The organism is Micromonospora sp. WMMC250 (assembly GCF_027460215.1).
Taxonomy (GTDB): domain Bacteria; phylum Actinomycetota; class Actinomycetes; order Mycobacteriales; family Micromonosporaceae; genus Micromonospora; species Micromonospora taraxaci.
Genome location: NZ_JAPZBJ010000002.1, coordinates 2,232,251 through 2,462,936, shown reverse-complemented (window position 1 = coordinate 2,462,936; position 230,686 = coordinate 2,232,251). Strand labels below are relative to the sequence as shown.

The 230,686-nt window shown below is 69.4% G+C and carries 192 protein-coding genes, 1 tRNA gene and 3 pseudogenes (2 of these 196 cut by a window edge); 119 read left to right on the top strand and 77 right to left on the bottom strand.

Annotated features, from left to right (window positions below; all coding sequences use genetic code 11):
* Together O3438_RS10630 and O3438_RS10625 are read left to right on the top strand one after the other, a co-directional pair.
* Positions 1-685, top strand: partial view of a Replicase polyprotein 1ab gene (locus O3438_RS10630; RefSeq protein WP_269679816.1) — the 3' portion only. The gene continues 260 nt to the left of window position 1, outside the view; only the last 685 of its 945 coding nucleotides appear in the window; its start codon lies beyond the left edge, outside the window; its stop codon occupies positions 683-685.
* Positions 682-1,713, top strand: a complete 1,032-nt coding sequence (locus tag O3438_RS10625; protein ID WP_269679815.1) for an HAD-IIA family hydrolase — start codon at positions 682-684, stop codon at positions 1,711-1,713. Before O3438_RS10630 ends, O3438_RS10625 begins: the two co-directional genes overlap by 4 nt.
* A gap of 27 nt (positions 1,714-1,740) precedes the next feature.
* Here the strand turns inward: O3438_RS10625 and O3438_RS10620 are convergent, their stop codons facing one another.
* Positions 1,741-2,079 carry an SCP2 sterol-binding domain-containing protein gene (locus tag O3438_RS10620; protein ID WP_269679814.1) on the bottom strand — a complete coding sequence of 113 codons (339 nt, stop codon included), beginning with the start codon at positions 2,077-2,079 and terminating at the stop codon, positions 1,741-1,743.
* A 111-nt stretch (positions 2,080-2,190) separates the two neighbouring features.
* Here O3438_RS10620 and O3438_RS10615 point away from each other — a divergent pair, with 111 nt between their 5' ends.
* The 5 genes from O3438_RS10615 to O3438_RS10595 all read left to right on the top strand — a co-directional run bounded on the left by O3438_RS10615 (position 2,191) and on the right by O3438_RS10595 (position 8,972).
* Positions 2,191-2,880: a phasin family protein gene (locus O3438_RS10615; protein WP_269679813.1), complete on the top strand. Its 690-nt coding sequence runs from the start codon at positions 2,191-2,193 to the stop codon at positions 2,878-2,880.
* Positions 2,877-3,185, top strand: a complete 309-nt coding sequence (locus tag O3438_RS10610; RefSeq protein WP_269683854.1) for a hypothetical protein — start codon at positions 2,877-2,879, stop codon at positions 3,183-3,185. Before O3438_RS10615 ends, O3438_RS10610 begins: the two co-directional genes overlap by 4 nt.
* A 40-nt stretch (positions 3,186-3,225) precedes the next feature.
* Complete coding sequence (locus O3438_RS10605) at positions 3,226-4,092, top strand: TlyA family RNA methyltransferase (protein ID WP_269679812.1); 867 nt, start codon at positions 3,226-3,228, stop codon at positions 4,090-4,092.
* A gap of 91 nt (positions 4,093-4,183) precedes the next feature.
* A complete protein-coding gene (locus O3438_RS10600; RefSeq protein ID WP_088990256.1) occupies positions 4,184-5,068 on the top strand; it encodes an NAD kinase in 885 nt (294 codons plus the stop codon).
* Between the two features lie 184 nt (positions 5,069-5,252).
* Entirely contained in the window at positions 5,253-8,972 is a 3,720-nt protein-coding gene (locus O3438_RS10595; protein WP_269679811.1) for a S8 family serine peptidase, read from the top strand.
* Positions 8,973-9,019: 47 nt separating this feature from the next.
* On the opposite strand, the gene O3438_RS10590 is transcribed toward O3438_RS10595, so the two are convergent.
* Positions 9,020-10,039: a helix-turn-helix domain-containing protein gene (locus O3438_RS10590; protein WP_269679810.1), complete on the bottom strand. Its 1,020-nt coding sequence runs from the start codon at positions 10,037-10,039 to the stop codon at positions 9,020-9,022.
* 89 nt (positions 10,040-10,128) lie between these two features.
* Here O3438_RS10590 and recN point away from each other — a divergent pair, with 89 nt between their 5' ends.
* The 9 genes from recN (at position 10,129) to O3438_RS10545 (ending at position 22,856) form a co-directional block, all read left to right on the top strand.
* The gene (gene recN, locus O3438_RS10585; RefSeq protein WP_269683614.1) at positions 10,129-11,886 is read left to right on the top strand and encodes a DNA repair protein RecN; all 1,758 of its coding nucleotides are present in this window, start codon (positions 10,129-10,131) and stop codon (positions 11,884-11,886) included.
* Between the two features lie 119 nt (positions 11,887-12,005).
* The gene (gene steA / locus O3438_RS10580) at positions 12,006-13,184 is read left to right on the top strand and encodes a putative cytokinetic ring protein SteA (RefSeq protein ID WP_269679809.1); all 1,179 of its coding nucleotides are present in this window, start codon (positions 12,006-12,008) and stop codon (positions 13,182-13,184) included.
* A gap of 27 nt (positions 13,185-13,211) precedes the next feature.
* Positions 13,212-14,153, top strand: coding sequence for a copper transporter (locus O3438_RS10575; RefSeq protein ID WP_269679808.1), 942 nt, complete (start codon positions 13,212-13,214; stop codon positions 14,151-14,153).
* Between the two features lie 64 nt (positions 14,154-14,217).
* The gene (locus tag O3438_RS10570) at positions 14,218-15,084 is read left to right on the top strand and encodes a hypothetical protein (RefSeq protein WP_269679807.1); all 867 of its coding nucleotides are present in this window, start codon (positions 14,218-14,220) and stop codon (positions 15,082-15,084) included.
* Between the two features lies 1 nt (position 15,085).
* The gene (gene murJ / locus O3438_RS10565; RefSeq protein ID WP_269679806.1) at positions 15,086-16,774 is read left to right on the top strand and encodes a murein biosynthesis integral membrane protein MurJ; all 1,689 of its coding nucleotides are present in this window, start codon (positions 15,086-15,088) and stop codon (positions 16,772-16,774) included.
* On the top strand, positions 16,771-17,940 hold the full coding sequence (locus O3438_RS10560; RefSeq protein ID WP_269679805.1) for a glycosyltransferase family 4 protein: 1,170 nt from the start codon (positions 16,771-16,773) through the stop codon (positions 17,938-17,940). Before murJ ends, O3438_RS10560 begins: the two co-directional genes overlap by 4 nt.
* On the top strand, positions 17,940-20,312 hold the full coding sequence (locus O3438_RS10555; protein ID WP_269679804.1) for a hypothetical protein: 2,373 nt from the start codon (positions 17,940-17,942) through the stop codon (positions 20,310-20,312). The genes O3438_RS10560 and O3438_RS10555 overlap by 1 nt, the downstream gene beginning before the upstream one ends.
* A 152-nt stretch (positions 20,313-20,464) precedes the next feature.
* A complete protein-coding gene (locus O3438_RS10550) occupies positions 20,465-22,216 on the top strand; it encodes a CTP synthase (RefSeq protein ID WP_269679803.1) in 1,752 nt (583 codons plus the stop codon).
* A 34-nt stretch (positions 22,217-22,250) separates the two neighbouring features.
* On the top strand, positions 22,251-22,856 hold the full coding sequence (locus O3438_RS10545; protein WP_269679802.1) for an NUDIX domain-containing protein: 606 nt from the start codon (positions 22,251-22,253) through the stop codon (positions 22,854-22,856).
* 88 nt (positions 22,857-22,944) lie between these two features.
* Here O3438_RS10545 and O3438_RS10540 read toward each other — a convergent pair whose 3' ends face one another.
* Positions 22,945-23,220, bottom strand: a complete 276-nt coding sequence (locus O3438_RS10540; RefSeq protein WP_088990245.1) for a TM2 domain-containing protein — start codon at positions 23,218-23,220, stop codon at positions 22,945-22,947.
* Positions 23,221-23,514: 294 nt separating this feature from the next.
* Between O3438_RS10540 and ald the strand changes: the two genes are divergently transcribed.
* The 11 genes from ald to O3438_RS10485 all read left to right on the top strand — a co-directional run bounded on the left by ald (position 23,515) and on the right by O3438_RS10485 (position 34,035).
* A complete protein-coding gene (gene ald, locus O3438_RS10535) occupies positions 23,515-24,630 on the top strand; it encodes an alanine dehydrogenase (protein WP_269679801.1) in 1,116 nt (371 codons plus the stop codon).
* A 38-nt stretch (positions 24,631-24,668) separates the two neighbouring features.
* Positions 24,669-25,634, top strand: a complete 966-nt coding sequence (locus tag O3438_RS10530) for a site-specific tyrosine recombinase XerD (protein ID WP_269679800.1) — start codon at positions 24,669-24,671, stop codon at positions 25,632-25,634.
* Positions 25,635-25,814: 180 nt separating this feature from the next.
* Positions 25,815-26,738, top strand: coding sequence for a ParA family protein (locus O3438_RS10525; protein WP_088990243.1), 924 nt, complete (start codon positions 25,815-25,817; stop codon positions 26,736-26,738).
* 41 nt (positions 26,739-26,779) lie between these two features.
* Positions 26,780-27,778: a segregation and condensation protein A gene (locus O3438_RS10520; RefSeq protein WP_442929588.1), complete on the top strand. Its 999-nt coding sequence runs from the start codon at positions 26,780-26,782 to the stop codon at positions 27,776-27,778.
* Positions 27,771-28,604: an SMC-Scp complex subunit ScpB gene (gene scpB / locus O3438_RS10515; protein ID WP_269679798.1), complete on the top strand. Its 834-nt coding sequence runs from the start codon at positions 27,771-27,773 to the stop codon at positions 28,602-28,604. Before O3438_RS10520 ends, scpB begins: the two co-directional genes overlap by 8 nt.
* Positions 28,591-29,361: a pseudouridine synthase gene (locus tag O3438_RS10510; RefSeq protein WP_269679797.1), complete on the top strand. Its 771-nt coding sequence runs from the start codon at positions 28,591-28,593 to the stop codon at positions 29,359-29,361. The genes scpB and O3438_RS10510 overlap by 14 nt, the downstream gene beginning before the upstream one ends.
* A 197-nt stretch (positions 29,362-29,558) precedes the next feature.
* Positions 29,559-30,278: a (d)CMP kinase gene (gene cmk / locus O3438_RS10505; RefSeq protein WP_269679796.1), complete on the top strand. Its 720-nt coding sequence runs from the start codon at positions 29,559-29,561 to the stop codon at positions 30,276-30,278.
* On the top strand, positions 30,275-31,681 hold the full coding sequence (der, locus tag O3438_RS10500; RefSeq protein WP_269679795.1) for a ribosome biogenesis GTPase Der: 1,407 nt from the start codon (positions 30,275-30,277) through the stop codon (positions 31,679-31,681). The genes cmk and der overlap by 4 nt, the downstream gene beginning before the upstream one ends.
* A gap of 211 nt (positions 31,682-31,892) precedes the next feature.
* Positions 31,893-31,966: transfer RNA gene (locus O3438_RS10495), tRNA-Pro, on the top strand.
* 116 nt (positions 31,967-32,082) lie between these two features.
* Entirely contained in the window at positions 32,083-33,039 is a 957-nt protein-coding gene (locus O3438_RS10490) for a tyrosine-type recombinase/integrase (RefSeq protein ID WP_269679794.1), read from the top strand.
* A gap of 369 nt (positions 33,040-33,408) precedes the next feature.
* Positions 33,409-34,035 carry a maleylpyruvate isomerase N-terminal domain-containing protein gene (locus O3438_RS10485; protein WP_269679793.1) on the top strand — a complete coding sequence of 209 codons (627 nt, stop codon included), beginning with the start codon at positions 33,409-33,411 and terminating at the stop codon, positions 34,033-34,035.
* Positions 34,036-34,610: 575 nt separating this feature from the next.
* Here the strand turns inward: O3438_RS10485 and O3438_RS10480 are convergent.
* Complete coding sequence (locus tag O3438_RS10480) at positions 34,611-34,952, bottom strand: hypothetical protein (protein ID WP_269679792.1); 342 nt, start codon at positions 34,950-34,952, stop codon at positions 34,611-34,613.
* A gap of 483 nt (positions 34,953-35,435) precedes the next feature.
* Between O3438_RS10480 and O3438_RS10475 the strand changes: the two genes are divergently transcribed.
* From O3438_RS10475 to O3438_RS10465, 3 genes are all read left to right on the top strand, one after another.
* On the top strand, positions 35,436-36,299 hold the full coding sequence (locus O3438_RS10475) for a tyrosine-type recombinase/integrase (protein ID WP_269679791.1): 864 nt from the start codon (positions 35,436-35,438) through the stop codon (positions 36,297-36,299).
* A 464-nt stretch (positions 36,300-36,763) separates the two neighbouring features.
* A complete protein-coding gene (locus O3438_RS10470) occupies positions 36,764-38,380 on the top strand; it encodes an ATP-dependent nuclease (protein WP_269679790.1) in 1,617 nt (538 codons plus the stop codon).
* A complete protein-coding gene (locus tag O3438_RS10465) occupies positions 38,377-39,450 on the top strand; it encodes a UvrD-helicase domain-containing protein (protein ID WP_269679789.1) in 1,074 nt (357 codons plus the stop codon). The genes O3438_RS10470 and O3438_RS10465 overlap by 4 nt, the downstream gene beginning before the upstream one ends.
* 117 nt (positions 39,451-39,567) lie before the next feature.
* On the opposite strand, the gene O3438_RS10460 is transcribed toward O3438_RS10465, so the two are convergent.
* Complete coding sequence (locus tag O3438_RS10460) at positions 39,568-40,056, bottom strand: S1 RNA-binding domain-containing protein (RefSeq protein ID WP_269679788.1); 489 nt, start codon at positions 40,054-40,056, stop codon at positions 39,568-39,570.
* A gap of 84 nt (positions 40,057-40,140) precedes the next feature.
* Positions 40,141-40,635, bottom strand: a complete 495-nt coding sequence (locus tag O3438_RS10455) for a hypothetical protein (RefSeq protein WP_269679787.1) — start codon at positions 40,633-40,635, stop codon at positions 40,141-40,143.
* A gap of 171 nt (positions 40,636-40,806) precedes the next feature.
* Here O3438_RS10455 and O3438_RS10450 point away from each other — a divergent pair, with 171 nt between their 5' ends.
* The gene (locus tag O3438_RS10450) at positions 40,807-41,364 is read left to right on the top strand and encodes a hypothetical protein (protein ID WP_269679786.1); all 558 of its coding nucleotides are present in this window, start codon (positions 40,807-40,809) and stop codon (positions 41,362-41,364) included.
* Positions 41,365-41,504: 140 nt separating this feature from the next.
* On the opposite strand, the gene O3438_RS10445 is transcribed toward O3438_RS10450, so the two are convergent.
* From O3438_RS10445 to O3438_RS10430, 4 genes are all read right to left on the bottom strand, one after another.
* Positions 41,505-42,065, bottom strand: coding sequence for a hypothetical protein (locus O3438_RS10445; RefSeq protein ID WP_269679785.1), 561 nt, complete (start codon positions 42,063-42,065; stop codon positions 41,505-41,507).
* A 539-nt stretch (positions 42,066-42,604) separates the two neighbouring features.
* A complete protein-coding gene (locus tag O3438_RS10440; protein WP_269679784.1) occupies positions 42,605-43,546 on the bottom strand; it encodes a tyrosine-type recombinase/integrase in 942 nt (313 codons plus the stop codon).
* 136 nt (positions 43,547-43,682) lie between these two features.
* Positions 43,683-44,261: an XF1762 family protein gene (locus O3438_RS10435; protein WP_269679783.1), complete on the bottom strand. Its 579-nt coding sequence runs from the start codon at positions 44,259-44,261 to the stop codon at positions 43,683-43,685.
* On the bottom strand, positions 44,254-44,985 hold the full coding sequence (locus O3438_RS10430; RefSeq protein WP_269679782.1) for a hypothetical protein: 732 nt from the start codon (positions 44,983-44,985) through the stop codon (positions 44,254-44,256). The genes O3438_RS10435 and O3438_RS10430 overlap by 8 nt, the downstream gene beginning before the upstream one ends.
* 591 nt (positions 44,986-45,576) lie before the next feature.
* Here O3438_RS10430 and O3438_RS10425 point away from each other — a divergent pair.
* The 5 genes from O3438_RS10425 (at position 45,577) to O3438_RS10405 (ending at position 51,347) form a co-directional block, all read left to right on the top strand.
* Positions 45,577-47,049 carry a S8 family serine peptidase gene (locus O3438_RS10425; protein WP_269679781.1) on the top strand — a complete coding sequence of 491 codons (1,473 nt, stop codon included), beginning with the start codon at positions 45,577-45,579 and terminating at the stop codon, positions 47,047-47,049.
* Positions 47,050-47,082: 33 nt separating this feature from the next.
* Positions 47,083-47,676, top strand: coding sequence for a hypothetical protein (locus O3438_RS10420; RefSeq protein WP_269679780.1), 594 nt, complete (start codon positions 47,083-47,085; stop codon positions 47,674-47,676).
* A 25-nt stretch (positions 47,677-47,701) separates the two neighbouring features.
* Positions 47,702-49,036, top strand: coding sequence for a WXG100 family type VII secretion target (locus tag O3438_RS10415; RefSeq protein ID WP_269679779.1), 1,335 nt, complete (start codon positions 47,702-47,704; stop codon positions 49,034-49,036).
* A 913-nt stretch (positions 49,037-49,949) separates the two neighbouring features.
* Positions 49,950-50,981 (top strand): HEAT repeat domain-containing protein, encoded by a 1,032-nt coding sequence (locus O3438_RS10410; protein ID WP_269679778.1) that lies wholly within the window; start codon positions 49,950-49,952, stop codon positions 50,979-50,981.
* Positions 50,982-51,173: 192 nt separating this feature from the next.
* Entirely contained in the window at positions 51,174-51,347 is a 174-nt protein-coding gene (locus O3438_RS10405) for a hypothetical protein (RefSeq protein WP_269679777.1), read from the top strand.
* 14 nt (positions 51,348-51,361) lie between these two features.
* Here the strand turns inward: O3438_RS10405 and O3438_RS10400 are convergent, their stop codons facing one another.
* Positions 51,362-51,619, bottom strand: a complete 258-nt coding sequence (locus O3438_RS10400) for a transcriptional regulator (protein WP_269679776.1) — start codon at positions 51,617-51,619, stop codon at positions 51,362-51,364.
* 65 nt (positions 51,620-51,684) lie between these two features.
* Here O3438_RS10400 and O3438_RS10395 point away from each other — a divergent pair, with 65 nt between their 5' ends.
* Positions 51,685-52,314: a hypothetical protein gene (locus tag O3438_RS10395; protein ID WP_269679775.1), complete on the top strand. Its 630-nt coding sequence runs from the start codon at positions 51,685-51,687 to the stop codon at positions 52,312-52,314.
* A 12-nt stretch (positions 52,315-52,326) separates the two neighbouring features.
* On the opposite strand, the gene O3438_RS10390 is transcribed toward O3438_RS10395, so the two are convergent.
* From O3438_RS10390 to O3438_RS10380, 3 genes are read right to left on the bottom strand one after another with little or no spacing between them, the layout of a single operon-like run.
* Positions 52,327-53,076, bottom strand: a complete 750-nt coding sequence (locus O3438_RS10390) for a hypothetical protein (RefSeq protein WP_269679774.1) — start codon at positions 53,074-53,076, stop codon at positions 52,327-52,329.
* Positions 53,077-53,117: 41 nt separating this feature from the next.
* Positions 53,118-53,435 carry a hypothetical protein gene (locus tag O3438_RS10385; RefSeq protein WP_269679773.1) on the bottom strand — a complete coding sequence of 106 codons (318 nt, stop codon included), beginning with the start codon at positions 53,433-53,435 and terminating at the stop codon, positions 53,118-53,120.
* 9 nt (positions 53,436-53,444) lie between these two features.
* Positions 53,445-54,101, bottom strand: coding sequence for a hypothetical protein (locus O3438_RS10380; protein ID WP_269679772.1), 657 nt, complete (start codon positions 54,099-54,101; stop codon positions 53,445-53,447).
* A gap of 476 nt (positions 54,102-54,577) precedes the next feature.
* On the opposite strand from O3438_RS10380, the gene O3438_RS10375 reads away from it, so the two are divergent.
* From O3438_RS10375 to O3438_RS10255, 25 genes are all read left to right on the top strand, one after another.
* Positions 54,578-55,375 (top strand): hypothetical protein, encoded by a 798-nt coding sequence (locus O3438_RS10375; protein ID WP_269679771.1) that lies wholly within the window; start codon positions 54,578-54,580, stop codon positions 55,373-55,375.
* 307 nt (positions 55,376-55,682) lie between these two features.
* Entirely contained in the window at positions 55,683-56,021 is a 339-nt protein-coding gene (locus O3438_RS10370) for a pilin (protein ID WP_269679770.1), read from the top strand.
* A 5-nt stretch (positions 56,022-56,026) separates the two neighbouring features.
* Positions 56,027-57,475, top strand: a complete 1,449-nt coding sequence (locus tag O3438_RS10365; RefSeq protein WP_269679769.1) for a hypothetical protein — start codon at positions 56,027-56,029, stop codon at positions 57,473-57,475.
* A gap of 41 nt (positions 57,476-57,516) precedes the next feature.
* Positions 57,517-58,449, top strand: coding sequence for a PrgI family protein (locus O3438_RS10360; RefSeq protein WP_269679768.1), 933 nt, complete (start codon positions 57,517-57,519; stop codon positions 58,447-58,449).
* Entirely contained in the window at positions 58,446-60,263 is a 1,818-nt protein-coding gene (locus O3438_RS10355) for a VirB4 family type IV secretion system protein (protein WP_442929587.1), read from the top strand. Before O3438_RS10360 ends, O3438_RS10355 begins: the two co-directional genes overlap by 4 nt.
* 65 nt (positions 60,264-60,328) lie before the next feature.
* Positions 60,329-62,752 carry a type IV secretory system conjugative DNA transfer family protein gene (locus tag O3438_RS10350; RefSeq protein WP_269679767.1) on the top strand — a complete coding sequence of 808 codons (2,424 nt, stop codon included), beginning with the start codon at positions 60,329-60,331 and terminating at the stop codon, positions 62,750-62,752.
* A 196-nt stretch (positions 62,753-62,948) separates the two neighbouring features.
* Entirely contained in the window at positions 62,949-63,893 is a 945-nt protein-coding gene (locus O3438_RS10345; protein WP_269679766.1) for a replication-relaxation family protein, read from the top strand.
* 182 nt (positions 63,894-64,075) lie between these two features.
* On the top strand, positions 64,076-64,561 hold the full coding sequence (locus O3438_RS10340) for a hypothetical protein (protein ID WP_269679765.1): 486 nt from the start codon (positions 64,076-64,078) through the stop codon (positions 64,559-64,561).
* A 196-nt stretch (positions 64,562-64,757) separates the two neighbouring features.
* On the top strand, positions 64,758-65,396 hold the full coding sequence (locus O3438_RS10335; protein ID WP_269679764.1) for a HEPN domain-containing protein: 639 nt from the start codon (positions 64,758-64,760) through the stop codon (positions 65,394-65,396).
* Positions 65,397-65,479: 83 nt separating this feature from the next.
* The gene (locus O3438_RS10330) at positions 65,480-66,595 is read left to right on the top strand and encodes an EcsC family protein (RefSeq protein ID WP_269679763.1); all 1,116 of its coding nucleotides are present in this window, start codon (positions 65,480-65,482) and stop codon (positions 66,593-66,595) included.
* A gap of 810 nt (positions 66,596-67,405) precedes the next feature.
* On the top strand, positions 67,406-68,077 hold the full coding sequence (locus O3438_RS10325; RefSeq protein WP_269679762.1) for a hypothetical protein: 672 nt from the start codon (positions 67,406-67,408) through the stop codon (positions 68,075-68,077).
* 240 nt (positions 68,078-68,317) lie between these two features.
* Positions 68,318-68,713: a hypothetical protein gene (locus O3438_RS10320; protein ID WP_269679761.1), complete on the top strand. Its 396-nt coding sequence runs from the start codon at positions 68,318-68,320 to the stop codon at positions 68,711-68,713.
* A gap of 169 nt (positions 68,714-68,882) precedes the next feature.
* Entirely contained in the window at positions 68,883-69,878 is a 996-nt protein-coding gene (locus O3438_RS10315; RefSeq protein ID WP_269679760.1) for a hypothetical protein, read from the top strand.
* A complete protein-coding gene (locus O3438_RS10310) occupies positions 69,875-70,444 on the top strand; it encodes a hypothetical protein (protein ID WP_269679759.1) in 570 nt (189 codons plus the stop codon). Before O3438_RS10315 ends, O3438_RS10310 begins: the two co-directional genes overlap by 4 nt.
* A 91-nt stretch (positions 70,445-70,535) precedes the next feature.
* Positions 70,536-71,177 (top strand): hypothetical protein, encoded by a 642-nt coding sequence (locus O3438_RS10305; RefSeq protein WP_269679758.1) that lies wholly within the window; start codon positions 70,536-70,538, stop codon positions 71,175-71,177.
* A 225-nt stretch (positions 71,178-71,402) separates the two neighbouring features.
* Positions 71,403-72,551 carry a GGDEF domain-containing protein gene (locus O3438_RS10300; RefSeq protein ID WP_269679757.1) on the top strand — a complete coding sequence of 383 codons (1,149 nt, stop codon included), beginning with the start codon at positions 71,403-71,405 and terminating at the stop codon, positions 72,549-72,551.
* 187 nt (positions 72,552-72,738) lie between these two features.
* Positions 72,739-72,900, top strand: coding sequence for a hypothetical protein (locus tag O3438_RS10295; protein WP_167944793.1), 162 nt, complete (start codon positions 72,739-72,741; stop codon positions 72,898-72,900).
* 319 nt (positions 72,901-73,219) lie between these two features.
* Entirely contained in the window at positions 73,220-74,164 is a 945-nt protein-coding gene (locus tag O3438_RS10290) for a DNA-processing protein DprA (protein ID WP_269679756.1), read from the top strand.
* Positions 74,161-74,787 (top strand): hypothetical protein, encoded by a 627-nt coding sequence (locus tag O3438_RS10285; RefSeq protein WP_269679755.1) that lies wholly within the window; start codon positions 74,161-74,163, stop codon positions 74,785-74,787. Before O3438_RS10290 ends, O3438_RS10285 begins: the two co-directional genes overlap by 4 nt.
* Positions 74,780-75,283 (top strand): hypothetical protein, encoded by a 504-nt coding sequence (locus O3438_RS10280; RefSeq protein ID WP_269679754.1) that lies wholly within the window; start codon positions 74,780-74,782, stop codon positions 75,281-75,283. The genes O3438_RS10285 and O3438_RS10280 overlap by 8 nt, the downstream gene beginning before the upstream one ends.
* A 226-nt stretch (positions 75,284-75,509) precedes the next feature.
* A complete protein-coding gene (locus O3438_RS10275; RefSeq protein WP_269679753.1) occupies positions 75,510-75,923 on the top strand; it encodes a hypothetical protein in 414 nt (137 codons plus the stop codon).
* A 250-nt stretch (positions 75,924-76,173) separates the two neighbouring features.
* Positions 76,174-77,157 carry a DUF4192 domain-containing protein gene (locus O3438_RS10270; protein ID WP_269679752.1) on the top strand — a complete coding sequence of 328 codons (984 nt, stop codon included), beginning with the start codon at positions 76,174-76,176 and terminating at the stop codon, positions 77,155-77,157.
* Between the two features lie 29 nt (positions 77,158-77,186).
* On the top strand, positions 77,187-77,990 hold the full coding sequence (locus tag O3438_RS10265) for a hypothetical protein (RefSeq protein WP_269679751.1): 804 nt from the start codon (positions 77,187-77,189) through the stop codon (positions 77,988-77,990).
* 382 nt (positions 77,991-78,372) lie between these two features.
* Positions 78,373-79,350, top strand: coding sequence for a DUF2637 domain-containing protein (locus O3438_RS10260; protein ID WP_269679750.1), 978 nt, complete (start codon positions 78,373-78,375; stop codon positions 79,348-79,350).
* A 465-nt stretch (positions 79,351-79,815) separates the two neighbouring features.
* Positions 79,816-80,880, top strand: coding sequence for a M23 family metallopeptidase (locus tag O3438_RS10255; RefSeq protein WP_269683612.1), 1,065 nt, complete (start codon positions 79,816-79,818; stop codon positions 80,878-80,880).
* A 155-nt stretch (positions 80,881-81,035) separates the two neighbouring features.
* Here O3438_RS10255 and O3438_RS10250 read toward each other — a convergent pair whose 3' ends face one another.
* From O3438_RS10250 to O3438_RS10230, 5 genes and pseudogenes are all read right to left on the bottom strand, one after another.
* Positions 81,036-82,202, bottom strand: a complete 1,167-nt coding sequence (locus O3438_RS10250; RefSeq protein ID WP_269679749.1) for an outer membrane protein assembly factor BamB family protein — start codon at positions 82,200-82,202, stop codon at positions 81,036-81,038.
* Between the two features lie 331 nt (positions 82,203-82,533).
* Complete coding sequence (locus O3438_RS10245) at positions 82,534-82,776, bottom strand: hypothetical protein (RefSeq protein ID WP_269679748.1); 243 nt, start codon at positions 82,774-82,776, stop codon at positions 82,534-82,536.
* Positions 82,777-82,831: 55 nt separating this feature from the next.
* On the bottom strand, positions 82,832-83,743 hold the full coding sequence (locus O3438_RS10240; protein WP_269679747.1) for a 5'-methylthioadenosine/S-adenosylhomocysteine nucleosidase family protein: 912 nt from the start codon (positions 83,741-83,743) through the stop codon (positions 82,832-82,834).
* 562 nt (positions 83,744-84,305) lie between these two features.
* A complete protein-coding gene (locus O3438_RS10235) occupies positions 84,306-85,019 on the bottom strand; it encodes an NUDIX domain-containing protein (RefSeq protein ID WP_269683611.1) in 714 nt (237 codons plus the stop codon).
* 33 nt (positions 85,020-85,052) lie between these two features.
* Positions 85,053-85,280: pseudogene (locus tag O3438_RS10230) on the bottom strand (IS5/IS1182 family transposase); the annotation flags it as partial.
* Between the two features lie 232 nt (positions 85,281-85,512).
* Here O3438_RS10230 and O3438_RS10225 point away from each other — a divergent pair.
* Positions 85,513-86,355, top strand: a complete 843-nt coding sequence (locus O3438_RS10225; RefSeq protein WP_269679746.1) for a hypothetical protein — start codon at positions 85,513-85,515, stop codon at positions 86,353-86,355.
* Positions 86,356-86,710: 355 nt separating this feature from the next.
* On the opposite strand, the gene O3438_RS10220 is transcribed toward O3438_RS10225, so the two are convergent.
* The 11 genes from O3438_RS10220 to O3438_RS10170 form a co-directional block, all read right to left on the bottom strand.
* Positions 86,711-89,539 carry a BTAD domain-containing putative transcriptional regulator gene (locus tag O3438_RS10220; RefSeq protein WP_269679745.1) on the bottom strand — a complete coding sequence of 943 codons (2,829 nt, stop codon included), beginning with the start codon at positions 89,537-89,539 and terminating at the stop codon, positions 86,711-86,713.
* A gap of 20 nt (positions 89,540-89,559) precedes the next feature.
* On the bottom strand, positions 89,560-89,988 hold the full coding sequence (locus O3438_RS10215) for a pilus assembly protein TadG-related protein (RefSeq protein ID WP_269679744.1): 429 nt from the start codon (positions 89,986-89,988) through the stop codon (positions 89,560-89,562).
* Entirely contained in the window at positions 89,985-90,437 is a 453-nt protein-coding gene (locus O3438_RS10210; RefSeq protein WP_269679743.1) for a TadE/TadG family type IV pilus assembly protein, read from the bottom strand. Before O3438_RS10210 ends, O3438_RS10215 begins: the two co-directional genes overlap by 4 nt.
* 25 nt (positions 90,438-90,462) lie before the next feature.
* Positions 90,463-90,885, bottom strand: a complete 423-nt coding sequence (locus O3438_RS10205) for a TadE/TadG family type IV pilus assembly protein (RefSeq protein WP_269679742.1) — start codon at positions 90,883-90,885, stop codon at positions 90,463-90,465.
* Between the two features lie 11 nt (positions 90,886-90,896).
* The gene (locus tag O3438_RS10200; protein WP_269679741.1) at positions 90,897-91,100 is read right to left on the bottom strand and encodes a hypothetical protein; all 204 of its coding nucleotides are present in this window, start codon (positions 91,098-91,100) and stop codon (positions 90,897-90,899) included.
* Positions 91,101-91,128: 28 nt separating this feature from the next.
* Positions 91,129-91,989, bottom strand: coding sequence for a type II secretion system F family protein (locus O3438_RS10195; RefSeq protein ID WP_269679740.1), 861 nt, complete (start codon positions 91,987-91,989; stop codon positions 91,129-91,131).
* Entirely contained in the window at positions 91,986-92,855 is an 870-nt protein-coding gene (locus O3438_RS10190; protein ID WP_269679739.1) for a type II secretion system F family protein, read from the bottom strand. The genes O3438_RS10195 and O3438_RS10190 overlap by 4 nt, the downstream gene beginning before the upstream one ends.
* A 5-nt stretch (positions 92,856-92,860) precedes the next feature.
* Positions 92,861-94,042 (bottom strand): CpaF family protein, encoded by a 1,182-nt coding sequence (locus tag O3438_RS10185; RefSeq protein ID WP_269679738.1) that lies wholly within the window; start codon positions 94,040-94,042, stop codon positions 92,861-92,863.
* 143 nt (positions 94,043-94,185) lie between these two features.
* Positions 94,186-94,452: a hypothetical protein gene (locus tag O3438_RS10180; RefSeq protein ID WP_269679737.1), complete on the bottom strand. Its 267-nt coding sequence runs from the start codon at positions 94,450-94,452 to the stop codon at positions 94,186-94,188.
* 599 nt (positions 94,453-95,051) lie between these two features.
* A complete protein-coding gene (locus O3438_RS10175; protein ID WP_269679736.1) occupies positions 95,052-95,609 on the bottom strand; it encodes an SAF domain-containing protein in 558 nt (185 codons plus the stop codon).
* Positions 95,610-96,580: 971 nt separating this feature from the next.
* Positions 96,581-97,111 carry a hypothetical protein gene (locus tag O3438_RS10170; RefSeq protein WP_269679735.1) on the bottom strand — a complete coding sequence of 177 codons (531 nt, stop codon included), beginning with the start codon at positions 97,109-97,111 and terminating at the stop codon, positions 96,581-96,583.
* Positions 97,112-97,535: 424 nt separating this feature from the next.
* Between O3438_RS10170 and O3438_RS10165 the strand changes: the two genes are divergently transcribed.
* Positions 97,536-97,859, top strand: coding sequence for a hypothetical protein (locus O3438_RS10165; RefSeq protein ID WP_269679734.1), 324 nt, complete (start codon positions 97,536-97,538; stop codon positions 97,857-97,859).
* A 291-nt stretch (positions 97,860-98,150) separates the two neighbouring features.
* Here O3438_RS10165 and O3438_RS10160 read toward each other — a convergent pair whose 3' ends face one another.
* The 4 genes from O3438_RS10160 to O3438_RS10145 form a co-directional block, all read right to left on the bottom strand.
* Positions 98,151-98,855: a GNAT family N-acetyltransferase gene (locus O3438_RS10160; protein ID WP_269679733.1), complete on the bottom strand. Its 705-nt coding sequence runs from the start codon at positions 98,853-98,855 to the stop codon at positions 98,151-98,153.
* Between the two features lie 85 nt (positions 98,856-98,940).
* Positions 98,941-99,615, bottom strand: a complete 675-nt coding sequence (locus O3438_RS10155; RefSeq protein ID WP_269679732.1) for a GOLPH3/VPS74 family protein — start codon at positions 99,613-99,615, stop codon at positions 98,941-98,943.
* Between the two features lie 13 nt (positions 99,616-99,628).
* Positions 99,629-100,642 carry an acetamidase/formamidase family protein gene (locus tag O3438_RS10150; RefSeq protein ID WP_269679731.1) on the bottom strand — a complete coding sequence of 338 codons (1,014 nt, stop codon included), beginning with the start codon at positions 100,640-100,642 and terminating at the stop codon, positions 99,629-99,631.
* A complete protein-coding gene (locus tag O3438_RS10145; protein WP_269683610.1) occupies positions 100,639-102,045 on the bottom strand; it encodes an APC family permease in 1,407 nt (468 codons plus the stop codon). The genes O3438_RS10150 and O3438_RS10145 overlap by 4 nt, the downstream gene beginning before the upstream one ends.
* 304 nt (positions 102,046-102,349) lie before the next feature.
* Between O3438_RS10145 and O3438_RS10140 the strand changes: the two genes are divergently transcribed.
* On the top strand, positions 102,350-104,179 hold the full coding sequence (locus tag O3438_RS10140) for a S9 family peptidase (protein WP_269679730.1): 1,830 nt from the start codon (positions 102,350-102,352) through the stop codon (positions 104,177-104,179).
* Here O3438_RS10140 and O3438_RS10135 read toward each other — a convergent pair.
* Complete coding sequence (locus O3438_RS10135; RefSeq protein ID WP_269679729.1) at positions 104,155-105,543, bottom strand: helix-turn-helix domain-containing protein; 1,389 nt, start codon at positions 105,541-105,543, stop codon at positions 104,155-104,157. The two genes, O3438_RS10140 and O3438_RS10135, sit on opposite strands and share 25 nt — an antisense overlap.
* A 450-nt stretch (positions 105,544-105,993) precedes the next feature.
* Here O3438_RS10135 and O3438_RS10130 point away from each other — a divergent pair, with 450 nt between their 5' ends.
* From O3438_RS10130 to O3438_RS10110, 5 genes are all read left to right on the top strand, one after another.
* Positions 105,994-107,592: a glycoside hydrolase family 3 protein gene (locus O3438_RS10130; protein WP_269679728.1), complete on the top strand. Its 1,599-nt coding sequence runs from the start codon at positions 105,994-105,996 to the stop codon at positions 107,590-107,592.
* The gene (locus O3438_RS10125; protein ID WP_269679727.1) at positions 107,586-108,611 is read left to right on the top strand and encodes an Ldh family oxidoreductase; all 1,026 of its coding nucleotides are present in this window, start codon (positions 107,586-107,588) and stop codon (positions 108,609-108,611) included. Before O3438_RS10130 ends, O3438_RS10125 begins: the two co-directional genes overlap by 7 nt.
* A gap of 26 nt (positions 108,612-108,637) precedes the next feature.
* The gene (locus O3438_RS10120) at positions 108,638-110,212 is read left to right on the top strand and encodes a hypothetical protein (RefSeq protein ID WP_269679726.1); all 1,575 of its coding nucleotides are present in this window, start codon (positions 108,638-108,640) and stop codon (positions 110,210-110,212) included.
* A complete protein-coding gene (locus O3438_RS10115; RefSeq protein WP_269679725.1) occupies positions 110,209-112,329 on the top strand; it encodes a hypothetical protein in 2,121 nt (706 codons plus the stop codon). The genes O3438_RS10120 and O3438_RS10115 overlap by 4 nt, the downstream gene beginning before the upstream one ends.
* A gap of 167 nt (positions 112,330-112,496) precedes the next feature.
* Positions 112,497-113,351, top strand: coding sequence for a sugar phosphate nucleotidyltransferase (locus O3438_RS10110; RefSeq protein ID WP_269679724.1), 855 nt, complete (start codon positions 112,497-112,499; stop codon positions 113,349-113,351).
* Positions 113,352-113,689: 338 nt separating this feature from the next.
* On the opposite strand, the gene O3438_RS10105 is transcribed toward O3438_RS10110, so the two are convergent.
* The 4 genes and pseudogenes from O3438_RS10105 to O3438_RS10090 all read right to left on the bottom strand — a co-directional run.
* On the bottom strand, positions 113,690-116,740 hold the full coding sequence (locus tag O3438_RS10105; RefSeq protein ID WP_269679723.1) for an AAA family ATPase: 3,051 nt from the start codon (positions 116,738-116,740) through the stop codon (positions 113,690-113,692).
* Positions 116,741-120,031: a DEAD/DEAH box helicase gene (locus tag O3438_RS10100; protein ID WP_269679722.1), complete on the bottom strand. Its 3,291-nt coding sequence runs from the start codon at positions 120,029-120,031 to the stop codon at positions 116,741-116,743.
* A gap of 440 nt (positions 120,032-120,471) precedes the next feature.
* Complete coding sequence (locus O3438_RS10095; protein WP_269679721.1) at positions 120,472-120,870, bottom strand: DUF7008 domain-containing protein; 399 nt, start codon at positions 120,868-120,870, stop codon at positions 120,472-120,474.
* 133 nt (positions 120,871-121,003) lie between these two features.
* A pseudogene (locus O3438_RS10090) lies at positions 121,004-121,369 on the bottom strand (transposase); the annotation flags it as partial.
* A 485-nt stretch (positions 121,370-121,854) separates the two neighbouring features.
* On the opposite strand from O3438_RS10090, the gene O3438_RS10085 reads away from it, so the two are divergent.
* The 4 genes from O3438_RS10085 to O3438_RS10070 are packed head-to-tail and all read left to right on the top strand — an operon-like array spanning position 121,855 to position 129,305.
* A complete protein-coding gene (locus O3438_RS10085) occupies positions 121,855-123,876 on the top strand; it encodes an AIPR family protein (protein WP_269679720.1) in 2,022 nt (673 codons plus the stop codon).
* A gap of 4 nt (positions 123,877-123,880) precedes the next feature.
* Complete coding sequence (locus tag O3438_RS10080) at positions 123,881-125,392, top strand: ATP-binding protein (protein ID WP_269679719.1); 1,512 nt, start codon at positions 123,881-123,883, stop codon at positions 125,390-125,392.
* Positions 125,389-126,375: a PD-(D/E)XK motif protein gene (locus O3438_RS10075; RefSeq protein ID WP_269679718.1), complete on the top strand. Its 987-nt coding sequence runs from the start codon at positions 125,389-125,391 to the stop codon at positions 126,373-126,375. Before O3438_RS10080 ends, O3438_RS10075 begins: the two co-directional genes overlap by 4 nt.
* Positions 126,372-129,305, top strand: a complete 2,934-nt coding sequence (locus tag O3438_RS10070; RefSeq protein WP_269679717.1) for a Z1 domain-containing protein — start codon at positions 126,372-126,374, stop codon at positions 129,303-129,305. The genes O3438_RS10075 and O3438_RS10070 overlap by 4 nt, the downstream gene beginning before the upstream one ends.
* 613 nt (positions 129,306-129,918) lie before the next feature.
* On the opposite strand, the gene O3438_RS10065 is transcribed toward O3438_RS10070, so the two are convergent.
* Positions 129,919-130,233 carry a hypothetical protein gene (locus O3438_RS10065; RefSeq protein WP_269679716.1) on the bottom strand — a complete coding sequence of 105 codons (315 nt, stop codon included), beginning with the start codon at positions 130,231-130,233 and terminating at the stop codon, positions 129,919-129,921.
* A 416-nt stretch (positions 130,234-130,649) separates the two neighbouring features.
* Between O3438_RS10065 and O3438_RS10060 the strand changes: the two genes are divergently transcribed.
* Both O3438_RS10060 and O3438_RS10055 read left to right on the top strand, forming a co-directional pair.
* Positions 130,650-131,087 carry a hypothetical protein gene (locus tag O3438_RS10060; protein ID WP_269679715.1) on the top strand — a complete coding sequence of 146 codons (438 nt, stop codon included), beginning with the start codon at positions 130,650-130,652 and terminating at the stop codon, positions 131,085-131,087.
* A gap of 91 nt (positions 131,088-131,178) precedes the next feature.
* Positions 131,179-131,528, top strand: a pseudogene (locus tag O3438_RS10055) (transposase); the annotation flags it as partial.
* 158 nt (positions 131,529-131,686) lie between these two features.
* Here O3438_RS10055 and O3438_RS10050 read toward each other — a convergent pair.
* Genes O3438_RS10050 through O3438_RS10030 form a run of 5 tightly spaced genes read right to left on the bottom strand, consistent with a single transcriptional unit; the run spans position 131,687 to position 138,918 of the window.
* Positions 131,687-132,496, bottom strand: a complete 810-nt coding sequence (locus O3438_RS10050) for a hypothetical protein (protein ID WP_269679714.1) — start codon at positions 132,494-132,496, stop codon at positions 131,687-131,689.
* Complete coding sequence (locus O3438_RS10045) at positions 132,493-133,383, bottom strand: hypothetical protein (RefSeq protein ID WP_269679713.1); 891 nt, start codon at positions 133,381-133,383, stop codon at positions 132,493-132,495. Before O3438_RS10045 ends, O3438_RS10050 begins: the two co-directional genes overlap by 4 nt.
* Positions 133,380-135,275, bottom strand: coding sequence for a hypothetical protein (locus O3438_RS10040; RefSeq protein WP_269679712.1), 1,896 nt, complete (start codon positions 135,273-135,275; stop codon positions 133,380-133,382). Before O3438_RS10040 ends, O3438_RS10045 begins: the two co-directional genes overlap by 4 nt.
* Positions 135,272-136,243, bottom strand: a complete 972-nt coding sequence (locus tag O3438_RS10035; protein ID WP_269683609.1) for a PD-(D/E)XK motif protein — start codon at positions 136,241-136,243, stop codon at positions 135,272-135,274. The genes O3438_RS10040 and O3438_RS10035 overlap by 4 nt, the downstream gene beginning before the upstream one ends.
* Positions 136,244-136,260: 17 nt before the next feature.
* Positions 136,261-138,918 carry a Z1 domain-containing protein gene (locus O3438_RS10030; protein WP_269679711.1) on the bottom strand — a complete coding sequence of 886 codons (2,658 nt, stop codon included), beginning with the start codon at positions 138,916-138,918 and terminating at the stop codon, positions 136,261-136,263.
* A gap of 282 nt (positions 138,919-139,200) precedes the next feature.
* Between O3438_RS10030 and O3438_RS10025 the strand changes: the two genes are divergently transcribed.
* Positions 139,201-141,165: a DNA cytosine methyltransferase gene (locus tag O3438_RS10025; RefSeq protein WP_269679710.1), complete on the top strand. Its 1,965-nt coding sequence runs from the start codon at positions 139,201-139,203 to the stop codon at positions 141,163-141,165.
* A gap of 15 nt (positions 141,166-141,180) precedes the next feature.
* Here O3438_RS10025 and O3438_RS10020 read toward each other — a convergent pair whose 3' ends face one another.
* From O3438_RS10020 to O3438_RS10010, 3 genes are all read right to left on the bottom strand, one after another.
* Entirely contained in the window at positions 141,181-142,464 is a 1,284-nt protein-coding gene (locus O3438_RS10020) for an ATP-binding protein (RefSeq protein WP_269679709.1), read from the bottom strand.
* Between the two features lie 78 nt (positions 142,465-142,542).
* A complete protein-coding gene (locus tag O3438_RS10015; RefSeq protein ID WP_269679708.1) occupies positions 142,543-142,983 on the bottom strand; it encodes a very short patch repair endonuclease in 441 nt (146 codons plus the stop codon).
* A 282-nt stretch (positions 142,984-143,265) separates the two neighbouring features.
* Entirely contained in the window at positions 143,266-144,438 is a 1,173-nt protein-coding gene (locus O3438_RS10010; RefSeq protein WP_269679707.1) for a sigma-70 family RNA polymerase sigma factor, read from the bottom strand.
* Positions 144,439-144,517: 79 nt separating this feature from the next.
* Between O3438_RS10010 and O3438_RS10005 the strand changes: the two genes are divergently transcribed.
* Genes O3438_RS10005 through O3438_RS09990 form a run of 4 tightly spaced genes read left to right on the top strand, consistent with a single transcriptional unit; the run spans position 144,518 to position 152,143 of the window.
* Entirely contained in the window at positions 144,518-146,104 is a 1,587-nt protein-coding gene (locus O3438_RS10005; RefSeq protein ID WP_269683608.1) for a nuclease-related domain-containing DEAD/DEAH box helicase, read from the top strand.
* Positions 146,101-149,238, top strand: coding sequence for a helicase-related protein (locus O3438_RS10000; RefSeq protein WP_269679706.1), 3,138 nt, complete (start codon positions 146,101-146,103; stop codon positions 149,236-149,238). Before O3438_RS10005 ends, O3438_RS10000 begins: the two co-directional genes overlap by 4 nt.
* Positions 149,235-151,040, top strand: coding sequence for a DUF1998 domain-containing protein (gene drmB, locus O3438_RS09995; protein ID WP_269679705.1), 1,806 nt, complete (start codon positions 149,235-149,237; stop codon positions 151,038-151,040). The genes O3438_RS10000 and drmB overlap by 4 nt, the downstream gene beginning before the upstream one ends.
* Complete coding sequence (locus tag O3438_RS09990; RefSeq protein ID WP_269679704.1) at positions 151,037-152,143, top strand: AAA family ATPase; 1,107 nt, start codon at positions 151,037-151,039, stop codon at positions 152,141-152,143. Before drmB ends, O3438_RS09990 begins: the two co-directional genes overlap by 4 nt.
* Before the next feature lie 99 nt (positions 152,144-152,242).
* Here the strand turns inward: O3438_RS09990 and O3438_RS09985 are convergent, their stop codons facing one another.
* From O3438_RS09985 to O3438_RS09970, 4 genes are all read right to left on the bottom strand, one after another.
* Positions 152,243-153,196: an HNH endonuclease signature motif containing protein gene (locus tag O3438_RS09985; protein ID WP_269679703.1), complete on the bottom strand. Its 954-nt coding sequence runs from the start codon at positions 153,194-153,196 to the stop codon at positions 152,243-152,245.
* Between the two features lie 776 nt (positions 153,197-153,972).
* Positions 153,973-154,377: a hypothetical protein gene (locus tag O3438_RS09980; protein WP_269679702.1), complete on the bottom strand. Its 405-nt coding sequence runs from the start codon at positions 154,375-154,377 to the stop codon at positions 153,973-153,975.
* A gap of 339 nt (positions 154,378-154,716) precedes the next feature.
* The gene (locus O3438_RS09975) at positions 154,717-155,160 is read right to left on the bottom strand and encodes a hypothetical protein (RefSeq protein ID WP_269679701.1); all 444 of its coding nucleotides are present in this window, start codon (positions 155,158-155,160) and stop codon (positions 154,717-154,719) included.
* A 580-nt stretch (positions 155,161-155,740) separates the two neighbouring features.
* Positions 155,741-156,145: a hypothetical protein gene (locus tag O3438_RS09970; protein ID WP_238670810.1), complete on the bottom strand. Its 405-nt coding sequence runs from the start codon at positions 156,143-156,145 to the stop codon at positions 155,741-155,743.
* 315 nt (positions 156,146-156,460) lie between these two features.
* Between O3438_RS09970 and O3438_RS09965 the strand changes: the two genes are divergently transcribed.
* On the top strand, positions 156,461-157,627 hold the full coding sequence (locus O3438_RS09965) for a PucR family transcriptional regulator (RefSeq protein WP_269679700.1): 1,167 nt from the start codon (positions 156,461-156,463) through the stop codon (positions 157,625-157,627).
* Between the two features lie 40 nt (positions 157,628-157,667).
* On the opposite strand, the gene O3438_RS09960 is transcribed toward O3438_RS09965, so the two are convergent.
* The 3 genes from O3438_RS09960 to O3438_RS09950 form a co-directional block, all read right to left on the bottom strand.
* Positions 157,668-157,922: an ATP-grasp domain-containing protein gene (locus tag O3438_RS09960; protein WP_269679699.1), complete on the bottom strand. Its 255-nt coding sequence runs from the start codon at positions 157,920-157,922 to the stop codon at positions 157,668-157,670.
* Between the two features lie 338 nt (positions 157,923-158,260).
* Positions 158,261-159,400, bottom strand: coding sequence for a substrate-binding domain-containing protein (locus O3438_RS09955; RefSeq protein WP_269679698.1), 1,140 nt, complete (start codon positions 159,398-159,400; stop codon positions 158,261-158,263).
* Positions 159,397-159,798: a hypothetical protein gene (locus tag O3438_RS09950; protein WP_269679697.1), complete on the bottom strand. Its 402-nt coding sequence runs from the start codon at positions 159,796-159,798 to the stop codon at positions 159,397-159,399. Before O3438_RS09950 ends, O3438_RS09955 begins: the two co-directional genes overlap by 4 nt.
* Before the next feature lie 241 nt (positions 159,799-160,039).
* Between O3438_RS09950 and O3438_RS09945 the strand changes: the two genes are divergently transcribed.
* The 11 genes from O3438_RS09945 (at position 160,040) to O3438_RS09895 (ending at position 171,848) form a co-directional block, all read left to right on the top strand.
* Positions 160,040-162,043 (top strand): DUF2264 domain-containing protein, encoded by a 2,004-nt coding sequence (locus O3438_RS09945; protein WP_269679696.1) that lies wholly within the window; start codon positions 160,040-160,042, stop codon positions 162,041-162,043.
* A 41-nt stretch (positions 162,044-162,084) separates the two neighbouring features.
* The gene (locus O3438_RS09940) at positions 162,085-163,389 is read left to right on the top strand and encodes an ABC transporter substrate-binding protein (protein ID WP_269679695.1); all 1,305 of its coding nucleotides are present in this window, start codon (positions 162,085-162,087) and stop codon (positions 163,387-163,389) included.
* A gap of 117 nt (positions 163,390-163,506) precedes the next feature.
* Positions 163,507-164,370 carry a carbohydrate ABC transporter permease gene (locus tag O3438_RS09935; protein WP_269679694.1) on the top strand — a complete coding sequence of 288 codons (864 nt, stop codon included), beginning with the start codon at positions 163,507-163,509 and terminating at the stop codon, positions 164,368-164,370.
* Positions 164,370-165,266 (top strand): carbohydrate ABC transporter permease, encoded by an 897-nt coding sequence (locus O3438_RS09930; RefSeq protein ID WP_269679693.1) that lies wholly within the window; start codon positions 164,370-164,372, stop codon positions 165,264-165,266. Before O3438_RS09935 ends, O3438_RS09930 begins: the two co-directional genes overlap by 1 nt.
* A gap of 5 nt (positions 165,267-165,271) precedes the next feature.
* Positions 165,272-165,985 carry a hypothetical protein gene (locus tag O3438_RS09925; protein WP_269679692.1) on the top strand — a complete coding sequence of 238 codons (714 nt, stop codon included), beginning with the start codon at positions 165,272-165,274 and terminating at the stop codon, positions 165,983-165,985.
* Between the two features lie 46 nt (positions 165,986-166,031).
* On the top strand, positions 166,032-167,216 hold the full coding sequence (locus O3438_RS09920; RefSeq protein WP_269679691.1) for a glycoside hydrolase family 88 protein: 1,185 nt from the start codon (positions 166,032-166,034) through the stop codon (positions 167,214-167,216).
* A 45-nt stretch (positions 167,217-167,261) separates the two neighbouring features.
* On the top strand, positions 167,262-168,086 hold the full coding sequence (gene iolB, locus O3438_RS09915; RefSeq protein WP_269679690.1) for a 5-deoxy-glucuronate isomerase: 825 nt from the start codon (positions 167,262-167,264) through the stop codon (positions 168,084-168,086).
* A gap of 97 nt (positions 168,087-168,183) precedes the next feature.
* Positions 168,184-168,357, top strand: coding sequence for an AbfB domain-containing protein (locus tag O3438_RS09910; protein WP_442929586.1), 174 nt, complete (start codon positions 168,184-168,186; stop codon positions 168,355-168,357).
* A 34-nt stretch (positions 168,358-168,391) separates the two neighbouring features.
* Positions 168,392-169,906, top strand: a complete 1,515-nt coding sequence (locus O3438_RS09905) for an RICIN domain-containing protein (RefSeq protein ID WP_269679689.1) — start codon at positions 168,392-168,394, stop codon at positions 169,904-169,906.
* A 143-nt stretch (positions 169,907-170,049) separates the two neighbouring features.
* Entirely contained in the window at positions 170,050-170,760 is a 711-nt protein-coding gene (locus tag O3438_RS09900; RefSeq protein ID WP_269679688.1) for a ThuA domain-containing protein, read from the top strand.
* Positions 170,730-171,848 carry a Gfo/Idh/MocA family protein gene (locus O3438_RS09895; protein ID WP_269679687.1) on the top strand — a complete coding sequence of 373 codons (1,119 nt, stop codon included), beginning with the start codon at positions 170,730-170,732 and terminating at the stop codon, positions 171,846-171,848. Before O3438_RS09900 ends, O3438_RS09895 begins: the two co-directional genes overlap by 31 nt.
* A gap of 14 nt (positions 171,849-171,862) precedes the next feature.
* On the opposite strand, the gene O3438_RS09890 is transcribed toward O3438_RS09895, so the two are convergent.
* From O3438_RS09890 to O3438_RS09860, 7 genes are all read right to left on the bottom strand, one after another.
* Positions 171,863-172,444, bottom strand: a complete 582-nt coding sequence (locus tag O3438_RS09890; protein ID WP_442929585.1) for a DM13 domain-containing protein — start codon at positions 172,442-172,444, stop codon at positions 171,863-171,865.
* A 79-nt stretch (positions 172,445-172,523) separates the two neighbouring features.
* The gene (locus O3438_RS09885) at positions 172,524-173,369 is read right to left on the bottom strand and encodes an S-methyl-5'-thioadenosine phosphorylase (protein WP_269679686.1); all 846 of its coding nucleotides are present in this window, start codon (positions 173,367-173,369) and stop codon (positions 172,524-172,526) included.
* Positions 173,362-173,820: a hypothetical protein gene (locus O3438_RS09880; RefSeq protein ID WP_269679685.1), complete on the bottom strand. Its 459-nt coding sequence runs from the start codon at positions 173,818-173,820 to the stop codon at positions 173,362-173,364. Before O3438_RS09880 ends, O3438_RS09885 begins: the two co-directional genes overlap by 8 nt.
* Positions 173,817-174,956 carry a molybdopterin-dependent oxidoreductase gene (locus tag O3438_RS09875; RefSeq protein WP_269679684.1) on the bottom strand — a complete coding sequence of 380 codons (1,140 nt, stop codon included), beginning with the start codon at positions 174,954-174,956 and terminating at the stop codon, positions 173,817-173,819. Before O3438_RS09875 ends, O3438_RS09880 begins: the two co-directional genes overlap by 4 nt.
* Positions 174,953-175,648, bottom strand: a complete 696-nt coding sequence (locus O3438_RS09870) for a class I SAM-dependent methyltransferase (protein ID WP_269679683.1) — start codon at positions 175,646-175,648, stop codon at positions 174,953-174,955. The genes O3438_RS09875 and O3438_RS09870 overlap by 4 nt, the downstream gene beginning before the upstream one ends.
* Positions 175,645-176,325: a TIGR04282 family arsenosugar biosynthesis glycosyltransferase gene (locus O3438_RS09865; RefSeq protein WP_269679682.1), complete on the bottom strand. Its 681-nt coding sequence runs from the start codon at positions 176,323-176,325 to the stop codon at positions 175,645-175,647. Before O3438_RS09865 ends, O3438_RS09870 begins: the two co-directional genes overlap by 4 nt.
* The gene (locus O3438_RS09860; protein WP_269679681.1) at positions 176,322-176,999 is read right to left on the bottom strand and encodes a glycosyltransferase family 2 protein; all 678 of its coding nucleotides are present in this window, start codon (positions 176,997-176,999) and stop codon (positions 176,322-176,324) included. Before O3438_RS09860 ends, O3438_RS09865 begins: the two co-directional genes overlap by 4 nt.
* Positions 177,000-177,146: 147 nt before the next feature.
* On the opposite strand from O3438_RS09860, the gene O3438_RS09855 reads away from it, so the two are divergent.
* Positions 177,147-178,511 (top strand): hypothetical protein, encoded by a 1,365-nt coding sequence (locus O3438_RS09855; RefSeq protein WP_442929584.1) that lies wholly within the window; start codon positions 177,147-177,149, stop codon positions 178,509-178,511.
* On the opposite strand, the gene O3438_RS09850 is transcribed toward O3438_RS09855, so the two are convergent.
* Entirely contained in the window at positions 178,483-179,562 is a 1,080-nt protein-coding gene (locus tag O3438_RS09850) for an NAD-dependent epimerase/dehydratase family protein (RefSeq protein ID WP_269679679.1), read from the bottom strand. The genes O3438_RS09855 and O3438_RS09850 overlap by 29 nt on opposite strands.
* Before the next feature lie 134 nt (positions 179,563-179,696).
* Between O3438_RS09850 and O3438_RS09845 the strand changes: the two genes are divergently transcribed.
* The 9 genes from O3438_RS09845 to O3438_RS09805 all read left to right on the top strand — a co-directional run bounded on the left by O3438_RS09845 (position 179,697) and on the right by O3438_RS09805 (position 196,028).
* Positions 179,697-180,398 carry a response regulator transcription factor gene (locus O3438_RS09845; RefSeq protein WP_269679678.1) on the top strand — a complete coding sequence of 234 codons (702 nt, stop codon included), beginning with the start codon at positions 179,697-179,699 and terminating at the stop codon, positions 180,396-180,398.
* Entirely contained in the window at positions 180,391-181,407 is a 1,017-nt protein-coding gene (locus O3438_RS09840) for a sensor histidine kinase (protein ID WP_269679677.1), read from the top strand. The genes O3438_RS09845 and O3438_RS09840 overlap by 8 nt, the downstream gene beginning before the upstream one ends.
* 576 nt (positions 181,408-181,983) lie before the next feature.
* Positions 181,984-184,869, top strand: a complete 2,886-nt coding sequence (locus O3438_RS09835) for a helix-turn-helix transcriptional regulator (RefSeq protein ID WP_269679676.1) — start codon at positions 181,984-181,986, stop codon at positions 184,867-184,869.
* A gap of 151 nt (positions 184,870-185,020) precedes the next feature.
* Complete coding sequence (locus O3438_RS09830; protein ID WP_269679675.1) at positions 185,021-186,037, top strand: hypothetical protein; 1,017 nt, start codon at positions 185,021-185,023, stop codon at positions 186,035-186,037.
* A 152-nt stretch (positions 186,038-186,189) separates the two neighbouring features.
* The gene (locus tag O3438_RS09825; protein WP_269679674.1) at positions 186,190-188,466 is read left to right on the top strand and encodes a TOMM precursor leader peptide-binding protein; all 2,277 of its coding nucleotides are present in this window, start codon (positions 186,190-186,192) and stop codon (positions 188,464-188,466) included.
* A gap of 52 nt (positions 188,467-188,518) precedes the next feature.
* Positions 188,519-189,982, top strand: coding sequence for a SagB/ThcOx family dehydrogenase (locus O3438_RS09820; protein WP_269679673.1), 1,464 nt, complete (start codon positions 188,519-188,521; stop codon positions 189,980-189,982).
* Entirely contained in the window at positions 189,979-190,788 is an 810-nt protein-coding gene (locus tag O3438_RS09815) for an HlyD family efflux transporter periplasmic adaptor subunit (protein ID WP_088988886.1), read from the top strand. The genes O3438_RS09820 and O3438_RS09815 overlap by 4 nt, the downstream gene beginning before the upstream one ends.
* A complete protein-coding gene (locus tag O3438_RS09810) occupies positions 190,785-192,971 on the top strand; it encodes an NHLP family bacteriocin export ABC transporter peptidase/permease/ATPase subunit (protein ID WP_269679672.1) in 2,187 nt (728 codons plus the stop codon). Before O3438_RS09815 ends, O3438_RS09810 begins: the two co-directional genes overlap by 4 nt.
* 24 nt (positions 192,972-192,995) lie before the next feature.
* Positions 192,996-196,028 (top strand): ATP-binding cassette domain-containing protein, encoded by a 3,033-nt coding sequence (locus O3438_RS09805; protein WP_269679671.1) that lies wholly within the window; start codon positions 192,996-192,998, stop codon positions 196,026-196,028.
* A 7-nt stretch (positions 196,029-196,035) separates the two neighbouring features.
* On the opposite strand, the gene O3438_RS09800 is transcribed toward O3438_RS09805, so the two are convergent.
* The gene (locus tag O3438_RS09800) at positions 196,036-196,815 is read right to left on the bottom strand and encodes a MerR family transcriptional regulator (RefSeq protein WP_269679670.1); all 780 of its coding nucleotides are present in this window, start codon (positions 196,813-196,815) and stop codon (positions 196,036-196,038) included.
* 329 nt (positions 196,816-197,144) lie between these two features.
* Here O3438_RS09800 and O3438_RS09795 point away from each other — a divergent pair, with 329 nt between their 5' ends.
* From O3438_RS09795 to O3438_RS09775, 5 genes are all read left to right on the top strand, one after another.
* Complete coding sequence (locus tag O3438_RS09795) at positions 197,145-197,507, top strand: hypothetical protein (RefSeq protein WP_269679669.1); 363 nt, start codon at positions 197,145-197,147, stop codon at positions 197,505-197,507.
* 148 nt (positions 197,508-197,655) lie between these two features.
* Positions 197,656-198,030, top strand: coding sequence for a class IIb bacteriocin, lactobin A/cerein 7B family (locus tag O3438_RS09790; protein WP_269679668.1), 375 nt, complete (start codon positions 197,656-197,658; stop codon positions 198,028-198,030).
* A gap of 27 nt (positions 198,031-198,057) precedes the next feature.
* A complete protein-coding gene (locus O3438_RS09785) occupies positions 198,058-199,224 on the top strand; it encodes a YcaO-like family protein (RefSeq protein WP_269679667.1) in 1,167 nt (388 codons plus the stop codon).
* Positions 199,217-200,614 (top strand): TfuA-like protein, encoded by a 1,398-nt coding sequence (locus O3438_RS09780; protein ID WP_269679666.1) that lies wholly within the window; start codon positions 199,217-199,219, stop codon positions 200,612-200,614. Before O3438_RS09785 ends, O3438_RS09780 begins: the two co-directional genes overlap by 8 nt.
* 10 nt (positions 200,615-200,624) lie before the next feature.
* Positions 200,625-202,751 carry a B12-binding domain-containing radical SAM protein gene (locus tag O3438_RS09775; protein WP_269679665.1) on the top strand — a complete coding sequence of 709 codons (2,127 nt, stop codon included), beginning with the start codon at positions 200,625-200,627 and terminating at the stop codon, positions 202,749-202,751.
* A gap of 63 nt (positions 202,752-202,814) precedes the next feature.
* Here the strand turns inward: O3438_RS09775 and O3438_RS09770 are convergent, their stop codons facing one another.
* From O3438_RS09770 to O3438_RS09760, 3 genes are all read right to left on the bottom strand, one after another.
* Positions 202,815-203,249 carry a hypothetical protein gene (locus O3438_RS09770; RefSeq protein ID WP_269679664.1) on the bottom strand — a complete coding sequence of 145 codons (435 nt, stop codon included), beginning with the start codon at positions 203,247-203,249 and terminating at the stop codon, positions 202,815-202,817.
* A gap of 813 nt (positions 203,250-204,062) precedes the next feature.
* Positions 204,063-204,446, bottom strand: a complete 384-nt coding sequence (locus tag O3438_RS09765) for a hypothetical protein (protein ID WP_269679663.1) — start codon at positions 204,444-204,446, stop codon at positions 204,063-204,065.
* 76 nt (positions 204,447-204,522) lie between these two features.
* Positions 204,523-205,434, bottom strand: a complete 912-nt coding sequence (locus tag O3438_RS09760; RefSeq protein WP_269679662.1) for a GNAT family N-acetyltransferase — start codon at positions 205,432-205,434, stop codon at positions 204,523-204,525.
* 140 nt (positions 205,435-205,574) lie between these two features.
* Here O3438_RS09760 and O3438_RS09755 point away from each other — a divergent pair, with 140 nt between their 5' ends.
* The 3 genes from O3438_RS09755 (at position 205,575) to O3438_RS09745 (ending at position 209,572) form a co-directional block, all read left to right on the top strand.
* Positions 205,575-207,107: a hypothetical protein gene (locus O3438_RS09755; protein WP_269679661.1), complete on the top strand. Its 1,533-nt coding sequence runs from the start codon at positions 205,575-205,577 to the stop codon at positions 207,105-207,107.
* Between the two features lie 64 nt (positions 207,108-207,171).
* Complete coding sequence (locus tag O3438_RS09750; RefSeq protein ID WP_269679660.1) at positions 207,172-207,933, top strand: cyclase family protein; 762 nt, start codon at positions 207,172-207,174, stop codon at positions 207,931-207,933.
* A gap of 13 nt (positions 207,934-207,946) precedes the next feature.
* The gene (locus tag O3438_RS09745) at positions 207,947-209,572 is read left to right on the top strand and encodes a thiamine pyrophosphate-binding protein (protein ID WP_269679659.1); all 1,626 of its coding nucleotides are present in this window, start codon (positions 207,947-207,949) and stop codon (positions 209,570-209,572) included.
* Positions 209,573-209,585: 13 nt separating this feature from the next.
* On the opposite strand, the gene O3438_RS09740 is transcribed toward O3438_RS09745, so the two are convergent.
* The 4 genes from O3438_RS09740 to O3438_RS09725 form a co-directional block, all read right to left on the bottom strand.
* Positions 209,586-211,091 carry a DUF4419 domain-containing protein gene (locus O3438_RS09740; RefSeq protein ID WP_269679658.1) on the bottom strand — a complete coding sequence of 502 codons (1,506 nt, stop codon included), beginning with the start codon at positions 211,089-211,091 and terminating at the stop codon, positions 209,586-209,588.
* Between the two features lie 116 nt (positions 211,092-211,207).
* Positions 211,208-212,011, bottom strand: a complete 804-nt coding sequence (locus O3438_RS09735) for an SGNH/GDSL hydrolase family protein (protein WP_269679657.1) — start codon at positions 212,009-212,011, stop codon at positions 211,208-211,210.
* Between the two features lie 110 nt (positions 212,012-212,121).
* The gene (locus tag O3438_RS09730; RefSeq protein ID WP_269679656.1) at positions 212,122-213,354 is read right to left on the bottom strand and encodes an MFS transporter; all 1,233 of its coding nucleotides are present in this window, start codon (positions 213,352-213,354) and stop codon (positions 212,122-212,124) included.
* Positions 213,355-213,399: 45 nt separating this feature from the next.
* Positions 213,400-213,945, bottom strand: coding sequence for a hypothetical protein (locus O3438_RS09725; RefSeq protein WP_269679655.1), 546 nt, complete (start codon positions 213,943-213,945; stop codon positions 213,400-213,402).
* Positions 213,946-214,083: 138 nt separating this feature from the next.
* On the opposite strand from O3438_RS09725, the gene O3438_RS09720 reads away from it, so the two are divergent.
* Positions 214,084-215,274, top strand: a complete 1,191-nt coding sequence (locus O3438_RS09720) for an RNA polymerase sigma factor (RefSeq protein ID WP_269679654.1) — start codon at positions 214,084-214,086, stop codon at positions 215,272-215,274.
* A gap of 54 nt (positions 215,275-215,328) precedes the next feature.
* Here the strand turns inward: O3438_RS09720 and O3438_RS09715 are convergent, their stop codons facing one another.
* The 5 genes from O3438_RS09715 to O3438_RS09690 all read right to left on the bottom strand — a co-directional run bounded on the left by O3438_RS09715 (position 215,329) and on the right by O3438_RS09690 (position 222,962).
* Positions 215,329-215,700, bottom strand: coding sequence for a DUF302 domain-containing protein (locus tag O3438_RS09715; RefSeq protein WP_269679653.1), 372 nt, complete (start codon positions 215,698-215,700; stop codon positions 215,329-215,331).
* 54 nt (positions 215,701-215,754) lie between these two features.
* Positions 215,755-216,735, bottom strand: coding sequence for a hypothetical protein (locus O3438_RS09710; RefSeq protein WP_269679652.1), 981 nt, complete (start codon positions 216,733-216,735; stop codon positions 215,755-215,757).
* A 363-nt stretch (positions 216,736-217,098) separates the two neighbouring features.
* Positions 217,099-219,225, bottom strand: a complete 2,127-nt coding sequence (locus O3438_RS09700) for a ThuA domain-containing protein (RefSeq protein WP_332367455.1) — start codon at positions 219,223-219,225, stop codon at positions 217,099-217,101.
* Between the two features lie 32 nt (positions 219,226-219,257).
* Positions 219,258-222,122: a ricin-type beta-trefoil lectin domain protein gene (locus O3438_RS09695; protein WP_269679651.1), complete on the bottom strand. Its 2,865-nt coding sequence runs from the start codon at positions 222,120-222,122 to the stop codon at positions 219,258-219,260.
* A gap of 486 nt (positions 222,123-222,608) precedes the next feature.
* On the bottom strand, positions 222,609-222,962 hold the full coding sequence (locus O3438_RS09690) for a VOC family protein (RefSeq protein WP_269679650.1): 354 nt from the start codon (positions 222,960-222,962) through the stop codon (positions 222,609-222,611).
* A gap of 230 nt (positions 222,963-223,192) precedes the next feature.
* Between O3438_RS09690 and O3438_RS09685 the strand changes: the two genes are divergently transcribed.
* From O3438_RS09685 to O3438_RS09655, 7 genes are all read left to right on the top strand, one after another.
* Positions 223,193-224,197, top strand: a complete 1,005-nt coding sequence (locus O3438_RS09685; RefSeq protein WP_269679649.1) for an ABC transporter substrate-binding protein — start codon at positions 223,193-223,195, stop codon at positions 224,195-224,197.
* Entirely contained in the window at positions 224,194-224,982 is a 789-nt protein-coding gene (locus tag O3438_RS09680; protein ID WP_269679648.1) for a class I SAM-dependent methyltransferase, read from the top strand. The genes O3438_RS09685 and O3438_RS09680 overlap by 4 nt, the downstream gene beginning before the upstream one ends.
* Positions 224,979-226,082 carry a FecCD family ABC transporter permease gene (locus O3438_RS09675; RefSeq protein WP_269679647.1) on the top strand — a complete coding sequence of 368 codons (1,104 nt, stop codon included), beginning with the start codon at positions 224,979-224,981 and terminating at the stop codon, positions 226,080-226,082. Before O3438_RS09680 ends, O3438_RS09675 begins: the two co-directional genes overlap by 4 nt.
* 26 nt (positions 226,083-226,108) lie before the next feature.
* Positions 226,109-226,957: an ABC transporter ATP-binding protein gene (locus O3438_RS09670; RefSeq protein WP_269679646.1), complete on the top strand. Its 849-nt coding sequence runs from the start codon at positions 226,109-226,111 to the stop codon at positions 226,955-226,957.
* Positions 226,958-227,014: 57 nt separating this feature from the next.
* Positions 227,015-227,656 (top strand): GNAT family N-acetyltransferase, encoded by a 642-nt coding sequence (locus O3438_RS09665; protein WP_269679645.1) that lies wholly within the window; start codon positions 227,015-227,017, stop codon positions 227,654-227,656.
* Between the two features lie 112 nt (positions 227,657-227,768).
* Complete coding sequence (locus tag O3438_RS09660) at positions 227,769-227,933, top strand: hypothetical protein (RefSeq protein WP_269679644.1); 165 nt, start codon at positions 227,769-227,771, stop codon at positions 227,931-227,933.
* A 130-nt stretch (positions 227,934-228,063) separates the two neighbouring features.
* A complete protein-coding gene (locus O3438_RS09655) occupies positions 228,064-230,097 on the top strand; it encodes a hypothetical protein (RefSeq protein ID WP_269679643.1) in 2,034 nt (677 codons plus the stop codon).
* 43 nt (positions 230,098-230,140) lie between these two features.
* Here the strand turns inward: O3438_RS09655 and O3438_RS09650 are convergent, their stop codons facing one another.
* A protein-coding gene (locus tag O3438_RS09650; protein WP_269679642.1) for a TetR/AcrR family transcriptional regulator crosses the window boundary here: on the bottom strand, positions 230,141-230,686 show its 3' portion. The gene runs 36 nt beyond the window's last position; only the last 546 of its 582 coding nucleotides appear in the window; its start codon lies off the right edge, out of view; it ends in the stop codon at positions 230,141-230,143.

Below are 230,686 nucleotides of genomic sequence, written 5' to 3'. Positions count from 1 at the left end.
CGACCTGTTCCGTGGTGCCGACCGGGAGAAGCTGGACCAGGCCGTGGCGATCGAGCTGTTGATCGTCGCCGCCGGCGCGCGGGGAGACCTCGGCCAGAAGGACGCCGCGGTCGCGATGCTCCAGGTCCCGGACCTCACCAGCGAGGCCACGGTGCCGTGGACGGCCCGTCTGCGGTACGCGTACGCCGACGCGCTGCTCGCCGTGGGCCGGCGCGAGGAGGCCCGCGAGTGGTTCTCCCGCGCTGCCGACGTCGACACCGAGGGCGAGACCGACGCCGCCGAGCGGCTGCTGGAGCTCGACGGTGTCGTCATCGAGGGCGACGAGGAGGACGAGGCCGCGGAGGAGATCGCCGCGGGCCCGGGTGCTCCCGGAGCGGTCCCGGCCCGACCCGACGCCGACCTGACCGGCGACGAAGACGACGAAGACGACGACGAAGACGACGACGACGAAGACGACGACGAAGAAGACGACGACTTCGACGACGACGAGCAGGACGATGTCGTCGGTCGCTCCGGCGATGACGAGGGCTTCGACGACGAGGACGAGGATCGTCACCCGGACGAGGCCGTGCGCAGCGCCGCTGCGGACACCGATTCCGACGCCACGGCGACGTCCGACAGCGCGGTCGACGCCCAGCGGACCGCGCCGGCCGGGGACGACGAGTCCGGGTCGACGCAGCGATGAGCGCGGACGTCGGGGAGCGGCTGGTCGACGGGTACACCCTGGTCGTCTTCGACCTGGACGGTGTGATCTACCTGATCGACCGGCCGATCCCCGGCGCCGTCGAGGCGGTGGCCCGGCTGCACGACGAGAACGTGGCGGTGGCGTACGCCACCAACAACGCGTCCCGTCGGTCCAGCGAGGTCGCGGCCCTGTTGACGGGTATGGGTGTGCCGGCGCGACCGGAGGAGGTGCTCACCTCCGCCGCGGCGTCGGCCGAGGTGTTGCGCGACCGGCTGCCCGCCGGCGCGCCGGTCCTGGTGGTCGGCGCGGAGGCCCTACGCGCGGAGTTGCGCGCGGTCGGCCTTACCCCGGTTACCAGGGCCGACGAGAATCCGGCCGCTGTGGTGCAGGGGTACGGCCCGCAGGTGGGTTGGGCGGAGCTGGCCGAGGCCTCGGTCGCGGTGCGGGCGGGTGCTCTCTGGATCGCCACCAACACCGACCGGACGCTGCCCAGTGGACGGGGCCCGTTGCCGGGCAACGGTTCGCTGGTGGCCGTGTTGCGGACGGCGCTGGAACGGGACCCCGACGTGGTGGTCGGCAAACCGGAGTCGGCGTTGTTCGAGACGGCGGCTCGACGTGCGGGCGAAGGCCGGAGCCTGGTGGTGGGTGACCGGTTGGACACCGACATCGAGGGTGCCCGCCGCGCCGGCCTGGACAGCCTGCTGGTGCTCACCGGTGTGCATGGCGTACCGGATCTGCTGGCCGCGGAGCCGCGCCGGCGGCCCACGTACGTCGCGAGGGACCTGGCGGGGCTCTTCGACCCGGCGGCCGTCGTGCGGGTGCCGGGCCCGGCGGACGCCGGCGGTTGGTCGGTCACCGACCGCGACGGTGCGCTGGAGTTGGCGGGGTCGGGTCGGCCGTTGGACGCGGTGGCGGCGCTCTGTGCGGTGGCCTGGTCGGCGTCGGAGCCGACGCTGCCGAAGATCCGCCCGATCGGTCCGGACGCGGCGCACGCGGTGGAGAGCTTCGGTCTGAGCGCCACCGCCTGACCCCTGGTCGAGTCGGCGTGGCGTTCGTCAGAGCAGTTTGCGCAGCTTCATCAGGTCGAACGGGTTCGCCTTGATCGACACCCGTCGGGACGTCACCGCCTTGGTGACGTCGAGGTCGCCGCGCACCAGGGCGAGCAGGTCGTCGCTGGAGGTGCTCAGTGCGATCTTGGCTTTGGGGTCGTCGCCGTCGGTGAGCTCGACCAGCCGACCGCCGGTGATACGGCCGTGGAACGCGGCGTCCAGGTCGGTGATGCGGCAGGCCAGCGTCCGGTCCAGATCGATCCGTTCGCGCACCGTCTCCGCGTTGCGGTCCAGCCGGGCGGCCAGCTCCTGCAACGCCTGCCGGCACTCGTCCACGCTGGCCACATGTCCCCCTCGCTGATCGCCACGCCGTCCTCGGCACCGTACCGCACGGCACAGTCCGGGGTGCCCGGTAGCGTGACACCTGCACACCCCGCCCCGTGGAAGGACTCAGGCATGCAGGACGCGTGGCGCGCCTACCTCGAACTGGCCATGGGCCTCACGGAGGCGCCCCGGAAGAAGGCCCAGGACGTGGCACGACGCCTCGTCGGCTCCGGTGGTGCGACCGCCGCCCAACTCCAGGCGCTCGGCGAGGAACTGGTCACCACCGGTGCCGCCAACCGGGAGGCGCTCACCAAGCTGGTCCGCTTCGAGGTCGACCGTGCTCTCGGGGCGGTCGGCCTGGCCACCGCCGACGAGGTGGCCGAGCTGACCCGGCGGGTGCACGACCTGGAACGGCAACTGCGTGAGGCGCGCGCCTCCGAGCCCGCGGGCACGTCGGCCGCCAGCCCGTCGGAACGACCGGACCCGGCCCGCGCCGCGCGGCCTGGAGACCGTCTGGTGCCGTCCGACGGCCCGGCGGGTGCCCCGGTCTCCGCTCATGCTCCCGACAAACCGGAGGCCGGGGAGGCTGCGCCCGACGAGCCGACGCCCGAGCGGCCTTCGGCGGGGCAGGCGGTGGCCGAGCAGTCGGCGGCCGTGCAGCCGGTGGCGAAGAAGGCCGTGGCCAAGAAGGCGGTCGCCAAGAAGGCCATCGCGAAGAAGGCGCCGGCGACGATCAGCCGCACCGACGACGAGACCCCGACCCCGGCGGCCATGCCCGCCAAGAAGGCGGTCCGTAAGCAGCCACCGGGCGTCACCGAATGAGCCAGCCCCACCCGCCGACCGGCGGCACGTTCCCGCCCCGGCCCGGCCCGCCGGCCGGTGGCGTCCCGGCCCGGCCCGGGCCGCCCGCCGGCGGCGCTTTCCCGCCCCGCCCGGGTCCTCCGGCCGGTGCCCGCCCCGGTCCGCCGGCGGACCTCGGGGACGAGCCGGCGCGGCACCCGGCGGTGGACGCCGCCGTGCAGGCCATGGCCAACGCGGCGACGCTCGCCCCGGCCGACCAGATCGCGCAGTACGAGGCGGCCTACGAGACGCTGCGGGAAACCCTCGCCACCATCGACCAGACCTGAGCGGCACGACCAGGCCTGAACCAGATCCGGAGAACCACCCATGGCACGTCGTAACCGGTTGGACGCCGAACTCGTCCGGCGCGGTCTGGCCCGCTCCCGGGAGCAGGCCGCCGGGCTGGTGGAGGCCGGCCGGGTCCAGTTGCGTGGGGTGGTCGCGCGCAAGGCCGCCGCGATGGTCGACCCCGCCGACCCGCTGCTGGTGACGGGCGAGGACCCGGCCGAGGAGTACGTCTCCCGGGGCGGGCACAAGCTGGCCGGCGCGCTGGCCGCGTTCGCTGCCGGTGGGCTGCGGGTCGCCGGCCGGCGCTGCCTGGACGCCGGCGCCTCGACCGGTGGCTTCACCGACGTGCTGTTGCGCGCCGACGCCGCCGAGGTGGTGGCCGTGGACGTCGGCTACGGGCAGCTCGCCTGGTCGCTGCGCACCGACGAGCGGGTCCGCGTCCTGGAACGCACGAACGTTCGTACCCTCGTACCGGACACGATCGGTGGGCCTGTCGACCTCACGGTGGCCGACCTGTCGTTCATCTCGCTGCGGTTGGTGCTGCCGGCGTTGGCCGGCTGCACCCGCGACGACGGTGACCTGGCGTTGATGGTGAAGCCGCAGTTTGAGGTGGGCAAGGAACGGGTCGGCGCCGGTGGTGTGGTCCGTGATCCGGAGCTGCGTGCCGAGGCGGTCCTGGACGTGGCCGCCGCGGCGGCCACGCTCGGCCTCGGTCTGGCCGACGTGGCGGCCAGCCCTCTGCCGGGGCCGAGCGGCAATGTGGAGTTCTTCGTATGGTTGCGCCGGGGCGCACCGCCGGCCGACCCGCAGCGGGTGCGGGCCGTGGTGGCGGCCGGGCCGGACGGCCCGACAGCGGCCGGTGACGTGCCGGACGTGACGGCGGCGACGGAGGAGGTCGCAGGGTGAACGCGCGCAGCGAGGGTGCCGCGACGACACGCGGTGGGAGTGGGGCGACGGTGGTGCGACGCCGCCCGGTCCCCGACGGGCGGGCGAGGCGATGAGCCGGACCGCTCTGCTGGTGACCCACACCGGTCGTCGCCGCAGCACGGAGCACGCCCGGTCGGTCGCCGCCGACCTGATCGACGCGGGTTTCGAGGTACGGGTGGTCGCCGACGAGGCCGAGGACCTCGACCTGCCCGGTGTGGTGCCGGTCGCCGGGCAGAAGGCCGCCGAGGGCGCCGAGATCGTCTTCGCGCTCGGCGGGGACGGCACCTTCCTGCGCGCCGCCGAGTTGGCCCGTCCGGCGAAGGCGCCGCTGCTCGGCATCAACCTCGGCAAGGTCGGTTTCCTGGCCGAGGCGGAGATCGACGATCTGGACGTCGCGGTGCAGGACGTCGTCAGTCGCAACTACACGGTCGACGAGCGGCTCACCCTGGACGTCACCGCCGAGTTCGACGGTGGGCCGACCATCGAGTCCTGGGCGCTCAACGAGATCAGCATCGAGAAGGGCGAGCGGGCGCAGATGCTCGAACTGCTCGTCGACGTGGACGGGCGGCCGCTGTCCCGCTACGGCTGCGACGGTGTCGTCTGCGCCACCCCGACGGGCTCCACCGCGTACGCGTTCTCCGGCGGCGGCCCGGTGGTCTGGCCGGAGGTGGAGGCGCTGCTGCTGGTGCCGATCAGCGCGCACGCGTTGTTCAGCCGCCCGCTGGTCACGGCGCCGACGTCCACCTTCGTGATCACGGTCGACCCGTTCACCACCCTGGCCGTGCTGTCCTGCGACGGGCGTCGGGTCTACGACCTGCCGCCGGGTGCCCGGGTGACGGTGCGTCGGGGTGCCCTGCCGGTGCGCATCGTGCGGCTGCGGCCCCGACCGTTCACCGACCGGCTGGTCGCCAAGTTCGGCCTGCCCGTGCACGGTTGGCGTGGCAGCCGCCGGTGACAGCCTGCCGGTGCGGCAGCCGGTGACCGTGACGCACACCGTCGGTGGACGGTGGTTGTCCACCTGGCGACATGTCGCCGCTGCGGCGGCTGGTGACTAGTGACCTGGTGACAGGCTCCGACGCAGACTCCGATCGGCCCTCATCTACGGATGGTGGGCCTGGAGGAGTAGAGGAGCACATCGCATGCACTGGTCCCCACGCTGGCTCGCCGTCGGCGCGGTCGGCGCGTTGGTGGTCGGCCTCGCCGCACCGGCGTCCGCCGACCCGCCCGGCCGGCCCACCGGCCCGACATCGGGCACGCCCACTCCGGGCGCCGCGCCCGTCCGTATCACGCTGATCACCGGTGACCAGGTCGACCTGGCACCGGCGGCGCCTGGTCGGGTCGCCGCCACCGTCCGCCCGGGACCCGGGCGCGAACGGATCTTCTTCCAGACCACGCAGGTCGACGGCACGCTGCGGGTGCTTCCCAGCGACGCCCTGCCGTACGTGACCAGCGGGGTCCTCGACGCCAACCTGTTCGACGTGCAGGAGTTGGCGGCCGACGGCTACGGCGACACCGCGCGGGGCACCCTGCCGCTGATCGTGCGGTACCAGGAGCCGGCCGCCGGTCGGGTGCGACCGCTCGCCGGTGCCACCGACGCCCGCCCCCTGGAGAGCATCAACGGTGCGGCGCTGCGGGTCGGCAAGGGTGACCTCGGCGGTCTGTGGAGCTCGCTCGCCGGTACGCCGAGCGCCCGGACCTCGGCCGCCGCGCCCCGGTTGGGCGGCGGCATCGCCCGGATCTGGCTGGACGGGAAGGTCCGTCCGACGCTGGAGCACAGCGTGCCGCAGATCGGCGCGCCGAAGGCCTGGGCAGCCGGCCGGGACGGCAGCGGTGTGAAGGTGGCGGTGCTCGACACCGGCGTCGACGCCACCCACCCCGACCTGGCCGGGCGGATCGCCGAGGCGCTGGACTTCTCCGGCAGCGGCAGCGCCCGCGACGGGCACGGCCACGGCACCCACGTGGCGGCCACCATCGCCGGCAGTGGCGCGGCGTCCGACGGGCTCCGCAAGGGCGTCGCGCCCGGCGCGCAGCTCCTGGTCGGCAAGGTGCTCGACGACGGTGGCTCCGGCTACGACTCGTCCATCATCGCCGGCATGGAGTGGGCCGCCCGCTCCGGCGCGAAGGTCGTCAACATGAGCCTCGGCGGCGGTCCGACCGACGGCACCGACCCGATGAGCCAGGCGGTCAACGACCTGTCCGCCGAGACCGGCGCACTGTTCGTGATCGCCGCCGGCAACGCGGGTGAGGCGCGTACCGTCGGCTCGCCCGGCGCAGCCGCGGCGGCGCTCACCGTCGGTGCGGTGGACCGCGACGACAGCCTCGCCGACTTCTCCAGCCGTGGTCCGCGGGTCGGTGACAACGGCCTCAAGCCGGAGATCACCGCGCCGGGCGTCGGCATCGTCGCCGCGCGGGCCGCCGGCACCACGATGGGTACGCCGGTGGGCGACGCCTACACGACCGCGTCCGGGACCTCGATGGCCACCCCGCACGTGGCCGGCGCGGCGGCGATCCTCGCCCAGGAGCACCCGGACTGGGCTGCCCGGACGCTCAAGGACGCGCTGGTCAGCACCACGAAGGCCAACCCGGCGTTGACGGTGTTCGAGCAGGGTGGCGGTCGGGTCGACGTGGCGCGGGCGCTCACCCAGCGGGTGTACGCGTCGGCCACCGTCGACTTCGGTCGGGTCTCCACCGGCGGCGCTGCGCTCGAGCGGACCGTGACGTACACCAACGGGACGAGTGCCGCGCAGACCCTGCGGCTCGCGCTGGACCTGCGCAACCTTGACAGCGGTGCGGCGGAGGCCGACGGGGTGTCCGTCGGCTCCGGCACGGTGAGCATCGCGGCGGGTGGCAGCGTGGCGGTGCCGCTGCGGGCCGACCCCGCGAAGCTGGCCCGGGGCCCGCACGGTGGTTGGCTGGTGGCGACCGGTACCGACGGTGTCGCCGTGCGGACACCGGTCGGGTTGACCGTCAGCGGCCCGATGCACGAGGTCACCGTGAAGGTGTTGGACCGCAAGGGTCAGCTGGCCCTGTCGCCGGCGCTGACCCTGTTCGGTGAGCAGCCCGAGTCGGACTACTGGGGTTGGTGGCCGGGTGAGGGAACGCTGCGCGTCGAGGAGGGCACGTACCTGCTGACCGGGCTGGTCGAGCACGGTGCTCCGCTGGACGAGCAGATGACCCAGACCGTCGAGCCGGAGCTGGTCGTCGACCGGGACCTGACAGTGGTGCTCGACGCCCGCAAGGGCACGCCGGTGCGGATCGAGACGCCGAAGCCCAGCGAGCAGCGGGCCACGCTGAGCTACTACGTGCACCGGGTGCTGGGCAACGGTCGGCAGATCGACCACGGGGTGATGGCGTACAGCACCGTCCAGCAGGTCAACGTCACGCCCACCCGCCAGGTGCGGCAGGGGGAGTTCGAGTTCGCCTCGCGCTGGCAGCTCGTCGCGCCGATGGTGGACGCGACGGTCAGCGGGGTGTCCGGTCCTGCGGACATCAACCTGCTGGGCACGTCGCCGGCGCCGACCGGCCGCCACAAACTGCCGCTGGTCTGGGCCGGTGTCGGAACCCCCGCCGAGTTGGCCCGGGTGCGGGGTGCCGCCGCGCTTCTCGCCACCGACCCGAACCGCGCGGAGGAGGAGCAGGTCGCCGCCGCGGCGGCAGCCGGCGCCGCCGTGGTGCTGATCGTCCGTCCGGAGGACCGCAGCGCGTGGACGGTGTGGAGGCCGGCGGCGGAGCCGCTGCCGATCCCGTCGATGGTGGTGGCGTACGACGACGGGCAGCGGTTGATCGCCGCGGCGCGTAAGGGCCGGGCGACGCTCGACCTGACGTTGACGGTGGACAGCCCCTACCTCTACGACGTGTGGCAGGTGTCGAAGGGTCGGGTGCCGGAGCGGGTCGTGCACACGGTGAGCGCGAAGAACACCGCGGAGGTGACAGCGAGCTACGGCGACATGGGCGCCGGTTGGGCGACCGAGGAGCGGTTCGGCTGGCGTCCGTGGCAGGAGTACGCCTGGAACGACGACCAGCGTCTGGTCCGCAACGGCACCACCCGGCAGGAGTTCGTCAGCGCCGGGGACAACTGGTGGCAGCACCGGGTGCTGCACAAGTCGATGTTCATGCAGTGGGGGCAGTTGACCGGCGGTCTGACCCAGGAGCCCCGACGGTACGCCGCCGACGACCGGGAGACCGAGACCTGGCACGCGCCGGTGGTCCGCCCGGCCGTGCCGGCCCGTGGGGCGCCGGTGCCCACCCGCACCGGTGACAGCCTGGACCTGCGGGTGCCCGAGTTCGTCGACGCGGGTGGGCACTACACGGTGGCCGGCAACAGCGAGGAGTCGGACACCGTCGAGGCCCGGGTCAGTCGGGACGGGAAGCAGATCGCCGACCTCTCCGACGGGTGGGCCCCGGTGCCCGCCACCCCGGGTCGGGCCCGCTACCGGCTGGACCTGACCACGAAGCGGTCCTCGGCGGAGTGGCGCTACGGCACCCGTACCGACACGGCCTGGGAGTTCACCTCGGCCCGTCCGGCGGGCGGGGCCGCCACGCCGTTGTCGCTGTTGCAGGTGGACTACCAGGTGCCGGCCGACCTGCTCGGCACGGTTCGTGGCAACCGGCCGCACCAGGTGGCGCTGACAGTGCGTCAGCCGACCGGTGTGCCCGCGCCGACCGGCACCAGCGTCCGGGTGCGGGTGTCCTTCGACGGGGGAGTCACCTGGCGTGACGCGCACACGAAGGGGTCGGGCACCCGGTACACCGTGACCGTGCCGGCGGGGCGCGGAACGGTGTCGTTGCGGGTGCACGCCGCCGACCGGGCCGGGAACACCGTCGACCAGACGGTGCTCCAGGCGTACGGGCTGCGCTGACCGGAGGGTGGGGTGGCCGGTGGCCGTCCCACCCCGGCTCGGTGCGGTCAGAGCCAGCCGCGTCGGGCGACCTGGAACGCCAGCCCGGGTCGGGTGTCCACGCCGGCGGCGGCCATCAGGTCGGCGATGCGTCGTTGCACGGTCCGGCGGCTCACCCCGAGCTGCGAGGCGATGGACTTGTCGGGGACGCCGGCCACGAACAGCGACAGCAGCCGCGCCTCGTCGGCGTCGGGCTGGTAGCCGTCGCCGGGACGGTCCTCGGGGTCCGGCCGCCGACCCTCGGGCGCGGCGACGGTGAGGGGATCGTCGAGGCGCAGCCGGGTGGCGACCCGCCAGTGGCTCTCGAAGAGGGCGAGCAGCGCGTCGAGCAGTTGGCTGCGGCCGATCACGGCGGCGCTCGGCTCCCCGCCGTCGCGGTCGGGCACCAGCGGGCAGATGGCAGTGCTGGCGTCCACGATGGCCAGTCGGACGGGCAGCCGGTCGAGCACCCGGGCCTGCTCGCCGGCGGCGACGCCCTTGGCCAGGTCGGCCAACGCTCCCGGTTCCAGCAGCAGGTCACGCTCGTAGATGGCGCGGTAGCTCACGCCGCGGGCCAGCGCGTCGAACTCCTCGACGTTCTCCGGGCCGGCCATGGCCAGGGGGTTGGCGCGGCAGAACCAGAGCACCTCGGTACGCGCCGAGTTCTGCAGGTCGCGCAGGCGGTCGCGGAGGACCCGGGCTCCGACGATCACCTCGACGAGGTGGTCGACGTGGTGCCGGCGCAGCCCGGACCGGTACTCCTCGGCGAGTTGGGTGACCCGGTGCCGGGCGGCCTCGAGGTCCTCCTGGCGGCGCAGCAGCGCCCCGCCGAGGGCGACGTCCGGTGCGGTCGGGCGCAGGGGCGCGTCCGGGTCGATGTCGGTGGGCTGTACCAGTCCCTTGGCGCGTAGCGCCTCGATCTGGGCGACGACCTGCTCGCGGGGTCGGTGCAGGCGGCGGGCCAGGTCGTCGACGCGCGCCGCGGTGAGCTGGAGCAGGCAGCGGTAGAGCTCCTCCTCAGCCGAGGTCAGGCCGATCACGTCCAACACGGGGCAGAACTGTACGTCGGCCGGGTGCCGGCCGCGCCGGGGCCCGTCGGCTGGTCAACTGTCGCCCCTCGCGTCTACTGTCGGTGGCTGTGCTGGAAGAGCTGCGTATCACCGGACTGGGCGTCATCGACGACACCACGCTGCCGTTGACCGGCGGGATGAACGTCATCACCGGCGAGACCGGTGCGGGCAAGACGATGGTGGTCACCGGCCTCGGCCTGCTCTTCGGTGGCCGGGCCGACGCGGGGCGGGTTCGTGCCCAACCGGGCCGGGCGGTGGTCGAGGGGCGGTTGCGTCTGCTCGGTCGGGTCGCCGACGCGGTGCACGCGCGGATCACCGAGGCCGGTGGGGAGCCCGACGAGGACGGTTCGGTGCTGCTGAGCCGCACGGTGACGGTGGAGGGCCGTTCGCGTGCCCACGTCGGCGGTCGGAGCATGCCGGTGTCGATGCTCGGTGAGGTCGGCGAGCAGGCGGTCGCCGTGCACGGGCAGTCCGACCAGTTGCGGCTGCTGCGTCCGGCCGAACAGCGGGCCGCGTTGGACCGGTTCGCCGGCCCGGAGCACGAGAAGCTGCTCGACGCGTTGCGGGAGGCGTACACGGGGTGGCGGCGGGTGGTCGACGACCTGGCCGACCGGCGGCGCAACGCCCGCGAGCGCAACCAGGAGGCCGACCTGCTGCGGTTGGGCCTCGACGAGATCACCCGGGTCGATCCGCAGCCCGGTGAGGACGACGAGCTGAAGACCGAGGCGCAGCGGCTGGAGCACGCCGAGGGGCTGCGGACGGCCGCGCAGATCGCCCAGCAGTGTGTGGCGGGTGGCGCGGAGGCCACCGACGAGACACCCGACGCGGCGGCGTTGCTCGGCACCGCCCGGCGGACCCTGGAGGCGCAGGCGGGCACCGACCCGGCGCTGGGTGACCTGGCGTCGCGCCTGGAGGAGGCGGCGACGCTGGTCACCGACGTGTCGGCGGAGTTGTCGGCGTACCTGGCGACGCTCGACGCGGACCCGGCCCGGTTGCAGCACGTCTACGAGCGGCGGGCGGCGCTGCGTGCCCTGACCCGTAAGTACGCCGACGACGTCGACGGGGTGATCGCCTGGGCTGATCGGGCGCGGACGCGACTGTCCGACCTGGACACCTCCGACGATCTGTTGGACGAGCTGGAGCGGGAGGGTCAGCGGCTCGCGGTCGAGGTGGCGGACCTGGCCGGGCGCGTGTCGGCGTCCCGGCAGGAGGCGGCGCTGCGTTTCGCCGACCAGGTCACCGTGGAGTTGGCCGGGTTGGCAATGCCGCACGCGCGCATCGAGGTGGCGGTGCTGCCGCGGCCGGCGGGTCGGGCCGAGCCCACGTTGTCGGTCAACGGGGTCGAGGTGGGTGTCAGCTCGGACGGCGGTGACGAGGTGGAGCTGCGGTTGCTGGCCCACCCGGGCGCGCCGTCGTTGCCGTTGCAGCGCGGTGCGTCCGGTGGTGAGTTGTCGCGGGTGATGCTGGCGATAGAGGTGGTGTTCGCCGGGTCGGGCGGCCCGCCCACGTTGGTCTTCGACGAGGTCGACGCGGGTGTGGGTGGTCAGGCGGCGGTGGAGATCGGCCGGCGGCTGGCCCGGTTGGCGCGTAGCCACCAGGTGTTGGTCGTCACGCACCTGCCGCAGGTAGCGGCGTTCGCCGACCGGCACCTGGTGGTGGCGAAGGACACCGGTGGCGCGGTGACGACCAGTGGTGTGCGGGTCGTGGAGGACACCGAGCGGGCTCGGGAGTTGGCCCGGATGTTGGCGGGTTTGCCGGATTCGGATCTGGGTATCGCTCACGCCGAGGAGCTTCTGGCCGTGGCGGCCAAGGAAAGGCGGTTGTGACGCCGCGTATTGTGAGCGCAAGCACACCGGCTTGTGCCGACGTGTGCTTCCCTGGGTAGGCGGCCCTGCTCAGGCATGTCGCGACAGAAAAGCCTGCCTCACATGCCAGGATGGTCACGATGCGTCTACCCACGTTGCGCCGGAACCGGACCCCCGAGCCGGGCAGAGTCCTCGGCACCGCGCGCCTTGATCGCCGGACGAAACGGCTGGTCGGCCGCCTGCGCCCCGGTGACATCGCGGTCATCGACCACGTCGACCTGGACCGGGTGGCGGCCGACTCGCTCGTCGCTGTCGGTGTCGGGGCGGTGCTCAACGCGAAGCCCTCGGTGTCCGGCCGTTACCCGAACCTCGGCCCGGAGGTGTTGATTGCCGCCGGCATTCCGCTGCTCGACGACCTCGGCGAGGGGGTCTTCGAGCGGATCCGCGAGGGCGACCAGGTCCGCATCGAGGGCAACACGGTCTTCGCCGGTGACGAGCCGGTGGCCCACGGCAGCCTGCAGGACGCCGAGTCGGTCGCCAAGGCGATGGCCGACGCCCGCGAGGGTCTGTCGGTGCAGTTGGAGGCGTTCGCCGCCAACACGATGGACTACCTGCGCCAGGAACGCGACCTGCTGCTCGACGGTGTGGGCGTTCCGGACATCGAGACCCAGATGCAGGGTCGGCACTGCCTGATCGTGGTGCGCGGGTACGACTACAAAGCCGACCTGGACGTGCTGCGCCCGTACATCCGGGAGTTCAAGCCGGTGCTCATCGGCGTCGACGGCGGCGCGGACGCCCTGGTCGAGGCCGGGTACACCCCCGACATGATCATCGGGGACATGGATTCGGTCACCGACGACGTGCTGCGCTGCGGCGCCGAGGTGATCGTGCACGCGTACCCGGACGGGCGGGCGCCCGGCCTGCCCCGGGTCAACGGTCTCGGCGTCCCGGCGATCACCTTCCCGGCCGCGGCGACCAGCGAGGACCTGGCGATGCTGCTCGCCGACGAGAAGGGCGCCTCGCTGCTGGTCGCGGTCGGCACCCACGCCACGCTGGTCGAGTTCCTGGACAAGGGGCGCGGTGGCATGGCCTCGACGTTCCTGACCCGGCTCAAGGTCGGTGGCAAGCTGGTCGACGCCAAGGGTGTGAGCCGGCTCTACCGGCAGAGCATCTCCGGTTCGTCGCTGTTGTTGCTGGTGTTGTCGGCGATCGCGGCGATGGCGTCCGCGGTGGCCGTGTCGACAGTCGGGAAGGCGTACCTGGGCGTGGTCGCCGAGTGGTGGGACAATCTCGTGTTCCAGCTGTACCGGCTCTTCTAGTTCCCGACCGATCAAGAGGCTGCAAGCGTGATCAACTTCCGCTACCACGTGGTGTCCCTCACCGCGGTCTTCCTGGCTCTGGCGATCGGCTTGGTGGTCGGCACAGCCGCCCTCAACGGTCCGGTCGCCGATTCGCTCGAGGGACAGGTCACCGGGCTGCGTAAGGACAACCAGAACTGGCGTCAGCAGGTCAGCAACATGGAGAAGCAGCTCGCGCTGGAGGAGGACTTCGCCGAGGAGATCTCGCAGGTCATCCTCCCCGGCACCCTGACCGGGCGCCGCGTGCTGGTGCTGACGCTGCCCAACGGGCGCGACCACACCGAGGGTGTGCTCAAGAAGCTCCAGCAGGCCGGCGCCACCCTGACCGGGCGGGTCGAGTTGCAGGACAAGTTCATCAACCCGGACAACAACACCAACCTGCTCGAGTTGGCCGTCACCGCCGCCCGTCCGACCGCGCAGACCACCGGCCTGCCGGGCAACGGGCACGGTGTGGAGACGTCCAGCGCGTTGCTGGCCAGCGTCCTGCTGGACCGTGCCCAGGGTGTCGCGCCGGTCAGTGACGCCGACCGGCGGGCGGTGCTCGCCGCCTACAACAACGCCGGCTACCTGACCACCGACAACAACAAGGTCACCGGCTCGGCGGAGGCGGTAGTGGTGGTCAGCGGCCAGCCGTACGTCGACAAGGACTCCGAGAAGCGGGACGAGTCGGTCGTCAAGATTGCCGAGCAGTTCGACCGGACCGGGTCGATCGTGGTGGCCGGGAAGGGTTCCGTCGGCGGCAACCTGGTGTCCGTGGTCCGTGGTGACCCGGTGCTCGCCCAGACCATCTCCACGGTCGACAACGCCAACACCGTGCAGGGTCAGCTGGTCACCAGCCTCGCCCTGGTGGAACAGCTCACCGAGAAGAAAGCCGGGCAGTACGGCGTCGGCGACAACGCGCCGTCCCTGCTGCCTAAACTGCCCCAGTGAGCGAACGACGTACCCCGGTGTCCGTAATCGACGCGCGTGAGCTGACGCGCAGCAGGGTGGCGGCATGAGGACGCTTGGTCGGCTGCTGCTCGTCGGCGCCGGTGCCGCGGCGGCCCGGTACGCGCTGCGCGAGGTCCGCACCTCGCCGGCCGGGCCGGCATTGGAGCGCACGAACTTCCGGGGCCGCACGGTCAGCCTGGCCGCCGGGCCGGCGCTCGCCGCGGGCGCGGCGGCCGTCGGCGCGTTCGGTGCGACTAGCGGCCCCTCCGGTGGGGCGGCGCTGGTCGCCGGCCTCGGCGCGGGTGCCGTCGGCCTGTACGACGACGTGGTGGGCGCGCGGCCGGAGCAGAAGACCGCGAAGGGTTTCGCCGGTCACCTCGCCGCGCTGCGTGAGGGGCGGGTCACCGCCGGCCTGGTGAAGGTCGCCGGGGTGGGCGCCGCCGGCCTGGGCGCGGCGGCGCTGCTGGCCGCCGACCAGCGGGTCGCGGCGCACCCGCGCCGGCAGCGCCACGGCGCGTTCGGTCGGGGCGTCGACGTGCTCCTCGGCGCCGGGGTCATCGCCGGCACGGCCAACCTGCTCAACCTGCTCGACCTACGGCCGGGCCGGGCGATCAAGTCCGGGCTGCTGCTCGCCGCGCCGCTGGCCGGTGGCCCGCACGGCGGGATCGCCGCCGGTGCCGCGGGTGCCGCCGCCGGTCTGCTCCGTGACGACCTGGGCGAGGACGTGATGCTCGGCGACAGCGGCGCGAACGCCCTCGGGGCGCTGCTCGGTGTCGCGCTCGCCGCCCGCACCGGCCCGCTGGGTCGGGCCGGTCTGCTCGCGGTGCTCGCCGGGCTCACCGCCGCCAGCGAGAAGGTCAGCTTCACGGCCATGATCCAGCGGACCCCGGGGCTGCGCGAGCTCGACGCACTGGGCCGACGCGCCGACTGACGTGACCCGACCGGCCCCCCTCGCCGGCGCCGGCCGGCTGGCCGGGGCAGCCGCGCTCATCGCCGTCCTCACCGTGGTCAGCCGGCTGGCGGGCTTCGGCCGCACCGCCCTGTTCACCTGGAGCCTCGGCAACACCGACCTCGGCGGCACCTACGTGGTGGCCAACGCGGTGCCGAACTTCATCTTCGAGATCGTCGCCGGTGGCGCGTTGGCCAGCCTCGTCGTACCGCTGCTGGCCGGCGCTGTCGCGGCCGGCGACCGCACGACGGTGGCCCGGACCACCGGGGCGCTGCTGACCTGGACGCTGGCCCTGCTGGTGCCGCTCGCGGTGCTGGTGGTGCTGCTCGCCGGGCCGGTGGTCGAGTCGCTCGGGCACCATCTGACCGCCGCCCAGCAGCAGAGCGGCATCCGGATGTTGCGGGTCTTCGCCCCGCAGTTGCCGCTGTACGGGGTGGGCATCGTGCTCACCGGGGTGTTGCAGGCGCATCGGCGCTTCGCCTGGCCGGTGCTCGCGCCGCTGCTGTCCAGCCTCACCGTGATCGTGGTCTACCTGGGGTTCACCGCGACGCAGGGCCGCAACGCGACGGTCGGCGGGGTGAGCCCGGGCGGCGAGCTGCTGCTGTCGGTCGGCACGACCCTCGGCGTGGTGGTGTTGTCGTTGTCCCTGCTCATCCCGGTCGGCCGGCTGCGCCTGGGGATGCGGCCCGGGTTCGGGTTCCCAGCCGACGCGCGGGCCCGGGTCGGTGGGTTGGCGGTGGCCGGCGCGGTCACCGTCACCACCCAGCAGATTGCCCTGATCGTCAGCCTGAACCAGGTCACCGCCGGCGCGCGGAGCAACCCGGGCGTCTACAACCTGGCGCAGACCGTCTACCTGTTGCCGTGGGCGGTGCTGGCGGTGCCGTTGGCGGTCGCTGCGTACCCGACGCTGGCGGCGGCGCGGGCCGCCGGTGACGAGGGCACCTACCGGGCGACGCTGGCGCCGGCCGTGCGGGGGGTGCTGCTGTTCAGCTTCCTCGGCACCGCCGCGTTGATCGGCACCGCCGGACCGGTCGGGCACTTCTTCTTCCCGGCGTCCACCGCGCCCACGGCCGCCGCCGCGATCATCGGGTACGCCCCCGGGCTGGTCGGTTACGGGCTCTTCGCGGTGCTCACCCGGGCCCTGTACGCCCGGGGGGAGACCAGGGCGGCGACGGCGGCCACCGCTGTGGGCTTCCTGGTGGTGCCGGCCGTCGTCGTGCTGTTCGGCGCGCTGCTGCCGCTGCGGGACCGGGTGTTCGCGGTCACGTCCGCCAACTCGGTGGGGATGCTGGTGCTCGGTGCGTTGCTGCTCCTGGCGGTGCGGCGCAGCGCCGGCCGGCCGGCGCTGGCCGGCGCGGCACGGGCCTCGGGCGCCGGTGTGCTGGCCGGTGTGCTCGCCGCGCTCGCCGGATGGGGGCTCAGCCGCTGGCTCGACTCGTCGGGCGGCGGCACCCCGACGATGGCGGCGGCACTCGGTCAGGGCATGCTGTCCGGGGTTCTGGTTGGGGCGGTGTTCCTCGCCGTGGTCTGGTTCGTCGACCGGCGGGACGTAGCGCCACTGCTCGCCGGGGTGCTGCGGCGTCTGCGTCGACGCGGACCCCGGGGCGGCGGTCCGACGGCCGGTGCGGTCTCCCCGGAGCGGGGCGATGGGAAGGAGACGGCTGCGCGATGAGTGAGCCAGCTCTGTCTGCCGGGTGGTCGGGCACTGTCGCGTTGGTGCTCGCGTCCAGCACCGGCGGGGTCGGCCAGCACGTGCGGTCGGTGGCGCGTGGCCTCGTCGCCGGCGGCGCCACCGTCCTGGTCTGCGGGCCGGCGGCGACCCAGGAGCAGTTCGACTTCACCGGGGTCGGAGCGCGTTTCGAGCCGGTGGAGATCCCGGCCAGCCCGACGCCCGCCGACGCTCGAGCGGTGCTCACCCTGCGTCGGGTGCTCACCACCTCCCGGGTCGACGTGGTGCACGCCCACGGCCTGCGCGCCGGGTTGGTCGCCGTCCTGGCCCGTCCCACCGCCCCACTGATCGTCACCTGGCACAACGCGGTGCTCGCGGGTGGCCTGCGCGGCGGAGTGTCCCGGCTGGTGGAACGGGTGGTGGCGCGGGGCGCGCGGGTGGCGCTGGGCGCCTCCGAGGACCTGGTGCGGCGGGCTGCCGCGCTGGGCGCCGCCGACGCCCGGCTCGCCCCGGTCGCCGCGCCGACGCTGCCCGCGCCGAGCCGACGCGCGGCGGCGGTCCGCGCCGAGTTCGGGGTGCGCCCGGACCAACCGTTGATTCTCTCGGTGGGTCGGCTGCACCCGCAGAAGCGCTACGACGTGCTGATCGACGCAGCGGCCCGGTGGCGTACGCGTACCCCGCCGCCGGTCGTGGTGATCGCCGGCAGCGGGCCGGCGTACCTGCCGTTGGCCGCGCGGACCTCCGCGGCCCGCGCCCCGGTGACCCTGCTGGGGCACCGCACCGATGTGGCCGACCTGCTCGCCGGCGCCGACCTGGCGGTGGTGACCAGCGACTGGGAGGCCCGGCAACTCTTCGCCCAGGAGGCGCTGCGCGCTGGCGTACCGCTGGTCGCGACCGCCGTCGGTGGGCTGCCGGACCTGGTCGGCGACGCCGCCACGCTGATCCCGGCGGGGGATGTCGACGCGGTCGACGCGGCGGTGCGGGCGCTGCTGGACGACCCGGCGGCCCGGGCCGAGCTGGGCCGGCGTGGCGCGCAGCGGGCGGCGACGTGGCCGACCGAGACCGACACCGTGGCCGTGCTGGCCGCCCTCTACGCCGAGCTGGCCGCGGACCGCGCCGGCCCGGCAGCCACCCCGGGCTCCGACGCCCCCAGAACGGGACACCGGTGATGCTGCGCCGAATCACCCCCGCCCTGCTGACCCTCCTCGTGGTGTCGTTGGGCGTCGCCGCGCTCGCCGCCCGCCCGCCGCAGGACAGCCCGCGACGCACCGCCGACTTCGTGGTGCTGGCCGGGGTCGCGGGGCTGCGCTGGGAGGACGTGGACCCGCAGCACACCCCGACGTTGTGGCGGATGGCCCAGGAGGGGTCGATCGGTTCGCTGTCGGTGCGCTCCGCACACCGACCCACCTGCCCGGTGGACGGCTGGCTGACAGTGGGAGCGGGCAGCTTCGCCGCGTGGAACGGCAGCCGTTCGCCGGAGGGCTGCCCGACGGCGGGGGTGACAGTCGAACAACCGGACGGCATCGGCGCGAACCTGCCCGATCAGGAGAGCGTGGTCCAGCACAACCAGCAACGCCTACCGTGGGGCGCTCTGCCCGGCTCGCTGTCGGAGTCGGTGCGCTGCTCGGTCGCCGTGGGCCCGGGTGCGGCGGTGGCCGCCGCCCGACCGTTCGGCCGCGTCGACAGGTACGCCTCGGCGTTGCCCGCCGACCCACGGCCGCTGCTCGGTGCCTGTGTGCTGAGCATCGTCGACCTGGGCACTGTCGAGGGGACCGACCCGGCGACCCGCGCCGAGGAGGCCAGGGCGGCGGACGCGCAGCTGGCCCGGGTGCTGGCGGCCCGGCCACCGCGGTCGTTGGTGCTGCTCGCGGGGATCTCCGACACCGCCCAGCCGTCGCGGTTGCACGTGGCGGTCGCCGACGGGCCGGGCTGGGAGCGGGGGTGGCTCACCTCGGCCAGCACCGGCCGCGACGGCTACCTGCAACTGGTCGACCTCGCGCCGACCGCCCTCGCCGCGTTGGGTCGGCCGATGCCGGAGCGGCTCTTCCTGGGCCGTCCGGCGGTCAGCACCGGCGGTCGTCCCGCCGACCTGGCCGAGGCGATCGACGCACCGGCCGACGCCGATCGGGAGGCCGCCGCCCAGCGCGACGTCTCCGGAGTGTTCTTCGCGGTGCTGGCTGTGGTGCAGGTGCTGCTGGCGCTCGGGATCCTGCCGTTGCTGCGCCGGGCCCGCCCGCACGCCGGGCCGACCGGCCCGAACCCCGTCTCGGGGCGGATCGTGGCGGTGGTGGAGCTGCTGCTCGTCGCCGTGGCGTTGACGGTGCCGGCGGCGTTGCTGGCCGACGCGGTGCCCTGGTGGCAGGGCGAGCACCCCGGGTGGATCTTCGCCGGGGTCACCGCGCTGCTGGTGGCGGCGGGCACCGCCGCGGTGCGGTTCGCCCCCGGGTACGCGGGCACCCTCGGCCCGCTCGGCGCGGTGGCCGGCCTCACCGCACTGGTCGTCGGGCTGGACGTGCTCACCGGGGCCAGCCTGCAGCTCAACGGTGTGGTCGGCTATTCGGCGTTGCAGGGCGGTCGGTACGCCGGGTTGAGCACTGTGGGGCTGGGAGTGTTCCTGGCCGGGGCGTTGCTCGCCGGCGGGTGGCTGGCTCAACGGGTGCCCAGGGGTTGGCGGCCGGCGGTGACGGTGGCCGTGGGTGGGCTCGCCGTGGTGGTGGTCGGCAGCCCGTACCTGGGCGCCGATCCGGTCGGCGCGATCGCGCTCACCGCCGGGGTGAGCGTCGCCGCGGTGATCAGCGCCGGTGGCTGGTTGACGATCAGCCGGTTGGCGTGGGCCGCGATGGCCGCCCTGGCGGTGGGTATCGGTTTCGGTGTGGTGGACCTGCGTCGCCCGCCGGCGGAGCGGGGCAGCCTGGGGCGGTTCCTCTCCGCGCTCGGTGACGGCACCGGCGGGTTCACCGTGCACCGGTCCAGTACGGAGAACTTCGAGACGTTGGTCAACAGCCCGCTGACGGTGCTGGCGTTGACCGGCGGGTTGCTGGTGTGGTTCGCCCTGTTGCAGCCGTGGGGTGGGCTGATGCGGCTGTTCGGCATCTACCCGGCGGTCCGGGCCGCGTTGGCCGGGACGGTGGTCGCCGCGGTGCTCGGTGGTCTGCTCGACGGCGCGGCGTTGGACGTGATGGGCGCCGCCGCCGCGGTGGTGGTGCCGATGGCCGTCCTGGCGTCGCTGAGGGTGCTCGGGCACGCCGCCGACCGCACCCGCCCGGTTCCGGGCCGGTTCCGCGAGAGCGGCGCCGACGACGACTCGGGCTCCGGCGGGGTCGGCCCGACCGGTGGGGGTGACATCCCGACCGGCGGTGGGCCGCTGGGCGCGGCTCATCCCCGGCCGATCGGCGGCCCACCGGTGAGCGCACCGAAGGCGGCCCCGGCCCCGGACGCCCCGACCGTGGGCTCCGACGGCCCGGCGGAGCCGACCGCGGACGGGTCCGCTGTGGCGCCCCGGCAGGCTACCCGGTCATCGACCGAGGTTGCCGCTTCCTGAGCACCGGATGACCCGCAGGTGTCGCAGCTGGGGTGCGGCCTGCGAGTACCCGTCCGGGAGGTGTTACCGTCGAATCCCGTGGATCGCGTGATCACTTTGCTGATCAAGCACGGCGGTCTGCATGACCGCGACAGACGACACGGGAGCAGGCCTTGGCCCCATCAGCACGGACGACCAGGCACATTTTCGTCACCGGGGGCGTCGCCTCCTCGCTGGGTAAGGGCCTCACCGCCTCCAGCCTCGGCAACCTGCTGACCGCGCGCGGGCTGCGTGTGGTGATGCAGAAGCTCGACCCCTACCTGAACGTCGACCCGGGGACGATGAACCCGTTCCAGCACGGTGAGGTCTTCGTCACCGAGGACGGCGCGGAGACCGACCTCGACGTCGGGCACTACGAGCGCTTCCTCGACCGGGCGTTGTCCGGCAAGGCGAACGTCACCACCGGTCAGATCTACTCCGACGTGATCGCCAAGGAGCGGCGCGGCGAATACCTGGGCGACACCGTCCAGGTCATCCCGCACATCACCAACGAGATCAAGTCGCGGATCCTGGCGATGGCCGACCCGGACGAGGACGGTCAGCTCCCCGACGTGGTGATCACCGAGGTCGGTGGCACCGTCGGCGACATCGAGTCGCTGCCGTTTCTGGAGGCGATCCGTCAGGTCCGTCACGACCTCGGCCGGGACAACTGCTTCTACCTGCACGTCTCCCTGGTGCCGTACCTGGCGCCGTCGGGTGAGCTGAAGACCAAGCCGACCCAGCACTCGGTGGCGCAGCTGCGCAACATCGGTATCCAGCCGGACGCCATCGTGTTGCGCTGCGACCGGGAGATCCCGGAGAAGCTGAAGGAGAAGCTGTCGCTCTACTGCGACGTCGACCGTGAGGCGGTCGTCGCCGCCCCGGACGCGCCGAGCATCTACGACATCCCGAAGGTGCTGCACCGCGAGGGGCTCGACGCGTACGTGGTGCGCCGGCTCGGCCTGTCGTTCCGGGACGTGGACTGGGCCAGCTGGGACGACCTGCTGGAGCGGGTGCACCGGCCCCGGCACACGGTCACCGTCGCGGTGGTCGGCAAGTACGTCGACCTGCCGGACGCGTACCTGTCGGTGAGCGAGGCGATCCGCGCGGCCGGCTTCGGTCACCGGGCCCGGGTGCAGCTCAAGTGGGTGCCCAGCGACGAGTGCGTCACCCCGGCCGGCGCGGCGGCGGCCCTGGCCGGCGTCGACGGTGTGCTCATCCCCGGTGGCTTCGGCGTCCGCGGCATCGAGGGCAAGATCGGCACCGCCCGGTACGCCCGGGAGAACGGCATCCCGCTGCTCGGCCTCTGCCTGGGCCTGCAGTGCATGACCATCGAGGTGGCCCGTCACCTCGCCGGTCTGGACGGCGCGAACTCGGCGGAGTTCGACGAGAAGGCCGCGCACCCGGTGATCGCCACGATGGCCGACCAGGAGGACATCGTCGCCGGCAAGGGCGACCTGGGCGGCACCATGCGGCTCGGGGCGTATCCGGCGACGCTGACCGAGGGGTCGCTCGTCGCCGAGGCGTACGGCAGCACCGAGATCAGCGAGCGGCACCGGCACCGCTACGAGGTGAACAACGCCTACCGGGACGCCCTGACGAAGGCGGGTCTGCACATCTCCGGCACCTCCCCAGACGGCCGGTTGGTCGAGTTCGTGGAGTTGGACCGCAGCCTGCACCCGTTCTTCGTGGCCACCCAGGCGCACCCGGAGCTGAAGAGCCGCCCGACCCGCCCGCACCCGCTGTTCGCGTCGTTCGTCAAGGCCGCCGTGGCGTACTCGCAGGCCGACCAGTTGCCGGTCGACCTGGATGCGGCGGCGGACGCCCCGTCGGCGCGTAAGGCCGCCCGCAACGGCGCCGCGACGAAGGCCGCTTCGGCCTCGTGAACGAGGGCAGCGAGCCAACCAGCGGGGGGCCGGCGTGAGCGGGCTGGAGCACCGCTACGAGGTGCGGTCCCGGCAGGAGCGGTACCGAGGGCGGATCTTCGACGTGGTCACCGAGGAGGTGACCATGCCCGGCGGCGGGACCGGGGTGCGTGACCTGGTGCGGCACGTCGGCGCGGTGGCCGTGGTGGCGCTCGACGACGCCGGTCAGGTGGTGCTGATCCGCCAGTATCGGCACCCGGTCGGGCGGCACCTGTGGGAGCTGCCCGCCGGGCTGATGGACGTCTCCGGTGAGGAGTTGCCGGCCGCCGCGTTGCGGGAGCTGGCCGAGGAGGCCGACCTCACTGCCGGGCAGGTCGACGTGCTGGTCGACCTGCACAGCTCGCCCGGGTTCACCAACGAGGTGGTGCGGGTCTTCCTGGCCCGCGACATCGCCGACGTGCCGGCCGGCGAGCGCCACGAGCGCCACGACGAGGAGGCCGACCTCCAGGTCGTCCGGATCGACCTGGACGAGGCCGTCGCGATGGTCCTGGCCGGTGAGATCACCAACGCGTCCGCGGTGGCCGGGCTGCTCGCCGCGGCCCGCTCCCGGGACACCGGTTGGTCGACGTTGCGTCGGGCGGACGCGCCGCTGCCCCGCTGAGCAGCGCCGCCGGTTCGCACCGGTGAGGGAGTACGACGACAGGGGCCCCGCGGTCAGCCGCGGGGCCCCGGTTTGCTGTCGGTCTGGTTCAGGAGTCGCGCAGCGGACGGCCCTGTGCGTCGGTGCCGCCGTTGACCAGGATGAGGATTCCGTCGATGACGCCCCAGAGGGCACCGAAGCCGCAGGTCACCACGCTCACGACGAGCTGGAGAACAGCGATCTTGGTGTGTCCGGTGTAGAACCGACCGGCACCGAAGGTGCCCAGCAGAATCCCGAGGATGCCCGCGATGATCTTGCTCTTGTCGGAGACGCCCTGCGGGTACCCCGGCTGGGGGTACCCGGGCTGGTAAGGAGGAGTGGTCATGGGCGGACACACTAGTGATCCACTTGCCCGCTGTCCGCAGCGCTACCCGACAGATGGGACGATGATGGCCGAACACTGTCCTGACGGCTGAGGCGGCCATCCGCCGTGGAGCCCGGGTCGATGCCCTGACAGATCGTCAGGACACTCGGGCACCGGATGTCACTGTGCTGGCTCTCGGCGGCGCGGGGCGCGCCTAGACTGCCGCCGGCGGGACCGGTGGACCGCAGTGGCAAAGGGGCCGCTGCGGCACCGAGCAGTCGGGGGAGAGCAGCCCCGAAGAGAGGTGTCTGCATCGTGAAGGTCGGAATCCCACGCGAGGTCAAGAACCACGAGTACCGCGTGGCGATCACGCCAGCGGGCGTCAACGAGTTCACCCGCAACGGCCACCAGGTCTTCGTCGAGGCCGGCGCCGGTGAGGGCTCCAGCATCACCGACGAGGAGTTCGCCGCCGCCGGCGCGAAGATCCTGGACACCGCCGACGAGGTGTGGCAGACCGCCGAGCTGGTCCTCAAGGTCAAGGAGCCGGTCGCCGAGGAGTACCACCGCATGCGCGAGGGGCAGGTGCTCTTCACCTACCTGCACCTGGCCGCCTCCAAGGAGTGCACCGACGCGCTCGTCGACCGCAAGGTCACCGGCATCGCGTACGAGACGGTGGAGCTGCCCGACCGGTCGTTGCCGCTGCTCGCCCCGATGTCCGAGGTCGCCGGCCGGCTCGCCCCGCAGGTCGGCGCGTTCTACATGATGCGCACCGGCGGCGGTCGGGGTGTGCTGCCCGGCGGTGTCTCCGGCGTGTACGCGGCCAAGACCGTCGTCATCGGCGCCGGCGTCTCCGGCCTGAACGCCGCCGCCATCGCGTTGGGCCTGCAGTCCGAGGTGCTGCTGCTGGACAAGAACGTCGCCCGGCTGCGGCAGGCCGACGCCATCTACCGCGGTCACCTGCAGACCATCGCCTCCAACGCCTACGAGGTCGAGCGGGCGGTGCTCGACGCCGACCTGGTCATCGGCGCGGTGCTGGTGCCCGGCGCGAAGGCCCCGAAGCTCATCAGCAACGAGCTGGTCTCCCGGATGAAGCCGGGCAGCGTGCTCGTCGACATCGCCATCGACCAGGGCGGTTGCTTCGAGGACTCGCGCCCCACCACGCACGCCGACCCGGTCTACAAGGTGCACGAGTCGATCTTCTACTGCGTGGCGAACATGCCCGGCGCGGTGCCGAACACCAGCACCTACGCGCTGACCAACGTCACCCTCCCGTACGCCCTGGAGCTGGCCAACCAGGGGTGGCGGCAGGCGCTGCGCAACGACCCGGCGCTGGCGCTGGGCCTGAACACCCACGACGGTCGGGTCACCTACGGCCCGGTCGCCGAGTCGCACGGCATGGACGTGCTCCCGCTGGCCGACGTGCTGGCCTGAACGGCGGCACGCTGACCGGCGACGCGGACTCCGCCGGCGTGGGCGCCCAGCCCACGCCGGCGCTGCGTCGTGCCGTACGCGGCTACCTCGACCACCTCACCGTCGAACGTGGCCTCTCCGCGAACACGCTCACCTCGTACCGCCGGGATCTGGACCGCTACCTGGCGACCCTCGCCGACGCCGGCGTCGCCGACCTCGCGTCGGTCGACGCCGGCCTGGTCGAGTCGCACCTGGCGCGGCTGCGCGCGGGCGACGACGCCCACCCGCCGCTGGCGGTCTCGTCCGCCGCCCGCGCGGCCAGCGCGGTCCGCGGCCTGCACCGCTTCGCCATGCGCGAAGGGCTGGCCGACGCCGACCCCAGCCGCGACGTCCGCCCGCCCACCCCGCCCCGCCGGCTGCCCCGGGCCCTCCCGGTCGACGACGTGGTCCGGCTGTTGGACCTCGCCGGCCCCACCACCGCGACCGGTGAGGACGCCCCCCGCGCACTGCGCGACCGGGCGCTGCTGGAGTTCCTGTACGGCACCGGCGCGCGGATCTCCGAGGCGGTCGGCGCCGCCGTGGACGACCTCGACACCGACGAGGGCACCGTGCTGCTGCGCGGCAAGGGCGGCCGGGTGCGGTTGGTGCCGATCGGCGGGTACGCCGTCGACGCGGTCCGCGCCTACCTGGTCCGGGCCCGCCCCCTGCTGGCCGCCGCCGGCCGGGGCACCCCGGCGGTCTTCCTCAACGCCCGCGGCGGCGCGCTGTCGCGCCAGGGCGCCTGGGGCATCCTGCGGCAGGCCGCGGACCGGGCCGGGCTGCCCGTCGACGGGCCCGCCGCCGTGTCCCCGCACACCCTGCGCCACTCGTACGCCACCCACCTGCTCGACGGCGGCGCCGACGTCCGGGTGGTCCAGGAGTTGCTCGGCCACGCGTCGGTGACCACCACCCAGGTCTACACGTTGGTCACCGTGGAGCGGCTGCGCGAGGTGTACGCCACCGCCCACCCGCGCGCCCGAGGCTGAACCCGGTAGCGGTCGGTGCCGACACGCCGGGCCGGTGCCGAACCCCCTGCTGGTCGGTGGCGTACAGTCGGCATCGGCGCGGACCTCCTGGGGCGACACGACCGGGGTGCGCAGCGGCGCCGCGAAGGACGTCGGACGGCTCCGACGCCGGGTGGGTCGTCGGGAGGGGGCAACGAGCACATGGCTGGCAATGGTGACCGTGCCGAGACCTGGACGTCGGAGCTCCGCGAGCAGCAGGCCACGCTCGGCGCAGATCTGGGTCCTGCGGATCCGGCTGCCTACACGATGCGCAAGCCCATCCCCGAGCCGATGCCCACCGACCGGCACGGCCCCGCGCGCATCATCGCGATGGCCAACCAGAAGGGCGGCGTCGGCAAGACCACTACCACGATCAACCTGGGCGCGGCCCTCGCGGAGTACGGCCGCAAGGTGCTGCTCGTCGACTTCGACCCGCAGGGCGCCCTCTCGGTCGGGTTGGGTGTCAACCCGCACAACCTCGACCTGTCCGTCTACAACCTGCTCATGCAGGACGACGTGACCGCCGAGGACGTCCTGATCAAGACCGACGTGGCGGGCCTGCACCTGCTGCCGGCCAACATCGACCTCTCCGCCGCCGAGATCCAGCTCGTCAACGAGGTGGCCCGGGAGATGGCCCTCGCCCGGGTCCTGCGCTCGGTGCGCAAGGAGTACGACTACATCCTGATCGACTGCCAGCCGTCACTCGGCCTGCTGGCGATCAACGCGTTGACCGTCGCGCACGGTGTGCTCATCCCCCTCGAATGCGAGTTCTTCAGCCTGCGCGGTGTGGCGCTGCTGCTGGACACCATCGACAAGGTGCGCGAGCGGCTCAACTTCGACCTGGAGCTGGAAGGCATCCTCGCCACCATGTACGACAGCCGCACCACGCACTGCCGCCAGGTGCTGCAGCGGGTGGTCGAGGCGTTCGGCGACAAGGTCTACCAGACGGTCATCACCAAGACGGTGAAGTTCCCGGAGTCCACCGTGGCCGGTGCCCCCATCACGACGATGGACCCGGCGTCCTCCGGAGCACGCAACTACCGTCAGCTGGCCCGCGAGGTGATCGCCGCCCAGTCGGAGCGGTAGCCGGAACGCCCGGTGCCGCCCTCGTGGACTACGGTCGTCCGGTGACCGCGCCACCAGTTGACCCGCCCGAGGCCGCCGCAGCGGCAGTGGTCGACGGTGTGCCGCCCGCCGACGTGGCTGCCGAGCCGGCTTCCGCCGGCTTCACGGTGCGGCTGGCCAACTTCACCGGCCCGTTCGACCTGCTGCTGCAACTGATCGGCAAACACAAGCTCGACGTCACCGAGGTGGCCCTGCACACGGTCACCGACGAGTTCATCGCCTACATCCGGGCCATGGGCGACGACTGGGACCTGGACGAGGCCAGCGAGTTCCTCCTCATCGCCGCGACCCTGCTCGACCTGAAAGCCGCCCGGCTGCTGCCCTCCGCCGAGGTGGAGGACGAGGCGGACCTCGCCCTGCTGGAGGCCCGGGACCTGCTCTTCGCCCGGCTGTTGCAGTACAAGGCGTACAAGGAGGCCGCCGCGCACATCGCCGAGTTGGAGGCCGTCGGCGGCCGACGGTACCCGCGGGCGGTCAGCCTGGAACCCCGCTACGCGGAGGCGCTGCCCGACCTGGTGCTCGGCATCGGCCCGCAGCGGCTGCTGAAACTGGCAGTGAAGGCGATGACCCCGAAGCCGGTGCCCGAGGTGTCGATCGCCCACGTGCACATGGTCCGGGTCAGTGTCCGCGAACACGCCGCGATCCTCACCGCCCGGCTGCGCCGGGCCGGCACTGCCACGTTCTCGCTGCTCTGCGCCGACTGCGAGGCCACCCTGGAGGTGGTGGCGCGGTTCCTGGCGCTGCTGGAGCTGTACCGGGAGGGCCTGGTGTCCTTCGTGCAGGAGCAGGCACTGGAGGAGCTGACAGTGCGCTGGACCGGCCCGGCCGACGGGGACACCGAGCTGAACGTCGACGAGTACGCCGGCACCCCGGCCGACCCGGAGCCACCGCTGGCGGGGCCGGAGGGCCGCGAGCCGGTGGGGTCGGAGCCGACCGCCCCGGTGGGGGAGGCCGGCGGGCCGGACGGGACGGGAACCACGGAGGATGAGCGGGATGAGTGACGAGCAACGCCGGGACTCGCTGGCCGACCAGGCCGCCGCCTGGGTCCCCCCGTGGGAACGCCCCCGGCAGCCCGAGGCCGAGGCCGTCGCAGCCCCGACGCCCGCACCGGCACCCGATGTGACCGACATCGCCGCCGAGCCGGCCACGCCGCCCGGGTCGGGCCAGGTCGCCCCGAATCCGGTCGCGGCAGCTGAGACGGGCGGCGCTCGGGACGTACCCCCACGGCAGACATCCGGGCGACGGCGGGTGACGGCCGCGCCGGAGCCCGCGCCGGAGCTGTCCGACGCCGAGCTGCGCGGCGCCCTGGAGGCGATCCTGCTGGTGGTCGACGAGCCGGTCAGCGAGCTGGTGCTGGCCCAGGTGCTGGAGCAACCAGCCGAGCGGGTCGGCCCGATGCTCGACGACATCGCCGCCGGGTACACCGCCGCCGGGCACGGGTTCGAGTTGCGCCGGGCGGCCGGTGGGTGGCGGCTGTACACCCGGCCGGAATACGCTACGTACGTCGAGCGGTTCGTTCTGGACGGGCAGTCCGTACGGCTGACCCAGGCGGCGTTGGAGACGCTCGCCGTGGTCGCCTACAAGCAGCCGGTGACCCGTTCGCGAATCTCAGCCATCCGGGGTGTGAACTGCGACGGGGTCATCCGTACGCTGGTCACTCGCGGCCTCGTCGAGGAGTGTGGCACCGAAACGGACAGTGGGGCGTTCCTGTACAAGACCACCACGCTGTTCCTGGAGAAGCTCGGGCTGAACACCGTTCACGAGCTGCCGCCCCTCGCACCCTTCCTGCCCGACGACGTAGAAGAGCTTGCTGATGCGACCCGATAACCGTGCCCCCAAACCCGACGCTCCCGTCTTCGAGGGGGCGGAGCGCCTGCAGAAGGTGCTCGCCGCCGCCGGCGTGGGTTCCCGGCGTGCCTGCGAGGATCTGATCTTCCGCCGCCGGGTGACAGTGGACGGGCGGGTCGCCAAGCTCGGCGACAAGGTCGACCCGGCCACCGCCGTGATCCACGTGGACGGCGAGCGCCTCCAGGTCGACGTCCGGCTGGTTTACGTGGCGATGAACAAGCCGCGTGGCGTGGTCACTTCCATGGCGGACGACAAGGGGCGCAACGAGCTGGCCGAGTTCATCGGCAACCGGGTGGAGCAGCGGGTCTACCACGTGGGGCGGCTGGACGCGGACAGTGAGGGCCTGCTGCTGCTCACCAACGACGGCACCCTCGCGCACAAGCTCATGCACCCCTCGTACGAGGTGCTGAAGACCTACCTCGCCGAGGTGGTCGGGCCGATCCCGCGCAACCTGAGCAAGCGGCTGTTGGCCGGCGTCGAGCTGGAGGACGGGCCGGTCAAGGTCGACTCGTTCAAGGTGGTGGACACCCTGGGTAAAACCGCCCAGGTGGAGCTGAGCCTGCACGAGGGGCGCAAGCACATCGTCCGACGGCTGATGGAGGAGGTCGGACACCCGGTCACCCGGCTGGTGCGTACCTCGATCGGTCCGATCCGGCTCGGCGAACTGCGCACCGGGCGGATCCGGCGGCTGACCAACGCGGAGGTCGCCGCCCTGTTCAGCGCGGTGGGTGACTGACCCCCGGTTCCGGGGTACGGCTGCCGGTAGGCTCCACCGATGGCCGGACGACGGCCGCTGGAGGTGGCGTGGGTCGCCTCCGGTGGCGTCGCGTGCGGGTCCGCCGAAGGACCCGGGCATGATTGATGACGATTGACGAACCGCTTGCGGCGCCGAATCACCGGGCGATCCGTGAGGTACGGGCTGAGGAGGACACGGTGGAGGAAAACGTACGGGCCGGGCGATGTGTGGTCGCTGTGGACGGGCCGTCCGGTTCGGGTAAGTCGACCGTGTCGCGGCGGCTCGCCGCCGGCATCGGTGCGCGCTACCTGGACACCGGGGCGATGTACCGGGCGATCACGTGGGCCGTGCTGCGCTCCGGCGTGGACCTCACCGACGCCGCGTCGGTGGCCAAGGTCGCCGGCGAGGTCGATCTGCGCATCGGCACCGACCCCCAGGGGTACGCCGTGACCGTCGACGGTGTGGGCGTCGACGCCGACATCCGCGGTGCCGAGGTGACCGGGGCGGTGTCCGCCGTCGCCGCCGTGCCGGCCGTCCGCGAGCTGCTCGTCAGCCGGCAACGCGAGATGATCGCCAATGCTGGTCGGATGGTGGTCGAGGGCCGGGACATCGGCTCGGTCGTGGCACCGGACGCCGACCTGAAGGTCTTCCTGACCGCCTCCGAGGCGGCCCGCGCCGCGCGGCGCAGCGCCGAGGACGCCGCCGACGTGGCGGCCACCGCCGCCGACCTGGCGCGCAGGGACCGGCTCGACTCGACCCGCAAGGTCAACCCGCTGGCGCAGGCCCCCGACGCCGTGGTGCTCGACACCACCGAGCTGGGCATCGACGAGGTCGTGGCGCGACTGCGCGACCTGCTCACCGAGCGGGGTGTGGATGTGTTTCATGGCGGTCCGGAGCGCAGCGGAGGAGCGGCATGAGTAGCGATGGTGGTGGGTGGGTCGAGCTGCGGGAGCCCGACGTCGCCGTCGAGGAACCCAGTGGTCCGCAGCCGGTGGTGGCCGTCGTCGGTCGCCCCAACGTGGGTAAGTCCACTCTGGTCAACCGGATCATCGGCCGCCGGCAGGCGGTCGTCGAGGACGTCCCGGGCGTGACCCGGGACCGGGTGCCGTACGACGCGCAGTGGAACGGCCGGGCGTTCACAGTGGTGGACACCGGCGGTTGGGAGCCGGACGCGAAGGACCGCGCCGCGGCCATCGCGGCGCAGGCCGAGACGGCGGTCGTCACCGCCGACGTGGTCCTCTTCGTGGTCGACGCGATGGTGGGCTCCACCGACGTCGACGAGGCCGCGGTGAAGATGCTGCGGCGCAGCGCCAAGCCGGTGATCCTGGTGGCCAACAAGGCCGACAACAACTCCATCGAGATGGAGGCCACCTCGCTGTGGTCCCTCGGTCTCGGTGAGCCGTTCCCGGTGTCCGCGCTGCACGGGCGCGGCTCGGGCGACCTGCTGGACGCCATCCTCGCTGCGCTGCCGCAAGCGCCGACGATCGTGGAGAACCGTCCGCGCGGGCCGCGCCGGGTGGCGCTGGTCGGCCGGCCGAACGTGGGCAAGTCCAGCCTGCTCAACCGGTTCTCCGGCGAGGATCGGGCGGTCGTCGACTCGGTCGCCGGCACCACTGTGGACCCGGTGGACAGCCTTGTCGACATCGGCGGTCAGACCTGGCAGCTGGTCGACACGGCCGGCCTGCGCAAGCGGGTCGGCAAGGCCAGCGGCACCGAGTACTACGCCAGCCTGCGTACCGCCGGCGCGATCGAGGCCGCCGAGGTGGCCGTGGTGCTGCTGGACGCCAGTGAGCCGATCAGCGAGCAGGACCAGCGGATCCTGACCATGGTCACCGAGGCCGGCCGGGCGCTGGTCATCGCGTTCAACAAGTGGGACCTGGTCGACGCCGACCGCCGGTACTACCTGGACAAGGAGATCGACCGGGAGCTGCGCCGCATCCCCTGGGCGATCCGCCTGAACCTGTCCGCGATGACCGGCCGTGCGGTGGACAAGCTGGCCCCGGCCCTCAACAAGGCCCTGGCGAGCTGGGAAACGCGGGTGCCGACCGCGCACCTCAACCAGTGGTTGACCGCGCTGGTGCAGGCCACCCCGCACCCCGTGCGTGGTGGACGGGCGCCGCGGATCCTGTTCGCGACGCAGGCCGGCGTGGCACCGCCGCGGTTCGTGCTTTTCACCACCGGCCCGCTGGACGCCGGCTACCAGCGCTTCGTCGAGCGCAAGCTCCGCGAGGAATTCGGGTACGAGGGCAGCCCGATCGAGATCTCGGTCCGCCCGAGGAAGAAGCTCGGCCCCGGCGGTCGAGGCAAGGCACACGGCTGACGCGTCTGCCGTTCTAGAAGCCGGATGGGGTTGCCCCATCCGGCTTCTCTTTACCCCACCCTCCTAGGACGCTTTAGGGGGTGTGGGGTGGTCCGGTCGTCGCTGTGTACGGCGGTTCGGTCGCTTCGTGGCGCGGGTGGGGCCTGTGCGAAAGGGCCGCGACTGCTGCGCTAAGCTGTACCGGCTGTCGCAGTGGGAAACCACGCGAGGGCGGGACGTGGCGCAGCTTGGTAGCGCACTTGACTGGGGGTCAAGGGGTCGTCGGTTCGAATCCGGCCGTCCCGACAGCGAGAGGGTTTCCACAGGTCAGAGCCTGTGGGAACCCTCTTTTTCGTGTTCACGGTGGTTCGTCGAGGTCGAGCACGCCGCTTATCGACCCCTTGACTCGACGGGTGACCGACATGGCTCTACTGGACCTCACCAAGCTCGCGACCGACCTGTCCTCGACCTGGGCGGGATACCTGCGCGACTGGGACCGGACGCTGCGGGCCGGCAACTACCCGGAGACGACCCGGTACAACTACCTCCTCGCGGCAGCGCAGCTGGCCCGCTACCTGGCCGAGCACTCGCCAGACCCCGATGCCGCCGACGCCGCGGAGGACCCCACCGAGGTGACCCGGGGACATGCGGAGGCGTTTCAGGCGTGGATGATCGAGACCCGGTCCGCGTCGACCGCGCTGAACAAGCACAAAGGTCTGCAGCAGTTCTTCAAGTGGTTGCTGGCTGAGGAAGACATCGACCGGTCCCCAATGGATCGGGTCCGACAGCCCAAGACGCCCCAGAAGCTGATCCCGATCATCCGCGACGAGGACACGAAGAAGCTCCTCGACGCCTGCAAGGGCAAGACCTTTCCGCACCTGCGCGACGAGGCGATCATCCGCCTGTACTACAACACGGGAGCGCGGCTGTCGGAGGTCGGCAACCTGCTGCTCGATGACGTCGACCTGAACACGGAGTCGGTGCACTACCACGGCAAGGGTGCCAAGGACCGCCGGGTGCGATTCGGGCCGAAGACGGCGCGGGCCATCAGCCGCTACCTACGAGCGCGAGGCAAGCACAAGGGTTCGGAACTGCCGGATCTGTGGCTCGCCGACCGTGGCGGCCGGAGGTTGGCGGCCAACGGCATCAAGATTCGCCTGAAGCGACTGGGCCTCGCCGCCGGCGTGGCGAACGTGCACGCCCACCGCTGGCGGCACAACTTCGCCCACGAGTGGAAGCGTGCTGGCGGGAATACGGGCGACCTGATGCTGCTGTTGGGCTGGACCTCTGAGGACATGCCCCGGCACTACGGCGCCAGCGCGGCGGCCGAACGCGCCCAGGAGATCCAGGTACAACTGGGCATCGGGGAAGGGGTGTAGACGCGGGCAACACGGTCGGCCGGGCCGAGTCTCGGCTTGGCGGACAGCGTTGCTTTCGTCTTTGATCGGCGGGCCCAAGTCGAGTCAGGCTGGGTTCGGCGCACTGGCTCCGGTGTAGATTCCGGTACGTCTTGTCGTGCAGAGCTGCATCGGGGTAGCTGGCCTCCCGCTGATCGCCTGATCGGCATTCGTGATGCGTGGAGGACCGGCGGACGTTCCGATTGGCGACGTTGCGTAAGGATGGCCTGCCAGCGACGCGCGGCTCAGCGTTCAGATCTGCCGGTGATCACCGATTCGAAACGGGGAGCCGCTCCTCGCTGGCTCGTGGGGGAATGACAAGGGTTCCTGTGTGCGCATAACGTGAACTCGATGATCCGACCCGCGTTCCTGGACGCCGCCGCGACTGGCCTGGCCCTGTTGCGCAATCCGATACTGGCCGAGCGATGGTCCTCGCCCAGCGCGCTGCGGGACTTCTCCACCGGCGGCCTCGCCCGTCATCTGGCCAACCAGGTCACGCATACTGTGACGTTCCTCGCCGCGCCGCCGGGAGAATCGGCGATCTCGGTGCTGGAGCACTTCACCGGCAACGCCTGGGTGACTTCAGGCGTGGATGGCGCCGGCAACATCGACATCCGGCGCCGCAGCGAGCAGACAGCTGCAGTGACGAACCCCAGGGAATTGGCGGACACGGTCGATACGGCATTGACCGACCTGGATGCCACGGTGACGGCCCAACCGTCCGACCGCATCGTGGACCTCGGCGACTGGGGCCTAAAGGTCGACGACTTCCTGCTGACCCGGGTCATGGAGCTGGTCGTGCACACCGACGACCTGGCAGTCAGCCTCGGCTTGCCGACGCCACCGATGCCGCAGACAGCGACTGAAGCGACAATCCAGCTGCTGAGCAGCCTCGCGGCCTGGCGACACGGCTCCCTGAACGTGATACGCGCACTAGCTCGGCAAGAACGAGCTCCCACCTCCATCTCCGCCCTCTAGCTGGTGGAGCGCTCGCTCTGCAAAGTCCTTATCTGCCGCTGTCGCGCGTTGGTAGCGCCTGGCGCCGTGCGCTGTCATGCCGAATTGAGTGCGTTCGGTGCCGAGCAACAAGCGACAGTCGTTCACGGGAGCTGAAGTCCTCCGCCCACCCGGCTCCAGGACCTTCCAGCGGAGCCAGATATGGTCTACTTCCCTGTGGCTTTGCTTCGCACGTCCTACCGGCTGGTGCTGGCCGCTCACGTTGGTGTATGGCTCCTTTGGGGCTGGGCGATCTGGCACGAGTGGGATATTGCGCCACTGTTGTGGTTGGTCTTCGGCATCTCGATGCTCGCCGTATGGGTTCTCAGGCATAGGCTCGGCAACGCCCGCGGACGGGCTGGGACGGGCGTCGGGTAGCATCGCTGGCCACCGTCGAGCAGTGTGCCTGCACGAGTAAGGGTGGGCACCATGACACCCTTGCTCGTGCTGAACTCGTCATCCAGGTCCGCAGTGCAACATCCGCGTCTGCCGCGTCCCGCGCGTTACGGAGCGTAGTCGGCTGACGCCCCGGTGAGGCATCCCGGGACGTGCCGAGATCAGTGCGTCAGGACAGTTCTGCGGAACCTCTCGGCGAAGTCGCGATATCCGTTCGAGTAGGCGTCCTGCTCGCCTGCCGTGCGTTCGAGTTCCTGTCGGATCAGTTGGTCCGCAAGCTCGTAGTCGCCGTTGACTGCGGCTACAGCCGGCAACATGACGAAGCGAACGTTGTCGAGGAGGAGATCCGAACTGGCTACCTCACGGGAGAATGTGCTCCAGTCCGACCAGTGGTCGATGAAGGGCTGGCCGTAGGTTGCGACTGCATGAGCGAGGTCCTCCGCTACCGCCGTCAGATCTCCAGTCGCGGAGAAGTCCCACTGGACGAAGGTGTTCTGCGGCATCAGGTAGCCCAGGGGCCTGCTGACGGATGCTACGGGAGCCGACCAACCGGCAGTGGAGACCAGGATGGCTTCCAGGGTGTCGTGCCTGACGCCGACTACGGGGTTGATATGCAAGACCTGAGGTAGCGACCACGTGGCGAGATTGAGCCCCAGCCATCCCGACGCTGCCCTAGAAGTACCCCTCTGAAGGAGAAGACCTCTGCGCTTGGCGATGAAGCCGTAGCGCCGTAGCGCCGTAACGCATGGGTCCTGACTCGCCCTTGCCAAGTTGGCCAATGTCCTCGTCCCAGTCTCTCGCCTTCTCCCGGTCGTCACGATTTGAGCTGACGCAACCCGGCCGACGTCGAGCGTCGCATAGGGGATGAGGCACGGACTGATCTGCCGCTCGGTGGGCTGGTGTTCATCGCCGGTGGTGACGCACGGTGATGTATGACTACTTCGCCTGCTTCCGCTTCCCCTGTCGTACTAACCGATCAACTCGTTGTGCGCGCCGCGGTGTCCGCTTTCCTGGGCCGGTACCGTGGCCAGACTCGCGTCCACACTGATTCCGACCTCCGAGTCTTCCTCCGCTGGTGCGCCAACCACGACCTGAACCCGCTGGCGGCGGCGCGGGTGGACATCGAGCGGTACGTGCGCTGGCTACAAGACGTCCGCCGGTACCAGCCCTCGACGGTGTCCCGCCGGCTGTCGGTCGTGGTTGGGTTCTATCGGGTCTGCGTCATCGACGCCATCCTGGAGCACTCGCCGGCCGACTACGTCCGCCGGCCCACGGTGCCGGCCGAGTCACCGACCCTCGGACTTGGGCACCTGCAGTTCCAAGCCATGATCACCACCGCCCGGAAGTCCTCGAACCCGAACGACTTCGCCCTGGTCGCGCTCCTGGGCCTGCTCGGGCTACGGATCTTCGAAGCCTGCGGATCGAATATCGCCGACCTCGGTGAGGAACACGGTCACCGGGTCCTACGCGTGCGTGGCAAGGGCGGCAAGGTCGTCCTCGTCCCGCTACCACCCGCGGTGGCTCGGGCTATCGACCAGGCCGTCGACGACCGCACCGCCGGGCCGATCCTGCGCAACACCCATGGTCGGAGGATGGACCGTCACGCCGCCACCCGCCGACTCAAGCACCTCGCCCACACAGCGGGCATCCGGATGCCGAGGATGCACCCCCACATGTTGCGGCACACGTTCGTGACGACCATGCTCGACGCCGGCGTCAGCCTCCGCGACGTGCAGATCGCCGCCCGCCACGCCGACCCACGGACCACCATGCGCTATGACCGGGCCCGCAAGAACCTCGACCGGCACCCCAACTGCATCCTCGCCGCCTACATGGCCTCCGGAACGTGATCAGCCGCTCACGGCTTTGCCGAGATGAGGGCAATGGCGCGCTCGCTTCGCTCGCCGCCTGCTGTTCGTCGCATGTTTCCTGATCCGCTTAGCGGAGACCCAGATCAGCTAAGGCCCTGACGTAGCTGTCGTGCATGCGATACGAGGCGACCGCGCAGTACGGGCAGGCTTCCGTGGCCGACGTCGGCCTCACCAGGGGCCGAACACTCGTCAACGTATGCCTCACCGCATCATTCACCGCATATGAACTGCAGGATCATTGGCCGCATGGCAGATTCACGAACGCTTTTCGCGTTTAATCACCGGGCAGTCGAGATTAGGAATGGCCCGAGAGGCGGCAGTGATCATGTACACTGACCGGCTGGCGTTCGAGATCACCACCACCCAGCCGAGCATTCCTAGAACGGTCAGCCGCACCATTCGGTGCGTGTTTTTCCTTTAGCTAGAAGAAGGTCCATGCAATAATGGCCACAAGCACGATTAAACGCATCGTTATCGATGGTTACCGCAAGTTCGACCACCTGGACATCGAGCCGACCGCCAGAATGAACATCCTCGTGGGCGACAACGAGTCCGGCAAGTCGACCCTCACCGAAGCGATCTACCTTGCGCTCAGTGGTAAGATCAACGGCCGATCAGCGTCGGAGGAACTGAACCCGTTCTGGTTTCACCGTCCGCGGGTCCTCGAGTACTTCGAGAAGCACGGCTCGCCGCAGGCGATCGCGGCACCCCAGATCTTTATCGAGCTTCACCTGGGCGACGGCGACGACAACGTCCATCAACTCCGCGGCGTACACAACTCGCTGAAACTCGACTGCCCTGGCGTCCGCCTCCTCATCGAACCGAACGAGGACTTCGAGCAGGAGTTCGCTGCGTACATGATGGACCGCCCTCCTCGGGTGTTGCCGGTTGAGTTCTACCGTGTCGAGTGGCGTGACTTCTCCGACCGGGTACTGACTGCGCGCCCAAAGGAGCTGGCGGTGTCGTTCATCGACTCCCGCACCATCCGCAGCACGTCAGGCGTCGACTACCACACCCGCGAGATGCTCAGCGGCCACCTCGATCCCAAGGAACGCGCCGTGATCTCGCTCGCACACCGGCGAGCCAAACAGGACATCACCGACAACCATCTTGCCGGGATCAACGATCGGATTGCCCAGGGCAGCCGGTCGCTCCATGATCGGCCGCTAGGTCTGCAGATGGACCAGTCGGCCCGAACCTCATGGGAGGTCGGCATTGTGCCCCAGGTCGACGACATCCCCTTCGGGATGGCCGGCCAGGGCCAGCAGGCCGCGGTCAAAGTGTCGCTCGCGATGAGCCGGACCTCTGGTCGGTCTCGGTACGTCCTGATCGAGGAGCCGGAGAATCACCTGTCTCATACCAGCCTCACCAAGCTGGTCGATCGGATCGAGCAGTTCACCTCCGACGGCGATCAGCAGACCTTCATCACAACGCACAGCTCTTTCGTCCTGAACCGCCTCGGCCTGGACAAGCTCCTGCTCATCCACGACGGCCAGACCGCCAAGCTGACCGCGTTGGACCCGAGAACGGTGGCCTACTTCCGCAAGCTGTCCGGATACGACACGCTCCGGCTTGTGCTGGCCCAGAAGGTCGCGCTCGTCGAGGGGCCCTCGGACGACATCGTCCTGCAGCGTGCCGTCCGTGACGCGACCGGCAAAGACCCCATCGACTTGGGCATCGACATCATCTCCATGCAGGGCCTCGCGTTCCGCCGGGCGTTGGAGGTCTGCGCCGCACTTGACCGATCGGCCATCGCCATCCGTGACAACGACGGCAAGGACCGGGCGAACCTTCGGGCCAAACTCCAAAAGCTCCTCGCGGACGGGAGGCGCGAGCTGTTGATGGGCGATCCTGCATGTGGCAAAACCCTCGAACCACAGCTCATTGCGGTCAACGACGAGGCAACCCTGCGACGCGTGCTTGGGCTACCGGACGATACCGAACTCAACAAATGGATGACCAACGGCAAGACCGAGGCTGCCCTCCGAATCCTCGACTCTGACGAATCAATCGTCATGCCCGACTACATCAACCAGGCAGTCAAGCTGTTGGTGTCATGAACGCCCTCACCCTCGCTGTAGCCGGTGGCCGCAAGACCCAGTCGATCATCGACGCGTGCGCCGAGGCGCCGGCGGGCCGGCGCATCCTCGTGCTGACATACACGCAGCAGAACCAGGCCGAGTTGACGAGCCGCCTGGCGGCACGGCGGCCCCTGGCTGCCACAGTCCACGTCCAGGGATGGTTTAGTTTCCTCCTGGGCCACTGCGTCCGGCCGTATGTACCACTTGCCCATCCCGGGCACCGGCTTCGGGGTCTGAACTTCGACGGCGATCCCGGGCGGTTTGCCACCGGAGCCCGGCGGTTCCTCGACGGCGACGGGCGAGCCTACAAGCGCTGCCTCGCCAACCTGGCTCACAAGACGAACGATGCGAGCCAGGGAGCTGCGCTCGATCGCATTAGCCGCATCTACGACGAGGCATGGATCGACGAGGTCCAGGATCTGAATGGGTGGGACCTGGAGATCCTCGCCCTCCTGATGAGATCGCCACTCGATCTTTACATGGTGGGCGACATCAGGCAGGCGATCCTCAACACAAACGATCGGGACCTCAAGCACCGGCAGTACAAGGGCGTGAAGATCAAGGTTTGGTTCGATCTGCAGGCCGATAAGGAGCGACTGAAGATCTTGCACGCAGCCGAAACCTGGCGCTGCAACCAAACCATTGCGACCTTCGCCGACTCGATCTTCGGACCCGAGTGGGGCTTCGAGACTACGGTCTCCAGAAACCAGCAAACCGTCCCGCACAGCGGCATCTTCGTCGTCAGTGTCGACGACGCCGAAGCGTACTTCCAGGCGTTCGCGCCGCTTTGCCTGCGCTACAACGCAGGCAGCTGGAAGGAAGTCGATCTACCGTTCCGGAACATCGGCCTCGCCAAGGGCAGGGGTGCTGAACACGTCCTGGTGGCTCCGACCACCAAAATGGAGGACTTCGTACGGTCCAACAAGCCGCTCGAACCAGCCACTGCCTGTTCGCTCTACGTCGCCGTCACCCGGGCTCACCACAGTGTGGCCTTCCTGTCGAAGACGCCTGACAGGCTCGGCCTGCCCATCTGGCGTCCCGTCGCCTGACAGTCCGAGTGGCCACAGAACACTCATCTGCCGCGATCCGCACGTGGCGTGGGTTTCGTGGACGTTGAAACGGTTGCCGACGGGTGTTGATTCGGGCGGCTCGTAATGGGCGACCGATCAACGCTTCGGCGCGAGCTCCAGCCGCACCTGGCGCCGCGGTCGGTCCACCTCGGCGATCGTGACGGTGACCATCTCTCCCATCACCGGCTCCCGGATCAGAACTGACTCGTGGAGCAGTCCCGCGATGCCCGGCGCGACGCGGACGAAGACACCGAACGGCACCACCTTGACGACCGGCCCGGACAACACCTCACCGACCCGGTCCGCGAACTGGACCAGTGGATCCTCCTGCAACGCCTTCAGCGAAAGCTGCACCTGTCCACGAGTGGTGTCGAAGTCAAGCACCTCGACGGAGACCTGTTGGCCAGCGTGCACCACGTCGGCAGGGTCGCAGAAGTACTCCCAGGTCAGCTCCGGAATCCGAATGAAACCGGTGCCGGGCGAGCCGGCCGGATCCCCTTCGAGACGCACGAAGACGCCGAAGTTGTGGATCTCTGAGATGGTGCCACGCACCACCAGGCCGCGCTTCGGCTGACCTGCAGACATGGCAGAACTATAAAGCCGAGGTAGGGACCTGCGGCTCCTGACCAGGTGCACGCTTCTGCCGCCGACAGGGCGCTAGGGCTGTTGCTACGTGGCGCTGTCGCTGCCGACGGCTCGGCGGACCGCCTGCCGAAGGTCCGCTACGGCCCGTACGACATCTTTCACCATGGGTTCGTCACCTCCGACGAGATTCCCGACCCTCAACGTGTGGTCATGATTCTCGCGATATGCCAGGCTGACGTCCGCCTCTACCAGTTTCATCCAGGCCGCGAGGACATCGGACTCGGCCAGTAGGCGCAGTTCTGCGGTGATCTCTCCACGGCTGGCGACTGCTGAGGCGAAGCCCTGTTCGTCAGCCATTGGCTCTGAGATGCGGTCAAGCCTTGCCTCAACGTCTTCAACGTAGGCCAAAGCCTTCAGATACAGCGCGTTGCGCAAATCTGTAAGTTGGCTATTCCTCGCCAACTCCGCGGATTGCCGCGCTGCCAGCAGCGGGCCGAAGACAGCGCCAGCGACCCCGGCAAGAGCGGCGAGCGTGGTGCCGGCCACGCCATATAGAGCAACTTGTACAGTAGGGTCCATCGACCAAGGCTACAGACCCGGCACCAGAGCGACCCGCTACTGGTTTAACTGCCAAGGGCAGCCTTCGAGTAGCTGTATCCAGGTTGGAACGTACTCTCGTGCCGCTGATCGCGCTCGGTGGCGCTCAGGTAACGGGTGGACGTCGCGTGGTTCGGCAACACAGACTGAGTCGTGACCTCTCGGGATATTCCGCTGCCGCTGGGCGAGGTCGGCTGGCTGTTCCCCGCCCTGGCGGATCGGACGGAACACGACCGCGTTCGTCAGCTTCTGCAGTCTGCCGACGAGACCCTCTTCCGGCTTGGACAGCGGCTGGGTGCACGATCCGACGCTCAGCTTTGGGGCGTAACCCTGAACCGCTTTCGCTATCAGCGGCTCGGGCCCGAACCGGAGTTCCCGGTCACGATACTGGCGGGCGAAGGGGGATCGAATCAGATCTGGGTAGATGTCCTCTGCGCCCCGGCAGGCAGCATGCCCTACCACCGACCCGGACCGCCATGGCAGGTGCACACCACGATCTCCCTCAGCTGCGACTCCGACCCCACCGGCTGCGGCGGCCACCAGGTCGACGCCCAGACCTGTCCGCCGGTCGAGACCCCGCTCGGTGCCGCCACCGAGGTGCACGCGGCAACCGAATGGCTACTACAACGACTCGCCAACGAAAGCGAGGACTCCCTCCGAAAACACGATCCGAACCGCGGTCACCCACCCGCACCCCGACGCCACGACTGACACGAACCGCACATCACCCACCGGCCTGTCGACGGTGGGTCAGCGAATGCGGCGGCCCATAGGGCAAAGCCGGTGCTCACTGAGCGCGCCGCCACCCACCGCCGCCGCCCGCCGCCAAGTGCTCGTGTTATGGACCTACGTCAGAGGCGAATGGCCGGCACACCATTGCCGGCCGGCCGCCGCACCTGGTCGACGATGCCGCCGCGGACACCGAGGCTCCCCCGCGCGGCGCGGTAGAAGCCGTCACGAGTCTCATCGGCCTGCCGAACCAGGTCCGTAAGGTCGTCGGGCGGGTCCGGTAAGGACCGCGCGGCCTGCTCTAAAGCGCGCACCGCGTGACGCCATGCGGAGGCCGCCCCTACGGTGACCTCATCGCCGAGCAGCAGAACTGCCTCCCATGTCAGCGTGTGCCGCACATCCGCCTCAGCCAACCGCGCCAACCCCTCCTCGCGGTCAAGTGCGGGGGTACGGGCGCCGGGCCGGTGGGCGCTGAGCATTCCCAGCGCCAGCAGGTGGATTTCCTTCACGGCACGTGTGAAATCGGCGTAGGCGTCCAGCCGCCGCTCGTCCCATCGCACCATTTGACTGCGCCGCCACCGAGCCCGCTCGGCCACTGTCGTGGCAATGATCGTGCCGACAGTGCCGACCACCACGCCGATCAGCGCCGCTACCTGCGGCATCATCGTCTCCAGTAGTCTCATCGACGTCCCCTCGCCGTGGTTGGACCCAGCCCGTCAGCCATGATTTCACTACCGTCAGTTGCCATGCCGGCGGCGCCGGCCGTGCTGCCGGTGGCATCCACGCCGGCCTACAGACGAATCCGGTGACAGCAGACCCCTGTTTGTTGGCGCGATTGTCTCGGTTGGAGGGACCATCGTGGTGGACTGGCTTCACCGGCGCGCCGCAGGAGCCCTTTGCCATGCCGATCCTTGTACGTCAAGGCGTACCTGCCTATGGACTCGGATCTGTGCGCCGACGGCGGGACTTCCGGGACAGCTCCGCCAGCTGCAACATGTACGCCGTCCTGGCGTGTCGTGCCATTTCCGTGCGTACATCTGGATCGAGCAGGCCCTCGGGGTCGACCTGTCGTTCGAAGCGCTTGAGGAAGCCCTGCGTGCCGGCTGCCGTGCGGGCGCGGCGGTCGGTCGTTCTGGCCCAGGATGCGTGGGCGGCTATGCGTGCCCGGCGGCGACGCTGCTCCGGTGTCAGCCCCGGCGACCCGGCTGTCGGTTCGTCGGGCTCAGACACGCTCACCGATCCCGACACGGGATTGGCTCTCCTGGGCGCGTTCGGCGGCTGCGCTGGCGCCGTAGTGCCGGGGCATGTCGTCTGAGGTCCAGCCGAGCAGCAGCATCAGGTCGCCCGTGTCGCCGCCGGCGCGCTTCCACTCGTGGGCGAAGTTGTGCCGCCAGCGGTGGGCGTGGACGTTCGCGACGCCGGCGCGCCGGCCGCGGCGTTTCAGCATGAGCTTGATGCCGTTGGCCGCTAGTGCCCGTGTGCCTCGCTCCGCGAGCCAAAGCTCGGCAAGGAGTGACCCTTTGTGCTGGGACCGCGTTCGGAGATAGCGGCTCATGGCCCGTGCGGTCTTGGGTCCCAGCCGTACCCGGCGGTCCTTGGCGCCCTTGCCGTGGTAGCGGACAGTGTCCGTGTCGGCGAGGCTGACATCGTCAACATGAAGGTTGGCGACCTCGGACAGCCGCGCACCCGTGTTGTACAGCAGGCGGATGATCGCCTCGTCTCGCCGGTCGACGAACGCTCTGCCGCGACACGTGTCCAGGATGCGTCGCGTGTCGTCGTCCCGCATGATCGGTATCAGCTTTTGCGGCGTCTTGGGCTGCCGGACGCGCTCCATCGGAGATCGATCGATCTCCTCCTCGTCGAGCGCGAGCCATTTGAAGAACTGCTGCAGAGCTTTGTGCTTGTTCAGGGCGGTTGCGGGTGAGCGTGTCTCCACCATCCACGCCTGGAACTCCTCGACATGTGCCCGGGCCACGGCGGTGGGATCGTGGGCTGCCTCCGACGTGTCAGGTGCCGATGCCGCACGGTCCTGCAGGTAGCGGGCCAGCTGTGCCGCGGCGAGCAGATAGTTGTAGCGGGTCGTCTCCGGATAGTTTCCGGACCGCAGTGACCGATGCCAGTCCTCCAGGAAGCCGCGCCAGGGAGTGGACAGGTCAGCGAGCATCTTTCCTGCGTCTATTGGCATGGGGTGACGCTCCAGGTCGAGCATTCGTCGAGGGCCGGCCGCAGGGTGCCGATGGGCCCGTCGCGGTGGTTGAGCAACCGATCTGCTGGTGCGTGCGCGGCTGTGGTGTGGCCGGTCACCGTGGGTCCTGTACCTCTCTGGCCTGCCGGGGGACGCGGTCGGCGGCTTCGGTTCGGGTACGCCAGTCCTCGGTGGTGACCTGCCAGTGTGTGCGGGTTGCGTCGCCGGTGCTGCGCGGCGCTCGGTGCCGGCTGAGCCGATTTCGCCCGTGCGCGGGAGGCGTTTCGGTGACGACCTTCCAACCCGCGGCCCGCAGGCCGGCGGCGGGCCTGTCGGTGCGGGTGTAGGTGATCATGCGTCGGTAGCCCATGCGCCGGGCGACTCGCCATGCGGCGGCAAGCAGGACCGAGTGCGCGTTGCGTGGCCCGTCGGTCGCCAGGCGGGTGACTTCGGCGGTCAGGCCGTCGTCGTGGTGGCGGACGTCGGGACGGCCGACCATTGCGACCCCGATGAGGTGGCCGGCTTGGTTGGTCAGACCGAGGGAAAACGTGTGTCCCTGCGGTCGTTCGCGCTGCTGATGGTGGCCGCTGATGTAGGCGCACGCCTGTCGGTAGCTGATTGGCCGTACCCGCGGACGGGCTGGGCGGCGACGCGACGGACGGTGGTGGGCGGCAGTCTCCGGCTGGTCAGTCATGGTGGCCTGCTCGTACGACGAAGACCAGCAGGTGAGTCGGCGAGCCGTACTGACTGGCCGCTGACCGTTCGGCGTCTGCGCTGTCCGCAGCGAGGCCTACTGGTGTGGTGATCGCGAGAATGTGCTGGAGGTAGTCCATCCCACCGGCGTGGGCCTCGGGGACAAGCCCGGCCAGGTGCACGACCTCGGTCGGAAACGGTTGGGTCGGACGTTGCTCGACGATGAGGACCGCGAAGCCGTCCGGGCTAATGACCAGCCGGAGGGCACGGAAGAGATCGGCCACCGCACCGTCGACCGGCCTGGGTCGCGCGAGCGGCTGGGGTCGCGGCCAGCGCAGTACGACCAGGTCGACCTGCTCCACGGTGTCAAGACCGGCCAGGTCCGCATCATGGGTGACAGAACGGTAGGCGCGGCCTGCGGCAATGCTCTCGTCGCGAACGGTCGGGTCGCCGTCGAAGTCGACCACGGTTGCGCCACGCCGGCTGTAGACAGCGATGATCCGACGAGCCAGGAGGCGGCGAAACGTGGACTTGCTGATCTCGCCATGGGCGCCGTTGCGCCACACCGAGATCCAGATCGGCAAGCCACCGACGATTACGTCGACGTGAAGGAAGTCGCGGTGGTGGTCGAAGGTGGAGTTGTCGACGTGTGGGTCGGGTCCGCCGTCTCGGGACGGTGGGTTCGGCCCGTGGGGGTTTTCGGGTGTCGCGGAGGATCTGGTCATCGGTGGGTGGCTTCCACACCGGCTGGCCCGTGCTCACGACCACCAAGAGCGGTCATGACGGCGGGTTTGCTGGGGGTGCACTACGTTGGCCACCCAACGGCGACCCAACCGTTGGCCAACGGTTGGCCAACCTCCGGTCCGGCGGTGGTGGCGAATCGCGCGGCGGGTTGCCGACGAGTCTGGCGTGGATGGCAACCGTCGGATCACCCGCACGAGGTGTCGCGCCGGCTCAGCTGGTCACACAGGGTGGCGGGATCTTGACGCGTTGCGCTAGCGTCTCACCTGCAACGCGGCCGGGTTGGTTGGCGGCCATGCGGTGAAGAACGCCTCGCGGATGCACCGCCACAAGAGACGGAAGGGCGGAACCTGGTGTTTGAGATCGAAGTAGCGACTACACCGCCGTCCGGGACGTCGGCACGATTCTGAACGAGATCGGCGGCACCGTCGGCGTTGCCCCTGCGAACGTCTCCACCGAGATGGGCAAGGCCAACCAAGGTGCGGGGCTGAGAACATCAGACGTGCGGCTCCGGTCCGGCTCGAGCCGGACCGGAGCCGCCGCGTGTAGCTAGTCGACGAGGTTCGGGGAGTGCCGTGCGTACGGGTAAGGGTCGCCGATCGGGGCTGAAGTTCGCCGTCGCCGTGTCGATGGTCGGCGTGGTGGTCGGGTCCGGGGTGGTGGGCGTGCCAGCTCCAGCGTCGGCGGCCGACACGGTACGCGGTCTGCAGTGGTATCTCGACGCGTTGCAGATTCCGCAGGCCCACGAGATCACCAAGGGACGTGGGGTGACGATCGCTGTCATCGACAGCGGTGTCGACGCGACGCACCCGGCGCTCGCCGGCCAACTGACCGGCCGCCCCGGTGCCGCCCCGGCGGGATCTCCGCAAGGCCAGATCGACCGGGATAAGGAGGCGGGACACGGCACGTCGATGGCTGGCCTGATCGTTGGGCGGGGCGGCGACCGGAACCGGCAGTTGGGGATCGCGCCGGAGGCGAAGGTTCTGCCGATCGCGCTGAGTGGCAGCGAGGGCGACGGCAACGACGCTGAGGTGGCGCGGGGCATCCGCTGGGCCACCGATGCCGGAGCCGACGTGATCAGCCTGTCCATCGGCTTCGAGCAGCCCGCCAGCATCCGGATCGTCGAGGCGGTCCAGTACGCCCTGACCAAGAACGTCGTGCTGGTCGCCGCAACCGGTGAGGGCGGGCGGACGGTCAACTCTCCGGCGAACGCGCCCGGCGTGATTGCGGTCAATGCGACAACCAGGTCGGGCGACCTCTCCCGCTACTCGGTCGGCGGCTCCGAGGTGGCCCTCGCCGCCCCGGGTGACGACATCATCGCTCCCGTGCCGACGGTGGTCGAGGGCAACGGTTACGCGGTTGCCTCGGGCACTAGTCAGGCGACTGCCATCACGGCCGGGGTGGTCGCGCTGGTGCGGTCACGCTACCCGGACCTGGACGCGGCGAACGTGATCAATCGCCTGATCCGGACGGCCCGGGACGTGGGGGTGCCGGGTCGGGATCCGGAGTTCGGCTTCGGCGCGGTGGATGTGCTTGCGGCGCTGCAGCGGCCGGTGTCAGCCGTAGACGTCAACCCGCTGCTGGCTGCCGGCGCGCAGCCGGACGGAGCGACGGCCTCCCCCGCAGGCGGGCAGACTGGAGGGCCGGCTGTCGCCATCAAGGTTAAGAACAAGACCGGCATCATGGTCGCGGGCGTGCTGTGCCTGACCGTCGTCATCGGCGCGGTGGTGCTGGCCGTAGTCGTCGCCCGCCGTCGGCGCCGTCGCACCGCGCCGCCGGTCGGACCCGGACCGGGCAGAGCGCTGGTGGGTGGTCCGGAGTTCCCGCCGCCCGGGTACGGCCACCCGGGCGTCCCGCCGCCCGGCTACGGCCCGCCGGGAGTTTCGCCGCCCCCGCGGTCGGATGCGCAGCATCCTCATCCACATCAGCCCAGGCCGCAGCCCGGACCCCCATTCCCTCCGCCCGCGGCGCTACCGGGGCAGCCCGGTGGATCGGGGCAGCCCGGGACCGCACCGCCCCAGGGCTTGGGCGGCCCGCACCAGCGCTGATACATCACTGACCGATCAACGGGGAGGACGGAGATGAGCGACGAGGGCAACAGCCCACCGCAGGTGGAGGCCTGGATGCGGGTGCCGCCCGGCGTCGCTGATGCGATGCCGGCGGGCAGCCCGTTGCGGCCTATTGCCACGGTGGCTGCGCACGGGCCGTCCGTTGGGTTCCGCCAGGATGACGTCCGCGCCGGCGCAGGATCGGCGCCGTCGCAGCTCGTGGGTGGGCCCGGTCAGCGCGACGTTACCGAGTGGGAGGCGGACCGTCTGGAAGCGGCCGCCGACAACATCGAGCGGCATGCAAGCTACTTGCGCCGGCTCGCCGTCGACATGGAGGAGATCAAGGACCTGCTCGGCGGCGAAGCGGCGCTGGCCAGCCCGGGCGGCGCGCTGGGCGGCTTTCCCAAAGGGCTGAGCCTGGCCGCGGCGCACCATGCTCTGCACCGGACGACCTCGGAGTCGCTGACGAAGCTCTCTGACGATATGTACCGGGCGGCTGATGCGCTGCGCGAGGTCAAGCGCAAGTACGACACCGCCGAAGACGCGAACAAGATGTCAGCGCAGGAGATGCAGCGGGCCTTGAAGGCCGGCGGCCTCGGTCCGGACGCCAGCGCGGAAGGGGTCTGACGTGAGCGCTCTGAGCTGGGAGGACATGGCGCGGCAGGTGCTGGTCGCCGGCCGGCCGGCCGATATCACCAGCGCGGCGTTGGGCTGGCAGGCGCTGCTGGGCAACGTCGAGGAGGTGAAGCGGCTGGTGGACGCCGACGTCATCGACCTGGGCGAGAGCTGGAAGGGCCCGGCGTATGACGCGTTTCGCACGCACATGGAAGGGCTGATCAAGCAGGCCGAAACGATTGTGGACGGCGCCCGGGAGTCGGGCGGCGGTCAGCACAGCATCGTGACCGTCCTGCAAACCGCGGCGCAGGATCTGGAGCGTGCGCAGAACGCGATGCCGGTCCCACAGGGGTGCGTGGGCGACCTGGCGGCGGCCCGCAATGGTGCCATAGTCATCGAGACGGGGCTGTTCGAGGCGAGCATTCGTGCCGACTTCGCGGGTAGTTGGCCGATGGAGAAGCTCGGCCAGCTCAACGACCGGATCGGCGAATTCTTCAACAACAACACCGAGGACGCGCGCAAAGCCTACGACCAGGTCAGCGACGACTACGCAGCCCGGGAGCGGGAGACGCCCGGAGGTGATCTGTCGGAGAAGCGCACAGGCAGCGGTCCGAGCGGGGTGGACCTGGAAGGTCCGACGGGCACCGGCGGTGCCGGCCAGGCGGCCAGCCTCGGTGGAGGGCCTTCAACCGGCGGTCTCGGCAGTGAACCTTCTCTGGGACCCGGCCACGTCAGCTCCGGCGGGGCAGGCCTCGGCTCGGCCAGCCACCCGGATCTCTCCTCCGGCACCGGCGGCTACGACGCCAACACCCCAACCGGCAGCGGCGCGTCCCCGGGCGTCGGTAACGACCTCGGTGACGGCGTTCTGGCCGGCGAGTACAGCAGCGGCTTGGCCGGGGCAGGCGCAGGTACGGGGACCCTCACCGGCGTGAACTCCGGGTTCGGTGCCGGCGGTGGCGTGCCCAGCGCGACTGGCCTGGGCGCTGGGGGCGGTGGTCTTGGTGGCACGGCAGGCCTGGGCGGGGCCGGCGTCCCCATTCCGGGCGGTGGTTCCCTGGGCCGCCCGGTCAGCCTCGGCATGTCGCCGATGATGGGTGGCGCGGCTGGTACCGGTGAGGCCGGACGCGGTGCCAATGGTCCGTCCAGCAGGGGCGGTGCGGCGATGGCACCTGGCATGGTCGGCGCGGGCGGCCGGGGTGGGTCCGGCAGCACGGGCTCCCGTGCTGCCGGCGGTGGCGTCCGGGGCGGCCTGGCTGGGACGAACAGCGGGGCCGACGACGGCAACGAAGAGTCCCAACACGGCACCTGGCTCAGGGAAGACGACGACGTATGGGGCGCGGACGACGACGGCACGGACGGCGTGTTGCGCTGAGGCTCGCCATCGACCAGTGCTCCGCACGTTGACGGCAGCGGTTGTCCCTGGGTCGTGCCCGACAAATGATCGCGGCAGACCCATCCGGAGAACAGGGATAGCGACGTGCCCGCCAGGTCAGCCCAACAGCGGGGGCGCCGTCACCCAACGACGGCCGGTTTCGGCCCAACGGCGGCTGGCTGCCTTCCCCGTACCGCGAGGGTCATTTGTTCCGGGGGGCCATGTCTGACGGTTGGTTGGCACCCCCTGTGAAGTCACCGTGGCACTGCGGGTGAATTCGCTCGCTCGGTCGGCTCATGGGCGACAGAATGGCTGCGATCATGGTGGTCGGCGGTGGGAGACGGGGGCGTCGGTGGGCGCGATGTCGCTGGGCACACTGCTGAGGCGCTGGCTGCGAGCCATGTCTGCCGGCTCGAGCGAGTTGCCTGAACGTGACTACCTGCCTGACCTGCCGGCCACCGAGTGGCTGCGGGCTGCGGCCGGCGGCGCCGATCGAAGCGTCAGCCCTGCAGAGTTCGCTGCCGTGTTGCTGACGGTGGCCCGCGACGGTGAGCCCGGCCTGCGGGACGCGACTCTGTATGCGCTCGGTTCCGCTGATTCGCGGTGGTGGTTGCCGGTGGATGAAGCGCTGCGGGAGCGGTGGTGGTCGGCGCCGCGCTGGTCGCGGAGACTCGCGGCGGACCTGGCTGACGGTGAGGTGGAGTTACTGCGCCTGGTCGTGGCCGGTTGCCACCGTGACGGTCGGATCCGCGAAGCGGCGGTCGTTCACCTGGCTGATCACGCGCACCCGGCTGCGGTGGCGGTGCTGGCGCTTCGCAGCGCGGACTGGGTGGCCGAGGTGCGCCAGCGGGCACGGGCGGCGGTGGATGGTTGGCTGTTGTCATCGCGGGGGTCGTTGACCCCGCTCACGGAGATGGCGCTCGCGCTGCGCGGTCGCGCTGAGGGTGCCTGGTTGGCCGAGCGCGTCGAAGGTGTCCTGCGGGACCTGCCACTGCACGGCTTGGAGCCGTTGCTGGCGGCGCGGGATCGTCGGACCCGGCGGGCGGCGTACCGGGCAGCGACGGCCGGTGGCCTGTTGAGTGTGAGTCGGTTGATCACGGCGGCGATGAAGGACGACGACCTGCCGATCCGGTCCTTGTGCGCCCGTGGTGCCGTTCAGGCCGCGACGGGCCCGGCTGAATTGCGGGGGTTGCTGGTCAGCCGTACTGCGCTGGTTCGGGCTGAGGCGCTGCAGGCTGTGACTGCGGTCGGTGATCTGGGCGCTGCTGAGGCGGCGTTGCCTGATCGGCATCCGTTGGTGCGGGCGATCGCTCAGGCCGCGCTCCGCCGCAGCGGCGCGGATCCGGCAGAGGTCTATCGCCTGCGTGCTCGGCGGGAGGCGCCGGCGCCAGGAGTGATCGCCGGGCTGGGCGAGACCGGTGGCGTCGAGGATGCCGGCCTGGTTCGACGGTGGCTGGCGCATCCACGTTCGCGTGGTCGGGTCGAAGCGGTCCGCGCGTTGCGTCGCCTCGGCGTGACCCGGTCGGCCGAACTGGTGCCACTGCTGCGCGACGAGTCTGGCGCGGTAACCCGCCAGGTGGTGGCGGCCCTGCGCCACGACCTCGGCATCCTTGACCAGGAGATGCTCGAGGCACTCCTCAGGCCGGGCAACGCCCCGCATGTCCGGTTCGCGGGCTACCGGTTACTGATCGCGGGGAACGCATGGCAACGGCTGATCACCAACCTACGGCTGATCGATGATTCCGACGACCGGTTGCGGGGCAGTGCGCGGGCGGACCTCACCGCGTGGCTCAATCGGCAGGCGGCCACGACCTATCACGGTCCATCCCGCGATCGTGCCGTCGAACTCGACACGCTGATCGAACGTGCCCGCCCGGTCCTCGGCGAAGACAAGGCCCGGCTGCTGCGGTTCCACGCCGGCCTGCCCCATCAGGCGTCGCTATGACCGGCGACGACATACCTCGCCCGCTCAGCGACGTTGAGCGGGACGTCATCGCGCGGCTGTTGTCCGTGCCGTTCCCTGGGCGCGACGAGTTGCGTGCGCAGTTGCCGTTCGCTGCAGTCGAGGGTCGGTGCGGGTGCGGCTGTGTGACCCGTCAACCTTGCTGTGGATCGCGCCGCAGCGCCGGCTCCGGTGTTGTCCGGTGCACCAGTCTCGGCTGACATCAGCGACGACGAGTTCTCCGCCGGCATCGTGCTACTCGTCGATGGTGAGGGCTATCTGTGCTGCCTGGAGGTCTACTCCATCGGTGACGAACCCGTTCGGCGGCTCCCGCCCGTCGAGCGGATCAACGCCCGTCCGCAGGGGTAGCGTCCGCCTCATCGTCACCGTCGCCGCAGGAAGGCGTAGACGATCTTGTTGGAGGCGAACTCTGAGATGTTGACGAGGTCCCAGCCGAACTGGCCGAGGACCTCGGCGGCAGCAACCGCTTCGCTGACCTTCTCGCCGCTGACGCCGTGGTGGGAGACCACCGCCAAGAGACGATAAGGGTACGTCCGAAGATCAGCTTGGCCCTGCAGGACCGCCCGGGCGGTGACCATGCGGGTCCGGGCGATGTGCTCCGGGGTCTCTGCTGCGGGCATACCCGGCACCATAGTGGCTCGTCGCTCGGGCAGTCTGCCAGCCGGGCAGCCGGTATGTTCGAGACGTGTCTGCGTCGGCCGGTGTTTCTCGTCTTGTCGTGGCGCTCGTTGCGGTGCTCGCCACTGCCGCCTGTGACGGTGCCTCGGCTCCGGTGAGTGCGCCGACGACAGGGGCGGCCGCGAGCAGCGTTGCCTCCACCGCGCCCACCGCCTCGGCTGGCCCCAGCTATCGCGCTCAGGATCTGCAGCTGTGTGAACGTACTGATCTTCGGCCGTTGGCGGAGCTGTCCCTGACGGTGGCCCGCACCGATCCGAAGCCGCCGCTGGGGCAGCCGGGTGCGGCGTGTCTGTTCGAGATGCGGACGAAGGACGGGCATCAGGCGAATCTGCGGGTGGAGGCGTCCACGCCAGCCAGCGAGCAGGAGGCGCGGCTGCTCTACCGGGCTACGGCGCAGGTGACGGTGATGACTCCAGCCGGCGTCATCACCGGTGTGGGTGATGAGGCCGAGGCTTTCACCAGGCGCTCCGAGCCCGGCTTCAAGTACGCCGAGTACATGGTCCGCGCACGCACGGGCAACCTGGTGGTGAAGGTCTGGCTGGCCGTCGGCGGAACCTCGTACGCCGCCACCGAAACACTCGCGTCGAAGGCGCTGACGTTGCTCAAGGCGACCCAGGCGGCTGTACCCACGGTGTGATGCCCCCGTCGGTCATCCTCGGACGGCCTCCGGCCACCGCCCCCCGGGCAGCTTCGAGTGGTCGCCGACCTGCGTCGCGATGTCCCGGATGTTGCCCAGCGCGTCGACGAAACGCTGGCCGATGGTGAGCAGAACGTCCAGGCCAGCGGTGACCAGGTCCCCGACCGACTCGGCGAGGGTGGAGATGGCCCACGGTAGGTCGATGACGGTCACCCCTTCGGATGCCGCCTGCGCCAGCTTGCCGACCAGGCCCGTGACGATCTTCGCGAGTTCGACGGCGTAGTCGACATTCGCCTTGGCGATCGTGAACAGCCACTGGCTGATGAACTCCGACTTGACGACGGACTCGTCGACCGCGGCCTTCTGCTTGAGCGCCTTGGCGTTGTAGGCACTCGCGGCGTCGCCGGTCCACTTGGGCAGGTTCTCGTTCGCCGGGTCGGTGGTGGCGGAGGAGAGCTCGGAGACCGGGGTCTTCACGTTGTTGACCCAGCGGAAGCTGACGTGGATCAGCGAGAGCACCGGCAGTTGGTGCTCCAGGGCCTGCTCGACGCGGTCGAGGACGACGTTCAGTGCCGTCTTGGTGCTGTCCAGGCTGTGCTTGATCCACAAGAGTGCTGCCGGTCCGAGGAGCCACTTCCACTGCTGGACCTGCTCGACGATCTCATTGAACTTGGCGATCGCGGTGTCGACGCCGGAGCGGATGTGGTCGAACGCCTTGTTGAACGGTTCCCCGTACTCAAGATCAGTGGTCCCTCGCTGCATGGGGTGCTCCGTGCCCTCTCCGAACGTCGCGCGGTGGGTCGCTAGGCCCTGAAGATTTCGTTGAGGTCCAGTGAGATGACCTCGTCGGCCCGGTCGTACTCGTCGGCGATGTGACGCAGGGCCTCGCCGACCTGTTCGAATTCGGTCACCGCTCCACTCAAGATGGTGACCATGAAGTTGTGGAAGTCGTTGTAGGCCAGCGAGTGGATGAGGACGTTCGCGTCACCGATGAAGAAGGCCGACGGGTCGAGGTGGAGCTGCTCTGCAGCGACCTTGATGGCGGCGACGCGGTCGGACAGCGTCAGCCACTTACTTCCCTCATCGCGGAGCGAATCGGTGATGACGTTCAGGTCAGCCATCTCACTACCTCACGATCCAGTCCGTCCGGCGCTGGCCAGCTCGAACGCGCGGAAGAGGGAACGGGCCTCGAACTGCAACTGACCCGCGTCTGCCCGTGCGATCCGCCGGACGTCGCCGGTGATGCCGATGATGCCGCCTCCGCGGATGCGCAATGTCAGGCAGCCGTTTGGGCTCGACATGCTCGACTCGTCCGTCCGTGTGGTCAGCCGCGCCGAAGCGTCCAAATCCGCGTCGAGGTCGGACAGTGTTCGCCAGGTGTCGCGCAGCCACGTGTACTCGTCGACGTCCCGATCGGGGCTCCTGTCGAGCGGCTCCTGATCCGACGCTGCAGGATCTCTCTCCTGCGTCTGCAGATGAAGGAGCGCCGCCGCTTCGAGGGCAGCCTGCACGGCGGCGGCGTACGCCTCGAAGAGCGCATCGGCGAACCCGCTGGGCCCGAGCCGGCTGCGCCAGTCGCGAGCGATCGTGACAGCCGAGACCTCTCGTTGGGTGTCGACCACCACGCGGACGGAGCCGGAGCGGTCCGCCCCGGAGCAGTCCCCGGGTCGCAGCCCACGTCCCGTCTCGCGCAGCGCACGATCGGCCTGCTCGCGCAGGACGGAATCGTCGCCCAGGAAGTCCAGGCTTGCCAGTTCGGGGCGTTCACGCCTGCTGCCGTGCTGCATTCGCCCCCGGCCTCCTGCTCGGTCAACGCTTTCCGTGATTCACCCGCCACGGCGAGGTAGGACCACGGTACGTGAATGACCAAGATCCGTGGGACCCCGGGCACTGGGCTGGACGTCTCGCTACGGCGAGGACATTGTCGCGGCAGAGAGGCCGCGGGGGACCGCGCCGATCTCCGCAGTGGAAAGCCGGACGCACCCCGTTGGCAAAGTTTCTACCCAACGCCGGCCAACAGCACTCTTGAACTGCCGAAACAGGCCCTGTTGGTGATCACCGTAGGGGGTCCCGCGAAGTACGACGTCCTGTTGGCCAATAGGCGATCCCGGCGTTCTGGCCTGCGGACAACAAGCGTGCGTGCACCAATTTCTGAAGCCGTGTCGCATCGGCGAACTCCAGGTCGCGTTGGGTGCGCGTGTGTGGATGTGCCTCGAGAGCTACCGCCGCCGGCGGCAGCCCGCCACACACCGGGAGTATTGCGATGCCTTCCTTTTCCGAGTGGCCCGAGTCTCCGCTGGACTCCGCCCAGCGCGCTTTCGACCTGCTCGTCCACCCGCCTACGACTCTCCAGGTCGACGGCTGCCGGTTCGCCGGCTGCCCGGACCGCCCGATGTCTCTGAACGAGTTGAAGCGGTTCCTCCTCGACCGGGATACCTCGCGAGGGGTCCGCGACCTGGTTTGGCGGGAACTGGTCGTCCGGTCGCGCCAAGACGGCCCCGGCTGGGGGTTGGGGGCGGTCGGCCTCGCGATGCCCGGCCTGCGGGCCTTGGCCGGTGGGCTGGCGCGGGGTTATCGGGGCGACAGCGACGATATCGACGCGGAGATTCTGGGGACCTTCTGGGACCGCCTGATGCGCCGGGCGGATGTCGACCAACCGCGGATCCTCCCGCGCATGCTCGACGCTGCCGGGCGGGCGGGCCTGAAGGTGCGATACGCCGACGTCACCACCGAACCCTTCGACAGTGAGCCGCCCGGGCCGCGTACTCCGCTGCAGCCGTGGGATCACCCGGAGTTCGTTCTGGCCCGCGCGGTGGCGATCGGGGTGATCGACGCCGACGACGCCAACATCATCGCCGAGACGCGGTTGGAAGGCGCATCGGTGCAGGTGGCGGCGGCCCGGTGGGGCATCGCCGGTCAGCTGGCCTCGCACTGGCGCGACCGGGCTGAGTCGAGGCTGGTGGACGCCATCCGCGCGGGGGAACTGGCCCACGTCCGGCTGCGTACCCGTCCGGCCAAGCCGGTTCGCCGCACGTCCCTGCGGGCGTGGCCCGGCCAGTGACCAGGCGACCCGTTGGGTGACGGTTGGCCATGTGTTGGCCGGTCAGCCCCGGGGAACCGGGCCGAACAAGGGCTCTTGGCGGTCACGAGACCGATCACCCCTCCGACATGCCAGCCGGGGTGCGCGAGCGGTCTCGGGCGCCGCCCGGTACGGGTGGTGACTCGGTCCGGCTTTAGGCCCGTGCTCACCACGAAACCGAACCCGGTGTGGAAGGAGCAGTGCTTCCACGGTCCCGCTCGTGCGGGCGGCGCCTCCCAACCGCTTTCGAGCACGCCCCACCGAGAGGTGGGGCGGGAGGTGACCACCGATGCGCCGCATCCTGAACCGACTGTCCCTTTCCACTACGACCAACGCCAGTGTGCTGCTCGGCCTGACCGCGCAGGCCATCGCCGGAGCGCCAGACCTGCTTGCCGTCAACAACCTCCCGACCGTCATCAACAACCTGGTCGTCTGGATCGTCGGCATCCTCGTCGGCGTCGCCACGTTGTTCCTCACCTACGGCGGGGCGCTGTATCTGATGGCCGGCGGCGACCCCGGGCAGGTGGAGAAGGCCAAGGGCGCACTCAAGGGCGCAGCGACGGGCTATGCGCTCGCTGTGCTGGCCCCGGTGCTGGTGACCATCCTGCGCGGCATCCTGGGGACCTGACTCCGATGTTCTGGGACATCGTCGGAGTCGGAACCCTGCTGGACGAGATCCTCACCTGGCTGGCACAGCGGGTCGCGGACATCATCGATGCCCTGTGGTCGTTGCTGTCCTCGGCGTTCCTCGTCGTACCCGATATCACTGGGTTGCCGCAGGTGGAGTCGATCAGCGCCCGAGCCCTGATGATCGTGAACACCTGCTTCGTGCTGGCGATCATCGCTTGCGGCATCGTGATCATGGGTCGAGACAGTTTGCAGGCACGCTACGGCGTCGGTGAACTGGCACCGCGCCTGGTCATCGGCTTCATCGCAGCCAACTTCGCGATGCCGCTGTCGAAGGGGCTCATCGAACTGGGCAACGCGCTCACCCAGGCGCTCACCAGTGACTCCGTGGCCACCGACGGCTCCCTCGCCCAAATGAAACGCACCGTCGTCGACGCCCTCACCAACCCCGCCAACGCGCTTCTCACACTGATCATCGGGATCGCCATCGCCGCTCTTGTCGCAATGATCATGGTTGGTTGGATCCTGCGACTCGGCCTGCTGGTGATCCTCGTCGGCATCGCACCGGTGGCGTTGGCCTGTCACGCCACACCGTGGACGGAACCCGCGGCGAAGCTGTGGTGGCGGGCCTTCATCGGTGCACTGGCCACCGTCATCGCCCAAGCCCTCGCCCTGCACACCGCGCTGACCGTCTTCCTCAGTCCGACGGCGAACCTGCCCGCCCTCGGCCTGCCCAACGACCCAACCGGCACGTTCAACCTGTTCATCATCTGTTGCCTGCTGTTGGCCGTGGTGAAGATCCCCGCCCTGATGCGCCGCTATGTCACCGGGGGTCAGTCCAACAACGTCGTCGGCGCGTTCATCCGCGTCGCGATCGTCCAGCAGGTCAGTCGGGCACTGACCGGTGGCATCTGGCGCGGTGGTCGGCAGGCCAGCCTGTCGGCGGGGCGGGTGGCCGCCCGCCAGACTGGCCCCGGGGGACCGGGGACCGGCCCATCGTTGCCGAGACCGACTGGTGGCGGACCAGGGCCCGGGCCGGTGCCACGCAGAACCGCGCCGACGGCGGCACCGGCCCCTGCGGAGCATGCTCTACCGCAGGTTCCGTCCGGGCCCACCCCGGCCACCGTGATGCCCCAACGCATGCCCCGCTGGCGTCGCTGGTGGGCCTACACCGACTCCGGCACCGGCTGGCCGGCGGACTCCCCGCCCCAGGGCATGCGCGGAGCGAATCGGCCACCGCATGGGCCCGGAGCCGCGCCGTCATCGATCGGGCCAGCTCCAGCGTCAGCACACACCCCGAGCGGTACGGGCTGGCCGTCAACGACGGCATACGGCCCGCGCACCACCCGCGCGTCAGCGGCAGCGCGATCGCAAGCCACCAGCCCTCTGCCGCCGACTCCATCCTCCCGACCGTCGGCCCGACGCAACAGCACCGGTAACGGTTTGCCCGGCTGACACCCACGCCCCAGACCCAACCCATTGCCTGAGGAGTCCCCATGTCTGATGTCGATCTTCGTGCCCGGATCCCCGCCGACGTCGAAACCCCCGATCGCTTGCTGTTCAACCTCACCACCCGGCAGGTCGCCATTGTGGCCAGCGCCGTGGCCATCGCCTACCTGCTGTTTCGTACGCTGCTCGATGTTCTGCCGATGCCGGTCCTGCTCGGCGGTCTCGTCCCATTGCTCGGCACTGCAACCGTCCTCGCGTTGGGCCGCCGCGACGGATTGAGCCTGGATGCCTGGCTGCTCGCCGCGGTTCGCGGCGCCCGCACCCCACGACGGCAGGTTCCCGCACCCGGCGGGGTGCTCAAGACGCCGCGGTGGGCGCCGGTCCCCAGCAGCGTCGAGGGTGAGCTGACCCCTCCGACGCCACTGCGCCTGCCGGCGCGGTCGATCGCCACCAACGGAGTGGTCGACCTCGGCGGTACCAGCGCCGCGCTGGTCGCCGTCAGCACCGTCAACCTCGGCCTCCGCACCTCAGCTGAGCAGGCCGCGCTGGTCGGTGCCTACGCGCGGTGGCTCAACAGCCTGACGGCCCCGGTGCAGATCGTGGTCTCCACCCAACGCGTCGACCTGGCCGGGCACGCGCAGCGAATCGCCGACGCTGCGGACCTGCTGCCCAACGCTGCGCTAGCCGACGCCGCTGCGGACTACGCCGAGTTCCTCCTCGATCTGGAAGACGAGCGGCAGCCACTGTGGCGCACCGTCACCATCGTCCATACCGCTACCGGAGCCCGCCGCGACCAGGACGTGCTGCGCGCCGCCGAGCACACCGCTGGTGCCCTGCAGAGCCTGGGTGCCAGCACCCGCGTACTGGATGGCCCTGCCGTCTGCGCGGTGCTGGCCGCCGCCGTTGACCCCTACACCCTGCCCGTGCCCGGAGAACGGGCCCTACCTGACGAGCCCATCACCACCGAGGAGGCGTCGTGAAGCTGCTGCGACTGCTTCGTCCTCGTCGGCCTGCTCGCCCGGCGATCCCCCCGTCGGCGGAGGCCGACACCCTCGCCACGCTGATCGGCCCGGCCAGCGTGGAAGTCACCCCCCGATACCTCAAGATCGGTGAGGGGTACGCCTCGACGATGATCGTCAACGGCTACCCGGCGGAGGTCGGCGCCGGTTGGCTGCTCCCACTGACCGGCTGGCCCGGTCGTGCCGACGTCGTCATCCATATCGAGCCGCTCGCCCCGCAGGTCGCCGCGTCCCGGCTGCGCCGCCAACGCGCCCGACTGGAATCCTCCCGGCGCGCCGATGCCCAACACGGACGCCTCGATGACCCCGGCACCGAGGCCGCCGCCGCAGACGCTGCCGAACTCGCCGACCGGGTCGCCCGCGGCGCGAGCCGCCTGTTTCGGGTCGGCCATTACGTCACCGTGCACGCCCCCAACCTGGACGAGTTGACCGAGTCCGTGGCCCACGTACGGGCCACCGCCGCGTCGGTCATGCTCGACACGGTCCCAGCCACCTGGCGGCAACTGCCGGCCTGGACATCGACCCTGCCGATGGGCGTAGACAGCATCGGCATGCGGCGGGTCTTCGACACCGACGCCCTCGCCGCAGCGATGCCCCTGGCCTCCGCGGATCTGCCCGCCCCGTTGCCCGGCGACCCGCCCAGCGCCTCCGGGGTGCTCTACGGGGTCAACACCGCCACCAACGGCATCATCTGGCACGACCGCTGGGCCGCCGACAACCACAACAGCGTCGTACTCGCCCGATCCGGCGCCGGTAAGTCGTACTTCATCAAGCTCGAAACCCTGCGCTCCCTCTACGACGGAGTACAGGTCAACGTCATCGACCCCGAAGACGAATACCTGCGGCTCGCCGAAGCGGTCGGCGGCACCGTCATCCAACTCGGCGCACCCGACGTCCGGCTCAACCCGTTGGACATCGCCGCCGACGACAACCGACCCGACGCCCGCAACCGGCGAGCCCTGTTCGTGCACACACTGATCAACGTCCTGCTCGGTGCCAGCGGCCACGACAGCGCGATGGCACCCACCGAGCGGGCCGCCCTCGACCGGGCAGTCAACACCGCGTACCTTGCCGCCGGCATCACCAACGACCCGACCACCTGGGCTCGCCCGGCTCCGCTGCTACGCGACGTCGCCGCGGCACTGGAGGCCGACGCCACACCACCGGCGCTCACCCTTGCCGCCCGCCTCTCACCCTGGACCACCGGCAGCTTCAACCACCTCTTCGACGGACCCACCACCACCGGCCCCACCGGGCACCTGGTGGTCTGGTCCACCCGACAGCTCGCCGACGAACTCCGCGCACCCGGGATGCTCCTCGCCCTCGACGCGATCTGGCGCACCGTCGACGCCCCACCCGCCGACGGCCCGACCGCCGACCCACGCCGACTCGTCATCGTCGACGAGGCCTGGACCTTGCTGCGCGACGGCGAAGGTGTCCGATTCCTCAACCGGCTGGCAAAGGCCGCCCGCAAACGGCGGGCCGGGGTGTCCGTGGTGACACAGGACGCCGCAGACCTGCTGGGCTCCGAACTCGGGCAGGCCGTCGTCGCGAACTCGGCCACCCAGCTCCTCATGCGCCAAGCCCCGCAGGCCATCGCCGCCGTCGCCGACAGCTTCAACTTGACCGGGGGAGAGGCGCGGATGTTGCTGTCAGCGCAACGCGGGGAGAGCCTCCTCCTGGCAGGTGCCAACCGGGTAAGCGCCCACGCCGTGTCCTCCCAACGCGAACACGAGCTCTGCGTCACAGGCGACTTCGACAGGCAGACACCGTGACAGCACTCGCCCCCAATACACCGCCGCCGTCGCCCTTCGTGCCTCCGCCGGTCCCGTCCAACCCGATGGCGGACGCCGTCCTGAACGCACTCCGGTGGGTGACCGACCACCCGTGGCTAGGCATCGTCGTCGCCGCCCTCGGGCTCGTCGTACTGGTCGCCCGAGGGCAACTGCACAGTTGGCGGCATCGGAGACTATTGCGTCACGCCCACCAGGTCGTCATCACCCCACCACCGGAAGTCGACCCAGACAGCACCGCACGCTGGTGGGCGACCTGCGCAGAGATCCTCCGCCCTGCCGGATGGCGACGCCTGATCCACGGCACCCCACACGTCGCCTTCGAATACCGATGGGCCGGCCGGCAGTTGACCATCAACATCTGGCTACCCGGCACAGTGCCCACCGGACCGGTCCTCGCCGCCGTCACCGGCGCCTGGCCGGGCGCCACCGCCGCCGTCAATGACGCCACCGCACCGATACCCCTCGCGACTCTCGACGAAGGCGGCGCCCTGGTCCCCACCCTCGCCGCCTGGTACCCGATCGTCACTGACCATGACAGCGACCCCCTGCGACCACTGATCTCCGCGCTGTCCGGGCTGCAGGATCCCGAATACGCCTGCGTGCAGGTACTCACCCGCCCAGCCACATCCCGGCAGATCCGTCGGCTCCGCGCCGGGACCGGGGCCCTCCGCAACGGTCAGCCCGCACAAGGGCTACTCGACCCCACAGCCTGGATGCGCGGACTACTCGAACTGATCGTGCCCGGTCCCGGCCGGGCCCCCACGGGCACTCGGGTCGCCGCGTCCCGGTCGGTACCGACAGATCCGGAACGTGATCGCGACGCCCGCGCCGCGGTCGACAAACTCGCAGCCGGACAGCTGTGGGAGACCTCGATCCGGTACGGCGTCGCCCACACCAACCCTCGGAAGGTGGCAGAAGAGAATCTGCAGGCCCGACTGAAGACCCTCGCCCACGGCGTCGCCTCCGCCTACGGCGTTTACACCGCCCGCCAACGACTGCGCCGCGTTCGGCTCAAGCAGCCCGCCGCAGTGCTGTCCGCTCGACCACTGCGCTCCGGGTACCTGCTTGGCGTCCCTGAACTCGCCGCCGTTGCGGCCCTACCTACCGACCTGGCGGTGCCCGGCCTCCGACGCGCTCGCGCGAAGCCCATGCCAGCGCCGGTCGAGGTTCCCGCCGGCGGACGCGGCGTCAAACAACTCGGACATGCCGAGATCGGCGGTCACGCCGTAGGGCTGCCCGTCGTCGACGCCCGCCAACACCTGCATGTCCTCGGCTCCACCGGCGTCGGCAAGTCGACCTTCCTGGTCAACATGATCCTCGACGACGTGGCCGGCCGCCGCGGTGTCGTGGTCATCGACCCCAAGGGAGACCTGGTCACCGACGTACTGGACCGGCTGCCGGAGACCGTCGCCGACCGGGTCGTCCTCATCGATCCCGACCAGGACCAGGGCGGCTACTTCAACCCGCTCTCCGGAGACGACCACGACCTCGCCGTCGACAACGTCGTCTCCATCTTCAGCAAGATCTTCCAAAGGCACTGGGGACCGCGCATCGACGACACCCTGCGGGTCGCCTGCCTCACCCTGATGCGCAAGGCGCACGCCACGCTCGCGCTGGTGCCACCGCTGCTCAACGACCGTCAGTTCCGGATGGCTTTCACCGACGGCCTCGACGACCCAGAAGGCCTGCTCGGCTACTGGAGCTGGTACGAGTCCATGCCGCCGCCGGTGCGAGCGCAGGTCATCGGACCTGTCATGGCCCGGCTAAGAGCGTTCCTGCTGCGGGACTTCCCACGCCGCACCCTTGGCACGCCCCGCTCGTCATTCGACATGGGGGAACTGCTCGACAACGGCGGCATCCTGCTCGCCCGCCTCCCCAAGGGGCAACTCGGCGAGGACACCTCGCGGTTGATGGGCTCCTTCGTGTTGGCACGCGCCTGGCAGGCCGCCACCGCCCGCGCGAGACTGCCGGAAGGCAAGCGACGCGACTGCACCGTATTCGTCGACGAGTGCCACAACTTTCTGAATCTGCCCGGTTCGGTGGACGACATGCTCGCCGAAGCCCGCGGCTACCGCATGAGCCTGGTACTGGCCCACCAGGACCTCGCTCAACTGCCACGACCCACCCAGCTCGCGTTGAGCGCGAATGCCCGCAACAAGATCACCTTTAACGTGGCGCCCGAAGATGCGCACCAGATGGCCCGGCACATGGTCCCCGAACTGTCCGAACACGATCTGAGCCATCTGGACGCCTACCAGGCAGCTGCGCGGCTGGTCATCGACAATCGGGAGACCGCCGCGTTCACCCTGCACACCCGGCCGCCCCGCCCTGTGGTCGGCGCCGCCACACACATCCGGGCCGCCTGTGCCGCTGCCAGCGGCAACACGACGGACCCGACCGCTATCGAGCAGCTCGCCAAGCGTCTCGCCGGCAGCGATCGAGGCAGGACATCCCGTCGCAGCGACTGACGCCGCAGCTTCCCACTCCATACACCGGGGGTGGGTCCGCACCCTGGTTGGCGGTCCGGCCCAGACATGGTCGCTCCGAGCAGCCTGGGAATCGGCCGCTGCCCACCCAACAGCGCAGCTAGGAGCCGGACATGAGTCATGATCAGCCGTCCCGACAGTCCCACCGGGGGGACATCCTCCGATCGGGGGGTGCCCCGTGACCCCCCGACCCCGATCCACCCTCCGTCGCTCCACGACCACGCTTTCCGACGTCTCGGCCCGCCTTCGCCCTCGCGATCGGGTGATCGCCTTCCTGCTGTCCGACCACACCTCCCTTACCACCGACCAGATCACCTCGGCCCTGTTCGACTCCCCGGTGACCTGCGCCCATCGCCTCTACACCCTGCGACGGCTCGACTTCATCGACCGCGTCCTGCGCTCCCACCCCGGTCAACCCGCACAGGTTTACTGGGTACCCGGCCGGCTTTCCGCCCGCTTCGTGGCCCTCGCCCGCGGTGACACCCCGCCCACCCCGAAAGCCGTCGCACTCGCCGCGGACTCGGTGCTGTCCAACCGGATCCGACAGCACACCATCGAGACCAACCAGTTCTTCATCGACCTCATTGCCCACGGGCGCCGTCATCCCGAGGCGAGGCTGACCCGCTGGTGGTCCGAGCAGCAGACAGCCGCCGTCTTCGGACAACGGGTACGCCCCGACGCACACGGTGTCTGGAGCAACGGGCGCAGCAGCGTCGGCTTCTGGCTCGAGTACGACCGTGCCACCGAAGACCACCCGCGCCTACGCGACAAGCTGGACCCGTACCGGCGCCTACGGATGGACGGCGGACCCGGCCACATCCTGCTGTTCTCCCTGCCGAGCCGGGAACGCGAACGCAACTTCCACACCAAGCTCGCCGACGCCGCCCGTCACGATCACCGTGTCGCCGACGCCCTGGCCACGCTCACCGTCGCCACCTGCGCCCGGGACCGGATCAACGGACACGGCCCGTCCGGACCGGTATGGCGGCTCGTGGGCAACGGAGGACACCGGCTGAGCCTGGCCGACCTACCCACCATCGAGGACGAACCTGGCCCGCTCAATCCCGGCCCACCACGTCCGACCGAGGATCCGCTCCACGAGCTGCGTGACGAAGCGGCGTGAACCTTTCGTGGGCTTCGAATCTGGCAGCTCCGGAGGTGCCAAGTCGCTGTCTGTCCGCCCCAGTAGGGTCACCCGGCGACCGCGTACGACATCGCTGCCGGACTGCCTACCATCGATCGGATGCTGGCGGGGTCAGGTCTGTCCGGAGGCGTTCGTGGGCAGTGCTCGTTACGCTCATGCTCATGCAAACGTGCCGGCTTGTGGCGGCCGTTGCCTGCCTGGCCTTGCTGGTCGTATCGGGTTGCGGCCCCGAGCGGCCCACAACCGCAGCCGGCACCCCGACGACCTACACGTGTTGCGATGGCGAGGACGTGGATACGGTCTACCAGCCTGGCCAGGAAATGACGGTTCACTGGATCGTCAAGCCGGGGTCCGACCCCGCCGCGAAGCCGACAGAAGTCGAGCTGACTGCGCGTCTGACTGGCCCGTACGGGGATGTCAGCGAACTGAAGAGCGCTGCAGGGGGTACGACGGCGCCCGCTTCGGAAGAGGTGACGTTCGAGGCTCGGCCGGTGCGGCCGTCCGGTGCGGCGGGCGAACGACCGGCCAGCGTCATTCCCATCGCGGAGGACGCGCCTCCCGGTTTTTACAACCTGATCTTTGCCCTGCATGAAGGTGGTGGAGGCGTGAGCGGAGCGAGCGTCGTCCTGGTGGCCCCCAAAACCTGAGCCATCGGATACTCAGGGAGGGGCCGTTCTATCTGGACGGCGCGGTGCGCCACGGGACGCTACGTCCGTCCCTCCTGCCGTTGCGGACCGCCGCCGTGCCGATGATCCGCTCGTACCTGCGACGGGTGGTCGAGAACCGGTGCGATGGGATGTGCGTGGGATCACGACTCGTCGCCTTCTCGGTTAGGTTCTGGCGATGCCATCGAACGCAACCTCGGTCTTCGAGAAGCTGGAGCAGGATGTTGACGCCCTGCTGACGTTACACAGCGGTTCCGGATCCCCTGGCCGGCCGAAGGGGGACAACGGTCCGCTGCTGCGATCCGCGCTTGTTCTGCTCGTGACTGCTTGGGAGAACTACGTCGAGCAGGTCCTCAGCGAGGCGATCGACCACGTGATTCCAACGATCGCCGCTGATCCAGCCCTGTTGTCGCCCTTCTTGAGAGCGGCCGTAACTAACAAGGCCGAGAAGTCCGTCTGGGCTGTCATCGGCGACGGCTGGCTCGACGTCGCTCGGAACCGTCTGCGCTACGAGATTGGCACCTTCAACAACGCGGCCCCCCGCCAGGTGAACGATCTGGTCAAGAAGGTGCTGGGCATGGAGAATATCCTCGATGCGGTCAATTGGCAGCAGTACGACGCCGCAAAAGTCCAAGTCGAGCTGACCTCGCTCGTCAACGACATCAGAGGCGAGATCGTGCATCGAGGCACAACGCCCGGAGTTCTGCACCTGGACGGAGTCAGGTCGTGGCGAAGCTTCATGAACAACCTTGTGCGTTGCTTCGACGAAGCGTTGGCGGAAGCGGTTGCCATGCGATACGGATCCCGTCCCTGGTGAAGCCGCCAGTCGGCCATCCGACACTGAACGCAACTGGTTCACGCTGCTCGTGAGCGGTGGTTCGTTTCACTAGCCTAGGCGTCATGGCAGAACCCTCCGAGTACGAGCTGGCGGCGTGGCGTGACATTCAGCGGTTCAAGGGCCGACCGCTGTCGGCCGCGATGCGTAGCGCTGGCGAGGGCGTGTCCAACGGCGCCGCGGCACTCGGTAGGCGTGCGGCGGCTTACCTGGAGAATCATTCGGGAGCCCAAACAGCCGTGTCGCGGGGGCGCGGCGTCGTAGCCAAGAGTGCAGGCGTCATCGGCACCGGGGCCCGCAAGGCCGTCGGGGCCCTCCCGGTCAGCGCGGGTGACTGGAGCGGCAGCGCTCTGGGCTCGGCGCAGCGAATGGTGGCGAAGATTTCGCGAGCGGGGCTCTCGCCCAAGCGGGCGGTGGAGCTCTACCAGAAGCGCGGGCACGAGGTCACCAAGCTCTCCGACCTGCGGCGCCTTGACCTCGAGCAGATCCACGCGGTGCGCGGCCGCGCTTTGAGCTGGTACTACCCGGCTGCTGCCGCAGTGTCGGGGATGGGTGCGGGGCTGGTGATCTCGGGAGGCGAGTTGGCTACCGCGGTCTCCGGTGGCGCGGCGGCGGCGCCGTCGGGAGGTGCCATCGTCAGCGCTTTCGCGGGCGACGCCGCCGTCGTCATCGGACTCGCATCCCGCGCGGTTGGCCATGTCTCGCTGCTCTACGGCTACGATCCCGAAGAACCAGCCGAGAAGCTCTTCGTGCTGTCCGTCGTCAACGCCGGGACGGCCGTGTCCGCGGGCGCGAAGAACGCCGCCTTCGCTGACATCTCGCGCCTCACCCAGGCGCTCGTCCGCGGTAAGACGTGGAAAGTTCTGAACGAATCTGTTGTCGCCCGGATCGCCGGACGGTTCGCGGATGCGGTCGGCCGCACCCTCACCAAGAAGGGTCTTGGCAAGGTCGTGCCGCTAGCCGGAATCCTGGTCGGCGGCACCCTCAACTGGACCACGTTGGAGGGAATTGTCGATACCGCCGAGATGGCTTACCAACGTCGGTTCCTGCTGGAGAAGTACCCGCAGCTTCTGGATGAGGAACCAATCGAAGCCTTCATTGTTGAGGACATGGACGATCCTGACGACCGGTTCAGCGTGCTCGGCGAACTCGCCGTAGAGGGCGGACCCGACCTGCGCTGAGTCCCAGCGGGCCGTCCATGGCAGGAAGGTGACGAAGCCATCGGTGCCCGTGCGAACGAATGCGCTGGCCGTCACGGTCTGACCGCCCGCTCGACGCCAATGACGGCCCGCAGGCCATACTTCCGGACAGTGACAGCACCATGGGTCATCAGCCCGCCCAACCTCCGAGGCCAAGCCCAGCCTTCCTCATGGCCGAGACCGGTCGCATCCGTTCAGCGGCTACGTGAGCGTGTCCACCGCTGCGCGATCCCGCATCGCGCCGACACCGTCGGCTTTTGACGCCACCCGGCGAAGGATTGCCGTGAGTAGGTCAACCCCAACACCTGCGCCGCGGTACCCAACGCCCTCTGGTCACTCAAGGATGTCAGCATCGAAGCGCCCAACACCCCTTTCAACAGCCGACCACCGAGGCGATCCAACGATGATCATTTTTCGTTGGGTCGGCAGGATATTGTGAGTTCTCTCCCATAGAACCCCCCCATCACTGCACCACCTCGGGCTTGGCTCGCCACGGCAGGAGCCGCACCCGCCCACCCGCCACCTTGGCCGGTCGGCCGCGACACATCCTCCCTGGCACCCACGCCCACCCGCACCACCCCGGCGCCGCCGCGCCAGCCCTGCCATACAGGCAGCATCGCCTCGACGCGCTCGCGTCATCACGCTCGGGATTCCTACCCGCCGCAGCTTCCACCGGCGCCAGCCCTGCGATCCCCGCACCTCACCACTCTGTCCGCCGACGCTGTCGCCTGTCCGCGCGCACTCGCGCGATCGCACAGCGGCTGTGTCCCCGCACGCTGCCTGGAGGAGCCCATGCCCGCACATCCTGTGGTGCGCACCATCGTGGTCTGCCTGCCCACCAGCGCCACACCCCAGTCCATGCTCGACCTCGCGGCGACCCGCCTCGTTGCACAACAGCTCCGTCCCGCCGGCCCTGTTGGCCACTTCGCCGCCCATCACCGACTCACCCGACAACTGCTGCACCGCTACCAGGGCCACGCCGCCGGCGGCCCGGTCCGTCTCCTTGACCTGGCCGGCATGCGTGCCCGCGCCGCCACCAGTGCTGTCCGGCTGTGGCACCGATGGCGAGACGTCGTCGACGGCACACGCGACGCCCAACCGTTCTCGGTCTTTGCCGACCGTCACCGCGACGACCCGGCCCACTGGCCGCTCAGCCGGGCCCAACAGACCTACCTCGCCCAACCTCGGGTGCTCGCGATGACCACGTACAACGCCGCCTACCGGCAGCAACCGATTCCCACCTCGGACATCGAGGCCCTCCAGGCCGGCCTCAACACCTACCGCACCCTCGCGGCGCTCTCCGCCGTGCCCGGTGATGCCTTGGCCGCCGACGCCAACTGGCTCACGCCCAGATCGGGTCGGCTGACCGACCAGCTCGACTATCTGCACGCTGCCAACGACCACGTCGACCGGCTGCGCCCGAACGAGCAACTTGTCGCCATGGCCGCCTGGCCCCTCGCCTAGCAACCGTCCAGCCTGCGGCGCAACCTCCCGGGCCTGGCATCCCAGCAGAACCAACGACAAGCCGCAAGCGACTCGGACCGGTACAGCGACGGGAGACCCTCGCCCAGCCAATCGGTCCGGCTGACTTGCCAACCGCCCTACCTCCCGGCCGGATCAGGCACTCGCCTGACCGGCCGTTTTCGTGCCCAGGGGTCACCGACCCCACGACAGCAGAGGCGAAGAAAGATGACCATTACCGCAATGCGGCCGCCACTCGACATGCGCAAGTCGGCGCCCGCCCCGGCACAGCAGGCCACCTACCTGATGGTCGGTCCGTCCGGACGGCTGACCGTCCTGGAGGCCGCTGCTGATGGCGGCCGACGCATCACTACCGGCGCCGCCTTCCGAGTCCGGCTCGATGAATACACCGTGATGTGGCTCGAGGACGACCAGCAGGGCAACGGCGTCCCCAACTGGACGGCCACCCAGATGGCCCTCGAGACCACCGGCCGTCCATACCTCGGCCCGTGGGACGCGCCCTACCTGTGCGGACCGGTCATCTTCACGGGCGCCGGTCGTCACGCGGAGCCGATCGGGCTCACTGACCGGCAGTTCTCGCTGCTCGTTGACGCCCATGCCGCAACGGAGCTGTGGTGATGAGGTCGACGACGGCACTCTTCGACGAGTTCACTGCGCGTCGGTCCAGCGATCTCTCACCACGACCTGGCATCAGTCTGGCTGCCGACAGCCGCCTCGGCACCCCGGTCGGACGGGGGAGAGCATGAGGCGAAGCACCGTCGCGGACGCTGTCCGAGCATTCCAACGGATGCGCAGCGTCAACGCCGGAAGTCTGGTCGGGGTCGCTTTGGCGGACCGCTACCGCACCTCACCACCACTGAAGGTCGACGCACTGCCAACGGCGCAGGCCGCAGTGCTGCGCGCCTCAATCGACGCTCGGACCGATGGGGTCATCGACGAGAAAACCCCCGCCTACCTGGTCTACTCCGGCGATCTTCCGGTGGCCTGGTGCACGGTCCGCGCCACCGTCGTCACCCCTGATCTCGTACTCGACGGAACGTCGGCCCGGCATCAGCGGATGGCGGTGCAGGCCATGTCCAACCTTGCCCGATGGGTGCTCGTCGCGCTCGCCGATTCCAGGGCGGAGGTCGAGGCCGCGGTCGTCCAGTCGGTGATGAGCCAGGAGGGGGCGGTCCGTATCGCGCCTGCCGACGACTTGACCTCGTCCGCAGCCGTCCTTCTCGACGGCGACCTCGCCGCAGCCCAGGCGAGCATCGCGAAGGTGCTTCCGGTCAGGGCCGCAGCGGAGGTGGTGGTCATCGACGCGCACGGCTTTGGCCGGTACGGCCGCGACTCACACCGACTGCCGCTGCCGGTGCTGTGCGCGATGCGTCGGATCGCCTCAACCCATCAGCTGCCATTGGCTGCGGTCGGCGACTGGCTCGCGGCGAGTGGCGGCGTCGACGCGGACGTGCCCGCCGATGAACTGCCCGCGATTTTCACCGCCGACTTCGTCGGCCTCTTCCCGCACCGCTCGGACTACGCCGAGAGGCACCTGGTCGAGTGCGGCTGGGCCACGGCGCTGGAGCGTCTCGGAATGCCCCGGCGCTACATCGATCTCGCAGCCCTGGAGCGGGACCTGTTCGACAACGACGTTCATGCCGTCGCTACCACCGTTGCGACCGGCGGCCAGGCTATTGCCGTGTTCCGTCGTCCGGTCCTGGCCTGGCCTGAGACACCGACCTCCACCTCCATTCCTGCCCGTACGGCAGCACGGGCATCGACGAAGGGAAGGCACCCATGACCGAAGCGTTCTCCGGGGACATCGGCCGGCTCGGCGCCACGGCCGCCCAGGCCTGGCGGGAGGTCACCGGCGAGTCGATGCCCGATGACCTGCTGACCGCCTTCCTCGCTGCGGCCAGCAACCCCGCCAGCGACGGATCCGTCGCCGCTTGCGAGCACGACCACACCAACGGCGATGACCGCAGCGTCTGTCACGGCCGGTTGATCGAGGATCTGCTTCAGGCCCGAGCGCGGGCCAACCGCGCACGCCACGAGGCCGCCGAGCACCGCACCGGCCTGCGCCGGCTGCAACTCGGCGTACGCACAGCCGGGCTCGGCACTCTCGGCGAGAACCCCGACTTCGAGGAGAGCCTCAGCGAGGCGTTGGCCGACTGGGGCCTGCCGCCGATCCCCTCGGACCACGTGGTCACCCTTCGCGTGCCGATCACCATCTGCATCTCTGCGGTCGACGACGACGAGGCAGTCCGCTTGGCCGTCAGCGAACTCAGCGAGGAGTTGCCCCGGCTGCCCCGCCGGCCACTCTTCAGCGCAGACGAGGTGGAGGTCGTCTCCGTCACCAATGAGTGACCCCGATCGCTGTCCCCGACCAATCGAACGATCCGTCGCCGTCCCAACAGGGGCGGCGTTCTTTGTCTCAGCCAGAAAAGGTAACACGATCATGACCGACACCGTCGAGCTGCTCGACGCCCAGAACCCGGCAACCTCGGCTGCTGCAGATCCGGAGAGCGGACCGGCCGCCACCGACCTGATGATCCACACCGCCGTCGTCGAGGAGATGCTCGCTGCGGCCTGGCAAGCAACGAATGGATCTGACGACACACCGGCGTGGCTGAGCAGGGTCGCGACCCTCCTCGCCGCCGGCTACGGGCCGATGCCCGCCACGCCCACAGACGAGACGGCCCACCACCTACTCACCGCAGCAGTCGCTACCGCCAGGACGACTGCCGAGGCCGCCGCGGCTGAGGCCATCGCCAGGCAACACGCTCGCGACGAGTTCAGCAATGACGTACGCCGCAGGGCGGCCCGTGCCGTCAACAACCGTGAGATCTGCCTGTCGGGCACGAACTACGCCCTGGAACGGCTGGGGATCACCACCCTTCCCGTGGAATACAGCGTCGAGCTACTCGTCCCGGTCACCCTCCGGGTACGCGCGACCGACGAGGAAGACGCCTACGACCGCGCCGAGGACGAACTGCGCGCCAACCTGTGTGGCGGGGACCTGGACTTCGACGAGTACGACCTGCGCCGCGAAGGTGCCCAAGTCAGCGACGAGGACATCGACCTCGACGACCTCGACTGACAGCGGCGGCCGACATCCGGTCACGGGACTGCCCAATGCTCTCGCACCTGCAGCAGCGGCCGCAGGTGCGGGCACGCCGCGCGGCACCCTGAGCGGCGGCTCTTCTGAGCTGGCCTTCCTCAGGCGAGGCCCACCAAGGGCCGGTACCCACCCCAAAGGCCCGGGGGCGGGCCTCGCCTACGAGAGCGGCCCGCCCTCGGAGCTCCTCCATGAAGGAGCCCATCCATGTCTAAATCCGATGCGCGATCCACCGACAGAGGTGATCTGCTTCGCACGACCGCCACGATCACCATCGTCGCGATCCTCGCGACCGCGCCAGTTGCCTTCCTGGCGGCGCACGGCCATCTCGCGGTGGCGGTGCTCATTGCCGTCATCGCCATGCAGAGCTGGATTCCGGTTGGCATCATCGCGACGACCCGGCTCTTCCGGCAACGAAGGAGACTCGCTGCGGCCCATGCCCGCGAGGAAGAACTGGACCGTCGAGTTGCCGCTGGTGCCGCTCTTGAGGAGCAGCTGCGGCGAGAACTCCTGGCGGCCCAAACAGACCCGCTCACTGGACTACCCAACCGGACCCTCGCTGAGCGGGCCATCGCCGCCGCCAGCGCGGTGGCTGCACCGCTGACCATCGCCTTCGCCGACGCTGACGGCCTCCACGCAGTCAACGCCAACGGCGGACACGCCGCAGGCGACCAATACCTGAAGGCCATCGCCGTCCGCCTGCTCCACGCCGCCGCCTCCGTCAGCGCTGGGGCGCAGGTTGCTCGTACCGGAGGCGATGAATTCATGATCCTCGTGCCTCGCGCGGACGCCACGGCCCTGCGTGACGCGATCCGCGTGGCCCTCGTTAGACCAGCGATCGTCGCAGGACGGCGGATGCAACTTCGGGTCAGCGTCGGCGTCGCCCTTAGCGGCGGTGGTAACGCCCGGTACGCCTTAGCCCAGGCCGACGCTGCCATGTTCACCGCCAAGCGCGCGGGTAACCAGACGCTCATCTACAACGCCGACCGTGACGGCGTGCCGGAGGTCGACGGCACCCGACCTCGGGTGCGCCGCCGGGATGCCGAGCCCGACCGCGATACGACTGCCCGGGCGACCGACGGCACTGCCCCGACGACGAGGCTGGTCTGCTCCCTGGACGAGGTGACCACCATCGCGCACGCCCTCTGGCTCGCCTACGACCGGTGGGCGGCCGTGCTTCAGGCCGAGCCGAGCGATTCCGCGGCATCCACTGCACCGGTCGAGACGATCGACGTCACACCCACCGCCGAAGGACTCGGCCGTACGGGTGCTTTCGCGGAAGCAGAGATGGCCAAGTACGCGGAACTGGCTCGGCGCATATCAGCAGCCATCGACGCCGCCAGCGAGCACTCGTGAAGGGACAGAAGAGCCCGGCACTGCCGTGTCTCCGAGCGCCGAGGGAGCCGGCTCCGGAGCTGGATCGCCGCCCGCCCGTCAACGAACCGAACTACGGACCGTCCCGCTGCGGACGCAGGTGTCCGTGACCCCGACCTTCCCAGTCGCGTTTCGTCCGCAAGCGCGGCCAGCTGAGAGGAATTTGTTGATGCCCAAGCACGTCGCCCCCGAGACCAAGAGCGGCTTCCTGCGGCGTTGTCTGCGCCGTGGATTGCATCCCGCGGTCCACGTCCTTGCCCTGGTCAGCCTCCACGTCGTTGCCCTGGTCGTCATCTCCGCGACCGGTCTCGGCTCGCTCGGGGGCCACTGACACCGACCAGTTCGCGCAGGGCGACCGTGCCACTCGCGCCGATAGCCGTACAGGGGTGTCGCCGCCACACTCCCGCGACCGAGCGCCCTCGAAGGGCACCCGCTTCCGCAGGTTGAGCTCGCGCTGATTCGCCTGCCGCCTCTGACGAGGCTGCGCCCCTCGACCCAGACCTCCGCCGGCCGTACCCCCGGCGATCCCGAGATGACTGCGCCTGGGCGCGGCGAAGTGCCGCGCCCAGGCCCAACAACTCTCCCAAGGGAGGCATGGCCTGGCGACGCCAGCCCCGCATCCCCTGACCCGGAAGGAGACAGAAGCTGACATGAGCACCATCGACGACCCAAGAATCGCCCGCGCTGTCCTGGCCCGGCTGACCATTGTCGGTGACCGACTCGTCCACACGATGATTCACGATGAGGGCCCGGAAGCGGTCCTCCACCGGTTGATCGCCGGCCACCTGCCGCAGGCCGAGGCACGTTCCGCAGCTGCCGAACAGTTGGGTGCAACCGGTCTGCGGCAGGTCGTTACCAGGATCGTTGTCGACACCGAACGGATCGGTGCGCGGATCGTCATCCCGCAGGACGCAGAGTGGCCCACGGCGCTGGAGGACCTGAACCAGCACCGCGACGCCACAGACGACGATGTCCGGCTGCCCGCCCCACCGCCATGCCTGTGGGTTCGCGGCGCACAGCCCCTCGTAGAAACGCTGCACCGGTCTGTCGCGGTAATCGGAGCCCGCGCGGCCACCAGCTACGGGCAGCATGTCGCCGCAGAACTCGGCCACGGCCTCGCCGAGAACGGGTGGACCATCTTCAACACCGGTGGGTACGGCGTCGACGCCGCAGCGCTTCGCGGCGCACTGACGGCGGGACACCTGGCCGTCGCGATCAATCCCGCTGGAATCGACCGTCCGCACCCGCAGGGCAACTCAGCGCTGTTCGAGCGGCTCGCTCTCATCAGCGCCTGGCCGCCCGGCAGCGCACCGTACCGAAGCCGCGTCGCCGTCAACGGGGCCTATCTGGCGGCGATGTCCGGCGGTTGCGTGCTCGTGGAGGCCGCCCTCCGCAGCGGCGCCCGGACCGTTCTTGCGCAGGCCGATCTCCTCGGCCGACCTGTGATGGCGGTGCCTGGTCCGGTGACCTCCGCCCTTTCCGTCGGCTGTCACGAGGCACTGCGCGAGACGCCTCGGGTGCGTCTGGTCCGTGACGTCACCGACGTCGTCGGACACCTGGCCGAGCGACGCTCACCCGAGCGGACGACGACATGAACGCCTTCCCGGACTGGCTCGACCTGCTCGAGCTCGTCAGGGAAGCGGGCGAAAGCAATGCCAGGAACGGCACCCCGCTGCCCACCGACGACGAACTGTGGGCGGCCGCCCGACGTAATCAGAGGGTCGTGCTGCCGGAGCAAGTCGACAACGGCCTGCTCGCCGAACTACGCGACGCCTTCAACGACGGGCAGCAGCCCACCCGCTTCGACATGCAGGCCGTGGTCGTCGAGATCGCAAGGCACGGCCATCACGCACACATCGACCACTCGGGCGGCAATACCGCCACCATCTACGCCGGAAGCCAACACACCGACCAGAACGGGGATGTCCGCTGGGCCGTCACCGCCGGCCCCGGCTGGTTCGCAAAACCCGATCACCGGGAGCCGGTCGCCGACACGAGCGAGTTCCAGATCGGGCCGAGTGACGACACCTGGAGCATTGCTGTGCCCGACCACACCACCTCGGCGGAGGTCGCCACTCTGATTGTCGCGGCCATCGAGCAGGTCGCCGAAGGGCGCGGACGCCTCAACGATTTCCCATCCCTACCAGTGCACGTCCAGGGCCACGATCAGTCGGACGCTGCGAAGGAGGAGTCAGCGGGGGGTCACCTTCATGACTGACATCGTCTGCTCGCGATGCCAGACCCTCAGCAGACTGCGGCGTCACGGCCTGCCGTGGTGCGAAGCCTGCGAGACGTACCTCGTCATCGATGCCGAGTCGGGCACGTGGGTCAGCTTCGCCAATCATGAACATCGTCGGCGCGCGGCGGAGAACGAGCGGGACATCGCCCAGTCCGTCGACCTCGTCAACGAGCATCTGCCAGAGGCGCAACGGCTCGTTCCCGAAGGGTGGGCCGCCCGCCGCCATCAGACCGACGGTGCCCGGTGCGTCGTCGCCATCGATGCACCGGCTGTCAACGCCACCAGCTACCTGTCCCCACCCAACGGCAAATTCGGCTGGTACGTACGCGTCCACAACCGCATCACCGGGGTCGACTTCCCGCTCTACATCGACGGCGGGGCGCGCGCAGCCTCGTTCGACACGCTCGGGGCGGCAGTTGCCGCCGCCGTGGAAGCGCTCCGGGTAGAGAGCGCGAGGGAAATAGGGCGTCGCTGACGGCCTGAAACACCCGCAGCAGGTGCCGCGAGCCGAACGCCCAAGACCTACTGGGCGCCTCGCAAACCCCCCACTGGCTCAGCTGAATGTTGCCCCATTGCGCCATCGCACGACCTGGCGCTGCCACCCGGCCAGGGGCGGTGCTGGCCAGCACAACAATCCGACCTCGCAGCCCGGGATCGCCGCTCGCGGTCCCGGGCCGCTCGCGCTGAAAGGACCAACCTCGATGACTGACGACGCCACTGGCGGTAACGAGGACTACCCGTACATCCGTGCCTGGGGCCGCATGCGTGGCTCTGCCCCCGACTACCTGGCCTACCTGCTCGATCTGGCCCGGGCACAGAACGCGCCCGCCGACGCCGTGGAGTTCCGACACCGCGACGGTCACTGGGTCACCACCGGCGAGATCTGGGCCGCCGACAGCCGCCGCCACCTGGGTCTGGACCCGATTCCGCCGATCGCGCCGGACCTTGATCTGGTCGTCGCGGAGATCGGCAGAGCGATGCGCTGCTCACGCTGGATGACAGACCGCAACGGGCTTCGAGATGTTCAGCGCCTGGACATGAACCGACTCCGGATGACCTTCACCACCGGCTTCACCGGGGACCTGCACGTGGAGATCATCCCGCCTCGGCCGTGATTCCGCTCGCCGACGGCGGTGCGCGCGGGTGTGCGCACCTGGCTTCGTCCGGCGAGAAGGCAACCCTCTGCGCGCAGCCGTAGACGCGCACCTCCGTGCACACCCGGACCTGAACACACGCCCGCGCTCGGGCGCGTTCCCGGCGGAGCCATACGCGCACGCCAACACCTGACCGAACTCGATCAGGCCGCGCAATCCCATACCAGTCCACCCGCCATCGCGTGGTGGATCCGATTCGGAAGGAAACACGATGACCAGCCCCGACAACTCCATCCTGCCGGTGCGTTCGGCCGCAGAGATGCTCGCCGCCGTGCCGCACCTGGTCGGATTCCACCCGACGAACAGCATCGTCCTGATCGCGATCGCCGGGACGAAGGTCGCCCTTGTCACCCGGGGAGACCTGCCCGCTGGAGTGGCCGACATCGCCCAGGCATTGCCGGCCCTCGACCACGTTCACGCAACCCATGTGGTGATCGCCGCCTACGGGCCGGAAGATCTCGCGACGCCGGCGGTCGATGCTGCCCGTGCGGTACTCACCGTCGCCGGCCTGCAGGTGTACGACGCGCTACGCGTCACCGATGACCGGTACTGGTCCTACCTGTGCGACAACCCGACGTGCTGCTCACCCGAGGGCACGCCGTTCGACGCGGTCGCCAGCCCACTGTCGGTACGGGCTGCGGTATCCGGATCCAGCCCGTTCGCGGACCGCGCAAGCCTCGCGGCCTCCATCGCACCCGCGGGCGGTGCCCTCCGTGCCGCCATGACCGAAGCAACCGACCGTGCCCGCCGACGGCTGGCGGACCTACCGGCCAGTCTCAGCGCCGTCGAGGCCGAAGGACAGGCAGCGTTGACGGAGGCGGCCAACCGGTACCGGAGCGGTCAGCGGTGCACTGATGACGAGGTCGCCTGGCTCACCACGCTACTCAGCACCATCGCCGTTCGGGACCATGCCTGGCTGACCGCCAGCCGCGAGGAGTGGCACCTCGAACTGTGGCGGGACCTCACCCGGCGGGCCGACCCGGATCTGGTTGCGGCGCCAGCCAGTCTGCTGGCCTTCACCGCCTGGCTGCAGGGGAATGGTGCGCTGGCCGACATTGCGGCGCATCGCGCTCTGACGGCGGATCCGAGCTACGGGATGGCACTGCTCGTCCTCGACGGTCTCCGCGCGGGCATCCCCCCGTCCGTCCTTCAGGACTGGCAGACCTGGGCTGCCCAGCACACGGACCAACCATGATCCGCCGCGATCAGGAGGGGAGCAGTACCGTGATCAACCCACGCACTGACTCGGCCGCCGCCACCGTGATGCAGGAGAACCGTTGGGGCGCCGAGGAGATCCTCGACCTGCTGTATGCCGGTTTCCAGCACTCTTGCACCGTCGCCCCCGACGTGGACGCGGTCCGCGCCGCCGCCGACCTCGTCGCCCAACAGATGGCCCTCGTCCGGCAAGCCGACACCGATCTGATCGCCGCGCTTCGCGGCGCACTCACCCTGGCTGATCACGAGATCCGGGACAGCAGTGCGGCCATCGAGGAACGCTACCGGCAGTTCGTCGACCTGGTGCGGCGCTGGATCATCTTCGCGGTCAACACCGGAGCACTTACCGTTCCGGACGCAAACGAAGCCCTGCGCTACCTGACCATGCCCCCGCCGCTGCGGACCCACTTCGAAGCCACTGTTCACACCCCGCTCGCCATCGAGACCGACGCGGACAACAGCGACGAGGCCATAGCCGCTGCAGAACGCCTCCTCCGCGTCGAACTTCGCTGCCTACGGCACGCATCCGTCCACCCGACCAAACAGTGGCAGCTGCGGCTGCGCGCGCTCGACGACACGCCACCGACCAGCAACGTCAGCGGCGAGCGAGGTTCCCGCTATCGGATCGTCTTCGTGGTACCACTCGTCATCGAAGTCAAGGCCCTCGACCCACGAGTCGCCATCTCCGTCGCGGTCGACGTCGTAGCGAACGACCTGGACCGCCTTGAGGTCGCACGCGCCCACACCGACAAGATCCGCGAGGTCGACGTGGTGCCCGTCCACCACCGCGAGTACGACTTCGGCACCGACTGACGACCGCGTTCTCCACACCCGCACCCCGGGTGACGCACCACCAGGTGCGCCCCTGGGCGCCGGATCACACCGATGTGCGGTGCCGGCGCCCTGGAGGCGCCGGCACCGCCCTTCTGGAAGGCGCAAACCTGATGCGATTGAACACCCGAACGCGTGGCCAGCTCGTCACCATCGCGCCCTGCCTGCTTACCTCCGCGACCCCGGATCGACACGCCACCGGCCCAGCCTCGGACCGCTGGGAGGACAGCGGCCTCACGGTGGATGTCGTCGCTCGGACGACCGCCCGGCAGGCGTATGTCACGACACCCGACACTGCACGCAGCCTCGCCCGACCGACCCGTGACATCGGGGTCGCGCCGTCGCGACGACGGGCGGGTCGCTGATGGACATCCGACTCGTCCTCGTGGGCATCGCCGTCGCCATCGCCGTCACGGCAATCGACGTAGTACTTCGGCGAACCGCCCGCCCGGTCGGACCGGGACGGTCCCTGACTGACCTCGTCATCACCACTGCAGCCACCCTGACCACCCTCGGACTGGCGGGTGTCGCCGGTGCGGTCAGCTACGACCACCTCCGCGAACTTGCCGAATCGCGCGGTGAGCAGGGCTGGAAGGCACACGCCTTCCCGCTGACAGTCGATGGCATCGAGGTCGTCGCCACCTTGGCGATCCTCGCCGATCGACGGGCCGGCCGCCCCTCGGGCGCGTTTCCGTGGATCGCCCTCGCTGCCGGCGGTGTCGTCAGCCTGGGCGCGAACATCCTCATCGCTGAGGACGACGTCATCGCCCGGATCATCGCCGGCTGGCCCGCGGTCGCGCTCATCGCCGCGATCAAAATGCTGTCGCGGATGCTCGAACACCCCACCGCCAACCCGATGCAGCGTGATGAGAAACCTGAGCCGCAGGCGAGCGGCCAGCGACACCACACCGAGCCGGAGATCGCCGGGCGAGCGCCGGACGACGACAACCGGCCGGACGACGTTTCGCGACACGATCCCGACGTGTCGCGGGATGACCCTGACATGTCGCGGCACGACGGCGATGACCTCGCGCCCGGCGAAGACCTCGAACAGCCGTGGCCGGTCGACCTGATCCGCCGCATCCCCGTGAATGCCGACCGCTACCGTCGCTGGCAGGCCGTCTGGGCGGACATGAAGGACGGCGAGACCGACCTTCGTGCCCTCGCGCAGCGACACAACTTCGATGTGCGCTCCGTCCAGGCGATCCGGCGTGCCGGCCAGGTCGGCATGCTCGACCACCCGCTTCCAACCGCCCGCCGGTTGGCCGAGCTGGCCTCCCACGGGAGCCACGACAGCTTGACCGAAGTGCCGGCGGCACCCTCGACTCCTGAGTCTCAATGAGCGCTGGCTCCGCATGACGGTCCCGGCCGGTACCCCTCTGTCCCGGTGGTGGGTCGTCTGTCCCACTTCTGCAGGGGGCAGAGGGGGCCGGCACGAGGCCACACCTTGGACGGACTCATTGTTCGAGGTCGAAGGGGGACCCGTCTGGTCCTCGTGCCCATGGAATCCCGCCGGAGCCTGATCAGCCGATTCAATCCTGCTCAGCCTGCCCCGGGATCCGCGTCCGGCCTGTCCTCTCGCTGTCGATACCCGCCCACCCGAACCCGATTTGCACCTCCCGGTGCCGTAAATGCGGCCCTTTTTCCGTTTGTAGACCTGCTCGTCGCAGCGCCAGACCCCCTTCGACTCGCCGGACGCGCCGGGATCAGCTCCTTGGCGCCGCTGGGGAGTGCTCACCAGTGGAGGAAACATGACCATCAAGCCACGTCTCAGCAACACCAATCGACCTGAATGCTGGAGCCGGCGGTGAGTCCTCGAATGCTCGCTACCCTGCTCGCTGCCGTCGTCACGGTGGTATTCGTCTGTCTCGCGGGCACCGGCCTTCTGCTGGGAGGCTCCGCTGCCGGCTGCGGCTCGGGTGCGACACTCGGTCGATCGCTTGCCCCAGCGCCGCCGGGTGGGTGGCCAGCTGTCGGCCGGTGGGATCGCAATCAGGTAACCAACGCCGTCGTTATCGCCGCAGCTGGAGCCAGCAAGGGCGTGCCCACTCGGGGGTGGGTGATCGCCGTCGCCACCGCTATGCAGGAATCGACGCTAAGAAACCTTCCCCGCGGCGACCGGGATTCCGTCGGACTGTTCCAGCAACGACCCAGCCAAGGATGGGGAACCGTCGCGCAACTCCTAGACCCGACATACGCCGCCGCTAGGTTCTACGCCAAGTTGTTGACGATCCCCGGCTGGCAGACCATGCCGCTTACCGAGGCAGCCCAACGTGTGCAAGTCAGCGCCTATCCCGACGCGTACTCCAAGTGGGAGCCGGAAGCCACTCAACTCGTCGGCACGATCACCAGCGGCGAGAGTTCACGGCCAACTGGGCGCCTGGCCAGCTGCGGCGGTGCCAGTGGGCCCTGGACCCAGCCAGTCCTCGCGCCTGTCGGCTCGGGCTTCCGAACCGCAACCCGGCCCGGTCATGACGGCGTAGACCTCAGCGCCCCACGCGGCACCGTGATCCGAGCCGCATCCGCCGGCATCGTCAGCCGGGTTCGCTGCAACGCCATCGACAACCGCGACGGCAGCAACTGGGGCTGCGATCGTGACGGGGACCCGAATCTCACCAGCGGCTGCGGCTGGTACGTAGACATCGGTCACGACGGCGGGATCATCACCCGGTACTGCCATATGAACGAACCACCGCGGGTCGAGGTCGGCGACCGCGTCGAGGTCGGCCAGCCCATCGGTGTCGTCGGCTCGACCGGTCATTCGTCTGGGCCGCACCTCCACTTCGAGGTGCACGTCAACGGTGATGCGAGCGCAGAGGCGGCCATAGATCCGGTTCCATTCATGATCAACCTAGGCGCCCCGTTGGGATAGCTCAGTCTTTTCTGCAGCGCCTCGGACTGAAACTGACCACAGAACAGTGTGAGCCGCTGGCAAGGAGCCTCCCCGCCGATCCTCGATGGGAGGCACCTGCCATGCGGGCCGTCGGCTCGAGCGGTAGCGCGACCGTTACAGCTGCGAAACCACTGTCAAGGACTGATGAGTTGCACGACGTCCATGTGATCGCGGCCGACGCCGGTGAGTCCGGGCGCGACGATGCCAGGGCAGGCGCTAGCTCCGTCCTGATATGACAGCTGCTTGCCAGTAGCTGCATCCAGGGTCGCGAACTGATCGTTTACCACGATCAGGATCTGGCGAGCCGTAAGGAGGCAGGTTGACAGGCCGGGTGTCTTCTGCGACCAGACAACCTTGCCAGTACTTACATCGACGGCCATGTACTCGACGCCGTCGCCTTCTGCACCGAACCGAGCTCGGGCGACTAGGACGATTGACGAGTTGATCGCATGGATGGAGTCGGTGAAATCCTCCGGAGTCTTGATGGTCCACAGCGGCTGAGCGGATGGGAGCCGGTATGCCTTGATCGCGTCCGGCACCCCATAGGATGCATTTCCCACGAGGCTAACGATGGTCGTACCGTCGGGCGTCGACAACGTGCGCTGCCCCGATGAACTGGCGTACGACACACCAGTACTTGCCATGCTTCCGGTTCGGGCGAGGTCAAGCAGGCCGACCTCGGAGTCCCCGGCCTTGAAAGTGCCGAGTATTTTCCACTCACCCGGGATGGTTATGTTGACGGTGTTCGGCTTACGGTGGTAGACCGTCTTGTCGGTTCCCACAGTGACGTAGTTGCCGATCGTGCCAAGCAAGTCGTCGCGTGGGTACAGCTGACCATTGCGGAGGTCGATGGCGAAGCTTTGGGGCGACCACAGCATGACGCCCCAACTGCCGTCCAGAGTGGTCGAGACGCCCTGCAGGTTTCCGTCGTACGCCTGGCATGAAAGCGACTTCGGCGACGGTTCCACCGGGGTGGCAGACCATACCTGCTCGCCCGACTTTGCGTCCCAGGCGTTCATTTCGAGAGAGTGGGTCTCCTGGGTGATTCCGGCGGCAGGAACCGTCTTGATGAGCAGGGTAATGATCAGCCGGCGGCCGTGGGTGATGACATCGGCAGCGCCGCATTCGCCGGTGAAGGAGCCTGGGGAGAGCTTGCCCATCGGTGTGCCGTCTACATCGTGCGCCTGAAGCGTCGACACGTCGTTGCCGCCCTGGAGCACACTGCTGACGACGTCGAATCCGCGCCCCTGCACGTTCGCGATCACGTTCAGCCGGCCAGGCCCGTCCACGCGGGCCAACACGGTCCCAGGCGGCGGCGCTGCAGCCGACGGCGCGGGCAGCGACGTACTGGTAGCCGGCGCAGGCGCACCGGAGGTGGCAGCGTTTCCCGTGATCGCGGGAGGTTCGGGCTCGGCCGCCGGTGAGTCGCCACAGCTGGCCAGTGCAAGAGCAATGGTGAGGACTGCAGCCCGTAACGAGACTCTTGACAGCAAGCGCGCTGCCGGACCCGTACGGGCACCCGTTGCTAACGCATCCATTGGCGTCCTCCTTGATCAGGGGGTGGAAAGCATCCGTTCGGCTTCACGGACCGATCGGCCCGTCGTGCAGTGATCGCCAATCGGGTCGGGCAGATCAGACGCGCCGCCGCAACCACCGGCGAACTATGCCCGCAGTGGCGAGCAGAAGCGCCAAGAAGATCACGGCACGCCAAGTGTCGCTTGCAGTGTTCTCGCCCGTGTAAGTCAGCATCCCAAAGAAGAAGTACACGATGTCGGCCACTAGGATCACGAGGAGCGCCTTCGTGTCCATGCTGGAGCGCAGCTTTCCCGGCGCCGTGTTAATGATCTGGGGCCCGGTGCCCTGATTGGCATACACGGTCCCACGTCGCCGGGGCGAATTCTTCTGCACGTATCTCGTTTGACCCTCGCGTTCAGTGCTTTCGGACGGATCCATGCCGCTCCTCGGAACGTGCCTCAGGATAAATGATCTGGTTGCCGATGCCCTGGTTCGCGTAGACGGTCCCACCGGCCGGGCTGTTTTTCTGAACGAACGAATTTGCTGCCGGATGGCTGTCCGCCCCAACTAGCCCAGTTTGGTCGGGTTCGATGCCGGCGTCGAGAACTTCGAAGGCAAACGCTGCGGCATTGCGAGCCGCGGGAATCTGCCAGCGCGCGTCGTTCCCGGCAGTCTTGTCGCTCAGCAAGTCGGATATCCCGCGCACAACCAGGGCGGAAACGCCCTCGTTGACATAGGCGCCACGAAGAAAACCATGGCTCTCCATGTCGACCGCCAGTGCGTCACCGCAGTAAGCGGTGAGGAGCCGCGCAGTACTCGATCGATCATTCGCCACCACCTTGCCCCCAGCGGCGATCGGCTTCACGAACGCCGTTGGACGGTGCGTGGGCGGTCGAGGCAGGATCCGTTCCTGCCACCGGGCTCGGCGAACAACGGCCTGCGCGCGCTGCACCAGGCCGAAGGATGGGGCGGAGGTCTTGACGCGCGGCAGGTAGAGGTGCTCCTCGTCCTTGCCGGACTCGTAGTCGTACACCGCGTCGGCCACGACGACATCGCCGTGCCGGACATCCTTTCGGCCGCCTGCGATACCGACGAACATTGCCACGTCGGGAGAGAAGGTCGTCACGGCGCGATCGAGCAGAATGCCTGCCGTTGCGTTGCCAGGACCAGCCTGTGCTACTGCGACATGCCACAACGCTTTTCCCTGAAACACGCCGGTGTCGAAGATCATGCCACGTTTCCAGCGCTCGGTCGTCGGCTGCGTCAGATGCTCGACAACAGCGGCGTGCTCCAGATCCAATGCGGTTAGGAAAACCACCGTCGGCATTGATCACTCCTCCAGTCTCAACACGGACTGATTCCGCAGTCCTGGAAGTTCTTCCAAAGCTGTGGCGAACGTGCCGTGAGCGGTGACGAACGTTCCGCACGCCAGCCTCTTCTGCGACGTATCGTTGCGTTGGCATCGACAACGTCGCCATCGGTCGACCGCTGCCAACTCACGGGACAGTAAGCTTGTTGCGGACTACTGAGCAGCCACCATCATCAGGCAGTCGGTTGTTCCAATTCAGACGTTGGATGGTTTTCGGCTCCGGACGGATTGCTGTCGTGCGCAGCCCGTCGAGGCCGTTCGGCAGCAGGCTGAGATCTGGAGGTGAGTTCCCCAGGCCCTAGTTGACGGCGTGCGAGTAATGGCAGTCCGCTTGGTGCTCGCGTCGGTACAACAAGGCGTCCGCCAATGGACGAATGTGCACACGCGACCTATAGAATGATCGATTGCGTACCACGTGGACTCCGCAAGGCGATCCGGCAGCAAGGGTTACTTCACGACCGCGCAGGGTCGATCGCGCCCACGACGCTACGGCGATAGCGAGTTATTGTCAACATGACATCTACGGGTGGATCGGAGGGCCCAGGTCGGCTCGAAGCATCGCTGGATGGAGCCTGGTCGCCGATCCTCGTCGGTAGAGGGCGGCAGGTCGGCCTGTACCGACGAGACGCTTCTCGCCGGTCGCAACCACAAACCCCTCGGTCTTGATCACTTTCCGGCTGAAGTTGCGCGGATCGAGCTGGCCGCCCCAGACCGCCTCGTAGACGCCACGAAGCTGGCCGATCGTGAACGGCTCAGCGCAGAATGCGGCAGCAAGAGTCGTGTGCTCCAGCTCTATCCGGGCACGCTCGATCGCCATCTGCAGGATTTCGTCGTGGTCGAATGCCAGGTGGCCGTCTTCCTCAAGGCTGTCCAACGGCCTCCAACGTGCACCACTCGCATCGGATCCGGCAATCGGCATCGGCAGATTCGGCGCTATCGCGAGATACGGCACACTGACCACCCGCCCGCGTGGATCGCGGTCAGGGGCACCGGCGACCGGCAGCTGTTCGAGGTGCAGGCCCGACGCGCTGAGGCCGGTCTCTTCGCGCAGTTCGCGATGAGCGGCAGCTAGAGGGTCCTCTGTCCCCCGCAGGAATCCACCCGGCAGGGCCGGTCGGCCGGCGAACGGAGGGTTTCCTCGCTCGATGATGAGAATCTGCAGCTGATCCTCACGGACGGTAAGGATGACGAGGTCCACAGCGAGCCGCAGCACCGCATGATCACGTGTCCCCATGCTCAGAGCGTAGTCAATGCGCCATTTACATGCTGCGTAGCGGTTGGCTTCGACGTGGCGCAGGACGGGGACGGCCTGCGCGATCGCGGTGGCGCGGCGCCGGCCGCAGCGCAGCTCGGTCTGGATCTTTCAGGTCTTAAGCGTGGCGACGGCTCGTCCGCCGCGAGTGCGGATTCTCGCGCGCGCCCGGTTGACTGCCTTCTGCCGGCGTGACAGCTTCGGATGGAAGCGGCGCCGCTGAACGGGGTGCCCCCGCTGCCCTGAGCGCGCCGACAGAGTGCGCGCGGGTCGTCTTCTCAGCGAGACTGCGGCAACGATGAGAGGCGAGGCGGCCACGGTCGGCAGCCTTCCGCACACGTGCAGCACCAGCCACATAAGTAGCTGGCCACGCGGGCCACCCCGGTTCAGCCATCGCGGCCACGCTCGGTGCCTGATCATCGATGGGTCGCACCGCCTTCAAGTGCGTGGCGACGCCTGCCTACAGTGTCGGAACATGGATGTGTTCGTCGACCTACTCGGCTGGTTCAACCCCGAGCGTACAACCGCCGTAGTCGCTGTCCTCGCCTTGGCTGGCATCGCCTACTCGGCACAGTCCGCCTCAGCAGCAAGAAAGCAAGCCAAGAGCGCCAAAGACCAGGCAGAGCGCGCAAAAGAGCAAGTTGAGCTCGGAAAGCAACAGGTCGACTTGCTGATGCGGCAGGTCAGGCAGGCGGAGGCTGTCGAAGCAGCAACTCAGCAGGCCAGGCGGGAGTCGCTCCAGCCCAACGTCCTCGTCGACATCGCTCCGGGCGCCAACGACCCCGGCGTGTTCGTCTTGTCGATCTCGAACATCGGCGCTTCGGTTGCAAGGAACGTCCGTGTCAAGGCACTGGATGAGATGGTCCGGTCTGATGGATTGAAGCTGCATGAGCTGACGGTCTTCACTGAGCCGATCTCCGTGATGCCTCCAGGACAGAGGCGTCAATTTTTCTACGACGTCAGCTTTCAACCGTTCAAGGGCAATTCTCCGCTGCGGTGCCGCTTCGAGGTTGACTGTGACGGGCCGTTCGGGCCGGTCGAGACCGCCAGTTACGACCTGGACCTGACGCCGTATCAGGGCGGTTGGGCCGCCCCGACCACACTATATTCGGTAATTCAGCAAATTAAGGAGGCAGTGTCATCGCTCGACTCAATCGGCCAAGCCATCCGAGACGACGGTAGCGTTGCACGAGACAAAATTGAATGCAAGATCGTTCAGTCGACGCAGTTGGAGGATACCGCGACGACTTGGCGGCCGGCTGACGAGGGTCGAAGAGGAACTCGATCGAACGCAATGGACGACAAAGAGGCAGGTTAATCTCCTAGGTACGCCTGGGCATGGCATGTTCGCGCAGGAAGCCGCGCCGTTAACCTTCACCGGACGCGCTCATTCGCGGCCGAGCTTCTGCGCTGGCCGCCGCGGCAGCACCGGGCACCGCCTGCTGTCGTGTCTCCGCCTGACCGACCATCTGTCATCACGACGGGCATCGTGGAGATCCACGTTCCGCTGACACCGACTCCAGATGTTGCGCCCGGCATCCATCCGTGCTCTGAGTAGACCAGGTCGAGGACCTTCTTGACGAGTCGAGGACGAAGCCCCTGTCGAGATCTACGGCGAGATGATGCAAGCGCCGCGGCGCTTGAATCTTGTCGGTCTCGACCTGGCGGACCCGTCAGTCTGACGGTCCGTCGGTGTGCGGTAGGGACTTGTGAAGCAGCCGACGCGCGAGTCGATGGGTTTCGTCGGACACGTCCTCATCGATCTCCTGAAGCGCTGAGGTGAGTGCTCCCAGCCGAGCCTTGATGGCTGCGGTGTCGCCGACGTTGGCCTGAGCGTTCATGGCGAGGCGAGCGACCTCCTCGTTGATCGGGTCGATGTCGCAGGCAGTGTCGAGAAGGGTCCGGCCTCGACCGGGGTCGGTGTCGGCGAGCAGAACCGCGAGTCGGGCGTGGATGTTGACGCCGACCTGCCTGCATCTGTGCTGCGGCCCGTCCATCCATTCGAAGCTGTCGTCGTAGAGCAGGCCGTTCCAGTTGCTGACTGCGTCGTCGAGCGCCGCGCGCTGGGCATCTCGGTCGGTTGTCGCGCCGGCGCGGCTGACGGCGTCGAGGACGCGCCACCAGTCGACGTCGAGCAGGGCCGGGTCGAGGTAGTAGCGCCCGCCGGGGTTGACGACAGGCCTGAAGGTATCGCTGACCGCGCTGGGGTCGAGTCCGGTGGCGTGGGTCAGCCGATTGCGGAGGTTGGCGACGTTGGTGGACAGGCGGTCACGGGCGCGGCGCGGGGTGGCATCCGGCGTCATCGCTACCTCAATGTCGACGATGTCCGCACCTTGACGGTGAACGGCGAGGTAGGTGAGGAGTTCGTAGCTGGCTCGTCGGACGCCTGGGACGGGGTTTCCGTCGGCGCCGAAGATGATCGGCCGGCCGAGCACCTGGACGCGTACCCGTGACTGCCGCTTCCCGCTGGCTCGATGAGGTTCGGCGGGTGGGGTTGGCCTGACTGGCGGTGCTGGGCTCGCGGCGGTCCCTGCCGTGGATGTGTCGTCGTCACTGCTCGTGGAGTCCGGCCCTTCGGGCGTCGGGCCGCTGGGCGGGGGAGATGGCGACTCCCCGGTGTGAGCCTCGCGAATGACGGTGAGCATCTGCAGAGTGGTGTCAGCGTCTAGGACCGACAGCTTGGGGGCCTGCCCCGGTTCGTTGCTGGTGGTGGTGCCGTCGGTTGCAACAGTGAGGGTGGTGCCGCGTGGCCATTGGCCGGCGATGACTGCGCTGATGGCCAGGGGGTGGCCCAGGTGTAGCGCGGTGGATAGCCGAGCCCGGATCGCGGTGTCGGGGACATCGGTGATCAGTGTGATCGGTGGAAGGGGATCGTGGTGTGGGTCGGCGTCGTGGAGCGCGGCGACGTCGGTGACGTCGGCGTCGGTGACGGCACGTGTGCGGTGGATGATCTGTTCTTCGACGTAGGTCAGGGCATGGTCGAGTCCGGCGGTGACCCGCAGCCGAGGTATGGCACCGACCAGGTCGGTGATCGCGGTGCCGCCGAGCAGGTCGGCGAGAACCGTCGCGGGGATCACTACCTGCCCGCGGGCGTCCGGGTCGTGAACACTGCCGGAGGAGAGCGTCGCCACGAGCATCGCGCGGACGGCATCGGCTCCGCCTGGTCCGGTGAGGCCGAGGCCTCCGCGTGGGTGGTCGGGTAGTCCGGCCAGTTGCGGTCCGGACGGTCCGATCGGTGCCAGCGGTGGCCGTTCGGCGCCCGCGAGGTCACGGACTGTGGGTTGTGGCGGCGGGGGTGCCAACAGTTCGGGTGCCTGCTGACGGACGGCCCGGCGTAGCCGGCTCACCACGGCGGGCAGGGGCTGCAGGGTGGGATCGGTAGCGGGGTCTGTGTCGGTGATGGGGTTGTATCGGGTGCGCCGGCGTAGCCACACGATCGACGAGGCGGCGGCCAGTGCAGCGGCCAGTCCGATGCCCACCCATCCGCCCGGTACGCCCACGCCGCGATCCTCACCGGTCGGCCGAACGGCATCGCTCTGGTCGGGCGTCGCCGGGCTGGCGCTGCTTGGGGTCGAGGCCGGACCGGAAGACGCCGGCATGCCTGGTGCCGGCTCGACCACACCGTCCGGATCCTCAGTAGTCGACGAGGACGGTGTCGACATGGGTGGGGCTGTCGTCGTGGCCGGGCCCGGTGAGGCGGGCACTGGGTCGGCACCCGGTGGTCGGGCGGGTTTGGCGGGTGCCGGATCGGTGGCTGGTGGCGGGACAGCGTCGGCTGGCATCCGTAGATCCCAGCCGGGTTGGATCAGGCGGGGGGCTCGCAACGTGCCGCCGACCTCGAAGTGTCGGCCGCGGTTGAGCTGCCAGATCTCGGGCCATCGGTTGCCGTCGTCGAGGCATTTCTCGGCGATGACCCAGAGGCTTTCGTTGCGTTGGACGACGTACACGTAGCTCTTGTTCTTGATGAATACGTGGTGTTCACCAGCGCACAGGATCGGCGGTTGCTGCTCGACGCTGACCTTGGTTGGGCCGGTCGCTTGATTGCCGGCAAGCACCACCGGGGTGGCGTGCGCCGCTGCGGCCGGCACGACCGCCGGCGATGGCGGGGGAGTCGCCATGGTCGGCGCGACGGTGGCGGTGGCGACGACTCCGGCAGTGAGGCCGGAGAGCAACCACCCAGCCAGGGTCTGTACGGACGTCAAGCCGCGCAGTCTCGGCATGGGTAGGCCGCGAATTCCGGCGATTGCCTCGGCGAGGAGGCTGGCGGTGAACACGACCCAGAGCAGCCACAGGGCGATGGCCAGCAGGTTGACCGCCATCGTGTCGGTGAAGCCGGCAGTGAGCCATGCCTGCCAGCCGGCGGTGTCCCGCGGGACGGTGCGGGGGAGGGGCCAACCGATGTGGGCGGCGAGACCGTAGGGGATGCCGACGGTGATGGACAGCAGCGCGATCGCGCTGGCGAGGCGGGTGAGGAGCCGGCTGAGCGCCGCAGTGACGTTCATGGCTACCCCCTTCACGGTGGTTAGCTGGTCACAGGTTCGGCGCGTTCAGTGGTCGAGACGGTGACCGTGGTGATCCCGATGGCGGCGAGTAGCGGTGTGGGTCCGGTCTTGGTGACGGTGACCGTGACCAACGTCGTGGTGGCGGAGACGGTGCCGGTCGCTCCGACATGGGCGAGGTACTCGGTCGCCGCGGCTTCGGCCAGGACCGGGTCGAGTTGTACGGTGCCGGCCGTGCGGAGTAGGAGTACATCGATCTGGTCTGCTCCGGCCCGTGCGGCCTGTTGGGCGACGTGGCGTGCGTCGACGCGCATCGTCATCGCGGCACCGCCGTCGACGATCAGTGCGGCTGCGAGCATGCCGACGAGGAACATGCCGGCTGCCCATCCGGTGCCCGAGCCGCGGTCTTCGCTAAGCTGCCGGCGGACCGTCTCCAACCAGGTGCGGCTCACGGGACGATCTCCGAATACGTGTCCAGTGGGGCCCTGGCGGTCGCGGTCGTGTCGGCGCCGCCCGGGGCGCTGACGCCGATCAGGTCGCCGGTGGAGACGTGGCACGTGACGGTGACGGTGACCGAACCGCCACGGCCGAAGTCGTCGAGGCCCGTGACAACCGTCAACGGGGTGCATCCGCGTGCACGACCGGCGAGGTCGGCGCGGGCGGCTTCCTCGGCGGCGGACTGCGCAGCTGCGGCGGTGCGCTGCTGGGATGCGGCGCGGGCGGCGGATGCGGCGGCGGCGTGTACGTCGAGGCGAGTGGCCGACAACCGCCATGCGCCGACGATCAGCATCGCCAAGATCACCATGACCGGCAGGACGAGCCCGACGACCTCGACCGACACCGAGCCGCTGTCTCCGGACAGACTCTGTTGGGGAGGTCGTGCCCGGCTGCGCTTCGTCATCGACGCCTCGTTCCTTTCGCCGGTCTCAGCTCACGGGTGGGACATCTTCGGTGGGAGCCTGGACTTGAACCTCGATGGGCACGGTGAGCCCTGGCACGGGAACGACACGGTTCGCCGTGCCGGTGATCGTGACGGTTGTGGTGACCGGCCCACGCTCCACGGTGATCTGGATGTCGTCGATGCCGGCCGGGTTGGTATCGGCCAGGACTTCAGCGGCCTCGCTGTGGCCAGACTCGGCCGTCGCCCCGTAGACCCGCGCCGCCTGAAGTGCCTCCTTGGCGGCGTGCCGGGCCGACTGGTCGGCCAGCGACCAGACGGCGGCTTGCACGATCACGGTCAGAGCGAGCAGGAAGATGACGGTATAGCCGACGGTCTCGGTCGTGACTGAGCCGCGGTCGCCGCGAAGTCTGCTGCGGAGGTGCTGCCTGTTCCTGCTCGGACTCCCCATGATCGTGACGGTCAGAAGCCGATGGTGATGACCAGGGAGTTCCAGTATTGCGTCACGGTGTCCCGGAAGAGCATGCCGATGCCGCCGACGACGACGATGAAGATCGCGATCCACATGATCGTGTCGACGGTCTCGGCTCCGTGCTCGGGATTCTCACGGATGGCACTGAGGCCGTAGGCAAGGTTGGCGCGTAGCCGGCGGATCACGGTGATCAACTCCTTCGAGCTTCGTACGGCTGTGGTTTCAGAGGCCGGTGCGGATTGCTGCGATGGCTGGATACAGCAGGAACAGGCCGTAGCCGAGGGCGATGAGCATGACGGGTAGGGACATCCGGACCCCGGCCGAGCGGGCAGCGGATTCCATTGCGGCGGTTGTGCGAGCGCGCATCCCCGAGGCCCGGGCAGCGAGGGAGGCTCGGACCCGGGCTCCTTCGGCCCCGGCCAACTGCATCGTGGCGGCCAGCTCGGCCAACTCGTTCACGCCGGTGTCGAGGCCCAGTTGGCCAAGAGGCCGCCACGGGGGCTGCCGGGTCAGCCGGGCGGTGCGTAGCGCGGCGCGCAGCTGGTCGGCGGCCCAACCGGTGCAGACACTGGCGGCATCGTCGAGCGCCTGTTCGACGCCGGCACCACCGGCCAGGCTGATGGTGACCAGGTCGAGCATCACCGACAGGGTGTGGCGCAGCTGGGCACGCCGCCTCTCCGCCTGAGCGCGGGCCCGGGTGACCGCCCATCGGTAGCCGATCAGTCCGCCCAGGCCGGCGAGCCACAGCGGCACCAACCCGCCGACACCCCACAGTGCGGCCAGGACGGGCAATGCCAGTACCCCCAGGCCGATGGCTGCGGCCTGCTCGGCAAGGAACGTGGGAACGTCCTTCTGCAGCACCGCCAGATCGCTGCGGGTGCGGGCGGTGGGCAGGCCCAAGCGCACGAGGGGTGCACCCAGCACCTGATAGCGGCGTTGTCTGGCGGTCATCGGCGGCGGTGCCGGACGACGTAGGCCGTCGAGCACGTCGACCAGGGCAGGTCGGGTGGGACGCAATCCCAGCACGACCAGCGTAAGGCCGGTTCCGGTACCGGCCCCCAGCAGCAGCGCGTCGCGGATCACCTCGTCACCACCTGGGGGTGGGGGATGGCGCCGGCCAGTACCCGCTCGTCACGGGCGATCCGGGACATCCGGCTGAGCCAGATGAACCCGACGGCGAACATCGCACCCACGATGGCGAGTACGACCTGCCCGGCCACAGTGTCGTAGGGAGCGAGGAACGTGCGGTTGAGCAGCACCTGTCCGACGGCCATGACCAGGGTGATCGCGATGATGATCCGCACCGACGTGCGGGTGGTCGCCCACTCGGTCTGGATCCGCATCCGGGCGGCGGCCTGCTCCCGTGCGGTTGCCGCGAGCGCACCGAGCTGCTCGGCGAGGTTGCGAGCCTGCCTGGTGGCCGCCAGCAGCAACGACGCCACGACCATGTCCCCGGTCGGATGATCGAGATCAGCGGCGAACGCGCGCAGCGCGACCGGCAGGCGGACCCCAGCGTCGATCGCCTCCGCCAGCGCGACGACCTGCGGTCGGATCGCCGATGGCGCCGTGCCGGCCGTCGCGGCGATCGCCTCCTCCAGCCCAGCTGCCGCGGCCAGCGTGTCGCGCAAGCTCTCCGTCCAGCCCGCGATTGCCTCCAACTGTTCCTGCTCACGCTGATGAACCCGGTTCCCGACGAGCACCGTGGGCAGGCTCCACGCCGCCAGGCCAGCCAAGATCGCGCCGACCAGCCAGCCGGTTACCAGCCCCGAGAGCACCGTCGCGACGATCACCGTTACGGTCCGCACGGGGGTTACGGCCACACCAGCTCGTCGTAGCAAACTGTCGACCGGTGCCGGGCTGTCACGGTCGCGCCGCCGGATTCCGTCGAGGATCATCCACAGGCCGAGGCCTGTGAGTAGCCCGAGCAGCAGCACGACCGGTGAGCCCATCCGTGTCACCACCCGTCACGTTCGAGGACAGCAGGATCCAGGCCAACGTCGATGAGCCGGTCCATGGTCTCGTCCCGCAGGCGGGTCGCCGGCACCGCCTGGCGACCAGGACCGGGCCGGTATACCTCGTTGGACATGATCTGGTCCCCATCAGTGCCGACGATCTCGCGAACGGAGGAGACCACTCGAAGGCCATTGGGAGTGCGGTCCAAGTGCACGACGATGTGCACGGCTTCGCCCAGCAGCGACGTCGCGGCACTTCGCGGATAGGACGCCGGGGGTTCCATCGCATAGGTGGTCATCCGCAGCAGCGCCTGCGAACTCGACGAGGCATGCACCGTCGCCATCGACCCGTCCACCCCGATCGACATCGCCTTGGCCATCTGCACGACCTCAGCCCCGCGAACCTCGCCGAGAATGACCCGATCCGGCGTCAACCGCAGCGCGGCGCGGACGCACTGATCCAGGCTGAACTCGCCCACGCCCTCGATGTTTGCCTGCCGTGCCTGCATCGAGACCATGTCCGGGTGGACCTGCGGGTCCAGCGAAAGCTCGCGAGAGTCCTCGATCACGATCAGGCGTTCCTGCGTGGGAATCGCAGAGGCGAGGGCCCGCAGGAATGTGGTCTTTCCTGCGGCGGGGCCGCCGCTGATGACGATGTTCCGCCGGGCCAACACCAGGCCGGTGAACAGATCCGCCATCGTCGGCGTCAGCTCGCCCATCCCCACCAGGTCATCCAGGCTCACCTTCACCATCGGGTGCCGGCGGATCGACACCGCGACTCGATCGCTGATCACCTGCATCGCGTGCAGACGCGCTCCGCCCGGCAACTGCATGGCGAGTTCGGGGGCGTCCGGGTCGAATCGGCGCTCATGGGCTCCGAGCCGGGCGCCCATGTCGCGCAACTGCTCGATCAGTTCGGCATCGGAGTGTGCGACTGCGGCCACCTGGGCGCGGCGGCCGTCGCGGTACTGCACCTGCACGTTGTCGCAACCGTTGATGTTGATGGTCTCGATAGCCGCGTCGTCGAGGAGCGGTTGCAGCCCACCGGCGCCGACGAAGGAGTTGCGCAACGCTTGTCGAATCCGATGTTCGGCGGTCTCGCTCAGTGGGGGTTGCCCGCGGTGCAGCGCTTCGCGTGCGTACTCGTCGAGGGCGTTGGATATCAACAGGTCGACGTCGCCCATGCTGTCTGCTCCGCCGACGACCGACACCTGTAGCCGGACGGCGACCGTGGCTCGTAACGCATCGAGAACCTCTCGCTCGCCACCGGTCAGGGCATGGGCGCCCCCCACGCCCATGCTGTTCCCCGGAGCGGAATGCCGAGCGTTCATCGGCCGCTCACCCCGGCGTGCTCCGTCACCGGCGCGACGGACGTCTCGGTCCTGGCGTGCCGATCGAGGTCCAGCGCAAGGCCACGACAGGCCCGCAGCAGTGGCAACCGCGTCCAGCCCGTCGACTGCCAACCCCGCCGCGGCACCATCCGTCCGGCCAGAATCCCGGCGCCGCGACGGTCGTTCGGGACGGTCGCGGCCAGCGGCAGCCCAAGGCTGCCGGCCACCTCCACTGCCGGCCACCCGTCGCCACCTACGGTCACCAGCTGTACATCCCGGACCAACCCGGTCAGCTGCTCGACGTGCTCGCGTCCCTGGCTGAGGTCTCTACCTTTTGCTGATGGGATTGGTCGGCCCGTCGGGCCGTTCAGTCGTACATCCGCAACCCGTACCTCATCCTGTACGGGCCTCAGCACCACCAGCAGGACGTCCACCGCCGATAGCAGCGCCGACGCCGGCGAAGCTGGCTCCCACCGGCCCACGTCGAGTACTACCGCCGGCCGGCCAGCGGCCAGCATTCGCAGCATTCGAGGTCCCCGAACAGCTAACGCCCGCAGGCTCGCCGCCGCGGCGCCAGGCTCCGCTAGGACCACGTCCACCCCGGACGGCAGCGGTTGCACCCACCGAGACGGATCCATTCGGACATCGGCCCCGGAGCGGGCATCGGCGGCCAGCGACGCCAACCCTGGCTCCCGCCCGCCATCGTGGTAGGTCCGGCCGAACCGCGCCATCAGGTCGCCGCCGGCAGGGTCCGCCTCCACGACTACGGCGCCTGGTTTGGGCCAACGCAGTGCCAGCCCCAGTGCGAGTGTCGTCGCGCCCGGCGAGCCCTTCGCGCTCGTCACCCCGATCAGCACAGTGCTCAGCCGCCCGAGCCCTGCAGAATCAGCGATACGTCTCCCGAAGCGACGCTGACCTGGAGTGCCGCGTCTGACGACAGCAGGAGCGATACGGCCGTCAGCCCAGCAGCGTCAGGGACCTCGATCGCTGACACCGATGCGGACGCTCGGACGGGTTGCGCAGTTGCAGAGCCGTTGCCCGTCGGCGGCACTACCAGGACGGTCACCCGCGAACCCACGGTCATGCCGGCGGGCGCCTTGCCCGCCTTGACGCCGACGGCGATGACCGATTGGCCCACTGGCGGAAACGCCGAACCGCCCATCTGGCCGGGTGACAACAGGCTCCCGGCGACCAGCGGCACCGCGGCCGTCCGACCGACGACCGTCGTGCGCTGCGATTCACTCACTACCTGCACGGCATCGCCGGGCACGATCCGTACGATCTTCAAGTCTGGGTCCTGGATCGTCTGGCCTGCCCCCACATCGCGGGCCAGTGCCAGGACCGGGGTTGCCGGATCGGTCCGCAACGCGGTGCCGGCGAACAGCAGTGAGCACGCGATTGCGAGAACCAGCCCCAGCATCACGTTTCGCGGTGAACGTCGGCGCACCCCAACGGGCGCAGGTGTGGACGACGATCGCCCGTTCGCCGCCGTGGCCGGTGTTCTCGTCAATGACACGGCCATCGGTCAGCCCGCCCCGTTGAGTGCGGACGAGCGCTGCACCCGAAGCGGCACGACAGCGGTCGTCGTCACTGGATCGACCGACCCCGACGTGCCACCGCCGACCCAACCAATCTCCCAGGTCACTGTCGCCCGCACCTCGTACACTCCGCCCGGTCGGCCGCTCGACGGTGCCTTGTAGGTGTGGGTGCAACTCGACGCTGCAGCCGGATCCATGCCCGCGCTCCACGGCATTCCCGCACCCGAGCAGGTAAAAGACGCCCCGTCACCAGTTGACCACCGCACCTGCTTCGGTGAGGCGGTCGCCGTTACGCTGAGGCCGGGGACCGAAGCCGTCGCTGACCGTGCCCGATAAGAAGGGCCGTCCAGCCACAGCCACGTCGGCACGTTCAGCAGCTGAGCCGCTGGCGGAGCGGGGTTGGCCCGGATCGCCGGCACAGGCAGATTCAGCTGGGAAATCGCAGACCGCGCCAAGACCGCCGGATCCGGCGACTGCGCATCCGCGATCCACACGGGCAGCCTCGCTGAAGCCCCGCCATCGCTGACGCAGTGGCGCGAATACCACGCTCCGGGCTGAGGGGCACCCGATGGCGGATCATCCCGGCCAATCAAGACGTAGCGGCAACCATCCGCACCCTCGTGGCCACCACCGGAGCCGTCACCGGTGTTCGACCCGCCGTTGTGTCCGTCCCCGGAGCTCCCGTCGCCGATCGAGGGCGGCGTCCCCACCTCGACGGAACATTCAGGCACGTCAGGGGTTATGCCGCAGTCCACCGGTTTCCACTTGTCGGCCTGTGCGGGGGACGCAACCACCAGCAGAACCAGGCAGCAGGCTGCGGGCATGACACCGACAGCTGCCAGGTGCCGGCGCCTCAGCACGAGCCGACCCCCTGGACCCCAAAGGACGTCACCTTCCAGCTCTCGCCGACCATACTCACGGTCGCGTTGACCAACCGGCGCCCGCCGGGTGAGTCGTTGAACGGAGTGCCATTCGGAGTCGCTCTCACCCTGGTCGCGCCGGAGGTATCCGCGCAGTCTCGGACTTTCGCCTGGGTCGGCGCGGCCGCGGGCGTGAGGGACTGGATCGACGGGGCCACAACGACTCGGCCCTGCCCGACCAGACCTTCACGACGATCGGACTGCAGGCCGCTTCTCAAAATCTTGAGCGCATCGCCGGCCGCGAATTTGGCCAGCTCCGGGTGGTCCGGGTTCGACGTCAGCCCGGCTTCGTCGTAGGCGGCCCACATGCCGCGGTACGCAGCCAGCGCGAGATCCTCAGGCGTAACCGGTTTGGCGGGCGAGGTGGATTGATTGCCGGGCGTCGGCGTTGGTGAGCCTTCATTGTCACCGTCACCACGTGTGCAACCTGCCCCGATTCCCACCAGGCCGATGAGCGCGAGCACGGCCACCACCCTCCCCCTACGGTGTGCCACCAGGTGCCTCCATCACGGTCAACATGTTCTGTCCTATCCCAGGATCAGAGCCTGCCGCTACGGCACGTGAGTGCGCTACAACCGCGCGCGCCAATCGTGCGTCCAGGTCGTGCGCACTGCTGGTAGGGCCACCTGGCGCCACCGCGACGGACTGCTCAGCTCCGCGCAAGGGCTGAACAGAGCGGAGCCCATCGACAACCACTGCTCGTTACGGATGGATTTCGTTTTCACCCAAAGCGGCTCTAACCGGCAGCCCTCCGTCAAGTCGACAAACGAGGGGCCTTGACACCGCTTCGACTACTCGGTGAAGTGAGTCCTTCGCGCAATGTCAGATTCACGACAGCTGACGTCTCAGGCCAGGCGTTGGGCACCTGTGCGGGGGAGACGGTGAGCCGTGGCATTGATCCACTTTCGGATCTTGGAGCAGGTTTTCGGACACAGCTGGTGGGCTTCGATTTTGCTGACGCTCGCTGACCGACAACTGCGATACACCGAGCTCGCTGCCGCCCTCGTTGAGCGCTGGGGAGCGAGACCCGGCGACGGCCACCTGTCCAAGGCGCTCAAGCAGATGCGCCAGGCTGGGCTCGTCGACCAGATCGACGACGGACGTGGGTACCTGACCTGGACGCTGACAGCTGAGGCGCATGAGAGGGCCGAGATGCTGGCAATGATCGAGAAGGCCCTCGAAGAAGGCCACATCAATGTCGAACGAAACTGAGATTACGGGTCGTCCGTCTGACGTTCCTGGCTCGATCGCCCGCCGGCCCGCGCTGCTGCGCCGCAGGTGTCGCCACGTTGGACGATGAGTACGTACGAGAACAGGCCAGGGCGGCTACCGACGACCCGCCGAGGCGACACATCAGCGCTGCGTCGCTCGGCGGCGTGGTCGTCCTCCAAGGCAAGCAACCTGCGGAGGACGTAAGTTCACTGCTCTGCTCCTGGCACGAGCCATTCGGCGAGCGGATCAACATGCAACTCGGTGGCCAGCATGGCCGCGATGGCTGCGACGTCAGCAGGGATAGCCGGCCGAACCAGCATGGTCCCCACCGCGTTCGTTGCGCTCGCCGGTCAGGGGTGGGTGCGGAGTGAAGAACCCGGCTGGGATCGTGCTGCCGAGCGGCGCGCGCCACATCCGCCAGATCTTGGGCCCTCCGTCGGGCAGGACCATCGACGGACCGGGTAGGTATCCGAGCCGAAGATAGAGGTCACGGTTGCGGGGGCTGGTGGCCTCCACGTAGGCGGGCAAGCAAAGCGGGTCAATTTGTTGGTGGTGGTTACTCAACAGCGCGGTGCCAGTTCCCTGGCCTTGATGTTCGGGGCTGACGGCGGCGTAGGCGAGGTAGTGGTGCGCCTCGGGTGGGTGGTGCGCTTCGAACATCGTCTCGAGTAGGAGGAACTTCGGCGCGTACGCGCCGGTCGCTTCCTGCACGCCCACGTGGCGGTCGGCGGCGATGCTGGGAGACGGTGCCGGGCGGGCGTACCAGATTGCGGCGGCGGAGCCGTCGGAAGTTGTGTCCACGTGGCCGTATTGCAGGCTGTGCCCCACAACGTGGGTGAAGTAGCGGTAGGAGACGAAGCGGCGATCGTCATGGTCGGAGATCAGCCACTGGGCGACCGGGTCGTGGAAGAACGCCTCGGCGAGGACGCCGATAAGTCTGCCCGCGTCGTCGGGCGTGGCCTGACGTGCGGTCACGTTGGTGCTGATGCTCGTCATGCTTACTCCTGTGATGCGCAGGTTGCTATGGGTCTCACCTGAGGCAGTGGCTCACGGTGATTTCCGGTAGGTGACGGAGGCATAGTCAGCGATAGGCGGCAGTGGCGAGGTCACCGATGGCGGCGTCTACGGCGGCGGTGATGTCGCGTACCGGCTGGTAGTGCTGCCCGGCGATGGCCTTTAGACGAGCGGTCAGGGTGGCGGTGTCGTCGAGGTAAAGGTGGTGGGTGAGGCCGAGGTCGGCGACGAGGCCGGCGAGGGCGGCGCTGTGGTTGGTGGGCTGTTCGCGGCCGGTGGCGAGGTAGCGCAGGCGGGAACGGGCGACGACCGCCCATCTGGTGTCGGTCGGCAGGTAGGTGTCGGCGCGTATGAGGCCGCCGAGGCGCCGTCGGGTGTGGTGGCGCAGGATTCCGCCGGCGACGAGTCCGGCGCGGGTGCGGTCGTAGAGGTCGTCGGAGAACCCGCGCAGCCATGCCCGTAGGGGTGGGTGGGTGTGGCGGATGGTGGCGGTCGCGGCGTCGGCGATCAGGTCTCCGATTGGCCGGTCGATGTGCGGGTGGATGCGTTGATGGTTGGCCGGGCGGGTGTCGTCGTTCGGGTCGAGGGTCACCCGCCCGGCCAGGTACAGGTCGATCAGGACCGCGCCCGCGAGCCCGAGGGCGAGGGTCTGCCGGTGCACGTGAGGGTGTCCGGTGTCGTCGTCGTGGCCGAGGAGGTACAGGTCATCGCGCAGTGGCAGGCGTGGGATCGACGCGGTCATTGGCGGGGGTTTCCTACCGCAGTCCGGCGGTGAGCCGCCGCAGCCGCTCGTGCGCCCCGCCATAGGCGGGCCCGGCGGCGGGAAGCAGGGTTTTGTCGACGGCGGCGAGGACGGTGTAGTTGGGGTCGCACACGTTGCCGATCGGCGCCCGCCCCGCCTGCGACATGAGCTGGTAGGCGTCCAGGGTTTCCAGGCCGGTCAGGGTGCTGGCCCAGCCGACGAGGTCGTGCTGGGCGATGCGGTAGGCGTCCTCCAAGGGCCTCGCGCACCCGATCGTCAGGATGTCCCGGTCGGTCTCCAGACGCGGCCACGGCGTGCTGATGCCTTTGATGATGTCGATGGCGAGGGTGGTGGTCGTGGCGATCTCCACGCCGACGCCGCAGGCCTCTCCCTCGCCCTGGCGGGCGTGGCCGTCGCCGAGGGCCAGCATCGCCCCGTGGACCTTCACCCCCAGGTAGAGGGTGGTGCCGGCGCGTAGGTATGGGGTGTCGAGGTTCCCGCCGTGGGTGTCGGGCACGAGTGTGGATCGGGCTTCGAACCCGCCGGGGGCGACACCGATCGTGCCGATCATCGGGTCCAGCGGCAGGTCCACGCTGTGGTCGCTGCGCGTGGCCTCGAACCGGACGGTCCCGGCCTGCCGGTCGATGCCGTACACCCACACTCGCTCCTCCAATGCAGGCTGAAGGGTGGCGGTGTGGGCGGTGGACGTCAGTGCCCCGAAGTGCGGGAACGTCGAGGACACACCCCAGTCCCGCGCGGGGACGATGGCGGCGAGGTGGACGGCGAGGGTGTCGCCGGGCTCGGCGTCCTCGACGAAGAACGGCCCGGACACCGGGTTGAGGTACGGCATGCGGCACACCTGCGACGGCAGGTCCGCCGGCCCTCTCACGAGACCACCGAAGCAGTCCTCCGTCGCGACGGTGAACACGTCCCCGCCGCGCACGTGCGCCACCGGCATCCGACCGCCGAAGGTGTAGGCCAGCTCGTCTCGGGCGGGCCGGTAGGTGAACGTGTCCATGCCGGTCACACCCGCTCCACGTGACGCGCCTGCGGCTGCGCGGGTGCCAACCCCGAGAGGACTGGTCGGCGGCCGGACAGGTACAGACCAGCCAGAACGACCATCCCGAGGGCGAGCCAGGCAAGGCCGAGGCGCTGGGCGGCGATGTTGGCGTTGACGACCACCCACACCAAGATGGCGAAGCCGACGGCGGGCATGACCAGGTGCGCCCACCAGTTCCCGCTGCGCTTCCGGATGAGGTGGTGCACCACGACGGAGACGTGCAGGACGAGGAATGCGACCATCGCTCCGAAGTTGATCAGCGACGACAGCAGGGTGATCCCATCCGCACGGGTCGCCATGTACAAACCCAGGACCAGGGACACCGCCCCGGTGAGTAGCGTCGCGTTGATCGGCACGTTGCGGCGGATCGACACCTTCGCCAGAAACGCCGGCAGCTGCTGGTCACGGGCCATCGCGTACAGCAGCCGAGACGTGGCGACCTGCGCGACCATCGAGTTCGGCAACCCCCACGCGATTGCCGTCGCGACCGCGCAGAGGGTCCCGAGCCATCCTCCGCCAGCCACGGCGGCGGCGTCGTAAAAGGCGGTGCCATTTGGGTCACCATCGGCCAGCAACGAGGCCGGGTCGGGGACGAGCATCGCGGCCAGCCACGTCTGCGCAATGAACAGCACCCCGGCAAGAATCAGGACGGCCGCCATCGCGCGGCCAATCTGACGGGAGCCGCCCTTGGTCTCCTCCGCCAGCATGCTGATCCCGTCGAAGCCCAGGAAGGACAGGACCGCGATCGACACCGCACCCGCCACCAGCGACCAGGTGAATGTGTCGGCGTTGTAGAACGCCGCCCAGCTGAATCGACCCTTGCCGGTCGCGAGTGCCCAACTGGCGACGGCCAGGAAGATCGCCAGGACGATCAGCTCGCCGACGAGCATTACCCGGGTCACTATCGCGGTCATGCGGATGCCGACCGAATTGACGATCGTGTTGACCGCGACGAAGCCGAGCAGCCACAACCAGACCGGCACCGCGGGCACGATGGAGTGCATCGCCACCGATGCCACCAGGTACAGCAATCCCGGTACGAGGACGTAGTCGAGGAGGATCACCCAGCCGGCGAGGAAACCCACCGGTGCGCTGATGCCCCGGCCGGCGTAGTTGTAGACGCTGCCCGACATCGGGAACGCCTTCACCATCTGCGCGTACGAGAACGCCGTGAACACCAACGCCACGACACCGACCGCGTACGCTAGCGCCACCATCCCGCCGGAGCCGGCGTACACGCTGCCGAAGATCGCCATCGGCGCGATCGGCACCATGTACACCAGGCCGTAGGCAAGCAGGTCCCGGAAACGCAAACGGCGGCTCAATTCCTGGCGGTAGCCGTAACGCATCAATTCCTCTTGCAGTTGCATCGAAGCCATTCCGATCATCTCGTATTTGTTCGGGCAGGGCAGCCGCTGCCGGTCAGACCTGCGGGGCCTTTCCACCTCGAGAGGGTCGCCCGGAATGGTTGGCCGGGTCGATACCGGAAATGCGGACAGAGGAGTTGTCCGCATGGAGAGGGCTCTGCCCGCGAACCGGCCAGCGGCCAGCTCGGCAGGAGATGTCCGGCCGGGGCAGGTAAGCCCGGCGTAGAGTCGCCGATGTCCGAGGGACACTCGCCCCGGCCGGTCCAGCGACGGGCGGGGACATGCCAGAGTTGTTCGAGGAGGCCCCGTGCAAGTGGCGGATTCTGACGCCGCCGTCTCGTTGGCCGACGCTGTCAGCGCGTCTGTCAGCTACGACCAGCTTCGTGTCTCTGACGGCATGCTCTATTGGTTGGAAACCCGTCCGGACGCTGGCGGGGTCACGACATTGACGCGCTGGCGGGCCGGCGAGGGCAAGCTCGACGCCAGCCCTGCGGGATTCAACGTCGTCAACAACGTTCACGCGTATGGTGGTGGGTCTTTCGCCATTGCCGGGGAGTCGTTGTGGTGTGTCGGCGAAGGTGGCCTGTACGAGGGTCGTCATGGCGGTGAGCTCGACCTGGTCAGCCAGGCGTCCTTGGGAGATCTGACGCTCGGCGACGGCGAGTTGCTGGCGGTGCGAGAGTCGGACCACGGCGACGAGTTGATCGCGTTTCCACTCACGGGTGCACGACAGCTGAGAACCCTCGTCGCGAGCAGAGGTTTCCTGAGCGCACCAAGGCCAGGTCCGAGTTCCCTGGCCTGGTGTGCTTGGAGCGAGCGCGACATGCCTTGGGATGCCTGCGAGGTATGGGTGGCGCCCTATTCATCACATGGGCACATTGCGGCACCGGTCAAGGTCGCCGGCGGTGCCGACGAGTCAGCGATCGAGCCTCGGTGGGGACCCGATGGCGCGTTGTACTTCATGTCAGACCGCAGCGGCTGGTGGAATCTGTTCCGCTGGAATGGAGACAAGGTCGAGGCGGTGGCATCCATCGCCGGCGAGTGCGCCGCAGAGCCGTGGGAGCTGGGTTACGCGTCATACGACTTCCTCGACGACGGGCGAATCGTCGTAGCAGTGCAGGAGGGGCCGCGACACCGACTCGTTGTCATCGACACTCACGGCGCCGTCCGACAGGTGAATCTGCCGTACACGTCGATCAAGCCCTATCTGGCCGCGCTGGGTACGGCGGTGGCGTTGATCGGTTCGTCACCAACGGCGGCGCCCCAGATTGCGCTCGTTGACCTAGCCGATGACGACCCGCAGGTGGAGGTGCTTGCCCGATCGGAGCATGCCGGGCTTGCCCGGGTGCAGGTGTCGACGCCGACAGAGCTGCGGGTCCGCGTCACAGATGGTCGTGAGGTCTTGGCGCTGGTGTATCCACCGACGGGCGCACCGGCGGCGTGGCGGGCTCCCGTGATCGTTCGGGCGCACCCTGGGCCAACTGCATCCTGCCTGCTGCGCCTGGACTGGCAGGCGCAGTTCTTCACCAGTCGGGGATTCGCTGTCGTAGACGTGGACTACCTCGGCAGCACGGGGTACGGCCGAGCCTTCCGGGAATCCCTGTACGGCCGGTGGGGCCTGGACGACGTCGACGACTGCACAGCAGTGGCGAACCAGATCCTGACGGCAGGACAAGCCATTCCCGGACAGGTCTTCATCCGCGGTGCCAGCGCCGGCGGATACACCGCGCTGCACGCGGTGGCGCAGGACGGTCCGTTCGCTGCTGCCACCGCCGTTTCAGCGATCGTGGATCCTGACCGGTGGACCAAGACTGTGCCCCGATTCCAGCGTGCGCACGCCATGCGGCTTCGCGGCGGCGCCGGGCGAGTCGATGCCGCTGCCGTTCAGCGACCTGTGCTGTTCATCCACGGCACTGCCGATGAAGTGGCCGTGGCCGAGGAGGTACGGGAGCTTGCCGATCAACTGGAGGCTCGCGGTATCCCTTACGAGCTTCTACTCCTCTCCGACATCGGCCACTACGTGGCAACATCCAAGCGGGCGGGTGCGGCACTGGAGGCGGAATTGGCCCACTACCGGGCAGCGATAGCAGCTGCCGCGGCCAGTCGAGGCGGTCACACTGCCGCGAGCGGCAGCTGATGGCGAACGTACTCGCCGAACTCACGAACCTCTAGCTCGCACCGGTAGGGCTCAAGGTCCGCTTGGACCTCGACGACGCGCTGCAAGCAACGGTGCGAGGCGGTCTTCGCCGCATGATCTACCGCCTCTCGGCCGGCAACGCACGCTTCATCAATGCGGCCGGCGGCTGCCAACGACGAGGCCAGTAGCGCGGTGTCGATGGCAAGACGACGGACGTGCGTGGGACTCAACGCGGCAAGCGCGACAGCCAGGTGCTGTTGAGTCTGCTGCGGTCTGCCCAGGTCATGGAAGCAATGGGCCATCTCGTCCGCCAGATACGCCGTCGTGAAGTACCGAATCCACGTCGGCTCGTCCTCAGGCCGGCTGCGGGCCAGATGTCTCTCCGCGATGTCGAGGTGCCTGAGGCACTCGCCCTCACGTCCGAGTCGGGCGTGCGAGCGTGCCACCACGGCGTGCAGCCCTGCCTTGACGGCTGGCGTCGCCAGACCCTCACCGCCTCGCACCGCCGTAAGCGCCATCCGCAGGGCCGGCTCGGGGTGACCGCAATGCAGCGCGAGATGGCCGATGTTTACAGCCAGCAGGTAGCTGCCGTAGAGGCGGTCGTCGGCGGCCTGCGTCAGCCGCAACGCGCGTAGGTAGCGGCGCTGCGCGAGACCATGGGCACCGGTATCGACCGCCTGGTAGCCACACAGCTCGAAGAAGCCAGCCGCCAGCGTGTACAAGCGCCGACCGATTGCTTCCGAGGCGGGAGGGTTCGCCAGCAACCGGTTCAGCTCATCCTCGATGTATCGCTGCACCTGAGCGTGGACTCGTCCAGCACCGTGCGTGTGGTCCAACTGCCGGAACATTTCGAGGGCCGTCTCAGCGGAGAAGATGTCCTCTTCGCGGACCTGATCAGGCGAGCCAGGCCGCCGGGTCACGGAGAGGAGGGGACCGGCTGAGGCATTCAGCCAGTCCAGGGCGGCACGATCAAGGACCCCTGGTTGAAACGGAACCCGGATGACCATCTCAGACGTCCCCGACGGTCGCGCCGAGTAGGTACGCAACAGGTTGGCGACGCCGGCATGGCCGGCCGGCGAGGACACCGACTGCTCGCCCTCGCTATTCGGCCTCTTCCCAAGCAGGGGTAGCAGCCGAATCAAGGCACCGTCGGCCGCCAGCGCTCTGTCGCATGCCTCGACGAACTCCCGGGAGGGAAATCGGTCCGCTGTCTCGACCCGACGAACCAGATCAGCGCTGAAGCGGATCATGGCGCCCAGTCGCGCCTGGGAGAGGTCGGCCCGCTCCCGCATCCGGCGTAATTCGGCACCGAAGAAGTGGCGCTCGGATAAGGACGGCTGCAGCGCCCGCGGGGTCTGACCCATGACACCGCCTCCTCAGGCCACTCCCATACCAGATGGAATCGAGCGGCATGGACATCGCGCACATAGGGTCACTCACGGTCCGGCAAGACGCAACCAAGCACGCCAAACATCGTCGGTGAGTGATCCGCATTGTCAGCGCGGGGCATGCGGACATCCACTTCGTCCGCATGCCGGGGATTCACTCTTACGACTCCAAGGGGGAGCGTTGAGACGGGGCGCTGACCTTCCGTCAGTTCCACCCTGTTCGTACGCCCCATGAACATGCGGTGGAGCGCGGAGCGGGCGTACCCCTGGTCGTTGGAGGGCTGCGCCAGTTGGCATCGGCCGCGACGGGGACGGGCGCCAGCATCGCCTCAGCTTCTGTGAATGGCTACCGCCGGACCTTGGGTCGCCGTGCCGGTCGTCTGGGCCACGCCCGCTTGCCGACCCCAGCCGCAAGGGAGAGCCGCTATGCCACCCAGCGCACCCGGGCGATCGGGCGGAACCGATTCCGCCCTCGCCGCTCAGATCGACCTGCTGGTCCGTCCTGGGCGGAGGTCGCTAGGTCTCCACAGTCCCGCCCAATTGCCGCACCAGGAGGCCGCTTCTGAGCCGGGCCGGATCAGTAAGGGCATCGTCACCAGCCCAGCTCAGTTGCGCCAGGTCACTCAGTCGGAGAGCAGCAGCTCGGCACGTTCCCTTCCGCTGCTGCTGAGCGTCAATCAGGAGGGCGGCCGGTTGAACGCGTTGGACTGGCCGGGCGTCGCTCAGTTGCCCGGGAACCTGGCGCTCGGTGCGGCGAGGGACGAGGGCTTAGCCGAGTCGGCGGGCGTGGCGATCGGTGAGCAGTTGCGGGCGGTCGGGCTGACGTGGAATTTGGCTCCGGTCTGTGACACCGCGTCGTGGCCAGCGCTTACTGCGGTCGGTACCCGTGCTTTCGGGTCGGATCCTGAGCAGGTAGGGCTGCTGGCTGTGGCCTTCGTACGCGGACTGCAGGCCGCTGGCGTGGCGGCGACCGCCAAGCATTTCCCGGGTCTGGGCGGAGTCGGCGCAGATCCCCATCACGTCGCGCCGGTCGTTGACCGGCTCGGCCCAGGGGCGTTGCAGCCGTTCCGTGCGGCGATTGGCGCGCAAGTGGCATGCGTGATGGTCGGCAGTCATACCGTCCTTGCCCTTGACAATCGACCGGCGGTGGCATCGCCGCGCGTGCTCGGCTTGCTACGCGACGAGCTGGGTTTCGACGGTGTAACGGTGAGCGAGAACCTGTCGATCCGAGCGGTGCACCAGCCGCTCGGTGGCCTAACCCGGGCGGCGGTCGCGGCGGTGGCGGCCGGCGTCGACATCGTGATGCTGGACTCGGAGGTCTCCCGCCGGAGCAAGCAGCCGGCCGAGCGGGCCGCCGCAGTTCGGCGTCGGGCGGAGGTCGTGCAGGCGCTCATGGACGCTGTCGAGCATGGCGTGATCGACCGTCAACGGGTCGGCGCGGCTGTGGCCCGTGTGCAGGCTCTGCACCGCCGGTACGGCTTGACGCCCGGCTCCGCCCGGCCGACCTGGCAGCAGGCGAACGCGTCAGCCTGGAGGGCGGCTGACCGGGTCGCCGACCGGTCGGTAACGGTGGTGCGCGGCACCCATCTCCTTCCGTTGGACGTGCCGCCCGGCAAGGTGCTGGCACTGGTGAGGGTGCCCGACGCCGGGCAGCGACGGGCCGACAGTGCCCGCCACGGGCCGGATTATCTGCCGGCGATGCTCGCCGCGCATCACCGTGTTCTGCAGGTCCCGGTTGGCGCCCCGGTGCCGACAGCCGGCCCAGTAATCGTCTACGGCTACGACACCCGCGCCACCACGGTGGGTCTGAGTACGGCTGCCCGGGCGGCCGCCCGCCTGACGGAGCTCGGACGTGCGGTGGTTCAGGTCGCGCTAGGCGACGTCGACGACCTGGCCGGCTCACCCGCGCCGGTGCTGGTGGCCGCGTTCAGCCCGCACCGGCCCTCTGCCGCGGCAGTGGCCCGGATCTTGCTCGGCGACGGCCGTTCCCACGGCGTCTTACCCGTGTGCGGTGGACCATGGTGACTCCGGTGCCAGCGCGCCAGCTCGCCAGTTTCCTGCAGTGCCTGTACGAGGCAGCGGGAATGAACCGACCGGGGGCGAGGGTGATGGCCGACGCCCACGTGGAGGCTGACCTTCGTGGCATCCCCGGCCACGGCAGCCGATTGGCCCCTAACTACCTGGACAAACTCCGCACCGGGCGCCTGAATCCGCGTCCCTTGATCCGGACCGTGCCCGGCGGGGAGGCGATCCTGGTGGTGGACGCAGACCTGGCCCCGGGACCGGTAGCGGCCCGCTTGGCGGTCACCGCGGCGATGCTCCGCGCTCGGCGTTGCGGCGTCGCCGCCGTGACCGTTCGCCGGACCGGTCATGTCGGCGCGCTCGGCATCCCTGCCGCGCAGTTGGCCCGGCGCGGACTGGTGGGCGTGGCCGCCGCTCAGGCGTCGGCGCAGAGCGTGGCCCTGCACGGCGGCACCAGCACGCCGGTACTCGGCAGTAGCGCAATCGCGGTTGCCGTCCCGGGCCCGGACCCGCAACGCCCCGTACTGGTGGACCTTGCCGCCGCTGCGATCTCCTGGGGTCGAGTGCAGCAGCTGGCTCGCGATCGACAGGTGTTACCGGACGGGTTTGCCCTCGACGCGGATGGACTCGCGGCCCACGCCCCGACCCTCGCTGCGGTCCTGCTGCCCGCGGGTGAGCGCGGCCAGGCTCTGGCGATCGTTTTGGAGCTGCTGGTTGGCGCGCTGACCGGTAGCGCCCCGTTGCCGTCTGGGGATGACGGTCGCGGCTTGCTGGTCGTAGCTGTTGACCCCCGCTGCCTCGGCACCGGCGATTCGCTCGCCGCCGGAGTTGCCACCGTTGCCCGCGCGGTACGTGACCAGGGCGCCCGGATGCCCGGGGACGGCGCCTGGTCTCACCGCGAACGGACCCGCCAAAGCGGAATTCCCCTCGACCCCGGCGATCTCGCCGCGCTCATCGACGCCGGCCGGCGCGCGCATGTCCGTGCTCCCCACGGATGGACCCACCCCGACCCTTCCCGCTAAACCAACGGATCAGCAGAGGAGTAGCTGTGAGCAGCTCAACCAGCGCACTCACCGTCACCGACCCTCCATCCTTACGTCGTGGCGAGGCCCGCGCGGAGGCCGCCCGCGGCCTGCAGGCAGTCCTCGACATCGCCGACCCCTATCCGGTCGTCGACGCGGCGCGGCGGCTCGCCGACGGGCCGCTGGCGCGCGCCCTGACCGAGGTCCTCACCGATCGGTTGCTGCATGAGCCGACCGGCCGCCGGGTCCCACTGCAGGAACTCCCCATCCGCACGGTGACGCCCCTCACCCGGACTTACGGTCTCGACGCCGACCAAAGCGACGCCCTGGGTTTCGCGCTGCGCTGCACCTTCGCGTGGCCCGGCGTCGTCGGCACTCCGGACGCTCCACACGCGCTCAAGTCGGTGCTGCCGGCCGGGTTCGCGCCGATCGCCACCGTGGGGGAGATCGCGGCGAGCCAGGCCGCAGCCGGTCCCGACGGGTTGAACACCAGCTACATGATCTCGCAGATGAAGGGCGGTATGTCGGCCGACTTCGGCATCGGCTGCCCCCTGATGTGCGCCTACTGCTACCGGCGCGAAGGGGACACCGTCGACGGCTACCTCGGCTCCTGGGAGCCGACCGGTTTCCTCGAACCGGAGGACGTCGTTGCGCGGTTGCTCTCCCACCCGTGGTTCACCCCACACCACACGCCCATCGGCCTGCACATGTCCACGTCCGAGGCATTCCTGCCGAAGCTCTGGCCCCGGACCTGGCGCGCACTGCAGCTACTCGACGAGCTCGGGCTGACCAACCGGGTCTCGTGCATCACCAAGTACGCCCTGTCCGATGAGCAAATCGAATGCCTCGAATCCCTCGTCCACGTCGACCTCGACGTCAACGTCTGCTACGCCGCCATGCCCGAGTCGATCGAGCCACCCAACCGCGAACGTCGGCTGCGCTTCCTGCGCCGCATTCTGCAATCCGACAAGATCAATGTGCTGGCGTACTACCGGCCGATCGCCGAAGGGCTCAACACCACTGATGCGCACCTGCGTCACGTCTGGCAGACCTTCAGAGACGCCGGCGCCCGCACCGTGGTCCTCGGTGGGCTCAAGTTCGCCGACGACCACGTCCACAGCTTCATGAGCTACGGCCTGCCCCTGCCCACCGGCTCGTTCAAGCCAGGCAAGAAGCTGCTCACCACCGACACCGAGACGCGGATCATGGCTGCGTTCGCCGAGGTGTACGCAGATGTGCCCGCGGACTGCCGTCCCGCCGTATTGAAGAGGTCCTCGTGCGGTCGAGCGGTGGAACGCGGCAGTTACATCCCCGACTACAACGGCCACTACGACCTGCCCACCACCAACTGCCGCCTGCGCTGTCCCACTGGGCAGCACCAGATTTGCGCCGCAGCGCAGCCGCCGGAGGAGGAGACGGTACGACAGTTGCTCGCTCGCATCGGTCGCCCCGATGCCCGCGTGGACATCACCTCTACTACCACCGTGATCCACGCACCACTGAGCCAGTTCGAGCGGACATTCCTGCGCCAGAACCTGCTCTTCCCGGTCCACACCGCCCGGCAGGCCGCCGAACTCGTCGCCGGAAGGCTCACGCGATGACCGCCGCCCGGCCCAGTCCGGTCCGGGTCTTCGCGCCCCTGGCCAAGTCCCCGTTGTTGAACCGCCTCGACGCCGAGGACGCCGACCTCGCCGTGCTCCTGGCCATGACTGCCGACCCGGAGCCGGCCACCGTACGCGCGCTGCTGTCGATCACCGCAATGCCAGTCGCGGACCGGGTCGCCAGAGCACTCGACGACCGCACGGACCTGCCACTCACCTCGCTCGCGTTGCTGGTTGCGCACCGGCCCGACGCCAAGCGGGCAAAGGGCACCCTACGAGGCAGGCTCTTCCCCGACGGTGCCGCGCCCGGCACGTGTCACACCTTCGCTCGCACTGTCGCCGCCCTGGCCCACCAGCCCGCATCGGTCGACGACGCCAACCTGAGTGGCGAACGCTTCCGCGAGTCCGCCGTAGCTGCGGATCCAGCCGTCCTTGGCGAGCTTCTTGCCCCGTTGCTGGACGCAGACACGCTCAGCGATCCGGCCGAGACCGGGCTGATCGCGTTGCTCGATGCCCGCGCCAGCCGCGCTCCGACAGCCCAGGTCGACCTGGCTGCCACTGCCGCTCTTACCCGTGCCCGCCGCCACCGGGTACGCGCCGGGCTGATCGCGCGGCGCGAGCAGACGGTCCGCGACCTGGCCCACCACACCGCCGGACTGACGCTGGCCGCCGAGCTTTGGTTCGACGCGATGACAACGGCCGCCGACACCCCCGCCCAGGCTAGTCAGGCCCTCGCCATGACCGAGGATGCTGCCGACACTCTCGCCTCCGGCGGAGACCTCGGCTGCGCTTGGCCCGCCGTACGGAGCCGCTGGCAGCAGGTCACCGCCGCCCGCACCCATCCAAGCGGCTGGGAAGAGGCGTGGCAGGCAGCCGAAGCCACGGACGATGGCGCCCGCTGGGACGACACCCAGCGTGCCCTGGTGGCCGGCTACGACCTGCTCGCCGAACACGTCCGTACTACCTGGCGGAGCGCTGACGTCCCGCCCACCCCTGACGAATGCTGGGCCGCCGACCCGACCGGTCGCATGCTGCTGCACATTGTCGCGGACCACCTCACCGGCCACCAGACACACAGCCCTCTCCCGCACTACGACGACCGACTCCTCATCGCCTTCGTGCACGGCCTTGCCAAGAACGGCCGCGACAGCATCCCTGCGGAGCTGCACGTCACGGGCCTGATCGCCGCTATCAAGGCCGCCCGGTCCAAGGCCGCCATCCTGGCCCGGGCCGTTCCCGCCGACCTCGGCATCGTCGTGCCGATGCGCGCCGAGACGCAACGCCTAACGCGCGTCCTCAACGGAGACAACGCGCTTACTGCCAAGGTCGCCCAACTGGGCTGGCTCCTGGCAGCGCACCCCGACGCCCGCGCCGATCTCCTGCTGGTCGACGAGAGCACCGATTGCGCATCCGCACACGCGGCCGCCCACGCCATCCAGACCAATCACCCGCAGATCCGCGTGACCATCACGGCTCGCCCCGACGACGGCAGCGCCAAGGGTGGCGCCGTGCTGTGGGGTCTTGCCGAACTCGCCGGTGCCGGTCGCACCATCCTGGCCTACACCGACCTTGACCTCACCTACCCGCTCGACCAACTCGGTCTCCACATCGCTGCCCTCGACCAGCCCACCGTTGGCGCCGTCATCGGCTCCCGCCGCCGACCCGACTCCCATGGCTACTACCCGCCCGCAGGCCCGGCCCCGACCGCTCTGCTCTACCAGCGAGCCGTCCGGGACCTCCTGCAACTCGACAGCACCGACCCGCAGGCCGGCTTCAAAGCCTTCCCTGTCGCCGCCCTACGCGCCGCACTGCCTCTCGTCACGGACCAGAGCCTGGCGTTCGACAGCGACCTGCTCGCCGCCATTCGGCGAAGCAATTACACGGTGGCCGAGGTCGGGATCGCCGCCCTCCACCAATACGTCGAGGGCCACCGGGGAACCCCGCGGGACTACGACGCCATGCTCAACGCCGTCCACCGGCAGGCCCTGCGCCACGGCCTCGATCCCGACCTTCGCCGTACGCCGACGTGGGACCGGATCCGCCACGCGGGCTCCCTGGCCGCAGCCGCCGCCGCGCGTCTTACCACCACGCTGCTCATGCCATCCACCCCGCGTTAACGAGATGCCGCGGACCGCCGGCACTGAGACGCCGGCGGTCCCCGCTCGTTGCGCGTACTCCATGTGCCAGGAATCTGGACCGACAGACCGTAAACTGGGCAGACGCGTCCCGGCTCACCGTCGCAACACCCTGACGGCCGGTGCACCTCCGACCGAAAGGGGAGTCAGTGAAGGCCGTCATCGCTGTTGCCGGCATGGGCAGCAGGTTCTTCCCGATCGGCAAGACGATCAACAAGTCCATGCTGCCGATCCTCAACCATCCGGTCCTGGCATACGCGGTCGCCGACTGCATCGCCGCCGGCGCCCGCGAGATCGCGATCGTCACCGCCCCCGGCGAAGCCGGCCGCCAGGTGCGCCATTACCTCAGCGAGGACCACGACCTCAAGGCATACTTCAGCGCACGAGGCTGGCAGGACAAATACGCGCCCCTCGCCGATCTACATCACCAGGCCGACTTCACGTTCCTCGAGCAGCCCCGCGACGACCGGTACGGCACCGCGCTGCCTGCCATCATCGCCGCCGAGTTCATCGACAACGAGGACTTCCTCCTTGTCGCCGGCGACGATCTTCTCCTACGCGCCGACGGAGGATCCGACCTCGCCGACCTAGCCGCCGCCCGGACCGCCGCCGGCACACCGGCCGCGCTCGCCGCCGCGACGGTGCCCGGCGCCGAGGCCCACCGATACGGCATCCTCCACCCACGGACCGCCGCAGCCGGCCATCACCTGCTCGACGAGCTTCTGGAGAAGCCCGACAGCTACGGCGAACCGACCGCTTACATCAACATCAGCCGCACCCTGCTACCCGCCCACGCGGTGGCCTACTTTCAGAAGCTGACCCCGGCCTCTAACGGCGAGTACCAGGCTACCGACGCCGTCGCTGCCTTCGCACGCGATCACGACGTACTGATCCAACCCATTACCGGCCAATACCACGACTGCGGCAACCCCGCCGGCTGGCTCGCGGCCAATAATGCTGCAGCCGCAATCCAAGCTCTCGCGGACTCTCGGCCGCACGGCTGACCGGCGTGGGTATCGTCGACGTCCAGGTCAACCTCGGTCCCTACTGGCCGCTCCTCCTCGGACGACCGCCGCCAGCGACCCGTCGCGCTGATCCGTGGCGGTGGAAACAGGACGCCCTACTTGCGCCTCGCGGGTGGGTGTTGCTGGTTGAACGCGCGGCACTGGGTTGCCATAGATCCTGGCACAGGCAAATGGGCCTCACCTGATGATCTGGCATCCCTGAAGGGTGCTCCGCCTCCCGCTACCGGGTAGCGCAGAGGATCGTGCGAGGCGGGAGGCCGTCATCCTGCCACTCCCATGCCCCCACCAGATCGAGCCTCAAGCTTTCCCGAGGACGGTCAGTGCTGCGTGAGCGGTTCGGGTAGCGGCTTGCTGTGCACCACGACAAGTTCGCGGTTCGCCCGGGTCAGGCTCGTGTACAGGGTCCCGGCGAATTCCTCCTGTCGTACGAAGTAGCGCGGCTCCACGACCACGACCCCGTCGAACTCAACACCCCTTGCCGAGTCGGGCGTGCGGACGGCAAGCCGGCGTCCCTCCCTGCTCCAGTCGCCTGCACCTGCTGCCGTGTCTGCTCGTCGCCAGCCGTTGCCGAGGAGCAGTTTGTCGATGGCATCCGGGTCGGTGGTGATGAGCGCTGCCGTTCCGCCGGGGTACGAGTCGAGTAGCCTGCTCGCCTCACCGACGGCCCGAAGGTCGCGCTTGCCGGGCGTACTGGCTCGGATGACCGACGGCTCCGGCCCATCGGTTTGGAGTGAACAGGGTTGGTTCTCGTTGGGTGGCAGGAGGCGGTTGGCGTAGTCGAGAATCGGCTGGGTGGAGCGGTATCCCCGTTCCACAACCTCAGGTTGGAACAGTTCAGCATCGGGAAGTATGTGAAGTCGCTTCGCCAGTTCGTGCCAGTCGAGGTGGTTGATGTCCAATCGGCGGCGTTGGTTCAGGTCTCCGACGATCGTCCATCGTCCGCCAGCGTTGTGGGCCTGGATGATTTCCCATTCGAGTTCCGAAACATCCTGGGCCTCGTCGACGACGATGTGATCGTATCTGGATCGTTTGCCGCTGAGCAGCAGGCCCAGTTGCGCGAATAGGGGAAGGTAGCGACGTTTCGCCCAGGCCTTTGGGAACGGTGGGAGCGCCTCGATCCACCGCTGCTCCGTCTGGCTGGTCGGTGGTCTTCTGTGTGGGTCGATGCTGCTGCGGATGGCCTCGTAGGTCATTTTGACCTTGTCGGTCAGGCGGCTCGCCTGCCATCCCGGTTGGTCCTGGCTCTCCAATACCGCGTGTTTCGCCAAGGCCACGATGAAGCCGCCGACGTCTTCGGCTGTCCCTTCACCCGGCTGGACGGTGGTGATGCCCAGACCGGCGAGTTCGGTGAGCCATTCGGGAAGTGACTTGACCGTTATGGCCCCGGTCGGGTCGAGTTCCCGGACTGTCCGCGATACGTGGCGAACGTACTGCTCGGTGGGTCCAAGCAGGAGCACCCGTGGGGTCGGGCCCTTCCTGGTCGTCTCCTCGTTGACAAGGAAGCCCGCGCGGTGCACCGCGATGATCGTTTTACCGGTACCCGGGTGCCCCTGGATGATCAGGGGCATGGTCGGCGGTTGGGTGACCAGGCGGTACTGGTCGGGTTGGAGAGTGGCGAGTACGGAGGTCATCGCCTCCGTCCGGGGTGCGTGCAGGGCGTAACGTACCGCGTCGACGGCACGCATGCCGTTCTCGAGGTCGGCGGCCGCTGAAGCGGACCGCTGTCGTTGCTCGGTCGGCTGGGGTCGGCGGTCGGGTGCCCGGTCGTAGACTCCGGCCGGCGTGGTGACGGCGGCTTTCGGTATGGGCAGGGCGACCGTGTGTCTGGTCAGTCTGGCGGCATGGACGGTGATTGCGTCGACTTCTCCGCGGGGGTCCTGGAGGCCGAGGCGTTCAACGACGCTGAGCGTGCGACGCCTGTCGATGGTCGATGATCCTGGTCCAGGGCCGATCAGCTCGGTGAGGATCGTCCACTGGGCGGTGGGGTTGTTCGCTCGTATAACGGCGCAGGACAGGCCGGAGAGATCGTGTTCGCCGTGGACGATGACGTGGCCGTAGGGCCTCCGGCTGTCAGGGCCTCGGATCGCGGTGACCAGTTGGGCGAACAGTGCGAGATAGCGCAGCTGACCCCAGGCGGCTCCGAACGGGGGTAGGGTCGCGATCCATTCCGCGGAGTACTTACCCAACTTCAGCGGCTCAGTGGGCACTCCGCCCATTCGGATCACCTCGTAGGTGACCTCGAGCTTCGCCGACAGTTGCACGTCGCGCTGCGCCCACCCCAGTCGTCGGCGACAGATCTGTACGGCCTGCTCCACGATGTCCTTGACGTACCGGCCCACGTCGAGGGCGTCTGGCTCCCGGGTGTCCGTGAAGCGGGGGTATTCGGCGACTCTGGCCAGCCACTCGGTGTCCTGGACGACAGTTATGATCTTGCGTGCATCCGCAGCGGGCAGTCCGACGAGCGCCGCTGCGGTGTGGATCCTGCTGACGATCCTCGGCAGCGGGGTGGTCCATGCTGACACGACAAGCACGCGCCGTTGTTTGCGGGCCAGGTACCGCACCATGTCGACCGCGCGCACGGCCGCGATACCTTCGGGATCTGCCCGGGAGTCTCCCGAGAAAGCGAGGACGAGCGGTGCGTGCGGTTGCCATGTTGCCAGGTCCGCCGGTTTGTCCGGCAGTGGCAGCCGTCCGGCGGTGCCCTTTCCCGCCACGACGGCCCGAGGTGCTGCGGGGGCACCCGGTGACGGTTTCTCTCTTGGTGTCTTCGGTCCGGGCCCTGGGCCGGGTGGCGTGGCCCGCCGGGTTCTGGGCACCTGCTCCGCGGGGTGGTCTGTCGACGCGGTGGTTCGGGCAGATGACGACGTCGAGCCAGTGGGGCGCCTTGCCTGCTGCCGCGGCGGTGCCGGGGGGACCTGCAGCTTCCCTGCCTTGAAAGGCGACTGGTCGGCCGGCACCGCGACCGCCCAGTCGTCAGAGGCGTGTACCACCTCTGCCCCCTGCGCCGTCAGTGTTCGGCGCACCACCACGTCTGTGTCCAGTTCATGGGCGGCGTGCGGGTCGAAGAACACCTTCGCTGTGCGTGCGGCCCAATTGATGACCGGATAGTCCCAGTCCGTGCTGTTGAGGTACCGCGTACCGATGTAAAAGGCGTGCCCGAGATCCCTGTCCGGACCAGCAAGGCCGACTCGGCCGTAGAGGGGTCCGACGCTTGCCCGCTCACCTCGAGGGACGTTGTCGACGTAGCGCTCGTTCGCGGTGACGGAGATTTCAGGGTTCTTCCGGGCGAGCCGTCGCTCCAATGCCCGCAGGTAGCTCCGGTTGGTGGCGATCTCGTAGGCGAGTTCCTCGTCGCTGATCTTGGCCACCTACTGCACCTCCACTACGCAGACGGCCAGGTCCTCGGTACTGAGCATGGCCGTCGACTGCGCCGTTATGTCCTGCAGGAGGCCCGCGTGGCGAGTGTCCTCTCGCTGCTGTTGGGCCTCGAAGAGCGGCACCATGCGCTGCCTGCCGCGGGCCCGCAGGGTAGCGATGCGTGACTCCAGCGCCTGTGTCCGCCGTTGATGGACCTGCTCGACGCTGAGTCGTCGTGAGGCGAGGAACGCCTTGTTCTCGGCGGCCAAAGTGTTCTGGCTCCGGATCTGCTTTCGGATCAGGAGGTCACGGCTCACGTCGAGGGCTGGGAGTAGGTCGATCGACCCGTCGAACCAAGCGGCTTGCAGGTTTCCGGCTGCGACATCCGCCATCAGCCGGTCACCCAGGTCGGGGGCGACCTGCAGGGTCCGGGCGTCAACGGTGGCGGTCCATACCTCGTGCAGTGGCCTGACACCATTCCAGTTGGCGATGCACAGATGGACGAGATAGGTGCCCGGGGCCATCCCGGCGTCGCGCGCCCGCATCGTGACCGCGGAAAATCTGGTCTGCCGGTGCCCCGGTACGTCCAACGCCGCCCGTACCAACGGGTGGTTGGCCGTCAGGAGCGGCACCCCGGTGGTTCGGGACGCCTCCTGGTCCATGGATAGTTGAATCGGCAGTTGATGCGTCAGGTCACTGACGATACGGTCCACCTCGGACCTCGTCTTCTCACCACGCTGTGCCAGGTCGCGGACGTGACCGGCGAGTTCGCTGTTGCCGATCACGGTCACGTGGTCGCCACGGATCTGGCAGCGTCCGTCGTAGCTGCCCACCCAGTCACTCACCAGCAGGGCCAGTTCCTGTTGCCCGACATACCGTCCGGATGCGAGCAGGCCGGGCTCGAGGCCCTCGATGTCGACGCCGTCACTCGAGATGAGGTGGGGTGCGGCCGACTCGATCTCGTCGGCGGCCCGTTTCTGTTCGGCGACCGCAGCCAGGAACTCCTGGGTGCGCTGCGTCCGTTGGGCGGGGGTCAGTGCGAAGTCGAGGAGGGAGGATTCGACGTCGGGCCACATGCTTTCGATGATCGGTTCCAGTGCCCCGATGGCGTGTTCGAAGATGCCGATCCGGGTGAGTACCCGCTCAAGGATGTCCGACTCGATCGTCCCGGGAGTCGTGAAGTTGATGATCACGATCTTCTGCTCGGTCTGGCCGATCCGGTCGATCCGGCCGATACGCTGTTCGATCTCCATCGGATTCCACGGCAGGTCATAGTTGATCAAGACGGAGCAGAACTCGAAGTCCAAGCCCTCACTCGCGACCTTGGTGGCTACGACGATGTCGTAGCCACCCGCCCGGAAATCGGCCATGACCCTGGCCCGGTCGTCCCTGCTCACACCACCGTGCAGTACCGCGGCCCTGCATCGGCTTTGAAGATGCCGCTCGAGGTAGGACAAGGTCCTACGGGAAAACGTAAATACAAGTCCCTGTTTGCCCTGGCTGATCAGATCATCGACCACCTGGAGGAGCTGCTCGAGCTTCGTGTCGACGTCGATGCCGGCTGCCAGCTCCCGCAACCGCGGCGACGGTGGCACATCCGGACCGCGCACAGCGGTCGACGGCTTCGCCGTAGCGTTCACCTCATCCTGCACGGCCGGTGTCTGCCACGAGGTCAGAACAAGTGCCGCCGCCTCGGGGAGGCAGCTGCCCGCGAGGCGTAGCGGCATCTGCATGCCGAAATGCAGCGGGGTGTCCTTGGCCCTCGCACGCTCGATGCACCACTGCAGGTATGCCTGATAGAAGTCGCGCTCAGGCTGGGTCCAATGCACCGGAACAGGGCGCGGCTCGCGCACCGCCTTGTCCTCCTGGACCTCGATCTTGCGGGTACGCGTGACCTGGGCCGAGAGCCCACCCAACTCGCTGCAGATCCGCTTGACCTGGACCACGTCGCTCGAGGACAGGTGAGCTCGCTCCAGGATCTCGCCCAGCAGAACAAAATCGGGCCGCAAGGCGATGACACGGCCGAACGTGCTGTCGGACAGGTCCGACAGCCACCGCCTACGTGTGGCGTTGCTGACCGAGGCGTCGAGCAGCGAACCTGTGATCCGGTTGAGGACCCTGTTGGGTTCGATCCGTTCTTGCAGGTCCGCCAGGTCCTGGAACTCGCCGGGCACCAACAGCTCAAGGAGGTTGTACAGATCGTTGTTGCGCAGGTTCACCGGGGTAGCGGAAAGGAAGACGTATGCATCCGCCCAACGGGACAACAGCTCACCCAACGCGTGGCTCTTGGTGTTCGGATTGCGGAAGACGTGGGCCTCGTCCACGATCACCAGGTCCAGCTGGAGCCCCAACTGCTCGATGTCGGCCAGCCCCTTCCACGCCCGTAGCCGCTCCACCGAGCAGATCCAGGCCATCCTCCTGGGCAGGCGATCCGACTCGAGCCGGTCCTTGAGGTCGGCCAGCCCCGTGCCGGTGAGCTCCGTCAACTCGAAGCCGAACCTCTCGCGCATCTCGTGCTGCCATTTGGTCAGCAGTACGGAGGGACACACGACGAGCACCCGGTTCGCGTGCCTGCGGGCGTCGAGTTCAGTCCACAACAGTCCGGCTTCGATGGTCTTACCGAGACCGACCTCGTCCGCGATGAGCAACCGCAGTGACCCTGTGCTCAGCAACTTCATCACCGGCTTGAACTGGTACGGCCGGAAGATGGTGCGCGTCGCCCGGAACGAGAAGACAGTATCGGTGAACTGCTTCTCCAGCTTCGCCCTGGTCAGGGTGGCGGCGAGACGCTCGGCGGGGGCGGGCTCGGTGCGCACCCATGCGTCGGGGGAGTCGACCGTCGGCCTCGGCAGCAGGGCGCCCTCTTCGACACGCTGGACGCGGCTGCCGGCGAAGACCTGGTAGATCCAACGACCGTGCGCGAACAGACGGGACCTGATCATGCCGTCCTGCCCAGCTCGGGTGATCACCTCATCGGTGACGTCGAACCGGGGCAGCGGCACCTCGTCGGCGCTGTCCCAGAGGTGGTCGAACCAGCCCAGCGCAGAGGCCACGGGCGAGTCCTCAGCCACCTCAGCAGCCGGCTCGTGGATCCCCGCACCGGGCATCGCACCCGAGGTGACCACGAGCAACGGAGCCGGATCCAGCCCTCCGAACCAGTAGACACCCTCAGGCAGGCTGACCGTCGGGACGACGATCTGCCTCACCCGCTCGACTGCTCCCGCAGGATCGGGCAGATCGGCGCCGAGAGTCAGTACGTCAGTGAAGAGCCCGGTAGCGAGCATGGCGGTCGCATCCGTCACCAGCGGGTGGTATCCATGAGTGACCGCGAGAACACCTGGATCAGGAAACATCCGCCGGCCTGCTCCAACGAGCGCGCGCACTGTCATCCTCCGTGGTCGACGCGGACTGGTCCGTAGCCCTGTCCGTCCTGCGGCAGCGCCGTCAAGCGTTCTCCTCCCAGCGTGGAGGCCGGCGGGGGAGGTTCGGCCCTATGTGGCTCCCGGTCCGTCACGTCGCCGCGCGGTCCAGCCGTTCGGCGGCGTATGTGTGCCTGTGGCCGAGAGATTGAGGAATTGGCAGGCACCGCACCAATCTATGTGCGCTTCGGGCGGCAGGAAAGGTCTTGATCGACGGGGGTTGGAAGACGTTCAGGTGTGTGTGACTGACCGATCCGGTATGGCCGGAAGGATCATCATGTGGATAGTTCTGGTGGTCAGTTGGCCTGACTGGGCTACATCGATCAGCTGTGCCTGCGGGGACGCCCGCGCTTCGATTTCAGTGGACGCCAAGCGCGTAGAGCCTTCTCGGTGACATCCCACCGGACCATCAGGTCGTCTAGCAGTGTGCGGTGGCTCTCGTACTGCTGGTCGCTACACCATTGCTTCACCCACGGCAGCACCTCGAGTAGCCCGGCGAGCAGCGGAACGACGTCCTCGCGGGTCGGCGCGGCTGACGCGAGGTTGGACAGCACCATCGCCCGGTCCTCGACGGCCCATCCGGACCACCCCACCGTGGCGTCCTTGATGGTGCCTTCCGGGTGCCCATAGGACACGAACCGTTCGCCAGGCACGTCGTACCTGCCGCGGTATCGCCAGTAGCTCACCTTCACGAAATCGGCGCTGCTGTATTTCGGTGGCATCGGGGCCGGCCCAGTAAGGCGTGTTTCATAAGTCCGGTCAGAGCCATTCGCAGATGACGGTGACGGTCAGGACGGCCTGGAAGCGGAGGCTAACTTGTCGTAGCGGGTGGCTACGCCGCGGTGGCGTTTGAGCGTGTTCGCCGCGGATGCTGCTGCCGGATCGTCGGGTGACGGGGGCGAGGCCGGCATAGGCAGCGAGGTGCCCGGGTGTGGCGAAGGCGGTGCCGTCGCCGACTTCGAGCAGGATCCGGGCTGCGGTCCTGACGCCGATGCCGGGCATCGAGGTCAGGACCGGGGCAAGACGCTCCGCATCAAGCATCCTTTCGACCTCATCGGCGACCTGGTCGCGTTGTCGCAGGACGTCGCGGAGGCTGTCGGCGAGGCGGGGCAGGATCGTCTCCGCCGCTGTCGTGCCGGGGACGTTCTGCGCGTCGAGCGCGGTCATGATCTGTTCGATGAGCCGTTCGCCCATGCGGGGTGCATGGGCGGGGGCGACCGAGGGTCCCCGGCTGAGGACGTCAAAAGGTTGGAGGGCTTACCGTCGACAGCGTCACTAACGCGAAGGGATCTTGCCGGGGTGGATCCGCTCGATCGAGCACGACCCGTCCGTGGGTCGGGTCGCCGCCACAGTGACGCCTGACCGTTACGGGGCAGGCACCCTCGCACCTGAAGGGCCCCGGTCGCTGGGGATCGGCCGCAAATGGAACGCCCGGCGTCCGCCCCACTCGATATCACGAAACGTCCGGAAAAGGATCAGGCGTCGGGAGGGACTCGGACGGCCGGATGCCTAGCGAGTCGATCATCCTGCGGTTCTGTCGTCTACTGCCCTTATGCTGCAAGATAGGCACGGTTACCGGCCGGATCCGCGCGGTCCGATCTCGAGCCGCACATCAGCGTCGGAGAAACCCATGACCACCCAGAGCAACGCCCCAGTCACGCCAGGTCGTGCGCATGACGATGCGACTTCTCCGGAGGGGATCGCCGGTGCCTGAGTCCGACCTCGACTTCTACGCCTACAGCCTGCTCGAGGATGTCCGGGCGTACACCGAGGTGAATGACTCGGAGCCACAGGAGGCGTTCGCCGGGCTGGTCCTTGAGCAGTTGTCGGGTTACGGCCTGACGGAGGATCCCGTGGTCGTCCGCTTCAAGGATCACGGGGTCGAGGTGAGCGGCTTCGGCCTGTCGTCGGATGACAGATGTCTGGACCTCTTCATCACCAGCTACAGTCCCCGAGCGGACGAGGACCACAAACTCAACCGGAGCGATGCCGAGACCGCGTTCCGCCGACTCGAGAACTTCCTGTCCCGCTGCCTCGCCGGGACCGTCGTCCGGAACGAGCCGTCGTCCGAGGTCGCCGGGATGGTGTCGACCGTCGCGGAGAAGTTCGTCGAGGTTGACAGGGTCCGCTTCATCTACATCTCGAATGCCCGAAGCGTCGTCCGGGATCCGCTCCCCGCGTTACATTTTCAGGGACGCGAGATCACCCGGGACGTCTGGGATCTGCGCCGCCTCGCCAACTGGACAGCGTCGGGAAGTCGCGCCGAGCCGATCGTGGCTGACTTTCCCGACGGACTGCCCTGTCTCGGCACCCCGCAGACCAGCTCCGACTACGCGGTGTTCCTAGCCATCGTGCCCGGCAACGATCTCGCCGATCTCTACGGGCGCCACGGCGCGCGCCTACTCGAGCTGAACGTGCGATCGTTCCTCCAGGTCAAGGGCGCCGTCAACAGCGGCATCCAGAGAACCCTGCGCGACCATCCCGAGCGATTCCTCGCCTACAACAACGGCATCGCCGCCACGGCATCCGCGGTGGACTTCCACACCGACGACAGCGGTCAACGGAGCATCCGCCGGATCCACGACCTCCAGATCGTCAACGGCGGGCAGACCACTGCGTCGATCCACCACGCGCGTCGGACGACGGACATCGGTCAGGTGCTCGTCCAGATGAAACTCACCGTCGTGTCCCCCGAGCGGCTGGACGAGATAGTCCCGAAGATCTCCGCATACTCCAACACCCAGAACAAAGTCAGCGCCTCCGACCTGAAAGCGAACGCCAGCTTCCACGTCGACGTCGAACGGATCATGCGCACGCTCTGGGCCCCACCCGGCCCGGTGCACGAGAGTGACACCCACTGGTTCTACGAACGGGCCCGGGGGCAGTATGCCAACGCGGTGACCGCGGAGCTCACCAGGTCGCGCCAGAAGGTCTTCAAGACCATGAACCCGCCCGACCAGAAGTTCACCAAGTCCGAGCTGGCCAAGTTCGAGATGTCCTGGTCGATGCGGCCCCAGCAGGTGAGCCTCGGCGCCGAGAAGAACTTCACGTTGTTCTCCGAAGGCCTCGACGAGACGTCCACGGTCGTCGACAAATCGTACTGCCAGAACCTCGTGGCCAAAGCCATCCTGTTCCGCCGCGCAGACAAGATCGTCGCCCGACAGAACTTCGGTGGATACAAGGCCAACATCGTCACCTACACCGTGGCGAAGCTCGTCCAGGTGACGGGTGGCCGTCTGGACCTCGACCGGATCTGGCGGACCCAGGACCTCTCGCCGGCGACGAAGGAGGCGATCGCGGAGCTGTCAACACTCGTGCAGAAGGTCATCACGTCGCCCCCCGCGGGGCGGACGCACGTCGGTGAGTGGGCGAAGAGGGACGAGTGCTGGGAAGCCGTACGGGAGATAGCCTGGATGGTCCCGGGGCAGCTCCAGGCCGAACTGGTCGAGCTCGACGCCTACCCGGCCGACATCGAGACCCTGCAGACGACGCCAGCACACAGCTGGCGTGACCTGGCGGTGTGGGGCGAGACCACCGGCTCATTCGATGCGGCCCAGCGGGGCGTCATCAGAGAGATCACCCAGGCGCTCGAGCAGGGGTACACCCCGGCGGGCAAGCACCTGCGGGCCGCATCGGTACTGATGGACGTCGCGCGGGGTCGTGGGTTCAGGCCGACCGGCGGCGGTGGCGCCCAGCAGCGCGGCCCCGCTGCGGCAGGGGCACGGTGAGATGATGCGCTGGCGTGAAGACGTGCCGGTCGTCGGATCGGTTGAGCTGCCCCCGGATCCGCACGCACTCGATGCGCTCGGGCGGAACCACTCCCTGGAGACCGCACTGGCGGATCTCGTCGACAACTCCGTGGACGCCGGCGCGAACACCGTGCTGATCCGCTTCATCCAACGAAACGCCCGACTGATCGGCCTGTACGTGGTCGACGACGGGCACGGCATGACCCCCCGCTCCATCGACACCGCCCTGACGCTGGGTGGTAGACGGGACTACCGGACGACGGACCTCGGCCGTTTCGGTATCGGACTGAAGGCCGCATCCTTCAGTCAGGCGGCCAGCCTGACGGTCCTGTCGCGCGCATCGGGCCACGAGGCGGTCGGTCGGCGGTGGCTGCAGGGACAGAACCGCGACGGCTTCAACTGCGATGTGGTCCCGGGGGACTTCGCCGCGGCCGAGCTTGACCGGACGTGGCCGTTCAGCACCTCCCCGTCGGGCACCGTGATCCGGTGGGACCAGGTGGGGGGCTTCCCGGCATCCGAGGACCCGCATCTGGTGGGCACATTCCTGTCGCGCACGGTGGACCACCTCCGGGGACATCTCGGGCTCATGTTCCACCGCATCCTGGCCAGGGGGAAGCTGCGCATCACCATCGATGTGGAGGACGTCGACGAGGGCGTCGGTGTCCCGGCTGAAGTCCGCCCGCTCGACCCCTTCGGCTACCGCAGTTCGCCGGACGGCTGGCCGAAGACGCTCACAACAGACGTCAACGGCCTGGCTCTGTCCATCCAGTGCCACATCTGGCCCGGGAAGTCGAACGACGCGGAATACCGCCTGCCAGGGGGCGCGGAACGGCGGCAGGGCCTCTACTTCTACCGGCGTGACCGGCTCCTGCATGCGGGGGGTTGGGAAGGGATCCACGCGCCGGACAAGAAGCTGCAGCTCGCGCGTGCAGCCATCGACATCGACGGCGACGTTTCCGGACTCTTCACGATGAACCCGGAGAAGTCGCGGGTGACCGCCGGCGCGGAATTCGCTCGCGCTGTCGGCACCGCCCACGCGGCCGACGGCAGCACCGTCACCGACTTCCTCCACGCCGCAGAGCAGACGTGGGCGACCAGCAATCAACGCGAGACGGCCCGGCGCCGCCCGGTGATCCCGCCCGGACGCGGTATCAACCCGCGGGTGAGCCGCGAGATCATCGACGAACTGCCGCAGCTCAACGAGTCGCCGCTCAACATCCTCTGGGTAAAGTTCGACAACAACGACCTGTTCCACGTTGAGCGCGAGACCATGACCCTGTTGCTCAACAGGCGGTACCGTGCCGCCCTTCTGGGCGGCCGTCGGGGAGGTCTCAACGACGCCCCCCTCGTCAAGGCCCTGATGTTCCTGCTGATGGAGAACGTCTTCCAGGGCGCCCACCTCGGCTCCCGCGACAAGGACAACATCGACCTGTGGCAGGAGATCCTCACCGCCGCCGCCCAGGCTGAACTGGCGTCCTTCGGAGGGCGTGGGTGACCGGCCCGGACCGGCATCTCAGTGGTGAGGGCTTCGCGGCATACGTAGCGACCGGGGTGCCGATGGAACACCCCGTCGACGGCACGCCGAGAGTCATTCTCTTCACTGATCCGGCGAACCACCGGATCGGTCTCCGCGGCCCCGCCCGCGGCAACGAGACCCCCGCTCCCACCGGCCTGGAGCACGTCAGCACGACCCTCGTGCACGACGGAGCCACCCGCCTGATCGAGATCGCCGTCCATGATCCCCGCCTCTTCGCCGACGCCTACCCCGTGTTGTGCGGGGTGGCCGACCGGGCGCAGCTCGACGGGCTGCCTATCAGCGCCGCGCTTGTCGAGACGCTGCGTCACATCGGCCACCTGATCAGGCCCGAGGACGCCCTGACGAGAGAAGTGGAGACAGGCCTCATCGGCGAGCTCTGCCTGGTCGCAGGGCTGACGGCCACCAGCTCACCCGACGCGGCGATCGCGGCCTGGCGCGGCGGTGCGGAGGAACATGACTTCGGCCTGTCCGATGTCGATGTCGAGGTGAAGACCACGGCGGCGGAGCGACGGATTCACCGGATCTCATCGGTCGGCCAGTTGCAACCGACTGGTGGCCGACCGCTCTGGCTGCTGTCGCAACAGATCACGGGAGCCGGTAGCGGCGGCAGAACCGTCGCCGAGCTGGTCGACCGCGTACGGCAGATGATGCCGCCGGGTGGTCTGCGTGAAAGCTTCGAAGCCCTCGTACGGCGGGCGGGGTGGCGGAGCCGCTTCGCCTCGGGACCCCTGCAACGCTGGAGGCTCCGTTCCGATCCTGCGCTGTACAGGGTCGCCGACACCTTCCCCCGGTTGACCGGGGATCTGATGAGGGTGGCCGGTGCGGACCTCAGCCGCATATCTGACATCCGGTATAAAATTGACCTCACCGGCATAAGCACCGACCGACCACCCGAACCTCTGCGGATCGCGGTCTCGGCAGGACGGCAGGAGCTGCAATGAGCGACACGGTCACTCTCGCCTACGGTTCAGCCCTCGACGGCATGCAGCGCAGCGGTCCGATGCCCATCCATCCTGTCGCCGCGATGTTCGGTAATGATCAGAGCCTCACCGACGGCGCCGCCCTGCTCGCGCATCTGCAGTCGGCAGGGCCCGAGGATGCGTTACGTCAGCAGTTCGCGCAGGTACTGGCCGGCTGGGACCACGTGGACTCGGATGCGGTGTGGGCCGCAGGTACGGCACGCAACACCTCGGAGCGGCGTTCAGCGATCGTTTCCGCGCTACAGCTGGACCCCGCGACACAGCACCTGGTGGCAAGCCTCTTCCCCCACGCCACCGCGCCTATCGTCATCGCTGACGACTGGGAGGAATGGCGCACTGCGGAGCGACGGGGTGAGCGTGACTTCTACTGGTCGCACTACCGCAGGTATCTGTTGGACAAGGGCTGGCACGCCGGCGTCGTCGCCGGACTGGATCACGCCACGGAAGATGTCGTCAGGCGCTTGTCCGACCCGACCCGCGAGGTCGCGTACCAGGCCAAGGGTCTCGTGGTCGGTTACGTGCAGAGCGGCAAGACCGCGAATTTCACCGGCGTCATCGCGAAAGCCGTCGATGCCGGCTACCGGCTCGTCATTGTCCTCACCGGTACCACCAATATGCTGCGCGCCCAGACGCAGCGTCGTCTCGACATCGAACTCGTGGGCCGCGAGAACCTGGAGCAGGAGATCTCCGCTCACGACAGCAGGGGCCACGAATATCAGGACGACACGGACTGGGAGAAGGACCGCTTCGTCCGTCATGGTGGGCGGCCGTCGGACATCGGATACCCCGACATCCGGCGCCTCAGCACCCGCGGATGGGACTACCGGCGCCTACGCCAGGGATTCATGGCGCTGGACTTCCCCCGCCGTGAACGCACCCAACCCCTGTACGCACCGGTCAACCTCTACACCAGTGACGCCCGGCTCGTCGTTGCCAAGAAGAACAAGACCGTCCTGCAGGACCTCGTCGCGGACCTCGGCCGGATCAGGGAGCGGCTCGGCGAGGTGCCGGTCCTCATCATCGACGACGAGTCCGACCAGGCCTCGGTCAACACCACGAGCCCGAAGAAGTGGACACAGGACAGCAAGGACCGCACGGCGATCAACCGGCTCATCGGTCAGCTGCTGTCCATGATGCCGCGGGCACAGTACGTCGGGTACACCGCGACGCCGTACGCCAACGTCTTCGTTGATCCGTCCGACGTCGAAGACATCTTCCCGCGGGACTTCCTCGTCTCACTGGCCCGCCCCGTCGCCTACATGGGCGCCGAGGACTTCCACGATTTCGACACCGGCATCCCGCTGTCGGAGCGCACGCTGGAGAACTCCCAGGAGTTGCGGCATGTACGCCTGCTCGACGAGGAGCCGCAGGACACCGACCTGCGGACCCCGCTCGACATGTACCTGCTGACAGGCGCTGTGAAGCTGCACCGTCAGCGCCACGGTCATGCCTCCTACCAGCACCACACCATGCTCGTGCACGAGGCCATGTCCAAGGCGGTGCACCGCGACACTGCCGACGTCATCAACGCCATGTGGAACAGCGGCCAGTACCGCGCACCCGCGGGTCTGGCACGTCTGCGGGCCCTCTACGAAACAGATGTCCTGCCCGTCAGCGCCGCATCGAATGCCGACCTGTCGACGCCGGCAGACTTCGATGACCTCCGGCCCGACATCGCGGCCGCCCTCGACAAGATCAGCCCACCGGATCAAAGTAGCGGACCGGTCATCGTGGTCAACAGCGACAAGGACCTCGAACGACAGCAGGAGAGCCTCGACTTCGACATGCGGCCGATCTGGCGGATCCTTGTCGGCGGCAACAGCCTCGCCCGCGGCTTCACCGTCGAAGGCCTCACCGTCACCTACTACCGACGTGTGACCAAGCAGGTCGACACCCTCATGCAGATGGGCCGCTGGTTCGGCTTCCGGCCAGGATTCCGCGACCTCGTGCGCATCTACACGACAGAGGAACTGCACGAGATGTTCGCCGCGGCGTGCAGGGACGAGGAGTATCTCCGAGCTGAGCTGCGGCGATACTCACAACCCACCGACGGACAACGACAGATCACTCCGCGGCAGATCCCACCGCTCATCGCACAGCACCGTCCCGACCTCAGGCCGACCGGCCGGAACAAGATGTGGAATGCGACGCTGGTCGAGAAGAGTTCGCCGGGCGAACCGATGGAGCCGGTCGCATACCCGAACCCGGGCTCCCGTGCGGGGGACGAGAAGACCCGCGCCAACACTGCGGCGTGGCTCCCCGTACTCTCCGCCGCCACGACAACGGTCCGGTTCAAGACCGTGCGCGCTGCCAAGGTCGCCGGTGTGTCAACGATTCAGGACACCGGAAAGTCCTACTCAGCGCGCATCGCTGAGATGGATCACCGCGATGTCGTCGAGGTGCTCAGATCCCTCAGGTGGCTTTCTGCGGACACCTTCAAGCCGGAGCTGACCTGGCTCAGCGGCCTCAGTTCTGAGCAGCTGAAACGCTGGTTGATCATCTTCCCCCACCAGGTCTCGGATGAAAGTCTCCGGACGATCCATGATCAGGGACCGTTCAGTATCTTCCGCCGGGTCAGGACATCGACCGGTTCGCTCAGCGCCGTCAGTGAATCGAGGCACCGCAACGCCGCCAACAGGATCGCAGGACTCGCAACGCCAGTTCCCGACCCGGAGGCTGATCGACTGTATGCCCCCGCCACCGGCGCCATGATCGTCTATCCGAATGTCGAAGCGGACGTTCCGGATGCCCGGTCGGTCAATGACGGCCTTGTCACCATGGCTTTCCAGCTTGTGACGCCCATGAGCTCGATGCCAACCAGCGGCAAGCTAATAAAGTGGCAGACACGCAATAGTGCCGATGAATCCGCAATCGTTGTCGACGCTGAGTAGGTGGGTGACGATAGGACGGAGCCGTGCGCCCTGGCAGATGCACGAGCTCAGCGCGCTTACCGGTCATCCCGCCCACCAGCTCCGTCGCGATCTGCTCGACCTGCGGCATCCCGCACCGGACTGGTGGCTGTCCCACCGTTCCCTCGATCCGCATGCCCCACCGCCCGTTCGCCCCACCCTTGCCTGCAGGTAGGCGAGTTCACGGCGGGCGGGCGCGCACTGGTCTCTTGATGACGGGACGTCCCCGATAGTGGGGGAGCGGGACGCAGTGGGACCCGATGCTGCCCTGTCGGCCTGCCCCGGTTTACTCCCGAAAGCCCCGCCTGCCGTTGGCAATCAGTGACACAAGCGCCCACTGCTTGATCGTGTCTGTGCACCCAGCGCCTGTTCGGCCGATCATCGACAAGATCGGGATGGTTGCGGAAGGCAACAAGGGGCCCCATCGTTCGGATCCGACCGCCCCGACAGTACGAAGAAGGGCTGCTGGTACGGGCGTAACCCCGGGAGGTCGCCTTTTCTCCTGTAGCCGGAGCGCAATGTGTCAGCCCGACCGGTGGAGCGTTGGGGGCCAGCGGGGGCCGACGCCACCCTGCGGCGTCGGCGGCATGCCGCTTCAACGAGGTGAGTTCCAGTGCCGGAACAGCTTTTGCACCTCCGCGTGCCAGCTGACCGCCCCGTCGACCCAGCCGGCGCCTGGCTGCCCGGTGGTGGCATTGACAACCAGCGCGGGCAAGGACGGCTCTCCGGTGGCGATGCACTCCTCGGCGACCTGGGCCAGAACATGGCGCATCTGATTCCGGAGATCGATGCCGGCCATGCCTATGGCTTGTCCAAGCTCGCCATAAGTGAGCAGCGACTTTCGCATAGCGGCAACGATCAGCGCTGCACGTGCCATGAGGACCCACTGCTGTCGTTGCTCGCTAGCCATGCCCGCCAGCGTGACACCCGCATACGTCTTGTTCGACCTTCGAACAGCCCACCATCGAGGACCGTACGGGCAGTACGAAGATCGTGCTCCCGCAGCAGCCAGGTTCCCGTCTGGTGGGGCTGCCTCACCGGGGAGCTGTGACGTCGGCCGGCACCCCAGCCCGGCATGGCGGCCCCCTTCCGTGTCGCTGTCCCGACAGTCCTCTGCCGGCACTCGGCGGCATCAGCGAATATGAGTGGCTTTGAGTTCCCGTATCGAAGGGAAGCGCACGGATGCTGGGAGTGTCCCGGGAAGATCTGCAACATTCGTATCAATGGTCGAAGGAAGTCTCAGAAGCTTTCCCCGAGTGCTCCGATCTAATCAAGAAGTTCCTCACGCTACACAGGCGTCGATACAGGCGCCTAGCGAGTTTGCACGTGATCTGGTTCAAGATAGTCGGAACCATCGAAGTCGTCCTCAGCATCACCCTCCCGCTGCTTTTCGTCATTCCGGTCATGCGCGACGAACACGCAAATTACGTCTTTCTGGCGATAGTAAGTGTCATTGTCGCCATAGCGGCGGGGCTGAGAAATTTCTACTCATGGGACAGTAGCTGGCGCTTGTACCGCTCGCAGGAATTTGTCCTGGCCGGCATGGTTGCGCAATGGGAAGTAGCTCTCCTGAAGCTTAAGGTGGCGGGGGGCGAAAACATGCGACAGGTTGCATTAGACGAAACGGCTCAGGTGCTTGCGAGACTGACGGAGCTCTTCGAGCATGAGAACATCACGCTATTCAACACTGTCGTGCCTCCTGAGAGTGTTAAAAAGAACCTGCGAGAGGGCCAGGTCCCGGCTGGCCCACCTCAAGCTGCCTGAGGCCCTCGTTGGACCGATCTGGACTAAGTACTGCTACGGCACTTGGTCAGAGGCAGTTGCGTCGTCGGTCGTGGCAGTTTCGGGCTTGCCTGTGGCGGGCGTTGATGTTGCCCGGTGGCATGGCGAGTTGGACCGGTTGCATGCGCGGATCGGGCCTCGGTTTCGCCGGGCGGAACTACGGCGGCGGGCCGGGCAGTACCTGTACGGCCTGATATCGGCCTGGGCCGGAAGAACGGTTGGAGCCTTGCGAAGCAGGCCGGGGACGTATCGCCGGACGGTATGTAACAGTTGCTGTGGCGGGCGGACTGGGACGTCGACGCGGTCCGTGACGATGTGCGGGACAACGTTGTGGAGCACCTCGGGGACCGGGCCGGTGTGATGCTCGTTGATGACACCGGCTTCTTGAAGAAGAGCACCCGGTCAGCGAGGGTGCAGCGCCGACGCCCCTGGAGAGGAAGGTCGCGGGCCCCGGCTCGGTCCGGATCGGTAGGCGGTCCAGACGATCACCTTCCTCAACGCTGCGCACCGGCGGAAGTTCGTTGCGCATCGACCCAGAGTGCTCGGCGTGGTCAGGGGCAGCAGCACCACTGTGCTTGCTGTTAGGGACTTGATCCCGACCTCGCTTGCACTTGCGTGGGAACGGGGTTATACGTGCTCATGGTTCGCTCGGACTGCAACTGGTCGATGGCTTCCTTCGTGTATCTCCTCACCAGGTCTGCCAGTTGAGCGTCGTCGAGCGATTCGAGGCTCACCACGACCGCGAGTCGCCGGAGTCTGCGGGCGGTGATCCGCAGGATGTCGGTCCGTGCGGTGCCGGCATCCCCGGCGGTGGTCAGGTGAGCGCGGGCGATGGCACGGGCAACCCGTGGATGCGCACCGAGCGTGGGGCGTTCGAGGATCGCGACGGCCTCGTCTTCGTAGAGTTGGGCCCCGACGTCCTCGCCGAGGCTGTGGATGCGGGCCCACAGGCGTCGGAATACGTTACGGGGGCGGCCGATGATGCGTTCGTATCCGGGCCGACGTAGCGGGTTTGGCCATCGCCAGAGCGCGACGTCCGGCAGAAGGACCAGGCTGACGAATGACCAGACCTCCTCACTCGCCGCGTCGGCGGGCACAATGGTCATCTGCCTGTACAGGGCCGGCGCCAGCAGCCGGTCGAAGGCCGTACCGCTCGTCTTTCCCAGAGGCGCCGGCCAGCTTGCCTCGGTGGCGATGGCGCGGACGGTCTGTTGCAGGGCCCGCAGCTCGTCCTCTGCTACCCGGAAGGGGGCGGTCGGGTACCAGGTGGTGCGGGAGTCGGCGGTGGACGACAGCCGCCGCAGTTCGACAAGGTCCCGGCCGGTGTGGAGGGTCAGCAGTTGTTCCGCGACATGTGCAGGTAACCGCGGGTAGACGTGCAGCCGGCTCATGCGAGGACCCGGTCCAGGCCTTGCAGGACCGCCTCCAGCTCACCCGGGTCACTGCGGTGTTGGCTGCGGAGGTCGGCAAGCGACCGGTCGGCGAAGTACCGGCGTGTCAGGTTGATGAACAGCTCTCCCAGCGTGCCTTCGCCGTAGTCGTGGTCGTCCTGGAGGTCCTCGCACCGTAGCGCCGTCTCGATGAGCTGACGGACGACATCGTGGCGGAGCATGTCAGCGAGGGTCCGGGAGGTCTCCGCGTCCGGGTGGTTGAGCATCGTGGTGATCGCGGGGTGGTCCGTGTTGAGGTACAGCCGGATGCTGCCGGTGTCGGAGCCGTCGAGGTCCGGAGTGCAGGACAGGTACCACAGCGCGCGGCGTCCCTCGGCCAGCCCACTGTCGGCGAAGCTCGTGGCCACCACGGGAAAGCGGCTGCCGCTGCCCTCCAGGGCGAAGCGCCGTCGGGCCTGCCAGAGGATGGCGCCGGGCAGGCTGGCTGCGAGCGGAGAGACCGGTGCAGGATCAGGGACGGCCAGGACCATCCGGGCGGTGACGGTGAGGTTCCCCCCGATCTCGGTGCCCGGGATCACGACGGTCAGCTCGTTCCCACCGTCGGCGAGTTCGGCCGGGAGGGAGTTGCCGCGACGGTTGGTGCTGCTGCTGTGCCAGGTGACGAGACAGGTCACGGCGGCGTCGGATGACAGGCCGCAGTCCTGCAGCAGCCCGGGCAGGTCGACATGCAGAGGCCAGGTCGCGGTCAGGTCGGTGAAGTAGTCCCAGTCCGGTACCGGCTGACCTTCCGCAACGGGCATGCCCTGCGCAGAGGTGACCGTCATGGTCCCGGACTGGATCCGCTCCTCGGCCGGGGTCAGGTAACCCGCGCTGATCGGGGCGCTCACCGCGGTCCCACCTCCTCCTGGCTCACCCGGACGGTGACGGCGGCATCAGCCGGTTGTGTGAGCGTGACGGTCCAGTGTTTCGACATCCCGGCGGTCAGGGCCAGGCGTGGACCTGGCGTGAGGACCCCGCTGTCCCGGTCGCGCCAGTGCAGGACGTCGACGGGGGTGGTCCCGTCGGCCGGCTCGGGCGCGCCGTCCGCCACCGCGACCAGGGGCTGGGCGTTGAGGATCTGCGGTGCGCCGGGATTTCCGGTGAGGTCGATGTCGAACTCGACCGCGCGGCTGCCGTCGACCAGCAGGGCCGGCCGGGCCCGGGGATGGAAATTCAGGGTCAGGCCCCGGGTGGAGCTCGGTCTCTGGCGCTGACCCGGGGGCCCCTGCTGCGGGCCGTTGCCTCCGGTGCCGGGTGTCGGCGTGCCGGTCGGTGGCGCCGGTGCTCCCGATGGGGTCGACGGCGGGTGGGGCACCGGGTTGGCCGGCCCGACCGGGATACGGGAGTCGGTGCCACCGGCCTGGGTGTCGAGCAGTACGCCGAGGATGTTCGCCAGCCGTGACACGCCTGTCACGGCTCCGGTGGTGGGTGCGGCCGCGGCTCCCGTCCGACGCTCCTTGAAGATACGGTCGATACGTTGGAGGGCCTGGCTGACCGGGTTGCGGGCGTATCGCTGCCGTTGTGCCAGCCGCGGCTGCCACTTGTCGTGGGTCGGTGGTTCGGCGCGGGCGAAGTCCTCATCGAGTGCGGGGTCGGCGATGAACACACCGCTGATGGCGTGCCCGAACGGGTCCGCAGCGACGGTGCGGTATTCGACGACGAGACCGGGTCCGCGCAGGAGAGCGATCTCAGCGGGTGGTCGGGCGTGGTTACCCGAGGCACCTGCCCGGTACGTCCGCCATGCCAGGACGCCGAGACGTTGCTCCGGACGGCTCCCGACAATTTCCTGAACCGTCCAGGGCCAGGGCGGCTTTTCTGCCGTGCCCCGGAACACGGCGCGGCAGTACCGGTGCGCCTCGACGAAGAACCGCAGCCGCGCATCGGTGCCCGGGTCCGGAAGATCGATCCGGGAGCCCTCGGAGGTGAACTCCAACCTGAGGCCGGGACCCTGGTCGCCCTGAGCGACGTTGGCCCATGCATACCTCGTCGCGGTGTCGGCCATCACGGCAATCACCTCAGCCAGGCGCTCCTGCTCGGTGCGGGGAGCGATGACCATGATGCCGGTGCCGGTGCCGTCCTCGGGCAGGCGGGTGAATCCGAGTGCCCGGGCCATCCGCTCCGCCGTCGGGCCGGTGACGGGCTCCACACCGACGTCGTTGTGGGGGACCCCCCACCAGTGGCGTCCGGTGTACTGGCGTCCCTCGACCCGGTAGGGGTCGGTGAGGGACATGCCGATCAGTCGGCACTGGACACCCGCGGTGGTTCTGACCCGGGTGAACATCACCACCGTGCCGATGCTGCTCGCCTCGAACAGGACGGCCTTGCCGTAGCCGTAGGTTCCCCCCGCGAATCCCTTGTCCGGGTGCCGTCCGATGTTACGGACGAGGTCGACGAAATCCCGGTCGTCGTCCTCACCCACCCGGTCGGCACGGGTGGGCCCGCCGAGCCCGCGTGTCCCGCTGTCGGTGACCGTCAGGACCCTGAGCTCCGGTGCGTCCAGGTCGGCCCCGGGAAGGAAGAGGCGCAGGCTCTGCAGCTGTGCCGCTGTCAGGCGCCAACCGTCGACGCAGAAGTGGACGGGTCGCTCCCCGGTGGCGGCGTCCCAGCTGTTCTGCAGTGTCTCACGTAGGAACAGCTCCCAGAAGTCCATGGAGTACGTGCCGAGGGTCCGACGCACCGACCGCGCGTCTATCCCTCCGGAGGCGGGGAGGGGCTCGGCGTACCTGACGGCGCGCGTCATGGCTGTTCCAGTAGCGCGGTGGCTGCCGCGCAGGGGTCGATGAGGTGGTGATCGAAAGCTGACAGATCGATGCTGTAGGTCAGTCGGACCAGGTGTTGCTGCAGTGATGCATCGAGCTGCTGCGACGTCACCCGAGGAAATCCGGGCGTGTTGACGTGGTACGCGGCGACGCGTTTCACCCGGTGTCTGTCCCGGCGGTAGGTCTCGGCGTCTCCGCTGCGGTAACCGACCGCATCCAGGGCGGCCATGAGGACAAGCCGGTCGATCCCGGTGCCGAGGAGCCGGTCGACGGCGTCGGGCACGCTGTCACCGGCACTGTCGCGTTCGAACTGTTCGACGTACAGGTAGAGATCGGTGCCGGGGCGCTCCTCCAGCTGACCGGCCCCGTGCACGTCGACGACCAGGCGGTCGCGGTGCGTGGTGGCCTTGACTTCGACAGCAGCGGTGGCGGAGGTGAAGTCCGTGCGCGCGCTGCGGGGGCCCGTCCACAGATCCAGGGGTCGCGCGCCCCCGCGCCCGCCGATCAGTTCGAGGAAGTGCAGTTCGGCGAGCAGGCCGATCAGCGCCTCTGTTCCGAGTGTCGGACCCGGTGCGGGATAGAGCAGGTCACGCCACCGGTGCAGGACCTCCAGGCAGACCCGCCCCGGGTTGCCGGGGCGGCGCTGCAACTGTTGGCACAGCTCATCGGAGAACACCGCGAAGATGTCGTTGAGCTCAGGCAGGTTGCACACCACGTCGGCGTATCGTCGCGACTGACGGGAGTCGTCCTCCAGTCCCCGGGTGGTGAGGGTGACGCCGCGGCTGGCGGTGTCCTGCACGCTGGGGTGACGGTCGGTCAGCGGGATGAGCAGATGCCGATGACCCACGGCGTCGATGCCGATGGCGACCGGTCCGGCAGCCACTTCGACCGGGCTGTCCAGCACGCGCATCTGCCGTGGAGGGTCGGTTGCTTCCAGACGGCGGAACATTTCCTCGGCGCCGCCTGTCATGATGCGGCGCCATCGGTCACGGCTTCGCCGGCGCGTTCGTCGGCGGCGTCGATCTCGTCGATGTCGACGATCTCGAGTTCCTCGTCGGCTGGGGCGAGGTCGGACAGGTCGACCGCGACGTAGTCACGGTCCTCCGGTCCGCGGGCCTCGGGGAAGAACAGGCCGATCCCGAGGATGTCCTCCACCGCCGCGAGGTCGGTTCTCGGATAGCCGCGGGTGCCGCTGCTGCGCTCGACGGTGGAGTTCCTGCTGACCGGGTAGAGACACAGGAGTCCGGTGCCTCCCAGTTGTCCGTCGCGCAGCTCCCGTAGCCTGCGGTCGGTCGGATCACCGTCGATCATGTCGCTGATTCTGATGGAGGCGGGCAGGTCGGCGACCCGGTCCATGGTGGACACCAGGGCCTTGATGTCGGCGTAGTCCGCCGGCACCGTGAGCCGGCTGCGGTTGATCCGGTGGTACTTGCGCCCCGCCAGTTCCATCGTGCCGAGGCGGTCGCTGCCCTGTTCGATGACGACGACGTTCCACGTGCGCAGGGCGTCATAGTCGTTCTGCTTGGCGATGTACTCGCACAGGGCCTCCGGACGGAGGCTGGGGCTGCGCTCGTGGAAGCGGTAGTCGCGCAGGAAGGCCATCACCCGTGCGGCCGGCACGCCGGTCAGTGCGCTGCGTCCGGCCCGCACGGGGGTTTCCCGGACCCCGGGCAGGCCACGGGCGGCGGTGAGGAGGCGGTCGGCGGCGTCGATGTTGTGCCGTAGCCAGTCCTGGTCGCGGTGGTGGAATTTGATGGTCTGCATGACCTGGGAGCCGTAGCTGTAGCGCACCGTGACGCCCCCGCGCATCTTGGCGGCCGAGGTCACCGCCATGGACGGGTGTTTGCGGATCATCACCGCCAACTGCCGTGGCGTCTTGTGTTCGGTCTCGTAGCGGCGGATCTGCTGCCGGATCTCGGCCTCGACGGTCGCCAGGTCCACGAACCACGCGGCGAGCTCACCCGTCATCCAGATCCGGGGCAGATCCTCGTAACCGTGGCGGTAGCCGAACCAGCGCCCCATCTGCAGCAGGGTGTCGTAGGCGGAGGCCGCCCGGACGAAGTAGCTGCACACCAGGCCGACGAGGGTCAACCCGCGGGAGAGGGTGTTACCCCCGATGGCGATGGCGGTGACCGGCTCCTCGCCGTAGCGGAGTCGCACGTCGGACTGGTAGTTGTCGACCACCACGCCCACGTCGGCCATGACGCCAGGGATCTTGTCGCAGACCTGCGGCCATGGTACGGGTGAGAGTCGCAGGTCGGTGGCGGGGACCCGGGTCGTCTCCTGCTCCCACTGGTGCCGGAACCGCTCCCGCACCGCAGGGGTCGACCAGCCGCTGCGCAGAGTCCCCAGGTAAGCCTGCACGACCTCGGCGGTCCGCTGGTGTGCGGGGGCGCGCATGGATGTGTGGATCAACATGGTCGAGTCGGCCGGCGCCCCGTCGCGGCAGCGGCGGGCGGCGGTGGCCAGGATGAACCAGCGGATGGCCTCGCCGAGGCTGTCGGTGACGGTGGGCCTCCAGTCGCCGAAGCCGGCGCGGGCACCGGGTGGCCGTACCTGGGCGACCTCTTTGTCGGGAACCGTCCGCACGACATCCAGGCCCCGGTCGACCGGCCCGGTCTCGTAGGTGAGCAGGTCACGTCCGAAGATCCGTTCGGCGCCGAAGTAGTCGTCGGATCGGGGCAGGTCGACGATGAAGTCGGCGGGATAGAGATCGTCTGGCACGGTCGGATCGATGAGCAGGTTCGCGAACGGCGTCGCCGTGTAGGCGACGTAGGCGACCTTCGGTTTGCTCAGGATGCGACGGATCAGGGAGTTGATGGTCGACTGGCGGCCCCTGCTGCCCACGTCGATGCTCGCCTGGTCGGCCTCGTCGTCGATGACGAGGATGGGGCAGTCCTGCAGGATGCTGCCGGCGGCCTCGAGGAAACGCGCCAGCTTCCGCAGCCGATACGGGTTCTTCTTGACCACAGCGAGGAGCCGCTGATCGGGGTTGCTCAGCAGGTTCGCCGCATTGCGGGACTGTCTGTCGTCGAAGTCGGTCTCACCGTCGGTCAGCAGGTGCCAACGGCCGCGGTCGTCGCCGACGAGGATCTGTTCCAGTCGCTGCTGCGTCTGCGACCGCAGGTTGTCGGTGATGCCGGACAGCACCACGACAAACCGGTAGCGGGCGTCACACAGCTTCGCCGCCACCGACATGAAATTGGTCGTCTTGCCGCTCTGGACATGTCCGAGGACCAGTCCGCGGCTGCTGAACCGCTCCGTCCCGGGCGGCGGGATAAAAGACACGATCTTGCTTGAGGCGTCGTTGATCCGTTTGATCGGCTCCTCGTCGAGACCCGTGCCCTGCAGACGGCGGCGCACCGACGGCCAGAAGACGTCGTCTGACCGGGAGATGTACCACGGCTCGAGTTGTGCCGCGGGGTCGGTCAGGGAACGGGGCTCGTGCAGGTCCCGGGGACGGCCGGCCCGGGACTGGTACTCCGTGATCGCGGCTTCGAGGATGTCGGCCGGAACGAATTTGCCCAGCTGACGACGGATCGCCGCGATCGTGCTGTTGCCGTACACGGCACTGGCGATCTGTTCGACCAGGTCGTTGAGGTCCTCGTCGCTGATCCGGTGCATCCGTGCCCTTCCGTCATGGCGCCGATGGGTGGGTCTCCGTGAGCGTGAGACAGCCATCAGAGCGATGTTCGGTAACCACGTATACAGCATGGGTGGCGCAAGTCACCGTCCGTCAGGACCGTCCGGTTGTCCGGTCGGCCGAGGTCGATGAGGCCGGAGTGATAGGACATCTCGACGTGGGTGCCGGGTCATTCGGCCCCGGTGACGGACCCCGCTGCGACACCGGCGTCCCCGCTGGGGCGTGCTGGGCTGCGGCCGCCGTCACCGGTAACGTTCGTGCACGTGACCGACCGCGCCGATGCCGAACCCACCGCACCCGATCCCACCGCCCGCCGCGGTAAGTACAAGGTCAGACTGGTGCGTGGACCCTTCGTGCAGCTGGCGCCCCATGCCGACGCCGTCACCGACGGCGAGCAGCTGCTGCGGTACGCCCGGGAAGCCCGCAAGGACGGGTTCCGGTTGGCGGCCGATCTGTTCAGCGGGGCGGGCGGTCTGAGTCTCGGGATGCAGAACGCCGGCTACCGGGTCATCCTCGCGGTGGACCACTACCCGGAAGCGGTCGAGACCCACCGGCACCACCACGGTGGTCTGAGCGTGGACTGGGACCTGGGTGACCCGGCCCGCATCCGGGAGGTCGCGGACCTCGTGCGCCTGGCAGGCGTCGAGCTGCTCGCCGGCGGGCCCCCGTGTCAGCCGTTCTCCAAGGCCGGCCGGTCGATGATCCGCCATAAGGTGCGCCACGGTCTACGTGATCCGTACGACGAACGGCGTGACCTCTGGCGGTCGTTCCTTGAGGTCATCCGGCTGGCCCGGCCGCCGGCGGTGCTCATGGAGAACGTGACGGACATGGCACTGGACAAGGAGATGTTCATCCTCCGGACGATGGTGCACGAGTTGGAGTCCCTCGGCTACGCGGTCGAGGAGAAGGCGGTCGACACCTTCCGGTACGGCGTCCCGCAGTTCCGTCAACGGCTCATTCTGGTCGGCCTCCGCGACGGCCTCGCGTTCGACTGGCCGGAGGAACAGCCTGAGCGCGTCACCGTGTGGAACGCGATCGGCGACCTTCCGGAGGTCGAAGGCGGCTGGCGCCCCGAAGGGGGAGCGGAGGGATGGACCCCCTACGACGCTCCCGCGACAGGCTTCCAGCAGCGAATGCGCGCGGAGGTGCCGCAATCGGATACGCACCGGGTTTTCGACCACATCACCCGCCCCGTGCGCGAGGACGACCTGCGGGCGTTCGAGATGATGGGCCCGACGACCCGGTATTCGGACCTACCGGACGACGTCAAGCGGTACCGCGACGACATCTTCGACGACAAGTACAAACGCCTCGACGAGAACGACCTGTCGCGCACCATCACGGCGCACATCGCCAAGGACGGCTACTGGTACATCCACCCGCGGCAGAACCGCACCATCACTGTGCGCGAGGCAGCCCGGCTGCAGACCTTCCCCGACTGGTTCCGTTTCGCCGGGCCGCCGTCGGCCGCGTTCAAGCAGATCGGCAACGCGGTACCCCCGTTGCTCGGTGAACACCTGTCCCGGGCTGCACGACGGGCGCTCGACAATCCTCGTCCGGCGCATGTGTCGACGCGGGAGGTCGCCTCGACGCTCGCGGGCTGGTTCGCCTCCGGACAGGTCAGCGGCATCCCATGGCTGCGCGCGGAGACACGGTGGCAGGTCCTGCAGGCGGAGATCCTCCTCGATCGCGCCCATCCGGATGTGATGCGCCAGGTCTGGGTCCTGCTGCGGACGTGGCGCCAACCGCAGGACACCGTGGCGGCGGAGGAGAACCTGCGCCGCACCGGCGGGTTCATCTCCCGGGCGAACCGGGCCGGGACGGTGGTGGAGCTCGCCCGGCAACTCGCGGATGACCCCCGGGTACTGCGCGACGACGACGCGTTACGGCGGGTGCCCGGTCTCCACGAGTCCATTGCCGACCTGGCGGTCCTGGTCGTTCCCGCAGGCACCGAGGACGAGTCGGAAGAGCCCGTTCTCGTCACCAAGGGTGTGTTGCGGGTGGCTGCCCGCTTCAGCGGTCATCCCGTCGACCGGCGTAACCGCCTGACCGACGGCCGACTTGAGGTCGCCCGGATGATCGGTATCGACAGCGACGCCCGCGCCGCACACCTGGGCCTGATCGAACTTGCGAACACGCTGTGCCGGCCGGTGGAGCCGTTGTGCCAGGAATGTCCGCTGGTCAAGAAGTGCGCGGGGGCGCGTGTTGACCGGCCTCAGTTGTTCTGAACCCGTCGGTCCCGGTCAGCGGTCCAAGCCGAGCAGCTGCGCCACCTCCGGCGACCCGGCGCGCAGAGTCTCCTCGATGCGTTCCCATGCCACCCACTGATCTGCCTGCATGGCGGCCATCCGTAGAGCGAGGCCGGCGGTGGCGGCCGCGTGGGTGGCGGCACGCACCTCAGGTGATGCGTTGACGTCCGCCGGCACGGGCCGTGCCGAACCCCGTGAGGTTCTGCGGTAGGCGTCATTGGCCAGGACACACAGTTCATTGACTGGCGCCTCCAGGATCTGGCGCAACTGGGCCGGCAGACTGACGCGCATCTTTGCGACGTTGATGTTGAATGCGGTGTCGAGGTCGTTGTCGAAATCCAGCGCTGCCCTGGCCAGCTTCGTGTGTTCGTCGATACCGCGGATCCCACTCCATCCGCCCCATTGCACCAGCCGGTTGGCCCGGTACACGTACAGACCCTGCTGCCGGTTCCAGTTCAGGGGACCCGAGTGCCGTTCGAATTCCGCGGCTGAGGTGAAGCGGTCACGCGGAGGCAGAACGAACCGTCGGAGGTGGACCAGCCCCACGCCGCCGGCCGTCTCGATCTCGAACTGCTGCCGGGGCAGCTCCGAGGTGTGCGGCTCCTGCGGAGCGAACGGGTTCCACGGGCGCAGTTTCTGCCCGTTAACCGACATCACCAGTGGCGCGAGTCCATCGGATCCTTCCAGGAAACGGTGGAAAACCATGCTGAGATGGTCCGATGTCCGCGCCGCCAGGGTCTCCAGACGCCGCCGGGCCCAGCCGCCCGACGGGCGCTTCTCCGGCAGTACGCGATCGAGCGCCTGCCAGACGACCACGGTGCCGGTCCCCTCTGCCAGCCCTTGTCGGGCGCTGCGGACCACCGGATCCTGCGGGGACGGGTCCACCACGACCCACTGGTCCCATTCCTCCACAACGTCGAGGTCCAGCTGCCGCGCGCTAGTCCGTGCCACCGATTTGCTGCTGCGGCTGATCACGGTGAGCGTCCGGCACTGCGACAGTGACGCGGTCTTGAGGCCGAGACCGTAACGACCCAGTTCCCCGCGCCGGTACGAACGCCTCGTGCCGAACCGCAGAGCCTCTGTCAGCTGACCGGCCGACATGCCGTGACCGTCGTCGGCGATCACGACTCGGGAGTCCTCCCCGTCGAACTCGACGGTCACGTCGATGCGGGTGGCCCCTGCCGCGACGCTGTTGTCGACGATGTCCGCCACCGCGGTCGGGAACTCGTAACCGATATCGCGCAGCGATCCGGTCAGCCGTGCGGCTGAGGGCGCCACGTCGTACCACGCTCTACCCGGCATGGGCACCTCCGCTCACGTCGTCCGTGAGGACCAGGATGCCACACCCACCCTGCCTCACGTGACCGGCCATGCTGTGGCGTCCGATCGGCACCGTGCCCGCCAGAGTTGTTCGACGATTTCCGCCACTGCCATGAGGTCCTCGTGTTCCCAGACGTGCAGCACCGTCCAGCCGAGTGCTGCAAGTGCCTCGTCCTTTTCACGGTCACGCTGCACGTTACGGTGCAGTTTCTCTCGCCACCACGTGGCGTTGTTCTTCGGCAGTGCCGCGTGCTGCGGGCACAGGTGCCAGAAACAGCCGTCGACGAACACCGCCAGTCGTGCCCGTGTGAAAGCGATGTCGGGTCGGCCGGGAAGCCCTGGATGGTTCACCCTGAACCGTAGTCCTCGTCGGTGCAGTTCCCGTCGCAGCGACATCTCGGGTTTTGTCCGCGTCCGCGGCATCCGGCTCATCTGCGCCGACACGGTGGCGTTGAGAGCGGTAGGACGTCGCGTCATCGCCCCACAACGTACCCCAATCCGCGCTGCCGGGCGGCGGCGGTTCCGAGCCGGAGGGGGTCCCTAAGGGCCATGTCGCCGACCCTGCCGTTTCACCTTGCGCATATTCCCGATATTTCGTCGCACTTGTCCCGTTCTTCCCGCCGGGAAGGGCGGTCGAGGTCGGCGGTGCGGGACCGTCAGGCTCCCGCAGATCGTCGGACGGGGCGTACGTCGGCGCTGTTCGGCCGCACGAGTCGGTGTCATGGACTGATGCCGCCCCGGCGTCCGGACGTCCGGACATCAGTGCACGAGATCGTCGCTCCTTGACGGTTCGCCGCCCAGGCGTGCCGTCAACCGCTCGCGTAGCTGCGGGAGTGCCTTTTTCTCCAACTGGCGGACGCGTTCGCGGGTGATCCCGAGCCGTTGTCCGATCTCCTCGAGAGTCATGGGTACGCCGTTGCCGAGGCCGGCCCGCAAGCTCAGGATCGCCGCCGAGCGTACGGGGAGATCAGCCAGTGAGGCGCGGAGGATTGTCAGCGTCTCCTGATGCTGCGTCACCACATCGGGTCTCAGGGTGTCCTGGTCCGCGGTCACGAAATCGGTCAGCGCCGCACTGCCGTCCCCGATGAGCAGATCCAATGACACCACCCCAGCATGCAGTCTCAGGCACTCGAGTACCGTCCCCGGGTCCAAGCCGAGCTCGTGACAGATTTCCGACATGGCCGCCGTGCCGGACCGGCTCAACAGCCGGTTCCGGCTCGCCACCACCCGACGAACCTGATCCCACTTGTGCACGGGGAGACGGATCAACCGGCTCTCATTGGCGATCCCTCTCGTCACAGCCTGACGGATCCACCAGACCGCGTAGGTGGAGAACTTCAGACCACGCGTGGGGTCGAACCGCTCGACCGCCCGCATCAGGCCGACAACGCCGTGCTGGTGCAGATCCTCACTCTCCAGCCCCTGTCCCAGGTGGCTGCCGGCAACGGACATCACGAGCCGCCGGTTGTGCAGCACCATCGCGTCGAAGGCCCGCGCCCGCTCGTCCGAGACGTCGAGACCTGCGCGAAAGCCGTGCGGGACCTCTTCGTGCGGCCGGTACTGATCCCCGCGCAGCAGGAGCGCCAGGCCGACCTCCTCGGACGCCGTCAGCACCCGGTCCCAGGGCCGCGATGAGACCCTGTCCCTACGCAGCAGCCTCCGGGCGTCGGCGATTGCACGTTCCGCCCGGGCAGGGTCGATGACGCCGGCCGGCCCACGACCGTCACGCCCATCGTCTTCCGACGCCGCGATGACGATCACACCCCGTCCGGCCATCCCCTCGACGACCTGCTGCCGTACCGCCGCGCGGGTGTCCCCGGCCAGCTCGAGAACACTGTCGATCTCCCAGTCTCCGACCGTTGCGTCCCGGACATGCGCCATTAGCAGCTGCACACACAGTTGAACAACCTCTCGGTCGGTTGAAGACGTCACGCCCACCATTGTGGACCTGAGCAACCACGGAGAGGTACGACGCGAAGGCCGGTCATGGTGCACAATCCTGCGGGTGCAGATGGTTCCCGACCCGATCTCCCCGTTGATGAAGAGCGCCGCCGAGGCCGAGATCTACCGACGTCTGAAACTCGTGGATGCGGGTTGGAGCTTCGCCCTGCACAGCCTCAATCTGCCCGCACACGTCTGGAAGCGCGTCAGCGAGATCGATTTCGTCCTGGCCGGACGGCGCGGTGTGTATGTGATCGAGGTCAAGGGCGGCTACGTCGGCTGCACCAACGGGGTCTGGACCTACCGCGACCGCACTGGCCAGGAACGCCGGCGTAAGGAGAGTCCCTTCGCGCAGGCGACCACCGCCATGTTCACCCTGCAGCACCGCCTCGAGGAGCGACTGGGCCGCGAGACGATGCGCAACATCCCCATCGGCTATGCCGTGATCTTCCCGGACTGCCAGCTACCCGAGCAGACCTCGGTCGAGTGGGACGAGGAGACCCTGATCGACCGCAGACAACTCGACCGCACCGACGGTCTGCAGCGCAGCCTGGGCCGCATGGCGGACTACTGGCGGGCCAAGCCCGGAGGACGTCAGGCGATGCTCGACGAACCACTCCTGCGGCAGGTCCTGCAGGCCCTGCGGCCCGACTTCGACGCTGTCCCCACCCTGCGCCAGATCGTCACGGACGCGGAAGCCGACCTCGTCGCCCTCACCACAAGCCAGTACCGCACCCTCGATCACTGGGCCACCAACCCGCGGCTTCTCGTGGAGGGCGGGGCAGGCACGGGCAAGACGATGCTCGCGGCCGAGCTGGCCCGCAGATCAGCCGCCAGCGGCAAGCGGACCCTGTTCACCTGCCGCAGCCAGGTGATCGCCGGATTTGTCCGTCATCAACCAGGAATGCAGGACGTGCATGTCGTGCCCTTCGCCAACCTCGTGGCCGGCAACGACACCCCCTTCGACGTCATCGTGGTCGACGAGGCGCAGGACATGGTCAATTTCACCGACCTGTCGTACCTGGACAACCGGCTGGTAGGCGGTCTCGGTGACGGCAGCTGGTACCTGCTGCTCGACAGCAACAACCAACGTGGGCTGGTCGGGTCCTGCGACGACGAGGCCCTGGACTATCTGAGGTCCTTCCGGCCGGCCAACCTGGTGTTGCGGGACAACTGCCGCAACACCCGGCAGATCGTCACGTCGACCCAGCAGATGACCGGCGCGGACACCGGTGTCTCATCGGCCGGCGAAGGGCCCGACGTGACGGTGGTCGACGAGCCCGACCGCTCCCGCCGCGCCGCGGCAGCCGCCGCCGAGCTCGACCGCCTGCACGACAACGGAATTCCGAACACGGACATCATCCTGTTGTCCCCGCTGCCCCTGCAGGAGTCCCTGTTCGCGGATCTGCCGGCCCGCTGGCGGCACCGCATCGACGTACTGGATCTGCACACGCTACGACGACCCGCCAGAGGCCGGATCGCCTTCGCGAAGGTCGAGGACTTCAAGGGCCTCGAGAGCCGATTCATTCTCCTGGCCGACGTCGGCCAGGCTGATCCCGGCCGGGTCCGCCACCTCTACGTGGGAATGACACGCGCGAGGGTCGGACTCTGGATGGCCACCGGAGGACAGACGCTCCAGCAGGAGGACGGCCGGTGACCACCACACCCGATGAATCCGACGACCGCAATCTCGTCCTGGACTACCTCCGCCGGCAGCTCGTCGGCCCCTGGACCGCAGAGGACGAGGTCCTCACCGAGCGACCCGACCGCCGGTACCTGGCCGGCATCCTGTTCCCCGGCGAGGCGTCCCTCGACGCCCAGGACGACGACATCGTCGACGATGCTCCCGCTGCCGGATCCACCGACGAGACAGACAGCGACGAGGACCCGGTCGCCCTCGCCGGACAACTGCTGCCGAGCTCGGTCGGACTGAGCTTCGTCACCAGCACACGGTCACCCCTGCGGATCGAGGTGACAGCCGCACGCTACCTCCGCGAGGACCGGCAGAAATGGCGACGTCAGCCACTCGCCGCCACCGGCAGCGCCGCCCTGTTCGCCGAGCCCCCGACAGCCGGCCTCCACACCACGCACGACCTGTTCAACGGCGACGCCTCCGTGGTCATCGTCTGGCGGGAGTTCGGCCACGGTGTACTGGTCACCGTATCCCTCGTCAACCAACGGAAACTGTCGGACCACGGGAGGTTGGATCCATCCGACTGCCTGCTGCAGGTGACACTGCGGTGCAGCCCCGTCGAGGGCGACATCGCCCCGTACCCGTCGACGCTGCGTCTCCACTCCGACCCCGAGGAAGAGGAACTCGCACTCCTCTACCGGAAGATCCCCGTCTTCGCCCTCGGCCACGGCGCCGCCGCGAGCTGGCAGGCGGAAGGTGACACCGCCACCTCGGTGCAGACAACCTTCCTGCCCAGCCACATCGTCCCCGAGGTCGCCTTCGAACTGCCGGGCGACCAGGAGGCGCTGAGCCTGAACTATCTCACCGGGCTCGAACATGACCCTCCAGGAGTCATCAGCAGGCTATACGCCTTCGTCGACAGCTACGACCACTGGGCGCAGCAGACCCGCACCCGCCGCGACGACATCGCCCGCCCTCTCACTAAGGCCGCTGACCGGCTGCTGAAACGTGTGGATCGCGCCCGGGCCCGCATGCGGGAAGGCGTGGACCTGATCAAAGAGGACCCCACTGCACGGCGCGCCTTCGTTCTGGCGAACAGGGCCATGCTGATGCAGATGGTCCGAAGCGGACCCCAGTTCGCCGGCACCGGTCGTGCCTGGACCGACCCCCTGCCCGTCACGCCCGACTACGACGACCCGAACCGCAGCTGGCGACCCTTTCAACTCGCGTTCATTCTCCTGTCCCTGCCCTCCATCGTCGACACGGAGCACGGCGACCGTGATCTCGTCGACCTGATCTGGTTCCCCACCGGCGGCGGGAAGACCGAGGCGTATCTCGGTCTGGTTGCCTTCACGGTCTTCCACCGACGCCTGACGCTCGGTGACGCCGGCGCCGGGACCACCGTCATCACCCGCTACACCCTGCGTCTACTGACCGCCCAACAGTTCCAGCGGGCGGCCACCTTGATCTGCGCCTGCGAACTCATCCGACAGCAGCGCCCGGAGGAGCTGGGAACGCGGGCGGTCTCCATCGGCATCTGGGTCGGAGGCAACAACAGCCCCAACAACTTCGCCGACGCCGTCGACCTGCTCCAGACGATCCGCAACCATGAACCGACGACCAAGAGCTTCCAGGTCGAACGCTGTCCCTGGTGCGGCACCCACATTGTTCCGAAGGGCAACGCACCGGACGACGCCTGGGGAGTGCACGCGGACAACAACAGCTTCCGGATCAACTGCCCCAACATCGACTGTGACTTCCACACCTCTCTGCCGGTGTCGTCCGTCGACGATGCGCTCTACACCGACCCGCCGACGCTGCTGGTCGCCACCGTGGACAAGTTCGCCCGGTTCACCCGCGAACCGCGCGCGGGCGTGTTCATCGGCGCCGGCGCCGACCCGGGTCCTGCGCTGATCATCCAGGACGAGTTCCACCTCATCTCCGGGCCGCTCGGCACGATCGTCGGGCTCTACGAGGCCGCGTTTGACGTGGCGATGGCGCACCACGGCACCCGCCCGAAGATCGTCGCCTCCACTGCCACCATCCGTCGCGCCGATGCCCAGTCCCGCGGCGTCTTCGGACGTCCCATCGCCCTATTCCCGCCGTCCGGCCTCGACGCCGAGGACTCCTACTTCGTCCGAACGGACCCCGGCCGGCCCGGCCGGCTCTACGCCGGAGTGATGCCGCAGGGACACACACCCCTCACCGCGATGGTCCACCTCTCCGCGGCAATGCTCAACGCCCCCGTCGAGCTGCCGCTCGGACCGCAGGCCGCCGACGCCTACTGGACCCTGATCGCCTACCACAACAGTCTGCGCGAACTCGGTAAGACCGTCACCCTGGCGCACGACGACATCCCCGCCCGTCTGGGCGTCATCGCGGCGGCCGAGGACGACCGGCGCGACCTTGACGACGCCGAGATCATGGAGCTGACCAGCAACATCCCCCCGGCGGACATCCCCCGGCATCTCCAGCGGCTGTTCCATGAGCGCGGGGAGCCCGACGCGGTGTCGTTCGTGCCCAGCACGAACATGATTTCCGTCGGTGTCGACGTCCCCCGACTGGGTCTCATGCTGGTTGTCGGCCAGCCGAAAACCACCGCCGAGTACATCCAGGCCACAAGCCGGGTCGGGCGTCGCCAGCCCGGGTTGGTGGTGACCCTCTACTCGCCGTCCAAACCCCGCGACCGTTCGCACTATGAGTCGTTCATCCCGTACCACACCTCCCTCTACCGGGTTGTCGAACCCACCTCCGTGACACCGTTCTCGGTACCGGCGCGCACACGCGCGCTGCACGCGGGACTGGTCATCCTCGCCCGTCACGTGCACACCTGGCGCGACGACCGCGCCGCTGCCGCGTTCGACCCGAAGGATCCCGCCTGGCGGAGCCTGGTGGAGAAGTTCATCGCCCGCGCCCGCGCTGCGGATCCGGACGAGGCCGCAGACGTCGCCCGGCACGTCGAACAACTCGAGGAACATTGGGCCGGGCTCGTCGACCGCGCCCATCCGCTCGGAGGCCTCACCTATACCGGGGGAGGGCGCGAACGCATCCAACTGCTGAGGAAGTTCGACATGCCCGGACCGGGATGGCCGACACTCGACTCCATGCGCAACGTCGACACCGACGCCAGGGTGCTGGTGCGGGGGGAGGGCCAGTGACGGACCGTCGGCTACGACGCATGCAGGCCCTCTCGCCGTTCGGCGTCGGCGCTATCGTGGACATGCTCGGTGAGTCCTTCGTCGCGGAGGACGTCACCCGATGGAAGGGGCGGCGGATGACCCTGGCCGCCCCGCGCATCGCGGCCCACTTCGGTGCGGAAGAGCTACGCCTACCCCCAGCGCCGCGCGACGGCCGGCTGCCCTACTACCGGTTCCCGCAATGGTTGTTCTGCGGCAGCTGCCGCACCATGACCCACTGGAGCGTCCGGCAGGAACAGCCAGGCAGAATCCCCCGTTGCGAGCACTGCGGCCGCAGCCCTCAGCTTGTGCCGATGAGGTTCGTGGCGGTCTGCGGCAACGGCCACCTAGACGACGTGCCGTGGGCGCAGTGGGCCCACTCCGGGGGCGGGGGACGTGAGCAACGCCAGTGCGGACACGTCGAGCTGCAGTTCGAGCACCTGACGACCGTGGGTGGCGGACTGGAATCGCTCCGGGTCCGGTGCCGGACCTGCCGGGCCGGCAGGAACCTCGCTGAGCTGACGTCGCCCCGCGCACTGCACCGTATCAACATCCGCTGCCGGGGGCGGCAGCCCTGGCAGCGTGATACCGAGGCGGTGAACTGCGATCAGGCGCCCGTCGTCCTGCAACGGGGTGCGTCGAGCGTCTACTTCCCCGACACCGGGTCCGCAATCGATCTTCCCCCCGACTCCGACTGGGTCACCTGGGGTGGCACGGCTGCCCGGGTCGAGCAGAACGCGTACTTCGCCCTTCTCCACAAGGACCCCGAGGGCCCACTGCGTGAGCGCTTGGTCGGCATGATCGCCGAGCAGGAGGATGTCAACGAGAGACAGGTCATCGCCATCCTGAACGACCGCCTCGGTACCACGGGCGCCGACGCCGGTTCGGAGACCCCCGAGGACCTGGCCGAGCGCGAATGGCAGGCACTGACCAACCCGCGCGCAGGACACCATCCGGACGACCGGTTCATAACCCGGCACACGCCCTTCCCGGCATCCGCGGGCCACGGCCGGTTGGACCCGGTCGTCGACCGGATGAGAACGGCCATCTCCGACCTTGTCCTAGTCGACCGGTTACGCGAGGTCCGGGTTCTGCGAGGCTTCCGTCGCCACACCATGGACACCCGTATCCCGGCCGACCTGGGAACCCGCAGCACCTCCCTACCGGCGGTGGAGGTGTACGGCGAAGGTATTTTCCTCGTCTTCGACGAGGAGAATCTCCGACGGTGGGAGCTGCAGACCTCTGTAGTGCGACGCGCGACCACGCTCCACAAGCGTTTTGCCGGCAGCATGCACGCCAGATGGATCGAGAGCAGCCCCACGCCGCGTCTGGTCCTGCTGCACACCGTCGCCCACCTCCTGATGCGCCAGCTGGCCTTCGACGCCGGCTACCCCTCCTCGTCGCTGCGCGAACGCATCTACGCGAGCGCACCGGACTCCGACACGCCGATGGCCGGGGTGCTGATCTACACCGCTGCCGGCGATGCCGAAGGCACCCTCGGTGGCCTAGCCCGCTCCGGCGAGGCAGGGCGGCTCGTCACGACCATCGCCGCCACCCTCGCCGCCGCCCGATGGTGCTCTCTCGACCCGGTGTGCCGAGAGTCGAAATCCCAGGGCCCTTCCGGTCTGTCGATGGCCGCCTGCCACGCCTGCGCGTTGGTCTCCGAAACGAGCTGCACGATGGGCAACATCCTGCTCGACCGGACTCTCGTGATCGACGACGAGTACGGCTTCATGCGTGACCCTCTCGCCGAACTCATCGCCGTGCAGGCGGGCACGACGTGACACTGCTTCTGCCGCCGCTGCTCAACCTCAGTCCCGCCCAACGCGAGGTCCTCGCCCTACCCTTCGAGGAGTCACACCTCGTCACCGGTAGCCCGGGCGCGGGCAAGACGATCACGGCGATCTACCGGGCGGCGGCCCTGCACCGGTCGGGCAGACCGACCGTGATGCTCATGTACAGCAAAGTGCTGTCCGCCTACACGCGCGCCGCGGTGGCACAGATCGGCGCCGCTGATGTCGCAACGACCTACCACAAATGGCTGCACGCCTTCTGGCAGAAGCACTACCGGCGGAACCCTCCCACACTTGATCGGTACGACATCGACTGGATGGCCTGCCTGACAACCATCATCAGCGACCCACCGACCATGGAGCCACGGCCGTACTTCGTGGTCGACGAGGGCCAGGACATGCCGGCCGCCTTCTACCTCGCCATGGGCGCCCTGTCCTCGTCCGTGACCGTGTTCGCCGACGAGAACCAACGCATCGGACTCCGCCAGAGCACCGTCCGGGAAATCGCCGCCGCGCTACGGACCAACCGAACCGTGGCACTCCCCGGCACCGTGCGCAACAGCCGACCGATCCGCGACCTCGCCGACCACTTCCGCCCCGGCGGCAGCACCACCGACGCGCTGCCGGACGGTCCCGTACCCCGCCTGATCAGGGTGCCACACAAGGCTGATGTGGCCGAGTACCTGCTTCTACACGAGAAGCAGCACCCGAACGAAACGATCGGAGTGATCCTTCACCGCGGCAAGGACCTGTTCTACTACCACCACCAACTCGACCACCGCACCCTCAACCCGTTGCAGGGCTATGTCAGCGGACGGCGTACCGGGATCCTCTCAGACCCTGCCTTCAGCGGACCCGGCATCAAGCTGGTCACCTGGCAGAGTGTGAAGGGCCTCGAATTCGACTCGGTGATCGTTCCCGAACTCCAGACCGTGCCCGGTGACATCACCAGTGACACCATGCGCATGAGCCTGTACGTACTCGTCACACGGGCACGGCGATGCCTGACCTTCATGTACTCGGGAACGGGCGAGCCGGCACTCGTGGGCGCGCTGCCGAAAGAGCTGCTCGACCTGTCGCAATACATGCCCTGAGGACTGGTGGGCGCGGGCCGTCCGCGTCCCGAACAGTCCCCAGGGAGAAGACCCTGCACTAGTAGTTCTCCCCTGTCACGCTATGGTGGCTGCGGTCGCTCAGGGAGAATCAGGGCGGTGCTGCCTCCAGTGCTTCTCTATCCAACCAACGTGTCCACGATCCAGCTTTGTGGCGAGCGGCTGCCCCTGCAAAGGCGCATAGCCCGGGTAACTGGCCAGTTCGTCCCGCAGACTGATCGTCAGGCTGCGCGGGTCAACGGCGATGTCCCCCTGATCAAAGAGCCGGTGAACATCCCGTCTCAAGAGCAGCCCTCCATCGTCATGATGCTCGCCGACAGCCGCGTAGCTGTACAGGTGCGCCGCTTCCAGCACCGCGGCAGGACCAGGCCCGGTGAAGGCGCATACCGGCCCCAGGGTCGCGAGCAGGCGTTCTCTGAACCCACGCTGACCCACACGGACGCGCACCCTCGCGTGCCGATGCCCTCCCGGGCGTGACTGGGCCCAGCGGGTCGCCTCCTCAAGGAACAGCGCACCCCGTCCCCTGCCGGCACTCTTCAATGCTTCGGTAAAAGCGTCCCACCGCAGGAGACGCATGCTGAGCTGAGATTTCGGTGAGACGCAGAGGTTGCGCAGGGTTTCTCCTTCCAGGCAGCGCCCCAGGTCGATCCAGTTGGCGTCGTGGCGGGACCGAAAGGTCTCGACGCGTTCCACCCGGGTTGCAGCAACGTCGAAGGTGTCCGCGCACGGGTGGCACCTGAACGCGGGTGAATCGCGCTTGCGTCTCTTGATGTTCGCTCTGCCGCAGTAAGGGCACCGGTAGAGAATCTTCTCCGCGTGGCCGGTCTCGATCTCCTCGATCAGGGAGGCACCGATAACCGCCTCCTTGTCCCACAGGACGATGCGATCACCGACTGCCACGGTCCGGGCGTTCGGAACGGTGTCGTCCCAGCTGTAGTGAACGTCTGGGTCGTCGTCGTACCCGTCGTTGCCTCCGTGCTGTCGATCCGCGCCGACAGCAAGCATCAGCCACGCCCTGGGCAAACCGTGATGCACGGCCAAAATCTGCCTCCCTTAGCGCCTACGGGGAGAAACTAGCTGAGGGGTGCGACACCCTGGAAGGCGCGGACCGCGCCTGACGGCCAGCGATACCGAGGTTGGAGGGTGACTGGTTGCGGGCATCGGGCGGGCCTCGGGCTGGGTGAGTCACCCAGATCGGGGCCGACACGACGCGCTCACGGGGGAAGCGGCAGAACCGTCTCGCGTCGGCGGGCTTATGGCGAAGTGAGCGATGAACTCCTTAACTCGGCTGAGTATGCTGGAGGGCGACCTGGGAGAACGTGCTTGAGCACGCCGCTGGACCACCGGACTACTGGGGGTCAAGGGGTCGTCGGTTCGAATCCGGCCGTCCCGACGCAGGTCAGAGGGCTGATCCGGAATTCGGGTCGGCCCTTTCACCATTCTGGGGAACAAGATCAGTCGAGTTGGAGTTGGCCTGGCGCTGCTTGACGGGTGGCCAAGTCGCAATTGTCCAGCCGGGATGGCTGCCGAATCATTCGCTGTCTGGATCAAGACGGCACGCAAAGCGGGCCGCGCCGGCCGGCCACGCCGACGGAATGAAAGAGCCGTTTGCCCTCCGGGTGGGATCTTCGACAGAGATGGGGGAGCCTCGTTCGGGCGGTGCCGTAATCGGTGGTTGCGCCCATGAGTTCCAGACAAAGTCGTACAGACCGTGGCCGGCTTCAAAAGGTGTGGGCCTTACGGCGGAGGTGGCTCTTAGGCCCGTCGTGGCAACAGGAGCTGATCCTCGCGGTGGGATAGAGGATCGGCGCTCAGGGCTTGCTCAACTCGCACCAGAGCCGTAGCGCCCGATGCCGGACGATCTGGCTACGTTCAGGTGCGTCCTTGAGGGACTGTAAGGTGTCGCGGAACGGAGCGGCTGGGTAGCCGTCCTCAAGCCACCCGAGCGCGAGGCCAGCCCAGTAGTCGGACCAGCAGGAGAGGGCGTAACGGACAAGATCGTCCCAAGGGGGCGGATCGAAGGCCTGGTCGATGTTGAGGGTCGTGACGTCCTCGTGGCACCGTTCTAAGAGCGGTAACAGCGACCGGATGTTCTCCGCTGGTGTCCAGTAGCGGCCGTCGTTTGTCGATAGGACTATCCAGTGCCCTCCAGGGTCAATGCCCAGCCTCAGCTCGTGCTTGCCGATCACCATCACCACACGGTTGTCATCCGCCACCAGGTCATTGTCCAGGCGTCGCAATACGTGGTTGGACAGCCATCCGCGCTGACAAGCCAGCGGACGGGCACAGGTGGCAAGTGACAGCAGCGGACAAGTCGTGCAGGTTAGCGGCAGTGGCCGACGCGGGCCGGCAGGAGTCTGATCTCTGCAAGGCAGGCGAGTGAGGGGTTCCTGCTTCGTGCGCGATGGGGCGTGTGGCGGGGGTCAACGGTGCTCAGCTCCTGGACGTGCGACCGGGGACCAAGAGGGGACCACACGCCATTCGTGATGGTGGACGGCATGCCGGCGACTACACGGCCTGACGTTGGGGGCAGCGTGCGTGCCGTGCGGGAACGCTTAGTAAATCGTCCCGGGGTCAAGGGGTCGTCGGTTCGAATCCGGCCGCTTGGTCCAGGGTTGGCGGAAGAAGCCTTGGCCTTTGACGAAGACGAGCGTGCCGCAGATCGTCAGGCTGGGGCGTTCGGCGGCGAGGTCGAGGTCCTCCCATCGCAGGGCGAGGAGCTCGCCGATGCGGGCGCCGGTGGCGAGCATCAGGTCGACGACGTCGGCCTGGTCGCCGTTGTGCCGTGGTCCCGGTTTGCCGGGGATCGGTCGCTGCCAGTCGCGGATCGCCGTCCGGACGGCCTGGAGATTCTCGTCGGTGAGGGCGACGACAGCACGGCGGGGTTTACGGAGCCGGCCAGTGTCGCGGACGGGGTTGGTGGGGGTCATCGACGTGGCGGCGCAGATTGTGGAGAGCCGTCGAGGGCAGGGGTGGCAGGCGCTGTCAATCGTTGTCACGTACGACCGACGTGAGGTGGTGCCCAGCTACGCGGTGTTCGAATGGGCGGCCGAGGGGCGCTGGACGGACGCCGCCAACGGAGACGCCGCTTCGTGGCAGGGCTACCGGCCGCATCAGGCCGTCGTTCGCGACAAGCTGTCGCAGCCTGATGAGTGCCAGGTGCCGTCGGAGCAGGCGTATGTGCTCAACGCCGAGTTCAACCAGGCAACCGAGGACAACGTCGACGTCAGCGAGGAAGCAGTGCTGGCGGATATTGCTGAACAGCACAGCATCTCGGTTGCCCGCGCTGAAAAACTGGTCCTGGCTGTCGAGGACTGGACAATGTGCTGGGCCCCAACACCCAGGCCGTGTCCACCCGGTCCTTTAGGGCGTCGGTCGATCCCGCGGGCGGGCCGAGCACGAAGATCCACCTCGCGGTCGACAGACGCGGCCGACCGTTGTCGGTCCTGCGGCGCGATGACCTGGTCGGTCAACTGGGACGTGACGAATGGCAGCCGCTTCGCCAACACGGTCGGCCCGCACCTGAGACCGTCACCGCCGGCACGGATCCCGCAACGGGATCCGCGCCGGGCGGGCCGATCAGATGAACGTGAGCGAGCTGAAGAACGCCGGGTAGCAGTCGACATAGATGTCGTAGACACCGGGCGGCACGTGCACGGGGCCCAGGGTGGCCCCGTTGGAGCACCGGGCGCTGACCGCGGTCGTCGGCTGGCCGGTGAGGGTGCAGCCCTGGAACACGATCAGCCACGGGTCGATGTACTGCCCGGCGTACGGGCAGGAGCCCGACATCACCGAGAAACCGCCGCCCTTCGCCGGTGAGGCGGCGGCCGCCGTCGACGTCGTGACGCTCAACGTGCCGGCGGAGCTCGCCGATGCCCGCTCGGCTCCGATGGCGGCGACAGCCGCATCGCCGCTCGGCGCGGGTGCCGCGACCGCCGCGGACGGTGCGGCCATGAACGCGGCGAGCATCGCCGTCGCGGCCAACAGCAGACTGGATGCGCGGAGAATGCTGGAACGTGCTCCGGCGGAGGGTCGACTACGCCATGTCATAACCAGAACCACCTCTCGATTGCTGTGGGATCTGCGGATGCCGGGGCGCGTACCTGGTCGCGCCCGACCCGGCCGGGCCGTCGTCTGACGTCCATGGCGAAGCGTTCCAGGGTGCCGGTGGCCGGGTCTTCGTGACATTGCGAGAACCGGGTCGCCCGCGTACCCCGGTTCTTGCGAATGTCCGCAAGGCTGTCCGGTCCGCGTCAACCGGGCGGCGTGGCCGGAACGCATCGATTACCGTTGACCGGCATGGGCGGTCTGTTCAGCCTCTGGCGGCAGCGAGTGGCCGACAACGCCCGCCGGGCGGTGGACGCCTACCAGGAGGAGCTGCTGGAATACCGCAACCTCGCGGTGATGCCGCAGGTGCGGTCGGAGATGCTCGATTTCGCGGTCTTCCTCCGTCAGCGCACGGTCGACCTCGCGGCGGACAGCGCGCCGTTCCACGTGCAGGATCTGGACCTGATGGCCGCGATGGGCCGCCAGCGCGGCGAGAAGGGACTCACCCTGACCGCGCAGCGGCAGGTGCTGCTCGTGCACACCCGGCTGACGCTGCGCGAGGTGTACGAGGCGGCCGGCCCGAACGACATCGCCGCGACGATGCACACGCTCGCCTGGCTGGCTCCCGCGGGACTGGCCGCTCAGGGCGCGTACACCCGGGGCTGGATCGAGGGGCAGCGGCGCACGCTGGCGACCGTCGCCCAGGTGCGGCTGCTGACGGTGATGCTGCTGGCCGGCGACGACAGCGCGACCGACCTGGCGCGCGGCCTGCACATGCCGGTCCCCGACCACGTCGTCGCGACGGTGGTCCGGGTGGCCGGCGGCTCGCCCGGACCGGACCAGGCGGCGCGGGACGAGTTCGCCGGCGCGCTGCTGAAGACGCACTGGATGCCGCTGAGCTGGGCGGAGCCGCACGAGGTGGTAGCGCTGATCCCCAGCTCGCCGGGCGGCCGGCAGCCGGCGGTCGAGCGCGGGCTCGCGCTGGCCCGCGACGTGGCCTCGATGACCGGCCGGCCGTGCGCGGCCGGAACCGCGCCTGGGCGGGTGCGCGCCTTCGGCGACGCCGTGGCGCTGGCCCGGCAGGTCAGCGAGGTCGCACCGGTGCGGGCCGTGCCGCGCCACGCGTACACGGTCACCGACGTCTTCGCCGAGCTGGGCGCCGCCCGGCTGGCGGAGGTCGGGCAGTGGCTCCAGGTGGTGGCGGCGCAACTCGACGCCGGCCCCGATCTGGTCGCCACGCTGGACGCCTACTACCAGCACGACATGAACCGGCTCGACACCGCGGCCGCGCTGTGCATCCACCCGCGCACCCTCGACTACCGGCTGACCCGGGTGCGCGACCTGACCGGGCTGGAGCCGGGCTCGACCCGCGGCGTACGCGTGCTGAGCACCGCCGTCGCCCGGATCCTCGCCGACTAGATCAGCAGCCGGGTGAGCTGCATGTTCTTCATACGGCTGGTCATCGGACGCCCGCCAGTAGGGCAGCGACGAAGTCGTGTGGGCTGATGGTGGTGGGGCGGTCGCTGACCTGGCCGTCGCCGAGTTCGATGACGCGCCAGGTGTCGTCGTCGCGTTGAGCGAGGTCGATGGTGATGAAGGGTAGGTCGAGGGCGGCAACCAGCGGGGTGAGCGTGCTGAGGTCGAGGGTGGAGGGTGGGAGGTCGTTGGGGGTGTCGGGGTGCGCGCCGACGAGTGTGCAGGTCCTGCGATCCACCAGGTGCGTACCTCGGCGGTGGTGAAGCCTTAACGAGGCTCGACATGAGGTTCTCGTGGGTTCAAATCGCCTCGGTCCGCCGAGTTGCCCCTAGTGGCGCTGCGTTCACGTAGTCGCCTCCGGTGATGTGTGTGCTCGTCGGCAGGATGCGGTGGGGCATTGGTCCGTGATGTTGTGACGAGCACGGCCGGACCCCGTAGCTGGAATGCGTGCGCGTGCACCTGCAATTCGCGGCGTATCCCCGGCACGGGGTCACGGCCGACCCGCCCGCGCCAGGTGAACCGTCCAGATCACCCCTGGCTTGCCCTGTCCGAACGTTCCGGACTGGGGCATACCGCCTATGCGGGTGGCGGCGCGGTCGATGCCCGGATCCGCAGTGACGGGCTGATGACGATCCGGTGAGTGGGGCGGTCGGGGTCGACAAGCCGGTCGGCGACGAGACGCACGGCGGCCCGCCCGATCGAGCGTCGCGGCGGTCGGACCGCGGTCAGCGGCGGGCTGAAGAGCCCGGCGACCTCGTCGTCGTACGCCACGATGGAGAGGTCGCCGGGAACGGAAAGGTGCCGCTCCTCGCAGTGCTGCACCAGCGCGATGGCCTCGGCGTCGGCGTGCACCAGCAGCGCCGTCGTCCCGGTCGCCTGGCAACGGTCGAGGACGTCGTTGAGTACGGTGTCCCGCTCCGGTGACCGTGCGTCGGGCACCACGGCCATCACCGTCGCGTCTGAATCGAGGCCGCACTCGGTCGTGGCGTCGAGCCAGCCGCGCCGTACGTGCTGGCTGGTGGGGCTGTTGGCGTCGAGCACCAGGCCGACCTTGCGGTGTCCGAGCGAGGTGAGGTGGCGTACCGCCATGGCTGCACCGAGTGCGTGGTCGGTGACCACTGACTCCATGACCGCGTGGTGGCTGCCTACCGAGGCGGTGCGTTCCAGCAGGACGACCGGGAGGCCGACCTGGTCGAGCCACTCGATGGTGCGCTCGGCGCTCGGGGCGTCCATGCTCGGCGCGATGATGAGCGCGTCGACGCCCATCCGCTCCACGAGGCGGGCCAGTTGTGGCTGGTCGTCCTCGGTGTCGTAGGAGGAGCCGCGTAGAACCACGCGCATGTCCAGCTCGCGGGCTGCCCCCTCGACGCCGCGAGCCACGTCCGGCCAGTAGTAGTCCAACGAGGGCACGAGCATGCCGAGGGCGCGCCCGACCAGCGGGTCCAGGCCGGCGACAGGTGCCTCGTCTGCTGCCGGGGCGTCGTCCGGCAGGATCAGGGCGACCCCACCGTGGACGCGGCGAACCAACCCCTCGGCGGCCAGCTCCGCGATGTCGCGCCGGATGGTGACCGGCGCGGCGCCCAGCACGTGGGACAGGTCAGAGATGCGCATCGAGCCGTCCCGTTGCAGGGCTGCCAACAGTTGCTGGCGGCGGGCGACCTGAAGCGGCCCTCGGGAGCCCTCCGCCGTGGCGACGACAGGACTGTCCTTGGTCATGGGGGACCTCCGGAGAACGCTTCGTGCGGCGAGAGCTCTTGCAGGGTGCGGACGAGCTCGACGGCCGGGTCGAACGCGGTGACGTCGACCGCGAGCCGGATCGGCTGATCCCCCCATCCGTCGAAGAGCATAGGAGTCGTGCTCCGCCGGGTCGTCGCGGCGCACGGCGCCGACCCCGGCTGCCGGCTGACGCCGTCCAACGCGGAGGTCTCGGCGTGGCCGTCGCCGAGCTGTGCCTCGCCGGCGACGAGCAGGTGGATGTGAGGCGACGAGGTCGCCTGGTCTGGGTCGAGGTCCCCGGCGTCGTCCGGCGACGCGAGCACCCATGCCGGCGGTTCCGGCCGGTGACCGTGCCACACCGCGGCCAGCCGGTCCGCGAGGCGGTCTGCGACGGTCATGACTCCTCGGGCGGTAGAGCGGCTATGAACGGTTGTGATCATATCAGAGCACTTGGCTCGCCGAGGCGGCGTTGTGCGCGCCCTTGATCGGTTGTGTCCACAGAGGTTTGAGAACAGCATTGACTTGCTCTGTTGTGAGCGTTTTACTTCGGAAACCCGGCGGATGTCTGTACGTCACATTCATGGGCAACGCCCCGCTCGCCACATTCCACGGAGACGGCTCGATGCGACAGGACCTCGGATGACGTTCGGGACGGCCGGCCGGCTGGCACCGGGGACGAACCCCGTTGCCCCCGCCGCCGCGACCTGGCACCGGGATGACTGGTTGACCCTCGCTGATCGGATGCTCGCCGCCGCCCGGCCGTTCGCGTCGCCCGGGCACGCCCTCGTCACCTTTCCCGGGCCGGAGGGCGGTTACGGGCGGGCCGTTGACGGCCTGGAGGGGTTCGCGCGCACCTTCCTGCTGGCCGGCTTCCGCATCGCGGGTGCCCAGGGGGTGGGCGTGGACGAGCTCGTCGACAGGTACGCGGCCGGCATCGCCGCTGGCACCGACCCGAGCTCTCCGGACCGCTGGGTGCGTCTGGGCGAACACCCACAGGCCAAGGTGGAGGCTGCCTCCATCGCGCTGGTCCTGGACCTGACGCGCCCGTGGATCTGGGACCGGCTGCCGTCGGCGGTACGAGAGCGGGTGGTGGACTATCTGCGTCCGGTGGTCGGTGACGACACGTACCCGCGGATCAACTGGGTCTGGTTCCGGCTGGTCGTCCAGACGTTCCTGCGGTCGGTGGGCGGGCCGCACTCGCTCGACGAGATGAACGAGGACCTGACCACGCACGACGGCTTCGTCCGCGGGGACGGCTGGATGTCCGACGGGCCTGACCGCGCCTACGACCACTATGTGGGCTGGGCCCTGCACCTGTACCCGACGCTGTGGGCCCGGATGGCCGGCGCCGCGGACCTGGCCGAGCAGCGCCGCGAACGGGACCTGGCCGGCCTCGACCGCTTCCTGAGCGATGCGGTCGCGCTCGTGGGCGCCGACGGATCACCGTTGATCCAGGGGCGAAGCCTGACCTACCGCTTCGCCGCAGCGGCGCCGTTCTGGGTTGGCGCCATCGCCGGCGTGCCCTCGGTCAGCCTCGGCCGGTTGCGCGGCGCGGCCACCCGCATCGTGCGTCACTTCGTCGCCAACGGCGCCCTGGACGAACGAGGCCTGCTCACCCTTGGCTGGCACGGGCCGTGGCCGCGTCTGGCACAGTCGTACTCCGGGCCGGGCTCGCCGTACTGGGCCAGCAAGGGCCTGCTCGGCATCGCGCTACCCGCCGACCATCCGATCTGGACGACTCCCGAGGAGCCGCTGCCGGTCGAGGAGCGGGACACGTTGCGGGCGGTACACGCGCCCGGCTGGCTGATCTCCGGCACCCGTGCCGACGGCATCGTCCGCGTCGTCAACCACGGCACCGACCACGCCGTCGAGGGCGCCACCGTCTCAGATTCCCCGCTCTACGCCCGACTGGGCTACTCCACCGCCACCACCCCGATCCTCGACGACAGCGGCTGGGCAAGACCGCTCGACCAGTCCGTCACTCTCGTCGACGACGCGGGCCGGGTCACCCACCGCGCCGGGATGCGCCTGCTGACCGTTCACGTCGACACCGACGGCGTGGGCGTGGCCGGGTCACGTGCCCTCGCCCACTGGGTCGACCCGGATCCGGGTCAGCGCGATCATGGCGGCGGCCGCGTGGGCCGGTCCCGACCGGCCGGGCACCTCACTGTGTATTCGCTGGTCCGCGGCCCCTGGGAACTACGTCTGACCCGCGTCGACGGCCTTGCCGACGGCGTCGAGGCGGCTGCGCTGAGACTACGGATCGGCGGCTGGGCCATTGCCGGGGATGCGACGGCCACCGCCGGCGGCGGTGTGGCGGTCGTGGCCGGGGCCGACCTGACCAGCCGGCTCGAAAGCGTTCACGGCGGCGGAACGGCCGGCGTCACCGCCGTTCCGCACGGCGGGCCCTTGGCCGGCGGGCTGGTTGTGCCCTGGCTGGACCACCCCGTCCGGCCGGGCGCTTGGGTCGCCACCTTCACCGAGTTGTCCAGGGTGCCGGTGGCCACGGCCGGGCAGGCAGGTCAGGCCGTGGCCGACGAGGACGGCCGCGGCCTCCACCTGGCGGTCGACTGGCCCGACGGGATCAGCACGTCAACCCGTCTGGACGCGGAGCATGCCAGGCCCACCCAGGTGTCCTGGTAGCAGTGCGGGCCCGTCCGGGCCCTTGACCTAAGGAGAAAGGGATGAAGCGTGCGATACCGGCCGTCATCAGCGCTGCGACGGCCCTGACGCTTGTTCTCGCCGGTTGCGGCGGCGGAGACGAGCCAGTCGACCCCAATGCCCCGGTGACCATCACCCTGGCCGGCTGGAGCCTGTCGTCCACGCCCGAGTTCAAGACGCTCGCCGACGGCTTCAAGGCGACCCACCCGAACGTCACGGTGGAGCTCAAGGAGTACGCCCCAGGCAACGACTACGACACCCAGATGATCACAGACCTGGCCGCCGGCACCGCCCCGGACGTCTACGTCATGAAGAACCTCAAGAACTTCTACACGTACCAGAGCGGTGGCCAGCTGCTCGACGTCTCCGACGTCACCTCCGGTCTCGGCTCGAGCCCGGCGCTCGCGTCGTACCAGGTGGATGGCAAGGCGTACGCGGTGCCGTACCGGCAGGACTCGTGGGTGTTGTTCTACAACAAGGACTTGTTCGCGAAGGCCAAGGTGGCGCCGCCGGACGGCAGTTGGACCTGGGACGACTACACCGACGCGACGAAGCGACTGCACACCGGGCTTACGGGGGCCGGTTCGAAGGCGACCGGCGCCTACCAGCACACCTTCCAGTCGACAGTGCAGGGATTCGCGCTCGCCCAGACCCCCAACGCGGACCTGCTCTCCGGGGACTTCGGCTATCTGAAGCCGTACTACGAGCGGTCACTGGACCTGCAGGCGGCCGGCGCGCAGCCAACCTTCGGCACTGCGAAGACCAACAAACTCACCTACCAGGCGCAGTTCGGCAAGCAGCAGTCGGCGATGCTGCTGATGGGCACCTGGTACGTGGCCACGCTGCTCAACCAGCGACAGAGCGGTGACGCCGACAAGTTCCAGTGGGGGATCGCCCCGGCGCCGCAGTTCGACAAGTCCACCACCGGCACCTCCGCCACACCTGTCACCTTCGGTGACCCGACCGGCTTGGGAATCAACCCGAAGATCAGCAAGTCCAAGACCGCCGCGGCCAAGGCTTTCCTCCAGTACGCGGCTGGCCCGGAGGCCGGCAAGGCGCTGGCCGGGATCGGCATCACCCCGGCCCAGGTCACCGACGCGGTTACCGCGAGCCTGTTCGGGCTGGACGGCGTACCGCAGGACGACCTGTCGAAGTTCGCCTACTCCAAGCACACCATCAAGCCGGAGAACCCGGTGTCGAAGCACACCGCCGGCCTGCAGAACCTCCTCAACGAGACGCACTCCGCGATCCTCTCCGACAGCAAGGGCGTCGACGCGGAGCTGAGCAAGGCGCAGGCCCGCGCCAAGAACGAGGTCCTCAACCAGTGAGCTGATGGCGGGTCCGGCGCGGCCTGAGCCGCACGCCGGTCCCGCCACCATGCCGAACGCTTCCGGAGACTCCCTATGGCAACATTGCCGCGCACGAGACCCAGGAACCGGCGGCTGGTGTCGCGCAACACGGTCGCCGGCTGGTCGTTCATCCTGCCCAACTTCGTCGGCTTCGCCGTGCTCACCCTGCTACCCGTCGCCGTGCTGTTCTACGTGGCCTTCACCAACTGGAACGTCTTCGGGGTGGCCGAGTGGACCGGCACCGCCAACTTCCGGCGGATGTGGGGCGACGCGAGCTTCTGGACCGCACTGCGCAACACCGTTTACTACACCGTCTTCCACATCCCGCTGACCCTCGCGGCGTCACTCGGGCTGGCGCTACTGCTCAACCGCAAACTGCGCGGCGTGCGGTTCTTCCGCACCGTCGCCTTCTTCCCCTACATCACCTCGATCGTGGCGATCGCGATCGTCTGGAACCAGCTGTTCAGCCCGGAGTACGGCCCGATCAACGCTCTCCTCCGTGCCGTCGGGGTGGACAATACGCCGGGCTGGACCACGTCGTCGACCTGGTCCATGCCGGCGGTCATCATCGTCGGCACCTGGCGGTACATGGGCTACTACATGCTGCTGTTCCTGGCCGGCCTGCAAACCATCCCGGCCCAGCTCTACGAGGCGGCCGAGACCGACGGCGCCACACCGTGGCAGCGGTTCGTGCATGTGACCCTCCCCGGGCTGCGACACACCACCTTCTTCGTCACAGTGCTGCTCACCATCGAAAGTTTCAAGGTCTTCGACCTCATCCTCGTGATGACCGGCGGCGGACCTGGCCAGTCGACCCTGGTGCTCTCGCAGTACATCTACCAAAAGGGCTTCGAGGAGAACCAGTTCGGCTACGCCTCGGCGGTCTCCGTCGTCCTGTTCGCCATCTGCTTCAGCATCACGGTCGTCCAATTCATGGTCAACAAGCGGAGGAACAGCTGATGACCGCGACCGACCTCTCCCTGCCCACCCCGGCCGTCGCCACGCCCGACAACCACAGCGCGCCCGGCCGACCGGTCCGGTCGCAGGGCTGGCGGCTCGTCGGGTACGCCGCACTCGTGCTCGCGGCGGCCGGGCTGCTGCTGCCGTTCTACTGGATGGTGGTGGCGTCGTTGAAGACCAACAGCGACGTCTTCACCATCCCGATCAACTGGCTCCCCGATCCCGTGGTGTGGCGAAACTACCTCGACATCTGGCAGCGCTCGGACATGACGACGTGGTTGGGGAATACGCTGCTGCTGTCGGTGGTCGTCACCCTCCTACAGGTGGTGACCGGCAGCTTCGCCGCCTACGGCTTCGCCCGGGTCCGGTTTCCCGGCCGCAACGCGCTCTTCCTGGCGTACGTCGGCACGATCGCGGTGCCCTGGCAGTCGTACATGATCCCGCAGTTCATCCTCATGTCGAAGTTGCAGTTGTCGAACACGCTGTGGTCGATCGTCGCGATACAGGCGTTCGGGGCGTTCGGCGTGTTCCTGATGAAGCAGTTCTACGAGACGATCCCCGAGGAGCTCAGCGAGTCCGCGCGGGTGGACGGGCTCAGCGAGTTCGGCATCTACCGACGGATCATGCTGCCGCTGTCCCGACCTGCGCTGGCCAGCCTTGCCCTGCTGACGTTCGTGACCACCTGGAACGACTACCTCGGCCCGCTGATCTACCTGCGCAGCCCGGAGCTGCGCACCATCCAGTTGGGGTTGAACACCTTCATCTCCCAGTACAACGCCGAGTACGCGCTGATCATGACGGGCTCGGTGCTGTCTGTGCTGCCGGTCGCGGTCATCTTCCTGCTCGGCCAGCGCTACTTCATCGAGGGCATCGCCTCGACCGGACTGAAGGGCTGAGGCCCATGCGTTCGCGCCACGACACGATCACCGCCGTCTTCGACGGGTTCTACGTCGCGCTCGTCAGCAACCTGCTGCTGGTGCTCGGCTGCCTGCCACTGGTGACGCTCGCGTTCACCACCGAGGCGGCGCGCTCCTGGCCGCTGTACGCGCTGACCGCCCCGCTCTGCGCGCCGGGGCTCTGTGCGGTCTTCGCGGTCATGTCCGCCTACTCCACCGGCGAGTCCGGCGGCGTGCTGCGCACCTACGGCCGCGCCTGGCGAGCCACCGCCCGGCCGGCGATGCTCTGGACGGCGACGGCCATGGCTGCCCTGGTCGTGCTCGCCGTCGACGCCCGCGTCGCGTGGGGCCACCGGGTCGGGGCACTCGCCCTGCCGGTGCTGGCGACCCTGATCGTCCTCACCGTCGCGACCACGCTGCTCGGGTTGGTGACCGTCGCCGAGCGGCCCACCGCGCCGCTGCGCGAGGTGGCTCGCGCCTGCGTGTATCTGGCGGTGCGCCGGTGGTACCTCACCGCCGTGTCGCTGCTCGTGCTCGCGCTGCTCGCCCAGCTTCTGGCAGCCCGCCCCGCGATCGCGCTCGGTCTCGCCGCCGCGCCACTGCTCTACGTCGTGTGGGCCAACAGCCTGTTCACCATGCGCGCCGCCCTTGACCCGCCGGCGACCGTACCCCGAGCCCCGGAACACCACCTGCCGGCCACCGAGCCGGGACGCCGATGACACACCTGCCCGGCACCCACCGGACACACGAGGGAGAACAGCATCCATGACGGCGACCGACGTCCGTCCCAGCTCCGACGCAGAAGCCACGGCCGCCGCGGTGGCCGCCGCGATACGTACCGTCGACGCGAACATCGTCACCTTCGGCGACCGGTACCCCGGGGACACCACCGACGCCAACCGCTACCTGCTCCGGCCACCTAGTGCTGGACAGCCCGAGGGCGCCAACGTCGGCTGGACCACCAGCTTCTGGCCGGGCATGCTCTGGCTGGCACACGACCTGACCGGTGAGGATCGCTACCTGCGGGCCGCGATGTCGCACGTGGACAGCTTCGCGGCCCGGATGACTGACGGCATCGACCTGGACACCCACGATCTCGGGTTCCTCTACACCCTCGCCTGCGTCACCCCGGCCCGTCGTACCGGTGACCCGCAGGCCCGAGGCGCGGCCCTCGCCGCCGCCGACCACCTGATGACGCGTGTTCTCGAACCCGCCGGAATCATCCAGGCCTGGGGCGACCTGAACGACCCCCACCAACGCGGGCGCACGATCATCGACAGCCTCATGAACACGCCGCTGCTCTTCTGGGCCAGCCAGACCACCGGCGACGACCGCTACGCCGCCGCAGCCCGCCGGCACACCGCTCAGCTACGCCAGCACATCCTGCGTCCGGACGGCACCACCTTCCACACCTTCTACTGGGACACGGACAGCGGTGCGCCGCTACGCGGGGAAACTGAACAGGGCCACTCCGACCACTCCTGCTGGGCGCGCGGGCAGGCCTGGGGCATCTACGGGTTCAGCCTCAACCACCGGCACATCGGCGACCCGGCGCTGCTGGCCGCCGCGAGGACCTGCGCCGACCGCTTCCTCGCCCACCTGCCCGACGACCACGTCGCGTACTGGGATCTGGAGTTCGGCGACGGCAGCGGCCAGGAGCGGGACAGCTCGGCCGCGGCCATCGCCGCCTGCGGCCTGGTCGAACTGGCGGACGGCCTCACCGACACGGCCAGCGCAGACCGGTACCGGACAGCCGCCGCCGAGATCCTGCGATCGCTCATCGGTCACTACTCCACCGACGGCCATCCGGTCTCGAACGCGCTCATCCTGCACGGCGTCTACGACAAACCCAAGAGCGTCGGCGTCGACGAGGGAACCCTGTGGGGCGACTACTTCTACCTGGAAGCCCTCACTCGCGCCACCATCGCGGGCTGGACCAGCCCCTGGTGACCACCGCGCACCGACCCGCACCGCACCGCATCCCGAAAGGTGACCATGGACTACCGCTACCACTGCACCATTCCTGCCGCCGACGGCCGGAACACGCTGCCCGTCAATCCCTGCCGGCTGCTGGACTTCACCCTGCTGCGGCTGTCGGCCGGCGAGTCCTGGACCGGCGGGTCCGGTGACCGGGAGATCCTGGCCGTCATCCTCGGTGGAACGGCCAACTTCACCGTCGCCGGCCGCGACTTCCCGCAGGTCGGCCAACGTCCGGACGTCTTCTCCGGCAAGCCGCACTCCGTCTACCTCCCGGCCGGCTCTTCGGTGACCGTCGAAGCCGTCACCGACGTGGAGATCGCCCTACCGAGCGCGCCCAGTGACCTGGCCACCGACCCCTATGTCATCGCGCCGGAGCAGGTCGCGGGCGGCCGTTGGGGAGCGGCCAACTTCGGCCGTACCTACCATCAGATCCTCACCGAGATATCCCAGCCGGAACTGCCCGCCCGCCGGCTCATCGTCGGCGAGACCTACACGCCCTCGGGCAACTGGAGCACCTACCCGCCGCACCGGCACAAGGTCGACGACCTGCCCGCCGAGGCCGCACACGAGGAGATGTACTACTACCGGGTCAGCCCGGCGAACGGTTTCGGCATCAGCCGGGTCTACACCGACGACGGGTACGAGGAGAACGTCACCATCCGTGACCACGTGATGCAGATGATGCCCGAGGGGTACCACACCGTCGTCAGCGCACCTGGCTACACCACCTACTTCCTGTGGTTCCTGGCCGGCACACAACGCACCCAGGGTGCACGCGAGGACGCCGACCTCGCCTGGGTGGGCCAGACCGTACCGACCCTGCGGGGCCTGGGCCTGTAGTGACGTCGGTGGGACCCACCGCAACGTCGTCGCCGACCTCGGAGTAGGAACACCACCGGTCACCCGGCGAGTCTCCCGATGGACAGCGAATCGCACGATGCGAGACGCCACCTTCCGGCAGGCTGCCGGCCTTGCCAACTCCTCGTGGACGTCGTTTCAGTCCTACAGCCACCCGGACCGCTACATCCGGCACTACAGCTACCTGCTCCGGCTCGACCCGATCTCCGATACGCGGAGCCGTGCCGACGCCACCTTCCGCGTGACCAGCTGAACCCCGACTGTGACCCACACCGATTGGACATGTCATGACACAGAGCAAGTCGTTCCATGGACACGTATTGCCGAGCACCCGGTTGCGCCGTCTGCTGATCGCCCTGGTGGCCGCGTTGACCGTGCTGGTCGGGGTCGTCGTCGTCGCGTCGTCGCCGGCGACTGCCGCGACCAGTCAGTTCCGGGGTATGAACTGGGCGGTGTTGGGTGACAATTTCAGCACCGGTCCGCTTGTGGTGCAGGGTTTGAGTTCGTCGGACAGCTACGCGACGGTGCGGGCTAAGGCGAATGCCCTCTACGACGACATGGCTGCCACGATGGGGGTCAATACCGTTCGGTTGCCCATCAACACCCACACGGTGGGGACGGCCTGGTGGGAGGCGTACCGGGGTGCTATCGACGCGGCCACCGGGCGGGGTTTCAAGGTGATCCTGGCGTACTGGGAGGACGGCGCCGCCTCCGGTGGAAGGATCACCAACCTCGCGGCGTGGAACGCGATGTGGTCCACGGTGACCAACACGTACGGTGCGAACGCCAACGTCTACTTCGAGCCGATGAACGAGCCGCATGGTTACAGTTCGGCGGAGTGGCGGACCGTGGCGGCGAACTGGCTCAGCTACCACTCCTCGGCGCCTCCCGGTCGGGTGCTCATCGGCGGCACCGGCTTCAGCCAGGACCTGCGCGACATCTGCACCGACAGCCGCTTCACCTCGACGCTGCTGTCGTTTCACTACTACGCCTTCTTCTACGGTGCGATGACCTATGACGCCTTCCGCAGCCACATCCAGACCCGGCTCGGCACCTGCGCCTCACGGGCGGTCGCGACCGAGTTCGGGGCGCCGATGAACGACGGCCGTAACTACGCCGACGCGGGCAGCACCGACAACTTCGTGCGCTACATCCGGGCCATGGCCCAGGTCATGCGTGACAACCAGATGGGCGGCACGTACTGGCCGGCCCTCGGCGGCAAGCCGGGCACCATCGGCTACGACTGGTACTCGATGTTCTCCCTCAGCGGCAACGGCACCAGCCTCGACCTGAGCATCCGCAACACCTCCGGCGCCGACCGGATCCGCTACGCGTGGGGCGACACCATCGGCGGCGACCCCACGACGCCTCCACCCGCGACGGGGACGTTCTACCGGATCACCGTGCGGCACAGCGGCAAGGCCATGGACGTCCAGCAACCGAACACCGACAACGGCGCACGCGTCGGCCAGTACACCTACACCGGTAGCGCGTGGCAGCAGTGGCAGTTCCAGGACGCCGGCAACGGCTACTGGCGCATCGTCAGCCGACACAGCGGAAAGTGCCTCGACGTGACGAGCGCGTCGAGCGCCGACGGCGCCGAACTCATCCAGTACACCTGCGGCACCGGCACCAACCAGCAGTTCCAGATGGTCACCAACGGCGGCTACTTCCAACTCCGCGCCCGACACAGCAACAAGTGCGTGGACGTTCCGGCCGCCGCGACCGCCGACGGCGTGATCCTCAAGCAGTACACGTGCAACACCGGCACCAACCAGCAGTGGTCGCGTACGGCCGTCTGACGGTGAACCCGCAACCCCGACCGGTGCCGCGTTCGCCGCCGACCGAGTACGGTTTCGGTGATCGACAAGCACCGGTGTCGGTGGCACCCCGCCGCGGCGGGAACCGCCAGCCCGGTGGCGACGGATCGTGGGAGGGAGCGCGGGTGACCCAGCCGAAGGCACTGGTGGTTCGAGGCGGATGGGAGGGACACCAGCCGGTCAAGGCGACGGAGCTGTTCATCCCCTTCCTCGAAGGCAGCGGCTACGCCGTCCGGGTCGAGGAGTCGACGGAGGTCTACGCCGACGCGGCCGAGATGGCCGACACCGACCTCGTCGTGCAGTGCATGACGATGTCGCAGATCACCTCGGCCGAGGTGGCGGGCCTGAGCGCCGCGGTCGTCGCCGGCACGGGCTTCACCGGCTGGCACGGCGGCATCGTGGACTCGTTCCGCGCGTCGTCCGACTACCTGCACCTGGTGGGCGGTCAGTTCGCGACCCACCCGGGTAAGGAGCCGTGCGAGCGTCACGGTGAGGCGGAGGACAACTTCCTGCCGCACACCGTGCACGTCACGGACCTCGGCCGGGAGCACCCGATCACCACGGGGGTCGAGGACTTCGACCTGGTCACCGAGCAGTACTGGGTGCTGCACGACGACCTGATCGACGTACTGGCCGTGACCACCCACCCCACGCAGGAGTGGCACCCGTGGCACCGGCCGGTCACCTCGCCGGCGATCTGGACCCGACGGTGGGGTGCCGGGCGCGTCGTCGTGACGACCCCCGGGCACAGCCTCGACGTGCTGGAGCACCCGAGCGTTCGTACCGTGATCGAGAGGGGGATGGTGTGGGCGACTCGCACCGCGTCGGCGTCATAGGGCTCGGGGTCATCTCCCGCGCGTACCTGGACACCCTCGCGAACCACCCCGCGCTGAGCATCGTGGCGCTGGCCGACCTCGACGGCACCCGGTCGGCCGAGGCCGCAGCCAAGATCCCCGGCGCGGAGGCGGTGAGCCCCGAGAGCCTGCTCGCCCGACCGGACGTGCAGACGGTCCTCAACCTCACGATCCCCGCGGCCCACGCCGACATCTCGCTCGCCGCCATCGACGCGGGCAAGAACGTGTACGTGGAGAAGCCGCTCGCGGTGACGCTCGCGGACGGTCGCTCGATCGTCGAACGGGCCGCGTCGGCCGGCGTCCTGGTCGGGTGCGCACCGGACACCGTCCTGGGCACCGGTACGCAGACGGCACGGGCGGCGATCGACGGCGGCCTCATCGGGCGACCGATGTCCGCGTCGGCGGTCATGGTCACGGCGGGCCACGAGCGCTGGCATCCCCAGCCCGACTTCTACTACGCCCCGGGCGGCGGCCCGTTGCTGGACATGGGGCCGTACTACATCTCGGCGCTCATCCACCTGCTCGGGCCGGTCCGCGCGGTGACCGGAGCCGCCAGCCGGCTGCGCGCCGAGCGTGTCATCGGTTCGGGTCCGCGCGCCGGCCAGCGGATCCCGGTCGAGGTGGACACCCATGTGACAGGCGTGCTCGAACACGTCAACGGGGCCCTCTCCACCATCACCACGAGCTTCGACGGCGTCACGACGACTGCCGCGCCGATCGAGGTCCACGGGGAGAACGGCACACTCGCCGTGCCCGACCCGAACTACTTCGACGGGGAGGTTCGACTCTTCGCGCTCGGCGGCAGCGAATGGCGCGTCCTCGAACCGCGGGCCGGTTACGCCGAAAGCTCGCGGGGCATCGGCCTGATCGACCTGGTCGGCGCCGACGGTAAGCGTCCGCCGCGCGCCGGTGGTGGCGTCGCGCTGCACGTGCTCGAAACGATGACCACACTGCTCCGCTCGGCGGCCGAAGGCCGGCGGATCGAGCTGACGACGACGGCGGAGCGGCCCGCGCCGGTTCCGCTCACCCCGGCCGAGGAGTGGCAGGCCCAGCACGCGTACGGGCCCTGACCGGAGGTCTCCGGTCAGGTGGTGGTGAGATCGGCCGCGCCGAAGGAGACCGAGAACCGCTTGCACCAGATGGAGACGCTGCGGAAGTCGGCCGGATCAGCAGACGCCGGCAGGTCGTACACCTGGTTGCCCTTGTTGCCCTTGAGCCGTGCCAGCTCGACCCACTTCCCGTCGTCGAACACCTTCCAGCCGGCCGTGCCGCGGATGACCGGCTGGTCGGTCAGCCACACCCGCAGGTCCGGACCGTTCGACGTGTCCAGGTCGCGGATGACGAGCTGGTGACGCCCGTCGGCGAGCCTGCGGATCTCGGCGCTGCCGGTGGTGTCGTGCTCGTGGGTGACGAATTCGCCGGCGGCCAGGACCTCGTCCGCCGCTGGCGCGGTCGCCGAAGCCACCGCACCCGGGGTCGCCGACGGCGGAGTGGACGTGGGGGCGGAGACGACCGGCGTCGGCCCGGCCGGCGGCAGCGCCTCGTCGACGTACGTGTCGGTGAACAGCTTCCACGGCTGGAACCAGTAGAGGGCCACGAGGGCCACGACGACAGCGGCGGCGAGACCGGCCCGCGCCAGCGGCGACCGGAGGATCCATCTACCCACCCGCCGAGCGTACGGTCGCGACCGCCGCCGCAGCGGTCGCGGACCCTTTCGGAACCCTTACGGCGCGGACCGGCGGGCGTCAGGGCAGCGTGAGGCCGCTCTCCGTGCCGGCCAGAGCATCTGCGCAGGCGCAGCCTCCCTGGTCCGGTGGCAACGCCGTCACCGCGTCGCCGAGCAGGACGCGCAGGCGGTCGAGGTTCTGGGCGAAGACGGTGAACACCTCCTGCTGGGTCACGCCGTGACCGACCTCGACGCCCGAGTCGTGGTCGGTCACCAGTGACAGCGCGGTGTAGCACACTGCCAGTTCGCGTGCCAGCACCGCTTCGGGGTGGCCGGTCATGCCGACGGTCGACCAGCCCGCCTGGGCGTACCACAGTGATTCGGCGCGGGTGGAGAACCGCGGCCCCTCGATGACGACCATGGTGCCGCCGTCGACCGGACGCCAACCGTTGGTGCGGGCGGCGTCGAGGACCGTGGCCCGTCCGACCGGACAGTAGGGGTCGGCGAACGGAGCATGGACGACCCGGGGGACCTGCCCGTCCGGGCGTAGCCTCCCGTCGTAGTAGGTCTGCTCGCGACCGCTGGTCCGGTCGACCAGTTGATCCGGCACGACGAGGGTGCCGGGGCCCAGCTCCGGTTGCAGGCCGCCCACGGCGCCCGGTGCGAGGACCTGGCGCACGCCGACTGTTCGCAGCGCCCACAGGTTGGCCCGGTAGTTGATGCGGTGCGGGGGAAGACTGTGCCGACGACCGTGCCGGGGCAGGAAGGCCACCGTCCGCCCGGCGACGTCCCCGATGGAGATTGCGTCACTCGGGGGTCCGTACGGGGTGTCGATCCGGACCTCGGTGACGTCGTCGAGGAACTCGTAGAGACCCGACCCGCCGATGACCCCGACCGGCGGGCGGCCACTTCGTCGTTCAGACATGGGGATGTCTCCTCTCTGCGTGGTCTGCGGGTTGCTCGGATCGCCGGGCCGGGTCGCGGCGACCGACGAGGGCGTCGACGACCAGCACGATCGCGACGACAGCCCAGAGGACGGCCAGGCCGGCGGTCAGCCCGAGCGGGTAGTCGCGGTCCGGTAGGCCCGGATTCGGCGGCGCCGAGGGGGGTCGCCACAGCAGTGGCACCGCGATCAGCAGCAACGTCGCGCTCGCCATCAGACCTGCGGTGATCCAGGCCAGCCGCAGTCGGTTCGTCACCAGTCGGCCCAGCGCGAGCCCGACCAGCCCGACCAGCGGTGCCACCAGGAGGTCGTGCAGCACCGGGCCGCCGATCAGCCACGGCAGTGTGGTGTCGAGTTGAGGACGGAGCAGCCAACCGCCGTACGCCGCCGCCGCGACGCCGAGCACGAGCAGGAGCAGCCGGACGACTCTCACCGCAGCACCTCCAGCCGGGCCAGCCACTTGGTCTGGAGGACGCCCGGTCGGCTCGGAGCGATGAGGCGGCAGGGGTAACCGTGGTCGGGGGACAGTTGCTCGCCGTTGATCCTGAGCGCGAGCAGGGTGAGCGGGTCACCGACGTGGGTCGCCGGAAGCGTGCTGGTGGCGTACAGGCCGTCGGTCTCCAGCGACGAGATCCGAACCGCCCGGTCGGTCGGCGCGCCGACCAGCCGGAGCAGGTCGACGACGGGTACGCCGGTCCAGTCGGCGGAGGCGCTCCAGCCCTCGACGCAGGCGATCGGCAGATGCGCCGTGCGCTGGGGGAGGGCTGCCAGTTCGGCAAGGGAGAAGGCGTTCCTTCCACCCGTCCAGACGATCTCCAGCCGCCAGTCCGCCGGAACGGTGATGTGCGCTGCCGCCGCCGTCCGGTTGATCGGGATGCCCTGCGGCCCGGTCGCGGAGCGCCACGCCAGCGGGGACACCCGACGCAACCACGGCACGGTGACCCCGGCGGTGGCCAGCACCGCCACACCGGCGACGCCGGCCGAGGTACGCAGGAACGCACGCCGTCCGGACGAGTCCGGGTCGTCCCGTCGCAGAGGCGTGCTCAGCGCCGCGCGGGCGATCGGGAGCTTCACCGCGATGTGCAGCAGCACCCCGCCCGCCAGCAGCCAGGCGACCGCGTAGTGCGCTGCCGGGAAGAAGAATCCCCACGGGTACGACTGGGCGACGTTGAACAGGCCGGTGACCAGTTCGAAGAACGCGGCGCAGACCAGGACCAGGACGGAGAGACGTTCGAGGGCGTGCGTCGACAGTCGGATCGGGTGGCGCACCGGCGGACGGACGAACAGTCGGGGGTAGACGCTCCACAGCTTGGCCAGCAGCAGCGGGATCGCGGCGATTCCGGAGAGCACATGGGTGCCCTGGGTGATCCGGTAGAGGTTGACCGGTCGACTCGGCCAGGTGAACCAGCCCGGCGGGTGCTGGATGTAGTGGCTGAGGACACCGGTGACGAAGCACAGCCCGAACGCCACCCCGAGCCAGAGACCGAGCCGGGCGGCGACCTGCGACGAGTGTGACGGGGAGGTGAAGTCCTCGGGGACGGGGACGGGGATGCGCGGGCGGCGGGTCATGCCGTCGCCAACTCGGCGAACCAGCGCGGACCGAGTCGGATCGTGTCCACGACCCGCAGGCCGGCAGCGGCTGCGGCACCGGCCACCGCCTCCGCTCCGACGCGCGCCCAGCGGAACGTCGGCCCCGGTCGTGCCCCGTCGTCGGAGGTTCCGGACAGGACGTACGCCTGCCCCTGCCACAGCCCGGCGCCCGGGGGCTCGACCTCGACCACGAGCGTTCCGTCCGCCGCGATCAGCGTGCCGCACCGGCGCAGCAGCCGGACCGGGTCGCCGCCGATGCCGATGTTGCCGTCGACGAGCAGGGCGTGAGCCCACCGGCCCTCGCCGGGAAGTGGTTCGAAGACGTCGCGCCGCAGAGCGACCACACCTCGGCCCTGGGTCAGTCGTACCGCCTCGGCGGAGATGTCCACGCCCAGCGCGACGAGCCCCTGCTGGGCGAGTGCCCTGGTCAGCCGGCCGGGACCGCAACCGAGGTCGATCGTGGGGCCGGAGCAGCGTGCGGCGATGGACGTGATGGCCGGTTCGGGCGGGCCGTGCCAGCGTCGCACCGGCAACGGGTCACGTCGCCCGTCGGTGTGCACGAGCCAGTGGTCGGCCTCGGCTGGCGGTGCGCTGGTGTCCTGGTCGGCGGACCGGCTGTCGCGCCTGCCCCAGAGGAGGTCGAAGCCGTCGAGGGCGATCGTCGAGGTCACCGGAGGCGTCCGCTCGACAGGTGGCCACCCACCGACTCGACGGCGTCCGCGAACCGGGTGCCGGGCAGGTCGACAGCGACCGCCAGCGCGGCCGGCCAGTCGTCGACGTCCCGTTGGACGGGAAGGATCGCCGGGTCTGTGCCGTGGTCGCGCAGCGCGGCGAGAGTACGTCGACCGGTGTCGTGGGTCGACATGGGCACGTCGCGTAACACCCTCGCGCCCGCCGGGTCGCGTAGCCCGAGCGCCCACCAGCCGCCGTCGAGCGCCGGCCCGAACACCGCCTCGCGGTCGGCGAGCCGGTCCAGCGCGGTGGTGAGCAGGGTCGGGCGGATCTGCGGCGTGTCCATGCCGATCTGTAGCACCGGGCGGCCGGGGAAGGTCGCGGCGGTGTCGGAGTGCGCGTTCGCGAGGCGGTCGGCGAAGGTCTCGCCGCGCTGTGGAAGAAGGTGCCAGCCCGCCAGCGCGGCGGTCAGTTCCGCGCCGTGCGCGGCGTCGGCGAACCGGCCGGCGTACGCCAGCACGGGGATCGTCGACGGGGTGGCGCGCACCGCCGCGAGGGTGTCCAACAACGCCGCCGCCGCGATCCGGGCGGCCTGGGTGGGACTCGCCGGCGGGCAGAGCCGCGTCTTGGCCAGCCCGGGGACCGGTGCCTTGGCGACCACGAGCAGGACGTTCACCGGTCACCACCGGCGTCGGCGCGTAGCACTCCGGCGAAGTCCCGGGCCGCCCGCACCGTGCCCCGGACCGACCCGGACACCTTCGACCCGGTGCCGGCGGCCCGGGGCGCGTACGCGACGTCCAGCTCGACGATTCGCCAGCCTGCCCGGGCCGCGCGGAGCAGCAGTTCCAACGGGTAGCCGAACGCGCGGTCGTCGACACCGAGCCCCAACAGCGCCGCCCGGTGGGCCACCCGGATCGGGCTGATGTCGTACACCGGTACGCCACGACGCCGCAGCAGCGCGGCGACCAGGGCGTTTCCGGCCCGGGCATGCCACGGCCAGGCGTCCGCCGAGACCGGCCGACGCCGCCCGACGGCGAGATCCGCCCGGCCGTCGAGCACCGTCGCGACCAGTCGGGGCAGCTCGCCCGGGTCGAACGAGCCGTCCGCGTCGAGTACGCAGACCAGCTCGGCGTCCGCAGTCAGCAGGCCGGTGTGAACGGCCGCGCCGTAGCCGCGTCGCGGCTCGTGGACGACCAGAGCCCCGTGGTCGGCGGCGATCCTCGGCGAGCCGTCCGTGGACCCGTTGTCGACCACGATGGCGCGGTAGCCGGGCGGCAGCCCGCTCAGTACGGCAGGCAGTGCGGCCGCCTCGTCCAGACACGGCAGCACCACGTCGATCGTTGTGCGCATACCGGCGACGCTAGGCCCGCGACGGACCGTCCGGATCGTCGTGCCGCCTTACGAATCGCTTACGCGGCAACGGATCTTACGAGTCCCTGACGTCCCCTCGTTCGGCTGTCGAAACCCTGGTCGCGGGTCGTATCGTCGGCCGTCACCATGACCACGATGACCCGGCCGGGACGAACCCGGTACGCCGAACTGATCGTCCTCGGTGTCGAGGTGGCAGTGCTCGCCGCCGCCGTCGGCATCGGCGCGCTGCTCAACCACCGGGGCGTGCGGCTCTACGCCGACGCCGCCCCGCTCTACGCCACCTGGAAGCCCCACCTGGGCCTCGGTACCCCCGTCGCGCTCCTCGTCGGGGTGCTGTTCGTCTGGCGCGGTACGCGCTGGGGAGCCGACACGCGTTGGCCGCGGCTGCTGGTCGTCGGCTATCTCGCCTCGGTGCTCTGGACGCTGTCCCTGGCGCTGGTGGACGGCTGGTCGGCCGGGTTGACCGAGCGGCTCACCGTGCAGGCCGAGTACCTGCACGAGGTGCCCCGGGTGGCGGACGTCGGCATGATGCTGTCCGGCTTCGCCGACCGCATCCTCGACTTCCAACCGCACTCGTGGTCGACCCACACCGCCGCTCATCCGCCGGGTGCGCTGTTGTTCTTCGTCGGGTTGGACCGCGTCGGCCTGGGCGGCGGGGCCGCCGCCGGGCTGGCCTGTGTGCTGCTCGGGTCCACCGTGTCGGTGTCGGTCCCGGTGACGTTGCGGGCACTCGGCGCGGAGGACGCGGCTCGGGCGGTCTGGCCGTTCCTGGTCCTCTTTCCGGGGGCGGTCTGGGTGGGCGTGTCCGCGGACGGGATCTTCGCCGCGGTGGTCGCGGGCGGGCTGGCGTTGTTGGCGGTGGGCGGCCGGCCCGGAGCCGTACTCGGCGGGCTGCTGCTCGGGTTCGCGCTCTACCTGTCGTACGGCTTCGTCCTGGTCGGGCTGCTCGCGCTGACTGTGGTGCTGCTCCGGGCGCGGGACCGCCTCGCCGTCCTCCTGGTCGCGGCGACGGCGGGCGCGGCAGTCGTCGCCGCGTTCACAGTGTCCGGTTTCTGGTGGCCGGACGGCTACCACCTGGTGACCCGTCGGTACTACCAGGGCTGGGCGGCGGATCGCCCGTACGGCTACTGGGTCTGGGCCAACCTCGCCGCCCTGCTGCTCTCGGCCGGCCCGGTGGTCGGTCCGGCGTTGCGGCGGGCGGTGGCTGCCGTGTCGGTCCGGCTACGACCAGCGCCGTCGGCGACGGCCGTCCGTCAGCGGATCACCGACGCCGGACCCACTGTGTGGTTGCCCGTCGCGGCGGCGGTGGCCGTGCTCGCGGCGGATCTCTCCGGGCTCAGCAAGGCCGAGGTGGAGCGGATCTGGCTGCCGTTCGCCGTCTGGCTGCTCGTTGCCACCGCCCACCTGCCCAGCGGACACCGACGGTGGTGGCTGGCGGGACAGGCAGCCACGGCCCTCGCCGTCAACCACCTACTGTGGACGGTGTCCTGACCGCTGCCGGATCCCTCATCACCGCTGTGGTGAAGTCGGCGATGCCGGCGGCGAAGCCCATTCGGGCGGTGAATCCGAGCAGGCGGGTGGCGCGGGCCGGATCGGCCACGACGTGCCGTACGTCCGCCGCCCGCCCGCCCCCGACAGTGACGGGCGACGGTCCGTTCATCGCCACCGCCAGCTCGTGGGCCAACTCGCCGACGGTGTGTGGTTCACCGGAGCAGACGTTGATCGGGACCAGGGGATCCGGTGCCGGTGTCGTCAGGGCCAGCAGGTTGGCCGCGGCGATGTCCGTCACGTGCACGAAGTCACGCCGTTGCTGTCCGTCCTCCAGGACCCGGGGCGGCCGCCCGGCGGCCAGGGCCGACCGGAAGATCGACGCCACCCCGGCGTACGGGGTGTCGCGGGGCATCCGCGGTCCGTAGACATTGTGGTACCGCAGCGCCCAGACCGACCCGCCGGTCTGCCGGGCCCAGGCGCCGGCGAGATGTTCCTGAGCCACCTTGGTGGCGGCGTACGTGCTGTGTGGCTCCAACGGCGCGTCCTCCGGCACGAGACCGGGGGAGAGCGCCTGGTCGCAGTGCGGGCAGGTCGGCTCGTACCGGCCCTCGGCCAGATGGGCGGCCCGGCGGCCGGAGGGCCGGACGATTCCGTGTGTCGGGCAGTGGTAGCGGCCCTCGCCGTAGACGACCATCGAACTGGCCAGCACGAGGTGTCGTACGCCGGTGGTGTGCATCGCCGAGAGGAGGGTGGCCGTGCCGAGGTCGTTGTGCGCGGCGTACCGGGGAGCGTCGGCCGGGTCGATGCCGTGGCCGACCATGGCCGCCTGATGGCAGACCGCGTCGACCCCGGCCAGGAGTCGGGCGAGCAGGTCAGCGTCACGGACGTCGCCGACCACGAGGTCGTGCCGATCGGTCCAGGGCGGTGCCGTCGCGCCGTGCGCCTCCGGTAGGAGCGCGTCGACCGCCACCACCTCGTGTCCGTGTTCGGTGAGCAGGTCGGCGATGTGTGAGCCGATGAATCCGGCCGCACCGGTGACGAGGATCCGCATTCCGGTCACGGTATGACCTGGCGTACCCCCGTGTGGGTGGGTGGGCGCGGTCGTAAGAACCTCGCAAGGTTTGCGCTGTGGGAGCGCACCTCGGTGCGTGGCTACGCTGGCCCGATGGACCTGCGGGGGAAGAGTTGACGGGGACACAGCGGGTGCTGGTGGTCGACGACGATCAGACCGTGAGTGACGTCATCCGTCGTTACCTGGAGAACGACGGCTTCCAGGTGAGCCTGGCGGCCGACGGCGCGGAGGCGCTGGAGGCGGTGGAGCGGGAGAAGCCGCACCTGGTCGTCCTGGACCTGATGCTGCCCCGGATCAGCGGTCTCCAGGTGTGCCGGCAGCTGCGGGTACGGCCGGACGGCGTACCGATCGTCATGCTGACGGCGCGCGGTGACGAGGCCGATCGGATCCTCGGGTTGCAGCTCGGCGCGGACGACTACCTGACCAAGCCCTTCTCCCCCCGGGAACTGGTGCTGCGGGTCCGTTCGGTGCTCCGTCGCGCCGCCGGCGGGCCGGCACCCGAGCGGCCGGAGGCGCTCACGGACGGCGGCCTGGTGGTGCACACCACCTCCCGAACCGCTCACCTCGCCGGCCGCGAGCTGGCTCTGACGCTGCGCGAATTCGACCTGCTCGTCCACCTCATGCGGCACCCGTCGAGGGTGTTCGGCAGGGCCGCACTGCTGGAGCAGGTCTGGGGATGGAACTTCGGGGACCACTCGACCGTGACGGTGCACGTCCGCAGGCTGCGCGAGAAGATCGAGGTCAACCCGGCCGATCCGCGACGGATCGTGACCATCTGGGGCGTCGGCTACCGCTACGAGCCGACCCATGCGTGACCTGCTGCTGATCTTCGCGATCGCCCTCGGCGCGGCGCTGGGCATCGGCCTCGCCGGCGCGATGCTGCTCCGTGCGCTTCGGCGCAGGTCGATCACCGTGCATCTCAGCGTTCTGCTCACCACCACGGTGGTCGCCGTCGCGGTCGGGGTGATGGCGGTCGCGGAGGCGATGTTCCTCTCCCCACACGACCTTGAGGTCGTCCTGATCACCGTCGCGGCGGCAGCGGTGGTCAGCCTCGCGGTCGGCGGGCACTTCGGCCGCCGGCTGGCACGCGCCGCGGTCTGGCGCGACCAGGCCCGCGAGCGGGAACGACAACTGGAGAAGGGTCGGCGTGACCTGGTCGCCTGGGTCTCCCACGACCTGCGTACGCCGCTCGCCGGGCTCCGGGCCATGGCCGAGGCGCTGGAGGACCGGGTGGTCCGTGACCCGGACACTGTCGACGACTACCACCGACGGATCCGGCTGGAGACCGACCGGATGACCCGCCTCGTCGACGACCTGTTCGAGCTGTCCCGGATCAACGCGGGCGCGCTGCGGATGTCGTTGACGGCGGTGCCGCTCGGGGAGGTGGTGTCGGATGCGCTTGCCACCACCTTCCCGCTGGCCGACGCTCGCCGGATCAAGCTGGTCGCCAGCGAGTCGGGGTGGCCGACGGTCGCCGCGAGCGAGCCGGAGCTGGCGCGGGTCGTCGCCAACCTGCTGTTCAACGCGGTCCGCTACACCCCGGAGGACGGCACGGTACGCATCGAAGCCGGCCGCGAGGAGGACCACGCCTGGCTGTCGATCGCCGACACCTGCGGCGGTATTCCCCCGGCCGACCTTCCACGGGTGTTCGACATCGCGTTCCGCGGTGAGCCTGCCCGCACCCCCGGCCCGGGCGACGGTGGGGCGTCCGGAGGGCTCGGCCTGGCCATCGTCCACGGTCTTGTGGAGGCGCACGGAGGTCGGGTCGAGGTGCGCAACACCTCGGACGGCTGCCAGTTCATGGTCCGGCTGGCCACAGCCTGACGGAACGGTCCGGCAGGGTCGTCGTACGACTCGGCCGACGGCTTTCGTGCGATGGCGCTGCGGTCGTTTCCCTACGCGCTTTCCGGTCTTTGTCTCCCGGTTGCCGGTTGGGTTGTCGTGGTGCCGTGAAGGTCAGCCGAAGGCGGGCAGAAGGCGACCTGGTTCAAGTCATTCGGTGGTTGACAAGAGTCTTGCGGGCAGGTCTTTGTAAATGACTGTGGCCTCCGGTGGGAGTCCGGTGCGGACCTGACGCCTTCGGGTGTTTTGCATAGGCGTTCATGATTTCGGCGGTATCCGGATGGGTGCAGACCGGGCAATAGCGCGGCTGACCTGCGTGGGATTCCTATTTTGCCCTCGACTTCGTCGTGTGTGTCCCGGCCGGGTGGGTGAGGGGTGGTTTACCGGGTTTCAGGGATATTGTGCGGTCCATTTCTACGGGTTCTGCGGCAAGCTCGAAAACAACCTGCACCGTGGTGTCGGGTGGTGGAATGGAAGCAGGCATCTTCGACATTCGATGGCTCTCCGGTATAGTGACCATTCCCCTTTGAGTGTGCCGGAAAGTGTCTGATCTGCGTGATGACATCTGGGCTGGAAAATGCGTCAACAGGCCTGCGCTTCGTCGGGCGGCGACCACAGTTGGCGCGTATCGAGAGAGCCCAGGACGGTGCCCTGAGCCGGGGCCGGCAGATGGTGTGCGAGGTGGTCGGGGAGCCGGGCATCGGCAAGACCCGGTTCGTCCGCGAGGCACTGGAACGGTGCGTTCCCGCCGTTCCCCGAGCGGTCGGCACGTGCGCGCCGGACGAGCGAGGCGTTCCCTTCCACGTGTTCCGACACGCCTTCACGGAGGGGCAGCCACTCCGCCGTGGGCTGAGTGTCGGGCGGTTCACCGGGGAGGCCTGGTTGGAGTCCGCCGCAGCGGGGCCACCGGGTCCGGTGCGGCCGTCGGACGCCCAACGGTTTCGCACCTACCAACTGGCCCGCCGGCTGATCGGCCTGGCGGCCCGGGACGGTCTGGCGTTGGTCCTGGACGATCTGCACTGGGCGGACGCCTCCTCCACTGGCCTGATCGCCCACCTCCTGCGCTATCCGGTGCCCGCCCCGCTCCTGCTCGTGCTCGTCTACCGCCCGCGGCAGATGGCGACCCCGATGCCGTTCGGTCCACCGGATCCCCGGGAACAGGCCGAGGCGGAGCCGGCGGCACACGACCGGATCGAGCTCGACCCGCTCAGCCTCGCCGAGGTCGCGGCGCTGCACCCGCACGTCGACGAGGCGGAACTGCGGGTTCGGTACGACGTCACCGGCGGCAACCCCGGTTACCTGGCGGCGCTGCCGGGCGGCCCCGCGTCGGACGGCGTCGACCCGGTCCGGGAAGCGCAGGGGGCATGGTTGTCCGACACCGTGGTGGCCGTGCTGCGCCGCGAATGGGCGGACCTGCCGTCTGTCGAGCTGACCTGTCTGCGGGCCGGGTCGGTCGTCGACGCGCCCTTCTCCGCTGACCTGCTCGCCGCGATCGCGCAGGTGCCGACGGCACGCGCGGTCGAGGCCGGCTGGCGGTTGGCCCGCCTCGATCTGCTCCGCCGGGTCCCCGGCACCGGACGGTTCGCCTTCCGGCACCCGGTCCTGCGGATGGCTGTCGCGCAGGACACCGACCCGGCGTGGCGGGCGGAGGCCTCCGCGCGGGCGCTCACCGCGCTGGTCGAGCTGGGCGCGCCACCGACGGACCGGGCCCGCTACGCGGAGCGCCTGCTCGCCCTGCCGAACGGCCGCTGGGCCGAACGGTGCGTCGACGTGCTCTGCCAGGCCGCCCAGGAGATCCGCCGCGAGACGCCCGACCTGGCCATCGGCTGGCTGCGGCTGGCGCTGCGGGCGCTACGGCCCACCGCCGGCTCGACGCAGCGCCGCCGAGACGTGGCGCTCGCGCTCGCCCAGATCACCGGGGAGGCGGGCAACCTGCTCGAGAGCAGGGCCCTGCTCCAGGAGATCGTGCCGCTGTTCCCCGCCGACCCGCAGGGACGACGGGCGCAGGCGGTCGCACTCTGGGCGCGCGTGGAACGCCTACTCGGCAACTACCCGGAGGCGGCGGCGATCAGCCGACGCGAGCTGGCCGCCCTGCCGGCCGGCACCACACCCGGCGTCGGCTACCGACTCGCCACCGAGATCGACGTCGCCGGCATCCTGGCCGGCCGCCGTCGGGCCGCCGGTCCGCCCGACGCGCTCACCGGTGACCCCGGCGGCGGCTCCGCCGTCGACCGGGCAGGCCTGCTCGCCGTACGCGGCCTGGCCGCCGCGCACGACGGTGCACTCGACGACGCCCGGGGTCTGCTCGACGAGGGCGCCCGGATCGTCGACGCGCTGCCGGACCGGGACGTACGCGACCACCCCGACTGCCTCACCGCACTCGGCCTGACCGAGTTGTACCTCGAACGGCAGGTCGACGCGGCGCGGCACCTCGACCGCGGGCTGACCCTCGTCCGCGCCTCGCACCGGGACGACGGGTTGTGCCAGTTGCTGCTCGGTCGTAGCCAGGTCGCCTACCACGGCGGTCACCTGACGACGGCCATCGGCCTGGCCACCGAGGCGGGGATCGTCGCCCGGCGCATCGGCAGCCACCACCTGCTGAGCTTCGCCCTGGCGTTCGAGGCGGAGGCGACGGCCTGGCGTGGTGGCCCTCGCGACGACGACCGGGCGGTGGCGCTGGCCCGCAGCGCCGTCGGAATCGCCACCGACCTCGCCACCTGGTGTGGTCGTACCGCCGTGTTGGCGTTGGCGACCGCGGCACTGCTGTCCGGTGATCCCGCGACCTGTGCCGAGCTGGTGCTCTCGGCCGGCGGCGACAGCCGGCTGAGCCGCCTGCAGACCACTCTCCGGCCGATGTGGTTCGAGCTGCTCAGCGCCGCCGCGCTCGCCGCCGGCGAGGTGACCGAGGCCGAGCGGCAGGCACGGCGGGCGATGGCCGAGGCCGACCAGATCGGCCTCGCCGGGCAGCGCGGCTTCGCCGAGTCGGCGTACGGCGAGGTGCTGCTCGCCCGTGGTGAGGTCCCGGCGGCGCTGCTGCACCTGGAGGCCGCGGCTGACCTGTTCCGCGCCGGCGGGATGGCACTGCGGCGCAGTCTCGCGCTGGCCTCCCTGGCCCGTGCCGCCGAAGCCGAGGACCAGACCGGCCGGGCGGCGCGGGCCCGCCGGCGGGCACTGGAACTGGCCGGATGGTGTGGCACGGAACGGGTCGGCCTCCGACTGGCCCGCCCGGTCGGTCCGGCCGAGGTGGCCGCCCTGACCGACCGGGAATGGCACATCGCCCGCCTGGCGGCGACCGGGGCCACCAGCCGACTGATCGGGCGGCAGCTGAACATCAGCCCCCGCACGGTGGAGGCGCACCTGACCAGGATCTACCGCAAGGCGGGCGTCGCCTCCCGGTCCGGTCTGGTCGCCTGGGTCGCCCGGCTCGATGACACCGATCGGTGACCGTGAACCGGGCCCGATGACGTCGTTCGGTGCAACGCCGACGGGCCCGGCAACACGAGGCCGCGCCGCCCCCGGCATGGCCCGAGAGTCGCTCACATACTCGACTGCATCGGGCGCGATTCCCGTCGACCGGTGGTGGATGGAGGACGAGATGCTGGGCAGAAGATCCGTCAGGAGCCCGCGTACCCTCGCCGCGCCGGTGCCGCTCGCCGCCGCCGTGGTGGCGCTGCTCGTGCTGGCCGGTTGTGGTGGCGAGCCGGTGGACGCCGCCACCCCGTCGACCGACGGTTCGGCCACGTTCGGTCGCGAGCGGGCGGGGCTGGTGCTCACCGCCTTCGACCAGGCCGACTCGGCCGCCTCGGTGGCCGGCGACGTCGAGGCGCTGCGGACCCAGGAGGTGTCGCCCTCGCTGGACCTCAGCATCGCCGCGGTCCGCCGCGCCGCCTACAACCAGCGTCCGCAACCGTCGTTCCAGCACATCAACCCGGCGTTCGCCGTGCCGCCCGGCGACCCGGCCTGTTTCCTGGCCACGGCCACCCTCAAGTTGAGCGGCTCGGAACTGGCCCCCACCGACGTCAGCCAGTTCGTGCTCGGCGACGACGGCCAGTGGAAGCTCAGCCACAACGTCCAGGTCACCCAACCCTCGCTGGTGGTCGCCCGCAGCATCGACGGCCGGCCCGCCACGCAGGGCGGTACGGCACTGGACGAGACCAGCCGCCGGGCCCTCGCCGCCGAGGTCTTCGCCCGCAGCATCGGCTCCACGACGAGCAACCGTTCCCTCGTCGCGTCGAGTCCGCTGCTCGACGGCCAGTTCGCCGGCGGGTGGGAGGTCTACGGGCAGCAGCTCGCCGGTGTCGGAGCAGCGGTGCAGCGGACGATGGACCGGGCCGAATGGTCCGACTGCGCGGTAGCGGTGCCGTCCGGCACGCTGGCCTTCCTGACGATCCACGCCACCGACACGCTGCGCCCGGCGCCCGGCGGCCCGGCCACCGTCACGATGGTGCCGCAGAGCCCGGATCTGATCGCCACCGGTCATCGCACGGCGATCAGCGGCAAGTCGATCCGGGTGACCCGGGTGGAAACCTTCCTGCTGCTCGTACCGGCGCAGGCCACCGGCACCTCGGTGCTGGGGCTCAACGACACCGCGTTGACCGTCACCACCGGCTGACCCGGCCGCCGACCGTTCCGGTCGCCGCCGACGGCAGAAACCGGTGGCATCACTCGGCCCGGACACCGGTGGACCGCGACGATGGCAGCAGCCGTGATCGCCGGCAGAGGGCTGGCGGTGCCACGGTCCGGCCACCAGGCTCGGGAGGAACCATGTGGCGTCCGCGCTTCCGATCGGACTACGCGCAGGTACGGCTGCCCGACGGCCCGCTGGTGGTGCTGGGGGAGACCCGCAGCCTGATCATCGACGACCCGGTCGCCGCGGACCTGGCCGACCAGCTCGACGGCGTCGAGCCGTTGGGCGACGTGGTGAACCGGCTGGCCAGTCGGCACCCGGTCACCGCCGTCGCCGCCGCCCTCGCCCGGCTACGCGATCACGGCCTGCTGGTGTCCGGTCCGGCGGGCACCTCACCGGCGGAGGCCGCCGGATGGGACGCCCGGGGTGTCCCGCCCGAGGCAGGGCTCCGGTGGATGGCCGAGGGATCCGTCACCATCGTGGACCTCGGCGCGCCCCGGGTGACGGAGACCGCCGACGCGCTGCGTTCCCTCGGGCTCGCCGTCACAGTGGTCGGACCGGACGCCAGGGACGACGTGCCGGTCACCGCCCAGGTGCTGGTGCTGCCCTCGTCGATGCTCGACCCCCGACTGGCGCTGGTCAACGACCGCCACCTGGCGGCCGGTCGTGCGTGGACACTGGCCCGGCCCCACGGCAACGTCGTCCTCCTCGGCCCGCACCTGGTGCCGGGTCGCACCGGCTGCTGGGCCTGCCTGCGGCAGCGGTGGCAGGAGAACGAACAGGTGCACGCCTTCCTCGACGGGCAGGACCTGGTCGGTCCGCCGCCGCAGCCGGGCCGGGCGGTCCTGCCCGGCCTGGCCACAGCGGCGGCCGGGCTGCTCGCCACCGAACTCGCCGTGCTCGCCGTCCGGGGCTCGTCACCCCGCCTCACCGGCCGGATGGTCGCCCTGGACACCCGGGACCTGAGCATGGAGAGCCACCAGTTGGTACGCCAGCCGCAGTGCCCCGCCTGCGGCGACCCGGACCTCGTCGGCAAGGCCGAGCCACGGATCGACCTGCCGCCGAGCGGCGCCCAGCCCAGCCGGGGCGAGGACTCCCGCACCCGGGAACACGCGGAGGCGTACGCCGCTCTGGCCCACCACGTCAGCCGGTACCTGGGCGTGGTGAGCCGACTGACCCCGTTGGAGGCGACCGACAACGGCGTCACCCACACCTACTCGGCCGGGCACAACTTCGCGCAGCCCCGCCAGCTCGCCGGGTTGCGGCGCAACCTGCGCGGGCAGAGCGGCGGTAAGGGCCGTACCGACCTCCAGGCGCGGATGAGCGCGATCGGGGAGGCGGTGGAGCGCTACTGCGGAGTGTGGCGCGGCGACCGCCCGGTGCACCGGGCGACGTACCGCCAGCTCGGTCCGGAGCGAGCCGTGCACCTGCGGGAGCTGCTGCTGTTCTCGGAGCGCCAGTACGCCGAGCGGGACCGGCTCAACGCCGACCTCGGTCACCTGCACCGCGTACCCCGCGAGCTGGGTGACGACGTGGAGCTGGACTGGACCACGGGCTGGTCGCTGACCCGGCGGACACCACGCGAGCTGCCCGCCGCGTACTGCTGGTACGGGCATCCCGAGCTGACCGGGCTCGGGGTGTGCTCGGCCGACTCGAACGGCTGCGCCGCCGGCGGCAACCTGTCCGAGGCGATCCTGCAGGGCTTCTGCGAGCTCGTCGAGCGGGACAGCGTCGCCCTGTGGTGGTACCACCGCTCGCGGATGCCCGGGGTGGACCTCGCCTCGTTCGCCGACCCGTGGACGGCCGCCTGCGTCGACCACCACGCCACCGTCCTGGGCCGTGAGCTGTGGGCCCTCGACCTGACCGCCGACCTCGGCGTGCCCGTGTTCGCCGCCGTGTCCCGGCGATCCGACGGCGGGCCGGAGGACGTCCTGGTCGGCTTCGGCGCGCACCTGGACGCCCGGGTCGCGCTGACCAGGGCGCTCACCGAGGTCAACCAGTTCCTGCCCGCCGTTCCCGGACCCACCTCCGAACGCAACAGGTACGGCGTCGACGATCCGGACACCGCACGGTGGTTCGGCACCGTTCGGGTGGCCGATCAACAGTGGCTCTCCCCGGACCCGACCCGAGCGCCCCGCACCGCCGCCGACCACCCGCGGCTGACCACCGGCGACGTCGGAGACGACGTGCGGCACTGCGTACGCCGGGCGGAGCGGGCCGGCCTGGAGGTGATCGTCGTCGACCAGTCCCGTCCGGACGTCGACCTGGCGGTGGTGAAGGTCGTGGTGCCGGGTCTGCGGCACTTCTGGCGCCGGCTCGGTCCCGGTCGGCTGTGGGACGTGCCGACCCACCTCGGCCGGGGCCCGCTGGCGGCCGACGAGACGGCGGCCAATCCGCTGAACGTCTTCTTCTAGCGAGGGGTGCGCAGATGACCACCGTGGTGAGACCGGCCGGTCGGCGGGAGTCGTGAGCGGCACCGTCGGCGGCCCGCCCATCCAGGAGTCGTACCGGCTGCGCCGCGACGCGGAACTGCGCCTCGACGAGGACGGCTCGCTGACCCTGCGGCAGACCCGCTTCCAGCTCACCCTGGAGCGACCGGGCATGGGCCGGCGGGCACTGCTCCTGCAACTCGCCGCCGACTGGGTCAGCGACGTCGAGGTCGGCCGTCTGATCAGCGGTCTGGAGGGGGAGAGTCGGGTGCTGGCCGCCCAGTTGCTGCTGCGCCGGTTGCTCGCCCACTCCTGGCTGGAGCGCCGCCTCCAGGTCGACGACCGTGCTCTGCTCGACCTGGTTCCCACCGGCCTGGGTCGGGGCAGCCTGCCGGAGAGCCGCCCGCACACACCCGGGGTGCGCCACCGGCTCTCCCGCTTCGCCACCCTCCAGCACGAACAGGGCAGGCTGGTGGCCACCTCGCCGCTGAGCACCCTCGCCGTCGGCTGCGCCGACGTCGCAATCGGCGCGGTGCTGGTCGCCGCCGTACCCGGCGTCGGACCCGACGCGGTGGCCCGCACGCTCGGCGTGCGACCGGCGGCCGCCGGCCGGGTACTCGACGAGTTGGCCACCGCCCGGATCCTGGTCACCGAAGCGGAGTTCGAGGCGGAGTGCGACGACGCGCCACTGGCCTACTGGTCGCCCGAGGAGCTGCGGCTGCACCACCGCTCCCGGGCCGGCCGGCACGCGCTGCCAGTGGGGGGCACCTACCGGATGCGGGAACGCTTCGCCCCACAACCGCTGCGTCGCCCGTACGACGGCGATCGCGCGATCGACCTGCCGGTGCCGGACCTGGCGACGATCGCCAAGGTGGAACCCGCCTTCAGTCAGATCGTGGCGGAGCGGCGCAGCGTGCGCGACCACGACGACTCCGTGCCGCTGCCGCTGGAGCGGCTGGCGGAGTTCCTGTACCGGTCGCAGCACACCAGCGCCGTCGGCGAGGCCGGCGGGCAGGAGGTCGGTCATCGGCCCTACCCGGGCGGCGGCGGGGTCTACGAGCTGGAGATATACCCGCTGGTCGCGCGGTGCGCCGGGCTCGACCCCGGGCTCTACCACTACGACGCGGTCGGGCACCGGCTGGAACCGGTCGCCGGCTGGGGGGCGGCCGCCGACCGGTTGCTGGCGTACGCCCGGGCGGCCGGTGCCATGCCCCGGCCGCCGCAGACGGTCCTGGTGGTCACCGCCCGGGTCCAGCGGCTGATGTGGAAGTACGAAGGGATGAGCTACGCCATGATTCTCAAGGACGCGGGAGTGCTGACCCAGCAGATGTATCTCGTCGCCACCGCCATGGAGTTGGCGCCGTGCGCTCTCGGCGCCGGGGATTCCCAGGCCTTCGCCGAGATGTCCGGGCTCGACCCGCTGGTCGAGCCGAGCGTGGCCGACTTCCTGCTCGGCTCGCGCCGCGCCGCCGGCCCACCCGCAACGGGGGGCCGGTCATGAAGTTCCGGCGACAGGCGCTGCGCCAGCTGGAGGCCCCCGAGCAGTTGGACCGGGCGGTCCGGCTGACCACCGTGCCGCACTGGCTGGCCACCGCCGCGCTGGTCATCGTGGTGGTCGCCGCCGGCGTCTGGTCGGTACGCACAGTGGTGCCCCGCACCGTCGAGGCGGCCGGCGTGCTGATCCACTCCAACGGGATCTCCGCCCTCGACGCGATCGACAGTGGTCAGGTCACCAAGGTCTGGGCGTCCCCACACCAGCGGGTGGCCAAGGGCACTCCTCTCTACAGCCTGCGCACGATGGACGGCAAGGTGGTGGTGGAGAACGCGCCGGGTGACGCGTACGTCGTGGCCTGGCTGGTGTCGGAGGGGGAGATCGTCACCCCCGGCACGCACCTGGCGGATCTGGAGCGGCTCGACACCGCCGGGGACGCGTTGCAGGCCGTCGTGTACGCGCCGGCCGTCGCCGCCCCGCTGCTGCAACCCGGTGTACCCGTCGAAGTGGCCGCCGCCGCGGCACCGCGCAACGTGTTCGGCACCCTGGCCGGTCAGGTCGCCACCGTCGGCGCGTTCCCGGAGACCGAGGCGTCGCTGCGTGCCTTCCTGGGCACCGGGCCGGACGTGCGGCGGCTGCTGGCGCACGGCAGCGTGATCCGGGTGACCGTCGCCCTGGAGCCCGACCCGGCCGCTCCGGGCGGCCTGCGCTGGACGAAGACGCCGCCGCCGTTCCAGCTCAACTCGGCGAGCGAGGTCACCGCCTGGTTCACAGTGGACGAGGAGCACCCCATCGACTGGTTGCTGCGGCGATGAGCGCGCCGTCGACAGCGGTCCCGAACGCACCGGAGCTGCCCAGGATCCGGCGTCGGCGGGTCCGCACGCCCACCCTGATCCAGATGGAGGCGGTGGAGTGCGGCGCCGCCGCGCTCGGCATCCTGCTCGCCCACCACGGCCGGCACGTGCCGCTGGAGGAGTTGCGCCGGGTGTGCGGCGTGAGTCGGGACGGCTCGACCGCCGCCACGGTGCTCAAGGGCGCCCGCCGGTACGGGATGGTGGCCAAGGGTTTCCAGATGGACCTGGCCGGCCTGGCCACCGTGGCGCTGCCGGCGGTGCTGTTCTGGCGGTTCGAGCACTTCGTGGTGCTGGAAGGACTCGGCCGGAACAAGGTCTTCATCAACGATCCGGCGACCGGCCCCCGGGCGGTCAGCTGGGAGGAGTTCGACGGGGCCTTCACCGGCATCGTGCTCACCATGGAACCCGGGCCGGAGTTCCGCCCGGGCGGCACCCGTTACCGGATGGTCCGGGCGTTGGCCCAGCGGTGGCGCGGCCCGGGTTCGGCGATCGCGCAGATGCTGCTGCTCGGGTTGCTGATCGCCGTGGTCGGTCTGACCATCCCGGTGATGGCCCAGGTCTTCGTCGACCGGGTGCTGCTTCAGGAGGACCAGGCCGCGTTCGCCGGCCTGGTGGCGGCGGTGGCGGTGGCCACCGTGCTGACCTTCCTCGCCAGTCTGCTCCAGCAACGCCTGACCGTACGCGCGGAGACGGCGCTCGCCCTCGCCAGCGCCGCCCGGTTCTTCCGACATCTGCTGCGGCTGCCCCCGTCGTTCTTCGACCAGCGCCAGGCCGCCGATCTCGGTCAGCGGGTCCGCGGCAACGACGTGGTCGCCGAGGTGCTCACCCGTCGCGCGGCCACCACAGTGGTGGACACCGGTCTCGTGCTGGCGTACGGGGCGCTGCTCTGTCAGTACGACCTCCTCCTCGGCCTGTGCGCGGTGGTCCTCGCCGGGTTGAACGTCACGGTGCTGCGCTACGTCGCCTCGACCAGGTCGATCGCCGTCGCCGGTCTCCAGGCGGATCGCAGCAAGTTGGTGACCACCGTGTACACCACGGTCCAGCTGATCGAGACGGTGAAGGCGGGGGGCGAGGAGGAGCGGGCGGTGGCCCGGTTCGCGGCGCGGCACGCCACCGTCGCCTCCCGGCAGCAGCGGCTGGGGGTGCCCACCGCTGTGCTCTCCGTCCTGCCCGCGTTCCTCGCCTCGGGGACCACCGCGGTGCTGCTCGGGCTGGGCAGTCGACAGGTCGTGGCGGAGTCGATGACGGTCGGCGTGCTGGTCGCCATGCAGAGCCTGGCCGTCGCGATGAACCGACCGCTGGGCAACCTCACCGCCCTGGGTTCCCGGTTGCAGGACATGAGCGCCGACCTCAACCGGCTGCGTGACGTGGAGCGTTATCCACTGCCATACACCGAGGAACGAGCCGCCGGACCGCTGACGCCGTTGGAGGGGCATCTACGCATCGAGAACGTCACCTTCGGCTACAACCCGCTGGGCCGTCCACTGCTGGAGGACTTCAGCCTGGACCTGCCACCGGGTGCCCGGGTGGCGCTCGTCGGGCGGTCGGGCAGCGGCAAGTCGACGGTGGGGCGGTTGGTCGCCGGGCTCTACCGCCCGTGGACCGGCCGGGTCACTGTGGACGGCCTCGACCGTCCCGCCACCGACGACGGTCTCTGGGCGGCGACTGTCGCCCTGGTGGACCAGGACCAACGGCTGTTCGAGGGGACGGTCCGGGACAACGTCACGATGTGGGACCTCAGCGTCGCCGACGAGGACGTCGTCACCGCGCTGACCGACGCGTGTTTCTACGACGAGGTCGCGGCCCGCCCGGGCGGTCTGGCCAGTCCGGTACGGGAGAACGCCCGCAACTTCTCCGGTGGCCAACGGCAGCGACTCGAGATCGCCCGCGCGCTCGTCCGTAACCCCCGTGTGCTGGTGCTCGACGAGGCTACCAGCGCGCTGGACGCCGAGACCGAACGCCGGATCGACATGCATCTGCGCCGGCGGGGGGCGACCTGCCTCATCGTCGCCCACCGCCTGTCCACGGTCCGCGACTGCGACCTGATCGTCGTGCTGGACGGCGGCCGGGAGGTGGAGCGCGGCACCCACGAGCAACTGGTCGCCCGCGACGGCGCGTACGCGCGGCTGGTCCGGGACCAGTGACCACGACGACCCGAGGAGACGCTGATGAGCGGCGCGGTGGAGGAGGACCCGGGCGGCGGCCTGATCGGCTACTGCGCCGACGGCGTACGCCAGGTCTGCCGCCTGGACGGCCCGGTGGCCGGCTGGCTGGTGACCGGCGGCGAGGCCGACCTGTTCGCGGTGCGCCGGGCCGGGCTGAGCCCGTCCCGCCGCCACCATGTGGCCCGGCTGCCGGCGGGTGGTCTGGTGCCGACGTCCACCGCGCTCGGTGCCTGGCAGTTGATCCTGGTGCCGTTGCCCGGTGCGGAGTTGCGCGGGCTGTCCCAGCGACACCTGTCCCTGTTGGAGCGGCACGTCCGGCTCGACCGGCCGGCGGACGAGGGGCCGTCGCCTCGGGCGCGGACCGCCGCGACGGAGATGGTCACGGCGGTGGACCTGGTGTTGGTCACCGTCGCCGACGCGCTCCGTCGCGGGCAGGCACCCCGGGAGGCGTCCACCCTGAGCGGGCGCGAGATCGTCTCGCTGGCGCAGGGTAGCGCGCTCACCTCCACCGGAGGCGCCTGGTGGCTGCGTAGCGCCGGTGGGCAGCTGCGACGCAACGACGGTGGCCCGGTGGAGATGTCCGGGGAGCACGAGCTGCTGCTGATCGCCGAGCGCGACTGGGTGGTGGCCGAGTCGGCGTGCGCGGTCGAGAGCCACGGCAGCTGGGACCTGCTGGTCGCCGGCCAGCTCCGGTCGGCGGTCGACCAGCACGTTGCCCGGCTCCTGCGCGTGGTGGAGAGCCGGATCGAGGAGGCCGACGCCGCCCTGCTGAGTGGGGTGCGGCGTCGCCGGCAGGTCGACGCCGCCGTGCTCGCCGCGGCGGCCCGCCGGTCGATCGGGGTGATCGGCGCGGGCGGAGCGGTTCCGGTGCCGGACACCGAGGCCGGTTTCGACAGGTACGGGCGGGCCGCCTCGGTGGTCCGGGTGGTCACCGAGGGCCTGGGCAGCCCGGTCAACGAGCCGGCCGACCGCAGTGGCGCGGTGCTGGACGACCGGGCCGCGGTGCACGCGGTGTCCCGAGCGTCCAGCCTGTTCCTGCGTGAGGTGCGACTACCGGAGCGGTGGTGGCGCCGGGACCTCGGGCCGCTGGTGGGTTGGCGGGTCGGCGTCGACCCGGAGCGGGCCGTCGCGGTGCCGTTGGTGTTTCGGCGACGTCGCTACCACCAGGTCGACCCGGACACCCGCGCGCGCAGTCCGATCAGCGCGGCGGTCGCGGCGACGTTCGCCGTCGAGGCGACCCAGGTGCAGGCCCCACTGCCGCCGAGCGCCCGGATGCGTCACCTGCTCCGGGCCGGGCTCGTCGGCGCGGGCCGCGATGTTCGTGGCCTGCTGCTCGCCGCAGCCTGCGTTGCGCTGCTCGGCCTGGGGGTGCCGCTGGCCACCGGCGAGGTGCTCGGCCAGTTGGCCCGGCGGGGTGAGGTGGACGGCCTGGTCGGGTTCGTCGCCCTGATGCTCAGTGCCGCGGTGGTCGCCGGGCTGGTCGGCGTGGTGCAGAACCTACGGTTGCTGCGGTTGGACGGCCGGTTGCAGTCCGGCGCGCAGTTGGCGATCTGGGACCGGCTCCTGCGTCTGCCAGCCCGGTTCTTCACCGGCCGCAGCAGCGGCGAGATCGCCAATTCGATGTTGGGAATCTCGTTCGTCGGTGAGGCGCTGAGCGCGTTGCTGCCACAGCTCGTCTCGGCGGCGGCGACCGTCGCGGTGACCCTCGGCATGCTCCTCGTGGTCGAGCCCGTGCTCGGTCTGTGGGGGGCGGGGATCGTCGCCGTCACAATGCTGACCTTCGGCGCCTTCGCCGTGTTGATCGTCCGCCAGCAACGGTCCGCGCTGCCCGCGGAGCACCGGGCGGCGGCGATGACCAACCAGTTGCTCGGCGGCATCGTCAAGATCAAGGTGGCGGCTGCCGAAGCCCGGGCCCACGCCCGCTGGTCGGAGGTGGCCGCGACGGCCCGGGCGGCCCTGCAACGGGTCCGGCAGAGCCAGGCGGGTCTGGTCGCCTTCGCCACCGTGCTGCCGATCGCGGGGCAGCTGGTCCTCTTCGCCGTGCTGATGGGGCCGCTGGCCGGCCGGATCGCACCCGCCGACTTCTTCATCCTCAACGTCGGCTTCGCGATGCTGCTCGGCGCGCTGCTGGTGCTGGTGTCGGCCGGGGTCGAGGTGATCGCCGCAGTGCCCCGGCTGCGCAGCCTGAACGACATCCTGCGCGCCGACCCCGAGGCGCGGCCGGACAAGGTGGACCCGGGCGAGCTGCGCGGCGAGATCGCGCTGCACCGGGTCACCTTCGCCTACCAGCCGGACGAGCCGCCGGTGCTCGTCGACATCGACCTGCACGTCCGTCCGGGTGAGTTCGTCGCCATCGTCGGGCCGAGCGGCTGCGGCAAGTCCACCCTGCTGCGGCTGCTGCTTGGCTTCGAACGCCAGCAGCAGGGCGCGGTGCTCTACGACGGCCAGGACCTCTCCGAACTCGACGTGCACGCGGTCCGCCGACAGTGCGGGGTGGTCCTGCAGGACGGCCAGCTCTTCGCCGGCTCGGTACGGGACAACATCTGCGGCGCCGGGAGTTTCCCCCTGGACCAGGTCTGGGACGCGGCGCGCATGGCCGGCCTCGCCGACGATCTGGAGGCCCTGCCGATGGGGATGAGCACGATGGTGCCCTTCGGTGGTGGGACGCTCTCCGTCGGGCAGCGCCAGCGGGTGCTGATCGCCCGCGCGCTGGCTCCCCGGCCCCGGATCATCTTCCTCGACGAGGCGACCAGCGCCCTGGACAACCGCACCCAGGAGGTGGTGACCCGCAGCACCGCCACCCTGGCCGCGACCCGGTTGGTCATCGCCCACCGGCTGTCCACGGTCCGTGCGGCGGACACCATCGTGGTCCTCGACGAGGGGCGGATCGTCCAGCGGGGAAGCTACGACGAGCTGATGGACCGACCGGAGGGGCTGTTCCACAGGTTGGCGCGGCGACAACTGTTGAGCGAGCCGGACCGGGCCGAGGCCGTGGTGGAGGACCGGCAGTCGGACGGGCAGCCCGCGACGAGCTGACCCCCGGTCAGCCGTTGTCGATGACGGTGCCGTCGTCCAGGCACACGTCCGTGTCGAGGTGGTTCTCCAGCAGCTCCGCCACGTGCGTCTCGGCCTGGTTCTCCGCAGCGAGCCGGAACGCCTCGGTGAGCACGTTGACCACACCCTGGGTCAGTAACAGGGTTTCCCGGTCGAGGTCGGCCCAGGACGCCCCGGTGCCGCTGCGCACCAGCTCCGGCGCGAGGGCCAGCAGTCGGGCGGTGACGGCGGCGACCAGCTCGTCAGCGACCGGCCGGAGGCTGTCCAGCACCTCACTGAGGGTCTGCAGTGCCGGCACCGTACCCACGCGTACCCGGTGGAGGTCCAGCGCGGCGCGCAACGGTCGTGGTCGGACGGTGCGGACGCTGCCGTCGGTGGTCCGGCCGATCACGCCGTGCCGGGTCAGCGCGTGGGCCAGCGCGGGACGGTCGGCGGTGAGCCGTTGCAGCATCGCGGTCAGACCGTCTGGCGCGTCGTCACTGGCCCGCACCCCGAGCATCGCCTCGATGGAGACCAGGTTGAAGCCCTGCCGTTGCAGGGCGAGGATCGCGTCCAGCCGGCGGACGTGGGAGTCGTCGTAGAAGGCGGCCCGACCGTGCCGCACCGGCGGGGGCAGCAGCCGCCGGGCCTGGTGGGCGCGGATGTTGCGAGGCGACATCCCGACCTTGCGGGCGAGTTCCTCCACGCTGTACCCGGCCGGGCCGCCGGGCGTCGTCGTCACCTGGTTGATGGTCACGGTGGCCTCCGGCAGCACTCGGTGGCGGAACATGGCACCCCGTCGGACCGCTGTCAGGACGGGCGGTCCGTTGATCGCAGCCTAGGTGCGATCAACGGGCCGTAACAGGCGAGGAATTACTACTTGTTCACAGTGATGACAGTCTCTAGAATCGCAATCCGTCGCACGCCGCCGACTCCCAATTACCCGGCTTTCGCCGCAGGGTGACCTATTCGCGGCCACATTCGATGAAATCCCCGCTCGTGGCGCAGCCCGGATCTGCCGGTGGCCCACGATGAAGCGAAACCGGCGGCCCGGAAAGCCCGCGCCGCCGGACGCCGGGGCGTCGCCGCCGGCGGCCGATCATCGAAGGGAGCAGGGGTGTGACACCTGTCGATCGTGCGGTCTTCGTGGCCGCGTACAGCCGGTTGGTCGCCGAGGTCTGGGCCGACCCGGTCAAGGAGCAGGCCCTCGGTCGGGACCCGCGCGGGTTCCTCGCCGGCTACGGACTCGAGCTGCCCGAGGACGTGCAGGTCCGGGTGGTTCGGGACGCCGCCGACACCGATCCTGACCTGGAGGTTCAGGTCGAGTCGTGGGAGTCGGCGGCCACCACCGGCACCTTCGTGCTCTTCGTGCCGTCGCTGCTGCCGGTGGCCCAGGCGGAGCTGGCGGAGGACGAGCTGGACAGCGTCGTCGCCGGTCTGGACTCCAGTTGCGCCTGCTGCTGCCCGTGCTGCTGCACCTGACACCGATGTCTGCCGCCCGGCGGCCCAAACGGCAGATTCTGATGGCAGTAACACGAAATGCTTGATTGCCGAACCTCGATCTTCTTAGCGTTCTCCACACAGAAATGACCGCTCGCCCCCGCAGCGTTCCCCAGGAGAGGACCAAACGATGAGCAACGACGGACAGGAATTCGGCGCGAGGTTCGTGACCAAGTATTCGGAGCTGGTAACCGCGGTGTGGCGCAGCGACGAGGAACTGCAACGCCTGCTCGCCGACCCGACCGGCTACGCCACGGCGGCCGGCCTGCCGGTCGAGCCCGGTTCCCGGGTCGAGGTCGACCGCGCCCAGCCCGCCACGCTCTACACCAAGGAGCAGATCGTCTCCGACTGGGCGGGCACGCCCGGCCTGCACGTGCTGCACGTGCCCGAGGTGCCGCTGGTCGACCTCAACGAGCTGACCGAGGCCGAGTTGGAGACGGTCGCCGGTGGCGTCGCCCCGATCGCCGACAACAACGTCAACATCATCGCGGTCCTCATCCTCTGAGTTCCCCCACCACCGCCGGGAGCCTCGATGACTGACACGACCGAAACCATCGCCTTCCGATCCGGCACCTACCGGACGGCCAGCGTGGAGCAGACCTGGGAACGGGTCGGTGGGATGCTCGACCGATTCCGGATCACCCGGGTCGCCGACATCACCCGACTCGACGAGATCGGCCTACCGGTGCACGTCGCCTACCGGCCGGTGGGAGCCACCATGGCGGTGAGCGTCGGCACCGGCGCCACCGCGACGCAGTCCCGGGTCAGCGCGGTGATGGAGAGCATCGAGTCCTGGCATGCCGAGAACCTCCGGCCGGGGACCGTCGTGCGGTCCCCGGCCGCGGCGCTCGACCTGCCGTACGACGTGCGGTGGCTGCACCTGGCCGAGCGGTCGCCGGTGACCTCCGCCGTCGAGCTCGACTGGGTGGCCGGCCGTGGCCTGGTGACCGGTGCGCCCTGTCTGGTGCCACGCGCCACCATCGAACTCGACTTCACCATCCGAAGGGGCTGGGACCGCGCGCTGTTCACCCCCAGCAGCAACGGCCTGGCCACCGGCAACACCTTCGCCGAGGCCAGCCTGCACGCCCTGCTGGAGGTCGTCGAACGGGACTGCATCGCCCCGTACTGCACCTCGCCGTTGGCCGAGCGCACCTACGCCGACCCGGGCACCGCCACCAACGCGATGACCCGCACCGTGCACGACGCGCTGTTGCAGGCGGGCTGCTGGGTGGAGATCTGCGACATCACCAACGCGATCGGCGTGCCCTGCTACGCCGCGTCGATCTGGTCCCCGGACCTACCGGTCACCTTCGGTGGCTTCGGCTGCCACGTGGACCCGCAGATCGCCGTCGGCCGGGCCATGTCGGAGGCCGCCCAGTCACGCCTGGTCATGGTCTCCGGAGCACGTGACGACATCGACGCCACCGCGTACCACGACGTGGCTGCCCCGCCGGTGCCGCCTCCGACCGTCGACCGGCCCGTCCAGCCGGTCCGTCAGGACCTCCCGCCCACGGGAGACGTGACCGAGGTGCTGCGTGAGCTGGCATCCCGCGTGCAGCGGATCACCGGCGTCGAGCCGTTCAGCGTCGACCTGACGCACGACGACATCGGCATCGCGGTGAGCAAGGTGTTCGCCCCCGGCCTGCGGATGTTCGACGAGCGGGCCCTGAGTACCCGACCGGGAGTGCCCCGTGACTGACGTCGTCTTCATCGGTCCGAGCCTGCCGATCGACGAGGTCGGCCGGTTGCTGCCCGACGCGGTGGTGCTGCCGCCCGTCGCGCACGGTGACCTGCTCCGCCTGGACGTCGTCGCCGGCGACCGGGTGCTCGTCATCGACGGGTTCTTCCTGCAACACCCGCCGGTCCGCCACCGGGAGATCCTCGACCTGCTCGACAGTGGGGTGACAGTGGCCGGCGCCGCCAGCATGGGCGCGTTGCGCGCCGCGGAGCTGTGGCCGTTCGGGATGCGGGGCGTGGGCGAGGTGTTCCAGCTCTACCGCGACGGCGTCGTGACCGGCGACGACGAGGTGGCGGTGGTGCACGGGCCCGCCGAGGAAGGGCACCGCACGCTCAGTGAGCCGCTGGTGAACATCCGGGTCCAACTGCGCCGCGCCGTCGCCGCCGGAATGCTCGACGACGCCGAGGCCGCACTGCTGCTGGACGCCGCCCGGGAGCTGCCCTTCCGGCGGCGGTCGTACCGCGCGTTGGAGCGCACCGCGCCACCCGAACTGGCGGCCCTGGTGGACCGATTCGTGACCTGGCACCGGCGGGACCCCTGGGACGCCAAGGGCGCCGACGCGCGGCTGCTGCTGTCGATGGCGGCGGACGACGCCCCCGAGCTGTGCCCCGCGCACGCCGGTGACCAACCGATCGACAACCTGCACACCCGCTTCCTCGACAGTTGGCGATCACGGTTCGCCGGGCAGTCGACCGGTGGGCACTGGGTCAGCGACCGGGAGGCCGCAGCGGTGCTGATGCTGCTGCACCCCGAGGAGCCGGCCTGGCACCGACGGGAGGTGCTGGCCGGGCTGGCCGGTGTCGACGTGGCCGACCCGGCCGCCGAGGAACGGGCGTACGAGGTGGCCCGTGAGCGAGGACTGGCCACCGTGCTGCCGAGCGAGCACGACTGGCTGACCGACCGGGAACGAGGCCTCGACGACCGCGAGGCGGTGCTGCGGGTGTTGGTGCGGGCATTCGGCACCACGCCGCACCGGAGCCTGGCGCTGTGGATGGTCGCTGCGCCGCTGCGTACCCCCGCGCTGCTCGCCGCCGCGCGGCAGGTCGCGGCCACCGCCGCGTCGCTCAACGAGACAGTCGTCCCGCGTACGGCCGGGCACCGTCGCCCGGGCAGCCGGCTGCACTTCAGGACCGAGGTCGTCGACGCGTGCTTCGCCGCGCTCTGGGGCTGCGACACCGACGGGTTGGAAGCGGCGGCATGGGACCGGGGCTTCGTCGACCTGATGGCGTTCCGGTACGCCGCCGAACCACTGGTGGCGTACGTCAAGGCGTTCGGCGCCCCACGGCTGCCGGAGGTGGCGCAGCCCGCGCCGGACAACACCCTGGCCGGTTCCGCGGCCCGGGTCGGCTGAGGAGGAGTCGATGAGCGGCACCGTCAAGGCGGCACTGATCTACCCCCCACTGACCGATCCGACGTCGGGATACCACTCCCTGAACTACCTCGACTCGTACGCCCGCGCGCAGGGGCACCGACCGGCGGAGATCATCGACGCCAACATCGAGGCGTTCCACCACTCGTACACCCCGTCCGCGTACGAGTGGTTGCAGCGGGAGCTGTCCCGGCTCTCCGTCGACGACCTCAGCGGCCCCGACGCGCTCATGGCCAAGGCGAACCTGCTCAACCTGCCCGAGCCCGACCCGGACCGGCTGCGCAGGTCGATCGGGGTGTTGCAGGACCCCACACTGTTCTACGACTACCGGCACTACCAGGACGCCGTCGAGGGCGTGATCTCCTGGATGGACACGCTCGGCGCGGTGGGGTTCCCCGGGCAGTTCCACGCCGGCTTCCGGCTGCACCCACCGCCGATGATCTCGATCGGTTCGGTGGCCGCGCTGACCGACGAGGCACTGCTCGGCCGGCTCAACCGGCCCTTCCAGCCGTACTACGAGGACGTGCTGATCCCACGACTCGCCGCCGGCGGAAACCAGGTGATCGGGATCAGCGCCACCTACCAGTGGCAACTGCCCTTCGCGCTCTGGATCGCCCGGCTCGTCCGGCAGGCCTGCCCGGACGTCTTCCTCGTCGCCGGCGGCACGGAGATCTCCGACGTCTGGAAGTGCGCCAGCAAACCGGAGTACGTCTTCCAGGTGCTGGCCGACTTCGACGCGATAGTGGTCGGCGAGGGGGAGAGCGCGTACACGGAGATCCTGGACGCGGTGGCGACCGGTACCCTGCCGGCCGGGCACCCCAACGTCCGCCTGCACCCCAAGTACGGCCGGCAGCGTCAGCTGCCCCTGCGCTACGAACGCCTGGCGCAGGTGCCGGTCCCGGACTTCTCCGGCCTGCCCTGGGATCTCTACCTCAGCCCGGAGAAGTTCGTCTACTACTCGCCGACCCGAGGCTGCTACTGGAACAAGTGCACGTTCTGCGACTACGGCCTGAACACCGACGGACCCACCAGCCCGTGGCGGCAGGACACCGTGGACACGATGATCGCGGACGTCACCGAGCTGTCGAAGTTCGCCAAGTTCATCTACTTCTCGGTCGACGTGCTCGCCCCCGCGACCATCCTGCGTTTCGCCGAACGGGCCGTCGAGCAGGGGCTCGACTTCCGCTGGGGCGCCGAGATCCGGCTGGAGAAGTACTGGTCCGACGAGCGGTGCGAACTGTTGCGGCGCAGCGGCTGCGTGGCCATCTCGGTCGGCTTCGAGTCCGGAAACCAACGCATCCTCGACCTGATCGACAAGGGCACCAAGCCGGAGCAGGTACGCCGCACCATGACGGCGATGACCAAGGCCAACATCGGCGTACAGATGATGGGCTTCACCGGCTTTCCCACCGAGACCCGCGAAGAGGCGCTGGACAGCATCACGTTCCTGCGCGAGAACCCGGACCTGTGGACCCTCGGCGGGCTCGGCGACTTCATGCTGACCCCGGGCGCCATCGTCGCCAAGGAGCCGGACCGGTTCGGCATCACCAACGTGCGACCGGTGGAGGGCTCGGACATCGTCCGGATGCTGAAGTACGACGAGCCGGTGACCGAGGCGGCGCAGGAGGAGGTCGCCCAGGCCAAGGCCGGTCTGAACCCCGGGCACTTCCACCGTCCGTGGCTGGGCAGCACCGACACCCCGCACACGTTCTTCTACCACGACCGCTACGGCACGGCGGTACGCGGTGTGCTCGCCCACGACCGGGTCCGGCACGACACCGACGACCAGACCCAGTTCCTCGCCAACGGCACCTTCGTGGACCGCGACGACGAGCAGGTCTGGGAGGCGTACCGGCGGATCCGGTCCGACGACCAGGACGGCGTCCCGGGCGACCTGCCGGCGGACCGGCACCTGTTCCGTCGGGCCGACGGCCAGGTGTACGCGCTCAACCGCAGCAGCCGACTGTTCCTCGACCTCTTCGCCGCGCCGCTCACCCTCGCCGACGCGCAACGTCGGCTGTGGATCGTCGAACCGACGGTCGCCGACCGGGTCTGGCGCACCTTCATCGGGCAGCGGCTGATCCGCCGCCACCAACTCCCGAGCGAGGCGACGCCGTGACCCGACCGCCGGGTGCGGCGGACGGGGCAACTCGCATCCGGCCCGGTGCGATCAACCAGCCAGCTATGCCCAGGGCGGAGAATGCCTGCCGACGTAGGCCCGAGCACGTGGGAGCGGGTCACGCCAGTACTGGTCCGGCATACGGTGGTGGTGATCCGCGCAGAACTCTGCGAGATCCTTTGTGATCCTGACGGATTCCAGCGGGTGCCCCTCGAAGCGTGCGTTGACGGCGAGCACCTGCGGCTCGGGATTCCAGCCGGAATGATCGAACGCCCAACCCTCCCAGACCGCGTAGACGTGGAAGACGTGCCGCTCGCCCACCAGCCGCACCGCCGTCACCTCGATCACGCGGTCCGGGTACGAAGCGCGACAGACCCAGGCGAGGATGTGACACGCTCCGGCTGCGAAAAAGGCCTGATCCGCCCGTTCCCACGCGACGCGCTGATCTGATCGCTCGATCGCTGTCCGACGAAACGATCCCGCCGCCTCTGCTGCCATCACGCCGAGGCTAGTGGGTCTGTGCTGTCAGATGAGGTCGGGCAGCGCCGTGTTGCAGAGCACGGAGGCGGCTCGTCTGGCACGACCCGGCCGGCCCTCCACTGTCGGACATGATCAAGTGATGAAAAGTAGGTCAGAAATGGCCCTGCGACCTACTTTTCATCACTTGATCATGTAAGTCCGTCGGTGCTCGGCGCTGCGTGGCGATCGAGGGCCTTGAACAGGACGCCGTATCAGTGGCCGTCGTGGCCTTCGGTCGGACGTCATGGACGGTTGTGCTTGGCGCGCTCGTCTACCTCGTCTGCGTCCCAGATGGTCGTCCCGAGCAGGTGGCCTATCGGCTCGGGAAAGCCGGGTCGTCGGGTGATCTGCGGTACCCGCTGGCGGGCCACGGTGAACAGGGCCGGCCCGGGGCTGGTGAGTCTGACCCAGCGGGGCGACGAGCGGTTCGACTACAGCGACAACCCGCACAGGTGGGTCGCGCCTGATCCGGACTACGACCAGGAAGTCTGGACCGAGATGGTTCGGCAGCACCATCGCCAGCACGTGGAGGAGATCTCCCGGTGCAGGAAGCCGCGCCCATGAATCGCAGTGTCGCCGGGGCGGCGGGAGTCGTTGCAGCATCTGATGGAAAGTCGCCTACGCGGCGTACCGCTGGGTCCCGATGACTGCGCCCGGCAACGCCGACGGTTTCGGCGACACGCTGGTTCAGGCGACCCGGCTACAGGCGTTCTACGACGAGTACGGGCTCGACGGCGCCCACTGTGCTGCGCTCGTCGACACGGTGGTCGCCAGGCTCCATGCTTGGTGCAGCTACCAGATGATGACGCCGCCGCGTACCGCCTTGGCACGCTCCACGGCGCTCCGCACGTTGGCCAGGTAGTGGAGGATGCGATCCGCGTCGTATCCAGTCGCTACGGACAGGTGCGCGACGTTCTCTGCCAGGACCACGCACTCCTGCTCGAAGGCGTGCAACTGGCCCGGCAGGATCTGGAGATTGCCCCGGTTCTCGACCGTGATGTCAGCGAGTCGAGGCAGGAACGTCGCACCGAGCTGCCGAACGGCCGTGGAACCCCACAGCTTGTGACGGGCGCCTTCCGGCCCGAACGCAGTGCTGCTGTCCGGCGGATCATCGACAACACCCCGCCCGGCGTAGGCGTCGTCGTCCGGTACCCACACCGAGATGTCGAGGCTCATTGCCGTACCCCTGCCGTTCTCGCTCGTGGACACCGCAAACGGTGACCGATGCCTTCCCTGCCCGACGTGTGCGGGGTCAGCGGACGATGACGAGGTTGGCCATGTCGACGACCGGTCGGTAGCCGAGGGCAGCGTAGATCTTGTTCGAGGTCGGGTTGGCCTGGTCGGTGAACAGGCAGACCCGTGCGCCCTCCGCCTGGATCTGCCGGGAAACCTCGGCTACCGCGTTGCTGGCCCAACCACGCCCGCGCTGGCTCGGCGGCGTGTACACCGGGCCGACGCGTGCCACCCCGAACGACGGTGGGTTGGCACCGGTGAGGTGCACCGGCTGCCCGGTCTCGTCGACCCAGAACCACAGCCGTCCGGCTCGAAGCCGGCGCAGCAGCTCTTCGCGCTCAGGCGCGTCGTGCGCACTGGTGCCGCGCGGTCGACCCGCTTGTTCGTCGGCGTCGCCGGTGAACGCGGTGTACCACCGCGTGACCAGTTCCACGTCGTCCTCGGTCGCGACCACCAGGCGGCCGGGCACGGGCGGTGGGCAGATCAGCTCACCGAGTTCGTGCAGCCGCATGTGCTGCGCGACCTGGGCTCGACCCCCGCAGAGCCGGGTCAGCTCGGTGGCGAACAGATCGACTGCGGGTAGGGCCCCGTTGGCAGCGAGCACCTCCTCGCCGCGCCCGTGCAACGTGTGGGCCAGCGCGACGGCCGCCCCGTCGGGCATGGGCAGCAGGTACGGCGGATAGGGGGCATAGGGCGTCGTGCGCATTCCGGCGCCGACCACGGCGCCAAAGTCGTCGACGACCGCCAGCCACCAGTCGCGGTCCGAGTGCGGAACCCCCGCATTACGCTGCGACAACAGCCGGTGCGTGTGGGTGGTGACGATGGTGCAGCCGATCGGATCGGCACGCAGGTAGTCGTCCGCTACCGCCAGGAACTCTCCGGGGTCGGTGAAGAACCGCAACCGCAGGCCGGCCATCCGGGTAGCGCTCATCCGCGTACGTTAACCATCGATGTCTCACATCGACACGGAATTTACGTGGCCCAACATCCGCAAGCACTCACCGATCAGCGCTCGTAGCGTTGCCGATCAGCGGACACCGCGTGCCCTGGCGTGGGCGTAGGGTGCCACCGATGACCGGTGATGCCCTGCTGGATCGATCTCCCTCACCTGCACCGCTGGTTCGAGGGCTGGCGAGGAATCCGACAGCATCGGCCGACGTCCTGCTGCGTCTGGTGGAGACGTGGCCGGAGGACGCGTGCGAAGGGCTGCGCGGCCGCCGAGAGCTGCCGCCGCCGTTGCAGGACGCGATGCTGCGTCATCCCTCGACCCGGATCCGCGCAGCGCTGGCCAGCCATCCGCACGTCGACCCTCTGGTGCGCGCCAAGCTGCTGGGCGACGCGGATTGGTGGGTGAGGATGCGCGCGTTCGGTCGGCCCGGTCAGGAGGCGCTGCCGGATGACGTCCTGGTCGGCCTGTTGACCGAGCTCGACGATCCGCCCTCCGACCTGCCGTTCAGCCGCGAGGAGCTGATCGGCGAGCTGCGTGCGGCGACGGGGTATGACCAACGTCTGGTGCGGCTGGCCGCCGCTCACCGTCGGCCGGGTGTGCGCCGGTACGCGGCCGGTCTCCTGGATCAGGTGGACGAGCGGTTGCGCCAGGCGCTGCTGGAGGATGCGGTGCCCGAGGTGCGTGCGGCCGCTACGGCGGCCGTGGCCCGCCAGCAGCAGGTGATGGAACCTGCGGACCTGCCGGACCAGCACTCCCACGCATTCTGGTACGTGCTCCAGCGCCCGCTGTCCAGGGCGCTGGTCGACCAGGTGCTCGCCAGCGGTGACGTCGCGGCGCTGGGGGTGATGGGCAGGAATGCGTCAGTACCACCGGACGCGGTCGAGAGGCTGCTACGTCACCCCGAACCGTCGGTGCGGCAGGCAGTCAGCGGTCGTCTGGACCTGACCGGCGGCCAGCTCCTCGCGCTCGCCGCCGACCCGGCGGTGGAGGTACGCACCGAGGTCTCCACCCATCCCTGCCTCACCGAAGAGCAGCGGGCCGGCATCCGCATCGACGTCACCACTGCGCCGGGCGACGGACACTTCGGCCTCGCGGCCGCTCGCTGCCACGGGATCCCGCCTTCCGCCGACGCTGCCGTTCCGGCGCTCGCCGATGCGCTGCGGTGGGCCCGATCGGTCAATCCGCTGCTGCGCCGCCGAGCGGCCCGCAACGCCGAATTGCCAGCGCAGGTCGTCACCGTCCTCGCTGACGACCCCGACCTTGGCGTACGGGTCCTGCTCGCTCAGCACCACCCGGCCGCGCCGCCGGCGCTCCTGCTTCGCTGCTACCTGGAGTACCACTGCTGCGGCCGGGATCGGCTCCGCCAACTGCCGCAGTTTCCCGTCGAGGGACTGGCCCGCTTCGCCGACGACCTCGACCCGGCGGTACGGCGGCTTGTCGCCCTCGACCCCCGTGCCGACCCCGAGCTCGTCGAACGCCTCACTACCGACCCCGATGCGACAGTGCGGCAGGCCATGGCGGGCAGCCCTCGCCTCCCGGCAACGCGGCTCACCGCACTTCTCGACGACGGTGAACTGGCTGGGGCGGCCGCGGCCAACCCGGCCCTCCCGATCGACCAGATGCGGCAGGTCCTGCGCAGGTTGGCTGCGGCCTGATTCCCCGTCGACACACTGCATTCACAAGTCCATCGTGGAGCGAAGCTCGGTGTACCGTCGCCGCATGACGGTGCTGCAGGAGTTTGTCGCCGCTCTATCCAGCGGCCGGATCCAGGTTGTCGACCTCACCGCTCCACTCTCGGACCAGACCCCGATCCTGGGCCTGCCCGAGCAGTTCGGCCAGACCTGGCCGTTCCAGCTCAGCGAGATCAGCCGGTACGACGACAGAGGTCCGGCCTGGTACTGGAACAACTTCTCCACGGGTGAGCACACCGGCACCCACTTCGACGCCCCGGTGCACTGGGTCACCGGTCAACAGGGCGCCGACGTGTCGCAGGTGCCGGTGAGCCAGCTGATCGCCCCGGCGGTGGTGATCGACCACACCGCCGACGCCGCCGCCGATCCGGACTTCCTGCTGGAGGTCGAGCACGTCAAGGCGTGGGAGGCCGAACACGGTGCCCTGCCCACCGGTGGCTGGTTGCTGTACCGCACGGGCTGGGACGCGTACGGCGACGACCCGGAGCGGTACGCGAACGGCGGTCGTACCCCGGGCATCTCTGTGGAGTGCGCACGCTGGCTGGCCGAGGAGTCACCGATCCAGGGCGTCGGGGTGGAGACGGTCGGCACCGACGCGGGTGCCGCGCACTCGTTCGACCCGCCGTTCCCGTGCCACTCGTTCCTGCTCGGCCAGGAGAAGTACGGCCTGACCCAACTCCGTAACCTGGCGCAGTTGCCGGCGACCGGCGCGGTGGTGATCGCGGGACCACTGCCGATCGTCTCCGGGTCCGGCAGCCCGTGCCGGGTCCTCGCGCTCGTCGAACGGTAGGACAGGGCCACCGATGCGGGTAGCCGAGGTGGTCGGGCGGGTTCTCTACGAACACGGCGCACGGTGTGTCTTCGGGGTGGTCGGCAGCGGCAACTTCCACGTCACCAACGCGCTGGTGGCGGCCGGGGCCCGGTTCGTCGCGGCGGCCCACGAGGGCGGCGCGGCGAGCATGGCGGACGGGTACGCCCGCACCTCCGGGACGGTGGGCCTGCTCTCGGTGCACCAGGGTCCGGGTGTCACCAACGCGCTGACCGGCCTCACCGAGGCCGCGAAGAGCCGTACCCCGATGGTGGTCCTGGCCCCGGAGGCGACAGCGCCCCGGTCGAACTTCTTCATCGACCTGCCGGGGCTCGCCGCCTCGGTCGGGGCCGAGTTCCATCGGGTACGCGCGACGCACGCGGCGGAGGACGCGGGCGCGGCGTACCGGGCCGCCGCCCGGGGTGCGACAGTGGTGCTGGGCCTCCCGTTGGAGGTTCAGGGAGCGGCTGTCGAGCCGTGGTCCGGTCCACTCCCTGTGGTCGCGTCGGCCCCGGCCGTCGAGCCGCAGGTCGAGCCGTTGCTGGCCGCCCTGCGAGCCGCACGTCGGCCGGTCTTCATCGCGGGTCGGGGTGCGCGGGCCGCCCGGGAGCCGCTGACCCGGCTCGCCGACGCGTGTGGCGTGCTGCTCGCGGTGTCGGCCGCGGCGAAGGGCCTGTTCGCCGGGAACCCGTGGTATCTCGACGTGGCCGGCGGCTTCGCCACCCCGCTCGCCGCCGAACTGGTCGGCACGGCGGACCTGGTCGTCGCGTGGGGCAGCACGCTGAACATGTGGACCACCCGGCACGGCGAACTGATCCCGCCCACCGCTGTCGTCGTCCAGGTGGACCACGACCCGGCCGCGTTCGGGGTGAACCGCCCGGTGGACCTGACCGTGGCCGGTGAGGTGACGGCCGTCGCCGAGGCGGTACTCGACCGGCTGGACGCCGGTGCCACGGGTGTCAGCGGCTGGCGTACGCCGGAGCTGGCCCAGCGGATTCGCGACCACGGCCGGTGGCGGACGGTCCCGTACCGGGATGAGAGCGACGAGTCGACGATCGACCCGAGGACGCTCTCGGCCGCCCTGGACGACCTGCTGCCGGCCGCCCGGACGGTGGTGGTCGACTCCGGCAACTTCATGGGCTACCCGTCGATGTGGCTCGACGTGCCGGACGTGGCCGGGTTCTGCTTCACCCAGGCGTTCCAGTCGGTCGGGCTCGGCCTGGCCAGCGCGCTCGGGGCGGCGGTCGCCCGGCCGGACCGGCTCACCGTCGCCGCGGTGGGCGACGGCGGTTTCGTCATGTCCGCCACCGAGTTGGTGACCGCCGTCCGGCTGGCGCTGCCCCTCCTCGTGGTGATCTACGACGACGCGGCGTACGGCGCCGAGGTGCACCACTTCGGCCCGGACGGTCACCCGTTGGAGACGGTCACCTTCCCCGACACCGACCTGGCGGCCATCGCCCGTGGTTACGGCTGCGACGGGGTGACCGTGCGGACCGTCGACGACCTCGGGCCGGTGAGCGAGTGGCTCGCCGGATCCCGTGCCCGGCCGCTGGTGGTCGACGCGAAGGTCTGCGCCGCGCGGGGGTCGTGGTGGCTGGAGGAGGCGTTTCGCGGCCACTGAGCCGTCGCCGGCCTCACCAGGGCTGTCTGAGCTGGTGAAGTCGACCGGTCTCCAGGTGGGAGATGTCGCCTTCGGAGTCGAGGGCAGTGTCGAGCAGGTGCGCGAGCGAGGTGCCGTACACCGGAATGTCGGCGGGCTCGTCGGCCAGGCGGAGAGAGTAGTCGGACTCGTCCGCGCCCGTCGCCTCCTCGACCCGGCAGAGGATCCAGTGGGCCGACTGCGTCTCGTCGTCGAAGGCGGCGCAGATCCTCCGACCGTCGGGCAACTCGATGATCGTCAGGAGCATCGGCAGACCACGGTCTCGTTGGACCCAGGTGTGTTCGTCAGCCGGCAGCACACGCCACGTGTCGAACAGCGTGGCGGCGCCGATGCGGCGGTAGAGCGCCACGACGTCGGCGGGCGCGTACATCGAATTCATCGGCTGCGGTGGTGTGGTCTCGTGGTCGCGCTCGATCCGGTCGAGCACGTCGTCGATCTCCAACGTGCTCGTGGCGAGGTGCCAGCCGGCTATCGGTCGCAGCCCGCCGTCGTCGTCCTGCGCGATGCCGACCAGGCCGCCGTGCAGGGCGACCTTCAGGTTCTCGCCCGTCACCCCGTCGTTGACGTTGACGATCGCTCGCGACAACGACGCGGCGACCTCATCGGTGCGGATTCCGGGACCGTCGTAGGAGCGCCGTCCGTCGACTGTCACGTCGCGGGGCTCGTCGATGGGCAACTCCAGCAGCGGGTTCGGCCGGTCCAGCATGCCCGCGCCGCGAAGGTACGGGTACAGCCGCGCCGCCCAGCCGGTGACCAGGTCACCGCCGTACGCGTCGACCGGGTTGTAGATCCGCTGCCAGAATGGCACGTCCACGTCGCCCGCCGCGGCGCGGACGAACTGGTCGGCGATCGGCGCGAGCGAGTGGCACCACTGCTCCAGGCCGAACTCGGCGATCGCGTCCACCCGCGTGCGAATCTTCTGCCAGTCCGCCACGGTGCCGGTCAGCGTGATCGACGGGATCCCGCACACGCAGACCATCCAGAGCGAGAAGTACGGCGAGTAGGCGTCGAGCAGGGCGATTCGTCCCGCGACCCGGTCGACGTCAGTGCTGGTGGAGAAGTCGCACTCGAACAGGTCCGCGTCGCTGATCTCGGCGGCGAGCAGCTCGTGGAACGAGTCCACCAGGTCCTGCCAGGAAGCCGCGTCCTTCGGCATCTGCCCGTCGATGGTCACGGTGAGCCGCTTGCGACCGGCGTGACTCACCAGGCGGGGACGCAACTCCTCGGCGTGCAACCGAATGTGGTGGGCAACCCCTTCCAGGATGGTCAACCACACCGCGTCGGGGGACAACACCAGCGGACGATGATCGGCGAAGGCGCGCCCGACGGCGTCGAGCAGTGGATGCACCCCGTTGGGCACGAGCACCGGCTGTGCCGGGTCGCCGCCGAACACCAACACGTCGTCGAACAGTTCGGCCAGCGGTCGGGTAGGCAGGCCGGCGGTCGCCTGGCTCACCTCGTCGACCCGGAAGGTCACCATCGCGTGAGACTAACGCCTGGCTGGCCGGACGCATTGTCCGCTGCCGGTGGCAAGGGGCGTTGCTGACGAGCTGCGGGGTACGCGGGCGTCGAGCCCCGCGTACCCCTGGTGTCAGCTCAGCCGGCGACGGAGCGGAAGACCGGGTAGTAGCCGCTGGACTGACCAGCCGCGGTCGGGTGGTACGAGACACCGATGTTGGTGATGTTCAGGGCGTGCAGCCACTTCTCGCCGTAGCTGCACAGTTGGTGTCCGACGAACTGCGAGCGGACGTCGGCGAAGGTGAAGCCGGCGGCCTGGGCAGAGCTGCGGATGATGTCGTCCACCAGGTTGATGCCCTCGTTGATCTTCGCGCGCGAGGTGGCGCTGAGCCCGAGGCACGTCGTGCCCAGTTGGTAGAAGACCGGATAGCCGACGACCACCACCCGGGCCGACGGTGCTCGGGTGCGGATTCCGTTGTAGACGGTGGCCAACAGGTTGCCGAGGTCGGCGCGGGCCTTGTTCTCGGCGGTCTGGACGGCGTTCACACACTCGGTGGTCCCGTACAGCACGCAGGTGGTCATGATGTTGGCGAACCCGACGTCGTTGCCGCCGACCGAGACGCTGACCAGGGTGGTGGTGGCGCTGAGCGCGCTGAGTTGGGTGTTGACGACGCTCGTGGTGGTGGCACCGGAGCAGGCGACCGAGCGGTACGACGCGGGTCGCACGTTGGTGTTGTACAGCGCCGGGTAGGCGTTGGTGCTGCGTTGACAGGACCCGCTCTCGGAGGTGTAGCTGCCGGCGCCCACCCCTGAGGAGTAGGAGTCGCCGAGGGCGACGTAGTGGTCGGCGGGAGCAGCCTGGGCGGGCGCTGCCAGGGTGAGGGTGGTGCCCAGGGCCGTGGCCAGGCTCAGGGCGAGGGTTGCCAGACGGGATTTCCGCACGTCGCGCTCCGATGGGGGTAGGAGGTTCGGTGTGGAATAGACAACACTAGATATCGCCGGTGAATAACCCCTAGTCAGGCCCCCTCACCCGCAGTGCCGCGCGGCGAGACTCAGTCGGAGCGCCGAGCCGTGTGCCCGACGGTCGCGGGGCTGGTGCCCAGATCGACACCGGTCGGCGCTGGCTCGCCGTGGCCCCGCCGCGCGTCGACGGCGAGCAGGACGAGAGCGGTCAGCGTCAACAGCCCGCCGACGAACGCCAGTGGGCGCGCCCCCGAGGTCGACAGGAGAGCGCCGCCGAGCAGCGAACCACCGCAGATGCCGGCGTTGAACGCGGTACTGACACCGGCCGAGGCGATGTCGGTGCTACCCGGAGCGAGGTGGAGCATCCGGTTCTGCACGGCCGAGCCGAACGCCGCGTAACCGAGGCCGATCCCGGCCAGGAGAGCTGCCGCGCCCGGTCGGAGCGCGCCGAGCGCGTACAGACCGAACAGCGAGGCGGTGCCGACACTCAGCGGCGTCAGCAGGGAGACGATCGGCCAGCGGTCCAGAGTTCGCGCCGCCGCCAAGGTGCCGACGACGCCGGCGGCGCCCGAGATGAACAGCAGCGGTGCCAGCATCGCGTCGCCGAAGCCGCTCACGTCCAGCAGGAACGGTGTGACGTACGTCTGCAGGGTCATGAAGCCGCCGATGCCGAGCGCTGTCGCGACCAGCAACAGGAGGAAGCGTCGGCCGTCCGGTGCCGTGCCCCGCGCGGCGCCGCCGGCGGCCGGGGGATAGGAGGGGAGGAGGACGAACACCGCCGCGGCGGTGGCCAGACCCACCCCGGCCAGCACCGCGAACGCCACCCGCCACCCGGCCTGCTGCCCGAGCCAGGTGCCCAGGGGCACGCCGAGCACCGGGGCGAGCGTCGCACCGGCGGCGAACAGCGCCACCACCCGGCCGCGCACCGCGACGGGGAAGGGCCCGGTCACCGTCGCCGTGGCGACGGACCAGAACAGCGCCTGCGCGAGGGCGGTCACGAGACGGGAGCCGGCGAGCACACCGTACGTCGGGGCGAGCGCGGCGGTGGCGTTGCCGGCGGCGAACAGGAGCATCGTGACGCCGAGCAGGTGACGCCGGGGGATCCGCTGGGTCAGCCGGGCCAGCGGTACGGAGGCCAGCACGACCACGATGGCGTACCCGCTGACCAGCAGACCCACCTGCGAGCGGGAGCGGTCGAGGTCGGGAGCGATGTGCGTCAGCAGACCGACGGGCAGCAGCTCGGTGGTGATGAACGCGAACGCGCCGAGCGAGAGCGCGACGAGCACGGCTCTGGCCCGGCGCGGTGACACCTCCGGCGTCATGGACACCCCGTTCCTGGTCACCGTCGTCGCGGGGCCACCCCGCCCTCAGCCGGTCGGGGAAGGATCGTCCGTCCGGCGGCGGAGTTCGCGCAACACACCGTGCCGGCGCAGAGCCCACACGAGACGCCGGACGCTGCGGTGCCGCACGAACAACACCGCCGCCCGGTGGATCACGCCGACGCGGTTGTCCTCCACCTGGTTGTCGACAGCCTGCCAGATCAGCTGGCGCGCTCGCGCGTTGTCCAGCACCGCCCGCAGCTCACGCCGTACCGCCGGATCCTCGGCGGCCGAAGCGATGGCGGCAGCCTGACCTGGTCGGTCCGCGAGGGGTTCCGTCAAGGCCGCGACGAGTGGCCGGCGCACGTCGTCCTGTTCGAGCAGCAGCAGCACCGCCTCGCGGATCTCGGTCGTGTCGAGACCGGACCGCAGCAGGCCCAACAGGCTGCGCTCGATCTCGTGGTCGTGGTCGGGATCGGACAGTGCGGCGAGCAGCACCGCCACCTCGTCGAGGTCGACGATGTGGCGCACGCCGTCGCGGAACTCCGGTAAGCCCCAGGCGATCTGCAGCGCTGTGACGAGATTGCGGTTCATGACCCATCGGCTACCCCCGCGTGGCGACCGACGAAACCCGACGAGCCGTCCGCCCTCATGCCGCACACCGTCTGACCTCTGCGAGAGGATCAGCACTCTGCTGCTGGCGGCGAACCCGACGAGGAGGCGGGCGACGACATGGATCTGGACAACATCTACCGCGCCGAGTACGGGCGCTGTGTCGCCACCCTGGTCCGCGTACTCGGTGACATCGACCTCGCCGAGGAGGCGGTCCAGGACGCCTTCGCCATCGCGCTCGAGAAGTGGCAGATCACACCGCCGAATCCGGGTGCCTGGATCGTGACGACAGCCCGTAACCGGGCCATCGACCGGCTGCGTCGGGAGTCGACCCGCGAGGCCCGCCACGCCCAGGCGCTCCTGCTCAGTCACCCGGACGAGCCGCAGGAGGTGGGGCCGGTGAAGGACGACCAGCTGCGGCTCATCTTCACCTGCTGCCACCCGGCACTCGCCCCCGACGCGCGCACCGCTCTCACGCTCCGCCTGCTCGGCGGTCTCGACGTGCCGGAGATCGCCCGGGCGTACCTGGTCCAGGAGACGACTGTCGCCCAGCGGATCGTGCGTGCCAAGCGGAAGATCCGCGATGCCGCCATCCCGTACCGGGTGCCCGCCGCACACGAGTTGCCGGACCGGTTGCCGCCCGTGCTCACCGTGCTCTATCTGATGTTCAACGAGGGCTACACGTCCACCGCCGGGCCGTTGATCAGGACCGACCTGTGCGCCGAGGCGATCCGACTCGCCCGCGAACTGGCCGCGCTGATGCCCGACCAGCCGGAGGTCCTGGGCCTGCTCGCCCTGCTGCTGCTGGCCGAGGCACGCCGTGCGGCTCGGCTCGGCCCGGCCGGAGACCTGGTGCTGCTGGCCGAGCAGGACCGGTCACTGTGGGACCGGAGACTCATCGCCGAGGGCCACGACCTGGTCCGCCGATGCCTGCGGCTCAACCGACCCGGGCCGTACCAGATCCAGGCCGCGATCAACGCGGTGCACACCGACGGCGCCGCCACCGACTGGCGGCAGGTGCTGGCACTGTACGACCAGCTTCTCGTGCTCACACCGACCCCGGTCGTCGCGCTCAACCGGGTGGTCGCCGTCGCCGAGGTGTACGGGCCGGCGGTGGCCCTGGCCGCGCTGGAGGAGGTACGCCTCCCGGGCTACCACCGGCTGCCCGCCACCCGCGCGGAGTTGCTGACCCGGCTCGGCCGCGACGCCGAAGCCCGTGCCGCCTACGACGAGGCCCTGGCGCTGGTCACGAACGAGACCGAACGTGCCCACCTGCGGACGCGCCGCGCCGCGCTCGCACCCACAGGCTGACGGCCACCCGCACCGTCCGGGGTCGTCCTGCGGAAGCGGGAACCCCCGGCGTCCTCAGCGGTCGTCGAGCGCCGAGGCGATCGTGGCTGGGGCGTTCAGCGGTGCCGACTTGTCCTCGGTGAGTCCGTACCGCTGGGCGACGTACGCGGGGTCCTGCCAGGTGACCAGCGAGCCGGGCTGACCGTCGTCGCGCACCATGATTCGCAGTGGCAGGTCGATGGCGATCTGGGGGTGGGCCTGCATGAGCGGCGTGCCCGCCTGCGGATTCCCGAAGATGATCACCTGTGTGTCGGGCATGCTCAGCCCGGCCTTGCGCGCGGCTGCCGCGTGGTCGACCACCGCGACGACGGCAGCGCCCGCCCGCTCCGCCTCGGCCCGCAGGGCAGCGACGGTCTCTCCGACATCGTGGGCGCTCCGTCTGGTCACCAGTCCGTCGTTCACGGCCGACCCCCGCTCACCGCGTCGCTGGGCGAATCCCTCTCATCGTGCCCGCACCTGACGACGGATCGGGGCGCTTTGCCGTAAGTGAACGCAGGTGGGCTTGGTCAGACTGAGGTACGAACCCGCGGCGACCAACAGCCCGACACCCCACACGGTGTAGGCCGGCAGGACCACAGCCAGGAACCACGCGGCGCCGTCCACGTTGTCGCCGGTGGCCCAGGCCGTCATGCCACCCACGCCGAAGTATCCGGTGAGGCCGGCACCCACGAAGTACCCCGGCCCGAGTACGAGCCAACGCGGCACCCCGCGGCCGGCGAGCGGCCGGACCCAGCCCGGCCAGATCCGGCCCCACCGGTGCACCAACGCCAGCGGTAGCAGGGTGCCGGCCAGGAACATCAGGACGACGAAGGTGACCAGGAACGCCCAGGGAACCTCCGGCGCCTTGCTCGACAGGAAACCGTGCAGCATTTCCGCGGCAAACCGGGCCAGACATGCCACGACCGCCGCGTAGCCGGCGAGCACGGCCCACCCCGGCGTCTCCCGTGACTCCGGGGAGCCGCACTCGGTACGACCGCAATGCCGGCAGGCGCCACGGGCCCGCCGTTGCTCGCGGAGGGCGACGCTGATGGTCAGTGCCCCGCCGACGGCACCACTGCCCTGCGCCAGCAGCGTGGCCCAGTCGACAGCGCCGACCTCCATGCCGAACACGCCGCCGAGGACCATCAGGAGAGTCAGCGGAAACATGAACGAGTAGAGCAGCAGCGACACCCCCGATATCCAGCCCAGCGCGGCCACCAGCCATCGGAGAGCGGTTCGGCGACGACGCTCGGATGCCCACCCGACGAGCAGGACGGTCGCTGTCGAGAGCACCGAGACCGCCACCGGAAACCACCCCTCCGGCAGGAACGACTCGCCCGGTTCGGTGAATCGTGGCGCACCGCGGCTCGCCCACACGGCGTGGACGGCCGCATACGCCACCGTCCACGCCGCAGCGCCGTACGGCAGCCGGCTTCTGGTCACAGAACCCACCATCGCGGTCGTCGGGCCGCGTCACGTCCCCCACGCGGGTGAGCCACGTCCCGCCCGAGCGGGAAGGCCGTCGTCGCCCAGCCCCGCCCGGTTCCTCGACGGCGACCGGACCAGGGCACTCAGACGCCAGCGACGCCGTACGAGCATCGTCGGCGGTGACAGCTCTCAATGCCGGCCGTGAGCAGTCCAGCCCACCGTGGCGTCGCCGTACGGGCGGCAGCCGGTGCGGCCGGGGGACGCCGGCCGCACCGGCTGCCCGGTGGTGGTCCGTCGTCACCGGAGGGGAACGGTTCGACGGCGGACCGGAGGGGGGTCGGTGCCTCGGTGGGCGAGGCTGGGGACGGGAGCGCCGGCTCAGCTGCCGTGGACCTCCAACTCCCACAGCGAGTAGCCGTACGCGGGCAGGGCCCGTTGGGTGGCCTGGACGCGCATGTAGCGACCGGTGGCCGAGAGGGCGATGTCGTCCACACCACCGTCGCCGGTGGTCGTCGTGTGGACCGTCGACCAGGTGGCGTTGTCCGGGGAGACCTGGACCTGGTAGGCCCGTGCGTACGCCGCCTCCCAGGTCAGCCGGGCCCGGTCGAGGGTGCGGGACGCGCCGAGGTCCACAGTTATCCACTGCGGGTCGGCGTAGGCGCTGCCCCAGCGGGTGGCCGCGTTGCCGTCCACGGCGTTGGCCGCGACGTGCGCGCTGCCCGGCTCGACGCTGGACGCGGTCACCGGACGGCCCCGGGAGAGCAGCGTGCTGCCGGTGGCGCTGCCGTAGACGTTGAGGTCCCACAGCGAGTAGCCCCACTGGGTCGCTCGCTGGGTGCCGTACACCCGCAGGTAACGTCCGGTGCCGGTGACCGTGAGGTCGTCGACGCCGCCGTCGCCCGTGGTCGTGGTGTGGACCGTCGACCAGGTGGCGTTGTCCGGGGACACCTGGACCTGGTACGCCCGTGCGTGGGCCGTCTCCCAGGCCAGTCGGACGCGGTTGACCGCGTAGGTCGCCCCGAGGTCGACGGTGATCGACTGCGGGTCGGCGTACGCGCTGCCCCAGCGGGTGGCCGCGTTGCCGTCCACGGCGTTGGCCGCGACGTGCGCGCTGCCCGGCTCGACGCTGGACGCCGTGACCGGGCGGTCCCGGGCCAGGTCGGTGGCGGGCGGCTCGCTCGGGCCGTCCGTCCTGATGCGCACGTTGCGGTAGTTGATGTCCATCCCGGCGCCGTCGTTCTGCAACCCGATGTAGCCGTTGGCGATGGCCCGGCTGCTGACGTAATCGTTGATCTTGACCCCGTTGAGCCAGATCTCCACCCGCTGGCCGTGTACGCCGATCTCGTAGGTGTTCCACGAACCGGGTGGGTTGAGCGCCGCCGCGCGGGCGGCCTGGTTCGGTGCCTGGAGGCTGTAGACGCTGCCGGTGGTACGCGACGGGTCGCCGTCGGTGGCGTCGATCTGGATCTCGTGACCGGCGTCGACCGGGCCCCACGGGTCGCCCTGCGGGTCGGGGAACCCGATGAAGACGCCCCCGTTGTCGTCGCCCGGCATCATCCAGTCGACCTTGAGCGAGTAGTCGCCGAAGGTCCGCACCGGATACCAGAGCAATCCCATGCCGCCGTACGAGGTGAGGGTGCCGTCGGTCAGCGTGAAGCCGCCCGGCCCGGCCTGCCGCCACTGCGCGAGGCTGGCCGGGGTGCCGTCGAACAGCGGGGTGTAGCCGGGTTCCGGCCGGCAGTCGGCAGCCACGGCGCCGGCCGCGACCTGGATGCCGCCGAGCAGCATGCGGGTGAACGTCGGGTCGCTGTAGCTCTGCTCGGTGTGACCGAGCCCGGTGTACCAGGATCGTCCGCCGCCGTAGCTGTGGCACCACGTGATCGGGTGGTCGCCACCCATCGACCCGCCGCTGTACGACGACTCGTCGAGGCTGGCCAGCACCTTGACCGCCGAGCGGGGGTTGGCGCGGTAGTTGTACCACTCGTCGGTGCGGGTCCAGGTCGACGGCAGGTGCGCCGTGGAGGCGTTGGCCCGATCCTCGGCCCGGACGGTGGCCTGCTGGGTCGCCGGGTGCGAGGCGAAGTACGCCCCGACCAGGCCGCCGTACCACTGCCAGTCGTACTCGGTGTCGGCGGCGGCGTGCACCCCGACGAAGCCACCACCGGCGGCGATGTACGCCTCGAACGCGCTCTGCTGGCCGGCGTTGAGCACGTCACCGGTGGTGCTGAGGAAGACCACCGCCTGGTACTGGGCGAGGTTGGCGGTGGTGAAGGTGGCCGCGTCCTCGGTGGCGGTGACGGTGAAGCCGTTCGCCGTGCCGAGCTGCTGGATGGCGGCGACGCCGTTCGGGATGGACGAGTGCCGGAAGCCGGCGGTCTTGGAGAAGACCAGGACCTTGGTCACTGGTGCGGCCTCGGCCGGGGCCGGGGCCGTCGCCGCACCCGCGGCGACGGTGAGCCCGGCGAGTACGGCGGCGGCGACCGCCCGGATGGCGCGTCTGCGCATGGGAGCTCCTTGTGGGAGAGGGGACGGGCGGGTCACGGCAGGGTCCAGTTCTGCGCCGCGGTGCCGTTGCACTCGTAGATCTGCAACTGCCGTCCGTTCGTCGGCGTGGACGCGGGGATGTCCAGGCAGCGGTTGGCCTGCGGGTTGCGCAGGCTGCCGTTGGGGCCGGGCACCCACTGCTGGGCTCCGTTGTTGCACGTCCACAGGTGGATCGGCGTGCCGTTGGTGGTGCCGCTGGACTGGACGTCCAGGCACTTGCCCCGGTTGCGGATGGTGCCGTCGCCGGGCAGCGTCCACTGCTGGTTGGCCTCGCCGACGATGCAGTCCCACATCTGGACGCGGGTGCCGTCGGCGGTCCCACCGGCGTTGACGTCGACGCACTTGCCCATGCCCCGGATCGTGCCGGTGCGGGGGCCGCCCGTCGGGGTGCTCACCCCGGCGCCGGTGAACGTGTAGCTGTCCAGGTCGAGCAGGGCGCCTCCGCTGCCGCCGGTGAAGACGACGTACAGGTCGTGGGTGTTGTCGTCGGGCTTGGTGACCGACGCGCTGATCTCGGTGTAGTTGTCCCAGCCGCCGGTGTTGGGCACCGTCACCCGGGCGATCTCCGGGCCGGTGGGGGAGTCGTACCGGAAGGAGGCGACGTTGCCGGCCTTGTCCGAGGACACCCGGGCCCGGACCCCGGTGATGCCCTTCAGGCTGACCCCGTGGTGCCGGACGTACTCGCCGTTCTGGATGTCACCGAGCCGCCGCCCGCCCTCGGCCCCGCTCGCGGTGATGACCTGGGGACCGTGCAGCGAGACGTAGTGTTCGGCCTGCCACTGCTTGGGCCAGAGGGTGACGTCCTTCTCCGCGGTGAGCGGCACGGCCCCGGCGGCGCCCCGGTCGGTGTAGCCGGCGCGCAGCAGGAAGAAGAGCACCGAGTCAGGTCCCGCGTGCACCGGCCCGGTGTTGACGGTGAAGCCGCACCCGGTGCCCTGCCCCTCCTCGTGCGCGTGCTCCTGGTGCCCGAGGGCCGCCCGGATCGTCACGTTCGCGCACGGGATCGTGCCGTCCTGGGCGTCGGTGGCGGTGGCGGTGGCGGTCAGGTTCTCGTCCCAGGAGAACAGGCCGCCGTCGGGGATGCCGTTGAGCGAGACGGTGGGCCGATTGTTGCCCACCACGACGGCGATCTGCGTGGTGCCGGAGCGGCCGGTCCCGTCGGACACCGTGAGCCGGGCCCGTTTGTCGCCGTTGCTGGCGTACGTGTGGGTGGGGTTCGCGGCGGTGGAGTCGACGGTGCCGTTGCTGTCGAAGTCCCACGCGTAGGTCAGCGGGTCGCCGTCCGGGTCGGTGCTGCCAGCGCTGGAGAAGCTGACGGTCAGCGGGCTGAGGCCGTTGTCGGGCGTGGCGGACGCGACGGCGGTCGGGGACCGTCCACCGGCCACGTAGTTGATTTTGTACAGCCCTGCGGCGGCGTCGCCGGAGAAGTAGCCGTTGCCGTACTCCAGCAGGTAGAGCGAGCCGTCCGGCCCGAACTCCATGTCGATCGGGTGGACGAACGACATCCCGGCCAGCACCGGCTCGATGACCGTCGGGTTGCCGGTGCGGGCGTTGCCGTTGTCGAACTGGACCTCCTTGATCCAGTTACGGCAGTACTCGGTGATCAGCAGCTTGTTGTCGTAGTACGCCGGCCACTTCACGTCGGAGACCAGGTTGGGGTCGTAGTGGTAGACCTCGGCGTGGTTGGGCGAGCCGCAGCCGCCCGGGCTGTCCAGGGCGGGCCACTCCCTGCTGCCGCCGTGCTGCTCCCAGACCAGCGCGCTCCGGGTCGGCGGTAGCTGCTGGAGGCCGGTGTTGCGTGGCGAGTTGTTCACCGGGCCGGTGCTGCCGCCGCACGGGAACCAGCCGCGCGGTGAGTTGGTGGCGAAGTCCCAGTCGTTGTAGGCGACGTTGGGTCCGCCGCAGTACGGCCAACCGTGGTTGCCCGGCGCGGTGGCCCGGTTCCACTCGTCGTACGCCGCCGGCCCCCGGTTGGCGATCGTCGCGCCCGCGTCCGGCCCGACCTCGCCCCAGTAGAGGGTGTTGCTGTTCTTCCGGTCCACCCAGACGCGGTACGGGTTGCGCACCCCCATCACGTAGATCTCCGGACGGGTTCCGCTGGTGCCGGCGGGGAAGAGGTTCCCGGTCGGGACGGTGTACGTGCCGTTGTCCTCCGGGTGGATACGATTGATCTTCCCGCGCAGGTCGTTGGTGTTGCCCGAGGTCCGCTGCGCGTCGTACTGCGCGTCGCGGCTCGTCCGCTCGTCGATCGGCGCCATCCCCGCCGAGTCCCCGCCGGAGTTGGTGTTGTCACCGACGGCGAAGTAGAGGTTCTCGTTGCTGTCCCAGGTCATCGACCCGGCCGAGTGGCAGCAGAGCCGACGTTCGGTCGGCCACTCGATGAGCCGCGTCTCGCTGGCCGCGTCGAGCACCGACGTGCTCGGGTTGAAGGTGAACCGTGAGATGCGGTTGACCAGTGGTGTCCCGGCCGGCGAGTAGAACAGGTACACCCAGCGGTTCGTGGCGAACCTCGGGTGCGCGGTGATGCCGATCAGGCCGTCCTCGAAGCGGGCGTCCAGTTGCAGTGTCAGCGCGACGGTGGTGGCGCGGGTGGTGGGGTTGTAGAGGCGGACCTGTCCGCCGCCGGAACTGGTGCCCCGGTTGATGTAGAGCACCTTGCCGTCGGGGAGGACCGACAACTCGATCGGCTCTCCCATGGAGAGGCCGCCGTCGAGCTTGACCTTCTCGAACTGGGTGGTGGCGGGTGGTGCCGCCGCCGCGGGTGGTGCCGCGACGGTGACTCCGACGATGATCGGCAGGAGGCTGGCGAGGACGGCCAGGACGACGGCCGCGGTGAGGCGCGGACGTGGTGTGCGCATGGCGGACTCCCGGGTTGGGGGCGGGCGGGACGGTCGGGTGTACGCGCACCGGTGGATGCGCGTACACCAGGGGGACGGACGGAGCCGGCCGTCGACGCCGGGGCTCGACGAGACGTTGCCGGCGTGTTCAGTGGGTGATCAGGCCGCGTTTCTCCGGGACCCGTCGCGTCTCGGTTCGCGGTCAGTGCCGCGGCCCGGCGTCCGGGGGTGTCGCGATCGGTGGCCCGGCGGCGGGTGCGATTCGTAGCTGCGGCGTCATCTTCATCGACACGATCTCCTCGGGATCGTCGTGCGGATGGAGCTCTCGCACCCCGGGAAACGCCCCGGTCCGCCCACGTCCGCCGAAACGAGGGCGATGTCGAGACGACGCGGAACGCTGCCACCGTGCCGTTCACGGCATCCGGATGAACATCGATCTACATCGTTGATGTGCAGTTAACAGTGGACGTCGGCGAGGGTCAATCCCTCCGGATCGTCGGGGTCACCTCAGGAGTGGTGCGCCGCCACGTTGATGACGTTGCCGTCCGGCGCGCGGACGAAGAACCTTCGCACGCCCCACGGCTCGGTGGTCAGCGGGTGCACGATCTCGTATCCGAGCCGCTGTGCTTCCGCATAGGCGTCGTCCACGTCGTCCACCTGCACGCTGATGACCGAGTCCTCGGGTGCGGAAGCGTCACCGGAGACGAGCTGCACGGCCGCGTCGGAGTCGGGCGAGGAGTAGCGGGCCACCCAGCCCAGACTGAACGCCTCGGTGCTCAAACCGAGGAAGTCGGTGTAGAAGCCCTTCGCGGCGCTGACGTCGGACACCGGAAGGTTGGGCAGAACGCGGATGACTCGCATGCGGGCCTCCAGTTCAGGCGATTGAGACCTCCTGATTATCCGGACGACACCGACGCGAACGTGCGACGCGGCCATCGCGCGCCGGGCCTCGTCGCGCTGGTCAGTCGGCACCGATTCCGCCCATCCGGCCTTCTCGGGCTGGGGCTCCGGAGCGGGCGATCGTGCGGGGCGGCGTTCACCACCCGCACCCGCCTGTACGCCGTCGAGACGCCGTTGGTATGTTCCCGCTCATGAAAACCGTTTTCGTTAAGGCGGCCCTGTGTCTGGTGCTGGCCACCGCGGGATGTGCCGACGGTGGAACCGCCACACCGGCCGCGCAGAACCACCTGGCCGCCCCGATCCACCTGACCAACTGCGGGCTACCCGTCAGCGTCACCGCGCCACCCCAGCGGGCGATCGCACTCGAACAGAACGCCACCGAGATCATGCTCAGCCTCGGTCTCGCCGACCGGATGATCGGCACCAGCTACCAGACCGACCCGGTGCTTCCCGACCTGCGCCAGGCATACGAGAAGGTGCCGGTGCTGGCGAAGCTCTATCCGTCGCGCGAGGCGGTCCGCGCGGCGAACCCGGACTTCGTCTACTCGACCTACACCTCCGCGTACGCCCCGGACGCCGCGGGTCCACGAGCCGACCTGGCCACCCTCGGTGTGCCGGCGTACCTCTCCGAGTTCGCGTGCGAGAAACCGGCGGACGCGACCCAGACGGTCACCTTCGACGGGATCTTCGAGGAGATCCGCGACATCGCCGGCGTCTTCGGAGTTCCGGAGCGGGCCGCGAAGGTGATCCACGACCAGCAGAGTCGTTTGGACGAGGCCCGAGGCGCGGCGCCGACGACCGCACCGGGCGCCCGCCCGTCACTTCTCTGGTACTACTCCGGCACGAGCACCCCGTACGTGGCCGGGCGCGGCGGAGTTCCGGACGCGATCAGTTCGCTGCTGGGTGTCCGCAACGCGTTCACCGATGCCAGCCAGAAGTGGCCCGCCGGCAACTGGGAGGAGATCGCCAAACGAAATCCGGACGTGATCGTGCTGGCGGACCTGACCAGGGGCGGCGACGGCGACAGCGCCCAATCGAAGATCGACTTCCTGCGACGCAACCCGGTGACGTCGAAGCTGGACGCGGTGGTCGCCGGACGTTTCGTCATCGTGCCCGGCTCGTCGATGGATCCGTCGGTCCGCAGCGTCCAGGCGGCGCAGCTGGTCGGTGCCAGCCTGCACGGGGTCGCGCGATGACCCCGCCGACCGGTACCGACGTCGTCGCGCTGGACCAGTCGGCCGCCCGGCGTCTACTCGACCTCTGGAACGAGCAGCAGTCCGCCTACGTGGCCCACCGCGACCTGCGGTTCGATGCGATGGCCGACGTGGTGCGACTGCACTGCCCCGAGGATCTCACCATCCTGGATCTGGCCTGTGGTCCCGGTGCGATCAGCGACCGGATGCTGGCCGAGTTTCCACGGGCCACCTCCGTCGCCGTCGACTACGACCCGATCCTGCTGAAGGTGGCGTGGCGTGCCTTGAGTCGGTACACCGGGCGGGCCGAGGTCCACGACGTCGACCTGGTGGTCGACGGCTGGGAGGAGGCGCTGACCGGGCGGCGAGTCGACGCCGTGCTCACCTCGACGGCACTGCACTGGCTCGCGCCGGAGCAACTGCTGCGCGTCTACACCACAGTGGCGCGGCTACTGCCCGCCGGTGGCGTGCTGCTCAACGCCGACCACCTCCGCTACGGCGAATCGGCGCCCACCCTGCGCGACGTCGCCGGTCGACACGACGCGCAGGTGCAGCAGGAGGCCTTCGCCGCCGGAGCCCTCACCTACTCCGACTGGTACGCCGAGGCGGCCCGACACCCGGAACTGGCCGGGCTGGTCGCTGAGCGCGATCGGCGGTTCGCCGACCGACCGCCGCAGGCGTTGGCCCCACTGGAATTCCACCTGGCGGCCCTTCGCACGGCCGGCTTCGCCGAGGTCGGCACAGTCTGGCAGTACCTCGACGACTATGTGGTGTTCGCCCGCCGATGAAGCTACGAGCCGCACCATCCGTCGTCTCGGCGAGCAACCCGCCCACGCCGAGGCGACAAGACTCGTCACCTCCCGCCAGCGTGCCGAAACTCGGCCGGTACGTTCTGCCGCTGGCCTTTCTCCTACTGCTGGTCACCATCGCGGCGGCGGTCAGCGTGGGCTCGGCCGACCTGCCCGTGGACAGCGTCCTGCGCGCGGTTGCCAGCCACGTGGGCCTGCCGGTCCAGCCCTTACCGGCGTTGCCGGACAGCATCGTGTGGGATCTCCGGCTGCCCCGGGTGCTGCTGGCCGCATTGGTAGGCGCCGGTCTGGCGGTGTGCGGCGCGGTGCTCCAGGCGCTCACGCGTAATCCGCTGGCCGACCCGTTCCTGCTCGGTGTGTCGTCCGGCGCCTCCACCGGCGCGGTGGCGGTGCTGGTCCTCGGCATCCGGATCGGCGCCGGCCCGGTCGATCTGACCACCGGCGCGTTCGTCGGCAGCATGGCCGCGTTCGGCGCGGTCCTGCTGCTGGCCGGTCGGCGGGCCGGCGAGCCGACCCGGATCGTTCTCGCCGGGGTGGCCGTCTCGCAGCTCTTCAGCGCGGTGACCAGCTTGATCGTGATCTCGGACGCGCACACCCAGGACACTCGTAGCGTCACGTTCTGGCTGCTCGGTTCGCTGACGGCGGCGTCGTGGCAGGCGGTGGCGCTGAGCGCCGTGGTTGTCGGGCTCGGCGTGCTGGTCTGCTGGACCAGTGCGACGGCGCTGGACGCGTTCGCGTTCGGCACCGATACCGCTCGTTCGCTCGGCTTTTCTCCCGGGCGTACCCGGCTGCTGCTGTTCAGCGTCACAGCCCTGATGGCGGCCACGCTGGTCGCCGCGAGCGGTGCCATCGGCTTCGTCGGGCTGACCGTGCCGCACGCCGTCCGGTTCCTGCTCGGCACCCGGCATCGCACGTTGCTGCCCACCTGCGCGGTGATCGGCGCGATCTTCCTGGTCTGGGCGGACACTGTGGCGAGGACGGTCTTCTCGCCACAGGAACTGCCGGTGGGCGTGCTCACCGCGCTGCTCGGGGTGCCAGTGTTCGCGCTGGTCATGCGACGTCGGATGGGCACACCATGATCGGGTCGGACGCTGCCGGTCGAAGCGTGGAGAGCGATGGTCGGGCGGCCGGCGGTGCCGGAGAGGACCGGCCAGGCGGTGACCCGTACCGGGCTGGAGCCTTGCCGGCGCGGCTGCACGCGGACGGGGTCGGGTGGGGTGTGGCCGGCGCACGCATTCTGGCCGGGGTGGCGCTCACCGCCGAACCGGGCGTCACGGTCGGGCTGCTCGGGCCGAACGGCTCCGGCAAGTCGAGCCTGCTGCGGCTACTGGCCGGACTGACCCGACCGGAGTCCGGGAGGGTGCTGCTCGACGACGTCGCGGTAGGGGCGATACCCCGACGCGCCCTCGCCCGGCGGATCGCGGTGGTCACCCAACAGGTCGCCACCGACGTGGAGATGTCCGCACTGGAGGTGGTTCTGCTGGGCCGGATCCCGTACCGGCCACGTATCGCCGGGGTCGGCGCCGCAGATCTGGACCTGGCACGGCGCGCTCTCGCCGAGGCCGGTCTGGCCGGCTTCGAGCAGCGGCGCTGGTCCAGCCTGTCCGGCGGCGAGCGGCAGCGGGTCGACCTGGCCCGTGCCCTGGTGCAGGAACCAGATTTGCTGCTGCTCGACGAGCCGACCAACCATCTGGACATCCGGCACCAACTGGAGCTGCTGCGGTTCCTCGCCGAGTCGACCAGCACCGTCGTGGTGACCCTGCACGACCTCAATCTGGCCGCCCAGTACTGCGACCGGTTGGTGCTGCTGTGCGACGGCCGGGTGGTCGCGGCGGGTACGCCCGTCGAGGTTCTCACCTCACGCCGGATCGAGCAGGTCTACCGGGTACGCACGGACGTGGTCATCGCCCCTGACGGCCGGCCCCGAATCTGGTACCGCAGGCCCTCGCCGTAGCGGCGGAGCGCGCCCACCCTCGGCAACGGCGCGGAGCGGACGGGGGAGGATACGACAATGGAGCGCACCTTGGCCGACATCCTGGAGGCGGCGACGCACGGGGACTTCCCGCCGCCGGACGGCGGAACCACAGTGGTCGCGCAGCCGAGCCGCCGCGACGCCGGGGTCATCGCCTTCACCGGCCACTCGGTGGTGTTCACCGACGAGGACCCCCAATGGGTACGCCGTACGTTGGCCGCTGTCGAGTGCGACCCCTTGGCGGCCACGATGAATCCGCGCTTCCTGGGTGCTCTGCTCGACCGCACCCGGCGGTCCATGGACACCATCGACCTGTTGACAGTGGCGAGCTGCCTCGCCGGGGCTCCGCCGCTGAAGCTGACCGAGCTGACCGAGGCTGATCATCCGCGAGAGGTCAGGGCCCGTCGGCGTCGTGACGACGTGCGCGTCTGGGCCGCCGAGGGTGGGGTGATCGTTCTCGGCCGAGGGGTGGCCGGCCGCTGGGAGGTGGCGATCGAGGTCGACGACGAGCACCGCCACCGGGGCCTGGGGAGAGCGCTGGCAACAGCCGCCCGGCACCTGGTGCCGGACGGTCGACCAATCTGGTCCCAGCAGGCCGTCGGCAACGCGCGCAGCGTGCGCGCCTTCCAGGCGGCCGGGTTCCGGCCGGTGGGTGCCGAAGCGTTGCTCCTCGCGGCGTAGGCACAGCTCGCGCGTCGCAGGCCACACTGTGGACGTACTCGTGATGGGGCGGGACGTTTCCGCGATCACGCCCGGGGGCATCTCGGCGGGAGATTCACACGCCAGTCACCCCTTGAACGAGGAGACCGATATGTCCGCCCAGGCATTTCTCTACATTGTCGCCGTCATCCTGATCGTGCTCGCGGCCCTGCCGCTGCCCACCCGGGGCTTTTCGCTCGCGCTCCTCGGGGCCGCCTGCGCCCTGCTCGCGTACGCCTGGCCGGTGATCACCGCCTGACCGGAGGCTGTCGTACTCCTTCGACGCGGGGCCGACGGATCGACGCTTGCTGAGCTTTCTTCACAAGCGTAGGAAGAACACCACCGTCGGCCCTTCATCGATCCGCCACCCTGCGTCGAAGGAGATGCGTGTGACCACTTCCCGAGGGCTCCGTCTCGCCGTGTCCGTGCTGGTGACCGCGGGCGCCGTCCTGCTCGGCACGGCTGCCCCCGCGGCACCGCCAACAACTCCGGGACCGGCCGGACGTCCGTCCTGCGACCCGATCGACCCGACGGCCTGCCTGCTGCCGTTCCCGAACGACTACTTCACGGTGCCCGACCGGACCAGCCCCACGGGCAAGCGGGTCCGGCTGGCGGCCTCCGCCATGCCGGCCAACGTGCAGGGGACCCCGATCGACCCGACCGAGTGGAACCGGCAGGACGGGTTCAGCCCCGGCTCACCCATCCTGGTTCGGGTTCCCGGCCTCGACGTGGCGGCGACCGGCATCGCACCGGTCACCGACATCGGCCGCTCGCTGGCACCGGACGCGCCGATCGTCCTGCTCGACACGCGGACCGGGAAGCGCACGCCGTACTGGGCCGAGTTGGACGCGCACGCGGTCGGCCGGCCCGATCGGCAGGTGCTGATCATCCGGCCGGCGATGGCTCTGACCGAGGGCGCCCGCTACGTCGTCGGCCTGCGTGGCATGCGCGACGGCACGGGGGCGACGATCCCGGCGCCGACAGCGTTCACGTCGTACGTGACAGGTGCCGGCCTCGGCCGTCGGGACGGTCGCGTCCCGCAGATGAAACGGATCGTCGCCGACCTGACCAGGGCCGGCGTCAAGCGGCACACCCTCTACCTGGCCTGGGACTTCACCGTCGCCAGCCGGCAGGGCCTGACCGGGCGGATGCTGGCGATGCGGGACAGCGCGTTCGCCGCCCTCCGTCGGGCCGCGCCGTCGTTCACCGTCACCCAGGTGACCGACTACGCCCCGGAGCAGGATCCGCTGATCGCCCGTCAGGTGACCGGCACCATCGGCGTACCGTCATATCTGACCGGCGACGGCGGGCCCGGCTCCCGGCTGCACTACGGACCAGCCGGCGGGCCCGGAACGCCGCCGACACCGAACGCCCTGCCCACTCCGTCCGGCACGACACTGGCGGCCGACTTCGTCTGCACCATCCCGCGCAGCGCCACCGCCGCCAAGCCGGCTCACCTCTCGCTCTACGGCCACGGCCTGCTCGGCAGGCCGACCGAGGTCAACGCCGGCAACGTCAGGACGATGTCGAACACCCACAACTTCACCTTCTGCGCGACCAGCTGGATCGGCATGGCAGCCGCCGACGTTCCCTACGTGGCCGGCACCTTCACCGACCTCAGCGCCTTCCCGGCGGTGGCGGACCGCTTGCAGCAGAGCTTCCTGAACTTCCTCTTCCTGGGCCGCACGATGATCCACCCGGGCGGGTTCGCCGCCCACCCGGCGTTCCGCGACGCCACCGCACGGCCGCTGATCAATCTGGCGGGCGGGCTGCACTACGACGGCAACAGCCAGGGCGGCATCAACGGCGGGGCACTCACCGCCATCGCGCAGGACTGGACCCGTTCCGTGCTCGGCGTACCGGCGATGAACTACTCCACGCTCCTGCAACGCAGCGTGGACTTCGCCCCGTTCCAGACGGTGATGGACGGCTACTACCCGGACAAGGCCGACCAACAGCTGATCCTCGCGCTGCTGCAGATGGTGTGGGACCGGGCCGAGGCCAACGGGTACGCGCAACACCTGACCGACCGGCCGCTGCCGCGTACCCCGGCACACCAGGTGCTGATGCACGTGGCCTTCGGCGACCAGCAGGTGTCGCCCGCCGCGGCCGAGGTCCAGGCACGCACCATCGGTGCCCGCCTGCACACCCCGGCCCTCGCCGACGGCTGGTCCTCGGACGTACGCCCGTACTGGGGCATCGCGCCGATCCGCAGGTACCCGTACACCGGTTCGGCGATGGTGGTCTGGAACAGCGGCGCGGCTCAGGCGCCACCGCCGACCAACCTCGCACCGGCCGGGCCGGAGTACGGCGACGACTCGCACGAGTTCCCGCGCGCCCAGGCCGGCGCCCAGAAACAGAAGGCGATCTTCCTGCTCACCGGCACTGTCGTCGACGTCTGCGCGGGCAGGCCCTGCCCGTGACGCCGGGCCCGCCGGGAGGACCATCCCGGCGGGCCGGCGTGCCCTATGACCGTGGCGTCATCCCCGCGAGCAGGGCCTTGAGTACGCGATCGACGTACTCGTGCGTCAGCGGCTCCTGCGTGATGAGGAACTGGAAGTAGAGCGGGCCGGACAGGATCGCCATGGCCGCGTCCAGGTCGAGGTCGGATGAGATCTGCCCCTGCTGCTGGGCGCTCCGCAGCCGGGCGACGGTCCGGTCCGCTTGCGGGCGGATGAAGCGTTCGTTAAGGGCGGCGGCGACCAGCGGATCGTGCTGGGCCTCGCCCACCAGGGCCCGGTAGAGGGGGCCCAGTGGCGGCTGGCCCAGGAGGTCGACCGCCGCGTGGATCTGTTGGCGCAGATCGGCAACGATGTCGCCGGTGTCGGGGTAGTCGAGTGCGGGCTCGCCGGAGGTGAGCACCGCGTCCAGGAACAGAGCCCCCTTGGACGGCCAGCGCCGGTAGATCGTGTGCTTGCCGACGCCGGAGCGGGCCGCGACCCCCTCGATGCTGAGTTTGGCGTAACCGACCTCCTGCGCCAGCTCCAGTGTCGTACGCATGATCGCGTTGGT

What these genes read in the sequence shown, in the direction of transcription:
- scpB (WP_269679798.1), top strand. Translation starts at nt 27,771, where the DNA reads ATGAGTGACGAGCAACGCCGGGACTCGCTGGCCGACCAGGCCGCCGCC.
- O3438_RS10625 (WP_269679815.1), top strand. Translation starts at nt 682, where the DNA reads ATGAGCGCGGACGTCGGGGAGCGGCTGGTCGACGGGTACACCCTGGTC.
- O3438_RS09805 (WP_269679671.1), top strand. Translation starts at nt 192,996, where the DNA reads ATGAGCGGCGCGGTGGAGGAGGACCCGGGCGGCGGCCTGATCGGCTAC.
- O3438_RS10160 (WP_269679733.1), bottom strand. Translation starts at nt 98,855, where the DNA reads ATGACGAGCATCAGCACCAACGTGACCGCACGTCAGGCCACGCCCGAC.
- O3438_RS09690 (WP_269679650.1), bottom strand. Translation starts at nt 222,962, where the DNA reads ATGCGAGTCATCCGCGTTCTGCCCAACCTTCCGGTGTCCGACGTCAGC.
- O3438_RS10435 (WP_269679783.1), bottom strand. Translation starts at nt 44,261, where the DNA reads ATGACTGACCAGCCGGAGACTGCCGCCCACCACCGTCCGTCGCGTCGC.
- O3438_RS10070 (WP_269679717.1), top strand. Translation starts at nt 126,372, where the DNA reads ATGAGCGACACGGTCACTCTCGCCTACGGTTCAGCCCTCGACGGCATG.
- O3438_RS09860 (WP_269679681.1), bottom strand. Translation starts at nt 176,999, where the DNA reads ATGCGCACAACGATCGACGTGGTGCTGCCGTGTCTGGACGAGGCGGCC.
- O3438_RS10030 (WP_269679711.1), bottom strand. Translation starts at nt 138,918, where the DNA reads ATGCACCGGATCAGCGACGAGGACCTCAACGACCTGGTCGAACAGATC.
- O3438_RS09700 (WP_332367455.1), bottom strand. Translation starts at nt 219,225, where the DNA reads ATGCGCAGACGCGCCATCCGGGCGGTCGCCGCCGCCGTACTCGCCGGG.
- O3438_RS10445 (WP_269679785.1), bottom strand. Translation starts at nt 42,065, where the DNA reads ATGAGACTACTGGAGACGATGATGCCGCAGGTAGCGGCGCTGATCGGC.
- O3438_RS10015 (WP_269679708.1), bottom strand. Translation starts at nt 142,983, where the DNA reads ATGACGCGACGTCCTACCGCTCTCAACGCCACCGTGTCGGCGCAGATG.
- O3438_RS09905 (WP_269679689.1), top strand. Translation starts at nt 168,392, where the DNA reads ATGACACAGAGCAAGTCGTTCCATGGACACGTATTGCCGAGCACCCGG.
- O3438_RS10175 (WP_269679736.1), bottom strand. Translation starts at nt 95,609, where the DNA reads ATGCTGGGGCTGGTTCTCGCAATCGCGTGCTCACTGCTGTTCGCCGGC.
- O3438_RS10280 (WP_269679754.1), top strand. Translation starts at nt 74,780, where the DNA reads ATGACTGACATCGTCTGCTCGCGATGCCAGACCCTCAGCAGACTGCGG.
- O3438_RS09790 (WP_269679668.1), top strand. Translation starts at nt 197,656, where the DNA reads ATGAGCAACGACGGACAGGAATTCGGCGCGAGGTTCGTGACCAAGTAT.
- O3438_RS09720 (WP_269679654.1), top strand. Translation starts at nt 214,084, where the DNA reads ATGGATCTGGACAACATCTACCGCGCCGAGTACGGGCGCTGTGTCGCC.
- O3438_RS10365 (WP_269679769.1), top strand. Translation starts at nt 56,027, where the DNA reads ATGTTCTGGGACATCGTCGGAGTCGGAACCCTGCTGGACGAGATCCTC.
- O3438_RS09750 (WP_269679660.1), top strand. Translation starts at nt 207,172, where the DNA reads ATGACGGTGCTGCAGGAGTTTGTCGCCGCTCTATCCAGCGGCCGGATC.
- O3438_RS10380 (WP_269679772.1), bottom strand. Translation starts at nt 54,101, where the DNA reads ATGCAGCACGGCAGCAGGCGTGAACGCCCCGAACTGGCAAGCCTGGAC.
- O3438_RS09885 (WP_269679686.1), bottom strand. Translation starts at nt 173,369, where the DNA reads ATGTCTGAACGACGAAGTGGCCGCCCGCCGGTCGGGGTCATCGGCGGG.
- O3438_RS10600 (WP_088990256.1), top strand. Translation starts at nt 4,184, where the DNA reads ATGAGCCGGACCGCTCTGCTGGTGACCCACACCGGTCGTCGCCGCAGC.
- O3438_RS10560 (WP_269679805.1), top strand. Translation starts at nt 16,771, where the DNA reads ATGAGTGAGCCAGCTCTGTCTGCCGGGTGGTCGGGCACTGTCGCGTTG.
- O3438_RS10305 (WP_269679758.1), top strand. Translation starts at nt 70,536, where the DNA reads ATGACCGACACCGTCGAGCTGCTCGACGCCCAGAACCCGGCAACCTCG.
- O3438_RS10035 (WP_269683609.1), bottom strand. Translation starts at nt 136,243, where the DNA reads ATGTTCCGCCGTCTGGAAGCAACCGACCCTCCACGGCAGATGCGCGTG.
- O3438_RS10615 (WP_269679813.1), top strand. Translation starts at nt 2,191, where the DNA reads ATGCAGGACGCGTGGCGCGCCTACCTCGAACTGGCCATGGGCCTCACG.
- O3438_RS09925 (WP_269679692.1), top strand. Translation starts at nt 165,272, where the DNA reads ATGCGTTCGCGCCACGACACGATCACCGCCGTCTTCGACGGGTTCTAC.
- O3438_RS09920 (WP_269679691.1), top strand. Translation starts at nt 166,032, where the DNA reads ATGACGGCGACCGACGTCCGTCCCAGCTCCGACGCAGAAGCCACGGCC.
- O3438_RS09680 (WP_269679648.1), top strand. Translation starts at nt 224,194, where the DNA reads ATGACCCCGCCGACCGGTACCGACGTCGTCGCGCTGGACCAGTCGGCC.
- O3438_RS10540 (WP_088990245.1), bottom strand. Translation starts at nt 23,220, where the DNA reads ATGACCACTCCTCCTTACCAGCCCGGGTACCCCCAGCCGGGGTACCCG.
- O3438_RS09945 (WP_269679696.1), top strand. Translation starts at nt 160,040, where the DNA reads ATGACGTTCGGGACGGCCGGCCGGCTGGCACCGGGGACGAACCCCGTT.
- O3438_RS10485 (WP_269679793.1), top strand. Translation starts at nt 33,409, where the DNA reads ATGATCCGACCCGCGTTCCTGGACGCCGCCGCGACTGGCCTGGCCCTG.
- O3438_RS10260 (WP_269679750.1), top strand. Translation starts at nt 78,373, where the DNA reads ATGGACATCCGACTCGTCCTCGTGGGCATCGCCGTCGCCATCGCCGTC.
- O3438_RS09825 (WP_269679674.1), top strand. Translation starts at nt 186,190, where the DNA reads ATGTGGCGTCCGCGCTTCCGATCGGACTACGCGCAGGTACGGCTGCCC.
- O3438_RS09875 (WP_269679684.1), bottom strand. Translation starts at nt 174,956, where the DNA reads ATGACCCGCCGCCCGCGCATCCCCGTCCCCGTCCCCGAGGACTTCACC.
- O3438_RS09685 (WP_269679649.1), top strand. Translation starts at nt 223,193, where the DNA reads ATGAAAACCGTTTTCGTTAAGGCGGCCCTGTGTCTGGTGCTGGCCACC.
- O3438_RS10050 (WP_269679714.1), bottom strand. Translation starts at nt 132,496, where the DNA reads ATGAGCCGGCTGCACGTCTACCCGCGGTTACCTGCACATGTCGCGGAA.
- O3438_RS10295 (WP_167944793.1), top strand. Translation starts at nt 72,739, where the DNA reads ATGCCCAAGCACGTCGCCCCCGAGACCAAGAGCGGCTTCCTGCGGCGT.
- O3438_RS10415 (WP_269679779.1), top strand. Translation starts at nt 47,702, where the DNA reads ATGGCGCGGCAGGTGCTGGTCGCCGGCCGGCCGGCCGATATCACCAGC.
- O3438_RS09675 (WP_269679647.1), top strand. Translation starts at nt 224,979, where the DNA reads ATGAAGCTACGAGCCGCACCATCCGTCGTCTCGGCGAGCAACCCGCCC.
- O3438_RS10330 (WP_269679763.1), top strand. Translation starts at nt 65,480, where the DNA reads ATGGCAGAACCCTCCGAGTACGAGCTGGCGGCGTGGCGTGACATTCAG.
- O3438_RS10205 (WP_269679742.1), bottom strand. Translation starts at nt 90,885, where the DNA reads ATGGGGAGTCCGAGCAGGAACAGGCAGCACCTCCGCAGCAGACTTCGC.
- O3438_RS10610 (WP_269683854.1), top strand. Translation starts at nt 2,877, where the DNA reads ATGAGCCAGCCCCACCCGCCGACCGGCGGCACGTTCCCGCCCCGGCCC.
- O3438_RS09725 (WP_269679655.1), bottom strand. Translation starts at nt 213,945, where the DNA reads ATGAACCGCAATCTCGTCACAGCGCTGCAGATCGCCTGGGGCTTACCG.
- O3438_RS10595 (WP_269679811.1), top strand. Translation starts at nt 5,253, where the DNA reads ATGCACTGGTCCCCACGCTGGCTCGCCGTCGGCGCGGTCGGCGCGTTG.
- O3438_RS10455 (WP_269679787.1), bottom strand. Translation starts at nt 40,635, where the DNA reads ATGGACCCTACTGTACAAGTTGCTCTATATGGCGTGGCCGGCACCACG.
- O3438_RS10490 (WP_269679794.1), top strand. Translation starts at nt 32,083, where the DNA reads ATGGCTCTACTGGACCTCACCAAGCTCGCGACCGACCTGTCCTCGACC.
- O3438_RS10155 (WP_269679732.1), bottom strand. Translation starts at nt 99,615, where the DNA reads ATGACCGCGTCGATCCCACGCCTGCCACTGCGCGATGACCTGTACCTC.
- O3438_RS09800 (WP_269679670.1), bottom strand. Translation starts at nt 196,815, where the DNA reads ATGTTCCGCCACCGAGTGCTGCCGGAGGCCACCGTGACCATCAACCAG.
- O3438_RS09775 (WP_269679665.1), top strand. Translation starts at nt 200,625, where the DNA reads ATGAGCGGCACCGTCAAGGCGGCACTGATCTACCCCCCACTGACCGAT.
- O3438_RS10290 (WP_269679756.1), top strand. Translation starts at nt 73,220, where the DNA reads ATGAGCACCATCGACGACCCAAGAATCGCCCGCGCTGTCCTGGCCCGG.
- O3438_RS10400 (WP_269679776.1), bottom strand. Translation starts at nt 51,619, where the DNA reads ATGCCCGCAGCAGAGACCCCGGAGCACATCGCCCGGACCCGCATGGTC.
- O3438_RS10145 (WP_269683610.1), bottom strand. Translation starts at nt 102,045, where the DNA reads ATGCAACTGCAAGAGGAATTGATGCGTTACGGCTACCGCCAGGAATTG.
- O3438_RS10125 (WP_269679727.1), top strand. Translation starts at nt 107,586, where the DNA reads ATGGTGACTCCGGTGCCAGCGCGCCAGCTCGCCAGTTTCCTGCAGTGC.
- O3438_RS10420 (WP_269679780.1), top strand. Translation starts at nt 47,083, where the DNA reads ATGAGCGACGAGGGCAACAGCCCACCGCAGGTGGAGGCCTGGATGCGG.
- O3438_RS09745 (WP_269679659.1), top strand. Translation starts at nt 207,947, where the DNA reads ATGCGGGTAGCCGAGGTGGTCGGGCGGGTTCTCTACGAACACGGCGCA.
- O3438_RS09815 (WP_088988886.1), top strand. Translation starts at nt 189,979, where the DNA reads ATGAAGTTCCGGCGACAGGCGCTGCGCCAGCTGGAGGCCCCCGAGCAG.
- O3438_RS10130 (WP_269679728.1), top strand. Translation starts at nt 105,994, where the DNA reads ATGCCACCCAGCGCACCCGGGCGATCGGGCGGAACCGATTCCGCCCTC.
- O3438_RS10005 (WP_269683608.1), top strand. Translation starts at nt 144,518, where the DNA reads ATGGTTCCCGACCCGATCTCCCCGTTGATGAAGAGCGCCGCCGAGGCC.
- O3438_RS10350 (WP_269679767.1), top strand. Translation starts at nt 60,329, where the DNA reads ATGGCGGACGCCGTCCTGAACGCACTCCGGTGGGTGACCGACCACCCG.
- O3438_RS10410 (WP_269679778.1), top strand. Translation starts at nt 49,950, where the DNA reads ATGGCGCTCGCGCTGCGCGGTCGCGCTGAGGGTGCCTGGTTGGCCGAG.
- O3438_RS09830 (WP_269679675.1), top strand. Translation starts at nt 185,021, where the DNA reads ATGCTGGGCAGAAGATCCGTCAGGAGCCCGCGTACCCTCGCCGCGCCG.
- O3438_RS10065 (WP_269679716.1), bottom strand. Translation starts at nt 130,233, where the DNA reads ATGGCTAGCGAGCAACGACAGCAGTGGGTCCTCATGGCACGTGCAGCG.
- O3438_RS10240 (WP_269679747.1), bottom strand. Translation starts at nt 83,743, where the DNA reads ATGCCGACGGTGGTTTTCCTAACCGCATTGGATCTGGAGCACGCCGCT.
- O3438_RS09755 (WP_269679661.1), top strand. Translation starts at nt 205,575, where the DNA reads ATGACCGGTGATGCCCTGCTGGATCGATCTCCCTCACCTGCACCGCTG.
- O3438_RS09760 (WP_269679662.1), bottom strand. Translation starts at nt 205,434, where the DNA reads ATGAGCGCTACCCGGATGGCCGGCCTGCGGTTGCGGTTCTTCACCGAC.
- O3438_RS09810 (WP_269679672.1), top strand. Translation starts at nt 190,785, where the DNA reads ATGAGCGCGCCGTCGACAGCGGTCCCGAACGCACCGGAGCTGCCCAGG.
- O3438_RS10115 (WP_269679725.1), top strand. Translation starts at nt 110,209, where the DNA reads ATGACCGCCGCCCGGCCCAGTCCGGTCCGGGTCTTCGCGCCCCTGGCC.
- O3438_RS10325 (WP_269679762.1), top strand. Translation starts at nt 67,406, where the DNA reads ATGCCCGCACATCCTGTGGTGCGCACCATCGTGGTCTGCCTGCCCACC.
- O3438_RS10555 (WP_269679804.1), top strand. Translation starts at nt 17,940, where the DNA reads ATGCTGCGCCGAATCACCCCCGCCCTGCTGACCCTCCTCGTGGTGTCG.
- O3438_RS10320 (WP_269679761.1), top strand. Translation starts at nt 68,318, where the DNA reads ATGCGGCCGCCACTCGACATGCGCAAGTCGGCGCCCGCCCCGGCACAG.
- O3438_RS10225 (WP_269679746.1), top strand. Translation starts at nt 85,513, where the DNA reads ATGGATGTGTTCGTCGACCTACTCGGCTGGTTCAACCCCGAGCGTACA.
- O3438_RS10335 (WP_269679764.1), top strand. Translation starts at nt 64,758, where the DNA reads ATGCCATCGAACGCAACCTCGGTCTTCGAGAAGCTGGAGCAGGATGTT.
- O3438_RS10235 (WP_269683611.1), bottom strand. Translation starts at nt 85,019, where the DNA reads ATGGGGACACGTGATCATGCGGTGCTGCGGCTCGCTGTGGACCTCGTC.
- O3438_RS10385 (WP_269679773.1), bottom strand. Translation starts at nt 53,435, where the DNA reads ATGGCTGACCTGAACGTCATCACCGATTCGCTCCGCGATGAGGGAAGT.
- O3438_RS10390 (WP_269679774.1), bottom strand. Translation starts at nt 53,076, where the DNA reads ATGCAGCGAGGGACCACTGATCTTGAGTACGGGGAACCGTTCAACAAG.
- O3438_RS10040 (WP_269679712.1), bottom strand. Translation starts at nt 135,275, where the DNA reads ATGACGCGCGCCGTCAGGTACGCCGAGCCCCTCCCCGCCTCCGGAGGG.
- O3438_RS10525 (WP_088990243.1), top strand. Translation starts at nt 25,815, where the DNA reads ATGGCTGGCAATGGTGACCGTGCCGAGACCTGGACGTCGGAGCTCCGC.
- O3438_RS09785 (WP_269679667.1), top strand. Translation starts at nt 198,058, where the DNA reads ATGACTGACACGACCGAAACCATCGCCTTCCGATCCGGCACCTACCGG.
- O3438_RS09765 (WP_269679663.1), bottom strand. Translation starts at nt 204,446, where the DNA reads ATGAGCCTCGACATCTCGGTGTGGGTACCGGACGACGACGCCTACGCC.
- O3438_RS09965 (WP_269679700.1), top strand. Translation starts at nt 156,461, where the DNA reads ATGGGCGGTCTGTTCAGCCTCTGGCGGCAGCGAGTGGCCGACAACGCC.
- O3438_RS09910 (WP_442929586.1), top strand. Translation starts at nt 168,184, where the DNA reads ATGCGAGACGCCACCTTCCGGCAGGCTGCCGGCCTTGCCAACTCCTCG.
- O3438_RS10275 (WP_269679753.1), top strand. Translation starts at nt 75,510, where the DNA reads ATGACTGACGACGCCACTGGCGGTAACGAGGACTACCCGTACATCCGT.
- O3438_RS10480 (WP_269679792.1), bottom strand. Translation starts at nt 34,952, where the DNA reads ATGCCGCAGAACACCTTCGTCCAGTGGGACTTCTCCGCGACTGGAGAT.
- O3438_RS10360 (WP_269679768.1), top strand. Translation starts at nt 57,517, where the DNA reads ATGTCTGATGTCGATCTTCGTGCCCGGATCCCCGCCGACGTCGAAACC.
- O3438_RS10340 (WP_269679765.1), top strand. Translation starts at nt 64,076, where the DNA reads ATGCAAACGTGCCGGCTTGTGGCGGCCGTTGCCTGCCTGGCCTTGCTG.
- O3438_RS10315 (WP_269679760.1), top strand. Translation starts at nt 68,883, where the DNA reads ATGCGCAGCGTCAACGCCGGAAGTCTGGTCGGGGTCGCTTTGGCGGAC.
- O3438_RS09730 (WP_269679656.1), bottom strand. Translation starts at nt 213,354, where the DNA reads ATGACGCCGGAGGTGTCACCGCGCCGGGCCAGAGCCGTGCTCGTCGCG.
- O3438_RS10570 (WP_269679807.1), top strand. Translation starts at nt 14,218, where the DNA reads ATGAGGACGCTTGGTCGGCTGCTGCTCGTCGGCGCCGGTGCCGCGGCG.
- O3438_RS10185 (WP_269679738.1), bottom strand. Translation starts at nt 94,042, where the DNA reads ATGGGCGACGTCGACCTGTTGATATCCAACGCCCTCGACGAGTACGCA.
- O3438_RS10080 (WP_269679719.1), top strand. Translation starts at nt 123,881, where the DNA reads ATGCGCTGGCGTGAAGACGTGCCGGTCGTCGGATCGGTTGAGCTGCCC.
- O3438_RS10510 (WP_269679797.1), top strand. Translation starts at nt 28,591, where the DNA reads ATGCGACCCGATAACCGTGCCCCCAAACCCGACGCTCCCGTCTTCGAG.
- O3438_RS10370 (WP_269679770.1), top strand. Translation starts at nt 55,683, where the DNA reads ATGCGCCGCATCCTGAACCGACTGTCCCTTTCCACTACGACCAACGCC.
- O3438_RS09770 (WP_269679664.1), bottom strand. Translation starts at nt 203,249, where the DNA reads ATGGCAGCAGAGGCGGCGGGATCGTTTCGTCGGACAGCGATCGAGCGA.
- O3438_RS10210 (WP_269679743.1), bottom strand. Translation starts at nt 90,437, where the DNA reads ATGACGAAGCGCAGCCGGGCACGACCTCCCCAACAGAGTCTGTCCGGA.
- O3438_RS09695 (WP_269679651.1), bottom strand. Translation starts at nt 222,122, where the DNA reads ATGCGCACACCACGTCCGCGCCTCACCGCGGCCGTCGTCCTGGCCGTC.
- O3438_RS09940 (WP_269679695.1), top strand. Translation starts at nt 162,085, where the DNA reads ATGAAGCGTGCGATACCGGCCGTCATCAGCGCTGCGACGGCCCTGACG.
- O3438_RS09850 (WP_269679679.1), bottom strand. Translation starts at nt 179,562, where the DNA reads ATGCGGATCCTCGTCACCGGTGCGGCCGGATTCATCGGCTCACACATC.
- O3438_RS10190 (WP_269679739.1), bottom strand. Translation starts at nt 92,855, where the DNA reads ATGGGCTCACCGGTCGTGCTGCTGCTCGGGCTACTCACAGGCCTCGGC.
- O3438_RS10220 (WP_269679745.1), bottom strand. Translation starts at nt 89,539, where the DNA reads ATGAACGTCACTGCGGCGCTCAGCCGGCTCCTCACCCGCCTCGCCAGC.
- iolB (WP_269679690.1), top strand. Translation starts at nt 167,262, where the DNA reads ATGGACTACCGCTACCACTGCACCATTCCTGCCGCCGACGGCCGGAAC.
- O3438_RS10465 (WP_269679789.1), top strand. Translation starts at nt 38,377, where the DNA reads ATGAACGCCCTCACCCTCGCTGTAGCCGGTGGCCGCAAGACCCAGTCG.
- O3438_RS10310 (WP_269679759.1), top strand. Translation starts at nt 69,875, where the DNA reads ATGACCGAAGCGTTCTCCGGGGACATCGGCCGGCTCGGCGCCACGGCC.
- steA (WP_269679809.1), top strand. Translation starts at nt 12,006, where the DNA reads ATGCGTCTACCCACGTTGCGCCGGAACCGGACCCCCGAGCCGGGCAGA.
- O3438_RS10270 (WP_269679752.1), top strand. Translation starts at nt 76,174, where the DNA reads ATGACCAGCCCCGACAACTCCATCCTGCCGGTGCGTTCGGCCGCAGAG.
- O3438_RS09840 (WP_269679677.1), top strand. Translation starts at nt 180,391, where the DNA reads ATGCGTGACCTGCTGCTGATCTTCGCGATCGCCCTCGGCGCGGCGCTG.
- O3438_RS10375 (WP_269679771.1), top strand. Translation starts at nt 54,578, where the DNA reads ATGCCTTCCTTTTCCGAGTGGCCCGAGTCTCCGCTGGACTCCGCCCAG.
- O3438_RS10095 (WP_269679721.1), bottom strand. Translation starts at nt 120,870, where the DNA reads ATGCCACCGAAATACAGCAGCGCCGATTTCGTGAAGGTGAGCTACTGG.
- O3438_RS09835 (WP_269679676.1), top strand. Translation starts at nt 181,984, where the DNA reads ATGACATCTGGGCTGGAAAATGCGTCAACAGGCCTGCGCTTCGTCGGG.
- O3438_RS09955 (WP_269679698.1), bottom strand. Translation starts at nt 159,400, where the DNA reads ATGACCAAGGACAGTCCTGTCGTCGCCACGGCGGAGGGCTCCCGAGGG.
- O3438_RS10470 (WP_269679790.1), top strand. Translation starts at nt 36,764, where the DNA reads ATGGCCACAAGCACGATTAAACGCATCGTTATCGATGGTTACCGCAAG.
- O3438_RS10460 (WP_269679788.1), bottom strand. Translation starts at nt 40,056, where the DNA reads ATGTCTGCAGGTCAGCCGAAGCGCGGCCTGGTGGTGCGTGGCACCATC.
- O3438_RS09930 (WP_269679693.1), top strand. Translation starts at nt 164,370, where the DNA reads ATGACCGCGACCGACCTCTCCCTGCCCACCCCGGCCGTCGCCACGCCC.
- O3438_RS10430 (WP_269679782.1), bottom strand. Translation starts at nt 44,985, where the DNA reads ATGACCAGATCCTCCGCGACACCCGAAAACCCCCACGGGCCGAACCCA.
- der (WP_269679795.1), top strand. Translation starts at nt 30,275, where the DNA reads ATGAGTAGCGATGGTGGTGGGTGGGTCGAGCTGCGGGAGCCCGACGTC.
- O3438_RS10135 (WP_269679729.1), bottom strand. Translation starts at nt 105,543, where the DNA reads ATGGGTCAGACCCCGCGGGCGCTGCAGCCGTCCTTATCCGAGCGCCAC.
- O3438_RS10300 (WP_269679757.1), top strand. Translation starts at nt 71,403, where the DNA reads ATGTCTAAATCCGATGCGCGATCCACCGACAGAGGTGATCTGCTTCGC.
- O3438_RS09665 (WP_269679645.1), top strand. Translation starts at nt 227,015, where the DNA reads ATGGAGCGCACCTTGGCCGACATCCTGGAGGCGGCGACGCACGGGGAC.
- O3438_RS09950 (WP_269679697.1), bottom strand. Translation starts at nt 159,798, where the DNA reads ATGACCGTCGCAGACCGCCTCGCGGACCGGCTGGCCGCGGTGTGGCAC.
- O3438_RS09855 (WP_442929584.1), top strand. Translation starts at nt 177,147, where the DNA reads ATGACCACGATGACCCGGCCGGGACGAACCCGGTACGCCGAACTGATC.
- O3438_RS10605 (WP_269679812.1), top strand. Translation starts at nt 3,226, where the DNA reads ATGGCACGTCGTAACCGGTTGGACGCCGAACTCGTCCGGCGCGGTCTG.
- O3438_RS09740 (WP_269679658.1), bottom strand. Translation starts at nt 211,091, where the DNA reads ATGGTGACCTTCCGGGTCGACGAGGTGAGCCAGGCGACCGCCGGCCTG.
- O3438_RS10285 (WP_269679755.1), top strand. Translation starts at nt 74,161, where the DNA reads ATGAACGCCTTCCCGGACTGGCTCGACCTGCTCGAGCTCGTCAGGGAA.
- O3438_RS10440 (WP_269679784.1), bottom strand. Translation starts at nt 43,546, where the DNA reads ATGCTCGCTGACCTGTCCACTCCCTGGCGCGGCTTCCTGGAGGACTGG.